General features: G+C 68.4%; 201 protein-coding genes, 2 tRNA genes, 7 pseudogenes and 1 riboswitch (2 of these 211 only partly in view). Of the genes and pseudogenes, 97 read left to right on the forward strand and 113 right to left on the reverse strand.

Annotated features, from left to right (window positions below; genetic code table 11):
• The 4 genes from I0D00_RS08990 to I0D00_RS09005 all read left to right on the forward strand — a co-directional run.
• Positions 1-1,009 carry the 3' portion of a 3-ketosteroid-9-alpha-monooxygenase, oxygenase component gene (locus I0D00_RS08990; protein WP_213639379.1) on the forward strand. The gene continues 35 nt to the left of window position 1, outside the view, so 1,009 of the gene's 1,044 nt are visible here — the last part of the coding sequence; its start codon lies beyond the left edge, outside the window; its stop codon occupies positions 1,007-1,009.
• Positions 1,010-1,133: 124 nt separating this feature from the next.
• Positions 1,134-2,264, forward strand: a complete 1,131-nt coding sequence (locus I0D00_RS08995) for a helix-turn-helix transcriptional regulator (protein WP_213639380.1) — start codon at positions 1,134-1,136, stop codon at positions 2,262-2,264.
• 89 nt (positions 2,265-2,353) lie between these two features.
• Complete coding sequence (gene nudE / locus I0D00_RS09000; protein WP_213639381.1) at positions 2,354-2,902, forward strand: ADP compounds hydrolase NudE; 549 nt, start codon at positions 2,354-2,356, stop codon at positions 2,900-2,902.
• Positions 2,903-3,068: 166 nt separating this feature from the next.
• Positions 3,069-3,239, forward strand: a complete 171-nt coding sequence (locus I0D00_RS09005) for a hypothetical protein (RefSeq protein WP_213639382.1) — start codon at positions 3,069-3,071, stop codon at positions 3,237-3,239.
• Positions 3,240-3,583: 344 nt separating this feature from the next.
• Here the strand turns inward: I0D00_RS09005 and dmpG are convergent, their stop codons facing one another.
• The 4 genes from dmpG to I0D00_RS09025 are packed head-to-tail and all read right to left on the reverse strand — an operon-like array spanning position 3,584 to position 7,183.
• The gene (gene dmpG / locus I0D00_RS09010; protein WP_213639383.1) at positions 3,584-4,618 is read right to left on the reverse strand and encodes a 4-hydroxy-2-oxovalerate aldolase; all 1,035 of its coding nucleotides are present in this window, start codon (positions 4,616-4,618) and stop codon (positions 3,584-3,586) included.
• A 14-nt stretch (positions 4,619-4,632) separates the two neighbouring features.
• A complete protein-coding gene (locus I0D00_RS09015; protein WP_213639384.1) occupies positions 4,633-5,541 on the reverse strand; it encodes an acetaldehyde dehydrogenase (acetylating) in 909 nt (302 codons plus the stop codon).
• Positions 5,542-5,543: 2 nt separating this feature from the next.
• A complete protein-coding gene (locus I0D00_RS09020; protein WP_213639385.1) occupies positions 5,544-6,353 on the reverse strand; it encodes a fumarylacetoacetate hydrolase family protein in 810 nt (269 codons plus the stop codon).
• The gene (locus I0D00_RS09025; RefSeq protein WP_213639386.1) at positions 6,350-7,183 is read right to left on the reverse strand and encodes an alpha/beta fold hydrolase; all 834 of its coding nucleotides are present in this window, start codon (positions 7,181-7,183) and stop codon (positions 6,350-6,352) included. Before I0D00_RS09025 ends, I0D00_RS09020 begins: the two co-directional genes overlap by 4 nt.
• 290 nt (positions 7,184-7,473) lie before the next feature.
• Here I0D00_RS09025 and I0D00_RS09030 point away from each other — a divergent pair.
• A pseudogene (locus I0D00_RS09030) lies at positions 7,474-8,246 on the forward strand (SDR family oxidoreductase).
• A gap of 15 nt (positions 8,247-8,261) precedes the next feature.
• Positions 8,262-8,756 carry an SRPBCC family protein gene (locus I0D00_RS09035; protein ID WP_213639387.1) on the forward strand — a complete coding sequence of 165 codons (495 nt, stop codon included), beginning with the start codon at positions 8,262-8,264 and terminating at the stop codon, positions 8,754-8,756.
• A gap of 102 nt (positions 8,757-8,858) precedes the next feature.
• Here I0D00_RS09035 and I0D00_RS09040 read toward each other — a convergent pair whose 3' ends face one another.
• From I0D00_RS09040 to I0D00_RS09070, 7 genes are read right to left on the reverse strand one after another with little or no spacing between them, the layout of a single operon-like run.
• Positions 8,859-9,296, reverse strand: coding sequence for a nuclear transport factor 2 family protein (locus tag I0D00_RS09040; protein ID WP_213639388.1), 438 nt, complete (start codon positions 9,294-9,296; stop codon positions 8,859-8,861).
• A complete protein-coding gene (locus I0D00_RS09045) occupies positions 9,293-9,682 on the reverse strand; it encodes a steroid Delta-isomerase (RefSeq protein WP_213639389.1) in 390 nt (129 codons plus the stop codon). The genes I0D00_RS09040 and I0D00_RS09045 overlap by 4 nt, the downstream gene beginning before the upstream one ends.
• Positions 9,683-9,695: 13 nt before the next feature.
• Positions 9,696-10,898, reverse strand: coding sequence for an acetyl-CoA C-acyltransferase (locus I0D00_RS09050; RefSeq protein WP_213639390.1), 1,203 nt, complete (start codon positions 10,896-10,898; stop codon positions 9,696-9,698).
• A 60-nt stretch (positions 10,899-10,958) separates the two neighbouring features.
• Complete coding sequence (locus I0D00_RS09055) at positions 10,959-11,417, reverse strand: MaoC family dehydratase (RefSeq protein WP_213639391.1); 459 nt, start codon at positions 11,415-11,417, stop codon at positions 10,959-10,961.
• A 2-nt stretch (positions 11,418-11,419) separates the two neighbouring features.
• Positions 11,420-12,202, reverse strand: a complete 783-nt coding sequence (locus tag I0D00_RS09060; protein ID WP_213639392.1) for an SDR family oxidoreductase — start codon at positions 12,200-12,202, stop codon at positions 11,420-11,422.
• A 22-nt stretch (positions 12,203-12,224) separates the two neighbouring features.
• Positions 12,225-13,418: an acyl-CoA dehydrogenase family protein gene (locus I0D00_RS09065; protein WP_213639393.1), complete on the reverse strand. Its 1,194-nt coding sequence runs from the start codon at positions 13,416-13,418 to the stop codon at positions 12,225-12,227.
• Positions 13,415-14,602, reverse strand: coding sequence for an acyl-CoA dehydrogenase family protein (locus I0D00_RS09070; RefSeq protein ID WP_213639394.1), 1,188 nt, complete (start codon positions 14,600-14,602; stop codon positions 13,415-13,417). The genes I0D00_RS09065 and I0D00_RS09070 overlap by 4 nt, the downstream gene beginning before the upstream one ends.
• 239 nt (positions 14,603-14,841) lie before the next feature.
• Here I0D00_RS09070 and I0D00_RS09075 point away from each other — a divergent pair, with 239 nt between their 5' ends.
• A complete protein-coding gene (locus I0D00_RS09075) occupies positions 14,842-15,033 on the forward strand; it encodes a hypothetical protein (RefSeq protein WP_213639395.1) in 192 nt (63 codons plus the stop codon).
• 92 nt (positions 15,034-15,125) lie between these two features.
• Positions 15,126-16,466, forward strand: coding sequence for a tetratricopeptide repeat protein (locus I0D00_RS09080; RefSeq protein WP_213639396.1), 1,341 nt, complete (start codon positions 15,126-15,128; stop codon positions 16,464-16,466).
• 174 nt (positions 16,467-16,640) lie between these two features.
• Here I0D00_RS09080 and I0D00_RS09085 read toward each other — a convergent pair whose 3' ends face one another.
• The 11 genes from I0D00_RS09085 to I0D00_RS09135 all read right to left on the reverse strand — a co-directional run bounded on the left by I0D00_RS09085 (position 16,641) and on the right by I0D00_RS09135 (position 29,282).
• A complete protein-coding gene (locus I0D00_RS09085) occupies positions 16,641-17,516 on the reverse strand; it encodes an SDR family oxidoreductase (protein WP_213639397.1) in 876 nt (291 codons plus the stop codon).
• Positions 17,517-17,680: 164 nt separating this feature from the next.
• Entirely contained in the window at positions 17,681-18,829 is a 1,149-nt protein-coding gene (locus I0D00_RS09090) for an acetyl-CoA C-acetyltransferase (RefSeq protein WP_213639398.1), read from the reverse strand.
• Between the two features lie 48 nt (positions 18,830-18,877).
• The gene (locus I0D00_RS09095; protein ID WP_213639399.1) at positions 18,878-19,939 is read right to left on the reverse strand and encodes an acyl-CoA dehydrogenase family protein; all 1,062 of its coding nucleotides are present in this window, start codon (positions 19,937-19,939) and stop codon (positions 18,878-18,880) included.
• Between the two features lie 11 nt (positions 19,940-19,950).
• Entirely contained in the window at positions 19,951-21,117 is a 1,167-nt protein-coding gene (locus I0D00_RS09100) for an acyl-CoA dehydrogenase family protein (RefSeq protein WP_213639400.1), read from the reverse strand.
• A 14-nt stretch (positions 21,118-21,131) separates the two neighbouring features.
• Complete coding sequence (locus I0D00_RS09105; protein WP_213639401.1) at positions 21,132-21,890, reverse strand: enoyl-CoA hydratase family protein; 759 nt, start codon at positions 21,888-21,890, stop codon at positions 21,132-21,134.
• 12 nt (positions 21,891-21,902) lie between these two features.
• Positions 21,903-22,970 (reverse strand): NAD(P)H-dependent flavin oxidoreductase, encoded by a 1,068-nt coding sequence (locus tag I0D00_RS09110; protein ID WP_213639402.1) that lies wholly within the window; start codon positions 22,968-22,970, stop codon positions 21,903-21,905.
• Positions 22,970-23,842 carry an enoyl-CoA hydratase gene (locus I0D00_RS09115; RefSeq protein WP_213639403.1) on the reverse strand — a complete coding sequence of 291 codons (873 nt, stop codon included), beginning with the start codon at positions 23,840-23,842 and terminating at the stop codon, positions 22,970-22,972. The genes I0D00_RS09110 and I0D00_RS09115 overlap by 1 nt, the downstream gene beginning before the upstream one ends.
• 37 nt (positions 23,843-23,879) lie before the next feature.
• Positions 23,880-24,683, reverse strand: coding sequence for a CoA-transferase subunit beta (locus I0D00_RS09120; protein ID WP_213639404.1), 804 nt, complete (start codon positions 24,681-24,683; stop codon positions 23,880-23,882).
• Positions 24,684-24,695: 12 nt separating this feature from the next.
• Complete coding sequence (locus I0D00_RS09125; RefSeq protein WP_213639405.1) at positions 24,696-25,577, reverse strand: CoA transferase subunit A; 882 nt, start codon at positions 25,575-25,577, stop codon at positions 24,696-24,698.
• An 11-nt stretch (positions 25,578-25,588) separates the two neighbouring features.
• The gene (locus I0D00_RS09130) at positions 25,589-26,482 is read right to left on the reverse strand and encodes a VOC family protein (protein ID WP_213639406.1); all 894 of its coding nucleotides are present in this window, start codon (positions 26,480-26,482) and stop codon (positions 25,589-25,591) included.
• Between the two features lie 403 nt (positions 26,483-26,885).
• A complete protein-coding gene (locus I0D00_RS09135; RefSeq protein ID WP_213639407.1) occupies positions 26,886-29,282 on the reverse strand; it encodes a putative bifunctional diguanylate cyclase/phosphodiesterase in 2,397 nt (798 codons plus the stop codon).
• Between the two features lie 344 nt (positions 29,283-29,626).
• Here I0D00_RS09135 and I0D00_RS09140 point away from each other — a divergent pair, with 344 nt between their 5' ends.
• Both I0D00_RS09140 and I0D00_RS09145 read left to right on the forward strand, forming a co-directional pair.
• Positions 29,627-30,505, forward strand: a complete 879-nt coding sequence (locus I0D00_RS09140; protein ID WP_213639408.1) for a DMT family transporter — start codon at positions 29,627-29,629, stop codon at positions 30,503-30,505.
• Positions 30,506-30,562: 57 nt separating this feature from the next.
• Positions 30,563-31,048 carry an LEA/WHy family protein gene (locus I0D00_RS09145; RefSeq protein WP_213639409.1) on the forward strand — a complete coding sequence of 162 codons (486 nt, stop codon included), beginning with the start codon at positions 30,563-30,565 and terminating at the stop codon, positions 31,046-31,048.
• Between the two features lie 649 nt (positions 31,049-31,697).
• Here I0D00_RS09145 and I0D00_RS09150 read toward each other — a convergent pair.
• Positions 31,698-32,525, reverse strand: a complete 828-nt coding sequence (locus I0D00_RS09150; protein ID WP_213639410.1) for an AraC family transcriptional regulator — start codon at positions 32,523-32,525, stop codon at positions 31,698-31,700.
• Between the two features lie 98 nt (positions 32,526-32,623).
• Here I0D00_RS09150 and I0D00_RS09155 point away from each other — a divergent pair, with 98 nt between their 5' ends.
• Both I0D00_RS09155 and I0D00_RS09160 read left to right on the forward strand, forming a co-directional pair.
• The gene (locus tag I0D00_RS09155; protein ID WP_213639411.1) at positions 32,624-33,160 is read left to right on the forward strand and encodes a carboxymuconolactone decarboxylase family protein; all 537 of its coding nucleotides are present in this window, start codon (positions 32,624-32,626) and stop codon (positions 33,158-33,160) included.
• Positions 33,161-33,210: 50 nt separating this feature from the next.
• Positions 33,211-33,759, forward strand: a complete 549-nt coding sequence (locus I0D00_RS09160; RefSeq protein ID WP_213639412.1) for a cytochrome P460 family protein — start codon at positions 33,211-33,213, stop codon at positions 33,757-33,759.
• Positions 33,760-33,807: 48 nt separating this feature from the next.
• Here the strand turns inward: I0D00_RS09160 and I0D00_RS09165 are convergent, their stop codons facing one another.
• Both I0D00_RS09165 and I0D00_RS09170 read right to left on the reverse strand, forming a co-directional pair.
• The gene (locus I0D00_RS09165; protein WP_246533198.1) at positions 33,808-35,295 is read right to left on the reverse strand and encodes a multiheme c-type cytochrome; all 1,488 of its coding nucleotides are present in this window, start codon (positions 35,293-35,295) and stop codon (positions 33,808-33,810) included.
• Between the two features lie 375 nt (positions 35,296-35,670).
• Positions 35,671-36,639, reverse strand: a complete 969-nt coding sequence (locus I0D00_RS09170; protein WP_213639413.1) for a mechanosensitive ion channel family protein — start codon at positions 36,637-36,639, stop codon at positions 35,671-35,673.
• 210 nt (positions 36,640-36,849) lie between these two features.
• Between I0D00_RS09170 and I0D00_RS09175 the strand changes: the two genes are divergently transcribed.
• The 5 genes from I0D00_RS09175 to I0D00_RS09195 all read left to right on the forward strand — a co-directional run bounded on the left by I0D00_RS09175 (position 36,850) and on the right by I0D00_RS09195 (position 40,231).
• Complete coding sequence (locus I0D00_RS09175) at positions 36,850-37,620, forward strand: phytanoyl-CoA dioxygenase family protein (protein WP_213639414.1); 771 nt, start codon at positions 36,850-36,852, stop codon at positions 37,618-37,620.
• Between the two features lie 146 nt (positions 37,621-37,766).
• Positions 37,767-38,144 carry a hypothetical protein gene (locus I0D00_RS09180; RefSeq protein ID WP_213639415.1) on the forward strand — a complete coding sequence of 126 codons (378 nt, stop codon included), beginning with the start codon at positions 37,767-37,769 and terminating at the stop codon, positions 38,142-38,144.
• A 76-nt stretch (positions 38,145-38,220) separates the two neighbouring features.
• Positions 38,221-38,565 (forward strand): zinc ribbon domain-containing protein YjdM, encoded by a 345-nt coding sequence (locus tag I0D00_RS09185; protein WP_213639416.1) that lies wholly within the window; start codon positions 38,221-38,223, stop codon positions 38,563-38,565.
• 101 nt (positions 38,566-38,666) lie between these two features.
• Positions 38,667-39,401 carry an endonuclease gene (locus I0D00_RS09190; protein WP_213639417.1) on the forward strand — a complete coding sequence of 245 codons (735 nt, stop codon included), beginning with the start codon at positions 38,667-38,669 and terminating at the stop codon, positions 39,399-39,401.
• 107 nt (positions 39,402-39,508) lie between these two features.
• Positions 39,509-40,231, forward strand: a complete 723-nt coding sequence (locus tag I0D00_RS09195) for a substrate-binding periplasmic protein (RefSeq protein WP_213639418.1) — start codon at positions 39,509-39,511, stop codon at positions 40,229-40,231.
• A 12-nt stretch (positions 40,232-40,243) separates the two neighbouring features.
• Here the strand turns inward: I0D00_RS09195 and I0D00_RS09200 are convergent, their stop codons facing one another.
• On the reverse strand, positions 40,244-40,783 hold the full coding sequence (locus tag I0D00_RS09200) for an AAA family ATPase (RefSeq protein WP_213639419.1): 540 nt from the start codon (positions 40,781-40,783) through the stop codon (positions 40,244-40,246).
• Positions 40,780-41,352: a nicotinamide riboside transporter PnuC gene (gene pnuC / locus I0D00_RS09205; protein WP_213639420.1), complete on the reverse strand. Its 573-nt coding sequence runs from the start codon at positions 41,350-41,352 to the stop codon at positions 40,780-40,782. Before pnuC ends, I0D00_RS09200 begins: the two co-directional genes overlap by 4 nt.
• Positions 41,353-41,552: 200 nt before the next feature.
• On the opposite strand from pnuC, the gene I0D00_RS09210 reads away from it, so the two are divergent.
• The gene (locus I0D00_RS09210; protein WP_213639421.1) at positions 41,553-42,428 is read left to right on the forward strand and encodes an alpha/beta fold hydrolase; all 876 of its coding nucleotides are present in this window, start codon (positions 41,553-41,555) and stop codon (positions 42,426-42,428) included.
• Here the strand turns inward: I0D00_RS09210 and I0D00_RS09215 are convergent.
• Positions 42,403-43,062, reverse strand: coding sequence for a c-type cytochrome (locus I0D00_RS09215; RefSeq protein WP_213639422.1), 660 nt, complete (start codon positions 43,060-43,062; stop codon positions 42,403-42,405). The genes I0D00_RS09210 and I0D00_RS09215 overlap by 26 nt on opposite strands.
• A 202-nt stretch (positions 43,063-43,264) precedes the next feature.
• Here I0D00_RS09215 and I0D00_RS09220 point away from each other — a divergent pair, with 202 nt between their 5' ends.
• The 3 genes from I0D00_RS09220 (at position 43,265) to I0D00_RS09230 (ending at position 45,681) form a co-directional block, all read left to right on the forward strand.
• The gene (locus I0D00_RS09220) at positions 43,265-44,080 is read left to right on the forward strand and encodes an NYN domain-containing protein (protein ID WP_213639423.1); all 816 of its coding nucleotides are present in this window, start codon (positions 43,265-43,267) and stop codon (positions 44,078-44,080) included.
• Positions 44,081-44,149: 69 nt separating this feature from the next.
• Positions 44,150-44,503 (forward strand): hypothetical protein, encoded by a 354-nt coding sequence (locus tag I0D00_RS09225; protein WP_213639424.1) that lies wholly within the window; start codon positions 44,150-44,152, stop codon positions 44,501-44,503.
• A 5-nt stretch (positions 44,504-44,508) separates the two neighbouring features.
• The gene (locus I0D00_RS09230) at positions 44,509-45,681 is read left to right on the forward strand and encodes a PcfJ domain-containing protein (RefSeq protein ID WP_213639425.1); all 1,173 of its coding nucleotides are present in this window, start codon (positions 44,509-44,511) and stop codon (positions 45,679-45,681) included.
• A 200-nt stretch (positions 45,682-45,881) separates the two neighbouring features.
• Here I0D00_RS09230 and I0D00_RS09235 read toward each other — a convergent pair whose 3' ends face one another.
• Positions 45,882-46,313, reverse strand: coding sequence for a hypothetical protein (locus I0D00_RS09235; protein WP_213639426.1), 432 nt, complete (start codon positions 46,311-46,313; stop codon positions 45,882-45,884).
• Between the two features lie 634 nt (positions 46,314-46,947).
• Here I0D00_RS09235 and I0D00_RS09240 point away from each other — a divergent pair.
• Entirely contained in the window at positions 46,948-47,202 is a 255-nt protein-coding gene (locus I0D00_RS09240; RefSeq protein ID WP_213639427.1) for a hypothetical protein, read from the forward strand.
• Between the two features lie 82 nt (positions 47,203-47,284).
• On the opposite strand, the gene I0D00_RS09245 is transcribed toward I0D00_RS09240, so the two are convergent.
• Together I0D00_RS09245 and aptA are read right to left on the reverse strand one after the other, a co-directional pair.
• Positions 47,285-48,781, reverse strand: a complete 1,497-nt coding sequence (locus I0D00_RS09245) for a CoA-acylating methylmalonate-semialdehyde dehydrogenase (RefSeq protein ID WP_213639428.1) — start codon at positions 48,779-48,781, stop codon at positions 47,285-47,287.
• Positions 48,782-48,854: 73 nt separating this feature from the next.
• The gene (aptA, locus tag I0D00_RS09250) at positions 48,855-50,201 is read right to left on the reverse strand and encodes an omega-aminotransferase AptA (protein ID WP_213639429.1); all 1,347 of its coding nucleotides are present in this window, start codon (positions 50,199-50,201) and stop codon (positions 48,855-48,857) included.
• 121 nt (positions 50,202-50,322) lie between these two features.
• Between aptA and I0D00_RS09255 the strand changes: the two genes are divergently transcribed.
• On the forward strand, positions 50,323-51,243 hold the full coding sequence (locus I0D00_RS09255) for a LysR family transcriptional regulator (RefSeq protein WP_213639430.1): 921 nt from the start codon (positions 50,323-50,325) through the stop codon (positions 51,241-51,243).
• A gap of 68 nt (positions 51,244-51,311) precedes the next feature.
• Here the strand turns inward: I0D00_RS09255 and I0D00_RS09260 are convergent, their stop codons facing one another.
• Positions 51,312-52,199 carry a PA4780 family RIO1-like protein kinase gene (locus I0D00_RS09260; protein WP_213639431.1) on the reverse strand — a complete coding sequence of 296 codons (888 nt, stop codon included), beginning with the start codon at positions 52,197-52,199 and terminating at the stop codon, positions 51,312-51,314.
• Positions 52,200-52,307: 108 nt separating this feature from the next.
• Positions 52,308-53,198, reverse strand: coding sequence for a LysR family transcriptional regulator (locus tag I0D00_RS09265; RefSeq protein ID WP_213639432.1), 891 nt, complete (start codon positions 53,196-53,198; stop codon positions 52,308-52,310).
• A gap of 102 nt (positions 53,199-53,300) precedes the next feature.
• On the opposite strand from I0D00_RS09265, the gene I0D00_RS09270 reads away from it, so the two are divergent.
• The 3 genes from I0D00_RS09270 to ada all read left to right on the forward strand — a co-directional run bounded on the left by I0D00_RS09270 (position 53,301) and on the right by ada (position 55,399).
• A complete protein-coding gene (locus I0D00_RS09270) occupies positions 53,301-53,942 on the forward strand; it encodes an NAD(P)-dependent oxidoreductase (protein ID WP_213639433.1) in 642 nt (213 codons plus the stop codon).
• Positions 53,943-53,995: 53 nt separating this feature from the next.
• Positions 53,996-54,277: a DUF2218 domain-containing protein gene (locus tag I0D00_RS09275; RefSeq protein ID WP_213639434.1), complete on the forward strand. Its 282-nt coding sequence runs from the start codon at positions 53,996-53,998 to the stop codon at positions 54,275-54,277.
• Between the two features lie 90 nt (positions 54,278-54,367).
• Entirely contained in the window at positions 54,368-55,399 is a 1,032-nt protein-coding gene (ada, locus tag I0D00_RS09280) for a bifunctional DNA-binding transcriptional regulator/O6-methylguanine-DNA methyltransferase Ada (protein ID WP_213639435.1), read from the forward strand.
• Between the two features lie 7 nt (positions 55,400-55,406).
• Here the strand turns inward: ada and I0D00_RS09285 are convergent, their stop codons facing one another.
• The 3 genes from I0D00_RS09285 to I0D00_RS09295 form a co-directional block, all read right to left on the reverse strand.
• The gene (locus I0D00_RS09285) at positions 55,407-56,180 is read right to left on the reverse strand and encodes a sulfite exporter TauE/SafE family protein (protein WP_213639436.1); all 774 of its coding nucleotides are present in this window, start codon (positions 56,178-56,180) and stop codon (positions 55,407-55,409) included.
• Positions 56,181-56,383: 203 nt separating this feature from the next.
• Complete coding sequence (locus I0D00_RS09290) at positions 56,384-57,955, reverse strand: BCCT family transporter (protein WP_338050401.1); 1,572 nt, start codon at positions 57,953-57,955, stop codon at positions 56,384-56,386.
• A 253-nt stretch (positions 57,956-58,208) separates the two neighbouring features.
• On the reverse strand, positions 58,209-59,201 hold the full coding sequence (locus I0D00_RS09295; RefSeq protein ID WP_213639437.1) for a YeiH family protein: 993 nt from the start codon (positions 59,199-59,201) through the stop codon (positions 58,209-58,211).
• 105 nt (positions 59,202-59,306) lie between these two features.
• On the opposite strand from I0D00_RS09295, the gene I0D00_RS09300 reads away from it, so the two are divergent.
• From I0D00_RS09300 to I0D00_RS09340, 9 genes are all read left to right on the forward strand, one after another.
• On the forward strand, positions 59,307-60,200 hold the full coding sequence (locus tag I0D00_RS09300; protein WP_213639438.1) for a LysR substrate-binding domain-containing protein: 894 nt from the start codon (positions 59,307-59,309) through the stop codon (positions 60,198-60,200).
• A 173-nt stretch (positions 60,201-60,373) separates the two neighbouring features.
• The gene (locus tag I0D00_RS09305; protein ID WP_213639439.1) at positions 60,374-60,964 is read left to right on the forward strand and encodes an amino acid synthesis family protein; all 591 of its coding nucleotides are present in this window, start codon (positions 60,374-60,376) and stop codon (positions 60,962-60,964) included.
• Between the two features lie 25 nt (positions 60,965-60,989).
• Complete coding sequence (locus I0D00_RS09310; RefSeq protein WP_213639440.1) at positions 60,990-61,823, forward strand: alpha/beta fold hydrolase; 834 nt, start codon at positions 60,990-60,992, stop codon at positions 61,821-61,823.
• Positions 61,820-63,301, forward strand: coding sequence for an aldehyde dehydrogenase (locus I0D00_RS09315; protein WP_213639441.1), 1,482 nt, complete (start codon positions 61,820-61,822; stop codon positions 63,299-63,301). The genes I0D00_RS09310 and I0D00_RS09315 overlap by 4 nt, the downstream gene beginning before the upstream one ends.
• A 32-nt stretch (positions 63,302-63,333) precedes the next feature.
• Positions 63,334-63,819: a flavin reductase family protein gene (locus tag I0D00_RS09320; protein WP_213639442.1), complete on the forward strand. Its 486-nt coding sequence runs from the start codon at positions 63,334-63,336 to the stop codon at positions 63,817-63,819.
• 79 nt (positions 63,820-63,898) lie between these two features.
• Positions 63,899-65,350: an NAD-dependent succinate-semialdehyde dehydrogenase gene (locus I0D00_RS09325; protein ID WP_213639443.1), complete on the forward strand. Its 1,452-nt coding sequence runs from the start codon at positions 63,899-63,901 to the stop codon at positions 65,348-65,350.
• A gap of 24 nt (positions 65,351-65,374) precedes the next feature.
• On the forward strand, positions 65,375-65,764 hold the full coding sequence (locus I0D00_RS09330; RefSeq protein ID WP_213639444.1) for a carboxymuconolactone decarboxylase family protein: 390 nt from the start codon (positions 65,375-65,377) through the stop codon (positions 65,762-65,764).
• Between the two features lie 94 nt (positions 65,765-65,858).
• Positions 65,859-66,611: a GntR family transcriptional regulator gene (locus tag I0D00_RS09335; protein ID WP_213639445.1), complete on the forward strand. Its 753-nt coding sequence runs from the start codon at positions 65,859-65,861 to the stop codon at positions 66,609-66,611.
• Between the two features lie 4 nt (positions 66,612-66,615).
• Complete coding sequence (locus I0D00_RS09340; RefSeq protein WP_213639446.1) at positions 66,616-67,179, forward strand: NUDIX hydrolase; 564 nt, start codon at positions 66,616-66,618, stop codon at positions 67,177-67,179.
• Between the two features lie 32 nt (positions 67,180-67,211).
• Here the strand turns inward: I0D00_RS09340 and I0D00_RS09345 are convergent, their stop codons facing one another.
• Entirely contained in the window at positions 67,212-67,505 is a 294-nt protein-coding gene (locus I0D00_RS09345; RefSeq protein WP_213639447.1) for a DUF1330 domain-containing protein, read from the reverse strand.
• A 93-nt stretch (positions 67,506-67,598) separates the two neighbouring features.
• On the opposite strand from I0D00_RS09345, the gene ribBA reads away from it, so the two are divergent.
• Both ribBA and I0D00_RS09355 read left to right on the forward strand, forming a co-directional pair.
• Positions 67,599-68,708, forward strand: a complete 1,110-nt coding sequence (ribBA, locus tag I0D00_RS09350) for a bifunctional 3,4-dihydroxy-2-butanone-4-phosphate synthase/GTP cyclohydrolase II (RefSeq protein WP_213639448.1) — start codon at positions 67,599-67,601, stop codon at positions 68,706-68,708.
• A 309-nt stretch (positions 68,709-69,017) separates the two neighbouring features.
• Positions 69,018-69,503 (forward strand): flavin reductase family protein, encoded by a 486-nt coding sequence (locus I0D00_RS09355; RefSeq protein ID WP_213639449.1) that lies wholly within the window; start codon positions 69,018-69,020, stop codon positions 69,501-69,503.
• Positions 69,504-69,602: 99 nt separating this feature from the next.
• Here the strand turns inward: I0D00_RS09355 and I0D00_RS21850 are convergent, their stop codons facing one another.
• Positions 69,603-70,370: a methyl-accepting chemotaxis protein gene (locus I0D00_RS21850; protein WP_420850805.1), complete on the reverse strand. Its 768-nt coding sequence runs from the start codon at positions 70,368-70,370 to the stop codon at positions 69,603-69,605.
• An 87-nt stretch (positions 70,371-70,457) separates the two neighbouring features.
• A pseudogene (locus I0D00_RS21855) lies at positions 70,458-71,549 on the reverse strand (HAMP domain-containing protein); the annotation flags it as partial.
• Positions 71,550-71,759: 210 nt separating this feature from the next.
• Between I0D00_RS21855 and I0D00_RS09365 the strand changes: the two are divergent.
• The 11 genes from I0D00_RS09365 to I0D00_RS09415 all read left to right on the forward strand — a co-directional run bounded on the left by I0D00_RS09365 (position 71,760) and on the right by I0D00_RS09415 (position 81,694).
• On the forward strand, positions 71,760-72,803 hold the full coding sequence (locus I0D00_RS09365; protein ID WP_213639451.1) for an LLM class flavin-dependent oxidoreductase: 1,044 nt from the start codon (positions 71,760-71,762) through the stop codon (positions 72,801-72,803).
• 215 nt (positions 72,804-73,018) lie between these two features.
• Positions 73,019-74,035, forward strand: coding sequence for an ABC transporter substrate-binding protein (locus tag I0D00_RS09370; RefSeq protein ID WP_213639452.1), 1,017 nt, complete (start codon positions 73,019-73,021; stop codon positions 74,033-74,035).
• A 235-nt stretch (positions 74,036-74,270) separates the two neighbouring features.
• Positions 74,271-74,576 carry a nucleotide pyrophosphohydrolase gene (locus tag I0D00_RS09375; protein WP_213639453.1) on the forward strand — a complete coding sequence of 102 codons (306 nt, stop codon included), beginning with the start codon at positions 74,271-74,273 and terminating at the stop codon, positions 74,574-74,576.
• Positions 74,573-75,322: a methyltransferase domain-containing protein gene (locus I0D00_RS09380; RefSeq protein WP_213639454.1), complete on the forward strand. Its 750-nt coding sequence runs from the start codon at positions 74,573-74,575 to the stop codon at positions 75,320-75,322. Before I0D00_RS09375 ends, I0D00_RS09380 begins: the two co-directional genes overlap by 4 nt.
• 10 nt (positions 75,323-75,332) lie before the next feature.
• Positions 75,333-75,932, forward strand: coding sequence for a DUF4136 domain-containing protein (locus I0D00_RS09385; RefSeq protein WP_213639455.1), 600 nt, complete (start codon positions 75,333-75,335; stop codon positions 75,930-75,932).
• A gap of 12 nt (positions 75,933-75,944) precedes the next feature.
• Positions 75,945-76,505, forward strand: a complete 561-nt coding sequence (locus tag I0D00_RS09390; RefSeq protein WP_213639456.1) for a DUF4136 domain-containing protein — start codon at positions 75,945-75,947, stop codon at positions 76,503-76,505.
• Positions 76,506-76,711: 206 nt separating this feature from the next.
• The gene (locus I0D00_RS09395) at positions 76,712-77,203 is read left to right on the forward strand and encodes a GNAT family N-acetyltransferase (protein ID WP_213639457.1); all 492 of its coding nucleotides are present in this window, start codon (positions 76,712-76,714) and stop codon (positions 77,201-77,203) included.
• A gap of 116 nt (positions 77,204-77,319) precedes the next feature.
• The gene (locus I0D00_RS09400; protein ID WP_213639458.1) at positions 77,320-77,769 is read left to right on the forward strand and encodes a DMT family transporter; all 450 of its coding nucleotides are present in this window, start codon (positions 77,320-77,322) and stop codon (positions 77,767-77,769) included.
• Between the two features lie 303 nt (positions 77,770-78,072).
• Positions 78,073-79,560 (forward strand): SulP family inorganic anion transporter, encoded by a 1,488-nt coding sequence (locus tag I0D00_RS09405; RefSeq protein ID WP_213639459.1) that lies wholly within the window; start codon positions 78,073-78,075, stop codon positions 79,558-79,560.
• An 11-nt stretch (positions 79,561-79,571) separates the two neighbouring features.
• Entirely contained in the window at positions 79,572-80,423 is an 852-nt protein-coding gene (locus I0D00_RS09410) for a universal stress protein (RefSeq protein ID WP_213639460.1), read from the forward strand.
• A gap of 149 nt (positions 80,424-80,572) precedes the next feature.
• Complete coding sequence (locus I0D00_RS09415) at positions 80,573-81,694, forward strand: GGDEF domain-containing protein (protein ID WP_213639461.1); 1,122 nt, start codon at positions 80,573-80,575, stop codon at positions 81,692-81,694.
• Positions 81,695-81,706: 12 nt separating this feature from the next.
• Here I0D00_RS09415 and I0D00_RS21860 read toward each other — a convergent pair whose 3' ends face one another.
• Together I0D00_RS21860 and I0D00_RS21865 are read right to left on the reverse strand one after the other, a co-directional pair.
• Complete coding sequence (locus tag I0D00_RS21860) at positions 81,707-82,444, reverse strand: methyl-accepting chemotaxis protein (RefSeq protein ID WP_420850806.1); 738 nt, start codon at positions 82,442-82,444, stop codon at positions 81,707-81,709.
• A gap of 126 nt (positions 82,445-82,570) precedes the next feature.
• Positions 82,571-83,638, reverse strand: a pseudogene (locus I0D00_RS21865) (HAMP domain-containing protein); the annotation flags it as partial.
• A gap of 335 nt (positions 83,639-83,973) precedes the next feature.
• On the opposite strand from I0D00_RS21865, the gene I0D00_RS09425 reads away from it, so the two are divergent.
• Complete coding sequence (locus I0D00_RS09425) at positions 83,974-84,711, forward strand: AzlC family ABC transporter permease (RefSeq protein ID WP_213639463.1); 738 nt, start codon at positions 83,974-83,976, stop codon at positions 84,709-84,711.
• Positions 84,708-85,034: an AzlD domain-containing protein gene (locus tag I0D00_RS09430; protein WP_338050402.1), complete on the forward strand. Its 327-nt coding sequence runs from the start codon at positions 84,708-84,710 to the stop codon at positions 85,032-85,034. The genes I0D00_RS09425 and I0D00_RS09430 overlap by 4 nt, the downstream gene beginning before the upstream one ends.
• Here I0D00_RS09430 and I0D00_RS09435 read toward each other — a convergent pair.
• Positions 85,025-86,047, reverse strand: a complete 1,023-nt coding sequence (locus I0D00_RS09435; protein WP_213639464.1) for a zinc-dependent alcohol dehydrogenase family protein — start codon at positions 86,045-86,047, stop codon at positions 85,025-85,027. The genes I0D00_RS09430 and I0D00_RS09435 overlap by 10 nt on opposite strands.
• Positions 86,048-86,144: 97 nt before the next feature.
• On the opposite strand from I0D00_RS09435, the gene I0D00_RS09440 reads away from it, so the two are divergent.
• Complete coding sequence (locus I0D00_RS09440) at positions 86,145-87,068, forward strand: LysR family transcriptional regulator (RefSeq protein ID WP_213639465.1); 924 nt, start codon at positions 86,145-86,147, stop codon at positions 87,066-87,068.
• Positions 87,069-87,104: 36 nt separating this feature from the next.
• On the opposite strand, the gene I0D00_RS09445 is transcribed toward I0D00_RS09440, so the two are convergent.
• Positions 87,105-88,148 carry a GlxA family transcriptional regulator gene (locus I0D00_RS09445; RefSeq protein WP_213639466.1) on the reverse strand — a complete coding sequence of 348 codons (1,044 nt, stop codon included), beginning with the start codon at positions 88,146-88,148 and terminating at the stop codon, positions 87,105-87,107.
• A gap of 120 nt (positions 88,149-88,268) precedes the next feature.
• Here I0D00_RS09445 and I0D00_RS09450 point away from each other — a divergent pair, with 120 nt between their 5' ends.
• Positions 88,269-88,850, forward strand: coding sequence for an OsmC family protein (locus I0D00_RS09450; protein ID WP_213639467.1), 582 nt, complete (start codon positions 88,269-88,271; stop codon positions 88,848-88,850).
• Positions 88,851-89,095: 245 nt separating this feature from the next.
• Here I0D00_RS09450 and pbpC read toward each other — a convergent pair whose 3' ends face one another.
• On the reverse strand, positions 89,096-91,423 hold the full coding sequence (gene pbpC, locus I0D00_RS09455) for a peptidoglycan glycosyltransferase PbpC (RefSeq protein WP_246533258.1): 2,328 nt from the start codon (positions 91,421-91,423) through the stop codon (positions 89,096-89,098).
• Positions 91,424-92,968: 1,545 nt separating this feature from the next.
• Between pbpC and I0D00_RS09460 the strand changes: the two genes are divergently transcribed.
• Positions 92,969-93,271, forward strand: a complete 303-nt coding sequence (locus tag I0D00_RS09460) for a hypothetical protein (protein ID WP_213639468.1) — start codon at positions 92,969-92,971, stop codon at positions 93,269-93,271.
• A 409-nt stretch (positions 93,272-93,680) separates the two neighbouring features.
• Complete coding sequence (locus tag I0D00_RS09465) at positions 93,681-93,974, forward strand: hypothetical protein (RefSeq protein ID WP_213639469.1); 294 nt, start codon at positions 93,681-93,683, stop codon at positions 93,972-93,974.
• A 41-nt stretch (positions 93,975-94,015) separates the two neighbouring features.
• Here I0D00_RS09465 and I0D00_RS09470 read toward each other — a convergent pair whose 3' ends face one another.
• Positions 94,016-98,923 (reverse strand): alpha-2-macroglobulin family protein, encoded by a 4,908-nt coding sequence (locus tag I0D00_RS09470; RefSeq protein WP_213639470.1) that lies wholly within the window; start codon positions 98,921-98,923, stop codon positions 94,016-94,018.
• A 152-nt stretch (positions 98,924-99,075) separates the two neighbouring features.
• Between I0D00_RS09470 and I0D00_RS09475 the strand changes: the two genes are divergently transcribed.
• Together I0D00_RS09475 and I0D00_RS09480 are read left to right on the forward strand one after the other, a co-directional pair.
• The gene (locus I0D00_RS09475) at positions 99,076-100,458 is read left to right on the forward strand and encodes an MATE family efflux transporter (protein WP_213639471.1); all 1,383 of its coding nucleotides are present in this window, start codon (positions 99,076-99,078) and stop codon (positions 100,456-100,458) included.
• A gap of 10 nt (positions 100,459-100,468) precedes the next feature.
• Positions 100,469-100,924, forward strand: a complete 456-nt coding sequence (locus I0D00_RS09480) for a DUF2214 family protein (RefSeq protein WP_213639472.1) — start codon at positions 100,469-100,471, stop codon at positions 100,922-100,924.
• A 60-nt stretch (positions 100,925-100,984) separates the two neighbouring features.
• On the opposite strand, the gene speA is transcribed toward I0D00_RS09480, so the two are convergent.
• From speA to I0D00_RS09500, 4 genes are all read right to left on the reverse strand, one after another.
• Complete coding sequence (speA, locus tag I0D00_RS09485) at positions 100,985-102,898, reverse strand: arginine decarboxylase (RefSeq protein WP_213639473.1); 1,914 nt, start codon at positions 102,896-102,898, stop codon at positions 100,985-100,987.
• 136 nt (positions 102,899-103,034) lie between these two features.
• Positions 103,035-103,406: a translation initiation factor Sui1 gene (locus I0D00_RS09490; protein WP_213639474.1), complete on the reverse strand. Its 372-nt coding sequence runs from the start codon at positions 103,404-103,406 to the stop codon at positions 103,035-103,037.
• Between the two features lie 243 nt (positions 103,407-103,649).
• The gene (locus I0D00_RS09495; RefSeq protein ID WP_213639475.1) at positions 103,650-104,180 is read right to left on the reverse strand and encodes an NUDIX hydrolase; all 531 of its coding nucleotides are present in this window, start codon (positions 104,178-104,180) and stop codon (positions 103,650-103,652) included.
• A 2-nt stretch (positions 104,181-104,182) separates the two neighbouring features.
• Positions 104,183-105,250: a DUF2333 family protein gene (locus I0D00_RS09500; protein ID WP_213639476.1), complete on the reverse strand. Its 1,068-nt coding sequence runs from the start codon at positions 105,248-105,250 to the stop codon at positions 104,183-104,185.
• A 264-nt stretch (positions 105,251-105,514) separates the two neighbouring features.
• Between I0D00_RS09500 and I0D00_RS09505 the strand changes: the two genes are divergently transcribed.
• From I0D00_RS09505 to I0D00_RS09565, 13 genes and pseudogenes are all read left to right on the forward strand, one after another.
• Positions 105,515-107,134 (forward strand): diguanylate cyclase, encoded by a 1,620-nt coding sequence (locus I0D00_RS09505; protein ID WP_213639477.1) that lies wholly within the window; start codon positions 105,515-105,517, stop codon positions 107,132-107,134.
• 1,582 nt (positions 107,135-108,716) lie between these two features.
• Positions 108,717-109,226: pseudogene (locus I0D00_RS21870) on the forward strand (methyl-accepting chemotaxis protein); the annotation flags it as partial.
• 104 nt (positions 109,227-109,330) lie between these two features.
• Positions 109,331-111,103 carry a protein-disulfide reductase DsbD gene (locus I0D00_RS09515; RefSeq protein WP_213639479.1) on the forward strand — a complete coding sequence of 591 codons (1,773 nt, stop codon included), beginning with the start codon at positions 109,331-109,333 and terminating at the stop codon, positions 111,101-111,103.
• 124 nt (positions 111,104-111,227) lie between these two features.
• A complete protein-coding gene (gene aroQ, locus I0D00_RS09520; RefSeq protein WP_213639480.1) occupies positions 111,228-111,671 on the forward strand; it encodes a type II 3-dehydroquinate dehydratase in 444 nt (147 codons plus the stop codon).
• Positions 111,672-111,694: 23 nt separating this feature from the next.
• The gene (accB, locus tag I0D00_RS09525; RefSeq protein WP_213639481.1) at positions 111,695-112,156 is read left to right on the forward strand and encodes an acetyl-CoA carboxylase biotin carboxyl carrier protein; all 462 of its coding nucleotides are present in this window, start codon (positions 111,695-111,697) and stop codon (positions 112,154-112,156) included.
• A 17-nt stretch (positions 112,157-112,173) separates the two neighbouring features.
• Entirely contained in the window at positions 112,174-113,523 is a 1,350-nt protein-coding gene (gene accC / locus I0D00_RS09530) for an acetyl-CoA carboxylase biotin carboxylase subunit (protein ID WP_213639482.1), read from the forward strand.
• Between the two features lie 166 nt (positions 113,524-113,689).
• Entirely contained in the window at positions 113,690-114,568 is an 879-nt protein-coding gene (prmA, locus tag I0D00_RS09535) for a 50S ribosomal protein L11 methyltransferase (protein ID WP_213639483.1), read from the forward strand.
• A gap of 82 nt (positions 114,569-114,650) precedes the next feature.
• Positions 114,651-115,955 carry a DUF3426 domain-containing protein gene (locus I0D00_RS09540; RefSeq protein WP_213639484.1) on the forward strand — a complete coding sequence of 435 codons (1,305 nt, stop codon included), beginning with the start codon at positions 114,651-114,653 and terminating at the stop codon, positions 115,953-115,955.
• A 180-nt stretch (positions 115,956-116,135) separates the two neighbouring features.
• A complete protein-coding gene (gene dusB / locus I0D00_RS09545; protein WP_213639485.1) occupies positions 116,136-117,134 on the forward strand; it encodes a tRNA dihydrouridine synthase DusB in 999 nt (332 codons plus the stop codon).
• Entirely contained in the window at positions 117,131-117,451 is a 321-nt protein-coding gene (gene fis / locus I0D00_RS09550) for a DNA-binding transcriptional regulator Fis (RefSeq protein ID WP_213639486.1), read from the forward strand. The genes dusB and fis overlap by 4 nt, the downstream gene beginning before the upstream one ends.
• 74 nt (positions 117,452-117,525) lie before the next feature.
• Positions 117,526-119,133: a bifunctional phosphoribosylaminoimidazolecarboxamide formyltransferase/IMP cyclohydrolase gene (purH, locus tag I0D00_RS09555; RefSeq protein WP_213639487.1), complete on the forward strand. Its 1,608-nt coding sequence runs from the start codon at positions 117,526-117,528 to the stop codon at positions 119,131-119,133.
• Between the two features lie 199 nt (positions 119,134-119,332).
• Entirely contained in the window at positions 119,333-120,622 is a 1,290-nt protein-coding gene (purD, locus tag I0D00_RS09560) for a phosphoribosylamine--glycine ligase (protein ID WP_213639488.1), read from the forward strand.
• Between the two features lie 103 nt (positions 120,623-120,725).
• Positions 120,726-123,497 (forward strand): response regulator, encoded by a 2,772-nt coding sequence (locus tag I0D00_RS09565; protein WP_213639489.1) that lies wholly within the window; start codon positions 120,726-120,728, stop codon positions 123,495-123,497.
• A gap of 21 nt (positions 123,498-123,518) precedes the next feature.
• On the opposite strand, the gene I0D00_RS09570 is transcribed toward I0D00_RS09565, so the two are convergent.
• Positions 123,519-124,595: a WD40/YVTN/BNR-like repeat-containing protein gene (locus tag I0D00_RS09570; RefSeq protein WP_213639490.1), complete on the reverse strand. Its 1,077-nt coding sequence runs from the start codon at positions 124,593-124,595 to the stop codon at positions 123,519-123,521.
• 16 nt (positions 124,596-124,611) lie between these two features.
• A complete protein-coding gene (locus tag I0D00_RS09575; protein ID WP_213639491.1) occupies positions 124,612-124,881 on the reverse strand; it encodes a MoaD/ThiS family protein in 270 nt (89 codons plus the stop codon).
• A 234-nt stretch (positions 124,882-125,115) separates the two neighbouring features.
• Here I0D00_RS09575 and I0D00_RS09580 point away from each other — a divergent pair, with 234 nt between their 5' ends.
• The 3 genes and pseudogenes from I0D00_RS09580 to I0D00_RS09590 form a co-directional block, all read left to right on the forward strand.
• Positions 125,116-125,712 carry a MarC family protein gene (locus tag I0D00_RS09580; protein ID WP_213639492.1) on the forward strand — a complete coding sequence of 199 codons (597 nt, stop codon included), beginning with the start codon at positions 125,116-125,118 and terminating at the stop codon, positions 125,710-125,712.
• Positions 125,713-125,961: 249 nt separating this feature from the next.
• A complete protein-coding gene (locus I0D00_RS09585) occupies positions 125,962-126,495 on the forward strand; it encodes a GNAT family N-acetyltransferase (protein ID WP_213639493.1) in 534 nt (177 codons plus the stop codon).
• 7 nt (positions 126,496-126,502) lie between these two features.
• Positions 126,503-127,027: pseudogene (locus I0D00_RS09590) on the forward strand (N-acetyltransferase family protein); the annotation flags it as partial.
• Between the two features lie 64 nt (positions 127,028-127,091).
• On the opposite strand, the gene I0D00_RS09595 reads toward I0D00_RS09590, so the two are convergent.
• The 4 genes from I0D00_RS09595 to I0D00_RS09610 all read right to left on the reverse strand — a co-directional run bounded on the left by I0D00_RS09595 (position 127,092) and on the right by I0D00_RS09610 (position 130,179).
• Positions 127,092-127,832 (reverse strand): substrate-binding periplasmic protein, encoded by a 741-nt coding sequence (locus I0D00_RS09595; RefSeq protein WP_213639494.1) that lies wholly within the window; start codon positions 127,830-127,832, stop codon positions 127,092-127,094.
• Positions 127,833-127,990: 158 nt separating this feature from the next.
• The gene (locus tag I0D00_RS09600) at positions 127,991-128,722 is read right to left on the reverse strand and encodes a transporter substrate-binding domain-containing protein (protein WP_213639495.1); all 732 of its coding nucleotides are present in this window, start codon (positions 128,720-128,722) and stop codon (positions 127,991-127,993) included.
• A gap of 216 nt (positions 128,723-128,938) precedes the next feature.
• Positions 128,939-129,205, reverse strand: coding sequence for a DksA/TraR family C4-type zinc finger protein (locus tag I0D00_RS09605; RefSeq protein WP_213639496.1), 267 nt, complete (start codon positions 129,203-129,205; stop codon positions 128,939-128,941).
• A 119-nt stretch (positions 129,206-129,324) separates the two neighbouring features.
• A complete protein-coding gene (locus tag I0D00_RS09610; RefSeq protein ID WP_213639497.1) occupies positions 129,325-130,179 on the reverse strand; it encodes a substrate-binding domain-containing protein in 855 nt (284 codons plus the stop codon).
• A 322-nt stretch (positions 130,180-130,501) separates the two neighbouring features.
• On the opposite strand from I0D00_RS09610, the gene I0D00_RS09615 reads away from it, so the two are divergent.
• From I0D00_RS09615 to I0D00_RS09625, 3 genes are all read left to right on the forward strand, one after another.
• Entirely contained in the window at positions 130,502-131,221 is a 720-nt protein-coding gene (locus I0D00_RS09615; protein WP_213639498.1) for a VC0807 family protein, read from the forward strand.
• Between the two features lie 39 nt (positions 131,222-131,260).
• Complete coding sequence (locus I0D00_RS09620) at positions 131,261-131,698, forward strand: YqaA family protein (protein WP_213639499.1); 438 nt, start codon at positions 131,261-131,263, stop codon at positions 131,696-131,698.
• Between the two features lie 102 nt (positions 131,699-131,800).
• Positions 131,801-133,060 (forward strand): Hsp70 family protein, encoded by a 1,260-nt coding sequence (locus I0D00_RS09625; protein ID WP_213639500.1) that lies wholly within the window; start codon positions 131,801-131,803, stop codon positions 133,058-133,060.
• Between the two features lie 96 nt (positions 133,061-133,156).
• Here the strand turns inward: I0D00_RS09625 and I0D00_RS09630 are convergent, their stop codons facing one another.
• Positions 133,157-135,463, reverse strand: a complete 2,307-nt coding sequence (locus tag I0D00_RS09630) for a YgiQ family radical SAM protein (RefSeq protein ID WP_213639501.1) — start codon at positions 135,461-135,463, stop codon at positions 133,157-133,159.
• A gap of 197 nt (positions 135,464-135,660) precedes the next feature.
• On the opposite strand from I0D00_RS09630, the gene I0D00_RS09635 reads away from it, so the two are divergent.
• From I0D00_RS09635 to I0D00_RS09645, 3 genes are all read left to right on the forward strand, one after another.
• A complete protein-coding gene (locus I0D00_RS09635; protein ID WP_338050403.1) occupies positions 135,661-137,562 on the forward strand; it encodes a diguanylate cyclase domain-containing protein in 1,902 nt (633 codons plus the stop codon).
• Between the two features lie 207 nt (positions 137,563-137,769).
• Positions 137,770-138,135 carry a VOC family protein gene (locus I0D00_RS09640; protein WP_213639503.1) on the forward strand — a complete coding sequence of 122 codons (366 nt, stop codon included), beginning with the start codon at positions 137,770-137,772 and terminating at the stop codon, positions 138,133-138,135.
• Between the two features lie 64 nt (positions 138,136-138,199).
• A complete protein-coding gene (locus tag I0D00_RS09645) occupies positions 138,200-138,901 on the forward strand; it encodes a helix-turn-helix transcriptional regulator (protein WP_213639504.1) in 702 nt (233 codons plus the stop codon).
• Positions 138,902-138,921: 20 nt separating this feature from the next.
• Here I0D00_RS09645 and dnaB read toward each other — a convergent pair whose 3' ends face one another.
• The 7 genes from dnaB to rnr form a co-directional block, all read right to left on the reverse strand.
• Positions 138,922-140,316, reverse strand: coding sequence for a replicative DNA helicase (gene dnaB, locus I0D00_RS09650; protein ID WP_213639505.1), 1,395 nt, complete (start codon positions 140,314-140,316; stop codon positions 138,922-138,924).
• A 117-nt stretch (positions 140,317-140,433) separates the two neighbouring features.
• The gene (gene rplI, locus I0D00_RS09655) at positions 140,434-140,880 is read right to left on the reverse strand and encodes a 50S ribosomal protein L9 (protein ID WP_213639506.1); all 447 of its coding nucleotides are present in this window, start codon (positions 140,878-140,880) and stop codon (positions 140,434-140,436) included.
• 21 nt (positions 140,881-140,901) lie between these two features.
• Positions 140,902-141,795 (reverse strand): hypothetical protein, encoded by an 894-nt coding sequence (locus tag I0D00_RS09660; RefSeq protein ID WP_213639507.1) that lies wholly within the window; start codon positions 141,793-141,795, stop codon positions 140,902-140,904.
• Positions 141,796-141,831: 36 nt separating this feature from the next.
• Complete coding sequence (rpsR, locus tag I0D00_RS09665; RefSeq protein ID WP_213639508.1) at positions 141,832-142,062, reverse strand: 30S ribosomal protein S18; 231 nt, start codon at positions 142,060-142,062, stop codon at positions 141,832-141,834.
• 28 nt (positions 142,063-142,090) lie between these two features.
• A complete protein-coding gene (gene rpsF, locus I0D00_RS09670) occupies positions 142,091-142,516 on the reverse strand; it encodes a 30S ribosomal protein S6 (RefSeq protein WP_213639509.1) in 426 nt (141 codons plus the stop codon).
• Between the two features lie 213 nt (positions 142,517-142,729).
• A complete protein-coding gene (gene rlmB, locus I0D00_RS09675; RefSeq protein WP_213639510.1) occupies positions 142,730-143,485 on the reverse strand; it encodes a 23S rRNA (guanosine(2251)-2'-O)-methyltransferase RlmB in 756 nt (251 codons plus the stop codon).
• Positions 143,482-146,022 carry a ribonuclease R gene (rnr, locus tag I0D00_RS09680; RefSeq protein ID WP_213639511.1) on the reverse strand — a complete coding sequence of 847 codons (2,541 nt, stop codon included), beginning with the start codon at positions 146,020-146,022 and terminating at the stop codon, positions 143,482-143,484. The genes rlmB and rnr overlap by 4 nt, the downstream gene beginning before the upstream one ends.
• Before the next feature lie 206 nt (positions 146,023-146,228).
• Between rnr and I0D00_RS09685 the strand changes: the two genes are divergently transcribed.
• Together I0D00_RS09685 and I0D00_RS09690 are read left to right on the forward strand one after the other, a co-directional pair.
• Positions 146,229-146,315 (forward strand) — tRNA-Leu (locus I0D00_RS09685).
• Positions 146,316-146,394: 79 nt separating this feature from the next.
• Positions 146,395-146,481, forward strand: a tRNA-Leu gene (locus I0D00_RS09690).
• Between the two features lie 88 nt (positions 146,482-146,569).
• On the opposite strand, the gene I0D00_RS21875 is transcribed toward I0D00_RS09690, so the two are convergent.
• The 14 genes and pseudogenes from I0D00_RS21875 to I0D00_RS09755 form a co-directional block, all read right to left on the reverse strand.
• Entirely contained in the window at positions 146,570-147,454 is an 885-nt protein-coding gene (locus tag I0D00_RS21875; RefSeq protein ID WP_420850807.1) for a methyl-accepting chemotaxis protein, read from the reverse strand.
• Positions 147,428-148,270 (reverse strand): annotated as a pseudogene (locus I0D00_RS21880) (HAMP domain-containing protein); the annotation flags it as partial. The gene I0D00_RS21875 and the pseudogene I0D00_RS21880, both read right to left, overlap by 27 nt.
• Before the next feature lie 373 nt (positions 148,271-148,643).
• Positions 148,644-149,939 carry an adenylosuccinate synthase gene (locus I0D00_RS09700; RefSeq protein WP_213639513.1) on the reverse strand — a complete coding sequence of 432 codons (1,296 nt, stop codon included), beginning with the start codon at positions 149,937-149,939 and terminating at the stop codon, positions 148,644-148,646.
• 54 nt (positions 149,940-149,993) lie between these two features.
• A complete protein-coding gene (locus tag I0D00_RS09705) occupies positions 149,994-151,181 on the reverse strand; it encodes an ATP phosphoribosyltransferase regulatory subunit (protein ID WP_213639514.1) in 1,188 nt (395 codons plus the stop codon).
• Between the two features lie 37 nt (positions 151,182-151,218).
• Positions 151,219-151,404, reverse strand: coding sequence for a DUF2065 domain-containing protein (locus tag I0D00_RS09710; protein WP_213639515.1), 186 nt, complete (start codon positions 151,402-151,404; stop codon positions 151,219-151,221).
• 106 nt (positions 151,405-151,510) lie between these two features.
• Complete coding sequence (gene hflC / locus I0D00_RS09715; protein ID WP_213639516.1) at positions 151,511-152,380, reverse strand: protease modulator HflC; 870 nt, start codon at positions 152,378-152,380, stop codon at positions 151,511-151,513.
• Complete coding sequence (hflK, locus tag I0D00_RS09720) at positions 152,380-153,537, reverse strand: FtsH protease activity modulator HflK (RefSeq protein WP_213639517.1); 1,158 nt, start codon at positions 153,535-153,537, stop codon at positions 152,380-152,382. The genes hflC and hflK overlap by 1 nt, the downstream gene beginning before the upstream one ends.
• Before the next feature lie 97 nt (positions 153,538-153,634).
• Positions 153,635-154,936 carry a ribosome rescue GTPase HflX gene (gene hflX, locus I0D00_RS09725; RefSeq protein WP_213639518.1) on the reverse strand — a complete coding sequence of 434 codons (1,302 nt, stop codon included), beginning with the start codon at positions 154,934-154,936 and terminating at the stop codon, positions 153,635-153,637.
• 13 nt (positions 154,937-154,949) lie between these two features.
• Positions 154,950-155,210 (reverse strand): RNA chaperone Hfq, encoded by a 261-nt coding sequence (hfq, locus tag I0D00_RS09730; protein WP_213639519.1) that lies wholly within the window; start codon positions 155,208-155,210, stop codon positions 154,950-154,952.
• A 99-nt stretch (positions 155,211-155,309) separates the two neighbouring features.
• Positions 155,310-156,275 carry a tRNA (adenosine(37)-N6)-dimethylallyltransferase MiaA gene (gene miaA, locus I0D00_RS09735; protein WP_213639520.1) on the reverse strand — a complete coding sequence of 322 codons (966 nt, stop codon included), beginning with the start codon at positions 156,273-156,275 and terminating at the stop codon, positions 155,310-155,312.
• Positions 156,276-156,306: 31 nt separating this feature from the next.
• Entirely contained in the window at positions 156,307-158,184 is a 1,878-nt protein-coding gene (mutL, locus tag I0D00_RS09740) for a DNA mismatch repair endonuclease MutL (RefSeq protein ID WP_213639521.1), read from the reverse strand.
• Positions 158,181-159,611: an N-acetylmuramoyl-L-alanine amidase gene (locus I0D00_RS09745; RefSeq protein ID WP_420850778.1), complete on the reverse strand. Its 1,431-nt coding sequence runs from the start codon at positions 159,609-159,611 to the stop codon at positions 158,181-158,183. The genes mutL and I0D00_RS09745 overlap by 4 nt, the downstream gene beginning before the upstream one ends.
• Before the next feature lie 7 nt (positions 159,612-159,618).
• Complete coding sequence (gene tsaE, locus I0D00_RS09750; protein WP_213639523.1) at positions 159,619-160,086, reverse strand: tRNA (adenosine(37)-N6)-threonylcarbamoyltransferase complex ATPase subunit type 1 TsaE; 468 nt, start codon at positions 160,084-160,086, stop codon at positions 159,619-159,621.
• A complete protein-coding gene (locus I0D00_RS09755; RefSeq protein ID WP_213639524.1) occupies positions 160,083-161,573 on the reverse strand; it encodes an NAD(P)H-hydrate dehydratase in 1,491 nt (496 codons plus the stop codon). The genes tsaE and I0D00_RS09755 overlap by 4 nt, the downstream gene beginning before the upstream one ends.
• A gap of 58 nt (positions 161,574-161,631) precedes the next feature.
• Between I0D00_RS09755 and queG the strand changes: the two genes are divergently transcribed.
• Positions 161,632-162,717 carry a tRNA epoxyqueuosine(34) reductase QueG gene (gene queG, locus I0D00_RS09760; RefSeq protein WP_213639525.1) on the forward strand — a complete coding sequence of 362 codons (1,086 nt, stop codon included), beginning with the start codon at positions 161,632-161,634 and terminating at the stop codon, positions 162,715-162,717.
• On the opposite strand, the gene orn is transcribed toward queG, so the two are convergent.
• Both orn and I0D00_RS09770 read right to left on the reverse strand, forming a co-directional pair.
• Positions 162,714-163,256 (reverse strand): oligoribonuclease, encoded by a 543-nt coding sequence (gene orn, locus I0D00_RS09765; protein WP_213639526.1) that lies wholly within the window; start codon positions 163,254-163,256, stop codon positions 162,714-162,716. The genes queG and orn overlap by 4 nt on opposite strands.
• A 57-nt stretch (positions 163,257-163,313) precedes the next feature.
• Complete coding sequence (locus I0D00_RS09770; RefSeq protein ID WP_338050404.1) at positions 163,314-164,099, reverse strand: class I SAM-dependent methyltransferase; 786 nt, start codon at positions 164,097-164,099, stop codon at positions 163,314-163,316.
• Between the two features lie 130 nt (positions 164,100-164,229).
• On the opposite strand from I0D00_RS09770, the gene rsgA reads away from it, so the two are divergent.
• On the forward strand, positions 164,230-165,261 hold the full coding sequence (gene rsgA / locus I0D00_RS09775) for a small ribosomal subunit biogenesis GTPase RsgA (RefSeq protein ID WP_213639528.1): 1,032 nt from the start codon (positions 164,230-164,232) through the stop codon (positions 165,259-165,261).
• A gap of 56 nt (positions 165,262-165,317) precedes the next feature.
• Here rsgA and motB read toward each other — a convergent pair whose 3' ends face one another.
• Positions 165,318-166,343, reverse strand: a complete 1,026-nt coding sequence (gene motB, locus I0D00_RS09780) for a flagellar motor protein MotB (protein ID WP_213639529.1) — start codon at positions 166,341-166,343, stop codon at positions 165,318-165,320.
• Between the two features lie 6 nt (positions 166,344-166,349).
• Complete coding sequence (gene motA, locus I0D00_RS09785) at positions 166,350-167,201, reverse strand: flagellar motor stator protein MotA (protein ID WP_213639530.1); 852 nt, start codon at positions 167,199-167,201, stop codon at positions 166,350-166,352.
• 117 nt (positions 167,202-167,318) lie between these two features.
• Here motA and I0D00_RS09790 point away from each other — a divergent pair, with 117 nt between their 5' ends.
• From I0D00_RS09790 to I0D00_RS09810, 5 genes are all read left to right on the forward strand, one after another.
• Positions 167,319-168,845 carry an HDOD domain-containing protein gene (locus tag I0D00_RS09790; protein WP_213639531.1) on the forward strand — a complete coding sequence of 509 codons (1,527 nt, stop codon included), beginning with the start codon at positions 167,319-167,321 and terminating at the stop codon, positions 168,843-168,845.
• Between the two features lie 45 nt (positions 168,846-168,890).
• Positions 168,891-169,706 (forward strand): rhodanese-like domain-containing protein, encoded by an 816-nt coding sequence (locus I0D00_RS09795; protein ID WP_213639532.1) that lies wholly within the window; start codon positions 168,891-168,893, stop codon positions 169,704-169,706.
• A 35-nt stretch (positions 169,707-169,741) separates the two neighbouring features.
• Positions 169,742-170,602, forward strand: a complete 861-nt coding sequence (gene asd, locus I0D00_RS09800; RefSeq protein ID WP_213639533.1) for an archaetidylserine decarboxylase — start codon at positions 169,742-169,744, stop codon at positions 170,600-170,602.
• A gap of 204 nt (positions 170,603-170,806) precedes the next feature.
• Positions 170,807-172,624: a molecular chaperone gene (locus I0D00_RS09805; protein WP_213639534.1), complete on the forward strand. Its 1,818-nt coding sequence runs from the start codon at positions 170,807-170,809 to the stop codon at positions 172,622-172,624.
• A 63-nt stretch (positions 172,625-172,687) separates the two neighbouring features.
• Complete coding sequence (locus tag I0D00_RS09810; RefSeq protein ID WP_213639535.1) at positions 172,688-174,757, forward strand: EAL domain-containing response regulator; 2,070 nt, start codon at positions 172,688-172,690, stop codon at positions 174,755-174,757.
• A 64-nt stretch (positions 174,758-174,821) separates the two neighbouring features.
• Here I0D00_RS09810 and serB read toward each other — a convergent pair whose 3' ends face one another.
• Positions 174,822-176,036, reverse strand: coding sequence for a phosphoserine phosphatase SerB (serB, locus tag I0D00_RS09815; RefSeq protein ID WP_213639536.1), 1,215 nt, complete (start codon positions 176,034-176,036; stop codon positions 174,822-174,824).
• Positions 176,037-176,207: 171 nt separating this feature from the next.
• Here serB and I0D00_RS09820 point away from each other — a divergent pair, with 171 nt between their 5' ends.
• The gene (locus tag I0D00_RS09820) at positions 176,208-177,686 is read left to right on the forward strand and encodes an AhpA/YtjB family protein (protein ID WP_213639537.1); all 1,479 of its coding nucleotides are present in this window, start codon (positions 176,208-176,210) and stop codon (positions 177,684-177,686) included.
• A 61-nt stretch (positions 177,687-177,747) separates the two neighbouring features.
• On the opposite strand, the gene I0D00_RS09825 is transcribed toward I0D00_RS09820, so the two are convergent.
• The 10 genes from I0D00_RS09825 to thiC form a co-directional block, all read right to left on the reverse strand.
• Positions 177,748-178,455: a PqiC family protein gene (locus tag I0D00_RS09825; protein ID WP_213639538.1), complete on the reverse strand. Its 708-nt coding sequence runs from the start codon at positions 178,453-178,455 to the stop codon at positions 177,748-177,750.
• A 148-nt stretch (positions 178,456-178,603) separates the two neighbouring features.
• Complete coding sequence (gene parC, locus I0D00_RS09830) at positions 178,604-180,862, reverse strand: DNA topoisomerase IV subunit A (protein ID WP_213639539.1); 2,259 nt, start codon at positions 180,860-180,862, stop codon at positions 178,604-178,606.
• A 7-nt stretch (positions 180,863-180,869) separates the two neighbouring features.
• A complete protein-coding gene (locus tag I0D00_RS09835; RefSeq protein ID WP_213639540.1) occupies positions 180,870-181,394 on the reverse strand; it encodes a retropepsin-like aspartic protease family protein in 525 nt (174 codons plus the stop codon).
• The gene (locus tag I0D00_RS09840) at positions 181,391-182,368 is read right to left on the reverse strand and encodes an esterase-like activity of phytase family protein (protein ID WP_213639541.1); all 978 of its coding nucleotides are present in this window, start codon (positions 182,366-182,368) and stop codon (positions 181,391-181,393) included. The genes I0D00_RS09835 and I0D00_RS09840 overlap by 4 nt, the downstream gene beginning before the upstream one ends.
• Positions 182,368-184,266 (reverse strand): DNA topoisomerase IV subunit B, encoded by a 1,899-nt coding sequence (gene parE / locus I0D00_RS09845; RefSeq protein ID WP_213639542.1) that lies wholly within the window; start codon positions 184,264-184,266, stop codon positions 182,368-182,370. Before parE ends, I0D00_RS09840 begins: the two co-directional genes overlap by 1 nt.
• A 16-nt stretch (positions 184,267-184,282) precedes the next feature.
• Positions 184,283-184,900, reverse strand: coding sequence for a YqiA/YcfP family alpha/beta fold hydrolase (locus I0D00_RS09850; RefSeq protein WP_213639543.1), 618 nt, complete (start codon positions 184,898-184,900; stop codon positions 184,283-184,285).
• Positions 184,901-184,977: 77 nt separating this feature from the next.
• Complete coding sequence (cpdA, locus tag I0D00_RS09855; RefSeq protein ID WP_213639544.1) at positions 184,978-185,793, reverse strand: 3',5'-cyclic-AMP phosphodiesterase; 816 nt, start codon at positions 185,791-185,793, stop codon at positions 184,978-184,980.
• Positions 185,794-186,067: 274 nt separating this feature from the next.
• Positions 186,068-186,520: a DUF1249 domain-containing protein gene (locus tag I0D00_RS09860; RefSeq protein WP_213639545.1), complete on the reverse strand. Its 453-nt coding sequence runs from the start codon at positions 186,518-186,520 to the stop codon at positions 186,068-186,070.
• Positions 186,511-187,110, reverse strand: coding sequence for an NUDIX domain-containing protein (locus I0D00_RS09865; protein ID WP_213639546.1), 600 nt, complete (start codon positions 187,108-187,110; stop codon positions 186,511-186,513). The genes I0D00_RS09860 and I0D00_RS09865 overlap by 10 nt, the downstream gene beginning before the upstream one ends.
• A 96-nt stretch (positions 187,111-187,206) precedes the next feature.
• On the reverse strand, positions 187,207-189,093 hold the full coding sequence (thiC, locus tag I0D00_RS09870; RefSeq protein WP_213639547.1) for a phosphomethylpyrimidine synthase ThiC: 1,887 nt from the start codon (positions 189,091-189,093) through the stop codon (positions 187,207-187,209).
• A gap of 99 nt (positions 189,094-189,192) precedes the next feature.
• Positions 189,193-189,300, reverse strand: a riboswitch (TPP riboswitch).
• A 218-nt stretch (positions 189,301-189,518) separates the two neighbouring features.
• Between thiC and I0D00_RS09875 the strand changes: the two genes are divergently transcribed.
• Positions 189,519-190,958, forward strand: a complete 1,440-nt coding sequence (locus tag I0D00_RS09875; RefSeq protein WP_213639548.1) for a TolC family outer membrane protein — start codon at positions 189,519-189,521, stop codon at positions 190,956-190,958.
• Positions 190,959-191,024: 66 nt separating this feature from the next.
• On the opposite strand, the gene waaA is transcribed toward I0D00_RS09875, so the two are convergent.
• A complete protein-coding gene (gene waaA, locus I0D00_RS09880) occupies positions 191,025-192,308 on the reverse strand; it encodes a lipid IV(A) 3-deoxy-D-manno-octulosonic acid transferase (RefSeq protein WP_213639549.1) in 1,284 nt (427 codons plus the stop codon).
• Positions 192,309-192,341: 33 nt separating this feature from the next.
• Entirely contained in the window at positions 192,342-193,226 is an 885-nt protein-coding gene (locus I0D00_RS09885; RefSeq protein ID WP_213639550.1) for a LysR family transcriptional regulator, read from the reverse strand.
• 94 nt (positions 193,227-193,320) lie between these two features.
• Here I0D00_RS09885 and I0D00_RS09890 point away from each other — a divergent pair, with 94 nt between their 5' ends.
• The 4 genes and pseudogenes from I0D00_RS09890 to I0D00_RS09905 form a co-directional block, all read left to right on the forward strand.
• Entirely contained in the window at positions 193,321-193,653 is a 333-nt protein-coding gene (locus tag I0D00_RS09890; RefSeq protein WP_213639551.1) for a DMT family transporter, read from the forward strand.
• Between the two features lie 64 nt (positions 193,654-193,717).
• Positions 193,718-194,890 (forward strand): NAD(P)/FAD-dependent oxidoreductase, encoded by a 1,173-nt coding sequence (locus tag I0D00_RS09895; RefSeq protein WP_213639552.1) that lies wholly within the window; start codon positions 193,718-193,720, stop codon positions 194,888-194,890.
• Positions 194,890-195,699 carry an aldo/keto reductase gene (locus I0D00_RS09900; RefSeq protein WP_213639553.1) on the forward strand — a complete coding sequence of 270 codons (810 nt, stop codon included), beginning with the start codon at positions 194,890-194,892 and terminating at the stop codon, positions 195,697-195,699. The genes I0D00_RS09895 and I0D00_RS09900 overlap by 1 nt, the downstream gene beginning before the upstream one ends.
• 34 nt (positions 195,700-195,733) lie before the next feature.
• A pseudogene (locus I0D00_RS09905) lies at positions 195,734-196,630 on the forward strand (metal ABC transporter ATPase); the annotation flags it as partial.
• 89 nt (positions 196,631-196,719) lie between these two features.
• Here the strand turns inward: I0D00_RS09905 and hldE are convergent.
• From hldE to msbA, 4 genes are all read right to left on the reverse strand, one after another.
• Positions 196,720-198,141 (reverse strand): bifunctional D-glycero-beta-D-manno-heptose-7-phosphate kinase/D-glycero-beta-D-manno-heptose 1-phosphate adenylyltransferase HldE, encoded by a 1,422-nt coding sequence (hldE, locus tag I0D00_RS09910; protein WP_213639554.1) that lies wholly within the window; start codon positions 198,139-198,141, stop codon positions 196,720-196,722.
• A gap of 88 nt (positions 198,142-198,229) precedes the next feature.
• Positions 198,230-199,624, reverse strand: coding sequence for a PIG-L deacetylase family protein (locus I0D00_RS09915; RefSeq protein ID WP_213639555.1), 1,395 nt, complete (start codon positions 199,622-199,624; stop codon positions 198,230-198,232).
• Between the two features lie 2 nt (positions 199,625-199,626).
• The gene (locus I0D00_RS09920; protein WP_213639556.1) at positions 199,627-200,523 is read right to left on the reverse strand and encodes a GNAT family N-acetyltransferase; all 897 of its coding nucleotides are present in this window, start codon (positions 200,521-200,523) and stop codon (positions 199,627-199,629) included.
• Entirely contained in the window at positions 200,523-202,340 is a 1,818-nt protein-coding gene (gene msbA, locus I0D00_RS09925; RefSeq protein WP_213639557.1) for a lipid A export permease/ATP-binding protein MsbA, read from the reverse strand. The genes I0D00_RS09920 and msbA overlap by 1 nt, the downstream gene beginning before the upstream one ends.
• A 147-nt stretch (positions 202,341-202,487) precedes the next feature.
• On the opposite strand from msbA, the gene I0D00_RS09930 reads away from it, so the two are divergent.
• Both I0D00_RS09930 and I0D00_RS21705 read left to right on the forward strand, forming a co-directional pair.
• Positions 202,488-203,672: an O-antigen ligase family protein gene (locus I0D00_RS09930; RefSeq protein WP_338050405.1), complete on the forward strand. Its 1,185-nt coding sequence runs from the start codon at positions 202,488-202,490 to the stop codon at positions 203,670-203,672.
• Positions 203,672-204,310, forward strand: a complete 639-nt coding sequence (locus I0D00_RS21705; RefSeq protein WP_338050406.1) for a lipopolysaccharide kinase InaA family protein — start codon at positions 203,672-203,674, stop codon at positions 204,308-204,310. Before I0D00_RS09930 ends, I0D00_RS21705 begins: the two co-directional genes overlap by 1 nt.
• Before the next feature lie 11 nt (positions 204,311-204,321).
• Here I0D00_RS21705 and I0D00_RS09935 read toward each other — a convergent pair whose 3' ends face one another.
• From I0D00_RS09935 to glnE, 15 genes are all read right to left on the reverse strand, one after another.
• Complete coding sequence (locus I0D00_RS09935) at positions 204,322-204,963, reverse strand: CatB-related O-acetyltransferase (RefSeq protein ID WP_213639558.1); 642 nt, start codon at positions 204,961-204,963, stop codon at positions 204,322-204,324.
• A 6-nt stretch (positions 204,964-204,969) separates the two neighbouring features.
• On the reverse strand, positions 204,970-205,854 hold the full coding sequence (locus I0D00_RS09940; RefSeq protein WP_213639559.1) for a glycosyltransferase: 885 nt from the start codon (positions 205,852-205,854) through the stop codon (positions 204,970-204,972).
• On the reverse strand, positions 205,851-207,002 hold the full coding sequence (locus I0D00_RS09945; RefSeq protein WP_213639560.1) for a glycosyltransferase: 1,152 nt from the start codon (positions 207,000-207,002) through the stop codon (positions 205,851-205,853). The genes I0D00_RS09940 and I0D00_RS09945 overlap by 4 nt, the downstream gene beginning before the upstream one ends.
• Positions 206,999-207,880, reverse strand: coding sequence for a DUF6625 family protein (locus tag I0D00_RS09950; protein WP_213639561.1), 882 nt, complete (start codon positions 207,878-207,880; stop codon positions 206,999-207,001). Before I0D00_RS09950 ends, I0D00_RS09945 begins: the two co-directional genes overlap by 4 nt.
• Before the next feature lie 42 nt (positions 207,881-207,922).
• A complete protein-coding gene (locus I0D00_RS09955) occupies positions 207,923-209,038 on the reverse strand; it encodes a glycosyltransferase (protein WP_213639562.1) in 1,116 nt (371 codons plus the stop codon).
• Positions 209,025-210,779: a carbamoyltransferase family protein gene (locus tag I0D00_RS09960; RefSeq protein WP_213639563.1), complete on the reverse strand. Its 1,755-nt coding sequence runs from the start codon at positions 210,777-210,779 to the stop codon at positions 209,025-209,027. Before I0D00_RS09960 ends, I0D00_RS09955 begins: the two co-directional genes overlap by 14 nt.
• 11 nt (positions 210,780-210,790) lie before the next feature.
• Positions 210,791-212,260, reverse strand: coding sequence for a lipopolysaccharide kinase InaA family protein (locus I0D00_RS09965; RefSeq protein WP_213639564.1), 1,470 nt, complete (start codon positions 212,258-212,260; stop codon positions 210,791-210,793).
• Positions 212,257-213,003 carry a lipopolysaccharide kinase InaA family protein gene (locus I0D00_RS09970; protein WP_213639565.1) on the reverse strand — a complete coding sequence of 249 codons (747 nt, stop codon included), beginning with the start codon at positions 213,001-213,003 and terminating at the stop codon, positions 212,257-212,259. Before I0D00_RS09970 ends, I0D00_RS09965 begins: the two co-directional genes overlap by 4 nt.
• Positions 213,000-213,734 carry a lipopolysaccharide kinase InaA family protein gene (locus tag I0D00_RS09975; protein ID WP_213639566.1) on the reverse strand — a complete coding sequence of 245 codons (735 nt, stop codon included), beginning with the start codon at positions 213,732-213,734 and terminating at the stop codon, positions 213,000-213,002. Before I0D00_RS09975 ends, I0D00_RS09970 begins: the two co-directional genes overlap by 4 nt.
• Complete coding sequence (gene rfaP, locus I0D00_RS09980; protein WP_213639567.1) at positions 213,734-214,540, reverse strand: lipopolysaccharide core heptose(I) kinase RfaP; 807 nt, start codon at positions 214,538-214,540, stop codon at positions 213,734-213,736. The genes I0D00_RS09975 and rfaP overlap by 1 nt, the downstream gene beginning before the upstream one ends.
• Entirely contained in the window at positions 214,537-215,658 is a 1,122-nt protein-coding gene (locus tag I0D00_RS09985; protein ID WP_213639568.1) for a glycosyltransferase family 4 protein, read from the reverse strand. The genes rfaP and I0D00_RS09985 overlap by 4 nt, the downstream gene beginning before the upstream one ends.
• Complete coding sequence (gene waaC / locus I0D00_RS09990) at positions 215,658-216,659, reverse strand: lipopolysaccharide heptosyltransferase I (protein ID WP_213639569.1); 1,002 nt, start codon at positions 216,657-216,659, stop codon at positions 215,658-215,660. Before waaC ends, I0D00_RS09985 begins: the two co-directional genes overlap by 1 nt.
• Entirely contained in the window at positions 216,659-217,693 is a 1,035-nt protein-coding gene (gene waaF / locus I0D00_RS09995) for a lipopolysaccharide heptosyltransferase II (RefSeq protein ID WP_213639570.1), read from the reverse strand. Before waaF ends, waaC begins: the two co-directional genes overlap by 1 nt.
• 108 nt (positions 217,694-217,801) lie before the next feature.
• Positions 217,802-218,725 (reverse strand): branched-chain amino acid transaminase, encoded by a 924-nt coding sequence (locus tag I0D00_RS10000; RefSeq protein WP_213639571.1) that lies wholly within the window; start codon positions 218,723-218,725, stop codon positions 217,802-217,804.
• 72 nt (positions 218,726-218,797) lie between these two features.
• The gene (gene glnE / locus I0D00_RS10005) at positions 218,798-221,743 is read right to left on the reverse strand and encodes a bifunctional [glutamate--ammonia ligase]-adenylyl-L-tyrosine phosphorylase/[glutamate--ammonia-ligase] adenylyltransferase (protein ID WP_213639572.1); all 2,946 of its coding nucleotides are present in this window, start codon (positions 221,741-221,743) and stop codon (positions 218,798-218,800) included.
• 270 nt (positions 221,744-222,013) lie between these two features.
• Between glnE and aceE the strand changes: the two genes are divergently transcribed.
• Together aceE and aceF are read left to right on the forward strand one after the other, a co-directional pair.
• Entirely contained in the window at positions 222,014-224,659 is a 2,646-nt protein-coding gene (gene aceE, locus I0D00_RS10010; RefSeq protein WP_213639573.1) for a pyruvate dehydrogenase (acetyl-transferring), homodimeric type, read from the forward strand.
• Positions 224,660-224,670: 11 nt separating this feature from the next.
• A protein-coding gene (gene aceF / locus I0D00_RS10015; protein WP_213639574.1) for a dihydrolipoyllysine-residue acetyltransferase crosses the window boundary here: on the forward strand, positions 224,671-225,423 show its 5' portion. 891 nt of this gene lie beyond the right edge of the window; the window shows 753 of its 1,644 coding nt (coding positions 1-753); the start codon lies at positions 224,671-224,673; the stop codon falls past the right edge of the window.

Here is a 225,423-nt window from a genome sequence, read left to right on the forward strand (position 1 = left end):
CGAAGACCGTTACGCCCGTGGCTGGCACTGCCTCGGCCTGGCATCCCACTACCGCGACGGCAGGGCCCACCGCCTGGACGTGTTCGGCACCCGCCTGGTGGCCTTCCAGGGCGAGGACGGCGAATTGCATGTGCTCGACGGCTACTGCCCACACATGGGCGCCGACCTCAGCCAGGGCTGCGTCGAGGGCAACTCGCTGCGCTGCCCCTTCCACGCCTGGCGCTGGGGCGCCGATGGCGTGTGCGACGATATTCCCTACGCCAAGCGCATCCCGCCACGGGCCAAGATCAAGAGCTGGCCGCTGATGGAGGAGAACCAGCTGCTGTTCGTCTGGAACGACCCGGAAGGCAACCCGCCGATCGCCGAGCAGCGCATCCCGCGCATCGCCGCCTGCTTCGACGACGAGTGGGCCGACTGGGAAGTGGCCGAGCTGCAGATCGCGACCAACTGCCGCGAGCTGATCGACAACGTCGCCGACATGGCGCACTTCGGCACCGTGCACGGCGCCCCGGTCGAGGCATTCAGCAACGTCTTCGAGGGCCATAGGGCGACCCAGATCATGCGGGCGCGCAGCGAACGGCTGTCCGGCGACAGCGAGCTGAGCACGGTGGCCACCTACTTCGGCCCGGCCTACCAGATCACCGAGATGACCGGCGAAATGGACGGGCAGCCGATCCACTCGATCCTGCTCAACTGCCATGTGCCGATCGACCTCAACAGCTTCACCCTGCGCTACGGCGTGCTGGTGAAGAAGATCCCCGGACTCAGCGACGCACAGAACAGCGCCATGGCCAAGGCCTACGTGCAGCAGGCGCAGGCCGCCTTCTACGAGGACGTGGCGATCTGGCACAGCAAGACCCGGGTCGACAACCCGCTGCTGTGCGACGGCGACGGTCCGGTCTACCAGCTGCGCAAGTGGTATGCGCAGTTCTACAGCGACGTCGCCGCGCTGCCGGCCGAACTCGGCGAGCGCAAGGTGTTCGCCGTACGCAGCCCGGAGCCGGCCTGAAAACGCGGGATGGCGGCAGCCCCTGGTGCCATCCCGCCGCCCTCTAGCCTGGGCGTTGCACTCGGCAGAAGGCGCCGTTTATGCTCGGGGGCCGACACTGCATAAAAATAACAACGGTACCCCTATGGCACGCACTCTCAGCCTCGAGACGTTCAGCGAGTTGCTCGGCAATCTCTATCAGGGACCGCTGGAGACTATTCCCTGGGCCAGCTTCCTCAACCAGCTCAACCTGCACCTGGACAGCAAGTACGTCACCTTCATCCTGCGGCCGCCGAGCCAGCACGACAGCGGCCTGATGGTCAACACCACCGGCACCTCGGCCGAGGCCACCGCCTCCTACAACCAGCACTTCTTCACCCTCGACCCCTTCGTCGACCTGCCCAACCGCCAGGTCGTCACCCTCGCCGAATTCGTCTCCACCGACGACTGGCTGAATTCCGAGTTCTACAAGAACTTTCTCGAACCCGTGGACGTGTTCCACATCCTCGGCGCCGACATCAACACCAGCGACGGTGCGCAGTGCCGCATCCGCATCAGCCGCGGGCGCGCCAGCCCGGCCTTCGACGACACCGACAAGGCGCTGCTGGCGCAATTCATCCCGCACCTGGAGCGCTCGATCAAGATCCATATGCAGCTCAACCGCATCGAGACCGAACGCAACCTGTATGCCGGCGCGGTCGACCAGATGGCGGTGGGCACCATCATCCTCGACGAGGCCGGCAAGGTGCTGCAGACCAACCAGGTCGCCGATCTGCTGCTGCAGGACAAGGACGGCCTCAAGCTGGTCAACGACGGCCTGCAGGTCGGCACCACGCGCGACACCCAGGAGTTCCGCCGCCTGGTCAAGCAGTCGCTGCTGTCGCAGAAGAGCGGCACCCCCTCGGTGGTCGAGGCGTTGCGCGTGCAGCGGCCGTCCGGGCGCGCCGACCTGGGCATCATCGTCCGCTCGGTGCCGCTGTCGGCCTGGAGCGAGGGCAAGCAGTGCCCGGCGGTGGTGATCTTCATCAGCGACCCGGAACAGCAGTCCAGCGCCCCCCAGGAGATCGTCCGGGCGCTGTTCGACCTCACCCCGGCCGAGACCCAACTGGCCATGCTGCTGGCCAACGGTCTGACCCTCGACGAGGCCTCGGAAGAGCTGGGCATCAGCCGCAACACCGCGCGCGCACACCTGCGCTCGACCTTCTCGAAGACCGGGGTGACCCGCCAGACCATGCTGGTGCGTCTGATCCTGCGCAGCGTGGCGACCCTCGGTTAAGCGCTAGTCCGCATGGACGATGGCGGGGTGGGCGCTGACGCGCAGAGTGTCATCACCGAGACACCCTCCCCACGCACAGGGGCCACACCATGCGCAGCTGTCCGACCATCCTGAAAACCGAACTGCTGGCCGAAAGCGGCTACTTCCAGATCGAGGCCCTGCACCTGCAATTCAGCAACGGCCAGCAACGGGTCTACGAGCGCCTGCGCGGCACCGGTTACCGCTCGGTAATGCTGGTGGCGCTGCCCGACCCGGAGCATGTACTGCTGGTGCGCGAGTATGCGGTGGGCGTGGAACGCCAGGTGCTCGGCCTGCCCAAGGGCGGCGCCGAACCGCACGAGAGCTACCTGCAGGCGGCGCAACGCGAGCTGATCGAGGAGGTCGGCCTGCGCGCCGAGCGCCTCACCGAGCTGGGCGAACTGACCCTGGCGCCCGGCCACCTGTGCCATAGCTGCCAGGTGATCCTCGCCGAACAGTTGAGCCCCTGCTACCTGCCGGGCGACGAACCCGAGCCGCTGGAGCTGATTCGCCTGCCGCTGAGCCAGATCGGCGAGCTGGTGGCGCACGGCGAACTGCACGAGGCCCGCGCCATCGCCGCCTTGTTCATGGCCCTCAGCGCCCTCGCCCGGCGCGCCTGAAGCAGCGCCGAAACGCCGTCTATCGTCCGCCTCCGCGGCCTAGTCCATTCGGACGAAGCCCGCCGCATGGTCGCCGCCTAAGGTGAGCGCATAACAACAAGCTCCAACGCCTGCCGCAGTGGCAAAACCGTCTGACTGCGGCGGCTTGAGGAAGCCGAGGTGCGCCATGAAGAACCCTGCGATAGTGCTGCTGCTTGTCATCTGCGTCGCCAGCCTGGCCGCCCTGAGCCTGCTGCTGCCCCCTCCCGCCTATCGAGTGGCGAGCCAACCCACCTGCCAGGCCTATGTCGGCGGCTGTTACATGCCTCCGCCCTCGATCCACCGCCTGCTGCCCTGAGCCGCCGCGCCTGGTCACGCCCGCCTCGAAGGCCGGGCGAACGGCTCGGCGCGTCCTGCACCGACATGCCCGGTGGGCACCCAAAAAAGGCTATGCCCCCGGTTACCTGTTGCCTGCAGCAATTCCTTGTAGGAGCGGGCCATGCCCGCGATCCGCACGCGGCCAGACCATTTCGCGGCCATGGGCCGCTCCTGCGGATAGCGCGGTTTGCTCTCCTCGCCCCCATCAGGGCAAGAGGCAATCTGGGCAGCTGAGCAAGCGCGCAACACCTATCTGGGACAGAGTCAAAAAAAACGGCGGGGCTCGCATGGCGGGCCCCGCCGTGGTTAAGCCGGTTTCGGCGCTCAGGTCGGCAGCACGCCGCGGGCCCGCGACAGGGTCAGGGCCAGGTCTTCGATCATGTCTTCCTGACCGCCCACCGTGCCGCGCCGGCCCAGTTCCACCAGCAGCTCCCGGGCGGAGATGCCGTACTTCTGCTCGGCGCGCTTGGCGAACAGCAGGAAGGAGCTGTAGACCCCGGCGTAGCCCAGGGTCAGGGCGTCGCGATCCAGGCGGATGGGCTGGTCCATCATCGGCACCACCAGGTCCTCGGCCACGTCCATGATGGCGTAGAGGTCGACGCCGCTGCTCACGCCCATGCGCTCGAGCACCGCGACGAATACCTCCAGCGGAGTGTTACCGGCGCCGGCGCCGAGCCCCGCCACCGAGCCGTCGATGCGCGCGGCGCCCGCCTCGATGGCAGCCAGGGAGTTGGCGATGGCCATGCCCAGGTTGTGGTGGCCGTGGAAGCCGACCTCGGTGCGCGGGTTCAGCTCGGCGCGCAGCAAGCCGATCTTTTCCGACACCTCGGTGGGCAGCATATAGCCGGCCGAGTCGGTGCAGTAGATGCAGTTGGCGCCGTAGCTCTCCATCAGCCGCGCCTGCTCCAGCAGTTTTTCCGGGCTGAGCATATGCGCCATCATCAGGAAGCCGACGGTGTCCAGGCCCATCTTGGCCGCCATGCCGATGTGCTGCTGCGACACGTCGGCCTCGGTGCAGTGGGTCGCCACGCGAATGGTCGACACGCCGTAGTCATGGGCCATCTTCAGGTGCTCTACTGTGCCGATGCCCGGCAGCAGCAAGGCGGAAATCTTCGCCTGCTGCATCCGCGGCACCACCGCGGCGAAATACTCCTCGTCGCTGTGCGCCGGCATACCGTAGTTCAGCGAGGCGCCACCTAGGCCGTCGCCGTGGGTGACCTCGATCAACGGGATGCCGGCGGCATCCAGGCCGCTGGCCACCGCGACCATCTGCTCCAGGGAAATCTGATGCTGCTTGGCGTGCATGCCGTCGCGCAGGCTCATGTCGTGGAGGGTGACGCGTTTACCGTGCAAGTTCATGGGGTTCTCTCCACTTAGCGAATGGGCAACTGAAGCGCGCCCTTGTGCGCCTCTTCGGCAAACATCTCGGCGGTGCGCAGGCCGGCGGCGGTCATGATGTCGAGGTTGCCGGCGGATTTGGGCAGGTAGTCGCCAAGCCCTTCCACCTCGATGAAGATCGACACCTTGTTGCCGTCGAAAACCGGCCCGTTGATCAGCTTGTAGCCCGGCACGTAGCGCTGCACCTCCTTGACCATGTGCAGCACCGAGGCGCGGATCTCCGCCTGGTCCGGCTCGCCCTCGGTCAGGCAGTGGATGGTGTCGCGCATCATCAGCGGCGGCTCGGCCGGGTTGATCACTATGATCGCCTTGCCGCGCTTGGCGCCGCCGATCTGTTCCACAGCGCCGGCGGTGGTGCGGGTGAATTCGTCGATGTTCTGCCGGGTGCCCGGGCCCACCGAACCGGAGGACACGGTGGCGACTATCTCGCCGTAGCTGACCGGCTGCACCCTTGAGACCGCGGCGACCATGGGGATGGTGGCCTGGCCGCCGCAGGTGACCATGTTGACGTTCAACGCCAGGCTGGCGGCGTGCTGTTTGAGGTTCACCGGCGGCACGCAGTAGGGGCCGATGGCCGCCGGGGTGAGGTCGATCATGATCACCCCCAGCGCGTTGAGCTTGCGGCTGTTCTCGGCGTGCACATAGGCCGAGGTGGCGTCGAAGGCGATGCGGATGTCGTCGTCCAGCACGTGCGGCAGCAGGCCGTCGACGCCCTCTGCGGTGGTCTTCAGGCCGAATTCGCGAGCGCGCTTGAGGCCCTCGGATTCGGGGTCGACGCCGACCATCCACACCGGTTCGATCCAGTCCGAGCGGCGCATCTTCATCAACAGGTCGGTGCCGATATTGCCCGGGCCGATGATTACCGCTTTGAGTTTCTTGCTCATGCTCATTCCTCGAAGGACACCCGGGCACTGCCCAGGCCGTCGATGGTCAGGGAGAAGTGGTCGCCGGCCGTGACCGGCTCCAGCGGCACCAGCGAACCGGAGAGGATGATCTCGCCGGCCTTGAACGGAATGCCGAAGGCGCCCAGGGTATTGGCCAGCCAGGCCACCGCGGTCAGCGGGTTGCCCTGCACGGCGGAGCCGAGGCCCTCGCTGATCCGCTGGCCGTTCTTGAACACCTGCATGCGCAGCTTGGGCAGGTCCAGATCACGCGGATCGAGGCGCTGCTCGCCGAGCACGAACACCCCGCAGGAGGCGTTGTCGGCGACCGTGTCCTGGATGCGGATGCGCCAGTCCTGGATGCGCGAATCGACTATCTCGAAACAGGGCATCACGCTCTCGGTGGCCTCCAGCACGTCCTGCTCGGTGATGCCGGGGCCGACCAGGTCGTGCTTGAGCAGGAAGGCGATCTCGCCCTCGGCGCGTGGCTGGATCAGGCGGTTGGCGGAAAGCGAAATGCTCGCGCCCTCGGCGAAGTGCATCTGCCGGGTGAGAAAGCCGAAGTCCGGCTGGTGCACGTCGAGCATCTGCTGCACCGCCGCGGAGGTGACACCGATCTTCTTGCCGACTATGGCGTCGCCGGCCGCCACCCGCCGTTCCACCACCTGCAGGGAGATGTGGTAGGCGTCCTCGATGCCGATCTGCAGCCAACGCGCGCTCAGCGGCGGCACGCAACGGCCGTTGCTCAGGGCCTGGTACAACTCGGTGGCGTACTGCTGGCGCAGCGCCTGTTGCAGGGCGAGGTCGTTGCTCATGGCCGGCCCTCCGCGAGAAAGTCCAGGCACTGGCGATTGAACAGCTCGCGGTGCTCGACCATCACCCAGTGCCCGCATTCGCTGAGCAGGGTGAAGCGGATATTGCGGCAGGCCTGCAGCAGGGTCTGGGCGCCGGAGGCCGGGCAGAACTTGTCGTTGATGCCCCAGAAGCCGAGGATCGGACACTGCAGTTCGCCCAGGCGCGGCGTCAGGTTGGGCACCTGCATGCTGCTCAGCACGCACGGCGGCTGCTGCGGCACCACGGCGACCCGCTCGGCCACGGTTTCCTCGTCGATCAGCGCCGGATCGAACAACTGCAAGGTCAGCAGGCGACGCATGCCGGCGGCGTCCTTGAGCTCGCCATTGGCAAAGGCCGCGGCCATCTGCTGGATGCCTTCCATCTGCAGGTAGTACTGCTCCTTGTCCATCAGCCCGCCCGGCGCCATCAGCACCAGCTTGGCGACCCGTTGCGGCTGGTCCAACGCCAGCTTGAGGGCGATGGCGCCGCCCAGGGAGTTGCCCACCAGCACGCAGCGCTGGATATCCAGGGCATCCAGCAAACCGACTAGGGCGGCGACGAAGAAGTCCAGGCTGTAAATGGTCTCGGGTTTGTCCGAGACGCCGTAGCCCGGCAGGTCCGGCACTATCACCCGGTGGCCGGCGGCGGCGAACGCAGGGTGGTTCTGCTTGAAGTTGCTGTAGCCGCTGGCGCCGGGGCCGCTGCCGTGGATAAACACCACAGGCTCGCCCTGCCCGGCTCCCAGATCCAGATAGTGCAGCCTGAGTCCATCGTGCAACGTGACGAAATGCCCTTGCGGTCTAGCGCCCATGGGGTCCCCCTCGGAGTTCGCGGTTTGCCGGATTATTCCCAGGCCCCGGGCGGCGCAACATCGTCCGAGAGGACTACAAGGCGGACCGCGTCGAGCGCGTCGTCCTTGTGGGTGGATCTCGCGTTGCACATCCACCGGCTCTTGGTGGCCAGCCACCCCGTGGAAAACGCTTCGCGGTTTTCCACCCGACGAAACCACCACGCTCTGTAGCCCTAGTCCCTTCGGACGTAGGCACCGCGCTGCATTCGCCCTAGCCTCGGGCTAAATCGAAACAGGCGAGCGAGGCCGAGATGCACGACCCCATGGATTTTCGCGGCAAGGTGGTACTGGTGACCGGTGGCGGCAAGGGCGTCGGCCGCGGCATCAGCCGGCGCTTTCTCGAGTGCGGCGCCGAGGTGCTGATCTGCGGGCGCGAGGCGCCGGCCAGCCTGCCCGAACACGACGGCCGCCAGGCGCTGTTTTTGCCCTGCGACCTGCGCGACTGGGAGCAGGCGGTGGCCCTGATCGATGCGGTGACCGAGCGCCACGGCCGCCTCGACGTGCTGGTCAACAACGCCGGCGGCGCGCCCAACGCCGAGGCCGCCACCGCCTCGCCGCGCTTCTCCGAATCGATCATCCGCCTCAACCTGCTGGCGCCGCTGAACCTCTGCCAGCTGGCCAACCGGGTCATGCAGCAGCAGCCCGAGGGCGGCGCCATCATCAACATCTGCAGCGTCAGCGCCACCCGCCCCTCCCCGGCACCGCCGCCTACGGCGCGGCCAAGGCCGGGCTGCTCAACCTGACCCGCTCGCTGGCGGTGGAGTGGGCGCCGAGGGTGCGGGTCAACGCGGTGACCGCCGGGCTGATCCGCACCGAACAGGCCGAACTGCACTATGGCGATGCGACCGGCCTGGCGCGGGTGGCGGCGACCATTCCGCTGCAGCGCCTGGCCGAGCCGGAGGATATCGGCGATGCCTGCCTGTACCTGGCCTCTCCCCTCGCGCGCTACGTCAGCGGCGCCGATATCGGCGTGCACGGCGGCGGCGAACGCCCGGCCTTTCTCGACGCCGCCCAGGCCCATTAAGTGGGACACCCGCATATGACCTCAAGTGCCAGCCATAGCCTGCTGATCGATCTGCCCTGCGCCCAGGTCTGGAGCAAGCTGCGCGACCTGAGCCTGGCCCCGCACTATGTGCCGGACCTGACCGGCTGCCAGTTGCATCCCGGCCCGCAGCAGGGCCTGGGCGCCAGTCGCCGGGTGTTCCAGAAGAACGGCCACTGGCTGGATGAGACCGTGGAGCAATGGCGCGAGGGCGAGGGTTTCCTGATCCGCCTGCACCGTGGCGCCAAGGGCGCGCCGCCGCCCTTTCGCGAGGCCTGGTTCCGCTACGCCATAGCCGCGGACGGCGAGCGCACGCGCTTCACCGCCAGCCTGATCTACCGTCCGGCCGGCGGGCCGCTCGGCCGGCTGCTGGATCGTCTGTTCTTGAGGCGCGCGCTGAACAAGGTGGTGGCGCAGATAGCCGTCAACCTTAAGGCCTTCTACGAGACCGGCGAGACGCGCAACCCGGCGTTCCTGCTGCCACGGCCGTAGACCCGTAGGATGGGTGGAGCCTGCGATACCCATGGCGGTTTTCCGGCCATGATGGGTATCGCTGCGCTCAACCCATCCTACCCGCTCGCCCCGCCAACGGCGCTAGGCCGGGCGGCTGTATTCGGAGTGCGCGCGAAAGCGCGTCTCGACTATCTTCCAGCCAGCCTCGGTCAAGCGATAGCGGTCCTGGTAGAAGCCACCGAGCTGGCGGGTGGCGCCACTGCTGGCGTCGATATTGAAATACCACAACGCCCAACGCCCCTCGGCCTCGCTCGCCGAAAGCAGTTCGATCTCCGGGTTGGCGCCGTGGTGCAGGTCGATCACCGCGTCCCGGCAGGCCAGCTCGCGGTACAGGGCGACGAAGGCCTCGCGCTCCTTGAACAGGCCCAGGGGGCCGTAGTCGATCAGCACCTCGCCCGCGGCGAAGCAGTCGCGGATGCACTCGACATCCTTGAGGTCGCAGGCGTTGAGGTAGCGGTGCTTGAGCCGGCGGATCGCCTCCAGCGCCTCCAGCCGGGCAATGCGTTGTTCCAGGCTCATGGCTCACTCCGCAGCTGCAGGTTGAGCGCACTCCAGTAGGCCCTCATCGAGCGGATCTTGCCGGCGGCATCGAACTCCATCACGTCGATCACCTCGATCGAGCAGGGCTGGCCGCCCCAATCCAGGTCCACGCGAAAGGCCATGGCGCCGCAGCCGTTGAGGGTGGCGCGCACCGGCCCGCAGAGCGTCGCGCGGGCCTCACTCAGGCCCAGGCCCTCGCGGTAGAAGGCGTCGATGGCATCGAGGCCGACTATGGGCGCCTTGCCCACCGGGTCCTCGACCACCGCGTCGCTCGCGTAGAGCGCGACTATGCCGTCGATATCGCCGGCGTCGACCAGTTCGACGTAGCGCGCCATGCATTGCTGTATCTGTTCCGGCTTGATCATCTGCTGCCCCTCCCTATGCCACTTCGAACAGCGCCGCGGCGCCCATGCCGCCGCCGACGCACATGCTCACCACCACAAAGCGCACGCCGCGGCGCCGGCCCTCGAGCAGGGCGTGGCCGACCATGCGCGCGCCGGACATGCCGAAGGGATGGCCGATGGCGATGGCGCCGCCGTTGACGTTGAGGCGCTCGTCGGGAATGCCCAGCTTGTCGCGGCAATAGAGCACCTGGCAGGCGAAGGCCTCGTTGAGTTCCCACAGGCCGATGTCCTCGACCCTGAGGCCGTGGCGCTTGAGCAGCTTGGGGATCGCATAGACCGGGCCGATGCCCATCTCGTCGGCATTGCAGCCGGCCACCGCCAGGCCGCGGTACAGGCCCAGGGGCGCCAGGCCCTTCTGCTCGGCCAGCTTGGCGCTCATCAGCACCACGGCGCTGGCGCCGTCGGACAGCTGCGAGGCGTTGCCGGCGGTGATGAACCGCCCCGGGCCGGTCCACTGGCCGCCCTGCCACACCGGTTCCAGCGCCGCCAGGCTGTCGCGGCTGGTGGACGGCCGGTTGCACTCGTCGCGCTCCAGGGTGACGCTCTGGTAACGGGTCTCGCCGCTGGCCTTGTCGAAGATCGCCTGACGCGCGGTCAGCGGCGCCAGTTCGGCGTCGAACAGTCCGGCGTTCTGCGCCCGGGCGGTACGCAGCTGGCTCTGGTAGCTGTAGTCGTCCTGCGCCTCGCGGCTGATGCCGTAGCGCGCCGCGACTATCTCGGCGGTCTCGATCATCGGGATATAGGCGCAGGGATCGCGCTCGAGCACCGCGCTCGACTGGTTGCGGTAACTGTTCTTGTGCTTGTTCTGCACCAGGGAGATGGACTCCAGGCCGCCGGCCACGGCGATGTCCAGCTCGTCGCAGATGATGCCCTTGGCCGCCGTGGCGATGCTCATCAGCCCCGAGGCGCACTGGCGTTCGACGGCCATGCCGGCCACGCTCGGCGGCAGGCCGCCGGCGATAGCGCAGAGGCGGCCGAGGTTGTAGGACTGGGTGCCCTGCTGCGCCGCGGCGCCGATCAGCACGTCGTCCACCTCGCCCGGTTCGAGGCCGGCACGACGCACCGCCTCGCGCACCACGTGGCCGCCCAACAGCGGCGCCTCGGTGTCGTTGAAGACGCCGCGAAAGGCCTTGCCGATCGGCGTGCGCGCGGTGGAAACGATGACGGCTTCTTTCATTGCGGTAATCCTCGAAGGTAATTCAATAGCTCGACTGAAAGCGTCACGGGCACGCAGCCTTCAGCCGGGGTAATAGCGGCTGATGCAGTCCACTACGCAGCCGGGGCGCTCCTCGCCCTCGATCTCGACAGTCACGCGGATGGTGGCCTGCACCCCGCCCTTGACCTCTTCCACCGCCAGCAGCTGGGCGCTGCCGCGCACCCTGCTGCCTGCCTTGACCACATTGGGGAAACGCACCCGCTCGCAGCCGTAGTTGACCCCCATGCTGATGCCGCGCACCTCGAGGATCTGCGGCAGGAACAGGTTGACCAGGCTCAGGCTCAGGTAGCCGTGGGCGATGCAGGCGCCGAAGGGGCCGCTGGCCGCGCGCACGGGGTCGACATGAATCCACTGGTGGTCGCCGGTGGCCTCGGCGAACTGGTCGATGCGTTGCTGCTCCAGCGTCAGCCAGTCGCTATGGCCCAGTTGTTCGCCGACGCGGCCGACCAACTCGAAGGGGCTCTGGAAGATCATCGTCATGCTCAGGCCCTCTGGCTGGAGACCGACAGCACTTCGCCGGTCATGTAGGAGCTGTAGTCGCTGGCCAGGAACATCATCACGTTGGCCACCTCCCAGACTTCCGCGGCGCGGCCGAAGGCCTCGTTGGCCGCCAGCTGCTCCAGCACGGCCTGGGGCGCGGATTTGCGCAGGAAATCGTGCAGGGCGATGCTCGGGCTCACCGCGTTGATGCGGATGCCATGTTCGGCGGCTTCCACCGCGGCGCAGCGGGTCAGCGCCATGACCCCGGCCTTGGCCGCGGCGTAGTGGCTCTGCTGCTTCTGCGCGCGCCAGCCGAGCACCGAGGCGTTGTTGACGATGACCCCGGCCCGGCGCGCCATCATCTTCGGCAACATGGCGCGGGTCATGCGCATGGTGCCGGTGAGGGTCACGTCGAGCACCCGGCTCCACTCCTCGTCGCTCATCTCCACCAGCAGCCGCGAGCCACCCAGGCCGGCGTTGTTGATCAGCACGTCGACGCCGCCCAGGTCGCGCTCGGCCGCCTCGATCAGCGCCTGCACCTGGGCCTCGTCGGCGACGTTGCAGACCTGGCTGAATACCTGCTGCAGCCCGCTCTGCTCGCGGATCTTCGCCACCGCCTCGGCCAGGCGGCCCTCGTGGATATCGCTGATCAGCAGCGCCCGGCAACCTTCCTCGGCGGCGCGCAGGGCCGCGGAGAAACCGATGCCGGCGCCGGCGGCGGCGGTGATCAGCACCGACTTGCCGCGCAGCAGGCCGTGACCCGGTACGTAATGGGGGATGGACATGGGCAAACTCCTCGAAGCGGGATCAGCCGCGCACGCGCGGTTCGCGGGGCATGCCCAGCGCGCGTTCGGCGATGATGTTGCGTTGGATTTCGTTGCTGCCGCCGTAGATGGTGTCCGAGCGACTGAACAGGAACATCGACTGCAGGCGGCCCAGTTGGTAGGGCCCACCCTCCAGCAGCTCAGCCTCGGCGCCGAGCACGTCCATGGCCAGCTTGCCCAGCTCCAGGTGCCAGGTAGACCAGCCCAGCTTGTAGATCATCGCCTCGCGCTGCAGCCGCCCGTCCTGCGGGCCCGAGAGCATGCGCAGGGAGTTGGCGCGCAGAATGCGCAGGCCGCTCCAGGCCCTGGCGATGCGCTGGCGCAGCAGCGGATCGGCGGCGGCGCCATTGGCCCGGGCTATGGCGATGATCTCTTCCAGCTCGTTGTGGAACAGCATCTGCTGGCCCAGGGTCGAGACTCCGCGCTCGAAGCCGAGCAGCGCCATGGCGATCTTCCAGCCCTCGCCCGGCGCGCCGAGGATATTGGCCGCGTCGGTCTCGGCGTCGTCGAAGAACACCTCGTTGAACTCGCTGGTGCCGGTCAGCTGCTCGATCGGCCGCACCGTGACGCCCGCCTGGGCCATGGGCACCAGCAGGAAGGACAGGCCCTGGTGGCCGACGCTGCCCGCTTCGGTGCGGGCGATGACGAAACACCAGTCGGACTCGTGGGCCAGGGAGGTCCAGACCTTCTGCCCGTTGATCCGCCATTTGCCGCCGGCCTCGTCCAGCGTCGCGCGGGTCTTGACGTTGGCCAGGTCCGAGCCGGCGCCCGGCTCGGAATAGCCCTGGCACCAGAACTCGCTGCCGCTGACTATGCCGGGCAGCAGGCGGCGCTTCTGCTCGTCCGTGCCGAAGGCGGCGATGGTCGGCCCGGCCAGGCCCTCGCCGATATGGCCCATGCGCCCGGGGCCGCCGGCGCGGGCGTATTCCTCGTGGAAGATCACCTGCTGGTTGATCGACAGGCCGCGACCGCCGTGCTCCGGCGCCCAGCCGACGCAGGTCCAACGGCCGCCTGCCAGCTTGCGCTCCCAGGCCTTGCGCTGCTCGGGAAAGCTGTGCTCGTCGCCCGGGCCGCCGCGAAAGCGCAGCTCCTCGAACTCGCCGCCCAGATTGGCCGCCAGCCAGGCGGCGACCTCGGCGCGAAATACCTCGTCCGCGGCGGTGAATCCTAGCTTCATGGCTGTTCTCCGGCTTGTGGGGCGTCCAGCAGCGCGGCGGCGATGCGCTCGCGGTGCCAGGACGGCGCGCCGAGAAAGGCCTCGCCGGCCCGGGCGCGCTTGAAATAGAGGTGCGGGTCGTACTCCCAGGTGAAGCCGACGCCGCCGTGCAACTGGATGGACTCGGCCGCGCAGTGGAAGAAGGCCTCGCCGCACTCGGCCTTGGCCAACGCCGCGGCCAGCGGCAGCTCGGCGGCCACCGCCGCGTCGCCCTCCGGGTCCAGCGCCTCCTGAGCCACGCAGGCGGCGTAGTAGGCCGCCGAGCGTGCGCACTCGACCTGCAGCATCATGTCCGCGGCGCGGTGCTTGAGCGCCTGGAAGCTGGCGATCGGCCGGCCGAACTGCTGGCGTTCCTGCATATAGGCGACGCTCAGGTCGAGCACCTGCTGGGCGCCGCCGGTCTGCTCGGCGGCCAGGCCGATACAGGCCAGTTGCAGGGTGCGTTCGAGCCGCGGCCAGGCCATGCCGAACTCGCCCAGCAGGCAGTCGGCGTCGAGATACAGGTTGTGCAGTTCGATGCGTGCCTGGCGGCGGGTCTGGTCCATGGCCGGCAGCGCCTGGCGCTGGATGCCGGCGCTGTCACTGGCGACCGCGAACAGGCTGATGCCCGCCGCGCCGGTCGAACCTGGGGTGCGCGCGGCGATGATCAGCAGATCGGCACTGTGGCCATCGAGCACGTAATTCAGCGTGCCGTTGAGCACGAAGCCCTGGCCTTCGGCGACCGCCGTGGCCTGCACGGTGTCGGCATCCCAGCGGTTGGCGCCGGCGAACGCCAGGGTGGCGGTGTGGCTGCCCACGGCGATGCGCGGCAGCCAGGTGTTCTTCTGCTGCTCGCTGCCGGCCAGCAGCAACGCCGGGGTGGCCAGACAGGCGGTGGCGAAGAACGGCGAACAGAGCAGGCGGCGACCCATCTGTTCCAACAGGATCGCCAGCTCGACATAACCCAGGCCCAGGCCGCCGTACTGCTCGGGGATATGCAGGGCCGGCCAATACATCTCTGCGCACAGGCGCTGCCACAGCTCGGCGTCATAACCGTGCTCACTGACCATCGCCGTGCGTACCGCGGCGGAGTCTGACACCTGCGCGAGAAAACCCTCGGCGGACGTGCGAATCATTTCCTGCTCGTCGCTGAATGCAAATTCCATAGGCGCGCCTTCTGCTCGTCTGACGGAGGCGCACACGACTAGGCCCCCTTCGCCGAGGAGTCTGGCGGCTCACCGGCGCGGCGGAATCGTTACCGCCGCCTAGTCCGAATGGCCGATGCCCGGACCGCTCGGGCGCTCCTGGCTCACCCCCTACGGCGCCCGACGCCGTTCTAAGGCCGATGGCGATGGGCGTATAGTCGCCAGCTATACACAGTGAGCCGATGGGGAGCGCTAACGGGATGGACGAGCAGGAGCAGTCGGGGCCGATCACCGACGAGGAGGTATTGGCCTATATGCAGCGCCAGCTGAGGTCCGGGCGGGTCAAGCCGGCGGTGCTGGTGGAGCTGACGCAGAAGGCCTATGCGCAGGTCTCCCGCGAGCGGATCCTCCACTGCTTCGACCAGCTGGACTCCTCGTTGCTCAAGCGATAGAAGCGGCGAGACGTGCGGCACGGCACCGGTGTGGCGTGCCGCACTCGCGCTCGGCTTCCCGGCTATATTTCCAGATGCACCGGGAGGTCGACATGAGCAGCTTCGATAAGCGTGGCAACCCCGTTTCCTATGGTTCGCAGCAGGCCGTAGAGGCGCTGGACCGGGTCTGCGACCTGCTGCATGCCTATCAGGCCGACCCACTGGCTGAGGTCGACCGACTCATCGCCGAGCATCCCGACTTTGCCCTGGCCCATGCCTTTCGCGCCGGGGCCCTGGCGACCGCCACCGACAAGGCCTTCGAGGATGAACTGGGCAAGAGTCTGCGGGCCGCCGAAGCGCTGCTGGCGCAGGCCAACGAGCGTGAACGGATGCACATCGGCGCACTGCGGGCATGGTTCGAGGGCGACTGGGAACGGGCGGTCGAGCGCTGGGGCCGAGTGTCGATCGCCTACCCGCGCGACCTGCTGGCGCTGCAATTGGCCCATCTGGGCGACTTCTATCTGGGCTACTCGCAGATGCTGCGCGATCGCGTGGCGCGGGTGCTACCGCATTGGCATCAAGACATCCCGGGCTTCGGCTTCGTCAAGGGCATGTATGCCTTCGGCCTGGAAGAGGCCGGCGATTATCGGCACGCCGAAGAACAAGGGCGCGCAGCCGTGGCCTTGAACAGGCAGGATGGCTGGGCGGTGCATGCCGTCACCCATGTCATGGAAATGCAGGGACGCAGCGCAGAGGGCGCGCAATACCTGGCCGGTAACGCCGACGGCTGGGCGCCCAACAGCATGTTCGCCTTTCATCTCTGGTGGCACAAAGCCCTGTTCCACCTGGAAGCCAATGACGCGGCCAGCGCGCTGCAGATATACGACCAGCACATCTCTGCCGCAGGGTTCACCCAAGCGCTCGAGCTGCTCGATGGCTCCTCCCTGCTCTGGCGCCTGGCGCTCCTGGGCCATGAGGTCGGCGCGCGCTGGAATGCGCTGGCGGAAAAGTGGCGGGCACGCAGCGACGACGCTTACTACGCCTTCAACGATGTGAACGCGATGCTGGCCTTCGCCGGCATTGGCGACCAGCAGGCCCAGGAGCGCCAGCTCGCGGCGGTCAGGCGTGCGGCGGCCGGCCAGGGCAGCAACGCGATGATGAGCCGGGAGATCGGCGTGCCGGCCTGCGAAGGGCTGGTCGCCTTCGCCCGAGGCCACTACCGGCAGGCCATCGACTGGTTATCGCCACTGCGTGGCAAGGCCAATCGCTTCGGCGGCAGTCACGCCCAGCGCGACCTGTTTTCCTGGACCCTCACGGAAGCCGCCATTCGCCTCGGTGATCGGCCACTCGCCGAGGCCTTCGTCGCCGAACGCCTGTCGTGGAAGCCGCACAGCCCACTCAACCGGGCCTGGGCGCAACGCGTCGGGCGGCTGCAGGCGCCGCAGTCGCCCTAGCAGGCCGTTGAAAAACGTAGGCGAGGCAGCCGAGGCTAGGCAAAAACAGGCGAAGAAGCGGAGTTTACGAGCTGTAAATGAGCATTCTGAGCCTGTTTTTAACGACGCATCGGCAACGCAGGTAGTTTTTCAACAGCCTGCTGGCGCCCCGCAGCCCCGGCGCACCAGGCAGGCTCAGCTGCCATAGACCTTCTGCGCCGGCACGGCCTCGGCGATCAGTTGCGCCACCGCCTCACCGACTTCGGCCGGCAGCCAGCGCCCGCCCTTGTCGCGCTCCGGGCCCTTGCGCCAGCCGTCGGCGATCGACAGCCTGCCGCCTTCCACCTCGAACAGCCGGCCGCTGACGTGCTGGGACTGCTCCGAGCCGAGCCAGACCAGCAGCGGCGCGACGTTCTCCGGGGCGAAGTAGTCGAAGCCCTCCTGCGGTTTCTGCATCACCTCGGCGAACACCTGTTCGGTCATGCCGGTGCGCGCGGCCGGGGCCAGGGCGTTGGCGGTGATGCCGTAGCGCGCCAGTTCGGCGGCCTGGACCAGGGTCAGGGCGGCGATGCCGCCCTTGGCCGCGGCGTAGTTGGACTGGCCGATGGAGCCCTGCAGCCCGGCGCCGGAACTGGTGTTGATGATCCGCGCGCGGACCTGGGCACCGCCCTTGGCCTGCTCGCGCCAGTACTTGACCGCATGGCTGGCGATGCAGAAATGGCCCTTGAGGTGCACGGCCATCACCGCGTCCCAGTCCGCCTCGCTGAGGCTGGCGAACATGCGGTCGCGGCAGATGCCGGCGTTGTTCAGCACTACGTGCAGGTCGCCGAAGTGCTCGATGGCGGCGCGCACTATCTCGCCCGCCGCCTCGTAATTGGTGATGTCCTGGCTGTTGGCCAGGGCCGCGCCGCCCTGGCCCTGGATCTCGGCGACCACGGCGGCGGCGGCCTCGCGGTTGATGTCGTTGACCAGCACCTTGGCGCCTTCGGCGGCGAAGGCCAGGGCATAGGCCTTGCCCAGGCCGCCCCCGGCGCCGGTGATGATGACTACGCGGTCTTTGCAAATAGGCATTGTCGTTCTCCGGATAGTGAAAATTCCCGCCAGCCCGCAACCCGACTTCTGTCCGGACTAAGAATCAGGATCGCGGGCATGGCCCGCTCCTACAGGACGCAGCGACGCCATGCCCTCGTAGGAGCGGCCCATGGCCGCGATGCTTGCTGCCAAGGCAGCAAGGCTCAGAGTCTCTCGATAATCGTCACGTTGGCCTGGCCGCCGCCTTCGCACATGGTCTGCAGGCCGTAGCGGCCGCCGCTGCGTTCCAGCTCGTGGAGCAGGCTGCACATCAAGCGGGTGCCGGTGGCGCCGAGCGGATGGCCGAGGGCGATGGCGCCGCCGTTGACGTTGGTCTGCGCGTGGGGGTAGCCGGTTTCCTGGAGCCAGGCCATGGCCACCGAGGCGAAGGCCTCGTTGATCTCCACCCGGTCGATGTCGTCCAGGCGCATGCCGGCGCGCTTGAGCGCGTAGGCGGTGGCCGGAATCGGCGCGGTGAGCATCCAGATCGGGTCTTCGGCGCGCACGCTGATATGGTGAATGCGCGCGCGCGGGGTCAGGTCGTAGCGCCTGAGCGCCGCCTCCGAGACGATCAGCAGGGCGCTGGCGGCGTCGCAGGTCTGGCTCGACACCGCGGCGGTGACCCGCTCGCAGCCGAACAGGAAGTCCAGCTCGGCCATCTTCGCCAGGGTGGTCTGGCGCGGCGTCTCGTCCTGCGCGACGCCGGCCAGCGGCACGATTTCGCGGACGAAGCGGCCTTCGTCTATGGCGCGCAGGGCCCGCTGATGGGACTCCAGGGCATAGGCTTCCAGCGCTTCGCGCGACAACCCCCACTTCTCGGCGATCATCTGCGCCGCCTTGAACTGGGTCGGCGGCTGCTTGCCGTAACGCCGCACCCAGCCCTCGGAGCCGGAGAAGGGATCGCTGAAACCCAGCGGCTCGGCGGCGGTCATGGCCGAGGAGATGGGGATCTGGGTCATGCACTGCACGCCGCCGGCGATCACCACGTCCTGGGTGCCGCTCATCACCGCCTGCGCGGCGAAGTGCACGGCCTGCTGCGAGGAGCCGCACTGGCGGTCGATGGTGGTGCCGGGCACCGCCTGCGACAGGCCGGCGGCCAGCCAGCTGGTGCGGGCGATGTCGCCGGCCTGGGGGCCAATGGTGTCGACGCAGCCGAAGATCACGTCGTCGTACTCGTGGTCGGGAATGCCGTTGCGCGCGACCAACGCGCGCAGCACGTGGGCGCCCAGGTCGGCGGCATGGATCTGGCTCAGACCGCCCTTGCGCCGCCCGGTGGGGCTGCGCAGGGCGTCGACTATATAGGCTTCAGCCATAACAAAACCTCGAACAGGCTAAGACCGGCGGCCGATGCCGCCGGCGAATCAATTGATGAAGGTCTGACCGGCGCCGGCGGGCAAGGCGCCGCCGAACAACGCCTCGCGCGCCCGCGCCTTGTGCCAGCCGCGGTCGCCCCAGACCTTGTCCAGGGCCCAGGCGCGTTTCATGAACAGCTGCAGGTCGACCTCCCAGGTGTAGCCCATGGCGCCATGCACCTGGATGGCGTTCTTGGCCGCCAGCAAGGCGGCCTCGGCGCAGGCCAGCTTGGCGTGGGAAACCTGCACCGCCGCCCCCGGCTGATCCTCGCTGACCGCATAGGCGGCGCGGTACAGCGGGCCCTTGGCGAATTCGATGTGCACCGCGACATTGGCCATCAGGTGCTTGACCGCCTGGAAGGAGCCGACCGGCTTGCCGAACTGCTTGCGCTCGAAGCTGTAGTCCACCGCCAGGTCGACCATGCGCTTGGCCAGGCCGAGCAGTTGCGCCGCCGTACCCAGGGCGCCGCGATTGCCGGTGGCGGCCCAGAGCGCGCGGCCCTGTTCGCCACTGGCCACGCAGCTGGCGGCACTCGGCGTCCAGTCGACGCGAAACAGCTGGCGGCTGGGGTCCACCGACTGGTTGCGGGTCAGTTGCACCGCCGCCCGCGGCAGCGCGTGCACCTCGTCGCCATGGGGCAGCAGCAGCAGGTCGGCGACATGCGCATCGCTCACCAGCGGGTTGCCCGGCTGGCCCACCGCCAGGCGCGCGCGGCCCTCGGCGACGCGGCTCAGCCAGTCGCTCTGCAGCTCCAGTTGCTCGTCGCCCAGACCACTGAGCAGCGGCACGCCGAGCAGCACTGTGTCCACCAGCGGCTCGGCCAACCCGGCATAGCCGCACTCCTGGGCCAGCAGAACGAAGTCCAGCTCGTTCAGGCTCAGGCCGCCATGGGCTTCCGGCACGGTCAGGGCGGTCAGGCCCAGCTCGGCGAGCTGCGTCCACAGCTCGTCGCTGCGTCCGCTGTCGGTCTGCCACAGCTCGCGGATGCGCTCGGGGGTGACCTCGTTGGTCAGGAAGCTCCTGACGTTGGCCTGGAACAGCAGTTGATCCTGGCTAAAGCTAAAGTCCATGACGCCCCCTGTTATGCGCGCGGCATGCCGAGCATGCGTTCGGCGATGATGTTGCGCTGGATTTCGTTGGTGCCGGCGTAGATGGGCCCGGCCTGGGCGAACAGGAAGCCGTCCAGCCAGTGGCCGACTTCACCGGCGTCCGGGGCCTCGGGCAGCAGCTCGCCGCGCAGGCCGAGGATGCTCAAGGCGGTCTCGTGCATGCGCTGGTCCAGCTCCGACCAGAAGATCTTGTTGGTCGAGGACTCGGCGCCGATCTTGCCGCCCTTGCCCAGCTGCGAGGCGGTCATATAGGTGGCCAGGGTGTAGGCCTCGGCATCCAGGTAGGCGCGCATCACCGCCTCGCCTATGGCCGGGTCCTGGTCGGCCTGCTCGCGGTTGTCCAGGTACAACTGCACCAGGCGCCGCGCGGTTTCCTGGAAGCGCGCCGGCGAGCGCAGCATCAGCCCGCGCTCGAAGCCGGCGGTGGACATGGCCACCTGCCAACCCTGGCCGACGCCGCCGAGCACGTTCGCCGCCGGCACCTCGACGTCGTCGAAGAACACCTCGGCGAAGCCCGGCAGGCCGTTGAGCTGCTCGATCGGCCGCACCGTGATGCCCGGGCTGTCGAGCGGCACCAGGATGAAGGTCAGGCCGTGATGGCGGCTGGACTGCGGGTCGGTGCGGAAGATGCCGAACAGCCAATCGGCCCAGACCGCGCGGGTCGACCAGGTCTTCTGGCCGTTGATGACGTAGGTGTCGCCCACCCGCTCGGCGCGGCAGCGGATAGCCGCCATGTCGGAGCCGGCGCCCGGCTCGGACCAGCCCTGGGCCCAGATCTCCTCGCCGGTGGCCATCTTCGGCAGAAAGCGCGCCTGCTGCTCCGGGGTGCCGTACTCCATCAGGGTCGGGCCGAGCAGGAAGATGCCGTTCTGGTTGACCCGCGCCGGGGCACCGGCGCGGTAATACTCCTCCTCGAAGATCAGCCACTCGATCAGGTCGCAGCCGCGCCCGCCCAGTTCGCTCGGCCAGGTCACCATGCCCCAGCGCCCCTGGTTGAGGGTGGCCTCCCAGACGCGGTGCGCGGCGAAACCCGCCTCGGTGTCGAAGGATGGCAGCGGTGCGCTGGGCACGTTGGCCGCCAGCCAGGCGCGCACCTCGGCGCGGAAGGCCTGCTGGCGCTCGGTGTAGTGAAGGTCCATAGAAGTCTGTCCTGTCAGCCGTTGAACTGGGCGCCGCGCTTCTCGACGAAGGAGTCGCGGGCCTCCTGGGAATCCAGCGAGCGGTAGGCCTCGAGGGTGAAGCCCTGCTCCCAGCGGTATTTGTCTTCGAGATTGCCGTCCTCGATGCCGGTCAGCGCTTCCTTGGCCAGGGCGATCATCGCCGGGCTCTTGGCCGCGATCTTGCGCGCGATCTCCAGCGCCGCCTCGCGCAGCTCGGCGCGCGGCACCACGCGCTCCACGGCGCCGAGGCGGTAGGCCTCGGCGGCGTCGATCGGCTCGCCGGTGAAGTACATGTGGCGCACCTTCTGCACCGGGAACAGGCGCTGCAGGTGGGCGCCGCCGCCCATGGCGCCGCGGTCCACCTCGGGCACGCCGAAGCTGGCGCAGTCGCTGGCCACCAGGATGTCGGCGGCGCCGCACAGGCCGATGCCGCCGCCGAGGACGAAGCCGTGCACGGCGATGATCACCGGCTTGGGATTGCGGTGCACCGCCTTGAAGCTGTCGTAGTTGCCCTTGTTCACCGCCACTATCAGGTTGCCGTCGGCGGCCAGTTCCTTGATGTCGACCCCGGCGCAGAAGCCGCGGCCCTCGGCGCGGATGAGGATGACCCGCACCGCCGGCTCGTCGCCGAGACGCCTGAGCTCGGCGGCGATGGCCGCCCAGCCCTGGCAGTCGAAGGCATTGACCGGCGGGTGGTCGAACACCAGCTCGGCGATGCCGTTGTCGATGCTGACGCTAAATGGTGCGGACATGAGCTTCTCCCCTCAGGAAATATGGCGGCACAGCTCGACCAGGCGCGCTTCGGCCTCCTGGACTATCTGGCCAATCAATTCTGCGCAGCCCGGCAGGCTGTCGATGCTCGCGGCGACCTGACCGGCCGGCAGCACGCCCTGCGCGGGCAGGCCCTCGACCATGGCCTTCTGGATCACCATGGGCGCGTTGGCCGCCATCAGCGTCTGCGCCGCGCTCAGCTCGCCGGCGCCGCCCATCTTCAGCGCGCTGGCGAGCAGCTGAGCGAGGCTGGCGCCGCTGTGCTTGCGATAGGCCAGGGCGCAGCGCAGGGCCAGCAGCAGGCGCCTGAGCCCGCCGCTGCGCTCCAGTTGGTCGAGCAGTTCGTTGCGAATCATCCGTTGCGGCATGCCGTCGATGGCGCGGCTGACGATGATCGCCGCCGGATCGCGCACCGCCAGGTAGCGCGCCAGGGTCGCCGGCGGCACCGGGCTGTCGGCGCTCATCAGAAAACGCGTGCCCATGGCGATGCCAGAGGCGCCCAGGGCCAGGGCGGCGACCAGGCCGCGACCGTCCTTGAAGCCGCCGGCGGCCACCACAGGCACCTGCACCGCGTCCACCACCTGGGCCAGCAGCAGGGCAGTCGGCACCGAGCCGGTATGGCCGCCGCCCTCGCCGCCCTGAATGGTCACCGCGTCAGCGCCCATCTCCACCGCCTTGACCGCGTGCTTGAGCGCGCCGACCGTGGGGATGCAGACCACCCCGGCATCCTTCAGGCGGCCGATCATGGCCTTGCCCGGCGAACGGCTGTAGCTGACCGCCTTGACCCTGTGCTTGAGCACCAGCTCGACTATGTCGCCGGCGTTGGCCTGGTACATGTGGAAGTTGACGCCGAAGGGCGCGTCGCTGAGCGCCTGGGTCTCGCGGATCGCCGCCTCCATGCGCTGCGGCTCTATGGTGGCGCCGGCGAGAAAGCCGAAGCCGCCGGCATTGCCGGTGGCGGCCACCAGCCTGGGGTCGGCGACCCAGCCCATGGCGGTCTGGATGATCGGGTAACGGCAGCCGAGCAGTTCGGTCAGGCGGGTGTTCAGGGCCACGGTCATCAGGCCTCCGCCGGCTTGCGCTGGGAACTGGCCATGGCTTTGGCGTCGTAGCCGCCCAGGCGGTCACCGGAGACCAGTTCGTTGTGGGCGTGGGCGAAGTGGTGCAGGCCGAACACCATGTCCATGGTGGCGCGCTTGCCCATCAGGTCCTCGGCGTTGTTCAGCGCCTGCTTGGTCAGCTGCAGGCCCAGGCGCGGCATCTGCGCGATGCGTCGGGCCATGTCCAGGGTCACGTCCTCCAGCACGTCGCGCGGCACCACCTTGTTGAGCATGCCCATCTGCCGGGCGCGGGCGGCCGGCATGCGTTCGCCGAGAAAGAGGAATTCCTTGGCGATGCGCGGGTTGAGTTCGTGGGCGTGGGCGAAGTATTCCACCCCGGGGATGCCCATGCGCACCACAGGGTCGGCGAAGTAGGCGTCGTCCGAGGCGACTATCAGGTCGCAGACCCAGGCCAGCATCAGGCCGCCGGCGATGCAGGCGCCCTGGACCATGGCGATGGTCGGCTTGGGCATCTCGCGCCAGCGCCGGCACATGCCCAGGTAGACCTCCTGCTCGCGGGCATAGAGGAACTCGCCGCCGGGCTTATTGACGTGGTCGTACCACAGGCTGGCGCGCTCGAAGCTCTGGTCGACGTCGCGCCCCGGAGTGCCTATGTCGTGGCCGGCGGAGAAGTGCTTGCCGGCGCCGCGCAGCACTATGACCTTGACCGCATCGTCGGCGCAGGCGCGCTGGAAGGCGGCGTCCAGCGCGTAGGTCATCTGCGAGTTCTGCGCGTTGTGGTACTCGGGGCGGTGCATGGTGACCAGGGCTACCGCGCCCTGCACCTCGTAGAGCACCACGTCGCTGGGGTCTGGCTGGTTCTGTTCGCTCATCTTCGGCTTCTCCGGCAGGCGGGACTGCGTGTGGCGGTCAGCGCGGGCTGCGCGCGCCCGGCGGGTTGTCTTTCAGCTGCTTGGCGCGCAGGTTGTGCGGGTCCAGCTGCTGGATCAGCGCCAACTGCTCGGCGCTCGGCGCGGCGGTGGTGGGGATGGTCTCCGGCACCTGCAGGGCGAAGCCGGTGTTGTCCTGCACCTCGGCCACAGTCACGCCCGGGTGCAGCGAGCGGATGCGCGGCTGGCGGTCGGGGCCCTGGAAGTCCAGCACGCACAGGTCGGTGACTATCAGGCGGATGTCGATCTCCTCCAGCGACCAGCCACGGGCCAGGCGCGCCGGGTTGTAGCCGACCGAGGCGACCATATCCACCTCGCCCTCGACGAACACCCGGCGGTTGTGGCTGGGCACGAAGAAGGAGTTGGCGTGGCTGATGGAGTTGCCGGGAAAGCCGCGCACCCCGAGCATCTGCACCTTGGGCTTGGCGTAGTCACCGATGCAGCTGATGTTGGCCTGGCCGAAGCGGTCGATCTGGGTCGGGCCGACCAGGGCATGGCGCTTGCCGCCCCAGACGTTGTCGAAGATCCGCGAGAAGCCCATCCAGCTGTCGCGCTTGGGCTGGTAGCCGCCCCGTGCGCCGAGGGGCACCGGCTCGGCGACCATAAAGGCCTCGGAGTCGGTCATCAGCAGCTCAGGGTTGCTGCTGAGCATGCTCAGCGAGGCGGCCAGGCGCGGGATCACGCCGATGCCGGTGGCCAGCACCTCGCCGTCGCCGCGCCAGCATTCGCTGGCGGCGCAGATCAGCAGTTCGGCGAGGCTGTAGGGGGTGTTGTCAGTGGTCATGGCAAGCCTCGCTTAGAAAACCGGCAGGGGGAGCTGGCGAATCGCGGCCAGGCCGCCGACCCGCTCCAGGTACTGCGCATGGCTGCAGTCGACGTACTGCTCGACATAGGCCGGCCAGCCGCCAGGCTCGCTGGCCGAGGCGTTGTAGGCCTTGAAGTGGCCGACATCGAAGCCGTACAGCGGCGCACAGGAGCTGGGGTGGGCGCCGCCCGGCAGATGCACCACGGCGCTGGTCTGGTTGCGTTCCCAGAGCACCTGGCGCACGGCCTCGGGATGGGCGTGGAACCAGGCGCTGTCGACCAGTTCGTCGCAGCTGACGTAGCTGCGCTCGGCGGCGCGCACGAACAGGTCGTCCATATAGTGGTCCGGGCCCTGGATCTGGCAGACGCCGCGGGCATCGGCGCGGTCGACGTGGACCAGCGCCGCGTCCAGCTTGAGCGCCGGCATGGCGACCCAGTCCTTGCCGTCGGCATAGGGCGAGGCGATCAGCTTGATCTGCGGGTTGTGGCTCAGCACGTCGGTGCCCAGGCCCACCGCGGTGGGGATGAAGGGCACGCCCATGGCGGCGGCGCGCAGGCCGAGCAGGAGCATGCCCTCGTCGATCTCCATCACCTCGAGGGCGCCGTCCTGACGGGCCTTGCGGAAGTACGGCTCGAGCGGGATGAAGTCCAGGGAGACGAAGGCGAACACCAGCTTCCTGACCTTGCCGGCGGCGCACAGCATGCCGACGTCGGCGCCGCCGTAGGCGACCACCGTCAGGTCCTTGAGCTCGGAACGCAGGATCTCGCGCACCAGGGCCATGGGCTTGCGCCGCGGGCCCCAGCCGCCGATGCCGATGCACATGCCGTCACGCAGCTGGGCGACGACCTCGGCTGCCGTGGTGCATTTGTTCATGCGCGCCTCCATCACTGCCGCCCCACGCTGAAGTCATGGCCCCAGTGGCTGACCACTGTGCTCTCGAACGGCGTGTGGCGTTGCCAGTCCATGACCTTGCCGCCGTAGCCGTACTCCAGGTCGAAACCGCCCGGGGTCTGCATGTAGAAGGAGGTCATCTCGTCGTTGGTGTGGCGGCCGAGGGTGGCCGACAGCTTGCCGCCTTCGGCGTGCAGGCGGTCGAGGGCGCGGCCGACGTCGTCGAGGTTGTCCACCTCGACCATCAGGTGCACGCAGCCGGAGGGAATCGGGCACTCGAACAGCGCCAGGGAATGGTGGCGGCCGTTGTTGCAGTGCAGGAAATGGATGCGCTTCTGCGGCTCGGCCGGGTCGTCGGTGAAACGCACCTTCATCAGGTCGGACAGGCCCAGGCCCATGACCCGCTGGTAGAAGTCCAGGCAGCGCTCGAAGTTCGGCGCCGGCAGCACCGCATGGCCCATGCCCAGCTCGCCGCTGACGAAGCCGTGCACGCCGACCGGCGAGACGAAGCGGGCGAAGTCCTGCAGCGGACCCCAGAACAGTTCGTGGCGGTTGCCGTCCGGGTCGCAGAAGCGGGCCAGGGCCTGCACCTTGCGCTGCGCGGCCTCGGCGGCGCTGCCGCGGCTCACCTGCACATCGGCCTGCTGCAGCTCGGCGATGGCCTGCTCGAAGGCCGCCGCGCCGGCCAGTTCCCAGCCGCAGGCGCCGTAGCCGTCGCGCTCGGCCCGCTCGACCAGCAGGCGGTAGGGCCGCTCGTCCATCTTCAGGTACAGCAGGCCAGCGTCCTCCTCGGCCACCATCATGCCCAGCACGACGGTCGCGTAACGACGCCACTTGTCCAGGTCGGTCGCGAGTACGCTGACATACCCCAGGCCACGGATATCCATGCTTGCCTCCTCATATTCCACCAACCGCCACGGCCAATGCCGAAGCGGGCTATGGACGGGGATTTAATCGGCTCGCAGGAGGGGCAACATCGTCCGTTGAGACTATCGAGAGAATCCCGCACAGGAAGCTCGAGGAGCGGGTCAACCACCTCCGGCCGCGGGCGTCGATCCCTGGCCCCGGGGTTCCGGGCAGCATCCAGTGCCTGGAGGGCATTGCTGCCGTTCTCATGGGGCCGCGCCTAAGCCTTCGTCTCGAACAGCTGCAGGCCGACTCCGGGCGCGACACGCGGCCATGGCGCGAGCGGGCAAGGCGTGGACAGGCTGGGGGGACGCAGGGGCGGCAGAGGCCGCTCATACGCTGGTGCGGCCGCGCGGGCATGACTGAGCTTGATCGACGAGCAGCTCAGCTCTCGACCATCGACCTTTCGCGAACAAACGCCATGAATGGCCCGGCAGGCAGCGGCCGGGAAAACAGGTCGCCCTGATGGACATGGCAGCCATGCTTGACCAGGAAGCTGCGCTGCGCTTCCGTCTCCACCCCCTCCGCGACGACCCCGAGCCCCAGGCTCTGGCCCAGGCTGACGATGGCGCAGGCGATGGAGGCGTCGTTCGGATCGACCAGCACGTCCCTGACGAAGGACTGGTCGATCTTGAGCTCCTCCAGCGGCAGGCTCTTCAGGTAGGACAGCGACGAGTAGCCCGTACCGAAGTCGTCCAGGGCGAGGCCGAGGCCATGGCCTTTCAGCTCGACCATCTTGGCGACGGTGTTCTCCAGGTCCTCTATCAGCAGGCCTTCCGTCAGTTCCAGCTTCAGTCGCCGCGGGTCGGCGCCTGTACCGCGAAGCACCGAGAGCACCTCTGCGACGAAGTCCGGGTGGTGGAACTGGCGCGCGCTGACATTCACCGCCATGCTCAACCCGGCGGTCTCCGGATGCCCTGCCCAAGCCACCAGCTGTGCGCAAGCGGCCTCCAGCACCCAGCGGCCCAGGGGCAGAATCAGCCCGGACTCCTCCGCCACGGAGATGAAGTCCGCCGGCAACACGCTGCCGCGTTCGGGGTGATGCCAGCGCACCAGCGCCTCCGCCCCCAGGATGCGGCCCTCGGTATTCACCTGCGGCTGGAAATGCAGCAGGAACTCTCGTCGCTGCAAGCCCTGGCGCAAGTCCGCCTCCAGCCTGGCCCGCGCGGTGGCGACCGCCTGCATTTCCGGATCGAAGAAGCGCATGGTGTTACGGCCCGCGGCCTTGGCGCGATACATCGCCAGGTCGGCGCGCTTCATGACATCGTCCGCGCTGCTCAGCTGCCCCTGGAACAGGGCGATGCCGACACTGGGGGTGCTGTGGTGTTCGTAGCCATCCAGCCGGTAGGAAATGTTCAGCGCGCCGAGAATCTTGTCGCCGATGGCCTGGGCCTGGACCACCGCCTCGGCCGGGGTCTCATCCAGGTCCTCGAGCAAGACCACGAACTCGTCGCCCCCCAGGCGCGCCACGGTATCGCTTTCGCGGACGCAGTCGCTGAGACGCAGGGCCACCTGCTGCAGCAACATGTCGCCCCTGTCGTGTCCCAGCGTGTCGTTCAGCACCTTGAAGTTATCCAGGTCGATGAGGATGATCGCACTGGTACGCAGGCTGCGCGCATTGCCGGCCAGCGCACACTGCAGGCGGTCCAGCATGAGGCGCCGGTTGGCCAGCCCGGTCAGCTGATCGTAGAAGGCCAGGCGATTGACCTCCTGCTCGGTGGTCTTGCGCTGGGTGATATCGGTGTTGATCGACAGAACGGACTGCGGCCGCCCCGCCTCGTCCCGCACCAGCGTCGCGCGGCTTTCGAGGGTCATGCTGCTGCCATCGCGGCGCCTGAGGGTGACCTCACCCGCCCAGTCGCCCGTTGCGAGCAGCGCCTGGATGGCCGCATCGCGCGTGCCCTCGCCCTGGTAGATCAGCCCCCGGGCCGACTCGCCGGGCGCGGTCTCCGCGGTCAGGCCGAAGAGGCGTTCGGCACTCTTGTTCCAGTAGAGAATCCGATCATCCATGCCGTGGACGACGATCGCATCCTGGGCCTTGTCCAGCAGCGAGGCCTGCTGGCGGAATCGTCGTTCGCTTTCGCGCAGCTCCTCCAGGTAGCCCTCCCGTTCCTCGGCATGCGCCTCCATTTCGCGCCTGATCTTGCGCCCGTACACAACCGCCGCGCTGACCATGACCAGGACGAACGCCATGATCGCGTACTCGACCCGCCGCAGGGTCTCGACCGACTCCAGTTCCTCCTGGAGAAGCTTGCCTTGAATCTGCCCGACACGCTCACGCACCGTCGTCAATGACGCGAGCAGCTCGGCATACTTCCGGTCCATGGTCGCCATGCGCTTACCGGCGTTGTCGGCCTCGCCGGCCTTGAAGTAGGAAAAGATCAGCGAGGCCTCGTCGACCATCTGCGCCATGGCCGCGTCCACTGCCTCCACCTCATCTTGCAAGGCGAGGGTGAACAGCCGTACCTCGGCGCTGCGCCCGCCTTGATCCGCCACCCGCGCCCGCAGCTGCTCCTTCGCCATGGCCAGGTGCTCGTTGAAAACCTGCAGCGCCTGGCTCATCTTGCGCGACTCGCTATCGACCTGCAGCGTATCGAACACGTTGTTGCCCGGCGCGTTGACTTCGGAGGCGAAGCTGCCCAGCGCCGAGTAGCTCGACAGCTGCTGAACCCACGACTGGTTTGCCTGGATGGAGCGGTGGTAGGTGTCGACGATCCGATGATTCAGGAGCACGCCGAGCACCACAACCAGCACGTCGAAGCCGGCGAGAAAGAAATACATGAGATGCCATTTCTTCGAACGCGAGCGGTGCTGATGACCGAGGGCATGGGATTCGCCACTTCCGCTGTGAGAGCACGTCATCGAGAAGCCTCCACCTGCGTACCTTCCAACTCCGCCACCCGCAGTGATCGCGTGACGCGACGGCCCTGGCCATGCCCCCAGGCCGGCCACCCGCCGACTCGGGGGCCGGCAGCCCCGTAGCGGCACGGCAGGCGCATCTAGACAAGATAGCCAAGAATCCCGTTGGCAGCCGCGCATCGGCGCCCACGGGCCGCGACACCGGCAAGCCGCAGCGCGGCGCAACTGTGCTTAGATGGGGCACCTCCGACTGCCGCGGAACGCCCATGACCGCCCGAACCCTGCTGCTGACCGCCCTGGCCATGCTCGCCTTCGCCGGCAACTCGTTGCTGTGCCGCCTGGCCCTGCGCGAGACCGAGATCGATGCCGCCAGCTTCACCAGCCTGCGCCTCGCCTCCGGCGCCATGGCCCTGTGGCTGTTGTTGCGCCTGCGCTCGACCCGCCCGGACGGTGCCGGGAGCTGGCTGGCCGCGGCGGCGCTGTTCGCCTATGCCCTGGCGTTCTCCTTGGCCTATCTCAGCCTCGACGCCGGAGCCGGGGCCCTGCTGCTGTTCGGCGCCGTGCAGCTCAGCATGATCGCCTGGGGCCTGTACCGCGGCGAGCGCCTGGCGCACGGGGCCTGGGCCGGCCTGCTGCTGGCGATCGGCGGCGTACTGGCGCTGCTGCTGCCCGGGGCCAGCGCGCCGCCGCTGGGCGGCGCCCTGCTGATGCTGCTGGCGGGTCTGGCCTGGGGTGTCTACTCCCTGCTCGGCAGGGGCATCGCCGACCCGCTGGCCGCCACGGCGGGCAACTTTCTGCGTGCCACGCCCATGGCGCTGCTGGTCAGCGCGCTGCTGCTGGGGCGGGCCAGCTGGGACCCGCCGGGCCTGATCTATGCCCTGCTGTCCGGCGCCATCACCTCGGGCGTCGGCTACGCCATCTGGTATACCGCGCTGCGCGGCCTGCAGTCCTTTCAGGCGGCCAGCGTGCAGCTCAGCGTCCCGATCCTGGCGGCACTGGCCGGCAGCCTGCTGCTCGACGAGGCCTTGAGCCTGCGCCTGGTGTTGAGCGCCGCGGCCGTGCTCGGCGGCATCGCCCTGGTGCTGAGTGCCAGGCAGCTGGCCGGCGTCCCCCGGCCGGGGCAGGCGCGGCGCAGCGGACCTTGAGCCCGAGGCCGTGTCCTCTTCTATCCTCTATCGACGCCCCTCGAGGAAAACCGCACCATGCCCTGCCGATCACCCGCCCTGCTGCTCGCCCTCCTGCCACTACTGCTGGCCGGCAGTCTGGGGGGCTGCGGCAGCCTGGCGCTGCGCGACCCGCTGCACATCGACCTGGTCGGCCTCGAGCCGCTCCCCGGCCAGGGCCTGGAAATGCGCTTCGCCCTCAAGCTGCGGGTGCAGAACCCCAACGACAGGGCACTGGACTACCACGGCGTGGCCCTGGCCCTGGAGCTCAACGGCCAGCCGCTGGCCAGCGGGGTGAGCGATCAACGGGGTCAGGTGCCGCGCTTCGGCGAGGCCTTGCTCAGCGTGCCGGTGAGCATTTCCGCCTTCTCCGCCATGCGCCAGGCCTGGGGAGCGGCCGGCTACCGGTCGGGGCAAGGGCTGCCCTATGAGCTGAGTGGCAAGCTGGCGGGCGGGCTGTTCGGCACCACCCGCTTCACCGACCGGGGCGTGCTGAACTGGCCGGAGCCGGCCGCGCCTCAGTGAGACCCGCGGCCCTGGCGCCGGGTGGCGGACAGACAGGGTGCACCGGTCACCACGCCATTGGCGGAGCCGGCCACGCCGCGCCTGAGGCTCAGCCAGATGCGCCGGAGCGCGGCCAGCCGGGACTGGCCCCAGGCGGCCAGGGGGCGCGAGGGGGGCTGGCCAAGCAGCGCACGTTGGGGCCCTGTGCCGTCGGCCGTAGCCGCGTGCGGCCGCAGGAGGCCGGCCAGGTAGTGGCCGGCGATGAGCGGCGCGTCGCTATCGGACCAATGTTCGCCAGCGCCGCCCGCATAACGACTGGGCATCGATCGTGACGCACGCGGATGACTGCCCGGCAACCCCGCACTGCTCTTGCTGCCCATTTCTCGTCCTGCCCTTTGCTGAGGTCCGGCCCATCGCCGGAGCGGCGATCGTTCTCTCTGGTCAGGCGTCCCAGCCGATGCAACTTCTTCTCCGCCAACGGCGGGTGCGCTCATCACGCCACACCCCTGCCGTTCTTTCGGTTTAGCTGGGTAGCGCGTAGCCGTCAAGAAGCCGGCAAGATTCACGAGACCAGCAACTGATATTGCAAGCGATTGATATTTAAATATTTTAACGAAACCATAAACTATAGCCCGACCCGCTTATAGCCAATGATTCACCCACCCTCGCCTCAGGAGGCGGCCAGTTCCTTGCGCCAGTCCCGCGGCGACTGGCCGACAGACCGGCTGAACGCCCGCGACAGCGCCTCCGGGCTGGCGTAGCCGACGGCCGGCGCCACCAGGCCCAGGGGCTTGCCCTGCCTGAGCAGGCCCTTGGCCAGGCTCAGGCGCCACTCGGTGAGGTAGTCCAGCGGGGTCATGCCCACCGCCTCGCGGAAGTTCACCGCGAAGCGGGCCCGCGACATGCCCGCGCGCTGGGCCAGGCTCGCCAGGGTCCAGGTCGTCTGCGGCTGTTCGTGCATGGCGTTGATCGCCTTGGCCAGGCGCGGCTCGGCCAGGCCGGCGAGCACGCCGACCCGCAGCAGGTTGGCGTCCATGGCGTGGCGCATCAGCAGGATCAGCACGTACTCGACCAGGCGATCGATGGCCGCCTGCCGCCCGCAATGGTCGGCGAAGGCCTCGTCGAACAGCAGGTCGAGTACCGGCCCCAGGCAGGGAATCGCCTGCAGCGGCACCAGCAGCTCACCGGGCAGGGTGCGCAGCAGCGGGTTGCCGAGCCCGCCGCCGAAATCGAAGGTGGCGCAGAGCAGTTCGGCTCCGTCCGGCCCCTCGCCCTCCAGGCGGTGCGCGCAGGAACGGGGGAACAGCAACAGCGAGGGTTGTTCGACCAGGTAGCTGCGGATATGCGGCCCGGAGACGCGCAGGCGGCCGCTGCGCAGCAGGTGCAGGCGGCCGAGGCGGTCATGCTCGAACTGTTCGGAAAGCCCGCACAACGGCCCGCTGTGAAACACCTGGGCACTGAGGGCGAAGTGGGCCAGCAGGGGCGAGAGACGGTCCATTCGATACGATCTACATGATTTTCGATACTAACCATCATCACTAATCTCGCAATCCGGGTCAAAGTGGACTCAGCCATTTGGCCTCCAGGAGATTCCCCATGCCACGCATCGCCCCCCTCGACCTCAGCCACGCCGACAGCCAGACCGCCGCCGCCCTCGCCGCGGCGAAAGGCAAGCTGGGCATGCTGCCCAACCTGTTCACCACCCTGGCCCAGGCGCCCGCGGCGCTGCACGGCTACCTGAACCTCGCGGACACCCTCGGCCGGGGCCGCCTGAACGCACGCCAGCGGGAGGTCGTCGCCCTCGCCGTGGCCCAGGCCAACGGCTGCGGCTATTGCCTGAGCGCCCACAGCCTGCTGGGCAAGGGCGCCGGCCTGAACGGCGCGGAACTGCTCGCCGCCCGCGCCGGTCGCAGCGCCGAGGGCGAGCAGCCCATCGCCGAACTGGCCCTGCGCCTGCTGGAACGGCGCGGTCGCCTCAGCGACGCGGAGCTGCTCGCCGCCCGCGAGGCCGGGCTGGACGACGGCCTGATCCTCGAGGTGGTGGCCCAGGTCGCGCTGAACGTGCTGACCAACTTCACTAACAACCTGGCACACACCGACATCGACTTCCCGCCGGTGAGTGTCGCCCTGTAACGCCGCGGCGCCCTCGGCGCCGCCATCCCCCGCAGCACAGGAGTAATGCCATGAAACCGCTCGCATCCTTCGCCCTCGTCCTGGCCAGCCTGCCGCTCCAGGCGGCCGACCTGGCCGAGCACACCTTCAGCACTTACGTAAACGCCAAGGGCGAGATTCGGCTGCCCGCCGATGCCCGCAAGAGCTGGAGCCATCTCGGCTCCTGGGTGGTTGCCGACCCAAAGTCGCCTGGCTACGGCTTTCACGACGTCTACACCCAGGCGGAAACCGTCGAGGCCTACCGCAAGACCGGGGAGTTCCCCGACGGCGCGGTGCTGATCAAGGAGATTCGCGCGGTCGAACAAGGGCCGCAGACCACCGGCCAGGCCCAGTGGGCCGGAGACGCCAACGTCTGGTTCGTCATGGTCAAGGACCGCCAGGGTCGCTTCGAGGGCAACCCGCACTGGGCCGAGGGCTGGGGCTGGGCCCTGTACGAGGCGAAGAACCCCGCCGTCAACGTGTCCAAGGGCTTTGCCGAGACCTGCCGCGGCTGCCATGTGCCGGCGCAGCAGAGCGACTGGGTGTTCAGCCAGGGCTATCCGACCCTCGCCAGGCCCTAGCCTCGTCTCGGCGGAGGCCGGGCTGCGGCTGCGGCTGGGCAGCCCGGTCTAGGGCAGGCGCGCCAGTTCGACGCTCAGCGCCACGCGCCCGCTGACCTGGGCCATGCGGGTGACCTCCACCTGCAGCTCGTTGGGGCCGAGCAGGAAGTCGGCGAGCTTCTGCGAGAACGGCCAGTAGTTCAGGTCCGCATGCAGGGTCAGCGGCCCGACGGCATCGGCCGGCACCCGGAAGGAGAACTCCCGGACGATGTAGCCCTTGGGCAGGATGCGGTTGTCGGAGAGTATCTGCGTGGCCTTCCATACCTCGATGTCCAGGACGTTGCCGTCCCGGTCGCCCAGGTGCACCTTGAAGTTGCGGGTACCCTCCTCGGTCTCGCCGTCCTTGACCGCCCCCAGGCGGTAGACCTGCCGCCCGCTGGCATCCGTCACGCGCAGGTCGATCCAGATCTCTCGGCCCTCGGGAAAGCCGGTCGGCAGCTTGTGCCCGGCGCCGACATTGCTCACCTTGACCGCCACCTCGACGTACTCCCCGGGCCGCACGCGGTCCGGAAGGTCCTGGAACTCGATGCGGGCCGCCCGCGCCAGCATGTCGCGGGCGCGCTGTGCCGCCTCGTCCTGGCCCAGATAGCTGAGCAGCGTGGCGTTGGCGCCACTGAACCAGTGCGAGGCGACATGCTCGCGCTCCGGGCCCATGATCGCCGCGCGACCGGCGAAGCCCGGCATGTGGCAGTCCTGGCAAGTCTCGCCGTTGAGGCTGTAGGGGCTCTCCAGCCATTCGTCATAGGTGCGCTCCACCGCCACGCTGCTAAACGGATGGGTGACGTTGTGGCAGGTGGCGCAGAAGTCCGAACGGGTGTGCAGCGCCGAGTAGACGGTGTCGTGGTAGGGCGACACGGCATCCTTGCGCGGGCCGAACTTGGTCGAGCGGCCATGGGCCCGTGGCGTCATGACATAGGCGCCATTGTCCAGCCCGGTGCGGGCGCTGATATTGTGGCAGCTCTCGCAGTCGACGCCCGGCAGGGGGTGCTCCCGCGCACTGTCCTCGACCGAGGAGCGGTTGAGCTCGGCGGTGATCTGCCCGGTGGTGAGGCCGATCGGCGAATGACAGCCGGTGCAAAAGGTGTCCACCCGCCCCTCGGTGGCCTCGCTGGCCAGCTTCAGCAAGGCGCGGTAGACCGGCTCGTCCCAGGCTTGAGACATCATCGAGCTCCGCCACTGCCGGTAGATCTCGGTGTGGCAGGCACCGCAGACCTCGGCGCTCTCGAAATCCCGCGGCTGCAGCACGACATTGCCCCGGGTGTTGGCCCGATGCGGGAAGAAGGGCAAGGCATCGCGCGCCTGCATCAGCCGGCTGCGGGCCGGCTCCAGCCACTTGTCGTTGCCCCCGTGCGTGGCGCCTGGCAGCTCGTCGCCGAGCACCAGGTCGACCGCGACCAGGGCGGCGAGCAGGGTCGCCGCCAGCAGCGCGAGCGTCCCGCAGTGGATGCCGATTAGGGTCGCTCGAACCCGGCGCCCTCCGCCCATGATGCCGGCCATCTCACAGCCTCCCTCATACTGTGCGACGCCAGCGGGGCAAGGTCGCAGCATGCCCTGCAGCCGGGCACGCGCAGGCGCGCCACGGGGTCCCGGGAGCAGGCTTGAACAGGCGCATTGGAATCCGCAGGCGAGCCGGGCGGACCGCGCACCTCTGCCCTAGCGGTGCACCGCCCCGGCGCCCGGTTTCCGGCGCGTGGAGCGCTCCTCTCTGCGGAGCGTACCTAAGGTATTAGTCGCGCCGGGCGCACAAGTCAAAACCCCGACGCGAACCGTGCCTATGACCAATTTACCCAACTAATAGATTGATATATCGACGCTTTTCGCACCAATACTGAAATCCGGGGGACCCCGCCCGCCGACGGCTCGTCGCCCGAACTAAGCCGGACCGGGCTCCTCGTCACGCGGCGAGGCGCCGGCAACGTGCAGCCGCTGCCCCTCGCCCAGATCCACGCGCAGGCTGCCGGAGCGCAGGTGCAGGTCGCGCTGGGGAAAGGGGATCTCCACCCCCGCCTGGCGCAACTGGTCGTCGATGGCCCACATGAAGCGGGCATGGGTTGCGCCGGGGGAGATCATCAGGTCGTGCTCCACCCACACCACCAGCTCGAAGTCCAGGCTGCTGTCGCCGAACCGGGTCAGCCACACGTCCGGCTGGCGCCCCGGCACACTGGTGATGCAGCCCGGCACGGCCGCCACCGCCTCGAGCACCGCCGCCTTGACCCGGTGCTTGTCGCTGCCGTAGGCCACGCCGAAGGGCACGTGGATGCGCCGGTACTTCTCGTCGTAGCTCCAGTTGGTCACCCGGCCGTTCACGAACTCGGAGTTGGGCACGATGATGTCGACCAGGTCGTTGGTGGTGATGCGCGTGTAGCGCATGCCGATCTCGGTGACCCGCCCCATCACCCCGGACTGCAGGTCGACGAAGTCGCCGACCTTGAGGGTCTTCTCCAGCAGCAGGATCAGCCCGGAGATGAAGTTGCTGAAGATGTTCTGCAGCCCCAGGCCGATGCCGACGCCGATGGCGCCGCCGACCAGGGCGATGTTGGTCAGGTCCAGGCCCAGATAGCGCAGGCCGACCAGGGTGCCGATGATCCACACCGCGTAGCGGATGATGCGGGTCAGCGCATAGATCCCGGAGGAACTCATCGCCCGACCCTTGCCGCGCGCCGCGACGTTGTGCAGGCCGCGCTCGAGCAGGGAGGACAGCCACCAGGCGAAGAACAGGATCAGGCCCAGACCGATCAGCCGCGCCAGGTGCAGGTCGGTCTCGCCGATCTGCAACCAGGGCGTGGTCGCCCAGCGCCACAGGGTCTCGAGGAGGTTGTCGGTGAATTCGTCCAGTTGCATGCTCGCTGCCTGCGCTGCGGGAAGGGGCGCGGCCAGGCCGGCCGCTGTTGTGAGGATAGCCGCCCGGCAGCATCCGCCTGGCCGCCCTTGGCTATGCTCAACAGTGCAGCGCCCTCAAGCGCGGCGTGCTGACCGAGGCGGCGATCGCCCGGGACCTGAGTCGGCGCCGCTGAGGCCGGCGGCGCACGGCGCAACGCGAGGTTCACCCGCATGTCGGACACTCCCGTAGCCCCTGCCTTGACCGCGGCGCGCCTGCACGCCCTGCACGGGCGCGGCTTCGTCCTGCTGCCCGGGGTGCTGGACGCGCGGCAGGTCGCCGCGCTGCGTGCGGCCATCGACCGCCTGCAACCGCAGCACTGGGACTACAGCGGGCTGCTCGACCACTACAAGTGCGTGTTCAACCGCGACCCGCTGTGGCTGCCCTACCTCGACCCGCCCGGGGTGATCGAACTGGCCGAGGCCGCCCTCGGCGCCGACTGCCACCTGATCGGTCAGACCGCCTGGCGCTGCCATCCCGGCTTCGTCGGCGCCGCCCTGCACCTGGACTACCTGGCGATGCCACTGCCGCCGACGCTGCTGGCCGATCCGGCCTTCGAGCTGCCGATGCAGATCTGCACGGCGCAGTTCTACCTCGACGATATCGACGCCGACCTCTGCCCGACCCTGGTGGTGCCCGGCAGTCACCGCGCCGGGCGCCCGCCGCGGCCGGGGGAGACGCACTGGCAGGGACGGCCGGCGCAGCCGGTGCTGTGCCGCGCCGGCGACGCGCTGATGCTGCGCAGCGAGCTGTGGCACGCCGGCAGTCGCAACCGCACGGCCGACCGCTGCCGCTACCTGCTGCAGGTGCACTACGGTCGGCGCATGGTCGCGCAGAAGTTCTCGCCCTACCTGGCCTGGCGTTTCAACCCCGAGGTGCTGGCCGCCTGCACGCCGCGGCAGCGGCGCCTGCTGGGCGAGCACGCGGAAGCGGAGTACGACTGAGACGCCCGCCACCGCAGCCTGTCCGGCCGGCCGCGCGACGAGCGGGCGGCGGCTTTACACAAGCTTTACCTCCCCCGGGCGGGATATTCGGCGGCGGCGGTGGTCGAAATTTAACCGGCTCCTGCCGATCGCAGAAGGAGATCGTCATGCTTGGTCGCACTCCCCTACTCGCCGCCCTGCTGGCCGGCCTGATGTTCAGCGCTGACGCCACGGCCCGGGGCTCCGGGCGCGACGCCGCGCTGGCCGGCGCCGTGGTCGGCGCGGTGATCGGCGGCGTGATAGTCGCCAACAGCCGCTACGAGCGCGCGCCGGTGTACATCGAAATCGGCCCGCCGGTGCCCCGCTACCGCTACCACTACTACGAGGAGCCCTATCCGGGCTACTACTCGCCGCCGAGCTACTACCGGAGCTATCCGCGGGTGGTGGTACCGCACTACGGCTACCGGCCGCACCAGCACAAGCATCACCATCGCCAGCACTATCGCCGCCATCACCGCCACGGTCACTACGGCGCACGCTGGTAGCCCGGGCCATCCCGCAGGGGCGGCAAAACCCTATACAATCTACGGTTTTCCACCCTTGCGTCCCCGAGGAGTCTCAGTGAGCACCCTGCCACCCTGCCCCCAATGCCAGTCCGCCTACACCTACGAAGATGGCCACTCGCTGGTCTGTCCGGAGTGCGCCCACGAATGGTCGGCCAGCGCCGTGGCCGCGGATGCCGGCGACGACGCCCGGGTGATCAAGGATGCGGTGGGCAATAGCCTGCAGGACGGCGACAGCGTCACCGTGATCAAGGACCTCAAGGTCAAGGGCTCGTCGCTGGTGGTCAAGGTCGGCACCAAGGTCAAGAGCATCCGCCTGGTCGACGGCGACCATGACATCGACTGCAAGATCGACGGCATCGGTGCGATGAAACTCAAGTCCGAGTTCGTCAGGAAGGTCTGACCGGCGACACCGCCAAGGGCGAGGCGAAAACTGCGTCCTAGACGCTCCCGCCCGCCTCCGGCAGCGGTTATCATGCGCGGCTTTTTCGCCCAGAGCCGTCCATGTCCCGCCTGCTTTTGCTGTGCCTCCTGCTTGTCCTGCCCTTCGCCCTTCCCGCCCACGCCGAAGCCCCGCAATCCTTCGCCGCCGCCAAGAAGATCGCCTGGAAGCTCTACGCCCCGCGGCCGACCACCTTCTACTGCGGCTGCGCCTACCAGGGCAACCGGGTCGACCTGGCCAGCTGCGGCTATGTGCCGCGCAAGCAGCCGCGGCGCGCAGGGCGCCTGGAATGGGAGCATGTGGTGCCGGCCTGGGTGATCGGCCACCAGCGCCAGTGCTGGCAGCGCGGCGGGCGCAAGAACTGCAGCCGCAACGACCCGGTCTTCCGCGCCGCCGAGGCCGACCTGCACAACCTGGTGCCGAGCATCGGCGAGGTGAACGGCGACCGCTCCAACTACGCCCTGGGCATGCTCGGCGCCGCGCCGGAGCAGTACGGCGCCTGCCCCATGCGCGTCGACTTCAAGGCCCGCACCGCCATGCCGCCGGAGCCGGCGCGCGGTGCCTCGGCGCGCATCTACCTGTACATGGCCGAGCAGTACCAGCTGCGCCTGTCGCGCCAGGACCGGCGTACCTACGAGGCCTGGCACCGGCAGTACCCGGTCAGCGCGTGGGAGCGCTGGCGCAACCAGCAGGTCGGCTGCGTCATGGGCCATGGCAACCCCTACGTCGGCCCCATCGAGCGGCAGCGCTGCACGCCGCTGCGGCGTGCCGGCGACACCCCCCGAAACAGCGGTTGAGTGCGGCGCGCGCCCCTGGCGGCTACCGTTCAGCGTCCGACGACTGGAATTGCCCGCGACCGGCCGCGGCTGCCATGCTTGATCACCCGCCCGGCTGGAACCCATCGATGCGCTACCTGCTGTGCTGCCTGCTCCTCGCCCTCGGCACCGCGTCGCAGGCGGAGCCGTGGCGGGTGGTCGGCGACAAGCAGTTCGCCCCCTACAGCTATATCGCCGACGATGACGCGCCCCAGGGGCTGGACGTCGAGCTGGTCGAGGCCGTGCTACGGGCCGCGGGGGTGGACTACCAGCTGCGCCTGTACCCCTGGCTGCGGGTCAAGTCCCTGCTCGAGCGCGGCGAGGCCACCATGGCCTTCCAGTTCGCCGGCACCCCGGAGCGCCACGCCCAGTACCGGCTGGTCGGCCCCCTGCGCATCGGCACCACGGTGTTCATGGCCAGCGACAGGCTCGCGCTGGAGGATTGGCGGCAGCTGAGCGACCTGGCGCCCTACCGGATCGGCCAGGTCGAGGGTTATGCCTACGAGGCCGCCTTCGACCGCGCCGAACTGCGCCGCGACGCCATCGCGCAGACGCCCCGGCAGCTGGTGGCCATGCTGCTGGCCGGGCGCTTCGACCTGATCGTCGGCGACCGCACCCAGTTGCTGTACTTCGCCCGCGAACAGGGTGCCGAGCAGCGGGTGCGGGTGCTGCCGCAACCGCTGACGCAGATGCCGCGCTACGTTGCCTTCGGCAAGAACGACGACGGCCGTGCCGAGCTGTTCGCCGCCGCCCTGGAACAGCTGCGCGCCAGCGGCGTGCTGGAGGCCATCCACCGGCACTGGCAGCAGTAGCGGCCGGCGGCCCTAGGCGCCTGCCAGCATGCTGTCCAGCCAGCCCCCCACCTGCGCCAGGGCCTGGCGCTCGCGGGCCGGCCAGTCGCCGTGCAGCTCGACGAAGGCCTGGCCGTGGCCCTGCAACCAGTCGCGACAGGCCCGGTGGAAGCGCAGGCGCTCGTCCAGCTGCGGCTGGCAGCGCTGGCCGTCGTCGACCCAGGGCATGCCGCGCGGGTCGAGCAGCAGGTGCAGGTCGTAGCGCCGCGCCAGCAGCGCCTGCTCGATCCAGGCCGGACAGTCACCGAACAGCGTCCGGCTCCACAGCAGGTTGCTCAGCAGGTGGGTGTCGAGGATCAGCAGCGGCGGCGCGCTGGCGCGGGCGCGGTCTTCCCAGGCCAGCTGGCCGCGGGCGATCGCCGGGATATCCCCATAGCAGGTGTCGCGACCCTGCTGCTCGATGAAGTGGCGCACGTACTCGCCGACCACCAGGCCGCCGAAGCGCGCCTGCAGGGCCTGGGCCAGGCGGCTCTTGCCGCTCGACTCCGGGCCGGTCAGCACCAGCACCCTCATGCCCGGGCCAGGGCCAGGGCCGGGGCACGGCGCCAGCTCTGCCAGCCGTACAGCGCCAGCAGGCAAAACAGCCCATAGAGAACGGCGGTGGGGTACAACTCCTTGTGCACGAACAGGCCGACGAACACCACGTCCAGGGCCAGCCACAGCGGCCAGCACTCCAGGCGCTTCTGCGCCATCCACACCTGGGCCACCAGGCTGAAGCCGGTCAAGGCGGCATCCAGCCAGGGCGCCGCGGCATCGGTGTAGGTGGCCATCACATAGCCCAGGCCGAGGCTACCGGCGGCGCCGATGGCCAGGCTCAGGGCCAACCCGCCGGCGCTCAGGCGACTGACCTCGCGGCCCTGATGCTGCTCGCCGCCGCGCCGCCACTGCCACCAGCCGTAGAGCTGCAAGCCGGCGTACACCCCCTGCAAAAGCATGTCCGAATACAGCTTCACCTCGAAGAAGATCCAGCTGTACATCAACACCATGACCAGGCCGACCGGCCAGCACCAGATGTTCTGTCGAACCGTCAGCCAGACGGCAATCACGCCGAGCGTGGCGGCGCAGAGTTCAAAGGGCGACATGGCGAACCTCAGCAGAGCGCGCCGGGCCTGGCGCGGAAAAGGGCCGGGGATTGTACCCAATCCACGAACCCGTCCGCTGACCGGCGGCCGGATTGCCGTGCCCGGACATTTGCCCCTGCATTCTGGCACGATCCCCCTTTGCCTCTGTCTCTGCCAATCCCTACTGTGATTCGCACGTTCCGCAGGCCATGATAAAAACCATGAAACCCAGCTCCGCGGCCGCGCGTTTGCCGGCCAATGCGCAGTGGCTGCACTGCAGCAGCCAGGGCGTGCCCGCCCACTTCTACCACGCCAACGGCTTCCCGCTGCGGGTCTACGAGCCCCTGCTCGGTCGCCTGAGCGGCAGCCTGGCGCTCAGCGGCCTGGCCTGCCGCGCGACCTGGCCGGACATCGGCCCGCCGCCGCGGCGGCGCGACTGGCAGCTGTATGCCGATGACCTGATCGCCTTCATCGAACAGGAGTACCGGGAGCCGATCGTCGGCATCGGCCATTCCCTGGGCGCCACCTGCACCATCCTCGCCGCCGCCAAGCGCCCGGAGCTGTTCAAGGCCCTGGTGCTGATCGAGCCGGCCATGGTTTCCCCCACGCTGGCGCGGCTGGTGCGCTGGCTGCCCAAGGCCCTGATGAACCGCACCGACCCGGCCCGCAGCACCCTGCGCAAGGCCGACCGCTGGCCCAGCCGCGAGGCCTTCCTGCAGCAGTGCCGGAACGCCCGCGGCTACCAGCGCTTCGGTCCGGAAACCCTGCAGGCGCTGGCCCAGCACGCCGTGGTGGAAGACGCCGACGGCCAGCTGCAACTGGCCTTCCCCAAGCACTGGGAGGCGCACAACTACACCCAGCCGCCGAACGTGATGGCGCAGCTGCAGCGCCTGCCGATGCCCTGCGTGGCGATCCGCGGCAAGCCCTCGGTGTTCTTCACCGAACAGCTGTGGCAGGAGTGGCAACGGCGCTGCCCGCAGACCCGGTTCCTGGAGGACCTGGAGCACGGCCACCTGCTGCCGCTGGAAAACCCCGCCGGCTGTCAGCTGCTGATCGAACAGGGCCTGCGCGCTATCGGCGCCCTGCCCCAGCGCTGAGTTCGGCCTGCGCCTGCAACTGCTGCAGGTAGGCGGCCAACGCGGCGATGCGCTGGTCGCTGAAGCCCTCGGCGATGGTCATCATCACCGAGCCGGCGCGGCTCGGGTCCTTGTCGCGGAAACGGGTCAGGGCACGGCGCAGGTACTCGGCCGGCTGGCCGGCCAGGCGCGGGGTATTGTCGCGGCCCTCGGCGTTCACCCCGTGGCAACCGGTGCAGAGCGTCTTGAAGGTCGCCTCGCCGGCCTGGCGCAGCGCCGGGTCGACTGCCTCCTCGTGCCCCTGCAACTGCTGCTGGCCGAAATAGATGGCCACGTTGACCCTGTCCTCCAGGCTCAGGTTCGGCGCCAGCTTGGACATCACATAGTCGCTGCGCTCGCCGCTGGCGAACTTCTCGAAGGCATTGAACAGGTACACCGGGTTCTGCTGCGCCAGGTTGGGGATGTGCGGGCGCCGGCTGTTGCCGTTCTCGCCGTGGCAATTGCCGCAGAAACGGATGCGCTCGTGGCCGGCCTCGTAGGCCTGCTGGCGCAGCAGCGGGTCGGCATTGAGCTGGGTGAAACGCTGCATCGCCTCGTTGCCGGCCTGGGCCAGGCCGGCGAGGCAAGAAAACAGTACAAGGGCGAGCGCTCGCATGGCGGAAGTCCTTTTCTCGTTGATACCGGGCTGAAATGTCAGCGCGGGACTATAGGGTCCCGCGCCAGGGCAAACCCCGGCACAGATCAAGCAAAGTGCAGATTCCCAACGCCTGCGTGCCCGACCAGCCGCCGCGCCCTGCCTATGGCGCCGTGGCGGCATCCGCAGTATGTTCGGGACACGCACCGATCAAGGACCGACCATGGCCAGCAAGCCCAGCACCCCGCAGCAACAGAAGCTCCTCGCCGTGCTGATCGACGCCGACAACGCCTCGGCCGCCATGGTCGAGGGTCTGTTCGAGGAGATCGCCAAGTTCGGCGTCGCCAGCGTCAAGCGCATCTACGGCGACTGGACCCAGCCGAATCTCGGCAAGTGGAAGCAGGTGCTGCTCGACCACAGCATCCAGCCGATCCAGCAGTTCGCCTACACCCGCGGCAAGAACGCCACCGACAGCGCGCTGATCATCGATGCCATGGACCTGCTCTACACCCGGCGTTTCGACGGCTTCTGCCTGGTCTCCAGCGACAGCGACTTCACCCGCCTGGCCGCCCGCCTGCGCGAGGAGGGCCTGACCGTCTACGGCTTCGGCGAGGAAAAAACCCCCGCGCCCTTCGTCTCGGCCTGCGACAAGTTCATCTACACCGAGATCCTCCGCGCCGACGCGGCCCAGGCCGCGGACGAACCGGCCGGCAATGGCGACAAAGGCAAAACTACCGCCGGCAGCGTACCCGCCGAACCGGCCAAATCCGCCGCCAAGAAGAAACCGCAGAAGGTGCCGGTGGACTTCATCGCCAAGATCATCGACGACGTCAACGACGAGGACGGCTGGGTCGAGCTGGGCATGCTCGGGCAGAGCATCGGCAAGCTGCGCCCGGCCTTCGACGCCCGGCTGTATGGCTTCAAGAAGCTCAGCGACCTGATCAAGGGCCAGGCCAAGCGCTTCGAGCTGCAGGTGCGCGGGAGCAGTGCGACGGGGGGTGAGGCGTTGTATGTGCGGAATCGGAAGGCGGGGAGGTGAATGTATCAGGCCAGATATATATCTGCTTCTTCACAACCGAGCCAACAAACACCAACCCATGAGACCGAAATGCTAATTGACCTCGCAAATAATTTCTTGACTCTTCTATTCACTTGGCAAGGCGTAGCCATCACACTAACACTTATACTCAGAAGACCATTAAGCCAAGTAATAAATCGATTCATATCCGGCGGCTCAGGAAAGGCTAGAATAGGCCCAATAGAAATTGAGCTAGGAAAGCTAGCAGAAGACGGACAGAATGCCATAAACAGACTAAACGATATCAATCTTGTCATGGCCAAATCTAGAGCTCAAGAGCTAGAAATAACATTAAACACCTTCGGACATGCGCTTTCAAAATCTCAAAAAGAACAAATGCTGAGCCACATCACCCATCTAAAAGACCTAGCCAGCCAAAAGTAAAAGCAATGATTATCGACCTCGATCTAATTGAGACACACAGCAACGAATCGGTAATTATTGACCTAACCAGATTCCAAGCAGAAAAATTAAAAATTCACCTAATTGACGATGCCATCTCTATATACTTCTGGAGTGGCGCCTCTTGGCAAGCCTACCTCGAAGACCCTGGCTTCCCGATTATAAACAACTACTATAAAGCCACCCCATCCCACCCCTTCTCAATATTCCAAAAACTGTCCACCAACACACAATATATTGGAATATCCAATTTCTACCACCTACAAACGCTCATCCTACACTGCATCACAACCAACAAATTCGCACACCAATTATTCATTGATGCACCATGCCTTCTATGGCTTATGCTTGAACACTACGGAGCCGATGAATCTATAACCCGCCTAGAAGCAAAGCGAGTAAAGATAATCGAAGAAATCCTCGGAGCCGGCAACAAGAAACAAGTCAAGATAATAAGAAAAATAAGACCATCATCAGGATACAGAGATGAAATACACACAATCAAACAAGCACTCTCTGACAAAAGAATTCTAGACGAGTTTACTCACTGGCGCTCCATTCCAGCACAAGCACTCGAAATCGCAAAGAGACACCCAATACTTCTAGGCACGAAGATATTAAAAACATTAGAAACAGAACATAATGAACACATACTGAAGCACTCAAAATCAATATCAAACTCAGTTCACACTTTCATAGAATGCATCAGAATCGGCAAGTCCATTGGCTTCAAAAGCCCGGAATCAATACTTGGAAGAGTCGCAAGCGTAGATAGACTGTCAAAAATACACGACCGTTGGACACAGATCCTAAACAGGCAAAGTAAATATCTCGACGAGGACGAAGCCCTGCCTCCCTGCCCGCTAAATGAAACCAGCACCATAGTTCAAATAGCCACAATCAACGAATTGATTAGAGAAGGAAAAACTATGGAACACTGCGTTGGCTCATACACTCAAAGAGCACTCAGCAGAACATGCTTTATTTTTAAAGTCACCCATCCAGAACGGGCAACCCTTGAGATAACCGAACGGAATAGCAAGTTCAGAATATCTCAAATAAAAGGTTACATGAACGCCGAAGTAAGCGACAACACCATCCACCACATTAAAGAGTGGTTAGATAAAGAAAATGCATATTACTCATCAGAACCACGATAACCCAATAAAGTGGCCAACCCCGTAGGGTGGGTTGAGCGCAGCTAGCAACCTGGATATCCGTAGGGTAGACAACGCGAAGCTTGTCCGCCTTCGATCTCACGAAACTTGCATCGATCCGCCACAATGCTTTTCGCCCTTACGGCGAGTTACTTTCTCTTTGCTCGCGCGAAAGAGAAAGTAACCAAAGAGAAAACGCGCCCCTAGGCCAGCGCTCCCCACATTTGCACCACGCCCAGCAGATGCACCAGCCCATAGACCAGGCAGATCGCCGAGCTGACCACGATAAAGCGAACGCTGTGCCCTGTGCCGGCCAAGGCGAACGGTCCCAACAGACCACGCAGCAGATAGACCAAGGTAATCGCGCACAATGCAGGGCGCAGCAGAGGCAAGGGCTCGATCACCCCTGCACCGGACAGCGCGTACGCCGCCCATGTGGCGAGTATCAGGGCAATTCCCGCCGTGACCACCGCAGGAAACCAGCGCCCGGCCTGGGCCGCCTGCACAAAGCGCTCGCCAGCGCCAAACAAGCGATACCAAGCAGGGCCGACCATGATCACCCCTAGATGCATCAGCGCCGCCAGCAGGCTGAGCCCGGCGCCGATCACCAGCGCGATGTTGTATTCGTTTGTCATTCCACCGCTCCTTGATGCGACTCCACCTTCGGTGAATCCAATGATTCACGCGCGGCAGCATAGCAAGTAGTCCATATACTGATCGCTGATCGTGCCCATGCTCTGCGTGGGCACGCAGCCACAGACGCTCCGCGTCTGCGGGACACAGAGCGCCCCCATAGGGGTTCCCACGCGGAGCGCGGGAACCATCAAGGCCATCAAGCAAACCGCCCCCACAGCCTGAACCGGCAGACCTGTCGGTTGCAGATGGGCGCGCGGCGACACGACAAAATCAAACTTGCCCATCCCCACGCACCGGGCTAGAGTCTCGCTCGTCACGGTCAATCCCGTGGCCGGGCGTGAGAACCCGAGTATTGTCTGAGGCGCGACAGCGCCATAGCCGTAAACAGCAGGCGCTTTTTTTGTGCCCGCTGTTTTCGCGCAGTTATGGCGGGCCGTGCAAGGCAGGCTTCGGCCTGGCCGGTTCCCTCGGACGCCGGTTTCTCACCCTTGTACGGTCCGCCACCCATACTGGTGAGAAGGTAGGGCGGCGGCTCCTTAAACAGTTCGAGGAGCATAAGGAAAATGCACTATCCCCCTTTTACGCACGCGATACCCCACGCCGTTTCGCTCACCTCTACCCTGGAGGTGCGCCATGCCTGAACCGCACTCCCCCTCGCCCAACCCGGGCACCTTACGCAGCCCCATGCCCGCTGCACTCTGTGATTTAGCGTCGCTGCGCATGGGCGCGGTACAGGCCTTGATCAAGGTGTTGATCGACGAGTCTGAAGTCCACAGCTCGCCCCGTGTTCCGCGCCACACCCTGTCTGCTGCCAATGCGCTGTTGACGGAGGCCGACAAGCTGTACCGCGAGGCCTTCGCCCGGCTGGACGCTGGGGAGCGGAGCTAAGCAAGCGGCCGCCCCAGCGGGGCTCACAAAACTAAAAGGCCAGTCTCACGACTGGCCTTTTTCGTTACCGCCCTAGCAAGGCTCAGCCGTTGCTGGGGAAGGCGAACTGCGCCGCCTCGTGGCTGGCGCGCTGCGGCCAGCGCTGGGTGACGGCCTTCTTGCGGGTGTAGAAGCGCACGCCGTCCGGGCCGTAGGCGTGCAGGTCGCCGAACAGCGAGCGCTTCCAGCCACCGAAGCTGTGGTAGCTGACCGGCACCGGCAGCGGCACGTTGACGCCGACCATGCCCACTTCGATCTCGTCGACGAACAGCCGCGCGGCCTCGCCGTCGCGGGTGAAGATGCAGGTGCCGTTGCCGTACTCGTGCTCGTTGATCAGGGCCATGGCGGCTTCCAGGCTGTCGACACGGACGATGCACAGCACCGGGCCAAAGATCTCGTCGCTGTAGATGCTCATCTCGGGGGTGACCCGGTCGAACAGGGTGCCGCCGACGAAGTAGCCGTTCTCATGGCCGGCCACCTGCAAGCCGCGGCCATCGACCACCAGCTCGGCACCGGCGGCCACGCCGGCGTCGATGTAGCCGGTGACCCGTTCCTGGGCCGCACGGGTGACCAGCGGGCCCATGTCCAGGCCGCAGTTGGTACCGGCGCCGATCTTCAGCTCCTGGATCTGCGGGGTGATCTTCTGCACCAGGGCATCGGCGATCTGCTCGCCGACGCACACGGCCACCGAGATGGCCATGCAGCGCTCGCCGCAGGAGCCGTAGGCCGCGCCCATCAGCGCGCTGACCGCGTTGTTCAGATCGGCATCGGGCATCAGCACCGCGTGGTTCTTCGCGCCGCCGAGGGCCTGCACGCGCTTGCCGCGCTTGGTGCCTTCGCTGTAGATGTACTCGGCGATCGGGGTCGAGCCGACGAAGCTCAGGGCCTTGACCTCTGGCGCCTCGATCAGCGCATCGACCGCTTCCTTGTCGCCGTGCACCACGTTCAGCACACCCTTGGGCAGGCCGGCCTCGTGCAGCAGTTCGGCGATGTACAGGGTGGAGCTGGGGTCGCGCTCGGACGGCTTCAGGATGAAGCAGTTGCCGCAGACGATGGCCAGCGGGTACATCCACAGCGGCACCATGGCCGGGAAGTTGAACGGGGTAATCCCTGCCACGACCCCAATGGGCTGCAGGTCGCTCCAGGCGTCGATGTCCGGGCCGACGTTGCGGCTGTATTCGCCCTTGAGGATCTGCGGCGCGCCACAGGCGAACTCGACGTTCTCGATGCCGCGCTTGAGCTCGCCGGCGGCGTCCTCGAGGGTCTTGCCGTGCTCTTCGCTGATCAGCCTGGCGATCTCGGCTTCGTGCTGCTCGAGCAGCTGCTTGAAGCGGAACATCACCTGGGCGCGCTTGGCCGCCGGGGTCTTGCGCCAGGCCGGGAAAGCGGCCTTGGCGGCGTCGATGGCTTGCTGCACGGTGGCGCGGTCGGCCAGGGCGACCTGCTTGGTCGCCGCGCCGGTGGCCGGGTTGAAGACGTCTGCACTGCGGCCTTGGCCCTGGATGCGCTCGCCGTTGATCAGGTGGGCAATGGTGGTCATGGGAAGTCTCCGTCAATCGAATTCGTAGGGTGGATGGGCGGGCCGCGCAGGCGCGCGCCCGCCACCGCAGGGCTTAATTCAGCTGGTTGAGGGTCTCGCCGACCGCGTCGAACATGCGCTCGAGGTCGTCGATCCGGGCGTTGAAGGTCGGCCCGAACTGCAGGGTGTCGCCGCCGAAACGCACGTAGAAGCCGGCCTGCCACAGGGCCATGCCGGCCTCGAACGGGCGGATCACCGGGTCGCCGTCGCGCGGGGCGATCTGCAGGGCGCCGGCCAGGCCGCAGTTGCGGATGTCGAGGATGTGCTTGGCGCCCTTGAGGCCATGCAGGGCCTTCTCGAACTGCGGCGCCAGTTCGGCGGCCTGCTGCACCAGGTTCTCGCGCCCCAGCAGCTCCAGCGAGGCCAGGCCGGCGGCGCAGGCCACCGGGTGCGCCGAATAGGTGTAGCCGTGGGTGAACTCGATCATGTGCTCGGGCGAGGCCTGCTGCATGAAGGTGTCGTAAATTTCTTTCGAGGCGATCACCGCGCCCAGGGGCACGGCGCCGTTGGTGATCTGCTTGGCGGTGTTCATGATGTCCGGGGTGACGCCGAAGTACTCGGCGCCGCTCCATTTACCCATCCGCCCAAATGCCGTGATCACCTCGTCGAAGATCAGCAGGATGCCGTGCTGGTCGCAGATCTCGCGCAGGCGCTGCAGGTAGCCCACCGGCGGCACCAGCACCCCGGCCGAGCCGGACATCGGCTCGACGATCACCGCGGCGATGTTCGAGGCGTCGTGCAGCTCGATCAGCTTGAGCAGTTCGTTGGCCAGCTCGACACCGCCGGTCTCGGCCATGCCCGGGGTGTAGGCCAGGTGCGGCTGCAGGGTGTGCGGCAGGTGGTCGACGTCCATGAACTGGCCGTACATCTTGCGGTTGCCGCCGATGCCGCCGAGGCTGGTGCCGGCGATGTTGACCCCGTGGTAGCCACGGGCGCGGCCGATGAACTTGGTCTTGGCCGGCTGGCCCTTGAGGCGCCAGTAGGCCTTGGCCATCTTCACCGAGGTATCGGCGCACTCGGAGCCGGAGCTGGTGAAGAACACATGGTTCAGGTCGCCGGGCATCAGGTCGGCGATCTGCTCGGCCAGCTTGAACGACAGCGGGTGGCCGTACTGGAAGCCCGGCGAATAGTCGAGGGTGCCGAGCTGCCTGGCCACCGCCTCCTGGATTTCCTTGCGCGAGTGGCCGGCGCCGCAGGTCCACAGGCCGGACAGGCCGTCATAGATCCTGCGGCCCTTGTCGTCGACCAGCCAGCTGCCTTCGGCCGCGACTATCAGGCGCGGGTCGCGCTGGAACTGGCGGTTGGCGGAAAAGGGCATCCAGTGGGCGTCCAGCTTGAGCTGGTTGACCAGTGGCAGGGCGGCGGTCTGCGGCATGTTCATGGCGGCCTCGCGAAGAAGGGCGTGGTTCTGGTTTGGATAGCGGTTGCCAGTAAAGGTGCCACGGGCATAAATTTAGAAAAACACCACTCTTCTTATCCTTGGTTAACTGGCCACTAAACAAATGAGCACACGCCGCCCCGCCCCCCTGGCCCAGGTCAGCGACTTCGAAATCCGTCTGCTCAAGCTGTTTCGCAGCGTGGTGGAATGTGGCGGCTTCTCCGCCGCTGAGTCCGTGCTGGGCATCGGCCGCTCGGCCATCAGCCAGCAGATGAGCGACCTGGAGCAGCGCCTGGGCCTGCGCCTGTGCCAGCGCGGCCGCGCCGGCTTCGCCCTGACCGAGGAGGGCCGCGAGGTGTACCAGTCGACCCAGCAGCTGCTGGCCGCGCTGGAGAGCTTTCGCACCGAGGTCAACGGCCTGCACCAGAACCTGCGCGGCGAGCTGAACATCGGCCTGACCGACAACCTGGTGACGGTGCCGCACATGCGCATCACCCACGCCCTGGCGCGGCTCAAGGAGCGCGGCCCGGAGGTGCGCATCCACATCCGCATGACCCCGCCCAGCGAGGTCGAACAGGGGGTGCTCGACGGCCGCCTGCACATCGGCGTGGTGCCCCAGGCCGGCGCCCTGTCCGGGCTGGACTACCAGAGCCTGTACGACGAGCGCTCGCTGCTGTACTGCGCGGTGGGCCATCCGCTGTTCTACGTCGACGACCAGCAGCTGGCCGAGGACCGGCTGGATGCCCAGGACGCCATCGCCCCGACCTTTCGCCTGCCGCCGGAGATCCAGCGGCACTACCAGCGGCTCAACTGCACCGCCAGCGCCTCGGACCGCGAGGGCATGGCCTTCCTGATCCTCACCGGGCGCTATATCGGCTACCTGCCGGACCACTACGCCGCGGCCTGGGTGCAGCAGGGGCGCCTGCGCGCGCTGAAGGCCGCCTCGCGCTACTACGACCTCAGCCTGGCCTCGGTGACGCGCAAGGGGCGCCGACCGCACCTGGTGCTGGAGAGTTTTCTCGAGGCCCTGGCGGCCACCGGTTGACCGGCAGCCAGGGGGGAGGGCCCAGGACGGGAAAGCGGCACCCGGCGAGCGCCGGGTGCGGACGGGGGTTACTGCATCCAGGGCGGCGGCGGTTCTTCGCCGCGCGGCGCGTCCTCGGCGTTGAGCAGGGCCTGGCGCCGTGCCTCCTCGGCCAGGGCGGCCTTGATCTCGCGCATCACCGCATCGACATCGGCGGTGTCCTCGGGGTCGGCGAATTCGCCGGTCAGCGGACTGTCCGGGGTCAGCTTGCCTTCCTCGAACAGCGCCCACATCTCCTTGGCGTACTTGGTGTATTTCAGTTCGGGGGCGAACTGGCCGAAGTAGGCGGCCATGTTGCCGACGTCGCGCTCGAGCATCTTGAAGGCGTGGTTGTTGCCCGCCGCATCCACCGCCTGCGGCAGGTCGATGATCACCGGCCCCTCGGGGCCGAGCAGCACGTTGAACTCGGACAGGTCGCCGTGTACCAGGCCGGCGCAGAGCATCTTCACCACTTCCTGGATCATGAAGGCGTGGAACTCGCGGGCGTCCTCCGGGTGCAGGTCGACGTCGTTGAGCCGCGGCGCCACGCCGCCCTCGCCGTCGTCGACCAGTTCCATCAGCAGCACGCCCTCGAGGAAGTCATAGGGCTTGGGCACCCGCACCCCGGCGTTGGCCAGGCGGAACAGCGCCGCCACCTCGGCATTCTGCCAGGCGTCCTCCTGGCCCTTGCGCCCGTACTTCGAGCCCCGGGCCATGGCGCGGGCGTCGCGGCTGTTGCGCACCTTGCGGCCTTCCTGGTACTCCACGGACTGACGGAAGCCGCGCTTGTTGGCCTCCTTGTAGACCTTGGCGCAGCGCAGCTCATCGCCGCAGCGCACCACGAACACCGCGGCCTCCTTGCCGCTCATCAGCGGGCGTATGACCTCGTCGACCAGACCATCCTCGACCAGGGGTTCAATACGTTTTGGTGTCTTCATCGGCTTCGATCGCGGGTCCTGTGTTGCCCTATTCGCGTGTGCCGCCCGTTATACGGCAATCGGCGCCCATAACCCACCCTGGGGCGACCATTACCCGGCCGCGCATCCTCAATCGCGCAACAGATGCTGGCGCAGTGCCTCGAGGGCATAGCGCACCTTGGCTGGCTGGGCATCGCGGCGCGGGGTGACCAGGTAGATCCCCAGAGGCGGCAAACGCCAGCCCGGCAGCACATCGCGCAGCCTACCTGCCGCCAGCTCCTCGCGTACCTCGTGCGCCGGCTGCAACGACACGCCCATCCCGGCCAGGGTGAACTGACGTACGGCCAGGATGTTGTTGCAGCCGACCCGGCTTTCGATGCGCAGCTTCTCCTGCTCGCCCGCCGGCCCCTGCAGGCTGAGGGTGTTGAAGCGGGCATCGGTGTTCAAGGTCAGCCAGTCGAGGCCGATCAGCTCGGCGGGTCGACCGATCGGCGCCCGCCGCGCCAGGTAGCTCGGCGCCGCGCACAGCAGCATGCGCGAGTCGCCGATATGCCGCGCCACCAGGCTGGAGTCCGGCTGACTGCCGGCGCGGATCGCCAGGTCGATGCGCTGTTCGACCAGGTCGATCGGCTCGTCGTGAAAGAACAGCTGCAGGCTCAGCCCGCCGTGCGCCTGCAACAACGGCGCCAGGGCCGCGCAGATCGGGGCGCCGGCGAAGCCCACCGGGGCGGCGATGCGCAGCTCGCCGACCGGCGCATCGCGCAGTTCGGCCAGGCGCTGCTCGGCCTCTTGGGCCAAGGCCAGCACCCGGGCGCAACTCTGGTAGAAGGCGGCGCCGGCCTCGGTCAGAGTCAGCTTGCGGGTGGTGCGATGCAGCAAGCTGACCTGGGTGCCGTCCTCCAGCCTGCGGATCTGCTGGCTGACCGCAGAGGGGGTCATGCCGAGCACCTCGGCGGCGGCCACCATGGAGCCGCGCTCGACCACCATGGCGAAGATCGCCATACGTTTGAGCTGTTCCATTAGTTAGCCCTGCTTAATAGTCAAAGCGTTTTTAGCCTATTTTTTCGACCTTTATCCAGCTGCGATTATCTCCCCCGACGAAAACCACCCGAGGAGACACCCATGAACATCGCCCTGATCGGCGCCAGCGGTTTCGTCGGCGCCGCCGTTCTGCAGGAGGCCCTGAACCGGGGCCACCTGGTCACCGGCCTGGTCCGCCAGCCGCAGAAGCTGCCCGCGCACTCGGCGCTGAATGCCGTGGCTGCCGATGCCTATGACACCGAGGCGCTGGCCGCGGCCCTGCGCGGCCATGATGCAGTGGTTCACGCCTTCAACCCCGGCTGGGGCCAGGCGAACATTCGCGAGCGATTCGTCCAGGGCACCCGGGCGATCTATGCGGCGACCCGGCAAGCCGATATCCAGCGCCTGCTGGTGGTCGGCGGCGCCGGCAGCCTGTATGTCGCACCGGGCCTGCAGCTGATCGACACCCCGGACTTCCCCGCCGAATACAAGGAAGGCGCCGAGGGCGCGCGCCAGGCCCTCGAGCTGATCCGGACGGAAACTGCGCTGGACTGGAGCTTCATCTCGCCGCCAGCGCTGCTGCAACCGGGCGCGCGTAGCGGCCAGTTCCGTATCGGCGGCGACCAGCTGCTGATGAACGGCGAGGCGCCGGCGAGCATCAGCGTGACCGACCTGGCCGTGGCCATCATCGACGAACTGGAACAGCCGCAGCACATCCGCCAACGCTTTACCGTCGGCTACTGAGCCCCCGACAGGCGCGGCCTCGCGCGCCTGCCCCGCCCACATCTGGAGACCCCATGACCCTGACCGCCACCACCCATGTCGCCACTGCCACGCCGGCCCGCTATATCGGCCGCCTGTGCAAGCATTTCGCCCACAAGATCCCGGTCAGCTTCGACCAACAGCAGGGGCGTATCGAGTTCGCCTTCGGCTTGGCGCTGCTCGCCGCCGAAGACGATGGCCTGCGCCTGAGCGTGCATGCCGAGGAACAGGAGCAGCTGGCCAAGCTCCAGCACGTGGTGGCCAGCCACTTCGAACGCTTCGCCTGGCAGGAAGCGCTGACGCTCGACTGGCAGTGAGCGAGTCGCCGGCGATTTGAAAGCGCGATTCGGATTGGCGCGGCCGGCCCGAGGGCCGACAATCGGGCCATCACCCCAAGGAGCCGCGCCATGCTCGATCCCGACCTCTGCTGGCAAGCCGTCTGCGCCCGCGATGCCGCCCGCGACGGCCAGTTCGTCTTCGCCGTGCGCTCCACCGGCATCTACTGCCGGCCGAGCTGCCCGGCGCGGCGGCCGCTGCGCGCCAACGTCAGCTTCCACGCCGACCCGGCCAGCGCCGAGGCCGCCGGCTTCCGCCCGTGCCGGCGTTGCTCGCCCCAGGGCGCCAGCCCGGCCGAGCAGCTGGACGCGCTGGTCGCCGCCGCCTGCCGCCTGCTGAGCGAGCTGCAGCCCACCCCGACCCTGGCGCAACTGGCCGCGCGCATCGGCCTGTCGCCCTCGCACCTGGTGCGCGCCTTCAAGGCCCGCACCGGCCTGACCCCCAGGGGCTGGCTCAAGGCGCGGCGTCGCGCCGAGCTGGACGCCCGCCTGCCGAAAGCCGACTCGGTGCTGGAGGCGGCCCTGGCCGCCGGCTATTCCGGCACCCGCGCCCTCTACGAGGAAGCCGAGGCCCTGAGCCCGGCTCAGCGCCGCCGGCGCGGCGAAGGCGAGCGGCTGCGCTACGCCATCGCCCCCTGCCCCCTCGGCCAGCTGCTGCTGGCCAGCAGCGCCAAGGGCGTGTGCGCCCTGCTGTTCGGCGACGGCGCCGCGCAGCTGGAGGAGGAGTTGCAGCAACGCTTCAGCGCCGCCGACTTGCAGCGCGATGATCCCGGCCTCGGCGACTGGCTGCGTCAGGTGGTCGCGCAGATCGAGGAGCCCGGGCGCGCCGCCCGGCTGCCCCTGGACCTGCGCGGCACCGCCTACCAGCAGCAGGTGTGGCAGGCCCTGCGGCAGATCCCGGCGGGCCAGACCCGGCGCTATGGCGAACTGGCCGCCGCGCTCGGCAGCCACCCGCGCGCCGTGGCCCGGGCCTGTGCCAGCAACCCCCTGGGCCTGCTGGTGCCCTGCCACCGGGTGGTGGCGGCCGACGGCAGCCTGGGGGGCTATCGCTGGGGCGTCGCACGCAAGGCGGCGCTGCTGCGCCGCGAACGCCAGGAAAGCTGAGGCGCGCTCAGCCCTGATACAGGGCCAGCAGCTCCGGCACCGCCTCGGCGATTAGGCTGCCCCCGGCCAGCAGCAGCAGGACGAACACCAGCCAGCGCACCGCGCGCAGCGACAGCTTCGGCGGATAGCGGCGCACCAGCCAGCTGAGCAGCATGACCAGCGGCAGGGCCTCGGCGCTGAGCCACAGGGTGTCCAGCGACAGCTGCCCCTGGACCGCGACCAGACCCAGGCGCATGGCCGCGTTGCAGGCGAACACGGTGATCAGGGTATTGCGGATCAGCTCGTAGCCCAGGGGCTGGCGATACAGGTGATAGACGATCGGCGGCCCACCGCTGGAGAACAGGCCGTTGAGCACGCCGCAGAGGCCGCCGGCCACCCAGAGGGCCGGCGCTCCGGACAACCGCTCGCGCGGCCGGTTCTGCACCACCAGCATCAGGCTGGCAAGGATGATCACCCCGCCGAGCAGCAGGCGCAGCCAGGCGATCTGCCGACCGTCCAGGGCTCCGAGCCCCCAGATCCCGAGGCACACCCCGAGCAGGCTGCTGAGCAACAGCGGCGTGAGAATCGTGCGGTCCAGCGTCGGCTTGGGGCCGGCCACGGTGACCAGGGCGTTGCCCAGGGTGAGGATGCTGATCACCACCGCCACCTCGCCGAGGGGCAGCAGCTGCAGGAGGGCGACCAGGCCGATGAGGATCAGGCCGAAGGCGAAACCGGTCAGGCACTGGGCGAAGGTGGCCAGGGCCACGCAGAACAGAAACAGCAGGTGTACGTCCAGGCTCATTCCGGTGTCCTTGTCGGGCCCGCGAGCCATGCTGGCCCTCACTGCGGCCATATCGCCGCCACCGCGCCACAACCCTGATGAGGGGGTCACTGTAGCGCCCCGCCAGCGAAATGGCGAAGCCCATGCCGCCGCCGACCGTGGATCGACGACGCCATGGGCTCCGCTCAGCCGCTAGCGGCGGCTGGGTCGAGGCCGTCCGCGGCTCAGGCGCCCTGGACGGTGCGGGCGCAGAGCGCCTCGCCCTCTTCCTGGTGCAGCGCGCGCACCAGGCTGTAGCAGATCACCAGCAGCACCACGGAGAACGGCAGCGCCGCGGCGATGGTGGCCGCCTGCAGGCCCTTCAGGCCGCCGGCCAGCAGCAGCACGCCGGCCAACGCGCCGAGGCCCAGGCCCCAGATGATGCGGAAGCGCTGCGGCGGGTTCTGGTTGCCCATCGACAGGATGGTGCAGATCACCAGGGTGGCCGAGTCGGCCGAGGTGACGAACCAGCTGACGATCATCAGGGTGGCCAGGCCGGCCATGGCCATGGTCGCCCAGGACACGTTCAGGCCCTCGATGGTCTTGTACAGCACCATGGTCACGTCGGAGTTGGCCACCGCGTTGAGGTCGATGGCGCCGGCCAGCTGCAGCGACACGCCGGTACCGCCCATGATCACGATCCACAGGAAGGCGCCCAGGGTCGCGGCGAGCATGCCGCCCAGAACCACCTGGCGCACGGTGCGGCCACGGGAGATACGGGCGATGAACATGCCGACGAACGGGCCCCAGGACAGCCACCAGCCCCAGTAGAAGATGGTCCACCAGCCCTGCCACTGACGCTCGGGGTTGGAGTCGGTCCACATGCCCATGGGGATGAAGGTGGCCAGGTAGTCGCCCAGGCTGGTGGCGTACAGGCCCAGCAGGAACACGGTCGGCCCGGCCAGCAGCAGGAACAGGAACAGGATGCTGCTCAGACGGATGTTCCACTCGCTGAGCCAGAGGATGCCCTTGCGTACCCCGGACACCGCCGAGAGCGTGGCGACCACCGCGGTAGCCGAAATGAGGATCAGCTGATTGGTGGTGGAGATCTCGATGCCGAACATGTAGTTCAGGCCGGCGTTCATCTGCGACACGCCCAGGCCCAGGGTGGTGGCGGTGCCGAACAGGGTGCTGAAGATCGCCAGCAGGTCGACGGCATGGCCGATCGGGCCGTAGATGCGCTCGCCGATCAGCGGATACAGCGCCGAACGCACGGTCAGCGGCAGGCCGCGGCGGTAGGTGAAGTAGGCCAGGATCAGGCCGACGATGATGTAGATGCTCCAGCCGTGCAGGCCCCAGTGGAACATGGTCACGCGCAGGGCGATCTGCGCCGCCTCCGGGGTATTCGCCGCCACCCCGGCCATGTCCATGAAGGGATTGCCCTGCATGTGCATCAACGGCTCGGCGATGCTCCAGAACAGCAGGCCGGTGCCGACCGCCGCACTGAACAGCATGGCGAACCAGGAGAAGTTGCTGAACTCGGGACGCTCGTCGTCACGACCCAGGCGCAGGTTGCCGAAACGGCTGAGACCGACCCAGAAGGTGAAGAACAGCACGACGCTGACCACCGCCACGTAGTACCAGCCCAGGGAGCTCTCGATCCACTGCTTGACGCCGGTATAGAGGCTGTTGGCCAGCTCGCCATAGGTCACGGTGAACAACACGAAGACCAGTACCATCGCCAGGGAGGCGACGGCCATCGTCGGATTTACGCCTGCGAACAGACGCTGGGTGCCTTGCATAGGATGTTCGCTCACGAGCGCGCCTCCTCCTTATTTTTGTATGGGACACACAAAGGTGCTTGTCGCGACCGCGGGGGGCACTCGCCCCGCGCCCTCCGTCACCAGAGAACTGCAGGCAGCAGCAATCGCTACCGATCATGGTATACCACACACCATAATACGGTAAACCCATTCTGCACCCTGCGCTAAACGCTCTGACGCAACCGCCCGTGGCCCCGTTACGCCACCTCCTCTTGCCCCCAGAACTATCCGACGGAGCGTCGTCTAGCTAGCGCGCTCCGATCAGCCATTGGTTGAGAAAGAAGCCGCCGACGATCAGCAGCAGGAACAGGATCAGCGCCAGCACCATGGGCCCGGCCCCCGCCTGACGGATCGTGCTCCAGCGCGTCTGCACGCCGAGGGCGGCCATGGCGATGGCCAGGGTGAACTGGCTGACCAGCTGGATGACCGGCATGGCGGCCGGCGGCAGCACCTGCAGGCTGTTGATGCCGGCGGCGGCGATGAAGCCCAGGACGAACCAGGGGATCACCAGGCTAGCCGCGCCCTCGCCGTCACCGCCGCCGCGGCGGGCGAGAAAGGTACTGAGCAGCAGGATGAAGGGGGCGAGCATCATCACCCGGATCAGCTTGACCACCACCGCCGCCTGCAATGCCTCGCCGCCCACTGCCTCGCCGGCGGCGACCGCCTGCGCCACCTCGTGCACGGTACTGCCTATGTAGATGCCGAAGGCCTGCTCGCTCATGCCGGAGAACTGGTAGATCAGCGGGTAGCTGAACATCGCCAGGGTGCCGAACAGCACGACGGTGGCGATCGCCACCGTGACATGCTGCTGGCGCGACTTCAGCACCGACTCGGTGGCCATCACCGCCGCCGCGCCGCACACCGCGCTGCCCACCGACGTGAGGATGGCCACGTCGCGGTGCAACCGGAACAGCCGCGTACCGAGCAGCGTGCCGACGACGAACACCGTGCAGATCACCACGCCGTCGAGCAGCAGGGAACGCCAGCCGACGGCGGCCAGCTGCTGAAAGCTCAGGCCGAAGCCGAACAGGATGATGCCCAGGCGCAGCAGGCGCTGCTGGCAGAAGCGGGTGAAGGCGACTTCCCGCGGCGAGGCGACGGCGCGGCGGCAATGGCCGACCAGCATGCCCATGACGATCGCCAACGGCAGGGCGCTCAGGCCGAACCGCGCCACTTCCGGGATGGCGGCGACCAGCAGAGCACAGAGGGCGATCAGTGGCAGAACGATGCGCAAGGACATGGCGACGGACCCGGATGATGGCGATGCCGACAGCTTCGAGCCCTGGAAAAATTAAGTATATTGGATATATTTTATCTTTCTCTTAAGCAGAAACGAACATTTATCATGAACGTCAACATCCGCCAGCTGAAGATCTTCGAGGCCACCGCACGCCTGGGGCGCCTGACCCTGGCCGCCGCCGACCAGTCGATCAGCCAGTCCGCCGCCAGCCAGGCGCTCAAGGAGCTGCAGGGGGCGCTGGGCTATCCGCTGTTCAACCGGGTCGGCCGGGAGCTGGTGATCACCCAGGCGGGGCGCCAGGTGCTGCCGCAGATCAGCCAGATCCTGCAGCTGGTCGACGGCCTCAGGTCGCCGGACCCGGCCGCGCTCAGCGGCACCCTGCGGGTCACCGCCAGCGTCACCATCGCCTGCTATCTGCTGCCGCGCCTGCTGGCCGAGTTCGGCCGCCGCCACCCCGCCGTGGAGCCGGCCCTGGCCATCGCCAACACCAGCGAGGTGCTGGCCCAGCTGGAAAGGGGCCAGGCCCACGTGGGCCTGATCGAGGGGCCGGCCCTGCATCAGCGACTGCAGGTCCGCCCCTGGCGCGAGGATCACCTGGAGGTCTTCTGCCACCCCGAGCATCCGCTGGCCCGCCGCGGACGGCTGGACATCGCCCAGATCGCCGAGCAGCGCTGGGTCCTGCGCGAGCCCGGCTCGGGTACCCGGGCGATCTTCGATGCCGCGGTGCAGCAGCTCGGCGCACAACTCAAGCTGGCCCTGGAACTGAACCGCCAGGAGGCGATCAAGCAGTCGGTCAAGGCCGGCCTCGGAATCGGCTGCCTCTCGCAACTGGCCATCGCCGAGGAGGTCGCGGCGGGCGAGCTGGTCATCCTGCAGACGCCGATGAACCTCAGGCGCCGCCTGTCGCTGGTGACCCAGCCCCGGGAGCTGAGCAGCACCCTCGGCCAGGCCTTCAGCGACTTCCTCGGCGCCGCGGAGCCCACCCCGCCGGGCGCCTAGCCCATGCCCGCCGAGGCTGCGCCGGCGCGACTCCGGCGGCCCCGGCCCGAGCGCCTCCCGGCCCATCGCCGGGGGCCCCTGCCGTGCCGGGATTTGCATGTCTCGTATTATGGTATACCATGAGACCAAATCAGCCTGACCAACCCCGTCCCTCAGCAGCCCAGGAGACCCTCATGAGCTTCGAAATCCGCAAGATCGTCAGCTACGTGGAAGAAACCCTTATCGAAGGTGGCAAGGCCACCGACAAGCCGGTCACCATGGTCGGCCTGGCGGTCGTGATGAAGAACCCCTGGGCCGGCCGCGACTTCGTCGACGACCTGCGCTCGGAAATCAAGGCCAACAGCTCCGAGCTGGGCGCGCTGATGGTCAAGCGCCTGGTCGACGCCATCGGTGGCGCCGAGAAGATCGAGGCCTACGGCAAGGCCGCCGTGGTCGGCGCCGACGGCGAGATCGAGCACGCCTCCGCGGTGATCCACAACCTGCGCTTCGGCAATCACTACCGCCAGGCGGTGAACGCCAAGAGCTACCTGAGCTTCACCAACAAGCGCGGCGGCCCGGGCACCTCGATCCAGATCCCGATGATGCACAAGGACGACGAAGGCGCGCGCTCGCACTACATCACCCTGGAGATGCAGATCGAGGACGCCCCGCGCGCCGACGAGATCGTCGTGGTCCTCGGCGCCTCCGACGGCGGCCGCCTGCACCCGCGCATCGGCAACCGCTACAGCGACCTGGAAGAGCTGGCCGCCGAGCAGGCGCAGTAATTGCCGGTCAGTGCAGGAGCGCCCCATGACACTACTCACCGCTGAACGCACCCCCGCCGGCACCAGCTACCTGGCGACCGGCCAGGGCCGGCCTGTGGTCCTGATCCACGGCGTCGGCCTGAACAAAGAGATGTGGGGCGGACAGATCGTCGGCCTGGCGCCGAGCTACCGGGTCATCGCCTACGACATGCTCGGCCATGGCGCCAGCCCGCGGCCGGCCGCCGGCACGAGCCTGGCCGGCTATGCCGAGCAGCTGCTCGAGCTGCTCGACCACCTGGAACTGGCCCAGGCGACCATCATCGGCTTCTCCATGGGCGGCCTGATCGCCCGCGCCTTCGCCCTGCACCACCCGCAGCGCACCGGCGGCCTGGTGGTGCTCAACAGCGTGTTCAACCGCAACCCGGAGCAGAGCGCCGGGGTGATCGAGCGCGCCCGCCAGGTCGCCGAGCATGGCCCCAACGCCAACGCCGAGGCGGCCCTGACGCGCTGGTTCAGCCGCGAATACCAGGCCGCCAACCCGGCGCAGATCGCCGCGCTGCGCCAGACCCTGGCCAGCAACGATCCGCAGGGCTACCTGACCACCTACGAGCTGTTCGCCACCCAGGACATGTACCGGGCCGACGCCCTGCACGGCATCGGCGTGCCGGCCCTGATCGCCACCGGCGAGCTGGACCCCGGCTCGACCCCGCAGATGGCCCGGGAGCTGGCCGCACGCATTCCCGGGGCACAAGTCGCCGTGCTCGCCGAGCAGCGGCATATGATGCCGGTGGAGTCGCCGCGCCTGGTCAACCAGCTGCTGCTCGACTTCCTCCATCGCGCCCAGACCACAGAGAACCCAGCACAGGGGATCGTTGCATGACACTCACGCGCTTTCAGATGTGCATCGACGGCCAATGGGTCGATGCCCTTTCCGGCAACACCTTCCACAGCCTCGACCCGGCCCATGCCGAGCCCTGGGCCGAGCTGCCCGACGCCGCCGAAGCCGACGTCGAGCGCGCCGTGCAGGCCGCCCAGGCGGCCTTCGACAGCCCGGCCTGGCGCGGCCTGACGGCCACCGCCCGCGGCAAGCTGCTGCGTCGCCTGGGCGACCTGATCGCCGAGAACAAGGAGCGCCTGGCCCAGCTGGAGAGCCGCGACAACGGCAAGCTGATCCGCGAGACCCGCGGCCAGGTCGGCTACCTGCCGGAGTTCTTCCACTACACCGCCGGCCTGGCCGACAAGCTGGAAGGCGGCACGCTGCCGCTGGATAAGACCGACATGTTCGGCTACACCGTGCACGAGCCGCTCGGCGTGGTGGCGGCGATCATCCCCTGGAACAGCCCGCTGTACCTGACCGCGATCAAGCTGGCGCCGGCCCTGGCCGCCGGCAATACCATGGTCATCAAGCCGTCCGAGCACGCCTCGGCGACCCTCCTGGAGCTGGCGCGCCTGGCCCTGGAGGCCGGCATTCCGCCGGGCGTGGTCAACGTCATCACCGGCTACGGCGCCAGCACCGGCGCGGCCCTGACCCGCCACCCGCTGGTACGCAAGATCGCCTTCACCGGCGGCGCCGCCACCGCCCGCCACGTGGTGCGCAGCAGTGCGGAGAACTTCGCCAAGCTGTCCCTGGAGCTGGGCGGCAAGTCGCCGAACATCATCTTCGCCGACGCCGACCTGGACAGCGCCATCAACGGCGCGGTCGCCGGCATCTACGCCGCCTCCGGGCAGAGCTGCGTATCCGGCTCACGCCTGCTGGTGCAGGACGAGATCTACGACGAATTCGTCGAGCGCCTGGTCGAGCGCGCCCGGCGCATCCGCATCGGCAACCCGCAGGACGACAGCAGCGAGATGGGCCCCATGGCCACCGCGCAGCAGCTGGCAGTGGTCGAAGGCCTGGTCGCCGACGCCCTGGCCGAGGGCGCGACATTGCGCCTGGGCGGCAAGCGCGCGCAGATCGAGGGCAACGGCTGGTACTACGAGCCGACCCTGTTCGAGTGCGACAGCAACTCGATGAAGATCATGCAGGAAGAAGTGTTCGGCCCGGTCGCCTCGGTGATCCGCTTCAAGGACGAGGCCGAGGCCCTGGCCATCGCCAACGACTCGCAGTTCGGCCTGGCCGCCGGCATCTGGACCCGCGACCTGGGCCGCGCCCACCGCCTGGCCCGCGACGTGCGCTCGGGCATCATCTGGGTCAACACCTACCGCGCGGTCTCGGCCATGGCGCCGATCGGCGGCTTCAAGAACAGCGGCTACGGTCGCGAGAGCGGCATCGACTCGGTGCTCGCCTACACCGAGCAGAAGACGGTGTGGATCAACCTCTCGCAGGCGCCGATGGCCGACCCCTTCGTGATGCGTTGAGCGCGCAGCAACCGTATTCAGAGAGAGCGAAAATGATCGAACCCGGCATTTACAAAGAGGTGATGGGCTCCTTCCCCTCCGGCGTCACCGTGGTCACCTGCCTCGACGAGGCCGGCGGCATCGTCGGCATCACCGCCAGCGCCTTCAGCGCCCTGTCCATCGACCCGGCGCTGGTGCTGTTCTGCCCCAACTACGCCTCGGACTCCTACCCGCTGCTCTGCGCCAGCAAGCGCTTCGCCATCCACCTGCTGTCCGCCGAGCAGAAGGCCGAAGCCTACGCCTTCGCCGGCAAGGGCAAGGACAAGGCCAAGGGCATCGCCTGGCGGCTCAGCGCGCTGGGCAACCCGCTGCTGAGCAACGCCACGGCGATCATCGAATGCGAGCTGTGGCGCGAGTACGACGGCGGCGACCACGCCATCATCGTCGGCGCGGTGCAGAACCTGATCCTGCCCGAGACCGAGGTCACCCCCATGGTCTACCACCGCGGCAAGCTCGGCGCCCTGCCCGCCATCGCCTGAGCCTGATCGCCAGACCATTTTTTTGGGGTCGCCTGCCGTTCACCCTGGTGGCGACCCCTTTTTTATTTTCGGAGCCGACATGACCCCAGCAGCCGCACAGCTGTTCCGCCAGCAGGCCTATATCGATGGCCACTGGTGCGACGCCCAGGACGCCACCACCCAGGACATCTTCAACCCGGCCAACGGCGCCCCGATCGGCCGGGTGCCGAACATGGGCACCGCGGAAACCCGCCGCGCCATCGCCGCCGCCGAAGCCGCCTGGCCGGCCTGGCGCGCGCGCACGGCCAAGGAGCGCAGCGCCATCCTCAAGCGCTGGCACGGGCTGATGCTGGAGCACGCCGACGCCCTGGCGGAAATTCTCACCCTGGAGCAGGGCAAGCCGCTGGCCGAGGCCAAGGGCGAGATCCTCTACGCCGCCAGCTTCATCGAGTGGTTCGCCGAGGAAGCCAAGCGCATCTACGGCGACACCATTCCCAGCCACAAGGGCGATGCGCGCATCGTGGTGAGCAAGGAGCCGATCGGCGTGGTCGCCGCCATCACGCCGTGGAACTTCCCCGCCGCGATGATCACCCGCAAGGCCGGCCCGGCCCTGGCCGCCGGCTGCCCGTGCATCGTCAAGCCGGCGCCGGAGACGCCCTTCTCCGCCCTGGCCATGGCCGCCCTGGCCGAGCAGGCCGGCATCCCGGCGGGCATCTTCAGCGTGGTCACCGGCGACGCCGTGGCGATCGGCGGCGAACTGACCGCCAGCGCCGCGGTGCGCAAGCTGTCCTTCACCGGCTCCACCGCCATCGGCAAGCTGCTCATGGCACAGTGCGCCGAGACCCTGAAGAAGGTCTCCCTGGAACTGGGCGGCAACGCGCCGTTCATCGTCTTCGACGACGCCGACCTGGAGCGCGCGGTGGAGGGCGCGCTGATCGCCAAGTTCCGCAACGCCGGGCAGACCTGCGTGTGCGTCAACCGCTTCCTGGTGCAGGACGGCATCTACGAGGCCTTCGTCAGCCGCCTGGCCGAGCGGGTGGCCGAGTTCCGGGTCGGCGACGGCTTCAGCGCCGGGGTCACCCAGGGCCCGCTGATCAACCAGCGCGCCGTGGCCAAGGTCGAAGACCATGTGCAGGACGCCCTGGGCAAGGGTGCGCGGCTGCTCTGCGGCGGCGAGCGCCACGCCCTGGGCCACGGCTTCTTCCAGCCGACGGTGCTGGCCGATGTTTCCCTGCAGATGAAGGTCGCCCGCGAGGAGACCTTCGGCCCCCTGGCCGCGGTGTTCCGCTTCGCCAGCGAGGCCGAGGCCGTGCAGCTGGCCAACGACACCGAGTACGGCCTGGCCGCTTATTGCTACACCCGCGACCTGGGCCGCGCCTGGCGCATGAGCGAGGCGCTGGAATATGGCATGGTCGGCATCAACGAGGGGCTGATCTCCACCGAGGTCGCGCCGTTCGGCGGGGTCAAGTCCTCGGGCCTGGGCCGCGAAGGCTCCAAGTACGGCATCGAGGACTACCTGGAAATCAAATACACCCTGATGGGCGGGCTCTGAGTCCGGCAAGCCGAGGAGAAGCGCATGAGCAACGACAAGTACGAGAAGGGCCTGGCGATCCGCACCCAGGTGCTGGGCGAGGCCTATGTCAGCAAGTCGATCGAGAATGCCGACGACTTCAACCGTCCGCTGCAGGAACTGGTCACCGAGTACTGCTGGGGCCACGTCTGGGGCCGCGAGGGTTTGTCCCTGGCCGAACGCAGCATGATAAACTTGGCGATGATTTCGGCACTAAATCGCCCGCACGAACTGAAGCTGCATATCCGCGGCGCCCTGCGCAACGGTTTGAGCCGCGAGCAGATTCGCGAGATCCTGCTGCAGGTCGGCATTTACTGCGGCGTGCCAGCCGCCGTGGACAGTTTCCGCATCGCCCGCGAAGCCTTCGCCGAGGCAGATGCCGAAAGCCAATCGTAAGTACTGGCTTGAAGGAAGCATCCCGAGCACCCTCGATCCAGCGATCTGGGTGCTTTTTTGCTTTTTACGGACAGCCCCAACCAGAGCGGAACCCATGAAACGCCTGCCTCTCGACGATAGCTTCAAGGTCAATCGCAACCCCGTTACCCTGCGCGAAATCGTGCTGGATAAACTGCGCAGCGCCATCATGAACTTCCAGCTGCTGCCCGGCGACCGCCTGGTCGAGCGCGACCTCTGCGACCGCCTCGGGGTCAGCCGCACCTCGGTGCGCGAAGCCCTGCGCCACCTCGAGTCCGAGGGCCTGGTGGAGTTCGCCGACGCCCGCGGCCCGCGGGTGGCCATCATCACCCTGGAGGACGCCCGCGACATCTACGAGCTGCGTTGCGTGCTCGAGGGGCTGATCGTCCAGCTGTTCACCCTCAACGCCAAGGCCAAGGACATCCGCGCCCTGGAACGCGCCCTGGAGGAAAACCGCCGGGTGCTCGAGGAAGGCGAACTGCAGCAGGTGCTCGACTCGGTGCAAGGTTTCTACGACGTGCTGCTGGAAGGCTCGGGCAACCATATCGCCGCCACCCAGCTGCGCCAGCTGCAGGCACGCATCAGCTACCTGCGCGCCACCTCGGTGTCGCAGACCAACCGCCGCGGCAGCAGCAACCAGGAGATGGAGCGCATCGTCGCGGCGATCAAGAGCGGCGACCCGCTGGCCGCCCACCAGGCCTCGGTGGACCACGTGCGCGCCGCCGCCAAGGTGGCCCTGGACTACCTCAGGTCCAAGCAGGACGAGAGCGCCACGCCCCGCGAGATCGCCACGCCGATCGCGCTGAAAGACCCGCGCATAGGGCGCTGAGGCCATGCCCGCCCCGCGCTTCTGCCCCCAGTGTGGCACCGACCGCCTGAGCCGCCGGGTGCCCCCCGGCGACAGCCATGAACGGCTGATGTGCGCGGGCTGCGCCTATATCCACTACGAGAACCCGAAGATCATCGCCGGCTGCATCATCGAGCAGGACGGCAAGTACCTGCTGTGCCAGCGCGCCATCGCCCCGCGCCCCGGCACCTGGACCCTGCCGGCCGGCTTCATGGAGAGCGGCGAGACCACCGAGCAGGCGGCCCTGCGCGAGGTGTGGGAGGAGACCGGGGTGCGCGCCGAGATCGTCTCGCCCTACTCGATCTTCAGCGTGCCGAAGATCAGCGAGGTGTACATCATCTTCCGCGCCGTGGCGGTCGAGGTGACCGGCAGCTTCGGCCCGGAAACCCTCGACTACCGCTTCTTCGCCCCCGAGGAGATCCCCTGGGAGAGCATCTACTACCCGGCCATCCGGCAGATCCTCGAGCGCTACATCGAGGAGCGCCAGGCGGGGGTCTACGGCATCTACATCGGCAACGACGACAGCGGCAGGGTGCACTTTATCCGCTGAGGCCGCCGGTCTTCCGCGGCCGGCCGGCGCGCTCAGGGCGCGCAGCCCTCGACTATGATCACCTCGACGACCGCCGCGCCCTGGCGGTGGCCACAGGCCTCCTGGTACTCCGGCGAGTTGTAGCAGGCCAGGGCCTGCTCGTAGGAAGCGAACTCGATGACCACGTTGCGCGGCGGCGTCGCCCGCCCCTCCAGGGCCTGGGCGCGACCGCCGCGGGCGAGGAAGGTGGCGCCGTACTTGGCGAACGCCGCCGGCGCCCGTCGGGTGTATTCGCCGTACTGCTCGGGGTCCGTCACCTCGACATGGGCGATCCAGTAAGCCTTCATCCTGCCTCCGCTATTCGTCAGTTATGCGTATTATGGTATACCATAAAACCTGATATACATCTTCCCCCGATCGCAACCCCCGAGAGCACCGGCATGGCATTCAACAGCATCGAAGAAATCATCGAAGACTACCGCCAGGGCAAGATGGTCCTGCTGGTCGACGACGAAGACCGCGAGAACGAGGGCGACCTGCTGCTGGCCGCGGAGCGCTGCACGCCGGAAGCGATCAACTTCATGGCCCGCGAGGCCCGCGGCCTGATCTGCCTGACCCTGACCGACGAGCACTGCCAGCGCCTCGGCCTGGAGCAGATGGTGCCGAGCAACGGCAGCGCCTTCTCCACCGCCTTCACCATCTCCATCGAGGCCGCCACGGGGGTGACCACCGGCATCTCCGCCGCCGACCGCGCCCGCACCGTGCTGGCCGCCGTGGCCCCGGACGCCAGGGCCGAAGACCTGGTGCAGCCCGGGCACATCTTCCCCCTGCGCGCCCGCGACGGCGGCGTGCTCAACCGCGCCGGGCACACCGAGGCCGGCTGCGACCTGGCGCGCCTGGCCGGCTTCAGCCCGGCGTCGGTGATAGTCGAGGTGATGAACGAGGACGGCAGCATGGCCCGTCGCCCCGACCTGGAACAGTTCGCCGCCCGGCACGGCGTCAAGATCGGCACCATCGCCGACCTGATCCACTACCGGCTGAGCACCGAACACACGGTGACCCGCATCGGCGAGCGCGAACTGCCGACCGTGCATGGCGACTTCCGCCTGATCACCTACGAGGACCGCATCGAAGGCGGCGTGCACCTGGCCATGGTGATGGGCGAGATCGACCGTGACGAGCCGACCCTGGTGCGCGTGCACGTGATCGACCCGCTGCGCGACCTGGTCGGCGCCGAGTACACCGGCCCGCAGAACTGGACGCTCTGGGCCGCGCTGCAGAAGGTCGCCGCGGAAGGCCGCGGCGTGGTGGTGGTGCTGGCCAACAACGAATCGTCCCAGGCCCTGCTGGAGCGCGTGCCGCAACTGACCCAGCCGCGCCAGCAGTTCAACCGCTCGCAGTCGCGCATCTATTCCGAGGTCGGCACCGGCGCGCAGATCCTCCAGGACATCGGCGTCGGCAAGCTGCGCCACCTCGGCGCGCCGCTGAAGTACGCCGGCCTGACCGGCTACGACCTGGAAGTGGTGGAGACCCTCAGCTTCGCCGAATAAGTGCGGCCGGCGCCGCCCAGCCATGCCATCCGTCGAAACGGCGCGGCCGGCAGGCTGTGCCACGGCCCTCGCCATGCGCACACTTCGCCCCTGGCGCCCGAGGTTGAACGAGGCGCGCAGCAGCACCGCCTCGCCGGACTCGCGCGCCAACGCGCGTCGGTCGTCGGCCGGCGCCACGGCCACCGAAAAAGCACTTGCATAGACAATATTACGGTATACCATCAGACATAGATTCGCCGTCAGCCGCCGGCGACACCAGTCCCGCTCCCGGCGCTGTCGGGGGCAGCATGCCCTGTCGAGGTATCCCAGATGATCGATGCAAGCACCTACAAACACGTCATGGGCTCCTTCCCCTCCGGCGTCACCGTGATCACCACCCTGGACGATAACGGCGGCATCGTCGGCATGACCGCCAGCGCCTTCAGCTCGCTGTCGATGGACCCGGCGCTGGTGCTGTTCTGCCCCAACTACAGCTCCGACTCCTACCCGGCGCTGATCAAGCGCCAGCGCTTCGCCATCCACCTGCTGTCGGCCGAGCAGCAGGGCGAGGCCTATGCCTTCGCCCGCAAGGGCAGCGACAAGGCCCAGGGCATCGAGTGGACCCTCAGCGAGCTGGGCAACCCCATCCTGAGCAAGGCCACGGCGATCATCGAGTGCGAGCTGTGGCGCGAATACGAGGGCGGCGACCACGCCATCCTGGTCGGCGCGGTACAGAACCTGATCGTGCCGGAGCAGGAGGTGATCCCGATGGTCTACTGCCGCGGCAAGATGGGCGCCCTGCAAGCCTTCGCCTGACGCCCCGCGCCGCACTCCGGTCGCCGCCACGGCGACCCTAGCCACCTCCCCTGCAATCGCCCCGGTCCCGGCACGAATGCCGGATCGGGGCGTGCCCGCTCAGGTGCGGAAGCGCTGGACCAGGCCGTTGAGCTCGTCGGACAGGCCGGTAAGCCGCTGCGCGTCGTCCCGGGTGGAGCCGGCCAGCCTGGCCACCAGCTGCGCGTCACCGTGAATCTGGCTGATGTGCCGGTTGATGTCCTCGGCCACCTGATGTTGCTCCTCGGCGGCGGTGGCTATCTGGGTGTTCATGTCGCGAATCACGTCCACCGACGCGCGGATCTGCTCGAAGCTGGCGCTCGCCGCGTTGATCGAACCGACGCTCTGCTGCGACACGTCCAGGCTGCCGCGCATCTGCACGCCCATCTGCTGGGTGCGCTGGGCCAGCTTGCCGAGCAGGTCGTCGATCTCGCCGGTGGTGTCGGCGGTGCGCTTGGCCAGGGCGCGCACCTCGTCGGCGACCACGGCGAAGCCGCGCCCCTGCTCGCCGGCCCGCGCCGCCTCGATGGCCGCGTTCAAGGCCAGCAGGTTGGTCTGCTCGGCGATCGAGCGAATGGTGCCGAGGATCGACTGGATGTCGCCGCTGTCCTGCTCCAGCTGCTGCATGGCGTCGGCGGATTGCTCGATCTCCAGGCTGAGCCGGTTGACGTTGCTGACCGCCGCGTCGATCTGCCGCTGGCCGTCATGGGCCTGGCGCTGGCCGTTGTCGGCCGACTCGGCGGCCTGGCTGCAGGAGCGCGCCACCTCGTTGGCGGTCATGACCATCTCATGGAAGGCGGTGGAGACCATGTCCACCGCCTCGCGCTGGCGCCCGGCGGCCTCGGCCATTTCCGCGGCCACCGCGCTGGAACTGCCGGAGGCGCGGTGGATCTGCACCGCCGCCTCGCCGATGCGCCGGATCAGCTGGCGGATGGCGCCGAGGAACTGATTGAACCAACCGGCCAGTTGCGCGGTTTCGTCGCGCCCGCGCACCGTCAGGCTGCCGGTCAGGTCGCCCTCGCCCTGGGCGATGCTCTCCAGGCCGCCGGTCACCGCGCGGATCGGCCGCACGATCAGCCCGGCGAACCAGGCGCCGACGCCGGCGAACAACAGCGCCAGCAGCAGCGCGATGCCGGCGATCATCCAGGTCAGGCGGCTGGCGGCGCTCATCACCTCGCTCTCGCGCACCAGGCCGACGAAGCGCCAGCCCAGCTGTTCGGACGGCCAGACGTGGGCCATGTAGCGCTCGCCGTCCAGCTCCACCTCCACCAGGCCCCTGGCGGCGCTGCCGAGCCGGGCGTAGGCCTCGCCCAGCGCCTCCAGCGGCTTGAAGTTGTGCCCCGGCTCGCTCGGGTCCACCAGCACGGTGCCGTTGTGTTCCATGAGCATCAGATAGCCGCTGTCGCCGAGCTTGATCTGCTTGACGATGTCGGTCAGCTGCTGCAGCGACACGTCGATGTTCACCACCCCGCCCGGGCTGCCCAGGCGATTGGCGAAGCTGCGCACGGTGCTGACCAGCACCACGTCGTCAGCCGCCCAGTAATAGGCCTCGGTGCGCTGGGTCTGTCCCGGCTGGGCCAGCGCTCGCCGGTACCAGGGGCGCGTGCGCGGATCGTAGTTGCTCAGGTTCGGGTCGCCGGGCCAGAACACGTAGCCACCCTCGCGGGTACCCAGCGACAGGTAGGCATAGGCCGGATGGCTGGCGGCCAGGCCGGCGAACAGCTCGAACAGGCGCCGGTCCTGCGCGCCCATCGGCGTGGCGGCCGCGTCTGGCGCGACATAGCTTTTCAGCGCGCCGTCGATGGCCTGCAGCTGCGGATGGCTGGCGAGAAACTCGACGTTCTGGCTGATGCCCTGGAAGAACAGCTGCATGGCATTGTCGACCTGACGTATCTCCCGGCCACTGCTGTCGAGGAAGCCTGCACGCGCCTCGCTGCGCAGGTTGAGCACGATCAGCACGGCGACCAGGACGATCGGTACGCAGGCGATGACCGCGAAGGCCAGGGTGAGTTTTTGCTTGATGTTCATCCTCTATCCTTGTTCTGAGGGGGACCGATGGGCAGAAAGATTTTGCGGATATCCCGTATTATGGTATACCAATAATACGCGAGATGCGCCGCCCTGCGCGTGGCCGCCGGCCATCGCCGCAGACCCACATCGATGCAGCGCCCAGCGCGCTAAACCCCCACGGCCAAGCCAGTGTCGAGGCCGACTACACCCAGGTTCGAGGTAAGCGTCATGAAGTTTTCTTTGTTCGTGCACATGGAGCGCTACGACGAGCAGATCAGCCATCGTCAACTGTTCGAGAATCTCACCGAACTGACCCTGATGGCCGAGGCCGGCGGTTTCAGCACCGTCTGGATCGGCGAACACCACGCGATGGAATACACCATCTCGCCGAGCCCCATGCCGCTGCTGTCCTACCTGGCGGCCAAGACCAGCACCATCCGCCTCGGCGCCGGCACCATCATCGCGCCGTTCTGGCACCCCATCCGCGTCGCCGGCGAATGCGCCCTGCTCGACGTGATCAGCAACGGCCGCATGGAAGTGGGCCTGGCCCGCGGCGCCTACCAGTACGAATTCGACCGCATGGCCGGCGGCATGCCGGCCTCCTCCGGCGGCCAGCACCTGCGCGAGATGGTCCCGGTGGTCAAGGCCCTGTGGCAGGGCGACTACGCCCACGACGGCGAGATCTGGAAGTTCCCCACCGCCACCTCCTCGCCCAAGCCGCTCCAGCAGCCCGGCCCGCCGGTATGGATCGCCGCGCGCGACCCCGACTCGCACAACTTCGCGGTGAAGCACGGCTGCAACGTGATGGTCACCCCGCTGATGAAGGGCGACGAGGAAGTGGTCGACCTGATGAACAAGTTCGAAACCGCCCTGGCCAACAACCCGGAGGTGCCGCGCCCGCAACTGATGGTGCTGCGCCACACCCACGTGCACAGCCCAGAAGACAGCGAAGGCTGGAGGGTTGGCGCCCAGGCCATCTCGCGCTTCTACCGCACCTTCGACGCCTGGTTCGGCAACAAGCAGACCCCGGTCAACGGCCTGCTGGCGCCGAGTCCGGAGGAGAAGTTCAAGGAGCGCCCGGAGTTCGAGCTGGAGAACATCCACAAGAACACCATGATCGGCACGCCCGAGCAGATCATCGCGCGCATCCGCCATTACCAGGAGCTGGGCGTCGACGAGTTCAGCTTCTGGGCCGACAACGGCCTGTCCCACGAGGAAAAGAAGCAGTCCCTGGCGCTGTTCATCCAGCACGTGGTGCCGGCCTTCCGCTGAGCCCCAGCTGAGCAGCACAGAAAAGCCGGATCAGCGATGATCCGGCTTTTTTCGTTCAGCCGCGGGGATGTGCATCCGCGACAGGATGCTAATAACCAGATCGCATAAATGTGCGGCCGATCTAGGCACGGCACTCGGCATACTGGTATACCGAATCCCACAACTACAACACGCGCCATCCGTGGATGGCCGCGCAACACGAGTAGGGAGTGGTTATGGGGTTGGCAAGGCCGGTGGTCGTCCTGTTGGGCGCCTTGTGGATGGCAGTTCAAGTCGCGCAGGCCCAGGAGAGCCTGACGTTCGTCAGCTGGGGCGGTTCGACCCAGGCCGCCCAGCAGAAGGCCTGGGCGGAGCCCTTCAGCCGCGCCACCGGCATCGCCGTGAAACAGGCCGGGCCCACCGACTACGCCGCCTTCAAGGCCATGGTCGAGAGCGGCGAAGTGATCTGGGACGTGGTCGACGTCGAGCCCGACTTCGCCCTGCGCGCCGGTCGCGAAGGCCTGCTCGAGCCCATGGATTTCAAGCTGATCGCCCAGCCGCAGATCGACCCGCGCTTCGTCACCCTGTACGCCGTGGGCTCCTTCTACTTCTCCTTCGTCCTCGGCTACAACAGCGAGCGCCTGGCGGCGGCGCCGCAAGGCTGGGCCGCGCTGTTCGACACGGCCAACTTCCCCGGCAAGCGCGCGCTGTACAAGTGGCCGAGCCCCGGGGTGCTGGAGATGGCACTGCTGGCCGACGGCGTCGCCGCCGAGCACCTCTACCCGCTGGACCTGGATCGCGCCTTCGCCAAGCTCGAGCGCATCAAGGCCGATATCCGCTGGTGGGACAGCGGCGAGGAATCCCAGCGCCTGCTGACCTCCGGCGAGGCCAGCCTGGGCATGTTCTGGAACGGCCGGGTCAACGCCCTGCAGCAGAGCAGCACGACGATCGGCATCGGCTGGCGGCAGAACCTGGTCAGCGGCGACTTCCTGGTGATCCCCCGCGGCGCCAAGAACGCCGCGGCCGCCAAGCGCTTTCTCGGCTTCGCCAGCAGCCCCCAGGCCCAGGCCGACTTCGCCATGCTCAGCGGCTATGCGCCGGTCAACCTGGAGAGTACGAGCAAGGTGCCGGCGGTGCTCGCCGACAGCCTGCCCAGCGCCCACGGCGACAGCCAGGTGACCCTGGACTTCAAGTACTGGAGCAAGCACGGCGAGGCCATCGCCGAACGCTGGTACGCCTGGCAGCGCCAGTAAGGCCACGCAGGCGGCTGCGGCGCAAAAAAAAAAAGCGGCCCCCAAGCTCGGGGCCGCCCTCAATCATGGAGTTGCTTACATCCGCTGGCCGCGATGACGGGCGGCCGCAGTCATTGGATTGCCGTTGCCGGCGCGCGGTCACACCCGGTCCTCCGCGGCCCTGGGCAGGGTGCTGGCAGCGCTCAGGAGGCCATGAAACAATGCCCGTCCAGCCGACCGTCACCGCCGGAGCCCCATGGACCTCGCCGAACTCACCGCCCGCCTGCACGCCATCCGCGACCGCAACGACTGGCGGCAATTCCACAGCCCGAAGAACCTGGCCATGGCCGCCAGCGTGGAGATGGCCGAGCTGGTGGAGATCTTCCAGTGGCTGAGCGAGGCGCAGTCACGCCAGTTGCCCCCCGCGCAACTGGCGCACGCCGGCCAGGAGGTCGGCGACATCGTCCTCTACCTGCTGCTGTTGTGCAGCGAGCTGGGCATCGACCTGGAGCAGGCGGTGCGCGCCAAGCTGGCCGACAGCGAACGGCGCTTCGGCCGATGAAGGACCGGCACTTCGACGAACTGGCCACCCGTTTCGCCGAGAAGATCTACGGCGGCGCCAAGGGCGCGATCCGCCTGGCGGTGCTCCAGGCCGACCTGGCCGAGGCCCTGCCGGACCGCCCGCTGCGGGTGCTGGACATCGGCGCCGGCCTCGGCCACATGGCGCTGTGGCTGGCCGGCCGCGGCCACCTGGTGACCCTGGCCGAGCCGGCCGCGCCCATGCTCGAAGGGGCCCGCGCGCGCTTCGCCGGCGCCGGCCAGCCGGCCACCTTCATCCAGGCGCCCTGGCAGGAGCTGCTCGGCCAGCTCAACCAGCCCTATGACCTGGTGGTCTGCCACGCGGTGCTGGAATGGCTGGCCGAGCCCCAGGCCATACTGCCGGTGCTGCACCAGCTCACCGCGCCGGGAGGCTGGCTGTCGCTGGCCTTCTACAACAAGGACGCGCTGATCTACCGCAACCTGCTCAAGGGCCACTTCCGCAAGCTGCGCAAGGCCGAGTTCGCCGGCGAGAAGCGCAGCCTGACGCCGCAGCGCCCGCTCGACCCGCGCGAGCTGGCGACGCAACTCGACGCACTCTGGCGGGTCGAAAGCCAGAGTGGCGTGCGGGTCTTCCACGACTACATGGCACCGGAATTCCAGGCCAAGGCCGAGCCGATCGACCTGCTGGAGATGGAGCTGGCCTACCGCCGCCACCCGAGTTTCGCCGGTGTGGGCCGCTACCTGCACTGGATCTGCCGCCCGCGCTGAGAGAGGGACGATGAAGGCCTACGCCATGCTGCTGCCGTGCCTGCTGCTGGCCGCCTGCCAGGCTGCCAACCCCTACCGCGCGCAGTCCCTGCCCCTGCCGCCGGCCCCGGCGCAGGCCGTCCAGCAACTGGACCTCGGCGCCTATCCGGCACCGCCGCGGGACTATGCCCGCTACCGCAACTGGAGCTGGCACGCAGGCCGGCAACCGGCCGCCAGCGCCTGGGCCAGCGCCGAGCTGCTGCAGGAGGCGCTGAGCCAGGCCCTCGACCAGCGCGGCCTGCGTCCGGCCCGCCACGACACGGCCGCCGACCTCGAGGTCGGCCTCGAGTTGCGCCAGGAGCGGCGCATCCGCCAGGTCATCGACCACTATGGCGGCTATCACGGCCACGGCTACTACGCCGACTACCCCGGTTATTGGGACCGCATGCCCGTGGAGCGCGCCTACCAGATCGAGGTGCTGGTGCTCAGCATCACCCTGTTCGATGCCCGCGACGGCCAGGCGGTGTGGCAAGGCCACGCCGAGCTGCCCAGCGCCGGCAGCCAGGCCGAACGCGCCGACGCCCTGCGTGCCGCCTGCCAACGCGCCCTGCAGGGCTATCCACCGGCCTGAGGAGGCTCGCCCATGCGCCCGTACCTGCTGTTGATACCCGCCCTGCTGTTGCTGGCCGCCTGCCAGACCAGTCGCCTGGACCGCGACTTCGACCCGCAGCGCGACTTCGCCGCCTACCGCAGCTGGAGCTGGCAGGAGCCGGCCGTGCGCTATCGGCCCGAGGACCCCAGGCTCGCCAGCGATCTCACCGAACAGCGCCTGCGCACGGCGATCGCCGAGCAGCTCGAGCAACGCGGCCTGCGCGCCGCGGCTGCCGGCGCGAACGGCGACCTGCGGGTCCAGGCCTGGCTGATCGTCGACCAGCGCCAGCAGCAGGTCAGCACCCACTACGGCGGCGCCTGGCACGGCCACTGGGGCGGCTTCTGGGGCGGCCCGGGCTATGTCGAGACGCGCACCGTCGACTACCGGGTCGGCACCCTGCAGATCGACCTGTTCGACGGCCGCGACGGCCAGCTGGTATGGCGCGGCAGTGCGGCGCAAAGCCTGCGCGACGACTCGCCCAGCCCCGCCGAGCGCGCCGCGGCGCTGCACCGAACGGTGGCCGAGGTGCTCGGCCAGTACCCGCCCCACTGAGGCCCGCGCCGGCCAGCGCCGGCCAGCGCGAAAAGCGGGCGCGGCGCTGCCATGAAGAGGCGCCGGGTTCTGGACGAAAAGTCGTCGAGCGAAGGTCGGGCGAGGCAACAACCGGCGAGGAGCGGCGTTCACGAGCGCTGAATGAGCATTCCGAAGCGGCTTATAACGAAGCATCATCGACCTACAGAACCACAGGAACCCCAGCGATGCCGCCATCCCCTGCCCTCGACCACCGCCCGGCCGACGCCGCCGACCTGGCCGAGGTGGTCGCCTTCCCCCAAAGCGCCGAGGAGTTGTTCTTCGCCTACCCCAAGGCCGCCTGGCCGCTGACCGTCGCGCAACTGGCCGCGGCCATGGCCGAACGCCGCGACAGCACCGTGGCCCTGCTGGACGGCCGGGTCGCGGGCTTCGCCAACTTCTATCAGTGGCAACACGGCGACTTCTGCGCCCTGGGCAACCTGATGATCGCCCCCTGGGCTCGCGGCCAGGGCGTCGCGCACTACCTGATCGCCGAGATGGAGCGCCAGGCCCGCCAGGACTTCAATGCCGCCTACCTGCGCGCGTCCTGTCACAACGACAACGCCGCCGGCCTGCTGCTCTACGCCCGGCTCGGCTACCGCGCCGGCGACATCCTCGAACGCCGCGACTATCAGGGCCGCCGGGTGGCCCTGGTGCAGATGGAAAAGCCCCTGTCCTGAGCACGTGCCGGGCGTTGCGCACGGCAGCGCCGTGGGCAAGACTAGACGCCCCGTTCAAACCCTCGACCCGCGCCACGCCACGCGGCCCGGCGCCTCTTCGTGACAAGGACCCGTCCATGCCCAATTCCAACGCATGGCTGCTCGCCCTGCCCTTTCTCGCCGGCGCCTGCCTGCCCCTGCAGGCCGGCATCAACGGCCAGCTGGCCAAGCAGCTGTCCAGCGTGCTCGCCGCCGCCCTGCTGTCGTTCATCGTCGGCAGCCTGGCGCTGTTGCTTGTGGTGGCGACGCAGCGGCAACTGCTCGGCCTCGACGCCCTCAAGGGCCTCGACTGGTGGCACTGGAGCGGTGGCCTGCTCGGGGCCTGCTTCATCGCCACCGCGGCCTTCGCCGGGCCACGGGTCGGCGCGCTGCTGTTCATGGTGCTGGTGATCGCCGGCCAGCTGAGCATGGCCCTGACCCTCGACCACTTCGGCTGGGCCGGGTTTCGCGAGGCGCCGGTCAGCCTCGGCAAGTTCGCCGGCCTGCTGCTGATCGTCGCCGGTATCTGGCTTATCCGCCGCGGCTGAGCGAGCCCTGACGCGCCTTTGCAGGTGCCTGCTAGCGCCCGCTATGGTAAGCTGCGCGCCCTTTTTGCTCGTATGGACAGAGACCGGTCGTCATGCCGCTGGCCCAACCCTCTCGCTGGCAGCCTAAGCCGCCATAGCGTTTCGCCCCCCTCCCTGCCGGTTTCGACTGCACCTCACTGCAGCGGTCAGGCCCGTGCGTGCCTGAGCCAATGCCGGCGCAGCAACCTCAGTAGCCTGTTTATAGTCGCCCCATCCGCTTCGCCTCTACATGCCACAGCGGATCCCAGCCTTGTGGAAGTGCTTATGTTGCAAAGCCTGAAAAATACCTGGTTCTTCAATATCCGCGGCGATGTGCTCGCCGGCCTGGTGGTCGCCCTGGCGCTGATCCCGGAGGCCATCGCCTTCTCGATCATCGCCGGGGTCGACCCCAAGGTCGGCCTCTACGCTTCCTTCTGCATCGCCGTGGTGATCGCCTTCGTCGGTGGCCGCCCGGGGATGATCAGCGCCGCCACCGGGGCCATGGCCCTACTGATGGTGACCCTGGTCAAGGAACACGGCCTGCAGTACCTGCTGGCCGCCACTCTGCTCACCGGGGTGCTGCAGATCGGCGCCGGCTACCTCAAGCTCGGCTCGCTGATGCGCTTCGTCTCGCGCTCGGTGGTCACCGGCTTCGTCAATGCCCTGGCGATCCTGATCTTCATGGCCCAGTTGCCCGAGCTGACCAACGTCACCTGGCATGTCTACGCCATGACCGCCACGGGCCTGGGCATCATCTACCTGTTCCCCTATGTGCCCAGGGTCGGCAAGGTCATCCCCTCGCCGCTGGTGTGCATCCTGTCGATGACCGCCGTGGCCATGCTCCTGGGCCTGGACATCCGCACCGTCGGCGACATGGGCGAGCTGCCCGACACATTGCCGATCTTCCTCTGGCCGAACGTGCCGCTGAGCCTCGAGACCCTGGCGATCATCTTCCCCTACGCCGCCGCCCTGGCCGTGGTCGGCCTGCTCGAGTCGATGATGACCGCCACCATCCTCGACGACCTGACCGACACCGGCAGCGACAAGAACCGCGAGTGCAAGGGCCAGGGCGTGGCCAACATCGCCTCCGGCCTGCTCGGCGGCATGGCCGGCTGCGCGATGATCGGCCAGTCGGTGATCAACGTGAAGTCCGGCGGCCGCGGGCGCCTGTCGACCCTGGTGGCCGGCGCGGTGCTGCTGCTGATGGTGGTGTTCCTCAGCGACTGGGTCAGCCAGATCCCCATGGCCGCCCTGGTGGCGGTGATGATCATGGTGTCGATCGGCACCTTCAGCTGGGACTCGATCCGCAACCTCAGAACCTTCCCGCTGTCGACCAACCTGGTGATGCTGGCCACGGTGGCGGTCACCGTCTACACCCACAACCTGGCCTACGGCGTGTTCGTCGGCGTGCTGCTGGCCGCGCTGTTCTTCGCCAACAAGATCGGCCACTTCCTCTATATCGACTCGGAGCTCGACGCCGACGGCCGCCGCCGCAGTTACAAGGTGGTCGGCCAGGTGTTCTTCGCCTCCGCCAGCAAGTTCGTCGGCGCCTTTGACTTCAAGGAAGCCCTTGATAAGGTCAGCATCGACCTGTCGCGCGCGCACTTCTGGGACATCACCGCCGTCGAATCCCTGGACAAGGTGGTGCTCAAGCTGCGCCGCGAAGGCACGCAAGTCGAAGTTCTGGGCCTCAACGAGGCCAGCGCCACCATCGTCGACCGCTTCGGCGTGCACGATAAGCCGGATGCCGTCGACAACCTGATGGGCCACTAAGGAGCAACCGCATGAGCCACGTAATGGCATGTATCGACGCCTCCCCGGCCGCCCCGGCGGTGTGCGACTACGCCGCCTGGGCCAGCCAGCGCCTGCAGGCGCCGCTGAGCGTCCTGCACGTGCTGGACCAGGTGCAGTACCCGCAACAGAGCGACCTGTCCGGCACCATCGGCCTGGGCAGCCGCGAACACCTGCTCGAAGAGCTGGCCGAGCTGGACCAGAAGCGCAGCAAGCTGGCCCTGGAGCAGGGCCACCTGATGCTCGAGGCGGCCCGCCAGCGCCTCGCCGCCGCCGGGGTGGCCGACGTCCAGCTGCGCCAGCGCCACGGCGAGCTGGTCGACAGCCTGGCCGAACTGCAACAGGACATCCGCCTGCTGGTGATCGGCCGCCAGGGCGAGGCCAGCGCCAGCCTCGGCCAGCAGGTCGGCAGCCATCTGGAGAACGCCATCCGTACCCTGGCCCGGCCGATCCTGGTCAGCTGCGGCGAATTCAAGGCGCCGCAGAGCTATATGTTCGCCTACGACGGCAGCGCCACCGCGCGCAAGGGCATCGAACAGCTCGCCGCCAGCCCGCTGCTCAAGGGCCTGCCCTGCCACCTGGTACTGGTCGGCGCCGACACCGGCGACGCCTGGGAGCAGCTCAAGGCCGCCGAGCGCAGCCTGCAGGACTCGGCCAGCGAGGTGCGGCTGGCGATCCGCGCCGGCGAGGTCGAGGCGACGCTGCACGCCTACCAGGCCGAGCACGGCATCGACCTGCTGGTGATGGGCGCCTACGGCCACTCGCGCATCCGCCAGTTCCTGGTCGGCAGCACCACCAGCCACCTGCTGCGCAGCAGCGCGGGAGCGTTGCTGATCCTGCGCTGAGCAACGCTAGGGCCAGGCCGAACCACCCGGCTGCGGCCGCCCCGGAGCGGCCAGACCGGCGCGCCCGGAACGCCTCCGCGGCGATTCGGGCGCGCCGCCGGCAGCAGAAGCGCTATGCTCTAACTCGGCTGCTTTTGCGATCCCTTGCCATGACCCACAGCGATCTCCCCCACGACCCCGCGGCCTTCGCCCTCTGGCGCGAAGCCCAGGACACGCGCATCCGCACGCGCCTGGGCGGTGTCTACTACCTGCTCGCCTGGCTGTTGACCTGGTTGTTCAGCAATGCCCCGGCCGAGCAGCTCGGCGCGGGACTGGTCGGCAGCGCCCTGTTCGCCCTGCTGTTGCTGCTGCGCCTGCTCCATCGCCTGCCCGCCAAGGACACCCCGCAGGCGCTGGCGGTATGGATCGACCGGCACTGGACGCTGATCCTGGCGACCACCCTGGCCTGGGGCCTGATCCATGCCTGGACGCTGAACCATCCGCAGTTCGCCAACTCCTGGCTGATCGCCACCCTCGGCACCATCGCCTTCAGCACCGCCCTGGCCTTCAGCTTCTCGATGCGCCGGGGCCGCGCCATCCTCGCCCTGCTGCTGCTCTATCTGCCGGGGCTGGCGATGCTCGCCCGGCACTGGGAGATCCAGTTCGCCACGCTGATCACCCTGGCCTTCTACCTGAGCTACCTGCTGCTGGCCCTCAACCGCAGCCACCAGGAGTACCACAACACCCTGGGCCTGGAGCTCAAGCTGCTGGAACAGCAGCAGAGCCTGGAACAGCTCAGCCGCACCGACAGCCTGACCCAGCTGGGCAACCGCTACCAGTTCAACAGCCTGTTCCCGGTGATGGTGGCCAACGCCCACCGGCAGAACGAGCCGCTGTCCCTGGTGCTGCTGGACATCGACTTCTTCAAGCGGATCAACGACGAGCATGGCCATGCCTGCGGCGACGCCTGCCTCAGCGCCTTCGCCGAGCGCATGCGCCAGGTGTTCCGCCGCGAGAGCGACGCGCTGTTGCGCCTGGGCGGCGAGGAGTTCGGCGTGCTGATGCCCAACACGCCGCTGGAACAGGCCAAGCACCTGGCGGAAAGCTTCCGCCAGGAACTGTCGCGCCAGGGCTTCAGCGTACAGGGCAACAGCCTGCCGCTGACCGCCAGCCTCGGCGTCGGCTGCTTCGCCCCGGAGCGCGACGGCAGCGCCGAGGCCTTCTTCAAGCGGGTCGATGCGGCGCTCTATCTGGCCAAGGACGCCGGGCGCAATCGCCTGGCGCTGGCCTGAGCCGCCCCGGGGTCAGAGGCGGAAGCTACCCATCTGCTTGGCCAGGTCCTCGGCCAGGGCGCGCAGGCTCTGGCAATCCTCGCGGCATCCCAGCACTTCGCCGGCCGTGGCGTGGGCCAGGTCGGCGATGCCCTGGACGTTGCGGTTGATCTCCTCGGTGACCGACGACTGCTCCTCGGTGGCCGCCGCCACCTGGGTGTTCATGTCGCTGATCCGCTCCACCTGCTCGGTGATGGCGCCGAGGGACTGGCCGGTGCGCTGGCTGGCCTGCACCCCGGTGCCGGTGGCGGCCTGGCCGGCGTGCATGGAGCTGACCGCGGTTTCCGCGCCCTGCTTGAGGCGCTGGATCATCTCCTGGATCTCGTCGGTGGAGCTCTGAGTGCGGCTGGCCAGGGTACGCACCTCGTCGGCCACCACGGCGAAGCCGCGGCCCATCTCGCCGGCCCGCGCCGCCTCGATGGCCGCGTTGAGGGCCAGCAGGTTGGTCTGCTCGGAGATGCCGCGGATCACCGCCAGCACCTGGTCGATCGACGCCACCTGATTGGCCAGCTCGCCGACCGCCTCGGCCGCGCCGCCGATGTCGGTGGACATCCGCTCGATGTGGGCGATCGACTGGCCGACCACCTGGCGCGCCTGCTGCGCCTCGTCGCGGGCCTCATGGGAGGCCTGGGCGGCGCTGCTGGCATTGCGCGCGATCTCCTGCACGGTGAGGCCCATCTCGTGCACCGCGGTGGCCACCATGTCGGTCATCTCCTGCTGGCGGCCGGCACGCCCGGCGGTGTTCTCCACCACCTGGGCGACCTGGCCGACGGCGCCGCGCAGGCGCTCGCTGGTGGCCAGCACGTCGCCGATCAGGCTGCGCTGGCTGGCGATGAAACGGTTGAAGCCGCGGGCCAGGTCGCCCAGCTCGTCGCCCCGCGACTCGTCCAGGCGGCGGGTCAGGTCGCCGCCGCCGCCGCCGATCTCCACCAGGGCGGCGGTGACCTGGCGAATCGGCCGCACCAGGCCGCGGGCCAGCAGCACCACCAGGCCGAGGAACAACAGGGCCACGGCGACGCCGATCAGGCTGCTGGTGAACATGGCCTGACGCGCCTCGGCGTAGATCTCCGCCTCGGGGATCTCGCTGACCAGCAGCCAGTCCAGCGCCTGCAGCGGCTGGGCGATGGCCAGGAAGGTCGCGCCGTCACGCTCGAAACGCAGCGCCTCGCGGCTCTTGCCGAGCAGGCCGGCGGCCGCCTCGGCGCCGACCAGCTGGCTCAGCTCGCGGCTGTCGTTGAAGGCCGACTCGGGGTGCACCTTGACCCGGCCATCGGCGCTGACCAGGTAGACCCGCCCGTCCTCGCCGAAGCGGAAGTCGCGGATCATCTCCGACATGGCGCCGAGGCTGAAGCCGAGGCCCGCCACGCCCAGGGTCTTGCCGCCGACGGCCACCCGCTGGTTGATGAACAGGGTCGGCTGGCGGCTGCTCTGGTCGATGTCGATATCCAGCGAGCGCGCCTTGCCGCTGTCGACGAAGCCATAGAACCAGGCGTTGTCCGCCGGGCCGCGCTGCAGGCTGCGCTTGAGCCCTTCGCCGGTGAAGTAGTTGCCGCTGTCCAGGCTGACGATAAAGGTGGTCAGGGCCTTCTGCTGCCCCTGCACGCCGGCCAGGTAACGGGCGAATGCCTCGCGCCGGGCGGCGTCCTCGCCACTGCTGAGCCAGTCCGCCACCAGGCTGTTCTCGGCGATGCCGCGCGCCGCGGTGAGGGGCTCGGCGAGCACCCGCTCCAGATCGTTGCGGATCGCCAGGACGCTCGCCGGCAGGGCCTCCTCGACCAGGTAGCGCTCGGCCAGACGATTGACCAGCGCCGAATAGATGAGTACCACGATCAGGATGCTGGCGAGCAGGGCGGCGCCCATGCTGAGGATCAACTGCCACTGAATACTGCGTTGCCAGAGGCGCATGGAAGGACTCCCGTTGTTATTGTCGGATCGCGGACGGATATTTTGGATACGGCATTGTGCACAAAACACCGACTTATGACAGTCATGCTCCCTTATCGACCGCCGGAGCGCGGAGTTGAGCGGCAGGCGAAACGACGCGACGTGCGGTCGAGCAGACCGGCCGGCGGCGCCTCGCGTCGAGGGTGTCCGGGTGCAGGGCAGCGGCGCGAATGGAGCTGCGGCACCAGACTGCGCCCTAAGCTTGTGCCCCGCCCCGCCGCCATGGCGTCTCTGCAACTGCCGCGCGCGGGCACCTGTGCCGGCATGCACACCGCCAGGAACAGTCAGGAGACGCCATGGCCCTTTCCGCACACCCGGCGTTCCGCGCCGGCGCCCAGGCGGTCGCCCCCCTTCTTCCCGGGTTGGTTCCGTTCGGCATGATCGCCGGCATCGCCGCCCTCGAAGCCGGCTTGTCGCCCGGCGCCGCGCTGGCCATGTCGTTCGTGATCTTCGCCGGCTCGGCGCAGCTGGTGGCCGCCCAGCTGATGGGCCTGGGCACCCTGCCGCTGATCGTCATCCTCACCGCGCTGGTCATCAACCTGCGCTTCACCATGTACAGCGCCTCGATCGCCCCGCACTTCCAGGGCCTGAGCGGGCGCTGGCGCTGGACCATGGCCTATTTCCTCACCGACCAGGCCTATGCGCTGAGCATCACCCGCTACACCCTCGATCCCCAGGCCCCGGGCAAACACCTCTACTACCTGGGCGCGGCGCTGCCGCTGTGGCTGGTCTGGGTGGCGTCCTGCGCCGCCGGGGTCTTCCTCGGTGCCGGGGTGCCGGCGAGCTGGTCCCTGGACTTCACCATTCCGCTGTCCTTCCTGGTGCTGCTGATCCCCTCGATCATCGACCGCGCGACCCTGGCGGCCGCCGTAACCGGCGGCGGGGTGGCGGTCGCGGCCGCCGGCCTGCCCTACAACCTGGGCCTGTTCCTGGCCGCCGCCAGCGGCATCGGCGCCGGCCTGCTCGTGGAGCAGCTGCAGCCGCCGCCACCCAGCCCCGTCGACACGGGCGCGCACCGGAGGGAAGAGCGGTGACCGACAGCACCACCGCCTGGCTGATCATCTTCGCCATCGGCCTCGGCACCTTCGCCCTGCGCCTGTCGTTCATCGAGCTGCTGGGCCGCGCCAGCCCGCCGCCCTACCTGCAACGCGCCCTGCGCTTCGTGCCGGCCGCGGTGATGGCGGCCCTGGTGCTGCCGGCCCTGGTCAACCTCGACGGCGCGCCCGACCTGTCCCTGGGCAACGAGCGCCTGCTGGCCGGCGCCCTGGCCGCCTTCGTCGCCTGGCGCACGCGCCAGGTGCTGTTGACCCTGGCGGTCGGCATGGCGGCGCTCTGGTTGCTCCAGGCCTATACCTGAACTGTCGCCTGGACAGGCTCGGCGAGCGCAATATCCACCACCACCTTGCCGAGCGCCGCGCCGCTTTCCAGGCGCCGATGGGCCGCCGGCAGGTCGGCCAGGGCGAAGGTCGCGCAATCCAGCAGCGGCGCGAGCAGCCCCTCATCGGCCAGACGCGCCAGCTCCCGGAGGATCTCGCCATGCCGGGCGCGCTCCAGGTCATGCAGCATGGGGATCAGCATGAACAGGATATGGATGCTCAGGCCCTTGGCGAACGCGGCGCCGAGGTCGTAGCTCTGTCGCGCCACCAGGGTCACCACCTGCCCTTGCGGGCGCGCCGCCTGAATGGCGAGGTTCAGGTTGTCGCCGCCGACCGCATCGAACACCAGGTCGAATCCCAGTCCATCGGTCAGCCGCTCGACATAGCCGTCCAGGCCCTCGGCGCGATACAGCACCACCTCATCGGCCCCCAGCGAACGGGCCAGGGCCGCCTTCTCCGGTGTCGACACCACCGCCGTGACATGGGCACCGCGCGCCTTGGCGATCTGTACGGCGAGATGGCCGACACCGCCGGTGGCCCCGTACACCAGCACCCGCTGCCCCGCCCGCACCCGCGCCCGATCCACCAGCCCCTCGTAGGCGGTGATCCCCGCCAGGGGCAAGGCCGCCGCCTGGCGCAGGCTCAGACTGTGGGGCCGGCGCGCGAGCAGGCGCACATCGGCGGCGATGAATTCGGCATAGCTGCCGGGCATGCCGCGCACGCCACCGGCGCAGCCGAACACCTGATCGCCGAGGGCGAACGCGCCGACGCCAGGGCCCAGCGCCACCACCTCGCCGGCCACATCGGCGCCGAGCACGGCCGGCAGCCCGGGCGCGAGTGCCGAGCCATTGCGGCGGATCTTGCAGTCGGCCGGGTTCACGCTGGTGGCGTGCTGGCGCACCAGCACCTCGCCGGGGCCCGGCTGCGGCTGGGGCCAATCCTGATAGCTGAACTGCTCGGGCTCGCCCGGCCGATGGAGTACCTGCGCTTTCATGGGAATGCCTCCTGGGGTGGTTTGCCCCAGTGTATTAGCCGGACAATCAATGGATAATCAGCCAGAATCAGGCAGCTCTGTTCGATATTATTTGAAAATGAACGAAGACGATCTGCGCCTGTTCCTGCGTATCGCAGCCCTCGGCACGCTCAGCGCCGCCGCCCGCGAGGCGCACCTGTCGCCGGCGGTGGTCAGCCATCGCCTGGCGCAGCTGGAGAAGCAGCTGGGGGTGCGACTGTTTCATCGCACCACCCGGGCCCTCAGCCTCAGCGAAGACGGCCGGCTGTTCGCGGGCTACGCGCAAACCCTGGTGGAGACCATGGACGAGGCCCGCGCCGCAATGGCCGCACCGAGCCAGCAGCCGAACGGCACCCTGCGCGTCAGCTGTTCCGCCTCCTTCGGCCGCCAGCACCTGAGCCCGGCCCTGGCAGCCTTTCTCGAGCGCTACCCGACGCTGAAGGTCGACCTGCAACTGTCCGACCAGATCGTCGACCTGGTGCAGGACGGCTTCGACCTCGGCATCCGCATCGCCCCCGGCGTCGACCCGGGCCTGGTCGCCCGCAAGCTGGCCGACAGCTCGCGGATACTCTGCGCCGCGCCGAGCTACCTCGCCCGCCATGGCACGCCAGAGCGCCCCCGTGACCTGGCCCGGCACCGCTGCCTGGTCCTGCACGAGCAGAACACCTGGACCCTGTGCCACGCCAACGGCGAGAAGTCCGCGGTGCACGTCAGCGGCCCCCTGCGCAGCAACCACGGCGAAAGCCTGCGCGACGCCGCCCTCAGCGGCCAGGGCATCAGCATCCAGTCGCTGTGGAGCATCCATCGGGAACTGGCCGACGGCTCCCTGGTGCCGGTGCTCGCCGATTACCCCCTCGACGCCCAGTCGAGCATCTGGGCGGTCTACCCCAGCGGCCGCCTGCTGGCCGCCAAGGTGCGCTGCTTTATCGACTTTCTGCTGGAGCGCTGGGCCGACCCGCCATGGCAGCCTCACGGTCGAACGCCATCGCGCCCGCGGCGATGACTCGCCCAGGCGGCAGGTCGGCCTGAGTGCCAGTGCTCAGGTTCCGGGACCGTTGCCCGAAGCCTTCAACACCGGATGAAACAGGCGACGGTACTGGCTGGGGGTGAGGCCCGTGCAGCGCTTGAACAGCCGGCGAAAGAACGAAGGGTCCTCGTAGCTGACGGCGGCGCTGATCTCGTCCACCGCCAGCGAGCCGGTCTCCAGCAGGCGCTTCGCCTCCTCGATGCGCAGGTTCTGCAGGTACGCGATCAGCGAAGTGCCGGTCGCCGCCTTGAAGCGGCGCTTCAGGGTGCGCTCGGGCACCCGGGCCTGCTCGACCACCCGATGAATCACCGCAGTTTCCCGGAAGTGCCCAGTCAGCCACTCCTCGCAGGCGCGCACCACGGTATCGCCGTGCAGCGTGCGGCGAACCAGGGGCGCGTAGGGCAGCTGGCCTTCACCGTGCCACTTGAGCAGGTACACCTTGGCCACCCGCAGCGCCTCGCCCGGGCTGCCATGGCGGGCGATGATATGGAGCGCCAGATCGTGCCAGGACGTGGTGCCGCCCGCGGTGACGATGCGCCCCGAGCTGTTGGCGAACACCAGGTTCGGCTCCGGGCGAAAGGACACCTTGGGATAGCGTTTGCTGAACAGCTCCCGATAGCCCCAGTGGGAGGTGGCTTCGCAGCCATCGAGCAGGCCGGTCTCGGCCAGCATGACCGCGCCGGAACAGGCGGAGTAGAGCGTGGCGCCCGCGGCATACTGGTGGCGGATCCAGGCCATCAGCTCGGGGTAGCGCCCGTGCAGGTCCTCATCGGGGTCCAGCCAGAGCTCGGGCAGGATCAGGATGTCCGCCTTGGGCGCGTCCGCGACCGCACAGGCCGGCACCACGGGGATGCCGTTGCCGCAGCTGAAAGGCGCCTTGCCGGGCGAGACGATGCGCACCTGGAACAGCGGGCGCCCCGGCTCCCCGCTCACCAGGTTCTGCCACACCTGGCCCGCGGCCAGCAGCACATCCACCATGCCGTACAGGGACGAGCCTGCGGTTTCGGGAACCGCGACGATCAGCGCACCCACAGGCTCCCGTTCTGAGCGGTGCAAGGCGGCCTCCTCGATCGGTGGCACGAACGCCTCTGTTTTGGCCAGAAACCATCTTACTGCCCGGTGTTTGCACGCCTATCGTAGACGCGTCCCTATCAACATGCAGCGCCGGAGGACAGCATGACAACCCGACAAGAGCAAACACGCAACGGCCTGAACGTGCAGCAGATGGTGCAGACCGTCGAGGCCATCAAGAACGATCCCAGCTTGGCACGATTCGAGTTCCGCGCGCGCAACCAGTGGATCAACGGCGGCGAGAATCGCTCGACGATCAAGGACTTCTATGGCGCCGGCGCAGAGGACAGCTCGCGCACCATGTCGTTCGAGTTCATCAACGGTGAACCGCCGGTGCTGCTCGGCGGCAACGAGGGCGCCAACCCCGTCGAATTCCTGCTGCATGCCCTGGCCGGCTGCGTGACCACCACCACCGTGCTGCACGCCGCCGCCCGCGGCATCCAGATCCACAGGCTGTCCACCGAACTGGCAGGCACCATCGACGTGCAGGGCCTGCTGGACCTGGATGCCTCCGTGCCGGTGGGCTACGAGCAGATCCGCATCAAGATGGACATCGAGGCCGACTGCAGCGATGCGGAACTGGACGACCTGCTCGCGTTCGCCCAGGCGCACTCGCCGGTCTGCAACACCGTTTGCCGCCCGGTGCCGGTGACGGTGGAGCGGGTCAGGCACGCGAACGCGGCTTAGTCCGCAAGCTGGCAAAACGCTGCATCAGGTGCGCCGCCCGACGTTGCGCTATCGCGTTGCGGCGCCTTGAGAACGGACAAGGGTGAAAGGTGCTGGGGACAGGGCTATTGAGCTGCCAGAACAGGTACGAAAATAGAACTGCATCCGCCCTTCACCCATCCCGCGCTGCAGTGACTTCCTGATCCCGGACACCGACTCGGTCCATCGGCAATCACCGAGATGCCGGCGCAAGCTTTCCCACAGCGCTAGTCATCCACGCGGAACTCCAGGCTCGCGCTCTGTCCACTTTCGTCCAATACGCTGAGCTGGTAGCGGCCGGAACCGGCGAAGGCCTGGTCGAGGGTGGCCTCGGCGCCGGTCTCCCCCACGGGCTGGCCGTCGACGAACCACCAGCGCCGGCCGCTGCCGCCCAGGGTCGACAGGCTCAAGCGCAGCGGCTCGGCGCTACCGGCGGGACGGCGCAGGCGGTCGCCGTCGCTCACCCCGACGATGGACAGTGGCGCAACCTGGCTGGCCTGGCGGGGCGGACAGGCCGGATCGCTGGCCGGCAGGCGCGCGCTGCGCCGTTCACGGCGCGGCAGCCAGGGTTCCAGCGGCGCCGGCCACAGGGCCAGGGTTCGGGCCTCTGCGCCCGGGCAGCCGGCATCCACCCGACGTCCCGCGGCATCGACCCAGACCTGCTCCAGCAGCCCCAGGCCCAGGGGCTGGTCCGGCGCCTGCAGGGTCGGCGGCGTGGTGCCGGCCAGGGTCCAGGCGAAACGCTGGCGGCGACAGTTCGGATCGTCCCTGGCCAGGGGCTGGCCCAGGGGCCAGCAGATCGCCGCCACGCCGACCTCGGCCGGCTGCGGGTCGGCCGGCGGCGCGATGCCGCGCTGGCGGTCGCGGTTGGCCAGCAGGTCATGCACCTGCAGCAGCAGCGGTGCGGCCGAGGCCAGGCCGAACTGGCCGGGCACCGGGGTGCCGTCCGGGCGGCCGATCCACACGCCGATGACATGGCGCGGCGCCACGCCGATCGCCCAGGCATCGCGAAAGCCGTAGCTGGTACCGGTCTTCCAGGCCAGGCTCGGGCGTTGCAGCAGCTGCGCCCGCGGGTCGCGGTCCGGCCGCGCCTGGCCTGCGAGTATGCGCCGCACTATCCAGGCCGCACCGGGCGACAACAGGCGCCGCTCCCGCAGGGCATCCTCGGGCCGATAGCGCGGGCGCGCGGCCTTGCCGCCGCGGGCGAAGGCGCTGTAGCCGCCGACCAGGTCCTCCAGACGGCTGCCGGCGCCGCCGAGGATCAGCGCCAGGTTCGGCTCGGCCAGGGGCGGCAGGGCCAGGGGTACGCCGGCATGCCGCAGTTCGCCGGCGAAGCGCTTGGGCCCGTAGGCTTCCAGCAACTGCACCGCCGGCAGGTTGAGGGAGCTGGCCAGGGCCTGGCTGGCCGCCACCGCGCCGCTGAAGCCGGCGGAAAAATTGCCGGGGCGGTAGTCGCCATAGCGCCGCGGCACGTCCTGCAGCAGCGACTCGGAATGGATCAAGCCGGCGTCCAGGGCCATGCCGTAGAGAAAGGGCTTCAGGGTCGAGCCCGGCGAGCGCAGGGCCGTGACCATGTCGACATGGCCGAAGCGCGTGGCATCGCCGATAGCCACCGAGCCCAGGTAGGCGCGCACCGCCATGCTCGGCTGCTCGACCACCAGGATCGCCGCCGAGGTGCGCTCCGGCAGGCGCGCGCGCCAGCCCAGCAGCAGGTCCTCCAGGCGACGCTGCAACGCGGCATCGATGCTGCTGCGGATCAGCGGCGGGCTGCCCGGCCCGTTCAGCCGCCGTGCCAGCAGCGGGGCCAGACTGGGCTGGCGGCGCGGCGCCAACAGCACCGCCTCCTCCAGGGCATCCTTGACCGCCGACGGCGGCCACACGCCGAAGCCGGCCAGACGCCGCAGCACCTTGTCCCGCGCCGCCTGGGCCCGCTCGGGGTGCCGGTCCGGGCGCAGGCGGCTGGGCGCCTGGGGCAGTACCGCCAGCAGGGCCGCCTCGGCGCGGGTCAGGCTGGCCGGCGACTTGCCCAGGTAGCTCCAGCTGGCCGCCGCCACGCCCTGCAGGGTGCCGCCGAACGGGGCGCGGTTGAGGTAGAGCGTGAGAATCTCGTCCTTGGACAGGTGCCACTCCAACTGCGCGGTGCGCCACAGCTGCTTGAGCTTGCCGGCCAGGGAGCGGGAGTGAGGATCGAGCAGGCGCGCCACCTGCATCGACAGGGTGCTGCCGCCGGACACCAGCCGCCCACCGGCCAGGTTCTGCCAGCTGGCCCGCGCCAGGGCCAGGGGATTGACCCCGGGATGGCGGTAGAACCAGCGGTCCTCGTAGGTCAGCAACGCCTGCAGGTAATAGGGCGAGACCTCGCCCGGGCCGACCGGGTAACGCCACACGCCCTCGGCATCGGCGAAGCGCCACAGCGGCGTACCGTCCTCGGCCAGCACCACCCGGGCCTGATCGTCCCCGGGCAGCGGCAGCGGGAACAGGCGGTCGGCCGCCCACAGCAGGGCCGGCAACAACAGGGACAGAGCCGCGAGCAACAGGAGTCGACGACGCGCCAGGCCGGGACGCTTTTCCTGCCACCACTTCGGCCACTTACGCAAAGACCTAACCCCCTGAAATAGAAGTGCTTATCCAAGCCGTGAGGGCAATTCGCCGCTCACCAGAAAGCCATAATAGTGACGCCACAAAACAAGCAAGAACCGCAAAACTACCGATCGTCGGAATTCTGTCACGAAGCGTTTGTTCCCGCGATGCGTGGCTTTACAGAGTAAGGGCGCCTGCCTAAACCAATATCAGACTGACATCAGGGCAAGTAGGCCGCTCACCTGGCTCAGTTGGCATGCAACCCTAGGCATCACTCTCATAGCACGACAACAGAGGCTACCGCGAAGGCGGCAGTCTCGGGGACGACTTCGCCTCACGGAAGACTGATCAGGGAGATCGGTGGCGGCTTCGTCAGGTTCGAGTGGAGCAGTTGCCTCTCAACTTTCGACAGGACATTGATCATGGAAAACAGATTTCCGGTTGCCCCGCAGCGCCCGCTGGCAGGATCGACGCTATGCAGGCTCGCCTACAGGGCCGCGGCGGCGGTGCCCGCTGCCGTGCTATCGCTCACGCTGCTCGGCGCCAGCGACAAGGTGCAGGCCGACCACGATGTCGCACATACCGTAGCCAATCTCAAAGGCGGGGTTGGCGCCCTCGAACAGCGCGTATGGGATTGCGAGAACGGCCGTGGTGGATGCGCCCGCGCCAAGGGCGATAAAGGAGACACGGGCGATGCAGGGCCTATGGGCCCACAGGGTGCGGCCGGCGACAGCGGGCCTCAAGGCCCACAGGGCGCGATAGGCGATACCGGGCCCATGGGTCCACAGGGTGAGACTGGCCCCATGGGACCGCAGGGCCCACAGGGCGAGGTCGGCGACACCGGGCCTCAAGGCCCACAGGGGCCGACAGGCGAAACCGGCCCCATGGGACCGCAGGGCCCACAGGGCGAGGTCGGCGAAATCGGGCCTCAAGGCCCACAGGGTCCGACAGGCGAAACCGGCCCCATGGGACCGCAAGGCCCACAGGGCGTAGCCGGCGACACCGGGCCTCAAGGCCCTCAGGGTCCGACAGGCGACACCGGCCCCATGGGACCGCAAGGCTCGCAGGGCGTGGTCGGCAACACCGGGCCTCAAGGCCCACAGGGTCCGACAGGCGACACCGGCCCCATGGGACCGCAAGGCCCACAGGGCGTGGTCGGCGACACCGGGCCTCAAGGCCCACAGGGTCCCAAAGGCGACACCGGCAATACCGGCGCTCAGGGCCCAAGTGGACTGGCCGGTTGGGAACTCAAGCTCAACGAAACCGTGTGCAGCGGGTCTTCAAGCATTACCTGCACGGCAACCTGCAGCGATGGCAAGAAGATTCTCGGCGGAGGTGTGAGCAATACCGCTCAGAACTGGCATGTAGTGCAAAGCTATCCATTACTCGCGCAACAGCTACAACCAGCCAGTTGGACGGCCACGGTAACCCGAACAGGGTCTCCGAATGCGTCAACCACGATCAGCGTTTACGCCATCTGCGCTAACACCAACTAGCCGAACAACCTGGAGGTACAGGTCATGAATAAGCTTTCACTCCATATCGGGACGTTTGCGGTGCTAGTGGTGGCCGGCCACGCCCATGCCAACCATTGCGCGGAGAACCTCGCCGGCGTACAGAGTGCCGCCAACCAGGCTATCGCTGTCCAGGCCAACGTGCTGAGCGCGGTCGAATCCCTGGTCCCCGCGGCCCTGGAGGCCTGCAGCAAGGAAGAACTGGCGATGGCCAGCGCGGAGTCCGGCTCTCCGATGCTGGCACCTGACTATGTGTCGGTCGGCCAGTCCATGCTGATCAACGCGGCGGCCCTGCTCGGCGGCCAATAGCTCCTGCCAGGTGCCTTCCGGCTGGCGTCTCGCCGGCCGGAAGCCTGCTCACTCCCCGTCAACTCAACTGGCGTACTCGCCGCGATCGCCTCCCTTCCATAGCCGCCATCTTCTCGTCCCCCACAGAGCCGGTGCTGAGACCGGGGCCAACCGCCCAACTCAACCGATGGCCCCTGGCGCGCCAGAGGTCTCGCCCAGCGAGACGCTCCCCCAGGCTTGCGTGCGGGTTGAGTCGGCTTGCCCTGTGCTTGTTTGCGTGCCCATGGGCCGCCTGCGAGGACTGTACCGCCCCCGAGAGCCAAGCCGATACGCCTGCGCCCTCGCCCGAGGGATGGCACACTACCGTCCCTTGCCGCCGGCGCCTGCCGGCGATCACCCACTGCGCCCCATGGCGGAAAGGATTTGTTGAATGCAGGTGGAAAGTTTCTTCGAGTGGCTGGGCCGGGCGCTTGGCGAGCTGATCCGTTTTATCGTCGAGGCCTTGAGCGGCGTCTTCGGCGTACTCGGCGACGCCGTCAGCGGCTTTATCAACGGCCTGTCCCAGGCGCTGGGCATCACCCCGTCGCTGCTCGGCATCGTGGTGCTGGTGATCGGCCTGCTGCTGCTCTACGCCGCCGTGCGCGCCTTTCTGCGCCGCGCCATCCTCATGGGGGTCATCTGGCTGCTGCTGGGCCTGTGGCTGCTCGGCGGCCTGATCGGTTGACCTAGCATCCGGGCCCGCCCGTTCGGCGGGCCGAATCATCCTCAACGCGCCCTGACCACCAGGCGCCCCGGCGTCTCGCCGAGGGCCTGCCAGTTCGGCCGGTACATGGACTCCACCTGCGGCGGCGGCACCCGATAGCTCCCCGGGGTGACGGCGCGGGCCAGGTACAGCAGGTGCGTGCCTTCGTAGGGGCTGACATCCAGCGCCGCGACGTAGCGATCGTCGCGGAACTCCTGGTGCTTGATCCGGGCTTTGGCCATCGACCGCTGCCAATCCTGCACCGCGCTGCCGGCATCGGCCAGGCTCGCGGCGCTCTGTGCCAGGTTCTGGTTCTCCAGTTCCAGGCCGGCCGGCAGCAGGTCCACCACCAGGGCGTCGGGCACTCGCTGCTTGGCTTCCACCAGCAGATGCACCAGCACCAGGTCGCCGCTGCGCAACCCGTCCAGCGCCAGCGGCTGGCCGTCCATGCCCAGGTACTCGCGGAAGATGTGCATGTTCTCGCCGCCGGCGGCCGGCGCCTCGACCGGGTAACCGGACAGGGTCAGCTGCTGGTACAGCGGCTCGGCGCCGGCCTGGCTCAGGCTCAGCGGCGCGGCCAGCTCGGCAGCGTCCAGCTTGATGCCCGGCCGGGCATTGCTCAGGGCGAACTCGAAGGCGCCGCTCTCGAGTGTGGCCTGCCAGGGCGACTCGGGCTTGCCGAGCAGGCTGCGTCCGGCCAGGTACAGGGCGTTGCGCTCCTGGGTCGACAGCCAGCGCTGGCCGGCCACTTCGTCGGCCAGGGCGAACAGGCGCTGCTCGCGGCTGCCGGCGGCCAGGTCGTGCTCTTCGAGCAGGGCGAGGATCAGTGCCTGGTCGCGCAGCGCGCTGCCATAGTCGCCCAGCCAGCGGCGATTGTCGCGGCTGAGGGCCAGGCCGGCGGCCAGGGCCTGCTCGGCCCGCGGTCCATCGCCCATCTTCTGCAACGCCACGGCCAGGTGCACCAGGGGCAGCCCGGACCGGGCGTCGCTGCGGCGCTCGAACAGGCTGCGCAACGCACCCAGCGGCGCCTGCTGGCTGCGCGCCAGTACGTAGCCGGCATAGGCCTGCACGGCGAAGCGACTGTGGCCCGCATCGTCGCTGTAGCCGACCTCGATCAGGTTGCGCTCCTGCAGATAGCGCAGCAGCCGCTCGCTGGCCTTGTTCAGCGCCGCGGGCGGCACGCCGAAGCCCTGCTCGCGGGCGCGCAGGAGGAAATCGGTGACGTAGGCGCCGAGCCAGTACTCCTCGTCGCCGTCGGCGCCCCACAGGCCGAAGCTGCCGTTGTGCCGCTGCATGCCCAGCAGGCGCTCGATGCCCAGCTCGATGGCGCGGCGGCGCTGCGCCTCCGGCTCGGCCTCCAGGCCCAGGCGCGCGAGGCTCGCCGCGTCGGCATAGAGCGACGGATACAGGCCGCTGGCGGTCTGCTCCAGGCAGCCGTAGGGGTAGGCCTTGAGCGCGCGGATCTGCTCGCCGAGGTTCAGCGGCGGCCGGCTGGACACCGCCAGCAGCGCCTCGCGCCCGGCCGGCTCGAAGGCCTCCAGGGCGCCGGACGGCAGGCTCCAGGGCTGGTCCTTGAGTACGCTGCGGAAATGCCGCAGCTGCGCCGGGTAGGCCGGGCGGATGCCCAGGGTCCACTCGCGGCGCAGTGGCGCCAGCGCCTCGTCCGGCAGCTGCAAGCCCTGCACCTCGACGCTGACCCGCCCCTGGCCGTAGCCGCCGAGGGCGCGCACCGGAATGTGCAGGATGCTGCGCTCGCCTTCTTCCAGGCTGATGCTGCGCTCGGCATCGGCCGCCTCGGCGAGGCTCAGCTGCCCTTCGGCCACTATCCGCACCTGCAGTTGCTGGGCCTGCCCGGAGAGGTTGTTGAGGTCCAGGGCCAGGCGGGTCTGGTCGCCGCCGGCGAGGAAGCGCGGCATCGACAGCTCGGCGATCAGCGGCGCGGCCACCACCGTCTCGGCCTCGGCCATGCCGTAGCGCTCGTCGCTCCAGGCCTGGGCCATCAGCCGCAGTTCGCCGTTGAAGTCGGGGATATCCAGGCTGACCTCGCCCTCGCCCCGCTCATCCAGCAGCAGCGGCCGGCTCTGCAGCGCGACGATCAGCACACCGGTGTCCGGGCGCTTGCCGCCGGCCGCCAGGGCCGCGTCGCCGCCGAAGGCCAGCCTGGCCAGCCGGCCCTGGCCGGCCTCGATCAGCTGGCCATAGACATCCAGCTGGTCGGCGCCATAGGCCTTGCGGCCGAACAGCGCGGCGAAGGGGTCGGGCGTCGGGTAGTCGGTGATATTGAGGATGCCGGCATCCACCGCGGCCACCAGCACCTGCACCCGTTCGGGCAGGCTGCCGTCGGCGTTGCGCGCCTGCACCCTGATCGTCAGCGGCTGGTTCGGGCGCATCTTGTCCGCCGCGGTCAGGCTCAGCGCCAGCTGGCGCGGCGCCCGGTCCAGCGGCAGGTGCAGCAGCCCCACCGCGCGCTTGGGCGTGGCATTGCTCTGGCGCTCGCCGGGGCGAATCACCAGGGCGCTGACATACAGGTCGTGGCGCGCCCAGTCCCGGGCGATGGGGATGTCGAACGCCTGGCCCTCGGCCGGCACCTCGATGGCCTGCCACCACAGCGGCCCGTCGCTGGACTCGACCAGCAGGTAGCCGCGGCCGGCCGCCGGCGGGGTCACCGTGACCTGGGCGGTGTCGCCTGCGGCGTAGGCCGGCTTGTCCAGCGCCAGCTTGACCTGGTCCGGGCGCACCGCGCCGCCGTCGGCGTTGTCCTGCCAGCGGTAGCCGGCCCAGAAGCGCAGGCTGCTGAGCAGGCCGGTGTCGGCGTCGACCACCTCGACCCGGTACGGCCCCCACTCCACCGGGAAGCTGACCTTCGCCGTGGCCCCGGCCGCGACGTCGAGGCGCTCCTCGCTGAGGGTCAGGTATTTCTCGTTGTAGCGATGGCTCCAGCCGTCGCGCTCGGAGAAGTTCCAGTAGTAGTCGCGGCGCTCGCGCACCAGCCGCACCGTCAGGCCCTCGGCGGCCAGCTTGTTGCCGGCGGCGTCGGCCACCAGCACCTCGAACTCGGCCAGGCCGTCGCCGTCCACCTGCTCGCCGTCGAACAGCCCGCGCAGGCCCGGCAGGCGTTCGGCCGGCCACACCGGCTGCACCAGGCGGCGGGTAATGGGGCGGCCGCCGGACTCCTGCAGGCTGGCCTGGAGGATCAGCTGCAGCGGCGACCTGGCCTCGCGCCAGCGGCTGTCGATGGCCAGGCTGGCCTGGCCCCGCTCGTCCAGCGTGCTCTCGTCCAGTTCGATGTCCTGGCTAAGCTCCGCCTCGGTCAGCGAGCCGAACTGGTAGCCCGGCAGGCTGGCCACCGCCTCGCGCAGCGGGCGCACGTAGAGCTGCCCGCCGAGGCGATTGCCGGCGGCCGGCGCGCCGTACAGGTAGCGGCCGCTGACCGCGAAACGCGCCGGCTCGGCCGGCGCCAGCGGCGTGTCGCGGCCCTGCAGTTCCAGGGCCAGGCGCTCGGGCAGGAAGTCCTCCACCGCGAACTCGTACAGCTGCGGCTTGCCGTCGCCCAGGTCGAACTGCAACTGCCAGCGGCCGGTCGGCGCCTCCTCGGCCAGCGCCAGCCGGTATTGGTAGAGCCCGGCGTCATCGGCCTGCCAGACGAACTTGCGGCTGACCTGGGCGTCCGGCCGGCGCACCTCGACGCTGACCGGCTGCGCCGCCACCGCGCGGCCGTCGGCATCGCGCAGCAGGGCGTTGAGCAGCACGGTCTCGCCGGGGCGGTAGAGGTCGCGCGGGCCGAACACGAAGAATTGCAGGGGGTGGGCCTTGGGCCCGGCGATGGCGAATTCGGCCAGGTCCAGCGCCGGGCCGCCGAGGCGCAGCAGGCTGGTCTGCCCCTCCTGATGGGCCAGCAACAGCTCGGCCTCGGCCGGCAGCGGCAGCTCGGCGTGGCCGGCGTCGTCGGTCGTTCCTTCGGCCAGCAGCCGGCCCTGGCCATCGAGCAGCCGCAGCTCGATCCCGGACAGCGCCTGGCCGCCGGCCAGGGCCTGGGTGAACACGTCCAGGCGGTCGCGGTAGCGGTGGGCGGACAGGCCGATGTCGCTCAGGCTGAACAGCGTGGCCGGCTGCGAATAGCCATAGCGGCCGGCCTCGCGCATCACCGCCAGGTACACCCCCGGCTGCTGCAAGGGCGCCAGGCCGGCGATCGGCAGCAGCAGGGTCTCGCGGGTGTTGCGCGCCGGCTTGAGGTCGAAGCGGCCGCCGTACACCAGCTCGGCCATCGGCAGCAGCTGCTGCGCCTCCCAGCTGTCGAGGTTGCTGCTGCGCCCCCACTGCGCGAGGAAGCGCGGCAGCGCCTGGTCCTTGATGCGGAAGAATTCGACGTTGACCTGCTCGACGTTCAGGGCGATCACCGGCAGGCCCTCGGCCAGCCGGGTCGGCAGCAGCGAGCCGCGGCTGGCGAAGCCGACGCTGGCCTGCAGGTCGCGGGTCTGCAGGCGGCTGCTGTATTCCTCGGCCAGTTGCGCGCCATTGACCGCGCGCAGGCCGGCGTCGACGGTCAGCACCAGCTTGCGCCGCGGCTCCAGGTGGCGCAGGCGCAGTTCCATGAGGTTGTCGGCCAGCTCCCAGGCGCCGTCGACCTTGCCCGCCTTGCTGTCGACCAGGTGCAGGCGTTCGGCGAAGTTCTGCTCCGGCTCCAGGGGCACGGAGACACTCACCGACAGGACACTGGCGCCGTCCAGCTGCACCTCGGAGACATCCATCACCTTCAGCTCGCGGCCGGCATAGCGCGCGGCCAGGGCGTCGCGGTCGACGCTCGGCGTCGCCTGCGACCGACTGGCCGGCGCCTCCGGCACCGTGGCGCTGACCTGGGCCGGTTCGGTGGCGGAGTCGCAGGCGCCGAGCAGGCCGAGGAGAAGGGCCAGAAACAATCCTTTGTGCGCCATTGCGGGCTCCAATCTTGCGGGTGCAGAGGCCCGACACTATAGCCCCGCCGTCTGCGCGCGGCGAACGGCCAGGCGGCAAGATGCCCGGCCGCGCACGGGTTACCGACGTGGCCGCCGGCTTGCGTATACTGCAGCGCTGCCCGGGAGCCCCCATGTCCTTGCTAGCCGATGCCTGGCGCCATCGCCCGACCCACCAGCGGGTCTGGGCCCTGGCGGCGCCGATGATCCTCTCCAACCTGTCGGTGCCCCTGGTGGCGCTGGTCGACAGCGCCGTGGTCGGCCATCTGCCCCACGCCCACCAGCTGGCGGCGGTGGCGGTCGGCGCCAGCCTCTATACCCTGCTGGTCTGGACCGTGGGCTTTTTGCGCATGGGCAGCACCGGCTTCGCCGCCCAGGCGGCCGGCCGCGAGGACGGCGGCGCCCTGCGCCAGGTGCTGTGCCAGGGCCTGCTGCTGGGCGGCGGCCTGGCGCTGCTGCTGATACTCCTGGCGCTGCCGTTCGGCAGCCTGGCCCTGTCCCTGATGCAGCCCTCCGCGCAGCTCGACGAACTGGCCCGCAGCTACCTGCACATCCGCCTGTTCGGCCTGCCGGCGGCGCTGGCCAGCTACGCCCTGATCGGCTGGCTGCTCGGCACCCAGAATGCACGCGGCCCGCTGGCCATTCTGCTGACCACCAACCTGCTCAACGTGGCCCTCGACCTGCTCTTCGTGCTCGGCCTGGGCTGGGGCGTGGCCGGCGCCGCCTGGGCCTCGGTGCTGGCCGAGTGGAGCGGCGCGTTGCTCGGCCTGTACCTGGCCCGCCGCGCCCTGGGCGCCTATGCCGGGCGCATCGACTGGCCCGCGCTGCGCCGCTGGGCCAGCTGGCGCCCGCTGCTGGCGGTCAATCGCGACATCTTCATCCGCAGCCTGGCGCTGCAGTCGGTGTTCTTCCTGGTCACGGTGCAGGGCACCCGCCTGGGCGACGCCACGGTGGCGGCCAACGCCCTGCTGCTCAACGGCCTGCTGCTCACCGCCCATGCCCTGGACGGCCTGGCCCATGCGGTCGAGGCGCTGTGCGGCCACGCCCTCGGCGCCCGCGATCGCCAGGCCCTGCGCCGCAGCCTGATCGTCGCCGCCGGCTGGTCGCTGCTGGCCAGCCTCGGCTTCGCCCTGTTCTTCGCCCTCGGCGGGCGCTGGTTCATCGCCCTGCAGACCGACATCGCCGCGGTCCGCGCCACCGCGTTCGCCTACCTGCCCTACCTGGCCCTGCTGCCGCTGCTCGCGGTGTCGAGCTACCTGCTCGACGGCCTGTTCATCGGTGCCACCCGCGCCCGGGAGATGCGCGACGCCATGCTCCTGGCGCTGCTGCCCAGCCTGGCCCTGGGCTGGCTGCTGCGGCCGCTGGGCAATCACGGCTTGTGGTTGGCCTTTCTGGCCTTCATGCTGCTGCGAAGCCTCAGCCTGGGTGGCTATGCTTACCGGCTGACCCGCCGCGACGCCTGGTTCGGCGCCCCCGCGCCGGCCCGCTCGCGCCCAACCGACTGCCCCGCCGAGTAAGGAAACTCCTATGGCCGAAGCCATTACCGCGTATCTGCACTACCTGTCGATCTTCGTTCTGTTCGCCCTGCTCACCCTGGAGCACCAGCTGTTCAAGCTGCCCCTTGACCTGCCCAGGGCGCGCAGCCTGGTGCGCCTCGACGCCGCCTACGGCATGAGCGCCGTGCTGGTGCTGCTCACCGGCGGCGCCCGCGCCCTGTGGTTCGCCAAGGGTCTGGACTACTACCTGCGCAACGGCCTGTTCCACGCCAAGCTCACGCTGTTCATCCTGGTCGGCCTGCTGTCGATCGTGCCGACCCTCTTCTTCCTCGGCTGGCGCAAGAGCCTGAAGGCCGGCCAGCTGCCCCAGGTCGACGCGGCCCGGGCCAGGCGGGTGACCCTGATCATCCGCCTGGAGCTGCTCCTGCTGTTGCTGATCCCGCTGCTGGCGGCGCTGATGGCCCGTGGTTTCGGCGCCTTCGGCTGAGGCGCGGCGGAAACGAAGAAGCCCGGCAGGTGCCGGGCTTCTTCGTGCTGCCGAGGCGGTTCAGGACGCCAGGTAGGACGAGCGGGTCAGGCCCAGGCGCAGGGCGTCGAGGAACTGGGTGCGCTCGCGGGCGCTGATCTTGGCGCTGGCCACCTTGTCGCGGTAGTGGGTCATCAGCTCCTCGGGCGACAGGTGCACGTAGCGCAGCATGTCCTCGATGGTGTCGTGGGTCTCGATGCCGGCGCTGTACACGCTGCCGTCCTGGTTCTGGTAGATGTTCACCGAGTCGGTGTCGCCGAACAGGTTGTGCATGTCGCCGAGGATCTCCTGGTAGGCGCCGACCAGGAAGATGCCCAGCAGGTAGTCCTCGCCCTCGCGCACCTCGTGCACCGGCAGGCTGGTCTCGATGCTCTGCTCGTCGACGTACTGCTTGATCTTGCCGTCCGAATCGCAGGTCAGGTCCTGCAGCACGGCGCGGCGCAGCGGCTCCTCCTCCAGGCGGTTGAGCGGCAGGATCGGCAGCACCTGGTCGATGGCCCAGGTGTCCGGCAGGCTCTGGAACACCGAGAAGTTGCAGATGTACTTGTCGGCCAGCTTGTCGTTGAGCTCGTCGAGCACCTGGCGATGCGAGCGCTGGCGCGCCTTCAGCGAGTTGTACAGGCGCCGGCACAGGGCGAAGTAGCACTGCTCGGCCAGGGCCTTCTCGCGCAGGCCGACCTTGCCCTCGGCGTACTGCGCGGCCACGTCGCTCATGTAGTGGGTGGCGCGCCAGTAGGTCTCGGTGACCATCTCGATGTCGGTGGGGCCGAGCAGCTCGACCAGGTACTGCACGGTCTCCGGCAGGCTGGCGACGTCCTCGATCAGCGGCACCTCGTCGTTGTGCTTCTCCACGTCGGTGACCTGCACCACCAGCATGGCGTGGTGCGCGGTCAGCGAGCGACCGCTCTCGGAGAAGATGTGCGGGTGCGGCAGTTCCTGGGCGTCGCAGAACTCCTTGAGCATGCCCACCACCACGCCGGCGTAGTCGTCCATGTCGTAGTTGATCGAGCTGGCGTTGCGCGAGTGGGTGCCGTCGTAGTCCACGCCGAGGCCACCGCCGACGTCGACGTGGTCGACCGGCAGGCCCAGGCCGCGCAGCTCGCCGTAGTAGCGGATCGCCTCGCGGAAGCCGTGCTGGTAGTCGGCCAGGTTGGCGATCTGCGAGCCCATGTGGAAATGCAGCAGGCGGATGCCCTGGTCCAGCCCCGCCGCGCGGAAGCGCTCGACCACCGACAGCAGCTGCGCGGCCGACAGGCCGAACTTGGACTTCTCGCCGCCGGTGTCGGCCCACTTGCTCGAGGCCAGGGAAGACAGGCGCACGCGCAGGCCGATCTGCGGCGCGACCCTGAGCTCGGCCGCCTCCTCGATCACCAGCTGCACCTCGGATTCCTTCTCGATGACGATGAACACGTTGTGGCCGAGCTTCTGCCCCATCAGCGCCAGCTTGATGAACTCGCGGTCCTTGTAGCCGTTGCAGACGATGGTGCCGCCCTTGGGCGCCAGCGCCAGCACCGCCAGCAGCTCCGGCTTGGAGCCGGCCTCCAGGCCGATGGAGACGTTCTGCGTGGCGATGATGTTCTCCACCACCGCCTCCTGCTGGTTGACCTTGATCGGGTACAGCGCGGTGTACGGGCTCTGGTAGCCCAGGCGCGCGATGTTGGCATCGAAGGCGCCGGTCAGGCCGCGCACCCGGTCCTGCAGGATGTCCGGGAAGCGCACCAGCAGCGGCAGGCTCAGACCGCTCTCGCGCAGCTCCGCGACCTGGGCGAACAGGTCGATCGGCGTGCTGCCCGGGCCATTGGGACGCACTTCGACGCGGCCGCTGTCGTTGATCGCGAAATACCCCGCGCCCCAGTGGCGAATGCCATAGACGCTGCGGCTGTCCGCGACCGTCCACTGGCTACCGTCATCTTTGCGTGTGCGTCGTGCAGACATCGAGTTCTCCCTTGCTAGAGATAAGCGCCGGGGATCAGCCCGGGCGACAGCAGATTAGAGTGAGGAAATGACCATTGCCCGGCAGTCGACCCGCGACCTGCCGAGCAAGTTTAGAAGACTCGGGAGAAGCGTCCGGCTAGCCGCCGGACTTCTTCGCCTTGAAGCCGCGTTTGAGCAGTTCGTCGAGGAGCAGCTGGACGTGGTCGCCCTGGATCTCGATCACCCCGTCTTTCAGCGCGCCGCCACAGCCACAGCGCTTCTTCAGCGCGCTGGCCAGTTCCCTGAGCGGTTCTTCGGCCAGCGGCACGCCGCTGACGGTGGTCACCGTCTTGCCGCCGCGCCCCTTGGTTTCTCGGCGCACGCGGGCGATGCCGTCGCCGGCGGGAATCTGGGTCTTGTGGCAGATGCAGGCGTCCACCGGCTGGCCGCAGTCCGGGCAGTGCCGGCCGCTGTCGGTGGAGTACACCAGGCCGCCGAGGGCGGACAATGACGAAGCTTTCTTGACCACCGGCTTGTCCTCGTAGGGGTCAGGATAGCGACTGGCTGATGATTATCAGCCGCGAAGCCCCACTCTGGCAGGGGCAGCGCAGCCGAGCTGGACGGCTCGGGCTTAGAGGGCGCGCAGTGTAAAGGCAAACTCCGCCGCTGCTAAGTACAAAATTGCGCCAGTGTCCGACAGATTGGCGACATGCGTCGCCCGCGTCCAACATAGCGCACGGCCGTGCGCCGCTATGTTGCACGGGCCGCGCCCTCAGGCCGCCAGGTAGCGGCGCAGCGCCTCCAGCGAATCCGGGCAGTAGGGCTTGCCGGCGGCCTCGGCCAGGGCCTGCTGCGGCGCGATGAAGTGCGCCTCCAGCACCTCCTCCGGCTGCAGCAGCAACGGCGCATCGGAGACCGCCGAGAACACCGCGCACCACAGGCGATTGTCCGCCTGGTCGAAGAAGAAGCGCTCGTGCTCGCGCAGCTCGACGCCGGCGATGCCCAGCTCCTCCGCCAGCTCGCGCGCCGCCGATTCGGCGTAGCTCTCCCCGGCCAGCACCATGCCGCCGGCGGCCACATCCCAGTAGCCGGGATACAGCGCCTTGCTCAGGGTGCGCCGGTGCACGCACAGCTGGCCGGCGGAATTGAACAGCAGGATGAAGGTGCCGCGGCCGATCAGGCCGCGCTCGCGCAAGGCGCGGCGCGGCAGGCTGCCGAGCAGCCGGTCGTGCTCGTCGACCCAGGCGATCAGCTCGGCATCGGAGGCGGCGCGGTGCGCCGCCTCGCGGGCGGACGGGCCCACCGCTAGCCCTGGCTCAGCAGGGTGCGCAGGTCGATGATCGCCGCGTTGGCCCGGGAGATGTAGTTGGCCATCACCAGCGAGTGGTTGGCCAACAGGCCGTAGCCGCTGCCGTTGAGGATCATCGGGCTCCACAGGGTCTCCTGGGCGGCCTCCAGCTCGCGGATGATCTGTCGCAGGCTGATGGTGGCGTTCTTCTTCGCCAGCACGTCGGCGAAGTCCACCTCGATGGCGCGCAGCAGGTGCGACAGCGCCCAGGCCTGGCCGCGGGCCTCGTAGAACACGTTGTCGATCTGCATCCAGGGCGTCTCGTAGATGCCCTCGGCGATGCCGCCGGTGCCTTCCTCGGCCAGCGCCGGGTCCGGCAGGTCGGTGTTCAGGCGCACCTGGCCGACGCTGGCGGACAGCCGCTGCGACAGCGAGCCGAGACGGGTGGCGGTATCGCCCAGCCAGTTGTTCAGGTTGTCGGCACGGGTGAAGAACTGCGCGCCGGGCTGGGTCGGGTCGGCCAGGCGGGCCAGGTAGCGGTCCAGCAGCCTGATGCCTTCGCGGTACTCCGACTCGGAGGCCGGCAGCGCCCAGCTCTTGTTGTCGAAGTTGAAGCGCGGCTCGGCCTTGGCCAGGTCGACGTCCTCGGTGGACTGCGACTGCGAACGGGCGAAGTCCTTGCGCAGCGCCCGCGACAGGTCGCGCACCTGCACCAGCACGCCGTACTCCCAGCTCGGCATGTTGTCCAGCCACAACCCCGGCGGGGCCAGGTCGTTGGCCAGGTAACCGCCGGGCTTGTCCAGCAGGGTGCTGGCGACCGTCTTCAGGGTCTCCACCGTGGTGTAGCCGTTGACCAGCTGGCGCTGGGCCTTCTGCGCCGCGGCCTGGGCCTGCTGCTGCACCGGGAACAGCTCGGGCTCCTGACTCCAGTACCAGCCGACCACCAGGGCCAGCAGCAGGAAGAGACCCAGCAGGCTGCCCAGCACCCGGCCCATCCAGCCCCCCCCGTTCTGTGAGCGGGCGCGCTCGCCCGAGTCTTCGAGGCTGTCGCGCACACCAGCGGCGCCCTTCTTCCAGTCCAGCATGGCAAAGTCCTTCATCTACGGCATTCGAGTGTCCGGCCAGGCGCCCTGGGAAACCTGGCCGACGGCCTTGCACTATAAGGGAAGCATAGGCCGCTGCGCAGTGCCGACCGGCAAACTTAGTGGCGAACCGGCGTTCGCCGCGCGCCATGGCCGGCGGGATGGAAAGCCGGGCAAACGTGATCGACGGCACTGGCGTACCAATCCGTCGGTGATGGCATGCAGCCACTAGCCATTCGGGTTCCCCCCAGCAGAAGAGTCAGGGACATGACCGAGCACAGCGACCCCAGCCGCGATCGACTCAAGCAGCACTTCGCCCAGCACGTGATCAACCAGGCCCGCCAGGTGCTCGAGGTCTGGCAACGCCTGCAACGCCAGGAGTGGAGCGAGGCGCGCATGCAGGAGCTGGGCGAGGCGGCGCTGCTGCTGCAGCGCTACGCCGAGCGCTTCGAGCAGGCCGAGCACCGCCTGCTGGCCGAGGCTGTCGAGCGCTGCCTGCAAGGTGTGGCGGACAACCGCGGGCGCCTCACCAGCGAGCTGATCGGCGAGCTCAACCTGCTGATGCAACGACTGTCGCGCACCGGCCTGCGCCACGGCGACCGTTTCGAACAGACCCTGCTGCCGCCGCTGCGCAAGCCGGTCTACCTGGCCCTGCAGCACCTCGAGCGGGCCGAGCGCCTGGCCCAGCAACTGGCGTTCTTCGGCATGACGGCGCTGCCGCTGGACAGCGCCAACGCCTTTCGCGCGGCGATGCTCGAGCGCCACCCGGCGGCGATCCTCATGGACGTGGACTTCTCCGGCCCGGGTGCCGGCCTGCACCTGGCCGAGGCCGTGCAACAGGGCCTGGAGCAGAAGATTCCGCTGCTGTTCTGCGGCCCCGCGGACACCGACACCCCGACCCGCCTGGCGGCGGTGCGCGCCGGCGGCCAGGAGTTCTTCACCGACAACCTGGACGCCTCCAGCCTGCTCGAGCGCATCGAGGTGCTCACCCATGTCGCCCAGTACGACCCCTACCGGGTGCTGATCGTCGACGACTCGCGGGCCCAGGCCACCCATACCGAGCGCGTGCTCAATGCTGCCGGCATCCTCACCCGCACCCTGACCGAGCCGGTCCAGGCCATGGCCGAGCTGGCCGAGTTCCAGCCCGACCTGATCATCCTCGACATGTACATGCCGAGCTGCACCGGCAGCGAGCTGGCCAAGGTGATCCGCCACAACGAGCGCTACGTCGGCGTGCCGATCATCTACCTGTCCGCCGAGGACGATCTGGACAAGCAACTCGACGCCATGAGCGAGGGCGGCGACGACTTCCTCACCAAGCCGATCAAGCCGCGCCACCTGATCGCCACCGTACGCAACCGCGCCGCCCGTGCACGCCGCCTCAAGGCGCGCATGGTGCGCGACAGCCTCACCGGCCTGTACAACCACACCCACTGCCTGCAGCTGCTCGAGGACGCGCGCTGCCGCGCCGCCCGTGACGGCCAGGCGCTGAGCTTCGCCATGCTCGACATCGACTACTTCAAGAAGGTCAACGACTGCTACGGCCACCCCATGGGCGACCGGGTGATCAAGAGCCTGGCGCTGTTCCTCAAGCAGCGCCTGCGCAAGAGCGACCATATCGGCCGCTATGGCGGCGAGGAGTTCGCCGTGGTCATGCCCGGCACCGATGCCCGCGCCGCGCATCTGGTGCTCGACGACATTCGCCGGCGCTTCGCCGAGGTCCACTATCCGGCGCAACCCCAGGACCTGTCCTGCACCTTCAGCGGCGGTATCGCCGAGCTGCGTGGCGACAGCGACTGCACACGCCTCTCGCAGCAGGCCGACGAGGCGCTGTACCTGGCCAAGCACGGCGGGCGCAACCGGATCGAGCTGTACGCCGCCGACTGAGCCGACTGCTGCGGTGTGACGCGGCGCACGCTGTCATAACGTCGTCATGAAAACGCAATAACTTCAGGCCCATACGGGTTGCGCCCGGCGCCGCCCGCCGCCCCTCCGCCCCTCCGCCCATCGGTCGAGTCCCATGCGCCTGAAGTCACTCACCAACCTCAACACCCTGCTGCTGGTTACCGTGTGCATCGCCCTGGGCGCCACCCTGTGGTGGTCGCAACGCGCCCTGGAGCGCCCCTACCTGCTGATGGAGCGCTATCTGAGCCTGTCCCAGCAGTTCCAGCAGGAGGTCGCCCGCAACGTCCTCGACTACCTCGACAGCGGCGACGCCCTGCGCCACAGCAGCGCCCTGCAGGCCCTCGACGATCTCGCCCCGGCTATCGCCGCGCTGCCGCCGCAGCTGGCCGAGGACCTGCGCCCCAGCCTCGCCGAACTGCGCAGCTTCAGTGCCGGCGAACTGCTCGCCGCCGGCAAGCTGGCGGGGGATCCCCAGGGCCTGCTGCTGCAGGCCGAACGGGAAATGGCCGGCGCCCTGGAGCAGCTCGCCCAGTATGCCGACAGCGCCGACGGCTCCGCCGCCTATCGCCGGCCGCTGTTCGATGCTGCCCAGCACCTCGCGCGCCTGGCCCATGCACGCAACAAGCTGGTCAGCAGCGGCCGCAGCGAACTGGCCGCCGACGTCGAGCGCGAACTGGACGCCCTGCGCCGCCAGGCGGAAACCCTCGCCGCCCTGCCGCTGCTCGGCGTGGCCGACGACAGCGCCTCGGCCAGCGACGGCTTCGCCGCCCTGCTCGGCCTGGACAGCGACAGCGACAGCAGCGCGGCGCAAGACCGCGGCATCGCCCTCAAGCGCGACTTCGCCAGCCTGATCAGCCGCTACCCCGCCGAGTTGCAGCGCACCCAGGCGCTGATCGCGCAACGCGGCGAGCTGCTGACGACCACCCGCAAGCGGGTGGAAAGCGTGCACCAGGCCCTCGCCGCCCTGGAGCCGCTGGTGCGCGCCGAGCATGGGCGCATCCAGGGCGAGGTGCGCCTGATCCTGGGCCTGATGATCGGCCTGATCCTGCTGATCGCCCTGATCATCGACCGCATCCAGCGGCGCCTGACCCGCCTGCTCGAGCAGCTGGTGCCGACCCTGTCGGCCTGGGCCCAGGGCGACTTCGGCGCGGCGGTGCAGCTGGATACGCGCATCCGCGAACCGGCCGCCATCGCCGAGTCGCTCAATCGCCTGCGCACCTACCTGGTCGAGCTGGTCGGCACCATCCGCCTGCACGCCGAACAGGTCGCCGGCTCCAGCCGCACCCTGGCCGAGCTCAGCGGCGGCCTGCATGCCGGCGCCGAGCGCCAGGCCGGCGATACCGCGCAGATCCGCGACGCCCTCGGCGAACTGGAGGCGACCATCCAGCAGGTCGCCGGCGACGCCAGCCAGGCCGCCGATGCCAGCCGCGACGCCGACCGCGCCCTGAGCCAGGGCCAGCAGGTCATCGGCCAGAGCCTGACCGGACTGCACGGACTGGTCGACGAGGTGCAGGGCAACGCCCAGGCCATCGAACGCCTGGCCGAGGAGACCGCGACCATCGGCAACGTGCTCACGGTGATCCGCGGGGTCGCCGAGCAGACCAACCTGCTGGCGCTCAACGCCGCCATCGAGGCGGCCCGCGCCGGCGAGGCCGGCCGCGGTTTCGCCGTGGTCGCCGACGAGGTGCGCTCGCTGTCGCAGCGCACCGGCAGCGCCACCGCCGAGATCCAGGAGCTGATCGGCCGCCTGCAGCAGGCCGCGCGCCAGTCGGTGGACGCCATGCGCGCCCAGGTCGAGCACGCCGAGACCACCGCCAGCCAGGCCGAGGCCGCCGACGGCGCCCTGGACGAGATCGTCAAGGCGATCCGCACCATCGCCAGCATGGCCGAGCGCATAGCCGACGCCACCGCCCAGCAGAGCGGTGCGGTCAGCGAGATCCGCGGCCACAGCGAGCGCATCCACCAGCTCGGCGGCGACAACCTGCAGCGCATCGACACCGGACGCCAGCAGGGCGAAGAGCTGCTGCAGCTCGGCGACCAGCTGCACACCGCGGTGCAGGCGTTCCGTCTGTAGGCGCGCACCACCCGGGCCGCCGACACGACCGCTTACAGCCTGCACCCTGCCCCCCGGGCGCGGCCTTGGTTATCATGCAGGCACCACCCAGTGACGAGATTTCCATGCACCGCCTGCTCTGCCTGCTCCTGCTGCTGTTCACCCTGCCCGCCGGCGCCGGCCTGCTCGACAGCCGTCCCGCCGCGGCGCCGCTGGGCGCGGCGCTGAACAACAGCGCGGACTTCCTGCCGGTGCGCGAGGCCTTCAAGCTCAGCCTGGTCGACAGCTCGGCCGACTCGCTCAGGCTGCGTTTCGTCGCCGCCGACGGCTACTACCTCTACAAGCACCGCTTCAAGTTCGCCAGCGAGCCGGCCGAGGTCGGCCTGGGGGCGGCGCGGCTGCCGGCCGGCCAGCCGAAGACCGACGAGTACTTCGGCGACGTCGAGGTGTACTACGGCGTGCTCGACGTCGAGTTGCCGCGCAGCGCCGCAGACGGCCGGCCGTTCGATCTGCAGGTCACCTACCAGGGCTGCGCCGACAAGGGCCTGTGCTACCCGCCGGAAACCGAGGTGCTGGCCATCGACGGTGGCCTGGCGGGCGCCTCCGGTGCGCCCGGCGCGACCACCGGCTGGCAGTGGGCGGATCTGGCGCTGTTCTTCCTCGCCGGCCTGGGCCTGACTTTCACCCCCTGCGTGCTGCCGATGCTGCCGATCCTCTCCGGCGTCGTCCTGCGCGGGCGGCCGAGCAACCGCCGCGGCCTGGTGCTGTCGCTGGCCTATGTGCTGCCCATGGCGGCCTGCTATGCGGCCCTGGGTGCGCTGATGGGGATCTTCGGCGCCAGCCTGAACCTGCAGGCCATGCTGCAGTCGCCCTGGGTGCTGGTGCCCTTCGCGGCCTTCTTCGCCCTGTTCGCCGTGGCCATGTTCGGCCTGTTCGAGTTGCGCCTGCCGGCCTTCATCCGCGAGCGCCTCGACCGCCGGGCGGCGCAGACCCGCGGCGGCACCGTCGCCGGCGCGGCCACCCTCGGCGTGCTCTCCAGCCTGATCGTCTCGCCCTGCGTCACCGCCCCGCTGACCGCCCTGCTGCTCTATATCAGCAGCACCGGCGACGCCCTGGGCGGTGCCCTGCAGCTGTTCGCCCTGGGCCTGGGCATGGGCACCCCGCTGCTGCTGATCGGCGCCGGCGGCGGCGCCCTGCTGCCCAAGAGCGGCGCCTGGATGACCGGCGTGCGCAACCTGTTCGGCGTCATGCTCCTGGCCGTCTCGGTCTGGCTGCTCGAGCGGGTCCTGCCCGGCCCCCTGGCGCTGGCCCTGTGGGGCCTGCTGGCCGGCGGCGCAGCGCTGTTCCTCGGCGCCCTGGAGTTCGGCCCGAAGACCCACCGGCAGAAGCGCGGCCAGCTGGCCGGCCTGCTCCTGCTGGTCTACGCCCTGGCCAGCTGGACCGGCGCGCTGCAGGGCCAGGACGACCCGCTGCGCCCCCTCGGCCGCCCCGCCCCCCTGGTCGGCGCCCTAGCCAAGCAAGTCGACGCCGGCCGCTGGCAGACCGTCAGCAGCCCTGCCGAGCTGGACAGCGCCCTGGCCTCCGCCCAGACCGACGGAAAGCCGCTGCTGCTCGACTGGTACGCCGACTGGTGCATCAGCTGCAAGGTGATCGAGCGCGAGGTCTTGACCGCACCGGAGGTGGGCAGCCAGCTGGGCGAGTTCCGCCTGGTACGCTTCGACATGACCGACAGCACCCCGGCCCAGCGCGCCCTGCTCGACCGCTACCAGCTGTTCGGCCCGCCGGCGATCCTGCTGTTCGACCCCAGGGGTCGGGAATGGTCGGACCTGCGCGTGGTCGGCGAGGTGGATGCCGCCGCCTTTGCCGCACGCCTGCAGCGCGCACGGGAACGCCTGTAGCGCCACCAGTCATATAATTGCCGCAAACTACTGACATCGTGTCGACTACTGTCGGCAACTGGACAGCCGCGCGCGATCTCCGGCATAGTCGCGCGCAGCGCAGAAAATCTACGGGAGCACGATCATGGCCACCTTGCTGGTATTGCACGGGCCCAACCTCAATCTGCTGGGCAGCCGCGAGCCGGGCGTCTACGGCGCCACCACCCTGGAACAGATCAACCTCGACCTGCAGCGCCGCGCCCGCGAGGCCGGCCACCACCTGCAGTACCTGCAGAGCAATGCCGAGTACGAGCTGATCGACCGCATTCATGCCGCAAAGGGCGAAGGTGTCGACTTTATCCTGATCAATCCCGCCGCTTTTACCCATACCAGCGTCGCATTACGTGACGCGTTGCTGGCGGTGAGCATCCCATTCATCGAAGTGCACCTGTCCAACGTGCACAAACGCGAACCTTTCCGCCATCACTCCTACTTTTCCGACGTCGCGGTGGGAGTGATCTGCGGCCTTGGCGCCAGCGGCTACCGCCTGGCCCTGGAGGCCGCGCTCGAACAACTTGAACGGCCCTGACCTCACCTGGGAGTGGAGCAACTATGGATATTCGTAAAGTCAAGAAACTGATCGAACTGCTGGAAGAGTCCGGCATCGACGAACTGGAGATTCGCGAAGGCGAAGAGTCCGTGCGCATCAGCCGCCACAGCAAGCAGCCGGCCTATATGCAGCAGCCGGTCTATGCCCAGGCCGCCGCCCCGGCACCGGCCGCCGCCCCGGCTGCGCCTGCCGCCGCTGAAGCCGCCGCCCCGGCCGCGCCCAAGCTGAACGGCACCGTGGTCCGCTCGCCGATGGTCGGCACCTTCTACCGCGCCTCCTCGCCGACCTCGGGCAACTTCGTCGAAGTGGGTACGAGCGTGAAGAAAGGCGACATCCTCTGCATCGTCGAGGCGATGAAGATGATGAACCACATCGAGGCCGAGACCAGCGGCGTGATCGAATCCATCCTGGGCGAGAACGGCCAGCCGGTGGAATACGATCAGCCCCTGTTCACCATCGTTTGAACCGGGGAGAGCCTGCGATGTTGGAAAAAGTCCTGATCGCCAACCGCGGCGAGATTGCCCTGCGCGTGCTGCGCGCCTGCAAGGAACTGGGCATCAAGACCGTGGCGGTGCACTCCACCGCCGACCGCGAACTGATGCACCTGGCCCTGGCCGACGAATCGGTCTGCATCGGCCCGGCGCCCGGCGCCCAGTCCTACCTGAACATCCCGGCGATCATCAGCGCCGCGGAAGTGACCGGCGCCACCGCCATCCACCCCGGCTACGGCTTCCTCGCGGAAAACGCCGACTTCGCCGAGCAGGTGGAGAACTCCGGCTTCGCCTTCATCGGCCCCAAGGCCGAGACCATCCGCCTGATGGGCGACAAGGTATCGGCCAAGGACGCCATGAAGCGCGCCGGCGTGCCGACCGTGCCGGGCTCCGACGGCCCGCTGCCGGAAGACGAGGAGACCGCCCTGGCGATCGCCCGTGAAGTCGGCTATCCGGTGATCATCAAGGCCGCCGGCGGCGGCGGCGGTCGCGGCATGCGCGTGGTGCACAAGGAAGAGGACCTGATCAAGTCAGCCAAGCTGACCCGCAGCGAAGCCGGCGCGGTGTTCGGCAACCCGATGGTCTACCTGGAGAAGTTCCTCGGCAACCCGCGCCACGTGGAAGTCCAGGTGCTGTCCGACGGCCAGGGCAATGCCATCCACCTGGGCGACCGCGACTGCTCGCTGCAGCGCCGTCACCAGAAGGTCCTGGAAGAAGCCCCGGCACCCTTCATCGACGAGCGGGCCCGCGCCGAGGTCCTCGACCGCTGCGTCAACGCCTGCATCGAGATCGGCTACCGTGGCGCCGGCACCTTCGAGTTCCTCTACGAGGACGGCCACTTCTACTTCATCGAGATGAACACCCGCGTCCAGGTCGAGCACCCGGTCACCGAGATGGTCACCGGCGTCGACATCGTCAAGGAGATGCTCAGCATCGCCGCGGGCAACAAGCTGTCGATCAAGCAGGACGACGTGGTGATCCGCGGCCATGCCCTGGAGTGCCGGATCAACGCCGAAGACCCGGACAACTTCATGCCCTGCCCGGGCAAGGTCAAGCACTTCCATGCCCCGGGCGGCTTCGGCGTGCGGGTCGACTCGCACCTGTACAGCGGCTACACCGTGCCGCCGAACTACGACTCGCTGATCGGCAAGCTGATCACCTACGGCGCCAGCCGTGACGAGGCGCTGGCGCGCATGCGCAACGCCCTGGAGGAGATCGTGGTCGACGGCATCAAGACCAACGTGCCGCTGCACCGCGAGCTGGTCATCGACAAGGGCTTCTGCCACGGCGGAGTGAACATCCACTACCTGGAAAAGAAACTGGGTATGGACAAGCACTGACGCCGCCGCGTCGAGACACAAGGGCTGCCCACGGGCGGCCCTTGTCATTTCTGCGCGCCACCGGCCGGTCGCCGCGGTGGAAGCCGGCCCGGCCGTCGAGTAAGCTTGCCCGCCTGTCACACCCGGTCCGCAAGGACAGCGCCGTATCACGCAAGAGGTTTCCCCCATGCCCTGGCTGCAAGTCCGTCTCGCCATCACCCCGGAACAGGCGCAGACCTACGAGGATGCCCTGCTCGAAGTCGGCGCCGTGTCGGTCACCTTCATGGACGCCGAGGACCAGCCGATCTTCGAGCCGGACCTGGGCACCACCCCGCTGTGGTCGCACACCCACCTGCTGGCGCTGTTCGAGGCCGACACCGCCGCCGACGCGGTGTTCGCCCACCTGCGCCTGCTGACCGGCGCCGAACTGCCGGAGCACCAGGCCGAGGTCATCGCCGACCAGGACTGGGAGCGCAGCTGGATGGACGGCTTCCAGCCGATGCGCTTCGGCCGCCGCCTGTGGATAGTGCCGAGCTGGCATGCCGCCCCCGAGCCGGACGCGGTCAACCTGCTGCTCGACCCCGGCCTGGCCTTCGGCACCGGCACCCACCCGACCACCGCGCTGTGCCTGGAATGGCTGGACGCCCAGGACCTCGCCGGCTGCAACCTGATCGATTTCGGCTGCGGCTCGGGCATCCTGGCCATCGCCGCCCTGCTCCTCGGCGCGCGCCAGGCCGTCGGCACCGACATCGACCCGCAGGCCCTGGAAGCGTCGCGCGACAACGCCGGACGCAACGGCATCGACCCGACACGCTTTCCCCTCTACCTGCCGGCCGACATGCCACAGCAGCAGGCCGAGGTGGTGGTGGCCAACATCCTCGCCGGCCCCCTGGTCGCCCTCGCCCCGCAGATCACCGGCCTGGTCAAGCCGGGCGGGCGCCTGGCGCTGTCCGGCATCCTCGCCGAGCAGGCCGAGGAGGTCCGCGCCGCCTACAAGGACGCCTTCGACCTCGACCCGACCGCGAGCAAGGACGGCTGGGTGCGTATCAGCGGCGTGCGCCGCTGATGGGCCGGCCTGCAGCTTTGCCGGGCAGTTGCGTTAGACTGATTGCCCCGCCTCACCCGATCGCAGGCCGCCGGATCGCCGCATGACCGAGAGTTTCGTCACCCAGTGCCCCCATTGCCGCACCAGTTTCCGGGTCAACCAGGCACAACTGGGTGCCGCCCATGGTGCGGTCCGCTGCGGGGCCTGCCTGCACGTGTTCAATGCCGCCCAGCAGCTGCGCGACCAGGGTCATGTGCTGCCCGTCGCGGCGCCGGCCAAGACACCGTCCGCCGCCCCGGCGCAGCCGACGCAAACATCCGCGCCAGCGAGCGCACCGCCCCCCTCGACCGGCGCCACGGGCAAGGGCCCCGGCGACGATACCCTGTGGATTCATGACGACCTCGATCTCGACGGCCTCGACCTCGACGAGGAACTGGCCAAGCTGGAGGAGCAGGAGCGTCAACTGTCCCAGCAGTTCAGCGCCCTCGAGCAGTCGCCCGGCTACGCCGAGACCTTCCGCCCGCCGAACGCCGGCGAACCCGCCGCGGACGACGAGCAGTGGGCCGAGGCGCTGCTGCGCGACGAACCGGCCAAGGCGCCCCTGAGCCTGACGCCGAAGGAGGCCGAGGCAACGCCGCCGCAGCCGCGCACTGCGCCACCGGAACCTGCGGCCCGGCCCGCCGCCGAAGCGGCGCCACAGCGCCAGTCGCACCGCGAGGCGGACGCCGTCGACTCGCGCGAGGCCCTGCCGCTCGAGGACGAGCTGCGCCTGAGCACGGCGCGCGACGAGCCCGACCCGGAACTGGACACGCCCTTCGCCGCGACCGCCGAAAAGGGCGGTCGCAGCGAACCCGGGCTGCGCGACGAGCACCTGTTCGAACTGGACGACGAGCCCCTGCAGCTGGACTGGCAGCCGCCGCGCAAGCCCTGGGCGCGCTGGCTCGGCTGGGGCCTGCTCAACCTGGTCGCCGCCGCCGTCCTGGCCGGCCAGTACCTGAACTACCACTTCGAGGAACTGGCGCGCCAGGACCAGTACCGCCCCTGGTTCGAACAGCTGTGCCCGAGCCTCGGCTGCGTGCTGCCGTCGAAGGTCGACATCGCGCAGATCAAGAGCAGCAACCTGGTGGTGCGCAGCCACCCGGAGTTCAGCGGCGCCCTGGTGGTCGACGCGATTCTCTACAATCGCGCCCCCTTCACCCAACCCTTCCCGCTGCTGGAAATGCGCTTCGCCGACATCAACGGCCAGCTGCTCGCCAGCCGCCGCTTCAAGCCCAGCGAATACCTCGCCGGCGAGCTCGCCGGCCAGGCCGAGATGCCACCGCAGACCCCGATCCACGTGTCCCTGGACATCCTCGACCCGGGCACCCAGGCGGTGAACTACAGCCTCAGCTTCCACTCCCCGGAGTGAGCCCCAGGCGACGCCGCGCGCGGGCGTCGCCGCCAACCTAACCCCTGGCGATAAGGCCGCAGCTGTTCAGAATTTGTTCAAAACAGCCTTTATCCGGTCACCCAGAGCGGGTATTATTCCCAGCCTTTTTCGCACTCTCCTATTGGTCTCAACAGCACGTCTCTTGAGCAGGGAAGCCCCATGTCGGCGTTATGCATCGGCCCCTACAGATTGCCCAATCCGCTGATTCTCGCGCCCATGGCCGGAGTCACCGACCGTCCCTTTCGCCAGCTGTGCCGGCGCCTGGGTGCAGGCCTGGTCGTCTCGGAAATGGTCACCAGCGACGTACGCCTGTGGAGCAGCCGCAAATCCAGCCTGCGCCTGCCCCACGCCGGCGACCCGGAGCCGCGCTCGGTGCAGATCGCCGGCGGCGACCCGCAGATGCTCGCCGAGGCGGCCCGGCGCAACGTCGAGCTGGGCGCGCAGATCATCGACATCAACATGGGCTGCCCGGCCAAGAAGGTCTGCAACAAGGCCGCCGGCTCCGCCCTGCTGAAGGATGAGGCGCTGGTCCGCGAGATCCTCCACGCGGTGGTCGCCGCGGTGGACGTGCCGGTGACCCTGAAGATCCGCACCGGCTGGGACCGGCAGAACAGGAACGGCATCGAGGTGGCGAAGATCGCCGAACAGGCCGGGATCAAGGCGCTGGCCGTGCACGGCCGCACCCGCGCCGACCTCTACACCGGCAACGCCGAGTACGACACCATCGCCGCGATCAAGCAGGCGGTGTCGATACCGGTGTTCGCCAACGGCGACATCGATTCGCCGGAAAAGGCCAAGGCGGTGCTCGCCGCCACCGGCGCCGACGCCCTGCTGATCGGCCGCGCGGCCCAGGGCCGGCCGTGGATTTTCCGCGAGATAGAGCATTACCTGCGCACCGGCGAGAAGCTGGCGGCGCCGGGCCTGCTGGAACAGGAACGCATTCTGCTCGAGCACCTGGCCGCGCTGCATGCCTTCTATGGCGAGGTGATGGGCGTACGCATCGCCCGCAAGCATGTCGGCTGGTATCTCGCAACCCTGCCGGGCGCCAGGGAGTTTCGCGCCCAATTCAACCGTCTGGACAGTACGGACGCGCAGTGCGCCGAGATCCGCCAGTTCTTCGGCGACCGGCAAAACGATGGAGAAGGGGTGGCCGCATGACGTTGATGACCGAGAATCTAGTGAGTGGAATTGCACCCGTGAGTGACAACAGCAGTTTGAAACAACACCTCACCACGCCGAGTGAAGAGGGCCAGACCCTGCGCGGCAGTGTCGAGAAAGCGCTGCACAACTATTTCGCCCACCTGGAGGGCGCGGATGTCACCGACGTCTACAACCTGGTGCTCACCGAGGTGGAGGCGCCGCTGCTGGAGACCGTGATGAACTACGTCAAGGGCAACCAGACCAAGGCCTCCGAGCTGCTCGGCCTGAACCGCGGCACCCTGCGCAAGAAACTCAAGCAGTACGACCTGCTCTGACCCCCACTCCCCCGAAGCGGGCGGCCACAAGCGCCGCCCGCTTCGCTGATATCCCTGCTCTGATGGACTCTGAAATGACCGACCAGACCACCCGCCTCCCCGTCCGCCGCGCCCTGATCAGCGTCTCCGACAAGACCGGCATCCTCGACTTCGCCCGCGAGCTGTCCGCCCTCGGCGTGGAGATCCTCTCCACCGGCGGCACCTACAAGCTGCTCAAGGACAACGGCGTGGCCGCCGTGGAAGTGGCCGACTACACCGGCTTCCCGGAGATGATGGACGGCCGGGTGAAGACCCTGCACCCGAAGATCCACGGCGGCATCCTCGGCCGCCGCGCCCTGGACGGCGAGGTCATGGCGCAGCACGGCATCCAGCCGATCGACCTGGTGGCGGTCAACCTCTACCCCTTCGAGGCCACCGTGGCCAAGCCGGACTGCGACCTGGCCGACGCCATCGAGAACATCGACATCGGCGGCCCGACCATGGTCCGCAGCGCGGCGAAGAACCACAAGGACGTCGCCATCGTGGTCAACACCGGCGACTACGCCGCCGTCCTCGAGGCACTCAAGGCCGGCGGCCTGAGCTATGCCCAGCGCTTCGACCTGGCGCTCAAGGCCTTCGAGCACACCGCCGCCTACGACGGCATGATCGCCAACTACCTGGGCACCATCGACCAGGCCGCCGAACAGCTGTCCACCGAGGCCCGCGGCGCCTTCCCGCGCACCTTCAACAGCCAGTTCATCAAGGCCCAGGAGATGCGCTACGGCGAGAACCCGCACCAGAGCGCGGCCTTCTACGTCGAGGCGAAGAAGGGCGAGGCCAGCGTCTCCACCGCCGTGCAGCTGCAGGGCAAGGAACTGTCGTTCAACAACGTCGCCGACACCGACGCCGCCCTCGAGTGCGTGAAGAGCTTCGTCAAGCCGGCCTGCGTGATCGTCAAGCACGCCAACCCCTGCGGCGTGGCCGTGGTTCCCGAGGACGAGGGCGGCATCCGCAAGGCCTACGACCTGGCCTACGCCACCGACACGGAGTCCGCGTTCGGCGGCATCATCGCCTTCAACCGCGAGCTGGATGCCGCTACCGCCCAGGCCATCGTCGAGCGCCAGTTCGTCGAGGTGATCATCGCCCCGAGCATCTCCCAGGCCGCCCGCGAGGTGGTCGCGGCCAAGGCCAACGTGCGCCTGCTCGAGTGCGGCCAGTGGCCGGCCGAACGCACCCCGGGCTGGGACTTCAAGCGGGTCAACGGCGGCCTGCTGGTACAGAGCCGCGACATCGGCATGATCAAGGCCGAAGACCTGAAGATCGTCACCCGGCGCGCCCCCAGCGAGCAGGAGATCCACGACCTGATCTTCGCCTGGAAGGTGGCCAAGTTCGTCAAGTCCAACGCCATCGTCTACGCCAAGAACCGCCAGACCGTGGGCGTCGGCGCCGGCCAGATGAGCCGGGTCAACTCCGCGCGCATCGCCGCGATCAAGGCCGAGCACGCCGGCCTGCAGGTGCCCGGCGCGGTGATGGCCTCCGACGCCTTCTTCCCCTTCCGCGACGGCATCGACAACGCGGCCAAGGCCGGCATCACCGCGGTGATCCAGCCCGGCGGGTCGATGCGCGACGCCGAGGTGATCGCCGCCGCCGACGAGGCGGGTATCGCCATGGTGTTCACCGGCATGCGTCACTTTAGGCACTAAAGTCGGCCGCACTCGGACAGGCATCTGCGGCGTTGCCTGGCACTCCCTCAATGCTCATTGCCATTAGGCAACTCCGCTTGAGGAAGCGCCAGGCGCCTTGCATTTACCCGCCCGATCGCGACCTCCCTATTTGTAGGGTGGATAACGCTTTGCTTATCCACCAATCGGGCCGCAGGCCCGCCTCCTTGAGGAGAGAGACATGAACGTATTGATCATCGGCAGCGGCGGCCGCGAACACGCCCTGGCCTGGAAGGTCGCCCAGGACCCGCGCGTCGCCAAGGTGTTCGTCGCCCCGGGCAACGCCGGCACCGCCCTCGAGGCCAAGTGCGAGAACGTCGCCATCGACGTGCTGGCCCTGGAGCAGCTGGCCGACTTCGCCGAAAAGAACGTGCAGCTGACCATAGTCGGCCCCGAGGCGCCGCTGGTTAAAGGCGTGGTCGACCTGTTCCGCGCCCGCGGCCTGGACATCTTCGGCCCCAGCGCCGGCGCCGCCCAGCTGGAGGGTTCCAAGGCCTTCACCAAGGACTTCCTCGCCCGCCACGCCATCCCCACCGCGGCCTACCAGAACTTCACCGAGGTCGAACCGGCCCTGACCTACCTGCAAAAGGTCGGCGCGCCGATCGTGATCAAGGCCGACGGCCTGGCCGCAGGCAAGGGCGTGATCATCGCCATGACCCTGGAAGAGGCCGAAGCCGCGGTACGCGACATGCTGTCCGGCAACGCCTTCGGCGACGCCGGTGCCCGCGTGGTGATCGAGGAGTTCCTCGACGGCGAGGAGGCCAGCTTCATCGTCATGGTCGACGGCGAGCACGTGCTGCCGATGGCCACCAGCCAGGATCACAAGCGCGTCGGCGACGGCGACAGCGGCCCCAACACCGGCGGCATGGGCGCCTACTCGCCGGCGCCGGTGGTCACCGCCGCGGTGCACCAGCGGGTGATGGCCGAGGTGATACTGCCGACCGTGCGCGGCATGGCCGCCGAGGGCAACGTCTACACCGGCTTCCTCTATGCCGGGCTGATGATCGACAAGAGCGGCGCGCCCAAGGTCATCGAGTTCAACTGCCGCTTCGGCGACCCGGAGACCCAGCCGATCATGGTGCGCCTGGAGTCGAGCCTGGTGCTGCTGATCGAGGCGGCCCTGGCCAAGGCCCTGGACAAGGTCGAGGCGACCTGGGATCCACGCCCCACGGTCGGCGTGGTGCTGGCTGCCGGCGGCTATCCGGGCGACTACGCCAAGGGCGCGGTGATCGAAGGCCTGGACGAGGCCGCCAAGCTCGACGGCAAGGTGTTCCACGCCGGCACCGCGCTCAAGGATGGCCAGATCGTCACCGCCGGCGGCCGCGTGCTGTGCGCCACCGCCATCGGCCCGAGCGTGGCCGAGGCCCAGCAGCAGGCCTACCGCCTGGCCGATAAAATCCGCTGGAACGGCATGTTCCACCGTAACGACATCGGCTACCGGGCCATCGCCCGCGAGCGTGGCGAAGACTGAGGGGCGACCGCGAGCGAGGGCGGCCCCGCGGTCGCCCCCGACTTGTTTCTCGCCTGCGCCGCTTGGCTATAATCCGTCCACTCATTACCGAAGGGAATTCACCGTGCGCCGGCTGAGGATTGCCACAGGATTGCTGATCGCCTGGCTGCTGACGGCGCTGGGTACGGTGCCGGCTCAGGCCGCGGCGGGCTGGTCGGCGCTGAGCGACGACGGCGCGACCCTGCAGCTGGACGACATCCGCGCCCCGCTGTACAGCTCGCGCTTCGCCCCGATCGAACTCGGCGAGCTCTACACGCCGGGCGGCGATGCCGCGCTGTGGCTGCATTACCGCCTGCCGGTCACGCAACAGGCGCAGATGCTGCGCATATTCGCACCTTACCTGTCCTATCTCGACCTCTACGTACTGCAGGGCGAGCGCCTGCTCGACCACACCCGCACCGGCAGCAGCCTGCCCTTCTCCAGCCGCCCGCTGGCCAGTCGCGACTTCCTCCTGCCCCTGCCGCAAGCAGACGCCCCCCTGGATATCTACCTGCGCCTGGCCTCCGAGCACGCCCTGCGCCCGACCCTCAGCCTGCAAAGCGCCAGCGCCATGGCCGCCGACGACAGCCGGCCGCTCCTGCTCGGCCTGCTGCTCGGCGGCATGGGCATGCTGGTGCTCTACAACCTCGTGCGCTTCGCCTATGCCCGCGCCGCCAGCGGCCTGTGGCTGGCGGCGACCCAGGCCGGCGTGCTGCTGACGGCGATCAGCGCGCTGGGCATCAGCACCCCCTGGCTGGGGGAGTGGCAGCCGTTGCAGCCGCGGATCGTCAACCTGTCGATGCTGGCGGCGATGTTCTGCGCCCTGGCCTTCACCGCCAGCTTCTTCCGCAAGGTCTGCGACTGTACGACCCTGACCCGTCTGCTGCTCGGCGAAATCGTCCTGATCGGCCTGGTCGGCGTGACCCTGCTGATCGCCAGCAACCTGCAGTTCAACCAGCTGGTCTACCTGCTGGCGGCGGTCTGCGGCCTGAGCATCCTGCTGGTGGCGCTGTATCACTGGCACCAGGGCTACCGGCCGGCGCGCATGTTCAGCGTGGCGCTACTGCTGTATTGCACGGCCTTTCTCGGCGCCCTGCCGATCCTGTTCGGCTACTGGGCGGTGCAGACCGACTGGATGGTCTACGGCCTGCTGGGCACGTGCGTGGTCAGCGGCTTCGTCCTCAGCATGGCCCTGAGCGAGCGGCAACGGCGCATCGTCCAGGACCAGTTCAGCACCAGCCGCGCCCTGGCCGCCAGCTCCGCCGAGCTGAAGGCCAAGGCCGAGTTCCTGGCCAAGATCAGCCACGAGATCCGCACCCCGATGAACGGCGTGCTGGGCATGACCGAGCTGCTGCTCGGCACGCCGCTGTCGGCCAAGCAGCGCGACTATGTGCAGACCATCCACAGCTCGGGCAACGAGCTGTTGACCCTGATCAACGAGATTCTCGACATCTCCAAGCTGGAGAGCGGGCAGATCGAACTGGACGACGTGCAGTTCGACCTCAACGCGCTGATCGAGGACTGCCTGGACATCTTCCGCGCCAAGGCCGAGCAGCAGCGCGTCGAACTGATCAGCTTCATGCAGCCGCAGGTGCCGCGGGTGATCAGCGGCGACCCCACGCGCCTGCGCCAGACCCTGCTGAGCCTGCTGGACAATGCCTTCAAGCAGACCGTGGAGGGCGAGGTGCTGCTGGTGGTGGCGCTGGACAACGGTGGCGCCAAGCCGCGCCTGCGCATTGCCGTACAGGACAGCGGCCAACCGCTGCAGGCCAGCGAACGCGAGGCCCTTTTGCACGCTGAGCTGCACAGCAGGGACTTCCTCTCCGCGACCAAGCTCGGCGGCCGCCTGGGCCTGCTCATCGCCCGCCAGCTGGTGCATCTGATGGATGGCGAGTTCGGCATCCAGAGCGGCGGTAACCAGGGCTCGACCCTGTGGCTGACCCTGCCGCTGGAGGCCGAGCGCCTCGAGCACCCCACCGCCGACCTGGACGGCCCGCTGCAGGGCGCCCGCCTGCTGGTGGTCGACGACAACGACACCTGCCGCAAGGTGCTGATCCAGCAATGCAGCGCCTGGGGCCTGAGCGTCAGCGCCGTGCCCTCCGGCAAGGAGGCGCTGGCGCTGCTGCGCACCAAGGCGCACCTGCGCGAATACTTCGACGTGGTCCTGCTGGACCAGAACATGCCCGGCATGACCGGCATGCAGCTGGCGGCGAAGATCAAGGAAGACCCGAGCCTCAACCACGACATCCTGATCATCATGCTCACCGGGATCAGCAACGCGCCGAGCAAGATCGTCGCGCGCAACGCCGGGATCAAGCGCATCCTGGCCAAGCCGGTGGCCGGCTACACCCTCAAGGCCACCCTGGCCGACGAACTGGCCCAGCGCGGCAGCGGGGCGCCGCTGCACGCGCCGGCCGCAGTGCCCGCGCCGTTGAGCGTACCGAGCGACTTCCGCATCCTGGTCGCCGAGGACAACAGCATCTCGACCAAGGTGATCCGCGGCATGCTCGGCAAGCTCAACCTGCAACCGGATACGGCGTGCAACGGCGAGGAAGCCCTCAACGCGATGAAGGCCCACCACTACGACCTGGTGCTGATGGACTGCGAGATGCCGGTGCTCGACGGTTTCTCCGCCACCGAGCAGTTGCGCGCCTGGGAGGCGGCCGAGCGGCGCGCCCACACGCCGGTGGTGGCCCTCACCGCGCATATCCTCAGCGAACACAAGGAGCGCGCGCGCCAGGCCGGCATGGACGGGCACATGTCCAAGCCGGTGGAACTGTCGCAGCTGCGCGACCTGATCGAGTACTGGATCACCGAACGCGAAGTTCGCCGCCAGGACGCCGCGCTGCCCTACTGAGCATCCGCGCACCGCGCCGTATCAGGCGAAGCGCAGCGCATAGATCGGCGGCAGGTGGCCGGCCAGCGACTGCCAACTGTCGCCCTGATCCGGCGAGAACCACAGATGGCCGGTGGTCGAGCCCATGGCCAGGCATTGCCCGGCCTCGTCGATGGCCAGCGCGTGGCGGTAGATCAGGTCGAAGCACTGCGCCTGGGGCAAGCCGACGGCCAGTTGCTGGAAGCTGCCGCCGCCGTCGCGGGTGCGGGTCACCACCAGGCGCTGGCCCACCGGCACCCGACACTCGTCCTTGACCGCCGGCACGAACCAGGCGGTGTCCGCCTCATGCGGGTGCACGGCCACGGCGAAGCCGAAGGTCGAGGGCTCGACGCCCACTATCTCCTGCCAATGCCGGGCACCGTCGCGGGACAGGAAAATACCGTTGTGATGCTGCACCCAGAGGGTATCGGGCCGCGCCGCGCAGGCCTGCATGCGGTGCGGATCCTGGATTTCCGGCAGTTCTGCCTGCTCCGGCGGCATATAGGCCGCACGCATGCCCCGGGTGCGACAGCTCCAGCTGGCGCCGTCGTCCTCGCTGCACCAGACCCCGCCGCAGGACACCGCGACCTGCAACCGCGCGCCGTCGCGCGGGTCGACGCAGATCGAGTGGATGCCCGGCTGGTCATAGCCGCCGCCGAACCACCGGGCACGCTCCGGGCGCTGCCACAACGACTCGACCAGCTGCCAGGAATCGCCGCGGTCGTCGGAGCGGAACAGCGCCCCGGGGATGGTGCCGGCCCACAAGCGCCGCGGCCGGTCGAGGCCGCCGTGCTCCAGCGACCAGATCATCGCCACCGAGGGCCCCTGGCCGTCGGCGCTGGCGGCGAAGGCCGGCACGGCTATCTCCGTCCAGTTCTTGCCGGCATCCGCCGAGCGCCACAGCTTGGGCCCGAAATGCCCCAGGTGCAGGGCGGCGTACCAGTAGCCGTCGCGGCGATCGGCCAGCACCATGCTCACCGGCTCGCCGAGAAAATCCGTGCGGGCCAGGCGCCAGCCGGCGCCCTCCCGGGCGAAGACCAGCAGGCCCTTGCGCGTGGCCACCTGTAGCATATCCGCCATCACCACCTCCTCAGCCTCAGCCACCGGACAGCGCCTGCACCACGTAGACCTCGCCGGTCTCCCCGACCCGGTCGCTCAGCCCCTGGCGGTCGGCGACCTGCTCGCCGTCGACGAAGATCGCCACATGCTGGCGCAGCCGTCCCTGGTCGTCCAACAGGTAGCTGCGCAGGCGCGGGTTGACCGCAAAGACCTCGGCCAGCACGGCGCCGACCGTGGCGCCGGGCACCTCGAGCGGCGCCACATCGAGGTGACGCTGCAGGTTGAAGGTGAAACTGATACGCGGCATGTCGCCTTCCCGGCCCGGCCAGGCTCTCGCGGGTTGACGCCACAGGTATAGCCGAAAGCACGCCCGGGATCGGCCCCGGGCGCCGAACGGTTGGCCGGCGGCGGCGCGCAAAGTCGCCCGCGGCACTGGCGATCGCTCCGCCAATCCGGGATCATTCTGGCCCCGGCCACCTGCCCTCTGCGCCCCGGCCGGCTGCTACATTCAGCCCACCTGTCCCGAGAGACGAGATCGCCGATGGCCTCCGAGCTGTTCAGTCTGTACCTGAAGTTGCTGGTGCTCTACAGCCCCTTCTTCGTGTTGTCCTGCTTCATCGGCCTGAGCCGCGGCTACACGAGCAAGGAGCGCAAGCGCCTGGCCTGGAAGGTGGCCGGCGGCGTGGTGGTCGCCAGCGTGCTGCTGTACCTGTTCGGCAAGCACATCTTCAGCCTGTTCGGCATCACCATCGACGCCTTCCGCATCGGCGCCGGCAGCGTGCTGTTCATCTCGGCCCTGGGCATGGCCCAGGGCAAGTCGGCGGTGCAGAGCGACAATGTCCAGCAGGACGTCACCATAGTGCCGCTGACCATTCCGCTCACCGTCGGCCCCGGGACCATCGGTGCGCTGCTGCTGATGGGCGCCAGCCAGCCGCACTGGGACGACAAGCTGCTGGCGGTGGTCGCCATCGCCCTGGCCAGCCTCACGGTGGGCGTGGTGCTGTACCTGTCCAACCAGTTCGAGCGCCTGCTCGGCGACCAGGGCCTGCAGATCGTCAGCCGCCTGATGGGCCTGTTCGTCTGCGCCCTGGCGGCGCAGATCATCTTCACCGGGGTGAAGAACTACCTGACGCTCTGATTCGGTGCGCGGCAGCGGGCGGCGACCGGCCATCGCACCATCGAGGTGCAGCCCCTGTGCCGCCCCTTCCAGACTTACCTCAAGAGCCGCCCTCGGTGCCGTTTGGCACGGAAGCTGCGAGAGGACCGGCACCCTCACCGCCACAGCCGCGCCCGGAGTCACAGATGCACCGCCCCCTCGATCCGCACGCCCTGCCTGCCGCCGGCACCCGCCGGGTGGCCGTGCCACGACCTCGCGCCTGAGGCCGCCATGCCCCATTCGATTCGCGACGCCAGGGTCGCCGACCTGCCCGCCATCCTGGCCATCTACAACGATGCCGTGCGCCACTCCACGGCGATCTGGAACGACGCGCCGGTCGACCTGGCCAACCGGCGCGCCTGGTTCGACGCCCGCACCCTGCAAGGTTACCCGATCCTGGTGGCCGAGGACGGCCAGGGCGCCGTGCTCGGTTATGCCACCTTCGGCGACTGGCGGCCGTTCGCCGGCTTCCGCCACAGCGTCGAGCATTCGCTCTACGTGCGCACCGACCAGCGCGGCCAGGGCCTGGGCCCGGCCCTGCTGGCGGCGCTGATCGAGCGCGCCCGGGCCTGCGGCAAGCACGTGATGGTCGCGGCCATCGAGAGCGGCAACGACGCCTCGATCCGCCTGCACCGGCGCCTGGGCTTCGTCATCAGCGGGCAGATGCCCCAGGTCGGCTGCAAGTTCGGCCGCTGGCTCGACCTGACCTTTATGCAGCTGATCCTCGACCCCGGCATGGAGCCACCGACCAATGGAAAGCCCTGAACGGCGCATGAGCAGCCTGCAGCTGCACCGCGTCAGCGCCGCACGCTTCGCCCGCTACCGCCCGGGGCTGGGCGCCCTGCTGCGCGACGCCGTGGCCCAGGGCGCGTCGGTGGGGTTTCTCGCGAACCTGGATGAGCTGCAGGTCGAACGTTATCTCGACGAGGTGCTCGCCGCTGTCGGCCAGGGCCATCTGCTGTTGTGGGTGGCGGTGGAGAACGAGCAACTGCTGGCCTGCGTGCAACTGAACCTGTGTCAGAAGGCCAACGGCCGCAATCGCGCCGAGGTGCAGAAGCTGCTGGTCCTGCACCCTCAGCAGCGCCGCGGCCTCGGCCAGCGACTGATGGCCGCCGTGGAGCAGGCGGCCCGGCGACACGGGCGTGGACTGCTGTTTCTCGATACCCAGGCCGGCTCGACGGCGGAAACCTTCTATCAGGCCCTCGGCTACAGCCGCGCGGGCGAAGTCCCGGACTACGCCTGCAGCCCGGACGGCGAGCTGCACCCGACCGCCCTCTACTTCAAGCGGCTGCCCGGGCCGGGGGGGCGTCAGACTGGGCCGGAGACAGCCGGGCGCCGGCCAGACGGTACCGGCGCCAGCGCTAAGGCGTGGTCTCCAGCAGGCGCGGCGGGACATTCGGCTCGGCGAACCAGCGCCCATAGGTGGCGGCAAAGCCGCCATCGCGCTTCAGTTCGTCGAGGGCCGCCTGCCAGCGACGGACCACGGCGGGGTCCGTCTTCGGCGAGAGCGCCAGATAGGATTCGTGACGGAGGAAGACGAACTGCGCCTCGACCTGGTCCGCCGTCATGCCCACCATGGCGAGCAGGCCCGGCAGGGCGATGTCGCTGGCTGCCAGCACATCGGCACGGCCCTGGCGGAACATCTGCATCATGATCTCGGCGGACGCCACCGTATAGATATTGTCGAAGCCCCGGGACCGCAGGTACTCGTAGCTGTACCACTGCCGGGGCAGCACCAGCCGAGCCGCCCGGGCGTCCGCCAGGTCGCCGAAGCGCAGGCCTGAGCCCTTGCGGACGTAGAAGCGCGTGAGGGTCTGGGTCAGAGGCCCCACCCACTGGAAGGCCGACTCGCGGCTCGGTATGCGCGCCGTGGTGAACACCCCGGCATTCGCCTCGCGTCGAGCCTTGGTATAGCCCCGGGTCCAGGGCCCCAACTCGATCCGCACCGGGTCGCCGGTGCGCGCCGACAGGGTCTGGATGATCTCCATGGAAAAACCGCCGAGCCGGCCATCCCGGCTGAAGTTCAGCGGCGGATTCTCCTCGGTGTAGAGCGTCAGCTCCAGCGCATGGCCGGGCACGCCGCCGAGCAGCGTCAGCGCCATCGCCCACAGCGCGCACCTCAACCCCACCCACGCCCCTCGCATTCCCGACAAGATCTGCACTCCTCTGTGCGCGGCACTCGCTGCCGCCGGACGCTGCCGGTCACGGCAGAGCGCCCTCGTGCGGACCTTGGCAAGCCGGCCCGAGCCTTGCCCGCCCCTCATGGCGCCGCCAACGCCGTGATGGCCCGGTTGAGCCGGCCCATCACCTCGATCGGCACGTCCCTGCTGCACAGGATATGGCGCTGGAGCCCCGGCGGCATGTCGGGGAAACCGTACTCGGCGAGTCCGCCCAAGCCCGCCTCCCGGCTCCGCTGATAATGCCAGTCGGCCTGGTCGGCCAGCATATAGGCCATGCGATTGGCGGCCACCATCTGCATCAGACCGGACGGCGCCACGGTGACGCGCACGACCCGGTTGGCGCTGCGCGCGATCAACGCATCCAGCTCAGGGCCATAGGACACCCCGTCCACCACGCCGAGGCTGATGTCCGGATCGGCCAGCAGCGAGGCGAAGCTTCCATGCTCCTGGATCGCCGGAAGCGCCGCAGCGCTGGCCAGCAGCGTGTGCGGCGGGTCGGCATGGAAGGGCAGGCTGAACTGGGCGAGCCGCTCCCGTTCCGGCAGACGGTACCAGCCTATCGAACAGAAGCCCCGGGTTCCGCGCTGGAAATCCCGCCAGATGCGCTTGGACGGGCGCTCGACGAACAGCGCCGGCACCTCGGCCCGGGCGAAGAGGCGCCGGGCACGCAACAGCAGGAAACCCTGGGCACGACCATTTTCCCGATAGTGATAGGGCGCCTTGTCGCGCCAGGCCACCGTGATCGGCTCGGCGGCAACCGCCCCCCAGGCGACGAGCCAGCAGAGCGCGACGCCAGCTAGGCGCAGGCCCATGCCGCTCGCCCTCGGAAACTACGGAACATCATCACTCCCATCCATGCGGCGCAGGGCGCCCACCGTACCAGTCGCCGCCCGCCGCACCTCACGGCCGCGTCCGCCAGCGTCAGGGCGCCAGTCTGCTCGACTTCGGGAACATGCGAAAGGACGCGCGGCCAGCGCCGGCTACCCGGAGGGCGCTGGCCCCGGGACGGCGGCAAGCGCTGCGGCGGCTCAACGCAACTGGCTGTCCTTGCTGCCGCGGCGGTTATAGCCCCCGCTGGCCTGCCGCTGCTGGTCATGCTCGGACTGGCAGGCCACGCACAGGCGCACGCCGGGAATGGCCCGCCGCCGCGCCTCGGGAATGCTCGCGTCGCACTCCTCGCAATGGCTCAGGCTTTCGCCCCTGGGCAGCTGGCTACGGGCGCGGGCGATGGCGTCCTCGATGCTGCTGTCGATCTGTTCCTGCACCGCCCCGTCACTTGCCCAGCCACCGGCCATAGCCACCTCTCCAGTCTCGAACCCATAGCCGCTAGATATGCACGTCCCGCCGCGGTTTTACAAGGGCAGGTCATCGGCTGGAGCGGAGCAGCCCCACGGCGACAGGCCGCGCACGCGGGCTAACGGCGCTCGAGCGGCGCCAGCAGGGCCCTGATCGACGGACTGTCGAGGTTGTCCCGCGTCACCAGTACGGCCTCCAGCTCGACCTCGCGCCGCCGCGGCTCCAGCCGCTTTTCGCGCAAGGCCTGGTGGGCCAGCAGCACGCCCTGATAGCCCATGCGGTAGGGCTGCTGGACCATCAGCGCGGCAATCTGACCGCTGCCCAGGGCCTCCAGCAACAACGGATCGGCGTCGAATCCCAGGTGCAGCACGCGCCCGGCGCTCTGCAGGCGCAGCAAGGCGGCATAGACCTGGCGGGTCGAGGAACCATTGGGAGTGAACAGTGCATCGAGCCTCGGCAGCTCCTGCACCAGGGCCTCGAGGGTCGCCTGCGGCGGATCACCGAGGTGACGGTCGAAGACGATGGCCAGGCCTGCCGCCCGCACCGCCTGGACGAAGCCCCGCTGGCGGGCGCTGGTCGAGGGAATCTCCGGGGTCATGCGGATCATCCCCACCCGGCCCTTGCCGCCCAGACGCTGCACCACGTAGCGGCCGGCCGCCTGGCCGGCACGGTAGTTGTCGGTGGCGATCAGCGCCTGCGCATCGCCGCCGCCGACATCGCGGTCGATATAGAAGGTCAGCACCCCCTGGCCCTTGAGCTCGCTGACCCGGGCATTGATCTGCGGACCGGCCGGGGCGATGACCAAGGCCCTGCAGCCCTGTTCCAGCACCTTGTCGATCAGCCGCAGCTGCGTCGCCACGCTGCCCTCGCGCCGTGGCCCGCGCAGATAGAGCTCTACGCCAAGGTCCAGCGCCGCCTGGCGGGCACCGGCCTCCACTTGCCGCCAAAAAACATGGGCGCTGGCGGTCACCACACCGATGCACTCCTTTGCCGAAATCGGCCCCACCCAGACTGTGCACAGCGCACAGAGCCAGGCGAACCGACGTACAGCCGGAAAGGACTGCATGATCGGACTCCCGCGGTCACGATGACCACTACATCGCAGGTGATATCACTTTAGTATCAAAGCATCCGTGCCGCCAGCGGCGGTGGCGCGAGGCGAACACCGCGCATGCGCCCGGCCCCACCACCCCGGCGCTCTGCACAACCTTGTCACAGTCCGGCCGACAATCGGACTGGCGGCCACGCCCCAGGCAGGCGATCATCGGCACTCTTCCCCGGCTTTCGAACGAGACATGACCGATATCACCGTCGCCACGCACAAGCCCCGCCCCCTGATCGACCTGCTGATCAGCATTCTGATCCCCTCGCTGATCCTGATGAAATTCAGCGGCGAGGCCCGCCTCGGCGCCGACGGCGCGCTGGTGCTGGCCCTGGCGTTCCCCCTCGGCTGGGGCTGTTTCGAGCTGCTCAAGTACCGCAAGTTCAACTTCATCGCCCTGCTCGGCCTGATCAGCGTACTGCTCACCGGCGGCATCGGCCTGCTCAAGCTGGACAACCAGTGGCTGGCGATCAAGGAAGCCGCGGTACCCGGACTGATCGGCATCGCCGTGCTGGTCTCCACCTACACGCGCTACCCGCTGATCCGCACCATGCTGCTCAACCGCTCGGTGCTGGACGTCGACAAGATCCACGACCGCCTTGAGCAGGGCGGCCACACCGCGGCCTTCGAGGCCCGCCTGCTGCGCGCCACCTACTGGCTGAGCGGGACCTTCTTCTTCTCCTCGGCGATGAACTACGCCCTGGCCAAGTGGATAGTGGTCAGCCCGGCCGGCAGCGAGGCGTTCAACGCCGAGTTGGGCCGCATGAACCTGCTCAGCTACCCGATGATCGCCATCCCCTCGATGATCATGCTGATGGCCATCTTCTACTACCTGTGGCGCACCATCCACGGCCTCACCGGCCTCAAGCTGGAAGAGATCATGGCCCACGCCGCGCCGGAATCGCAGTCCTGATCCGCCCCGGACGGCGCACCCGGCCCTGACCCGCTCGGCATGCTGACGCTCTCGGCCTATCTCGGCCTGTTTCTCTCCGCGCTGGGCGCCGCGACCCTGCTGCCGCTGCAGTCCGAGGCGGTACTGGTCGGCCTGCTGCTCGGCGAGGCCTACCCGGTCGGGGCCCTGCTGGCGGTGGCCAGCGCCGGCAACGTGCTCGGCGCGCTGCTCAACTGGCTGCTGGGCCGCTACCTCGAACACTTGCGCCACCGGCGCTGGTTCCCCCTGAGCCAGCGCCAGCTGGAGCGCGCCCAGGGCTGGTACGGGCACTACGGCCACTGGTCGCTGCTGCTCAGCTGGATGCCCGTGATCGGCGACCCCCTGACCCTGGCCGCCGGCATCATGCGCGAGCCGCTCTGGCGCTTCCTGCTGCTCGTCGGCCTGGCCAAGACCGGGCGCTACGCCGTGCTGGCGGCACTGACCCTGGGCTGGGGCTGAACGACGGCAGCCGTCCCCCGTCGTCAGAGGCGATGATCGGGGCAGCATTCTGCGGCGGCCTCACATAGAATGCGCGGCCGTTTTTCTGGAACAGCGCGCAGCATGTCTTTCTCCACCCCCGCCCGCGCCTGCGGCATCGACTTCGGCACCTCCAACTCCACCGTCGGCTGGCAGCGCCCCGGCGCCGACCGCCTGATCGCCCTGGAGGACGGCAAGATCACCCTGCCCTCTGTGCTCTTCTTCAATTTCGAGGAGCGCCGCCCGGTCTACGGCCGCCTGGCCCTGCACGAATACCTGGAAGGCTACGAAGGCCGGCTGATGCGCTCGCTGAAGAGCCTGCTGGGTTCCAAGCTGCTCAAGAGCGAGACCACGGTGCTGGGCAGCGCCCTGCCGTTCAAGGACCTGCTCGGCCTGTTCATCGGCCAGCTCAAGCAGCGCGCCGAGGCGGTGGCCCAGCGGCCGTTCGAGGAAGTGGTGCTGGGCCGCCCGGTGTTCTTCGTCGACGATGACCCGGTCGCCGACCTGGAGGCGCAGAACACCCTGGTGGCGGTGGCGCACAAGCTCGGGTTCAAGGAGGTGTCGTTCCAGTACGAGCCCATCGCCGCGGCCTTCGACTACGAGGCCGGCATCGAGCGCGAGGAACTGGTGCTGATCGTCGACATCGGCGGCGGCACCTCGGACTTCTCCCTGGTGCGCCTGGCGCCCGAGCGCCGCGCCATCGCCGAGCGCCAGGACGACATCCTCGCCACCGGCGGCGTGCATGTCGGCGGCACCGACTTCGACAAGCAGCTCTCGCTGGCCGGGGTGATGCCGCTGTTCGGCTACGGCAGCCGGATGAAGAGCGACGCGCCGATGCCCACCAGCCACCACCTCAACCTGGCCACCTGGCATACCATCAACGCCGTCTATTCGGCGCAGTCGCAGCGCCAGCTGCAGAGCATGCGCTACGACATCCTCGACCCGACCGGCATCGACCGCCTGTTCAGCCTGATCGAGCAGCGCGCCGGACACTGGCTGGCGATGCAGGTGGAGGACAGCAAGATCGCCCTCACCGAATGCGCCAGCAGGTCCATCGACCTGCGGCGCGTCGAGCCGGGCCTGGTCGCCGAGCTGAGCCGCGAACTGTTCGAGGGCGCCATCGCGCCGCTGCTGCAGCGCGTGCGCGCCAGTGTCGGGCAGTTGCTGGACAGCGCCGGCGTCGAGCGGGTCGATACGGTGTTCTTCACCGGCGGCTCCAGCGGCATCCCGGCGCTGCGCCGGGCCGTGGCGGCGCTGCTGCCCACTGCCCGCCATGTGGAGGGCAACAACTTCGGCAGCATCGGCAGCGGCCTGGCCATCGAGGCGCACAAGCGCTACGGCTGAATCAGGCCACAACGGGGCCGAGCCGCAACAAAAACGCCAGCTTCACGCTGGCGTTCTTTGTTTTAGCGGTTGGGTCGACGCCCCCTTGCGAGACTGTCAGCGCGGCGCCACCGGGCGCTTGGCCGGCTTCTTGCCACCCTTCTTGTCCGCGCCCTTGCCGCTGCGCTCGGCCTTGGCCCGCGCCTCGGCCGCGGCCTTGGCCTGCTCGCGCTTGTCCCAGGGCTTGCTGCCGTCGCTGCCGCGCGGCGGCAGGCCGCTGTGCTGGGTGAGGATCTTGCCGACCGTCTTGCCCTGGGCGCCGACCTTCTTGCTGCCGGCCGGGGTGGAGTTCTTCCGTCGCGCGCTCTGGTAGCTGTCGCTGGCCGGCTGGTGCAAGGGGATCAGCTGGTGCTTGCCCGGGCCGATCAGGTCGCCGCGCCCCATGCGCTCCAGGGCCTCGCGCAGCAGCGGCCAACCACGGGGGTCGTGGTAGCGCAGGAAGGCCTTGTGCAGGCGGCGCTGCTGCTCGCTCTTGACGATGCTCACGCCGTCGCTCTTGTAGGTGACCTTGCGCAGCGGGTTCTTGCCCGAGTGGTACATGGCGGTGGCGGTGGCCATCGGCGAGGGGTAGAAGGCCTGCACCTGGTCGGCGCGGAAATCGTTGCGCTTGAGCCACAGGGCGAGGTTCATCATGTCCTCGTCGGTCGTCCCAGGATGGGCGGCGATGAAGTAGGGGATCAGGTACTGCTCCTTGCCCGCCTCCTTGGAGTACTTCTCGAACATGCGCTTGAACTTGTCGTAGCTGCCGATGCCCGGCTTCATCATCTTGTCCAGCGGGCCGCGCTCGGTGTGCTCCGGGGCGATCTTCAGGTAGCCGCCGACATGGTGGGTGACCAGCTCCTTGACGTATTCCGGCGACTCCACGGCCAGGTCGTAGCGCAATCCCGAGGCGATCAGGATCTTCTTCACCCCGGGCAGGGCGCGGGCCTTGCGGTACAGCTCGATCAGGGACGAATGGTCGGTGTTGAGGTTCTCGCAGATGCCGGGAAACACGCAGGACGGTTTGCGGCAGTGCTTCTCGATCTCCGGGTCCTTGCAGGCGATGCGGTACATGTTGGCGGTCGGCCCGCCCAGGTCGGAAACCACCCCGGTGAAGCCCGGCACCTTGTCGCGCATCTCCTCGATCTCGTGGAGGATCGACTCGTGGGAGCGGTTCTGGATGATCCGCCCCTCGTGCTCGGTGATCGAGCAGAAGGTGCAGCCGCCGAAGCAGCCGCGCATGATGTTGACCGAGAAGCGGATCATCTCGTAGGCCGGGATCTTCTCCTTGCCATAGGCCGGGTGCGGCACCCGCGCATAGGGCATGCCGAACACGTAGTCCATCTCCTCGGTGGTCATGGGGATGGGTGGCGGGTTGAACCACACGTCCACCTCGCCGTGCTTCTGCACCAGGGCGCGGGCGTTGCCCGGGTTGGTCTCCAGGTGCAGCACGCGGTTGGCGTGGGCGTAGAGCACCGCGTCGCCGCGCACCTTCTCGAAGGACGGCAGGCGGATCACCGTCCTGTCGCGCTCCAGGCGCGGGTGCGGCAGCAACTGCACCACCTTGGCCGCATTGGGGTCCTCGACCGGCCCTTTCTCCTGCTCGATGGCGCAGGCGGCGGTGTCCTGGGTGTTGACGTAGGGGTTGATGATCTTGTCGATCTTGCCCGGGCGGTCGATGCGCGTGGAGTCGATCTCCAGCCAGCCCTCGGGCGTGTCGCGGCGGATGAAGGCGGTGCCGCGGATGTCGTTGATCGTCTCGAGCGACTCGCCCGCGGCAATGCGCTGGGCGATCTCCACCACCGCGCGCTCGGCGTTGCCGTACAGCAGGATGTCGGCGCAGGCGTCGATCAGGATCGAGTGGCGCACCTTGTCCTGCCAGTAGTCGTAGTGGGCGATCCGCCGCAGCGAGGCCTCGATGCCGCCGAGGACGATCGGCACGTGCTTGTAGGCTTCCTTGCAGCGCTGGCTGTACACCAGGCTGGCGCGATCGGGACGCTTGCCGGCCAGGCCGCCGGGGGTGTAGGCGTCGTCCGAGCGGATCTTCTTGTCGGCGGTGTAGCGGTTGATCATCGAGTCCATGTTGCCGGCGGCGACGCCGAAGAACAGGTTGGGCTCGCCGAGCTTCATGAAATCGTCTTTCGACTGCCAGTCCGGCTGGGCGATGATGCCCACGCGAAAGCCCTGGGCCTCGAGCAGGCGGCCGATGATGGCCATGCCGAACGAGGGATGATCGACGTAGGCATCCCCGGTGACGATGATGATGTCGCAGCTGTCCCAGCCGAGCTGATCCATCTCTTCCCGGCTCATCGGCAGGAAAGGCGCCGGGCCGAAGCACTCGGCCCAGTATTTTGGATAGTCGAACAACGGCTTGGCTGCTTGCATGGTCTTGACCGAGGGGGCGGATTGGATCGGGCGCGGAATATAGCACAAATTTTGACCAAACCCGACGACCGCACTGGGTTTTGCCGGGGAATTCGCCCCCGCCGCGGCGACAGCCACGGGTGATTGCGCCGATGGCTTATGGCTATACTCCGGCCAGAAGACACCGGCGCAGCCTGAGCCGGGATAGGGGGTTTGCAGTGCGGCAGTTGATCTCCTCGCTGGTCCTGTGGCTGGGCCTGGCCGCGGGTGCCTGGGCGGCCCCCGCGCTGCTGAGCGCAGACGACAGCGGCCGCTCGCTCAATCGGCACATCGAACTGCTGGAAGATGTCGGCGCCCAGCTGGGCATCGACGACATGGCCGACCCCGCCATCCAGGCGCGCTTTCGCCCCGCCGCGGGACGCGCCAGCGTCGGCCAGAGTCGCCATCCCTGGTGGATCAAGCTGGAGCTGGCGCGCAGCGCCGATGCGCCGGGTGACTGGTGGCTGGAAGTCGGCGCGGTGACCCTGCTGGACCTGCAGCTCTTTCTTCCCGACGGCCGCGGCGGCTGGCAGCAGCGCCAGTCCGGCGAGCGGGCGAGCTTCGCCGCGGGACGCGACCATCCCTACCGGCGCGCGGTGGTCCGCCTGCCACCGCTGGACACGCAGCCGCTGACGCTCTACCTGCGCACCTACGACCCCGCCGGCAACTCCTTCCCCCTGCGCGCCTGGCAGATCGCGGAACTCGACCGCGTCGCCGCCCGGGAAAACCTCGGCCTGGGCCTGGTCTACGGGGTGATCGCCGCCCTGCTGTTGTACAACCTGTTCATCCTCTTCAGCCTGCGCGACAGCGCCTACTTCTGGTACGTGCTGACCACCGCCTGCGCACTGCTGTTCATCCTCAGCATGACCGGTCACGGCTTCCAGTACCTGTGGCCTGGCCAGGAGGTACCGTTCTGGCTGGACCGCATCACCCTGCCCTCGCTCTGGGGCCTGTGTGCCAGCCGTTTCACCCAGACCCTGCTGCAGACCCGGCGCCACGTGCCCTGGGCCCACCAGCTGCTGAACATGGCCTGCCTGGCCTATGTCGCCGCCATCGCCCTGAACGCCCTCGACCTGCGCGGCCCGGCCGCCTGGATCATCGCCCTGCTGTCGCTGACCAGCATCCCCGCGGCGCTGGGCAGCGCCCTGATCCGCTGGCGCCAGGGCTTCTTCCCCGCCCTGCTGTACCTCGGCGGCTACGGCCTGGTGCTCGGCAGCATCGGCATCCTGTTGCTGCGCGCCACCGGACTGCTGCAACCCTCGGCGCTCAATGCCTACGTTTTTCCCCTGGCGGTCGCCGCCGAGTCGATCCTGTTCTCCTTCGCCCTGGCCTACCGCATCCAGCTGCTGAAGCAGGAGAAAACCGCGGCCCTGCGCCAGGCGGACCGGGAAAAGACCGCGCGCCTGGCCCTGGCCCAGGCCAATGCCGACGAGCTGCAGAGCGCCGTGGCGCGACGCACCGCCGAGCTGGCGGCGGCCAACGCACGCCTGCGGCTACGGGAGCAGGAGCTGCAGCATGCCGCTTTTCACGACGCCCTGACCGAACTGCCCAACCGCCGCTATCTGGTCGAGCGCAGCGGCTCCGCCCTGGCCCACGCCGAACGCCACGGCGAGGTCGTGGCCCTGCTGCTGATCGACCTCGATCACTTCAAACCGATCAACGACAGATTCGGCCACGACGCCGGCGACCTGGTGCTGCAGGAAGTGGCCAAGCGCCTGCGCCTGCATCTGCGCAGCGGCGATACGGTGGCACGCCTGGGCGGCGACGAGTTCGCCGTGCTGCTGTGCGGCGCCGATGCCGAAGCCCACGCCCGGGAAGTCGCCGAGCGCCTGCTGAGCGAACTGGCGCAGCCGGTGTGCTATGGCGCCGAACGCCTCACGGTGACCATCAGCATCGGCGGCGCGCTCTATCCCCAGCACGCCAGCACCTTCGCCGGCCTGTACAAGGCCGCCGACGAGGCGCTGTACCGGGTCAAGGCCCGTGGCCGCTCGGGCTGGCGGCTCTGCGGAGAAGACGGCGAGCTGAGCCGCAGCGCCCGCCTGCAGCTGGACGTGCTGAACGTACCGAGCGGCCTGAGCTAAGCGCCCAGGCTCGTCCGCCTTATCCGCCCCCCAAGGAGCATGCCCCTGCCACAGGCCCGGCGCAGGTCGCCATTGGCAGCAGTCGGCGGGGCTGCAGGCTACTGACAGCAGGCTGTCAGTAGCCCTGGCCTAGAGTGGCCTCGACAGGTTGAAGAGCGCCCCCTGGCGTCGACCTGCTGACACCACTGCCTTTCAAGGAGAGAGAAGATGAATGCACTTAACTGGTTCGAACTGTTCGTCGGCGACTTCGAGCGCGCCCACAATTTCTATGAGCGGGTCCTGGCCAGGTCGCTGGAGGTGATCGAGGGCATGGGCGGTCGCATGGCCCTGTTCCCCCATGCCCCGGAAACTGGTGTGGGCGGCTGCCTGAGCGACTCGGCCGAACAGCAGAGCGGCGTAGGCGGCACGCGTGTCTACCTGAACGTGGAAGGGCAATTGGATGCCGTGGTGAACCGGGTGCCGGCCGCGGGCGGGGTGATTATCCAAGGCAAGATGTCCATCGCCCCCCATGGCTTTATCGCCGTGATAAAAGACAGCGAAGGCAATGAGGTGGGCCTGCACAGCATGTCCTAAAGCCACCTCGCACCTGCTGGTCGTCCTCCCAGAGGCCGGCCAGCCCGTTAATCAGGGAAGGGTCATGAGGCGCGCCGACCGTCTGTTTCAGATCGTGCAGTTCCTGCGCAGCCGCCGGCTGACCACCGCCCAGTGGCTGGCCGAGCGCCTGCAGGTATCGGTGCGCACCATCTATCGGGACATCCAGGACCTGTCGCTTTCCGGCGTGCCGCTGGAGGGCGAGGCCGGGGTCGGCTATGTGCTGCGCCAACCCATGGACCTGCCGCCACTGATGTTCGAGCGCGAGGAGATCGAGGCCCTGCTGATCGGTGCGCAGATGGTCAAGGCCTGGGCCGACCCACAACTGCGCCGGGCCGCCGAATCGGCCCTGGCGAAGATCCACGGCGTACTGCCCAACGCCCTGCGCGACGAATTCAACCGCAACCAGCTATTCGCCCCCGAGGTGAATCATTACCCGGTGCACTGGCTCGCACAGGTGCGTCAGGCGATACGTCAGCGGCGCAAACTGCAGCTCGGCTACCGCGACGAAAACGGTCAGGCCAGCCTGCGCCGCATCTGGCCCCTGGGTCTGTTCTTCTGGGGCCAGACCTGGACCCTGTGCAGCTGGTGCGAATTGCGCAATGACTTTCGCAACTTCCGCATCGACCGAGTGGAGCATCTCAACGACACCGAGGAAAGCTTCGAGACCGCAGAGGGCCAGCGCCTGGCGGACTACCTGGCACCCTATCTGGGCAACGCGGCATTGGCCCCACGCTACAAATCCTGAGCGCTGCGGACCGGCGCCGCCTATTCGTCGTCGAACTGGTAGCTGCCCGGCGCCAGGTTCTCGAAGCGCGAGTATTTGCCGAGGAAGGCCAGGCGCGCGGTCCCCAGCGGGCCGTTCCGCTGCTTGCCGATGATGATCTCGGCCACGCCCTTGTACTCGGTCTCCGGGTGATAGACCTCGTCGCGGTAGACGAACATGATGATGTCGGCGTCCTGCTCGATCGCCCCGGATTCGCGCAGGTCGGAGTTGATCGGGCGCTTGTTGGGGCGCTGTTCCAGGCCGCGGTTGAGCTGCGACAGGGCGATCACCGGGCAGTTGAACTCCTTGGCCAGGGCCTTGAGCGAGCGGGAGATCTCGGAGATCTCGTTGACCCGGCTGTCGCCGCTGGAGCCGGGAATCTGCATCAGCTGCAGGTAGTCGACCATGATCAGGCCGATCTCGCCGTGCTCGCGGGCCAGGCGCCGGGTGCGCGCGCGCATCTCCGAGGGCGAGATACCCGCCGTGTCGTCGATGAACAGCTTGCGGTCGTTGAGCAGGTTGACCGCCGAGGTCAGGCGCGGCCAGTCGTCGTCGTCCAGCCGGCCGGCGCGGACCTTGGTCTGGTCGATGCGCCCCAGGGAGGCGAGCATACGGATGACGATGGATTCCGAGGGCATCTCCAGGGAGTACACCAGCACCGCCTTGTCGCTGCGCATCAGAGCGTTTTCCACCAGGTTCATGGCGAAGGTGGTCTTGCCCATGGACGGACGTCCGGCGACGATGATCATGTCGGCCGGCTGCAGGCCGCTGGTCAGGTTGTCCAGGTCGGTGAAGCCGGTGGACAGGCCGGTGATGGCGTCGCCGGCATTGAACAGGGTGTCGATGCGGTCGATGGCCTTGACCAGGATGTCGTTGATCCCCACCGGCCCGCCGGTCTTCGGCCGCGCCTCGGCGATCTGGAAGATCAGTCGCTCGGCCTCGTCGAGAATCTCCGCGCCGGTACGTCCTTCCGGGGCGTAGGCGCTGTCGGCGATCTCGCTGCTGATGCCGATCAGCTGGCGCAGGGTGGCGCGCTCGCGGATGATTTGCGCATAGGCCTTGATGTTGGCCACCGAGGGGGTGTTCTTGGCCAGCTCGCCGAGGTAGGCCAGGCCGCCGACCTGGGCCAGCTGGCCCTCCTTGTCCAGCTGCTCGGACAGGGTGACCACGTCGAACGGCTGGTTGCGCTCGGCCAGCTTGTAGATGGCGCGGAAGATCAGCCGGTGGTCGTGGCGGTAGAAGTCGCCGTCGGAGACCTGATCGAGCACCCGTTCCCAGGCATTGTTGTCGAGCATCAGGCCGCCGAGCACGGCCTGCTCGGCCTCGATCGAGTGCGGCGGCACCTTCAGGGCGGAGGTCTGCAGGTCGTACTGCTCGGGAATGCTGATGTCGTTCATAGGGCTCTGGGCAGAAATTCTGGGGAGGAAAAACAAAGGGCACGGCATCGCTTACGCAATGTCGTGCCCGATGTTAGCGAGCCTGCACCTGAGCGCAAGCCCGCTTGGTCGCACGCCTTAGGCGGCGACTACGACAACCTTGACGGTTGCTTCGACGTCGGTGTGCAGGTGCACGGCCACGTCGTATTCGCCAACCTGGCGAATGGTGCCGTTCGGCAGACGCACTTCGGCCTTGGCCACTTCCACGCCGGAGGCGGTCAGGGCGTCGGCGATGTCGTGGGTGCCGATAGAACCGAACAGCTTGCCCTCATCGCCCGCGGTAGCGGTGATGGTGACTTCCAGCTCGGCCAGCTGAGCGGCGCGAGTTTCGGCGGAGGCCTTCTTCTCGGCAGCCAGCTTTTCCAGCTCGGCGCGACGCGCTTCGAACGCAGCGACGTTCGCGGCGGTAGCGGCGGTGGCCTTGCCTTGCGGCAGCAGGAAGTTACGGCCGTAACCGGCCTTAACGTTCACTTTGTCGCCCAGGTTGCCCAGATTGGCGATTTTTTCCAGCAGGATGACTTCCATTTGGGTCTTACCTCTTAACTTTTAACCTTCACCGTCCGTGGGCCCCGCGCCGTGCTTGCGCGCGAAGCGACCACGAAAATCAAACAGACTGTCGACGATGGCCAAGACCACCAGTAACGGATAGGTCAGCTGCATGAACAACAGCAGCGTGATGTACAGCCCGACCAGCCAGAACTTCGCCAGTCGCCCCTGCGCCACCAGCCCGTGCAACAGGCCGATACCGGCAAACGCCAGCGGCACGCTGCACAGCGGCGTCAGCATCGCCAGCTGCGGCCCCAGATTGGGACCGAGCAGCAAGCCGACCAGCAGCAACATCGCCGGCGCCGGCGGCAGTCGCAGGGCGCGAAACTCGCGCCCGAAACCACCGGGGTTGTACAACAGCGCCTGCCAGTAACGCCCAAGCATCAGGCTCAGCAGGCTGACGATCTGCAGCAGGGCCGCCAGCAATCCGGTCAGCACCGGTGCGATCAGGCTCTCCAGGCGCGCTCGCTCATCCACCGTCATCTGTTGGTGGACCCCATCGAGCATCTGCGGCAGGAGCTTCTGCAGCTCCCCCGCCATTGCCTCGATGGGTTCGCGGAACACCGCACCCAAGACCAGCCCATACACCAGGCCCAATGCCACGCTGCACAGCAGCACACGATTCCAGGACTGGCCGGCGCGCAACAACAACGCCAGCCCCAGCGCACCGAGCAACACCAGCAAGGTGCGCGGCTCACCGAAATACCACCAGCCAATCGCCGGCAGCAGGGCCCAGGCGAGGATGCCCAGGGCATCGCTCGAACCGCGCCGCAGAAGCACCAGGCTTCCGGCGGCGGCACTCAACCAGAACAGCAGCGGCAATGCCGCAGAACCCACCACCACCAGGGTGGCCTGCATGCGGCCGCGCATGATGAATTCAGCCAAGGCACGCATGCGATCTATCCCTTACTACTTGTCGAACATCCGGTCTCAGCGGCCGTGGCTGTCGGTGTAGGGCAGCAGGGCCAGGAAGCGGGCGCGCTTGATAGCGGTGGCCAGCTGACGCTGATAACGAGCCTTGGTACCGGTGATACGGCTAGGAACGATCTTGCCGGTTTCCGAGATGTAGGCCTTCAGGGTGTTGAGATCTTTGAAATCGATCTCTTTCACGTTCTCTGCGGTGAAACGGCAGAATTTACGACGACGGAAGAAACGTGCCATGTGATTGGCTCCTCAATAGATCCGTGAATTACTCGTCAGCGTTGTCGCTGTCGTTGCTGTCGCTGTCATCGCTGCTGTCGCTGGACTCGGCGCTTTCAGGACGGTCGCGACGCTCGCGGCGCTCACTGCGGTTTTCTTCGGCCTTGAGCATCTCGGACTGGCCGGTAACGGCTTCGTCGCGACGGATGACCAGGTTACGGATCACGGCATCGTTGTAACGGAAGTTGTCTTCCAGCTCGGCCAGGGCCTTGCCGGTGCACTCGACGTTGAGCATCACGTAGTGTGCCTTGTGGACGTTGTTGATGGCGTAAGCCAGCTGACGACGGCCCCAGTCTTCCAGGCGGTGGATCTTGCCGCCGTCTTCTTCGATCAGCTTGGTGTAACGCTCGACCATGCCGCCGACTTGCTCGCTCTGGTCCGGGTGAACCAGAAAGATGATTTCGTAATGACGCATAAATGCTCCTTACGGGTTGTAGCCTGCCACGTGGCGCGGTCAGGCAAGGAGTGAATGACTCTGTGGGTCTTGCCGAAGGGAAGGCACGAAGGCGCCTGCCGTGACGACAAGGGGCGCCATTCTAGAGAAGCCCCCTGCCGCACGCAAGGCGAACTGGTGATTATTTGAGCAGCACCGACTGCAGCGCCCCGCACACGCGGGGGCGCCCGGGCGTCAGGCCTGCGGCGCCTTGCCCCGGCGCTGGCGCAGGGCCTCGAACAGGCAGACGCCGGTGGCCACCGAGACGTTCAGACTGCTGACGCTGCCGGCCATGGGCAGGCGCACCAGGTAGTCGCAGTGCTCGCGGGTCAGGCGACGCATGCCCTTGCCCTCGGCCCCCATGATCAGCACTGTGGGTCCGGTCAGGTCCTGCTGGTACAGCTCCTGCTCGGCCTCGCCGGCGGTGCCGACCACCCACAGGCCGCGCTGCTGGAGTTTCTCCAGGCTGCGCGCCAGGTTGGTCACCGCCACCAGGGGCACCACCTCGGCGGCGCCGCAGGCGACCTTGCGCACCGTGGCATTGAGCGTCGCCGACTTGTCCTTCGGCACTATCACCGCCAGCGCACCGGCGGCGTCGGCGGTACGCAGGCAGGCGCCGAGGTTGTGCGGGTCGGTCACGCCATCGAGCACCAGCAGCAGCGGCGGCCCTTCGGCGCGATCGAGCAGCTCCTCGAGCATCGCCTCGCCCCACACCTGGCTCGGACTGACATCCGCCACCACGCCCTGGTGCACGCCCTCGACCCAGGCATCCATCTCGCGGCGCTCGCACTGGCCGACACTGACCCGTGCCTGCGCCGCCAGCTCGATCAGCACCTGCACCCGCGGATCGCTGCGCCCCTCGGCCAGCCAGACCTGCTTGACCCGCTTGGGGTGGTGGCGCAGCAGCGCCTCCACGGCGTGCACGCCGTAGATCTTCTCCAACTGGCTCATGACTTCGCCTTACGCTTGCGCGGCCCGCCGCCATTGCCGCCGGACTCCGCCTTCGGCGGTCCCTTGCGGTGCTTGCTGGGCTTGGTGCCCTTGCCCGCTTCGGCCTGGCCGCCGCGCCCCTTGGCGGACTTGCTCTTGGACTCGCTCAGCAGGGCCTTCTTCAGCTCGCGACTCTTCTCGACGTCGGTGTTGCCCGCGGCCGCCCGCTCGCCGCGACGCCCGCCCCTGGCGGGAGCGGACTCGAACCCGCCGCGCCGGCGCCCTGCCGGCTCCGGGCTGGCGCTCGGGGCCAGCTCGAAGTCGATCTTGCGCTCGTCCAGGTCGACCCGCATGACCTTCACCGCGACCGTATCGCCGAGGCGGAAGCTGCGGCCGCTGCGCTCGCCGGCCAGGCGATGATGCACCGGATCGAAGTGGTAGTAGTCGCCCGGCAGCGCAGTGACATGCACCAGGCCTTCGACGTAGATGTCGGTGAGCTCGACGAACAGGCCGAAGCCGGTCACCGCGGTGATCACCCCGGGGAAGGTCTCGCCGACCCGATCCTTCATGAACTCGCACTTGAGCCAGTTCACCACGTCGCGGGTCGCCTCGTCGGCGCGCCGCTCGGACATCGAGCACTGCTCGCCGAGCTGCTCCAGGGTCGGCTCGTCATACGGATAGATGCGCGCCTTGGGCATGCTCACCGCGCCGGCGCGCTTGACGTGCGAGGTATCCTGCTTGGAACGGATCACGCTGCGGATCGCCCGATGGATCAGCAGGTCCGGGTAGCGGCGAATCGGCGAGGTGAAGTGGGCATAGGCGTCGTAGTTCAAGCCGAAGTGGCCCTGATTGTCGGCGCTGTACACCGCCTGGCTCAGCGAGCGCAGCATCACGGTCTGGATCAGGTGGTAGTCCGGACGCTCGCGGATGCTCTCCAGCAGCGCCTGGTAGTCCTTGGGCGACGGCCCCTCCTTGGCCTTGCCGCGGTGCAGCGACAGGCCGAGTTCGGTGAGGAAGGCCTTGAGCTTCTCCAGGCGCTCGGGCGGCGGACCGTCATGCACCCGGTACAGCGCCGGAATCTCGTGCTTCTGCATGAACGCCGCGGTGGCGACGTTGGCCGCCAGCATGCATTCCTCGATCAGCTTGTGCGCGTCGTTGCGCTGGGTCGGACGGATCTCGGCGATCTTGCGCCCGGAGCCGAAGATGATGCGGGTTTCCTGGGTCTCGAAATCGATGGCACCGCGCTCATGGCGGGCGGCCAACAGCACCTGGTACAGCGAGTAGAGCTGCTTGAGGTGCGGCAGCACCTCCTTGTACTCGCCACGCAGGGCCTTGCCCTCGCTGCTCTTGGGCTGCTCGAGCATGGCGCTGACCTTGTTGTAGGTCAGCCGCGCATGGGAGTGGATCACCGCCTCGTAGAAGCAGTAGTCGGTCATCTTGCCGGTCTTGGAGATGCTGATCTCGCAGACCATCGCCAGGCGATCGACCTGGGGATTGAGCGAGCACAGGCCGTTGGACAGCTCCTCCGGCAGCATCGGGATCACCCGCTCGGGGAAGTACACCGAGTTGCCGCGCACCTGGGCCTCGGCATCCAGCGCCGAATCCACCTTCACATAGTGGGAGACGTCGGCGATGGCCACGTAGAGCTTCCAGCCGCCGGAGAACAGGCGCCAGTTGCTGCCGCTCTTCTCGCAGTACACCGCATCGTCGAAGTCGCGGGCGTCCTCGCCATCGATGGTGACGAACGGCAGGTGGCGCAGGTCGATGCGCTTTTCCTTGTCCTTCTCCTCGACCTCGGGCTTGAGCTTGCGCGCTTCCTTGAGCACCGCCTCCGGCCAGACATGGGGAATGTCGTAGCTGCGCAGCGCCACATCGATCTCCATGCCCGGGGCCATGTAGTTGCCGACCACCTCGAGCACGTCGCCCTGGGGCTGGAAGCGCGGGGTCGGCCAGTGGGTGATCTTCACCTCGACGAACTGGCCCTGCTTGGCCCCGGCGTTACGCCCCGGGGTGACCAGCACCTCCTGCTGGATCTTCGGGTTGTCGGCCACCACGAAGCCGATGCCGCTCTCCTCGTAGTAGCGACCGACTATGGTCTCGTGGGCGCGGGAGATCACCTCGACGATCGCGCCCTCGCGGCGACCGCGCCGATCGAGGCCGGAGACGCGCGCCAGGGCACGGTCGCCGTCGAACACCAGGCGCATCTGCGCGGGACTCAAGAACAGGTCGTCGCTGCCGTCGTCGGGCACCAGGAAGCCGAAGCCGTCGCGGTGGCCGCTGACCCGGCCGAGGATCAGGTCCAGCTTGTCCACCGGCGCGTAGGTGCCGCGGCGGGTGTAGATCAGCTGGCCATCGCGCTCCATGGCGCGCAGGCGGCGGCGCAGGGCTTCGATCTGCTCGTCGGTGTCGAGACCGAACTCGTCGAGCAGTTGCTCGCGGTTGGCCGGTTCGCCACGCTCGGCGAGGTGCTGCAGAATCAGCTCGCGGCTGGGAATGGGGTTTTCGTATTTTTCCGCCTCGCGAGCGGCCTCGGGATCGAGGGATTGCCAATCGGCCATTAGAGGGAGTTCACCTTTTCTATATAACGTCGGTTTGCCATATGTCTATTGAAGCGCGAAACCAGGGTTCGGGTCAGCCCGGCATGCAGAATAAAATTTCTTGCCGCCTAGGGGTTTACAAGCCCCATGGGCGACCGTATAGTTCGCGCCCACAGCGTCGAGCAGACGTTGTAACACGAAGCAGATGAGCATTCATCGGTTTCAGTGCCCAGGTGGCGGAATTGGTAGACGCGCTGGTTTCAGGTATCAGTGATCGCAAGATCGTGGAAGTTCGAGTCTTCTCCTGGGCACCATTTCAAACCGAACCTCAGGTTCGGCGAGTAACAAACGGACGCAGTGATCCGTGCCGGCAACGACGAACATTGTAGCAGTGCCCAGGTGGCGGAATTGGTAGACGCGCTGGTTTCAGGTATCAGTGATCGCAAGATCGTGGAAGTTCGAGTCTTCTCCTGGGCACCAAATTCTAAAAAACCGAGTCGATGACTCGGTTTTTTATGCCTGACGTTTACCCCACGATAAGGCACCACCACAGTGGTGCCGCCGCGCCCTAGACGCGGAACTGCCCCAGGCTGGCCTTGAGCTGCGTCGCCAGACCATCCAGCACCCTGCCGCTCTGCGCGGTGGCCGCCACCGCCTCGGCCGCCCGCTGCGCCTCGGCATGAATCACCTCGACCCGACCGCGCACCGCATCGGCGCCCGCGGCCTGATGGGCCGCCGCCTGCGTCGCCGCATTGATGGCGCCATGCACTTCCTCCACCGCCGCCTGCACCGCCTGCTGCACCCGGGCGCTCTCGCGCAGGGCCAGCAGCCCCTGATCGGCCTGCTGGCCGGCCTGGCCGATCACCCCGACCGCCTCGCGCGCACCCTCCTGCAGGGCCGTGATATGGGCCTGGATATCGCCGGTCGACTGCTGGGTCTTGCTCGCCAGGGCGCGCACCTCGTCGGCCACCACGGCGAAACCGCGACCGCTCTCTCCGGCACGAGCCGCCTCGATCGCCGCGTTCAGCGCCAGCAGATTGGTCTGCTCGGCGATGCCATGGATCACCGTCAACACTACCTCGATCTGCTCGCTCTGCCGCGCCAGGCGCTCGATCACCGCCGCACCGTCCCCCACCCGCCCCACCAGCTCCTCGATGGCGCCGCCGACGCGCGCGGCGATCGCCGCGTTGTCATCGGCCGCCTGGCGAATCGCCGCCACCCGCTGCAGGGCCTCCTGCATGGCCTGACTCTCCGCCTGAGCCTCGCCGGCCATCTGCGCCAACGCCTGCAGGCTGCCGGCCACCTCATCCCGCTGCCGCCCGGCCGCCGCCTCCGTCGCGGCACTGCGCGCACTCAGACTGGCGATCTCCTGCCCGGTGCGCACCGCCACCTCGCCCGCCTCGCGGACGATCGGCTGCAGCTTGGCGACGAAGCGATTGACCGCCGCCGCCATGTCGCCGATCTCGTCGCGACTGTTCAGCTCGACCCGCCGAGTCAGGTCGCCCTCGCCGGCCGCCCAATCCTCCAGCGCAACGATCAGCGTGTGCAGCCGGCGAAGCACCCGACGACCGAGCACCAGCGCCAGAACCAGGAGAATCCCCAGACCGATCAGCACCAGGCCCAGGCCGATACTCCAGCGCAACTCGGCGGCGGCAGCCTCGATGGCCTGGCGGCTGTTCCGGGCCATGTTCTCCGCCGCCTGCTGCGCACTGCCCAGGCGCGCCGCCAGGGCCGAGCCGCTGTCGGCCGCGGCGCGACTCAGGCCGTCGGACACCAGCTGACCGCTGCTGCCGATCAGCGCGACGAAACGCCGATCCAGGGCCGCCAGCTCCTGCTCCACCTCGGCGGTGGAGACGCCCAGCAGCACCCGGCCGATCTCCGCCCCCATGGGGCTGATCGCGGCCTCGCTGACATGCACCCCCGCATCGCCTGCCGCGGCATTGAGCAGCTTGTCCAGGGCGCCGCGCCCCTCGCCACGCTCGATCAGCGCCTTGACCCGCGGGTCCTGACGGTTGACGTGCCGGGTCAGGCGCGCCCCTTCGGCATCCAGGTACACGGCGAACAACACCCCCGGATTGCGATGGGCCATGCGCACCAGCTCGGTCAGTGCCGGCACGTCGTCGTCCCAGATCGCCTTGGGCGCGACGGCGGCGAGCAACTGCGCCTGATCGTCGGCCGACTGGCGCAGGTTGCGCCCCAGGACCTCGCGCAACTGCGCCTGCTCGGCGCTCAGGCGCTGCTTCAGGCCGTCGGTCAGGCTGCCCTGCATGCGCGCGGAGAGCCCCTCCAGACCGCCCTGCACCTCGCGGCCGGCCGCCTCGAGGTCGCTCGAGAGGCGCCGGGTATCCGCGCCAAGCCGCTGCCCCAGGTCATCCACCAGCGCCGTGACCGTCGTCCGCGTAAGCGCCACCGCAACCAGCACCTGCACCAGCAAGGCCGCCCCCAGGGCCAGAAACACCGGACGCAGCAGGCGACTGCGCAACAACAGAATGATGGCGGACACGGGCAGGACTCCTCTAAAACCGTACAGGCTATAACGGCGGCTCTCGGAAAATGTTTAGCCCAGGCGGGTCGCGCGCCCACCGAGCGCAGAAACGACAAAGGGCCGCACGAGGCGACCCTTTGCAACGGCACGCAGGCGATTAGGCGAACGGATGACGCAGCACGATGGTCTCGTTGCGGTCCGGGCCGGTGGAGATGATGTCGATCGGCGCACCGACCAGCTCCTCGACGCGCTTGATGTAGGCACGGGCATTGGCCGGCAGCTCGTCCAGGCTCTTGGCGCCCAGGGTGGACTCGCTCCAGCCCGGCATCTCCTCGTACACCGGCTGCAGACCCAGGTAGCTGTCGGCATCGGTGGGCGCGTCGACCAGCACCTGCCCCTCGGCATCCTTGTAGCCGGTACAGATGCGGATGGTCTCCAGACCGTCGAGCACGTCCAGCTTGGTCAGGCACAGGCCGGAGATGCTGTTGATCTCGATGGCGCGACGCAGGATCACCGCATCGAACCAGCCGCAACGGCGGGCGCGGCCGGTGGTGGCACCGAACTCGTGACCGCGCTTGGCGAGGAAGGCGCCGACGTCGTCGAACAGCTCGGTGGGGAACGGCCCCGAGCCGACGCGCGTGGTGTAGGCCTTGGTGATACCGAGGATGTAGTCCAGGTACAGCGGGCCGAAACCGGAGCCGGTGGCGATGCCGCCGGCGGTGGTGTTGGAGCTGGTCACGTAGGGGTAGGTGCCGTGGTCGATGTCCAGCAGCGAGCCCTGGGCGCCCTCGAACATGATGTCCTTGTCCGCGCGACGCAGCTCGTGCAGCACTGCGGTGACGTCGGCCATCATCGGCTTGAGCAGCTCGGCGTACTCCATGCACTCGTCCAGGGTCTTCTGGAAGTCGATGGCCGGCTCCTTGTAGAAGTTCTGCAGGACGAAGTTGTGGTAGTCCAGCAGCTCGCCGAGCTTGGCGGCGAAGCGCTCGCGATGGAACAGGTCGCCGATGCGCAGGCCGCGGCGCGCCACCTTGTCTTCGTAGGCCGGGCCGATGCCACGGCCGGTGGTGCCGATCTTGGCGTCGCCACGGGCCTTCTCGCGGGCCTGGTCGAGGGCCACGTGGTAGGAGAGGATCAGCGGGCAGGCCGGGCTGATGCGCAGACGCTGACGCACCGGTACGCCCTTGTCTTCCAGCTTGGTGATTTCGCGCAGCAGCGCATCGGGGGCGACCACCACGCCGTTGCCGATCAGGCACTCGACGCCTTCGCGCAGGATGCCCGAAGGAATGAGGTGCAACACGGTCTTCTCGCCATCGATCACCAGGGTATGGCCGGCATTGTGGCCGCCCTGATAACGCACCACGGCGGCGGCCTGCTCGGTCAGCAGGTCGACGATCTTGCCCTTGCCTTCATCGCCCCACTGGGTGCCCAGGACTACGACATTCTTACCCATAACACTTGTCCTCTTCGCGCAAGCTTGATGCCGGCCGCAGCCGGCGGAAAGGATTCAGGGCGCCAGCGGCGCCACCTGCCAACGGCCATCGCGCAGCAGCAGCTGGCGATCGCAGCCGGCCTCATGCGCATCGGTCAATTCCTGCCCGGGTAGCGCCTGCACCACCCGCGCACCCTCGCCGCGCAGGCGCTGTACCGCCTGCCACAGGAACACATCATGGTTGTCCGGCGCCCAGATGCCGGCCGGCTGTTCGCCGAGCTGCATCCGCCCCAGGCTGACCAGGGTCTTCAGGTCGGTGGAGAAGCCCGTCGCCGGACGCGCCCGCCCGAAGTCGGCGCCGATGTCGTCATAGCGCCCGCCCTGGGCGATCGACTGACCGACCCCCGGCACGAACGCGGCGAACACCACGCCGGTGTGATAGTGATAGCCGCGCAACTCGCCCAGGTCGAAGTACAGCGGCAGCTCGGGGAAGCGCAGGCTCAATGCATCGGCGATGGCCAGCAGCTCGTCCAGCGCGGCGTGCACCTCGTCCGGCGCCTCGACCAGACAGGCCTGAGCCAGGTCCAGCACCTCGCGACCGCCACAGAGCTCGGCCAGGGCACGCAGCATCTTGCCCAGCGACGCCGGCAGCGATTCGGTGAGGGCGGCGATTTCATCCATGGCCTTGCGCTGCAGCGCATCGAACAGCTGCTGCTCGACCTCGCCGGACAGGCCGGCGGCACGCGCCAGGCCGCGGTAGATGCCGACATGCCCGAGGTCCATGTGCACATCCGGCACCGCCGCCAGGTCGAGCATGTCGACCAGCAGGCTGATGACCTCGACATCGCTGGCCGGGCTGGCGTCGCCATACAGCTCGGCGCCCAACTGGATCGGGCTGCGCGAGGTGGTCAGCGCCCGTGGCTGGGCATGCAGCACGCTGCCGGCATAGCACAGGCGGCTCGGCCCCTCGCGGCGCAGGGTGTGGGCGTCGATGCGCGCCACCTGCGGGGTGATGTCCGCGCGAAAGCCCATCTGTCGTCCCGACAGCGGGTCGACGACCTTGAAGGTACGCAGATCCAGGTCCTGGCCGGCGCCGGTGAGCAGCGACTCCAGGTATTCGATATGCGGCGTCACCACGAATTCATAGCCCCAGCGCTGGAACAGGTCCAGCACCTGGCGCCGCGCCACTTCGATGCGCGCCGCTTCCGGCGGCAGCACTTCCTCGATGCCATCTGGCAGAAGCCAGCGGTCTACCGTTGCCATTTCGCCTTTCCCCTCTCGATCCGGGCGGCACAAGCCATCAGTGAAGCAGATAAAGGAGAGCCGTTCCCAGCAGCATGCTGGCCAGCCCCATAAGACGCAGTCGTCGATCCGACAGCCGTATCAGCTGCGCGACCGCTCCGCGCCATTGGCGCGGATAGAGGAAGGGCAGGATGCCTTCCAGCACCAGCAACAGACAAATCGCGACGCCCAGTTCCTGCCACATGATTCCCACAGACGCAAAAAAGCCGGGATTTTCCCGGCTGCCGCATCATACCACGTTTTCCGCGATGGTCACCCCGACGACCGCCTGGCGGCCGTCGGGGCTTGCCTCAGGGCTTGGACTTCTCCAGGTAACGGAAGAAATCGCTCTTCGGGTCCAGCACCAGCACATCGCGCTTGTCCGCGAAGCTTTCGCGGTAGGCCCGCAGACTGCGGTAGAAGGAGTAGAACTCCTGATCCTGACCGTAGGCCTGGGCATAGATGGCGGCCGCCTGGGCATCCCCCTCACCGCGCAGCTCTTCGGCCTGGCGGTAGGCTTCGGCCAGCAGCACCCGGCGCTGACGATCGGCGTCGGCGCGAATGCCCTCGGCCAGCTCCTTGCCCTTGGCGCGGTGTTCGCGAGCCTCGCGCTCGCGCTCCGAACTCATGCGGTCGAACACGCTGCGGTTGACCTCCTTCGGCAGGTCGATGGCCTTGACCCGCACGTCCACCACCTCGATGCCCAGCTCGCTCTGCGCGGCGCGGTTCAGCGAGGCGGTCACGTCGGCCATCAGCGCGTCGCGCTCGCCCGACACCGACTCGTGCAGCGTGCGCTTACCGAACTGGTCGCGCAGCGAAGCCTCCAGACGCCGCGCCAGGCGCTCGTCGGCGATCTGCTTGATGCCCGAGGTGGCGGTGTAGTAGGCCTCGGCGTCGAGCACCCGCCACTTGGCGAAGGCATCGACCATCAGCGCCTTCTTCTCCAGGGTCAGGAAGCGCGAGCTGCTCGAGTCGAGCGTCAGCAGGCGACCGTCGAACTTGCGCACCTGGTTGACGTACGGAATCTTCACATGCAGACCCGGCTGCACGTCCGGCTCGACGATGCGGCCGAACTGCAACAGCACCGCCCGCTCGGTCTGCGCGACGATATAGAAGCTGTTCCAGGCGACGATCGCCAATACCACGCCGACGATCAGGGCGATCAGTGATTTATTGCTCATCAACGGCTCTCCCTAGTACGCAGCTCAGGCTGGCGCTGACCACTACTGCTCATGCGCGCCCCCAGATCACCGGCAGCGGCGCCGGAGATGGCGCTCGGCGCAGAACTGCTGCGACCGTCGATCATCTTGTCCAGCGGCAGGTAAAGCAGGTTGTTCTGCCCCTTCTCGCCGGTGACCAGGACCTTGCTGGTATTGCCCATCAGTTCCTGCATGGTGTCCAGATACAGACGCTCGCGCGTGACCTCCGGAGCCTTGCGGTACTCGGCCACCAGCTTGCTGAAGCGATCGGCCTCACCCTGGGCGCGGGAGACGACTTCGTCGCGATAACCGCTGGCATCCTCGATCATGCGCTGGGCCTGACCACGCGCCTCGGGCACCACGCCATTGGCGTAGGTCTCGGCCAGGTTCTTCTCGCGCTGCTCATCCTCGCGAGCCCGGATCACGTCGTCGAAGGCTTCCTGCACCTCGCGCGGCGCCGCGGCGCTCTGCACGTTGACCTGGGTCACCAGGATGCCGGTACGGTAGGTGTCGAGGAAGCGCTGCAGGCGATCCTTGACCTCGCTGGCCAACAGCTCACGCCCCTCGGTCAGCACCTGGTCCATCTCGGTGGAGCCGACCACGTGGCGCACGGCGCTGTCGGTCGCGTGCTGCAGACTGATCTCCGGCTGGTCGACGTTGAGCACGAAGTCCTGCAGATTGCCGATCTTGTACTGCACGGTCAGCGGCACTTCGATGATGTTCTCGTCCTCGGTGAGCATCTGCCCCTGCTTGCTGTAGGCACGCTCACGGGTGACGTTCTCCTGGAATCTGCGATCGATCGGCGGGAAATAGATGTTCAGACCCGGCCCGACCGTCTCGTAGTACTTGCCGAAGCGCAGCACCACCGCCTGCTCCTGCTCGTCGACCACGTAGATCGCGCTGTACAGCCAGACCACCGCCAGCAGGCCGAGGCCGACGAACAGCAGGCCGAAGCCGCCGCTCTTACCGGCGCCGTCACTGCCACCACGTTTCTTACCGCTGCCGAACAAGCCATTGAGGCTCTCCTGCAACTTGCGGAAGGCTTCGTCGAGATCTGGCGGCCCCTTGCGGTCGCCGCCACGGCGCCCACCCCAAGGGTCCTGATTGTTCGAGTTGCCACCCGGCTCATTCCAAGCCATAGCGCTCTCCATACTGATAAAGCCAAGGCGCGCCCGCGGCGCGCCCGCCAATGCTACCGAATGCCCGCCACCCGCGGCAAAACCACTGCCGCAGGCTTTATTGCAAAGTGTGTTGCTCGAGAAACTCCAGCGGCTGCAAACCCTCGCGACTGACCAGCCGATTCAACTCGACACGGGGCAGGCGCACCGCCAGCAGACTGCTGCCATCCTCGGCATGCTCCTCGCTCTGCACCGCGCCCAGCGCGAAGAGCTGCGCACGCAGGCGCCCCAGTCGCTGAGGCAGGCACAGGGTACCGACGAACAGGTCATCGCCCAGCAGCTCGGCGATCGCCTGCTCGAGCAACGGCAGGCCGCGCCCGTCGCGCGCGGACAGCCACACCCGCTGCGGCCGACCATCGGCGTCGCGCTGGATCTGCGGCTCCACGCCCTCGAGCAGGTCCAGCTTGTTATACACCTCCAGCATAGGCAGTTCCTGGGCGCCGATCTCGCCCAGCACGGCCAGCACCTGCTCGATCTGCGCCATGCGCTCGGGCTCATGGGCATCGATGACATGCAACAGCAGGTCGGAGTTGCTCGACTCCTCCAGGGTTGCCCGAAAGGCCTCGACCAGCTTGTGCGGCAGATGGCGGATGAAACCCACGGTGTCGGCCAGCACGATCGGCCCCAGGTCGTCCAGTTCCAGACGGCGCAGGGTCGGATCGAGAGTGGCGAACAGCTGGTCGGCGGCGTAGACCTCGGAGGAGGTCAGCGCATTGAACAGGGTCGACTTACCGGCGTTGGTATAGCCGACCAGGGAAACCGACGGAATGTCCGCCCGCCGACGCCCACGACGCGCCTGCTCGCGCTGGCTGCGCACCTTCTCCAGCTTCTGCTTGATCTGGCGGATGCGTACCCGCAGCAGGCGCCGGTCGGTCTCCAGCTGGGTTTCCCCCGGACCACGCAGACCGATACCGCCCTTCTGCCGCTCCAGGTGGGTCCAGCCGCGCACCAGCCGCGTACTCATGTGGTCCAGCTGCGCCAGTTCGACCTGCAGCTTGCCCTCGTGAGTGCGCGCGCGCTGGGCGAAGATATCGAGGATCAGCCCGGTACGGTCGAGCACGCGACACTCGAAGACGCGCTCGAGGTTGCGCTCCTGGCTGGGCGTGAGGACGTGATTGAAGATCACCAGATCGGCTTCGGCAGCCTTGACCAGGTCGCGCAACTCCTCGACCTTGCCGCTGCCGATCAGGTACTTGGCGGTCAGCCGACCGCTCGGCACGCTGAGGAAGGCCACCGCATCGGCGCCGGCCGAGAGGGCCAGCTCCTGAAACTCTTGCGGGTCTTCGCGCGCCTCGGAGTCTTGGCCTTCCAGATGAACCAGTATGGCCCGTTCACCACCTTCATGGCGCTCGAAGAACAATGCAGCCCCCTAATCAGGCGTTACCGGGCTCGGCCTCAGCCTGCTCGGATTCGGACGCACTCGGCAGACGCACCGGGCGGCTCGGCACCACGGTGGAAATGGCGTGCTTGTAGACCATCTGGCTCACGGTGTTCTTCAGCAGAATCACGAACTGGTCGAAGGACTCGATCTGCCCCTGCAGCTTGATGCCGTTGACCAGGTAGATGGAAACCGGGACGCGCTCCTTCCGCAGGGTATTGAGGTAAGGGTCTTGTAGCGAATGCCCTTTTGACATGTGCCGCACTCCTTTAAGGTCAAAAACAATAATTTTAATAAACCAACAAACGGCTTTAAGCCGTCTTACCCCCAAGGATAGACGGCTCACGGCAAGGTCTTAGGCCAATATGGAGACCGTCGCCAGGTATTTCAAGGCTCGCGGCAGATTGTCGCGGTCCAGGCTGTCGAGCCAGTGCACATCAGGCCAGCTGCGCAGCCAGGTGAACTGTCGCTTGGCCAGCTGGCGCGTGGCGACGATGCCACGCTCGCGCATCTGCGCCTCGTCCAGGCTGCCGTCCAGATAATCCCACACCTGGCGATAACCGACTGAGCGTATAGACGGCAGCCCCGCGTGCAAGTCACCTCTGCGACGCAGGCCTTCGACCTCACCGATGAAGCCCTGTTCCAACATCCATTGAAATCGTTGCGCGATGCGCGCGTGCAGCACCTGCCGCTGCGCCGGGGCGATGGCCAGGCTGGCGACAGTATAGGGGAATCGCTTCGCCGCCGGACCGGGATTTTCCGCGACCTGGCGCTCACGGTGCGCCGTCATCGTCAGGCCGCTGAGGCGGTAGACCTCCAGCGCCCGGACCAGCCGCTGCGGGTCGTTGGGATGGATGCGTGCCGCCGACTGCGGATCCACGGCCTGCAGCTCGCGGTGCAGCGCGGCCCAGCCCTCGGCCCGGCCGCGCGCCTCCAGCTCGGCGCGCAGCTGCGGGTCGGCGCCCGGCATATCGGCCAGCCCCTCCAGCAACGCCTTGTAATACATCATGGTGCCGCCGACCAGCAGGGGGATGCGACCGCGCGCGGTGATCTGCGCCATCGCCGCCAGGGCGTCGGTGCGGAACTCGGCCGCCGAGTAGCTCTCGGCCGGGTCGCGGATGTCGATCAGGCGGTGGGGAAACTCGGCCAGCACGGCCGTGTCCGGCTTGGCGGTGCCGATGTCCATGCCGCGGTAGATCAGCGCCGAGTCGACGCTGATCAGCTCGCACGGCAACACCCGCGCCAGCTCCAGGGCCAGATCGGTCTTGCCGGCGGCCGTCGGCCCCATCAGGAATATCGCCGGCGGCAGGCGCTCGGACATGCTCAGACCTTCTTCAGTGTGCGGCGGCCCATCAGCGGCCACGCAGGAACAGCTTGTCCAGGTCATCCATGCCCAGCTGCGTCCAGGTCGGCCGCCCGTGGTTGCACTGGCCGCTGCGCTCGGTGTGCTCCATGTCGCGCAGCAGCGCATTCATCTCCGGCAGGCTCAGGCGACGATTGGCGCGCACCGCGCCATGGCAGGCCATGGTGCCGAGCAGTTCGTTGAGATGAGCCTGGATACGATCGCTGCTGCCGTACTCGAGCAGGTCGGCCAGCACGTCGCGGACCAGCTGGGTGGCCTCGGCCTGCTTGAGCAGCGCCGGGATCTGCCGGATCGCCAGGCTTTCCGGGCCAAGGCGCTGCAATTCGAAGCCCAGGCGCTGGAACCAGGCGGCGTGCTCCTCGGCGCAGTCCGCCTCGCGCTGGCTGACGGCCAGCGACTCGGGCACCAGCAACGGCTGGCTGCGCAGTCCCTCGCTGGCCATGGCCACCTTGAGCCGCTCGTAGGTGATGCGCTCGTGGGCCGCATGCATGTCGACCAGCACCAGGCCCTGGACGTTCTCGGCGAGGATGTACACACCCTTGAGCTGGGCGATGGCGTAGCCGAGCGGCGGCACCTCGCCCTGCGCCTCGGGCAGGGCCGCCGGAGTCGCGCCCGGCGCCAGCGGCGCGAAGTACTCGCGGTAGGCGCCGCGGGCCTCGGCCGCCGGCAACGCGGGCTGGGGTCGTGGTGCCTGATAGCCGGCGCCGGGCGACTGCCAGACGGACTCGCCCGTCGGTCGTTCCAGCAGGCTGGCGGCCAGGCCGATCTCGCCCTGGGGGCCGAACTCACCGGCCGCCTGGCCGCTCGGGCGCACCATCGCACCGACCGCCGCCGGGGCCGCCAGCTGATCCTCGGGGCGGACCTCGCCCAGGGCCCGGTGCAGGGTGCCGTAGAGGAAGTCGTGGACCATGCGGCTGTCGCGGAAACGCACCTCGTGCTTGGTCGGGTGCACGTTGACGTCGACCACCGCCGGGTCGATCTCCAGGAACAGCACGAAGGTCGGATGGCGGCCATTGAACAGCACGTCGCGATAGGCCTGGCGCACCGCATGGGCCACCAGCTTGTCGCGGATCATCCGCCCGTTGACGTAGAAGTACTGCAGGTCGGCCTGGCTGCGCGAGAAGGTCGGCAGGCCGACCCAGCCCCACAGGTGCAGGCCGTTGCGCTCGATCTCGATCGGCAGGGCCTGCTCGAGGAAGGCCGGGCCGCAGACCGCGGCAACCCGCCGTGCCCGACCGGCCTCGTCGCCCGCCTCGTGCAGCGCCTGCACCACCTTGCCGTTGTGGCGCAGGTGGAAGGCCACATCGAAACGCGCCAGGGCCAGACGCTTGATCACCTCCTGCAGGTGGTCGAACTCGGTCTTCTCGGCGCGCAGGAACTTGCGCCGCGCCGGGGTGTTGAAGAACAGGTCGCGCACCTCCACCGAGGTGCCCACCGGATGCGCCGCCGGCTGCACCCGCGGCTGCATGTCGCGGCCTTCGGTCTCCACCTGCCAGGCCTGCTCGGCGTCGGCGGTGCGCGAGGTCAGGGTCAGGCGGGCGACCGAGCTGATCGAGGCCAGGGCCTCGCCGCGAAACCCCAGGCTCATGACCTGCTCGAGGTCCTCCAGCTCGCGGATCTTGCTGGTGGCATGACGCGCCAGGGCCAGCGGCAGGTCGTCCGGGGGAATGCCGCCGCCATCGTCGCGCACCCGCAACAGCTTGATGCCGCCCTGCTCGACATCCACCTCGATGCGCCTGGCGCCGGAGTCCAGGCTGTTCTCCAGCAACTCCTTGATCACCGAGGCCGGCCGCTCCACCACCTCGCCGGCGGCGATCTGGTTGGCCAGCCGCGGGCTGAGCAGCTGGATACGCGCCGCGCCACTCATGGCTGGGCCGCCAGGGCGGTGACGGGAATCTGCAGGGTCTGACCGACCTTGATGACGTCCGAGCGCAGGGCATTGGTGCTGCGCAGGCTCGCCAGGCTGACCTGATAGCGCAGGGCGATCAACGCCAGGCTCTCGCCGGCGCTGACCACATGCTCGCGCGGGCCCTGGGCGATCTTGCCGTTGTCGCGCAGCCAGGCCAGGTAGGTGCCGGGCGGCGGATTCTGCTGGAAGAACTGCCGCACGCCGCTGAGGATCGAGCGCGACAGCGCCTGCTGATGGCTGGCGCTGGCCAGCTTGCGGGCCTCGTTGGGGTTGGAGATGAAGCCGGTCTCCACCAGGATCGACGGGATATCCGGCGACTTCAGCACCATGAAGCCGGCCTGTTCGACCCGCCGCTTGTGCAGCGGGGTGATCTGCCCCATGTTGCTCAACACCTTCTGCCCGACGTTCAGGCTGGAGGACAGCGAGGCGGTCATCGACAGGTCCAGCAGCACCCCGGCGAGCATGCGGTCCTTGTCGTCGAGGCTGACATTGCCGGCACCGCCGATCAGGTCCGACTGGTTTTCCGCGTCCGCCAGCCAGCGCGCGGTCTCCGACGTTGCGCCGCGATCCGACAGGGCATAGACCGAGGCACCGAAGGCGGCGGCGCGCGGCGCGGCATCGGCGTGAATCGAGACGAACAGGTCGGCGCCCTTCTTGCGGGCGATCTCGGTGCGTTTGCGTAGCGGGATGAAATAGTCGCCGGTGCGCACCAGTTCGCCGCGAAAGCCCTTCTCGGCGTTGATCTGCCGCTGCAGCTCCTTGGCGATGGCCAGGGTCACGTGCTTTTCGAACTGGCCCTTGACCGGCGACAGGGCGCCCGGGTCTTCGCCGCCGTGGCCGGCGTCGATGGCGATGACGATATCGCGCTTGCCGCCGGGCACCGGGGTCAGCTTGGGCGGCACCTGGGTCGGCGTGACCGGTACCGGCGGCGCGCTGGCGGCCGCCGTGGACGGCAGGGCAGGCGCGGCATCCGCCTCCTGGTCGAACAGGTCGACGACCAGGCGATGGCCATACTGCTGGTTCGGCGCCAGGGTGAAGCTCTTCGGCGTGACCGGCGTCGCCAGGTCGATCACCACGCGCAGCTCTTCGGCGCTGCGCTGGGCCGAACGCACGCCGGTGATCGGCGTATTGCTCAGGGCCAACTGATCGAACTGGGTGGCGAGCTTGGCGCCACTGATATCGATGACGATGCGATTCGGCGCGCTGAGGGTGAACACGCCGTGCTGCACCGGCCCGGACAGATCGAACACCAGCCGGGTGTTATCCGGCGCCCGCCACAGCCGCACGCTGCGCACATCCGAAGCGGCCAGCACCTCGGCGGCGAACGCCGCCAACACCACCCCAACCGCGATGAAACGCGCACCTACGCGCATAGCCAACCCCATTTTTCGTTCATGCTCCGATGGCCAGGGCGGCGCACCAGGTTTCGCCGCGCACGCTGTGCGCCTGCAGGCGCAGCGAACGGCCGGCCGCTTGCGGGGTAATGGTAATGTCCAGGTCGGCCTTTGGCAAAATGCCGGCGCCGCGCTGCGGCCACTCCACCAGGCACAGGGCGTCGCCGGCGAAGTAATCGCGAATGCCGAGAAACTCCAGTTCCTCGGGGTCGACCAGGCGATACAGGTCGAAGTGGTAGGCCCGTGCGCCGTCGAGTTCATAGGGCTCGACCAGGGTGAAGGTCGGGCTCTTCACCGCGCCGACATGGCCCAGGCCGCGGATGATGCCGCGCGCCAGGGTGGTCTTGCCGGCGCCCAGGTCGCCGTGCAGGTAGATCACCCCCTGCCCCTTGCTGGCCTGGGCGATGGCCGCCCCCAGGGCATACATGGCCGCTTCGTCGGCGGCGTAGCGTTCTATTTCGGTCAAGCGCACTGCTCCTGCATCAACTGACGAATGGCGGCGCACAAATCGCTCGCCGCCAACCCACACCCCTTGCCGGCCAGCACTTCGCCGGCCCGCCCATGCAACCATACCGCCAGGCCGGCGGCGTCCAGCGGCGCCAGCCCCTGGCCCAGCAGGGCCCCGATCAGCCCGGCCAGCACGTCGCCCAGGCCGGCGCAGGCCATCGCCGGGTGGCCGCGATCGCACAGCAGCAGGCTGCCGCCCGGATCGGCGACCAGGGTACCGGCGCCCTTCAGCACGCACACCGCCTGGTAGCGTCGCGCCAGCTCCAGGGCGGCGGCCGGGCGGTCGGCCTGCACCTCGGCCGCGCCGACGCCGAGCAGGCGCGCCGCCTCGCCGGGGTGCGGGGTGATCACGCAACCGAGCGGCAGCCTGACCGCCCCCGCGGCCAGCAGATTGAGGGCGTCGGCGTCCCACACCTGGGGCACCCGCATGATCGCCGCCACCGACAGCAGGCTGCGACCCCAGGCGCCCTGCCCCAGCCCCGGCCCCACCACCCAGACACTGGCCGCCGCGCCGAGCGCCAGCAGCTGGTTGGCCGAGGCCACCGCCGTGCTCATCACCTCGGGCAGGCGCGCCTGCGCCGCCGCCAGGTGCTCGCCACGGCTGGCCAGGGACACCAGGCCGGCGCCGCCGCGCAGGGCGCTCTGCGCCGCCAGCAGGGCCGCACCGGCGAAGCCGCGCTCGCCGCCGACCACCAGCACATGGCCGAGCTGGCCCTTGTGCACCGTGCGCGGCCGCGCCGGCAGACGCGGCAGGCTGCCCGGCGCCAGGCGGCGGGCGACAGAGTCCTGGCTGGCGACCAGCTGCGGCTCGGCCTGCAGGTCGTCGAACCGCAGTTCGCCGACCCAGTCCGCCGCCACTCCGGTGAACAGGCCGATCTTCAGGCCGACCAGGGTCACCGTCAGCTGCGCACGCACCACCACCCCGAGCACCTGGCCGCGGTCGGCGCACAGCCCGCTGGGAATATCCACCGCCAGCACCGGCATGCCACTGGCATTGAGCTGGCGAATCGCCTGGGCATAGGGTTCGCGCACCATCCCGTTCAGGCCGGTGCCGAGCAGCGCATCGAGCACCACCCCCTCCAGCGGCGCGCACTCGCTCCAGGCCTGCACCGGCACCCCGGCGTCATGCGCCTCGTCGCGCGCCCGCGCCGCGTCGCCCTGCAGCCGGGCCGGGTCGCCGACCGCCAGCACCCGCACGCGCCAGCCGGCGCGCAAGGCCAGAGCCGCCACCAGGTAGCCGTCGCCGGCGTTATTGCCACGCCCGGCCAGCACGGTGATCGCCCCCGCATCCGGCCAGCGCTGGCGCAGGGCGCGCCAGATGGCATGGGCGGCGCGGCTCATCAGCTCGAAGCCGGGAGTACCGGCGGCGATCAGCCGGGCATCGAGCTGGCGCACCTGGGCGGCGCTATAGAGGGCGAGGGGAAGATTGTCTGGCGATTGCGGCATGCGTCGACTCCGATGTCTGGCAGAATTATACCCACCTCCACTCCGGTTTCTCCTCCGCATGTCCCTGTCCAGCGCCGATCTCGCCACCCTCGCCCAGTCGATCAAGGACTGGGGCCGCGAGCTGGGCTTCCAGCAGGTCGGCATCGCCGGGCTGGATCTGGGCGAGCACGAGCTACACCTGCAACGCTGGCTGGCCGCCGGCTACCAAGGCGAGATGGACTACATGGCCGCCCACGGCAGCAAACGCTCGCACCCCGAGCAGCTGGTGCCCGGCACTCTGCGGGTGGTGTCGCTGCGCATGGACTACCTGCCCGGCGACACCCGCATGGCCGAGCGCCTGGGCCAGCCGGAGAAGGCCTATGTGTCGCGCTACGCCCTGGGCCGCGACTACCACAAGCTGATCCGCAAGCGCCTGCAGCAGCTGGCCGAGCGCATCCAGCAGGTGATCGGCCCGTTCGGCTACCGCGCCTTCGTCGACAGCGCACCGGTGCTGGAGAAGGCCATCGCCGAGCAGGCCGGGCTCGGCTGGATCGGCAAGAACACCCTGGTGCTCAACCGCAAGGCCGGCAGCTACTTCTTCCTCGGCGAGCTGTTCGTCGACATTCCCCTGCCCGTCGATGCGCCCCACGCCAGCGAGCACTGCGGGCGCTGCAGCGCCTGCCTGGAGATCTGCCCGACCCAGGCCTTCGTCAGCCCCTACCAGCTGGATGCGCGGCGCTGCATTTCCTACCTGACCATCGAGCTGAAGGGGCCGATCCCCGAGGAGTTGCGTGCGCCGATCGGCAACCGGGTGTTCGGCTGCGACGACTGCCAGATGGTCTGCCCCTGGAACCGCTTCGCCCGCCCCAGCGAGCAGGGCGACTTCCAGCCGCGCCACGGTCTGGACAATGCCGAGCTGGCCGAGCTGTTCCGCTGGAGCGAGGAGGAATTCCTCAGCCGCACCGAGGGTTCGCCGCTGCGCCGCGCCGGCTACGAGCGCTGGCTGCGCAACCTGGCGGTCGGCCTGGGCAACGCCCCCTCGAGCATTCCGGTGCTCGAGGCGCTGCAGGCGCGCCGGGACCATCCATCGCCACTGGTGCGCGAGCATGTGGAATGGGCGCTGGCCCGGCATGCCGCGCGTGGCGCCCCGGTGAACGGTGCCTAGACCTTGAGGAAGTGCTCGCGGTAGTACTTGAGCTCGGCGATCGACTCGCGGATGTCATCCAGCGCCTGATGCGAGCCCTTCTTCTGGAAGCCCTCCTTGAGCTGCGGCGCCCAGCGGTCGGCGAGGATCTTCAGGGTGGTGACGTCCAGGTAACGGTAGTGGAAGTAGGCTTCCAGGTCCGGCATGTAGCGGTAGAGGAAGCGCCGGTCCTGGGCGATGCTGTTGCCGCAGATCGGCGAGGTGCCCTTGGGCACCCACTGCTCGAGGAAAGCCAGGGTCTGCGCCTCGGCCTCGGCCGGGCCGACCCTGCTCGCGCGCACGCGCTGGGTCAGGCCGCTCTCGCCGTGGGTGCGGGTGTTCCACTCGTCCATCCCGGCCAGCGCCGCATCGCTCTGGTGCACCGCGATCACCGGCCCCTCGGCCAGCACGTTGAGCTCGCTGTCGGTGACGATGGTGGCCATCTCGATGATGACGTCTTTGTCCGGGTCCAGACCGGTCATCTCCAGGTCGATCCAGATCAGGTTCTGTGGGTTCTGCATGCTGCGCTCCTCGGCTTGGATCGCCAGTTTAGCGAATAAATCGCCGGGCCACGCGCCTCACTCGCCGCCCATGCGCCACAGCAGCAGACGCGAGCGGCGCCAGTCGTGCAGCTCGACGATGCGCTCGGCAGGCACCCCGGGCACCTCGAAGCTGTTGCTGACCAGCCAGCTCCCCGCGGCCATCTGCATCCGGGCCTTGCCCCACAACGCCGCCATGGGCGCCGGAGAGAGAAAGCAGTAGACCACCTCGAAGGCACTCAGGTCGGTGCGCCACAGGCTCTGGTAGCGCACCCGGCAGTTGCCCTGCGCCAGGCAGCGCAACCAGGCGATGGCGAAGGTCAGCGGCGCGGTCTCGACGCCGACGAACTGCGCCGCGGGAAAGCGCCGCGCCAGGTACAGCAGGGTGCCCGCCGGGCCGCAGCCGAGGTCGACGAAGCGGAAGTCGGCCTCGCGCCGGGCGAGCAGCTCGACCAGGCCCGCGCGGCAGCGCGCACCGCTCAGGTACAACGGCACCCGCTCGCCCGCGCTGTTCCAGTTGAGCGACAGCAGCAGCACGAAACCGGCGAGAAACACCCAGGACGGCAGCGCCGCGCCACTGGCGGCCAGCAGCGCCGGGACGAACAGCAGGTTCAGCCACCACCACCAGCGCGCCAGGCCCAGCCACTGGCCGAGACTGGCGGCCAGCAGGCCCTGGACCAGTCCGGCGCCCAACCAGCTGAGCCGCCAGCCCCCCCACTGCGCCGCCAGATGGATCGCCACGCCGACCACCAGGGTCGCCCCCAGCTGCGCCACCAGCGCCACCAGCGCCGGCCGGCGCCTCAGCCATGCGGTACTCTCGCTCACGCCCCTGCCTCTCGCCATTGCTCGCCGCGCAGTGTACCCGCCGCCCGGATCGGCCGCAGCAGGCGAGCGGCGCGCCGCCGCGTGCTAAACTCGCCGCCGATTTCACCGCGACTCAACCCCAGAGACCTCCATGGCCAAACGCCAACTCAACCGCCGACAAAGCTGGCGCATCGACAAGATCCAGGGCGAGCGAGCCGCCCGCGCCGCCAAGCGCGAGTCCCAGGCCGTGCAGATACTCGAGGGCGGCGACCTCGGCCCGGAGCAGATCGGCCTGGTCATCGCCCACTTCGGCGTGCAGGTCGAGGTCGAGGCCCAGGAGGGCGAGCTGGCCGGCCAGGTGTGCCGCTGCCACCTGCGCGCCAACCTGCCGACCCTGGTCACCGGCGACCGCGTGGTGTGGCGTGCGGGCAACCAGGGTATCGGCGTGATCGTCGCCCAGCTGCCGCGCAGCAGCGAGCTGTGCCGTCCGGACAGCCGCGGCCAGCTCAAGCCGGTGGCCGCCAACGTCGACCTGATCGTCATCGTCTTCGCGCCGCTGCCCGAGCCCCACGCCAACCTGATCGACCGCTATCTGGTGGCCGCCGAGCATGCCGGCATCCGCCCGCTGCTGCTGCTGAACAAGGCCGACCTGATCGACGCGCAGAACGGTCCGGCGCTCGCATCCCTGCTCGCGGTCTATCGCCAGCTCGGCTACCCGCTGCTGGAGGTGTCGGCCCATCAGGGCGACGGCATGGAAAAGCTCAGGCAGCAGCTGGACGGCCACGTCAGCGTGTTCGTCGGCCAGTCCGGGGTGGGCAAGTCGTCGCTGGTCAACAGCCTGCTGCCCGGCATCGATACCCGGGTCGGTGCGCTGTCGGAGCTGACCGGCAAGGGCACCCACACCACCACCACGGCGCGGCTGTTCCACTTCCCCGGCGGCGGCGAGCTGGTCGACTCCCCGGGCATCCGCGAATTCGGCCTGGTGCACGTCAGCCGCGACGACGTGGAGGCCGGCTTCATCGAGTTCCACGAGCTGCTCGGGCATTGCCGCTTCCGCGACTGCAAGCACGACCGCGAGCCCGGCTGCGCCCTGCTCAGGGCCCTGGAAGAGGGGCGCATCCACCCGCAGCGCATGGCCAGCTACCGACACATCCTCGCCAGCCTGCCCGAAGCGGACTACTGAAACGCCAAGGCCGCGTACAGACGCGGCCTTGCGGATCCTGACGGTGGCGCCTCGGCTTATTCGCCGGGCTGGTCGAACTGCAGCACGCCGTCCTCGAAGATGTTGAGGCGCTGGCGCAACTCCTGCGCCGGCAGCGCGGCCTCGTCCGGCGATCCGGCCTCGGTCGAGGACTCCGCGCCCTCGACGGAGGACGGCGCGGCCGGCTCGCCGCCCTGCTGCTCACCCTCGATGGCGCGCTGGGCCTTCTTGGTCAGCACGGTGATGTCGATGCGCCGATTGATCGGGTTGAGCGGCTCGGCCCGGTCGAACAGGGCCGAGGAGGCATAGCCGACCACCCGCGCCACCCGCTCCTCGTCGTAGCCGCCGGCCACCAGCACCCGCCGCGCGGCGTTGGCGCGATCGGCCGACAGCTCCCAGTTGCCGAAATCGCCCCGCCCGGCGAAAGGCTTGGCATCGGTATGGCCGCTGATGCTGACCTTGTTCGGCACCGCGCCGATGGTGTCGACCAGGGCCAGGAGGATGTCCTCGAAGTAAGGTTGCAGGCGCGCGCTGCCGAGGTCGAACATCGGCCGGTTGGCCGCATCGACGATCTGGATGCGCAGGCCGTCCTGGGTGATCTCGAACAGGATCTGGTCCTTGAAGCGCTGCAGCTGGGGGTCCTCCTCGACCTTGTTCTGCAGCTCCTGCAGCAGGAGCTCGAGACGCTCGCGCTCCACCTCCTCGGCGAGGGCCTCGGCCTGCTGCGGATCGATCGCGCCCTGCTCCGCCTCGTTGTCGCTGCGCTCGTTATCGATCGGCTCCTGCACCTCCGGATTGAGGGTGCGCTCCGGCGAGGGCGTGGGCGAGCCGCCGAGGTCGATCACATAGGGGCTGGCGCTCTCGGAAAAACCAATGGGGTCCTTGAAGTAGCCGGAGATCAGCTTCTTCTGCTCCGGCGAGGCCGAGGACATCAGCCACATGACCAGGAAGAACGCCATCATCGCCGTGGCGAAGTCGGCGAAGGCGATCTTCCAGGCGCCGCCATGGTGGCCGGCGGCGGTCTTCTTGACCCGTTTGACGATGATCGGCTGGTTGTTCTCCATGATTCGTCAGCTTCCGCGCATGGCCTGTTCCAGCTCGGTGAAGCTCGGCCGATGGGCCGGGTACAGGGTCTTGCGGGCGAACTCCACCGCCAGCGACGGCGGCATGCCGGACGCGGAGGCGACCAGGGCCGCCTTGATCGATTCGAACACGTTCAGCTCTTCCTTGGCGTCGTGCTCCAGGGCCGTGGACAGGGGCCCGAAGAAGCCGTAGGAGGCGAGGATGCCGAGGAAGGTGCCGACTAGGGCGGTGGCCACCTTCTCGCCGATCTGCGCGTTGGAGGCCTCGGCGAGAATCGACATGGTGATCACGATGCCCAGCACCGCCGCGACGATCCCCATGGCCGGCAGGCCGTCGGCGACCTTCGCCACGGCATGGGAGGGGTGCTCCAGATCTTCCTTCAGGCTGGCCAGTTCCATGTCGAACAGGCCCTCCAGCTCGTGGGGGGCCATGTTGCCGGAGGACATGATGCGCAGGTAGTCGCAGATGTAGGCGGTCATCCGCTCGTCCTTGAGGATCGCCGGATACTTGCTGAAGATCGGGCTGGCGCCCGGGTCCTCGAGGTCGGCCTCGATGGCCATCATGCCCTCGCGGCGGCTCTTGTTGAGGATCTCGTAGAGCAGCTTCAGCACCTCCAGATAGAAGGTATGGGTGAAGCGCGAGCTGAACATGCTCAGCGACTTCTTGAACACATGCATGAAGGTGCTGCCGGGGTTGGCCTGGAGGAAACCGCCCAGGGCCGCGCCGCCGATGATCATCACCTCGAACGGGTGCACCAGCGCCATGAACTGGCCGCCCGACAGGATGAAGCCGCCGAGCACGCTGCCGAACACCACGAAAATGCCAATGATTTTTGCCATAAGGAATAAAGCTGCAGGGGCCAGGGTCAGGGTTATTCGAAACAACCCTTCTATTTATCGGAAGATTTGCGCGAGACTATAGCCTGTTAAGGTCAAAAGCCAGCCTAGCGCTCTCCCATGCCGACGCCCCTTCCCCGCAGTATCGACGCCTGGCTCAAGCAGCTGGACAGGCAGCCGCTCCCGGTGCCGCTCGACAGCCACCAGCGGGCCTGCCGCGCCCTGGCCGACAGCCGCCGCTCGCTGCGCGAGATCGCCGACCTCATGCAGGGCTGCCCGGCGCTGGCCCTGTGCGTGCTGCGCGAGGCCAACCGCAAGAGCGGCGGACTCAGCGAGCCGGCCGAGAGCCTGGAAGCCGCGATCACTCGCCTCGGCCTGCGCCGCACCGAGGAGCTGCTGCAGCGCCAGCCCACCCTGCCTGCCGGCGAGGTCCCGCTGGCGCTGCGACAGATCCAACTGATCAGCCTGCATGCCAGCCAGCAGGCCAACGGCCTGTTCGCCGGGCGCCTGGCACGGCTCTGGCAGGAGATCCATTGGGGCAGCCTGCTGTTTCTCGCCCCGCTGTGGTCGCTGCTGAACGCCCGGCCCGAGCTGTTCGAGGCCTGGGAGCAGCGCGTGCTGATCGGCGGCGAGCCGGCGCAACGCGTCGAGCAGGAACTGCTCGGCGTGCCCCTGCTGCAGCTGTGCCTGGCCCTGGTCGAAAGCTGGCGCCTGCCGGACTGGATAGTCCAAGGGTACCGCCTGCTGACCCAGGATCGCCGCCTGCTGGTCAAGGCGCTGCATATCGCCCGCGACAACGAACACCCCCTGCACCAGCAACAGCTGCTGGATGCCGAGCCCCAGCTGCGCCGCTGGCTGACCCTGCCCGGCAACTGCATCGTGCTGGCCAACGGCCTGGCGCTGTCGGCCCACTACGCCTGGAACAGCCCCCATAGCCTGCGCTGGCAGCGCCTGACCGGCCTCTACCTGCAGCTGCCGCTGGCCGAGGTGCAACAGCAGATCCACCAGCACGCCGCCCAGAGCGCACGCCAGCACGCCAGCAGCGGCCTCTGGCACCCGGCCGAGGCGCTGTTGTGGCCACCCCAGGCCCGCCACCTGCAGGCGCCGGCGCCAGCGGCGGCGCTACCGCCCCCGGCCCACACCGGGGAAGTCGACGAGTGGCGCCACCTGTGTACCCAGCTGCTCGCCCGGCCCAGCGCCTTCAACAACCTCGAACAGCTCGGCGCCTGTGCGCGCCAGGCCCTGCAGGCCTGCGGCATGCAGCGGGTGCTACTGCTGCTGGCCGACCGCAGCCACAGCCGCCTGCGCGCCCTGCAGCACGCCGGCCTCGAGCCCGCGGCCAGCGACCTGATCCTCGAAGCCCAGCACAGCCAGGTGTTGCGCCGCCTGCTCGAGGCCCCCGGCCAACTGCGCCTGAACCCAGGCAATATCGCCCAGTATTCCGCGCTGCTGCCGGGCGCGCTCAAGGCGCTGATGCCCAGCGAACACCTGCTGCTGCGCTCGCTGGCCTGCAACGGCCGAGTCGCCTTGCTGCTGGTCGCCGATCGCAGCGGCGGCGCCTTCAGCGAAACCAGGCTGCAGGCCTTCGGCAAGACCGCGCAATGCATCGAGCGCGCCTTGGCCAGCTTCGCCAAACGCGCGCCCTAGGCTTTCCGCTACAATCGCCCCCTGCCATTGACTAAGAGGCTCAGCATGCCCGCCTTCGCCGAGTTGCCGCTGGTTATCGAGCCGGCCGATCTGGCCAGCCGCCTGACCGCCCCCGAACTGATCCTGGTCGACCTGACCAGTCCGGCGCGCTATGCCGCCGGGCACATCCCCGGCGCCCGCTTCGTCGAGCCGCAGCGCACCCAGCTGGGCCGGCCGCCGGCCCCCGGCCTGCTGCCCGAGCGCACGCAACTGGAGCGGCTGTTCGCCGAACTGGGCCACAACCCGGACGCGGTGTACGTGGTCTACGACGACGAAGGCGGCGGCTGGGCCGGCCGCTTCATCTGGCTGCTGGATGTGATCGGCCATGGCCGCTACCACTACCTCGACGGCGGCCTGCAGGCCTGGCTGGCCGAGGCACGCCCGTTGAGTGGCGAGCAGCCGGCGCCGGCCAGCGGCACGCCGGCGCTGAGCCTGAGCGATGCCCCCAGCGCCAGCCGCGAGTACCTGCAGAGCCGCCTGGGCGCGGCCGACCTGGCCATCTGGGATGCCCGCTCCCCGGCCGAGTACCGTGGCGACAAGGCCCTGGCGGCCAAGGCCGGGCACATTCCGGGGGCGGTGAACCTGGAGTGGACCGCCTGCATGGACCCGGCCCGCGCCCTGCGCCTGCGCCGCGACCTTCCGGCGCAGCTCGCCGCTCTCGGCATCACTGCGGACAAGGAAGTGATCACCCACTGCCAGACCCATCACCGCTCCGGCCTCACCTACCTGGTGGCCAAGGCCCTGGGCTACCCGCGCGTCAAGGCCTATGCCGGCTCCTGGGGCGAGTGGGGCAACCACCCGGACACCCCGGTCGAACGTTGAATCGCCGCGCCTCGGCCGGCCCTTAAGGAAAACCGATGAAACAGCGTCTCTTTATCCTCAGCCAGTACCTGCTGCCCCATCACCTGCTCTCGCGCCTGATCGGCTGCGCCGCCGAGTGCCGCCTGCCCTGGTTCAAGAACCGCCTGATCGGCTGGTTCATCAAGCGCTACCAGGTCGACATGAGCGAGGCGCGCGAGCCGGCCGAGAGCTTCGAGCACTTCAACGCCTTCTTCACCCGCGCCCTGAAGGACGGCGTACGCCCGCTGGACGACGGCCCGGGCGCGGTGCTCTGCCCGGCCGACGGCGCGGTCAGCCAGCTGGGACGCATCGAGCACGGACGGATGTTCCAGGCCAAGGGCCACAGCTTCAGCGCGGTGGAGCTGCTCGGCGGCGACGCCGAGCGGGCCAGCCCGTTCATGGGGGGCGAGTTCGCCACCATCTACCTGTCGCCGAAGGACTACCACCGCGTGCACATGCCCCTGGCCGGCACGCTGCGGGAGATGGTCTACGTGCCGGGACGGCTGTTCTCGGTCAACCAGACCACCGCGCAGAACGTGCCCGAACTGTTCGCCCGCAACGAGCGCGTGGTCTGCCTGTTCGACACCGAACGCGGCCCCATGGCCGTGGTGCTGGTCGGCGCCATGATAGTCGCCTCGATCGAGACGGTCTGGGCCGGACTGGTCACCCCGCCCCAGCGCACCCTCAAGCGCTTTCGCTACGACGAGGCGGCCCGCGCGCCGATCACCCTGGCCAAGGGCGCCGAGCTCGGCCGCTTCAAGCTGGGCTCCACCGCCATCGTGCTGTTCGGCCCGGACCAGGTGCAGTGGGCCGAACAACTCGGCGCCGACAGCCAGGTGCAGATGGGCCAGCGCCTCGGCGTCAGCCGAGACGCCTGACCCGCACCAGGCCGGGGCGGCCTCGCCTGCCCCGGTCTCAGTCGCGCCCCTCAGGCCGAGCGCCACGCGCGGCCGGCACCCCGTCACAGCCTGCGGCAGTGGCCGCGGCCCGTGGCTGCGCCCCACTACGGATGCTGCTAGAGTCTGCAGCATCATCAATAGCACGACTGGCCTAGACCTCAGGCGCTGGAGCCTCCCTTTCAGATGGATAAACAGAGTCCTCACCTGCGACTCCGCGTCCCCACACCGAACAAGCAGAGCCTGTCCTTCTGCGACGCCCAGCCACGCGAGCTGAAGCGCTGGATCGCCGACCTGCCCAAGGCCAACATCGGCGAGACGGCGCGCCAGCTCTATCAGGCCCTGGTCGAGCTGAACCAGCTGCAGACCGCCACGAGCACCCGCCTGCAGCTGCTGGAGCTGCTGCGCCCCGAGGTCTATTTCGTCTGCAAGCACCTGGAGCGGCACTTCCTCAATCAGGCCATCGTCCTCGACGAGCGCCCGCGCAAGGTCGCCAACCTCTGCCAGGCCCTGCAGAACCATCTGGCGGTCGGCTACAAGCTGGTCGTCGCCCAACTCGCCCCCCTGAGCAGCCGCGAACTAGCCCCCCACCTGGCCCTTGCCCTGCAGCGTGCGACCCACAGCCTGTGCGCCGCGCTGATTCGCACCAGCCAGCTGTATTGCCCGGTGCCCGAGGGCCTGTGGCTGGAGCTCCATCAGTTCTACCAGATTGCCCGGGAACGCAGCCTGCAGCAGCTGGTGATTCGCGACCCCCTGGCCCGCCACACCCGGGGGCTGAGCATCGAACAGGGCTACCTGGTGGCCCTGCTGCTGGGCTGTGCCCGTTGCAACCAGATGCGCCAGAACAGCATCGCCCGGCTCGCGGAAGCGCTCGAACCCTGGAGCGCGCTGGTGCGCCTGCAACCGGGCGACGCCCCCTCCAGCCTGTTTGCCGCGGCCCCGCAACAGGACGGCCCGCCGCGCTATGCCTCGCTGTTCCAGTCCCAGGAGCTGCACCAAACGCTCGGCCTCGACCCGAGCCCCCTGGTCGACGCGCTCAAGGAATACCTGCTGCTGCGCCCCGAGGAACTCGCCGGGGCCCGCCTGACGGTCCCCGAGGGCTTCAGCCGGGACATGCTCCAGCACCTCGCTGCCGCCTGGGGCGACATCTCCGAACGCACCTTTCAACGCACCCAGGGACAGGGCAGCCTGACCCTGTGCATCGGCATGAGCGCCCTGCACTTCTTCCTCGCCGGCGGCCAACCCTTCGACCAGCTGCTGCGGTTGCCGAGCAGCGGCAGGTCGGCCGTATTCAAGCCGGGCAGCGGCGCGCCCGACGTCTGGACCAAGGCCTTCGACGCCCAGCAGAGCGGCAACTGGGAGCAGAACCTGCCCTTCGAGGAAATCGAGTACAGCAAGCCCGGCGCCCAGGCGGGACGGGGCGGCCCAGCCTCCAGCGCCGAGGCGAGCGCGAACTACCCGACCTTCGCCCTGCCCATCGTCAACCACAGCCCGGGCGGCTACTGCCTGTCCTGGCCGAAGGAGGTCCCCAGCCAGCTGCAGGCCGGCGAGCTGCTCGGCATCCAGGACGCCCCGGAGCAGAGCTGGAGCATCGCGGTGGTGCGCTGGATCCGCCAAGTGCGGGGCGGCGGCACGCAGATGGGCATCGAGCTGATCGCCCCCCATGCGCAAGCCTGCGGCCTGCAACTGGTACGCAAGGCCGAGCCGCACAGCCACTACCTGCGCGCCCTGCTGCTGCCGGAGATTGCCGCGATCTCGCGACCGGCGACCCTGGTCACCCCGCGCCTGCCCTTCCAGGAGGGCAACAAGGTGCTGATCAACCTCGGCGGTACGGAACGCCGCGCGGTGCTCGGCCGCCGGCAGACCAGCAGCGGCAGCTTCAGCCAGTTCGAATACCACGGTCTCGACCAACCGGGGGACACTCGGGGGAAACCCGTCACAGCCTCGCAAAGCCGCGCCGCAGACGGGGGGGAAGACTTTGACTCGCTCTGGAAGTCGCTGTAGATTGCCGAAGCACTACCTTTTGTCGCCTTTTCGCGCCCGTTCGGCGCAGACCTGACTCCCGCCATGGCCATCGAAAAAAAGACTATTCGGCTGCTGATCCTGGAAGACTCGCAGAACGAGGCCGAACGCCTCGTCAGCCTGTTCCGCAACGCCGGCCGCGCCACCCGGGTGCACCGCCTGAGCTCCAGCGAAGACCTCGCCGAAGCCCTGCAACAGAGCTGGGACCTGCTGATCACCGCCCCCAGCAGCGAACACCTCGCCCCCGCCGAGGCCATCAACGCGATCCGCCGCCAGGCCAAGGACATCCCGGTCATCCAGTTGCTGGAAGGCAACGACTCCGACGCCATCACCGAGGCCCTGACCCTCGGCGCCCAGGACGCCCTGCCGCAGGGCGAGGACGAGCGCCTGGTGCTGGTGGCCCAGCGCGAGCTGGGCAACCTGGAGGAACGTCGCGCCCGGCGGGCCGCCGAGGTGGCCCTGCGCGAAGCGGAGAAGCGCTGCCAGCTGCTGCTCGAGAGCTCGGTCGACGCCATCACCTACGTGCACGACGGCATGCACATCTATGCCAACCGCGCCTATCTCGAGCTGTTCGCCTACCAGGACGCCGACGAGCTGGAAGGCATGCCGATGATCGACCTGATCGCCGCCGCCGACCAGAGCGCGTTCAAGGACTTCCTGAAGAACTACCAGGGCGCGGAAGGCAACGCCGAACTGGCCTGCGCCGGGGTCAAGGCCAATGGCGACAGTTTCCAGGCGCGGATGAACTTCTCCCCCGCCACCTATGACGGCGAGCCCTGCATTCAGGTGGTGATCCGCGGCGAAGTCGGCAATGCCGAACTGGAAGAGAAGCTGCGCGAAATCAGCAGCCAGGACCTGGTCACCGGCCTGTACAACCGCAACTACTTCCTCGAACTGCTGGACGGCGCCGCCGAACGGGCGGTGAATGCCGGCCAGCCGGCCAGCCTGGCCTATATCCGCGTCGACCACTACGCCAGCCTGCTGGCCGACGTCGGCCTGGCCGGCATCGACCTGCTGCTGACCGACCTGGCCAATCTGCTGCGCGCGCACTTTGCCGGCACGGCGCAACTGGCGCGCTTCGGCGACGACATCTTCACCGTGCTGCAACCGGGGCAGTCCCCGGAGCAGGCCCGCGACCACCTGGAGGCCCTGCTGAAGAAGGTCGAGGGTCATCTGTTCGACATCAGCGGCCGCACCGCGCAGACCACCCTGTCGATCGGCGTCGCCGGTCTCAGCGAGAAGACCGCCAAGGCCCAGGACGTGGTCAACCGCGCCCAGCGCTGCGCCGACGAGCTGGCCGAGGGCAACGCCCTCAAGCTGTACGACCCGGCCGACGAACTGGCCGCCGCCGCCAACCGCGGCAGCATAGTCGCCATGGTCCAGCAGGCCCTGGAGCACAACGGCTTCCGCCTGCTGTTCCAGCCGATCATCAGCCTGCGCGGCGACAACCACGAGCACTACGAGGTGCTGCTGCGCCTGCTCAACCCGCAAGGCCAGGAGGTTCCGCCGACCGACTTCCTCAACGCCGCCAAGGACGCCGGCCTCGGCGAGAAGATCGACCGCTGGGTGGTGCTCAACTCGATCAAGCTGCTCGCCGACCATCGCAGCAAGGGCCACGACACCCGCCTGTTCGTGCACCTGTCGAGCGCCAGCCTGCAGGACCAGACCCTGCTGCCCTGGCTCAGCGTGGCCCTGAAGGCCGCGCGCTTGCCGTCGGACGCCCTGGTCTTCCAGTTCAGCGAGCCGGACGCCATCGCCTACCTGAAGCAGGCCAAGGCCCTGTGCCAGGGCCTGCGGGAGCTGCACTGCAAGGTCGCCCTGAGCCAGTTCGGCTGCGCCCTCAACCCCTTCAACACGCTCAAGCACCTGCCCCTGGACTTCGTCAAGATCGACGGCTCCTTCTCCCAGGACCTGAGCAATCCCGACAATCAGGAAGCCCTGAAGACCCTGCTGGCCAGCCTCCACGCCCAGGCCAAGCTGACCATAGTGCCCTTCGTCGAGAGCGCCAGCGTGCTGGCCACGCTGTGGCAGGCCGGGGTCAACTACATCCAGGGTTACTACCTGCAGGCGCCGAGCCAGTCGATGAACTACGACTTCTCCGCCGACGACGAATAGTCCGGCGCCCGGACACGAAGAAGCCGCCCGCGGGCGGCTTCTTCGTTTTCGTACCCGGGATGGATCAGGCCAGGCCGTCGCGGTCGCGAAAACCCAGCAGGTAGAGGACGCCATCCAGCCCCAGGGTGGAGATGGCCTGCTTGGCCGACTGCTTGACCAGCGGCTTGGCACGAAACGCCACGCCCAGACCGGCGATCGCCAGCATCGGCAGGTCGTTGGCGCCGTCGCCCACGGCGATGGTCTGCTCCAGGCGCAGGCCTTCGCGCTCGGCCAGCTCGCGCAGCAGGTCGGCCTTGCGCTGGGCATCGACGATCGGCTCGACGGCCACGCCGGTGGCCCGGCCATCGACGATCTCCAGTTCGTTGGCGAACACATAGTCGATGCCCAGCCTGGCCTGCAGCTGCCGGGCGAAGTAGCTGAAGCCACCGGAGAGGATCGCCGTCTTGTAGCCCAGCCGGCGCAGCTCGGCGAACAACGTCTCGGCGCCCTCGGTCAGGCGCAGCGAGGCGCCGATATCGGCCAGCACGGTTTCCGGCAGGCCCTTGAGCAGGGCCAGGCGCTCCCTGAAGCTGGCGGCGAAGTCCAGCTCGCCGCGCATGGCCCGCTCGGTGATGGCCGCGACCTGCTCGCCGACCCCGGCCGCCTTGGCCAGTTCGTCGATCACTTCGGCCTCGATCAGCGTCGAGTCCATGTCGAACACCGCCAGACGGCGGTTGCGACGGAACAGCGAGTCGCGCTGAAAGGCGATGTCGACGTTCAACTCCTGCGCCACGCTGAGGAACTCGGCGCGCAACGCCGCGGGATCGGCAGGCTCGCCGCGCACCGAGAACTCGATGCAACCCTTGCCCTGCTCGGCCGGGGTGTCCAGCGGCATGCGCCCGGACAGGCGGTCGATATGGTCGATATTCAGGCCGTACTGGGCGGTGATGGCGCTGACCCGCTGCAACTGCTCGGCGGTGACCTTGCGGGTCAGCAGGGTGACGATGTGCCGTGCCTTGCCCTGGCCGCTCACCCATTGCCGGTAGTCCGCCTCGGAGACCGGGGTGAAGCGCACCTGCTGGTCCAGCTCGTAGGCGGTGAACAGCACGTCCTTGAGCACCGAGGAGGCGCGCTCGCTGTCCGGTATCTCGACCAGGATGCCGAACGACAGGGTGTCGTGGATCACCGCCTGGCCGATATCGAGGATGTTCACCCCGCCCCGGGCCAATACGCCGGTGATGGCGGCGGTGAGGCCGGGGCGATCCTCGCCGGTGATGTTGATCAGGACGATTTCGCGCACGGCGCACCCCCATAAGGTCGAAGATAAGCGGTCCGCCGCTGGGCGAGCAGGCCGGAGAAAAGGCGCACATTCTACCCATTTTCGCCGCCGTACGGGCACGCGCGGCGCTTTGCCCGCTGCGGGCCGCTCGCTATACTGCGCGCCATCTCCAGTCGACAAGAGCCGAGCCCTGTGAACCGGCCCGTCCCCGTTAAACCCGACAACCTCTTCCTCCTGCTGTTCCAGGCCCTGCGCCAGCGCCGCGTGCCCCTGGCCCTGCGCATCGCCAGCCACAGCCTGCTGCTGGTGGCGCTGGCCCTGGTGATTTACGCCTGGGTGATCGGCATGCAGTTCAAGCAGGCCATGCAGCAGCAGGCCGAGGCCCTGGGCACCAGCCTGATCACCCAGACGGCCGCCTCGGCCACCGAGCTGCTGGTGTCCAACGACATCCTCAGCCTCAACGTGCTGCTGAACAACCTGGTGAAGAACCCGCTGGTGGCCCATGCGGCCATCTACAGCGTGGACAACCGCATCCTCGCCGAGGCCGGCGCGCGCCCGAGCAAGAGCATGCTCGGCGAAACCGAGGGCCTGTACTCGACGCCCATCACCTTCCAGGAGGTGATCGCCGGCCAGTTGCGCATCAGCCTGGACATGCGCCAGTTCCAGCAGCCGATGACCATCAGCCTGCAGAGCATGGGCATCCTCAGCCTGATCCTGCTGGCCCTGGCCCTGAGCCTGAGCCTGCGCCTGGGCCGGCATATCTCCACGCCGCTGCTGCAGCTGCGGGTCTGGCTGCGTGACCCGGACGACCCGGCCCCCGGAGCCGGGCGCCTGGACGAGATCGGCGACCTGGCGCGCCAGCTGCAGGCCCGCCTGGTGCCGGAGAAGCCAGAGCCTGAGCCCGCAGCCGACTACGACGAGATGGAGGCCGAAGACGACTTCGCCGAGCTGGCCGAGCCGCACGACGACGAGCCGGGCTTCGCGGTGCCGAACCTCAACGACGAGGCGCTCGACGCGTTCGACGAGCGCAACGACGCGGAAGGCGATCCCTTCGCCGAGTTGCGCGACGACGCTCCGCCGGCGCCTGCCGCGGCGCCGAGCGCGGCCCAAGCGAGTGCGGTACTGGCCATCCAGCTGGGCGCCCAGGAACAGCTGCGGCGCCTGCCGCGGGCCCGCCTGCTCGACCTGCTGCAGCGCTACCGCGACTGCCTGAGTCAGGCCGCGGCGCTCTATCAGGGCGAGCTGCACACCCTCGGCGACGGCAGCAGCCTGATGCTGTTCCACAGCCGGGACAACGATGACTACCTGAGCCACGCGCTGTGCTGCGGCGAGCTGATGCGCGCCCTCGGCCATGCCCTGCAGATCGAGGTCGCCGACAGCGGCATCACCCTGCAGCTACAGCTGGGGCTGACCCAGGGCGACGCCCTGCTCGACCTCAGCCAGGGCGATCTGCTGCTCAGCGAAACCGCCCAGAATGCCCTGGCCCTGTCCCAGCACAGCCGCAACCTGCTGCTGCTGGAGCGCCGCATCGCCGCCGACCCGCAGGTGCAACAGTGCAGTCGCATCCGCGCCATCGCCAGCCCGGACGGGGCCTGCTGCGTGGAGCGCCTGCTGGAGCCCTACCCTTCGCTGCTGGAGCGCCAGCTGGCGCGCATGCACGAGAGCCGCTGAACCACGCAGAAAAAAGCCCCGCTGCGAGCGGGGCTTTTTTCTATCTCCGGCCTGGGCGGGCTCAGAAACGGAACACCTCGCCCTCGATCCGGATCGGCTCGGCCACCGGAATCTTCGGCGGCGCCGGCTTGCGCGCCGGTGCGGCGGGCGCCTTCTTGCGCGGCTCCTTGGCGATGGCCGGGGCCAGATTGCCATACTCCTGCACCGCCAGCGCCACCTGCTCGACCAACTGACGCATGACCAGGCTCTGCGCCCTGACCTGGTCGGCGATGCTGCCCTGGTGGGTCTCCTCGAGTCGCACCAGGCGGCCGTCGAGCAGCTTGCCCTCGCCGCTCAGCAGGCGCCAGTGGGCCTCGAGCACGGCCGGGCGCTGCGGCCCGGAATCCAGCCGGCTGATGCTCAAAAGCACCTGCACCTGGGGGCTGAAGCCCGGTGCCGCCGGCGCCGTGGCCAGGCGCTGGCTGTTCAGTCGAGCGGCCAGCTGGCGCAACAGCTGGCGGTCGATATCCGCCGCCAGACTGCCGGCCCAGCGCGCATCGCTGGCCGCCGTCAGGCTGCCGTCGGCCTGGCGCTGCAGCAGGGCCTCGCGCTGCAGGTAATCGGCGATCGACACCGGCCCCAGCAGCACCGCCACGCCCTCCTGGTCGGCCGGCAGTGCGGCATTGCCGCCATCGAGCTGATACAGGGGCACCGGCTGGTAGGCCGTGCATCCGGCCAGGCCAAGCAGGCCAGTCAGCAGCAGGGTCAGGGGGAGACGCGCTCGGGTCATTACTCTCATCCGGCCGGCACGTTCTGCCGGCAGTCAAACCTGGGTTAGCGAAGGCGCGCAGCCACGCTGACGCCTTCCACGGCGCCCTATCATCCGCCAAAGCGCCGCGCGACTCCAGTACGCAGCGCATCGGCGGTCGGTCCGCGACTCACCCCTGCGCCTCGACCAGCAACCCGTCGACCCGCTGAAAGCCGCGCGGCAGCTTGTTTCCGCGCCGGCCGCGCTCGCCCTTGTAGTGCTCCAGATCGTCGGCCTTGAGCGACAGGGTGCGCTTGCCCGCCTGCAACACCAGGGTCGCCCCCGCCGGCAGCACCGCCAGGTCGCTGAGGTATTCCTCGCGGCTGGCAACCCGTTCGCCGGGAATGCCGATGATCTTGTTGCCCTTGCCCTTACCCAGCTGCGGCAGATCGGCGACCTTGAACAACAAGAGGCGGCCCTCGGTGGTCACCGCCGCCAGCCAGTCCTCCTCGCGGCTGACCAGAGGCTTGGGCGACACCACCCTGGCACCGGCCGGCAGACTGAGCAGGGCCTTGCCGGCCTTGTTCTTGGCCTGCAGGTCCTCGCCCTTGACCACGAAGCCATAGCCCGCGTCGGAGGCGATCACATAGAGCGCGCTGTCGTCCGGCAGCAGCACGCATTCGAAGCTGGCCCCCGGCGGCGGCGTCAGGCGCCCGGTCAGCGGCTCGCCCTGGCCCCGCGCCGATGGCAGCGAGTGCGCCGCCAGCGAATAGCTGCGCCCGGTCGAATCGATGAATACCGCGTACTGGTTGGAGCGCCCCGGCGCGGCGGCCTTGAAGCCGTCGCCGGCCTTGTAGGACAGGCCGGTGGCGTCGACGTCGTGGCCCTTGGCGCAGCGCACCCAGCCCTTCTCGGACATGACCACGGTGACCGGTTCGGTCGGCATCAGCTCGGTTTCCGACAGGGCGCGGGCCTCGGCGCGGGCGACGATCGGCGAGCGACGCGCATCGCCGTACTTCTCGGCGTCGTCGAGGATCTCCTGGCGCACCAGCTTCTTCAGCTTCGCCTCGCTGCCGAGCAGGGCCAGCAGCTTGGCACGCTCCTTGGCCAGCTCATCCTGCTCGCCGCGGATCTTCATCTCCTCCAGGCGCGCCAGCTGGCGCAGGCGGGTGTCGAGGATGTAGTCGGCCTGCACGTCGGTGAGGCCGAAGCGGGCCATCAGCACCGGCTTGGGTTGGTCCTCGGTGCGGATGATATGGATCACCTCGTCGAGGTTGAGGAAGGCCACCAGCAGGCCCTCCAACAGGTGCAGGCGCTTCTCCACCTTGTCCAGGCGGAACTGCAGGCGCCGGCGCACCGTGTTCACCCGGTACTCCAGCCACTCGCGCAGCATCTGCCGCAGGTTCTTCACCTGGGGCTTGCCGTCCAGGCCGATGACGTTGGTGTTGACCCGGTAGCTGGACTCCAGGTCCGTGGTGGCGAACAGGTGGGTCATCAGCTCGTCGGCATCGACCCGGTTGGAACGCGGGATGATGACGATGCGGCAGGGGTGCTCGTGGTCCGACTCGTCGCGCAGGTCGGCGACCATCGGCAGCTTCTTGGCCTGCATCTGCCCGGCGATCTGCTCCAGCACCTTGGAGCCGGACACCTGGTGCGGCAAGGCGGTGACCACGATGTCACCGTCCTCGATGCGGTACACCGCACGCATGCGCACCGAGCCGCGGCCGGTCTCGTAGATCTTCAGCAGGTCGGCGCGCGGGGTGATGACCTCCGCCTCGGTGGGGAAGTCCGGCCCCTGCACGTGCTCGCACAGCTGCTCGACCGTGGCGTCCGGCTGGTCCAGCAGGCGCACGCAGGCGGCGGCGACCTCGCGCAGGTTGTGCGGCGGCACGTCGGTGGCCATGCCCACGGCGATGCCGGTGGTGCCGTTGAGCAGCAGGTTGGGCAGGCGCGCCGGCAGGGTCGCCGGCTCGTCGAGGGTGCCGTCGAAGTTCGGCACCCAGTCCACCGTGCCCTGGCCCAATTCGCTCAGCAGCACCTCGGAGTAGCGCGACAGGCGCGCCTCGGTGTAGCGCATGGCGGCGAAGGACTTGGGATCGTCCGGCGCGCCCCAGTTGCCCTGGCCGTCGACCAGGGTGTAGCGGTAGCTGAACGGCTGCGCCATCAGCACCATGGCCTCGTAGCAGGCCGAGTCGCCGTGGGGGTGGAACTTGCCGAGCACGTCGCCGACGGTGCGCGCCGACTTCTTGTGCTTGGCGTCGGCATCCAGGCCCAGCTCGCTCATGGCGTAGACGATGCGCCGCTGCACCGGCTTCAGGCCGTCGCCGATATGCGGCAGGGCGCGGTCCATGATCACGTACATCGAATAGTTGAGGTAGGCCTGCTCGGTGAAGTCGGCAAGCGAGCGGCGCTCAACGCCATCCAGGCTCAGATCGAGGGATTCGCTCATGAAGGTCTCATCGCAAGGTTGATTGGCGCAGCATCAGGGTGCCGTCGCGCTGGGTGAATTCGAGTTGTTTGAGGGCGCTCATGCCCAGCAGCACTTCGTCGCCGTCCATGCCGGGGGCGATCAGCGCCTCGACATCGTGCAGGACGATGTCGCCGAGGCGCAGGCTGGCCAGCCGGGTGCGGTGGGCGGTGGCGCGGCCATTGGCGGTGCTGATCAGGATCGCCGTGCCGGCACTCAGCCCCAGGCGCCGGGCCACCTCGACGGGCACCGCCACCTGGGTGGCGCCGGTGTCGAGGAGGAAGATCACCGGCTCGTCGTTGATCCGCCCGGCGGCGCGGTAATGTCCCTGCCGACTGCTGGCCAGGCGCACCTCGACATAGTCGCTGCCATGCACCGACTGCGGGTCGCGGTTGGGGTTGCGCCGGGACTCCTCCCACTCGCCGAAGAAGCGCGTGGCCAGCAGCAGGGCGGCGCCCCAGGCCAGCACCAGCATCACCCGCCCCGCCCGACGGCCCGGCGCCTGGGTGCTCACCGGCGATTGCCCCAGCCGCCCTGCGGCGCGGCGAAGCGCCAGACGATCGGCCGCTGCTCGCCGTCGGCCCGGACCTGACCTTCGTTGTCCAGACCGACCCAGGCCCCCTCGGCATCGACCCACAGGGCCTCGGCCTGACCGTAGTCCGGCGGGTAGCGACGGGACTCGGCCAGCGCCTCGGCGGCGAAGGACCAGCAGCGCTCGACCGCGCCGTCGCTCAGCTGGCGCCGGCAGATGCGGTGGGCCTGGCGCTCCAGGGTGAAGAGCTTCTCCTGGTGGAAGGCCAGGCCGGAAAAGTCCCGGGGCCGCGCCGCATCGCCCAGCTGCGCGGGGCCTGGTTCGCGGCCGCCCTCGCTGACCAGGACACAGCCGCCGCTGCAGTGCCAGGTCGAGCGCTGTCGGTGCAGCACCAGCAGGCCGCGGCGCTGACGCTCGGCGGCCAGCCACAGGCGCTCGCCGGCCGGATCGACGGCGATACCCTCCAGCAGTGCATTGAACTTCAGCAGCATGCCGCTGGCGCGGGCCTGGCGCACCACCGCCTCGGGCAGCGCCAGCCATTGTGCCTCGCCCATGGGCGAGAGCCGCAGCACCGCCGCGTGCGCCTCGCTGACCAGGTAGCGATTGCCCTGGGCGTCGCAGGACAGCCCCTCGAAATCCAGACCGCCGCCGCGCACCTGGCCGGCGACCCAAGTGCGCATGCGCAGCCCCCAGGGCAAGGGCGTGGACGGTGCATGGGGCGCGGCGAAACGCTCGGCCTCGGCCTGCCAGACCGCCGCCTCGGTATCCAGGCGATACAGGCGGTCGTCCTCGCGGTCCGACACCGCCCACAACGTCTCGTTGCAGAGGGCCAGGCCCGAGAGGTTGCCGCCGGCCATGCCCGCCACCGGATGCTCGCCGAGCAGGCGCAGCTCTTCCAATGGAGTCTCGGCCAACGCCGTGCTCGCCAGCAGCAACAGGGCGCAGAGGCTGCGCATCAGAGCAGCACCTCGGCCAGGTTGCCCTTGGACTCCAGCCAGGACTTGCGGTCGCCGGCGCGCTTCTTCGCCAGCAGCATGTCCATGATCTCCTGGGTGCCCTCGAAGTCGTCCAGGGTCAGTTGCACCAGGCGCCGCGTGTTCGGGTCCATGGTGGTCTCGCGCAGCTGCGGCGGGTTCATCTCGCCGAGGCCCTTGAAGCGGGTGACCTGGGGCTTGCCGCGGCGCTTCTCGGCCACCAGGCGGTCGAGGATGCCGTCGCGCTCGGCCTCGTCCAGGGCATAGAACACCTCCTTGCCCAGGTCGATGCGGTACAGCGGCGGCATCGCCACGTAGACGTGGCCGGCATCCACCAGGGCGCGGAAGTGGCGGACGAACAGCGCGCACAGCAGGGTGGCGATGTGCAGGCCGTCGGAGTCGGCGTCGGCGAGGATGCAGATCTTGCCGTAGCGCAGCTGGGAGAGGTCGCTTGCGCCCGGGTCGATGCCGATGGCCACGGCGATGTCGTGCACCTCCTGGCTGGCCAGCACCTCGCCGCCGTCCACCTCCCAGGTGTTGAGGATCTTGCCGCGCAGCGGCATGATCGCCTGGAATTCCTTGTCCCGCGCCTGCTTGGCGCTGCCGCCGGCCGAGTCGCCCTCGACCAGGAACAGCTCGGCGCGCATGGGGTCCTGGCCCGCGCAGTCGGCCAGCTTGCCGGGCAGCGCCGGCCCCTGGGTGATCTTCTTGCGCTCGACCTTCTTGCCGGCCTTGAGGCGGCGATTGGCGTTGCTGATCGCCAGTTCGGCGAGCAGCTGGCCGAACTCCGGGTGGGCGTTGAGCCACAGGCTGAAGGCATCCTTGACCACACCGGAGACAAAGGCCGCCGCCTCGCGGGAGGACAGGCGCTCCTTGGTCTGCCCGGAAAACTGCGCGTCCTGCATCTTCATCGACAGGACGAAGGCGATGCGCTCCCAGATGTCCTCCGGCGCCAGCTTGACCCCGCGCGGCAGCAGGTTGCGGAACTCGCAGAACTCGCGCATGGCGTCCAGCAGGCCCTGGCGCAGGCCGTTGACGTGGGTGCCGCCCTGGGCGGTGGGGATCAGGTTGACGTAGCTCTCCTGCACGCTCTCGCCGCCCTCCGGCAGCCACAGCAGGGCCCAGTCCACCGCCTCCTTATTGCCGGCGAGGCTGCCGCAGAAGGGTTCGGCGGGCAGGCGCTCGAACTCGCTGACCGCATCCACCAGGTAGGAGCGCAGGCCGTCCTCGTACAGCCACTCGACGCGCTCGCCAGCTGCCTTGTCCTCGAAACTCACCGCCAGCCCCGGGCACAGCACGGCCTTGGCCTTGAGCACGTGCTTGAGGCGGCTGACGGAGAACTTGAAGGAGTCGAAGTACTTGGCGTCCGGCCAGAAGTGCACGCTGGTGCCGGTGTTGCGCTTGCCGACGCTGCCGACCACCTCCAGGTCGCTGGCCTTGAAGCCGTCGGCGAAGGCCATGCGGTACTCGCTGCCGTCGCGCTTGACCCGCACCTCGACCCGGGTCGACAGGGCGTTGACCACCGAGATGCCGACCCCGTGCAGGCCGCCAGAGAACTGGTAGTTCTTGTTGGAGAACTTGCCGCCGGCGTGCAGCTTGGTGAGGATCAGCTCGACCCCGGGCACGCCCTCCTCGGGATGGATGTCCACCGGCATGCCGCGGCCGTCGTCGAGCACCTCCAGGGAGTTGTCCTCGTGCAGGATCACCTGGATCGACTTGGCGTGGCCGGCCAGGGCCTCGTCGACGCTGTTGTCGATGACCTCCTGGGCCAGGTGGTTGGGGCGGCTGGTGTCGGTGTACATGCCCGGGCGCTTGCGCACCGGGTCCAGGCCGGAAAGGACTTCGATGGCGTCTGCGTTATAGGCGTTCTGCTGGGCCATGGGGTCTCGGGTCGTCTTAAAGGGCGGAAAAGTCGATATCGCGCCAGAACCTGGCGGGAATACCGGCGAAAGCGAAGAGCATCGGCAGGCGCGCGGCGAAGCCCTGGAAGCCATGGTCGCCGCCGGCCTGGATGCGCAGGGCGCAGGCCCGGTAATAGGCCTGGGCCTGGCGATAGTCGAGGGTTTCGTCGGCGGTCTGCAGCCATACCTGATAACGCGCGGGGTCCTGCGGTGGCGGCACCTCCAGCGCGGCCAGGGCGGTCACGTGTTCGGCGGTCAGCTCCCAGGTCTCGTCGCTGTAGTAGTTCTTCTGCGGCCCCAGGTAGCCGTCGAACAGCAGGTGCGGACGCACCGCCGGATTGACCAGCAGCGCGCGCAAGCCATGCCGTTCGGCCAGGTGGGTCGCATAGTAGCCGCCCAGGGAGCTGCCGACCAGCACGGGCCGACCGAGCTCGCCGATCAGCCCTTCGAGCTGGCCGATGGCCTGGCGTGGATGATGGTGCAGGGCCGGCACCCGCAACCGCTCGGCCAGGCCCATGCGCGCCATGGCGCGCCGCAACTGGCTGGCCTTCAGCGAGGCCGGCGAGCTGTTGAGGCCATGGAGATAGAGGATACTGGGGCTGGCTGCGGGCATGGCTGACGGGGCTTACGACGGGGAACGGGAAGCCGAACGGTAGCAGCTTTCGCGCCGCCCCCTCCAGCCCGGGGCTATCAATAGCCCTTGACGCTGTAGTCCACCTCGAAGCGAATGCCGGTGACCCGCGACACCCCGGTCTCCAGGCGGCCGTCGGCATGCAGGCGCAACCAGCGGTAGCCCGGCGCGCTGCTGTCGACCTGGAAGTCTTCGCTGCCCGGGGCGAACTGCACGCAGGTCGAGGGCGAGGCCAACAGGCGCACGCCCTCGCGCAGCTGATCGAACTCCTGGTGCACATGCCCCCAGAGCACGGCCTTGGCCTGCGGGTGGCGCGCCAGCACGGCGAACAGCGCCTCGGGGTTGCGCACGCCGATCGGTTCCATCCAGGCGCAGCCGATGGGCACCGGGTGGTGGTGCAGGCAGATCAGGTGGTGGCGCTCGGGCGCCTCGGCCAGGGCCCGCTCGAGCAGCGCCAGCTGCTCCGCGTCGAGATAGCCGGGCACCGCGCCGGGAATGGAGGAGTCGAGCAGGACGATGCGCCAGCTGCCCAGGTCGATCACCGGCTCCAGCTGCGCGCCGTCCCCGCAGGCGCGGCGCATCGCCGGGACGTCGTCGTGATTGCCGGGCAGCCAGCGGGCCGGTGCGCCGATCGTCGCGGTGAGCTGGCGGAAGCGGGCGTAGGACGCCTCGCTGCCGTCCTGGGAGAGGTCGCCGCTGGCCAGCACCAGGTCGATCTGCGGCTGCTCCCGCAGCAACTGCTCGACCACCCGCTGCAGGCTGTCCTGGGTATCCATGCCCAGCAGCTTGCCGTTCGCCTCGGCGAACAGGTGGCTGTCGGACAACTGCACCAGCAGTACCGAGGAATCAACAGCGGAAGTGGGCACGCTCGGCAAGGCCGTCTCCTTGAGCAGGGTAGTGGGATTATGCTGGCTGGGGCCGGCGATGGTAAACCCGCGAAGCGGGCCTGGGTCACAGAAAAACCGCCTCGCCGAGCGTCAAAAACGACGCAGAACGCCGGGAACGGCCTAGGCGCTGTACGAAAAGTCGCCGAGCGCAGGTCAGGCAAGGCAAAACAGGCGAAGAAGCGGAGTTTACGTGCTGTAAATGAGCATTCTGAGCCTGTTTTTAACGCAGCATCACCGAGCGCAGGCACTTTTCGTACGGAGCCTAGAACACCGGCGCCGGCTCATGGCCACAGGCCAGGCAGTGGCTCAGCCATTCGCCGAGGAACAGATTGAGCTGGCTCTTCTCGTCCGGCTGGTGCATGGCGGCATTGGGGTAGGGATAGATACTGCGCAAGCGCCGGGCGCTCTCGGCGCTGACCACCTCGGCCATGCGCGCGTCGTGGTAGACCCGCACCTCCAGCTGCGGCACCGGCAGCCAGGGCAGGCTGTGCTCCTGACGCACCAGCAGGGTACTGGTATAGGGGCAGGTCTCCAGCACCTCGAGGGCGAGAATGCCGAGCTGGTGCTCGCCCTGGCTCAGGGCGACCCGCCGGGCCTTCGCCTGGCTGCGCATCTCCGGCAGCAGGCGCATCAGCCGCGCGTAGTTGGCCTCGCAGACCGCCTGCAACTCCACCAGGTCGACCCGGTAGCGCTCGCGCAACAGGTTCACGACCACAACCCCCTGACCTCGGCGCGGTTGAGCGCCAGCCACTGCAGGGCGATGATGCTCGCCGCGTTGTCGATACGCCCGTCCTTCACCGCATCCAGGGCATCCTCCAGCGGCCAGACATGCACACGGATGTCCTCGCCCTCCTCGGCCAGGCCATGCACGCCACCGACACCCTCGCTGTCGCAGCGGCCGATGAACAGGTGCACCCGTTCGTCCGAGCCGCCCGGCGACGGGTAGTACTGGCTGATCGGCCACAGCGAGCCCAGCGTCACCCCGGCCTCCTCGACGGCCTCGCGCCGGGCCACTTCTTCCGGCGCCTCGTCCTTGTCGATCAACCCGGCGACCAGTTCCAGCAGCCAGGGGCTGGCGCTCTTGTCCAGGGCGCCGACGCGGAACTGCTCGATCAGCACCACGCTGTCGCGCTGCGGGTCGTAGGGCAGCACGCACACCGCATCATGGCGCACGAACAGTTCGCGACTGAGCTGCGGGCCCATGCCGCCGGCGAACTGGCGATGGCGCAGCTGCAGGCGATCGAGCTGGTAGAAGCCGCGAAAGCAGGCCTCGCGCTCGAGTATTTCAACATCGTCTCGCTGCATAGCGACCCCCTATTAGCAGGAACGGGCCCGAAGGCCCGCCCTGTCTCCCATTTTCCGCCGGCCCAGACCGCAGCCGGCGGAAGCGTCGATCCTCCATCACACCTTGTGATAGAGCTGCGCGCCCTGCGCCTTGAACTCCTCGGCCTTGGCCTGCATGCCCTGCTCGACCTCTGCATCCAGGTCCAGGGCGGCGATGCGTTGCTCTTCAGCATAGACCCGCACTTCCTGGGTGATCTTCATCGAGCAGAACTTCGGCCCGCACATGGAGCAGAAGTGCGCCACCTTGGCCGAGTCCTTCGGCAGCGTCTCGTCGTGGTAGCTGCGCGCCGTGTCCGGGTCCAGGCCCAGGTTGAACTGGTCCTCCCAGCGGAACTCGAAGCGCGCCTTGCTCAGGGCGTTATCGCGAATTTGCGCCCCCGGGTGGCCCTTGGCAAGGTCGGCGGCATGGGCGGCGATCTTGTAGGTGATGATGCCCGTCTTGACGTCGTCCTTGTTCGGCAGCCCCAGGTGCTCCTTGGGGGTAACGTAGCAGAGCATGGCGCAGCCGAACCAACCGATCATCGCCGCGCCGATGCCCGAGGTGATGTGGTCGTAGCCCGGGGCGATGTCGGTGGTCAGCGGGCCGAGGGTGTAGAACGGCGCCTCGTCGCAGCATTCCAGCTGCTTGTCCATGTTCTCCTTGATCAGCTGCATCGGCACGTGGCCGGGGCCCTCGATCATCACCTGGACGTCGTGCTTCCAGGCGATCTTGGTCAGCTCGCCGAGGGTCTCCAGCTCGCCGAACTGCGCCTCGTCGTTGGCGTCGGCGATGGAGCCCGGACGCAGGCCGTCGCCCAGCGAGAAGCTGACGTCGTAGGCCTTCATGATCTGGCAGATTTCCTCGAAGTGGGTGTAGAGGAAGTTCTCCTTGTGGTGCGCCAGGCACCACTTGGCCATGATCGAGCCGCCACGCGAGACGATGCCGGTGACCCGCTTGGCGGTCATGGGCACATAGCGCAGCAACACCCCGGCGTGGATGGTGAAGTAGTCCACGCCCTGCTCGGCCTGCTCGATCAGGGTGTCGCGGAACAGCTCCCAGGTCAGGTCCTCGGCCACCCCGCCGACCTTCTCCAGGGCCTGGTAGATCGGCACCGTGCCGATCGGCACCGGGCTGTTGCGGATGATCCACTCGCGGGTCTCGTGGATGTGCTTGCCGGTGGACAGGTCCATCACGGTATCGGAGCCCCAGCGGATGCCCCAGGTCAGCTTGGCCACTTCTTCCTCGATGGAGGAGCCCAGGGCCGAGTTGCCAATGTTGCCGTTGATCTTCACCAGGAAGTTGCGGCCGATGATCATCGGCTCCAGCTCCACGTGGTTGATGTTCGCCGGAATAATCGCCCTACCGCAGGCGATCTCCTCGCGGACGAACTCTGGGGTGATTTCCTTGGGGATGTTGGCGCCGAAGCTGTGGCCGGCGTGCTGCTGCTCGAGCAGGCCGGCGGCGCGGGCCTCCTGCAGCTTGAGGTTCTCGCGGATGGCGACGTATTCCATCTCCGGGGTGATGATGCCCTGGCGCGCGTAGTGCATCTGGCTGACGTTCTGGCCGGGCTTGGCGCGGCGCGGGTTGCGCACGTGGGCGAAGCGCATGGCGGTCAGTTCGGGGTTGCTCAGGCGCTCCTGGCCGAAGCTGGAGCTCAGGCCGGCGAGCAGCTCGGTGTCGCCGCGGTCCTCGATCCAGGCGCTGCGCACGTCGGCCAGGCCCTGGCGCACGTCGATGGTCACGCTCGGGTCGGTGTAGGGGCCGGAGGTGTCGTAGACCAGCACCGGCGCGTTGACCTCGCCGCCGAAGTCGGTCGGGGTGACGTCCAGGCTGATCTCGCGCATCGGCACGCGGATGTCCGGACGCGAACCCTGCACGTAGATCTTCCGCGAACGGGGGAAGGGCTGGATCGACTGCTGGTCGACCTGGGCGCTTTCGCTCAGGTTCTTTTGTTGTGCACTCATCGGCTGGTTCTCTCCTGGGCTGATTGTCGGAGCGAACCTGGAACGGACTAGGGGTGCGGGGCGCACCGGGGCCGGTGCCGAGAGGACTCGCCGAGGGATGGGCGAGGACATCTTGTTCCCTACGCAGGCCTTTAACCTGATCAGGTTCAACGGGATCCGGCAACTGCCAATCTCAGCCCCGCGCATGGGGCACCCCGACAAGAACCTGGCCAGTCTAATCAAGGCGCGACGATAAAACCAACCCGCAAGTCAAAAAACACGACCCATGCGTCGGGTCGTGACGGCGCCGTCACCTGCCGCAGGATTGTTGCGTCCAGGCAACATAGCTTGTTGCAAACTACACTCCAGGCGCCCCCGGCACGCCTTGACCCTCCAGACAGGCCCCCTTAGCCTTGCCGATTACCGCCAAATCTAGGATCCCCCGAATGCTGCGCAGACTCTCTCTGGCTCTTGCCGTGGCCTCCGCCGCCAACGGATTGGCCTGGGCCGAACAGGCCCCGCTGTCCCCCAAGACCGACCTGGTCACCGTCTACCAGGAGGCCGCCAGCAACAACGCCGACCTGGCGGCCGCACGCGCCGACTACCAGGCGCGCCGCGAGGTGGTACCGCAGGCCCGCGCCGGGCTGCTGCCGAACCTCTCGGCCGGCGCCAACCTGAGCGACACCCGCACCGCCGTCGACTCCCCGTCCATCACCAGCTCACGCAGCGGCACGGTGTACCAGGCCAACCTCAGCCAGCCGCTGTTCCGCGCCGACCGCTGGTTCCAGCTGCAGGCGGCCGAGGCGATCAGCGAACAGGCCGCCCTGGAACTGTCCGCCACCGAGCAGGCGCTGATCCTGCAGAGCGCCGAGACCTACTTCGCCGTGCTGCGCGCCCAGGACACCCTGGCCTCGACCAAGGCCGAGGAAGCCGCCTTCAAGCGCCAGCTGGATCAGGCCAACGAGCGCTTCGACGTCGGCCTGTCGGACAAGACCGACGTGCTCGAGGCCCAGGCCGGCTTCGACACCGCGCGGGCCAACCGGATCATCGCCGAACGCCAGGTGGAAGACGCCTTCCAGGCCCTGATCACCCTGACCAACCGCGAGCACGGTGCCCTCGAGGGCATCGAGCACGGCCTGCCGATCCTCGCGCCGACGCCCAACGACGCCAAGGCCTGGGTCGATACCGCCAGCGCGCAGAACCTCAATCTGCAGGCCAGCAACTACGCGGTCAGCGCCGCCGAGGAAACCCTGCGCCAGCGCAAGTCCGGCCATGCGCCGACCCTGGACGCGGTGGCCAGCTACCAGAAGGGCGACAACGACAGCCTCGGTTTCAGCAACAGCAGCGCCAGCGCCGCCACCTTCAGCGGCGACGTCGAGCAGCGCTCGATCGGCCTGCAGCTGAACATCCCGCTGTACAGCGGCGGCCTGACCAGCTCCCAGGTGCGCGAGGCCTACCAGCGCCTGACCCAGAGCGAGCAGCTGCGCGAGAGCCGGCGCCGCCAGGTGGTGCAGGACACCCGCAACCTGCACCGCGCGGTGAACACCGACGTGGAGACCGTGCAGGCGCGCAAGCAGTCGATCATCTCCAACCAGAGCGCCCTGGAGGCCACCGAGATCGGCTACCAGGTCGGCACCCGCAACATCGTCGACGTGCTCGACGCCCAGCGCCAGCTGTACAACTCGGTGCGCACCTACAACGATGCGCGCTACGACTACATCCTCAACAACCTGCGCCTCAAGCAGGCCGCCGGCACCCTCAGCCCGGCCGACCTGGAGGCCCTGGGCGACTTCCTCAAGCCCGACTACGACCCGGATCGCGACTTCCTCCCGCCGGACCTGGCCAAGGCCGCCGAAGCGCAGCTGCGCGGCGCCCAGGACTACTGAGCCGCCGCCATGAAAAAGCCCGACGCGAGTCGGGCTTTTTCATGGGCCGCGCAGCGACAAGCGAGCCTAGGCGAGCAGGCGCCCCACCCCGGCGAGCAGGCGCTGCAGCGCCCCCTGGTTGGCCCGCATCACCGCCACCCCGGCCTGGCTCATCCGCTGCGCCCGCTGCGGCTCGCGCCACAGCCCGGCCACCTCTGCGGCCAGCTGCTCGCCATCGGCGACCTCGCCGAGCGCCCCGGCCTCGCGCAGCTGCGCGGCTATCTCGAGGAAATTGAACAGGTGCGGCCCGCTGAGTACCGGCTTGCCCAGGGCCGCCGGCTCCAGCAGGTTATGCCCGCCGTTGGCCACCAGGCTGCCGCCGACGAAGGCGCAGTCGGCCAGGGCATAGAGGAACAGCAGCTCGCCCATGGTGTCGCCGAGCAGCACCTGGTCGGCGGCGTCCGGGGCCTCGCCGCTGGAGCGACGACGGGTGGCGAACCCCTGCCGGCGGCACAGTTCGAATACCGCGGCGAAGTGCTCGGGATGGCGCGGCACCAGGAGCAGCAGCGCGTCGGGCTGGTCCGCCAGCAGCCGGCGGTGGGCGGCGAGGACGATCTCGTCCTCGCCGGCGTGGGTGCTGGCGGCGATCCACAGCGGCCGCCGCTGCGCGCCCCACTGCGCCCGCAGCGCGGCGGCACGCTGCGCCAGCGCCGGGTCGAGGTGCAGGTCGTACTTGATCGAGCCGGTCACCTCGACGCATTCGGGCCGCGCCCCCAGGTCGCGGAAGCGCTCGGCCTCGGCGGCGGTCTGCACGGCGATCAGGCTCAACTCGGCGAGCATCGGCGCGGTCAAGCGGGCGAAGCGGGCATAGCCACGGGCCGAGCGTGCGGACAGGCGCGCATTGGCCAGGACCACGGGAATGCCGCGGCGCGCGCACTGATGGATATGGTTGGGCCACAGCTCGGTTTCCATGATCAGCGCCAGGCGCGGCTGCACCCGCTCGAGGAAGCGCGCGGCGGCCCAGGGCAGGTCATAGGGCAGGTAGCAATGCTGCACCCGTCCGGCGTACTCCGGCGTACCGAACAACGCGCGGATGCGCTCCGAGCCGGTCGGGGTCATGCAGGTCACGGTGATCGGCAGCTGCGGGTAACGCTCCAGCAGCTCGCGGATCAACGGCGCGGCGGCGATGCTCTCGCCGAGCGAAACGGCATGCAGCCAGATGCCGCCGGGCTTCAGCGGCGGCAGCCCGAGGGCGAAGCGCTCGCCGAGACGCCGGGCATAGGCCGGGGCGCGCCAGGCACGGTAGGCCAGGCGCAGGACGATAAGGGGCAAGGCCAGGTGCAGCAGCAGGGAATACAGGGGTCGATTCATGGGCGCGCAGCTTAGCAGAGCGACCGCCGCCGATCAGCCGATGGCGCGCAGGTGTTCGGCGAATCGCTCGCCCAGCCAGCGTGCCGCGGGCCCCAGGGCCTCGTCGCGGCGGCAGACCAGCTCCACCACCAGCGGCGGCGGCGTCCAGTCGCTGCGCAGCTCCACCAGCTGCCCCTGGTAGGTGGGGTACTGCACCACATGACGCGGCAGCCAGGCCCAGCCCAGGTTGCGCGCCAGCAACTCGGCCATGGCGTAGAAGCTGTCGGCCCGCCACACCTGGGGGCTGATCTGCTCGCCCCCGGGGTAGGTGCTGTCCTGCGGCGCCATCAGCAGCTGCCGGTGCCGCGCCAGCTCGCGCCGATCGGCATGCGCCTGGCCGGCCAGGGAATGCCCGGCACCACACACCGTGACCATCTCGATGGTGCCCAGGCGCTGGCGCTCCAGGGCCTCGGGCATGCCTTCGTGATGAAACAGCAGGCCGAGATCGGCGCGGCGCTCCAGCAGCTTGCGCGCGACATCGCCCTGGGCACCGCTGGCGACCTGCACCTCCAGCCGGGGAAAGCGCTGCGCCAGCGCCTCCAGGCTGTCGAGTACCGGCTGGTAGGGCATGGCTTCGTCCTGGGCCAGGCGCAACCGCGCCTCCTCGCCGTGCACCAGGCCCAGGGCGCGGCCCTCCAGACGCTGGCACTGGCGCAGCACCTCGCGCGCCTCGGTCAACAGGGCCTCGCCGGCGACGGTCAGGCGCGGCTGGCGGCCGCTGCTGCGCTCGAACAGCAGCACGCCGAGGTCGGTTTCCAGCAAGGCGATCGCGCTGCTGACCGCCGACTGCACGCGCCCCAGGCGCCGCGCCGCCGCGGAAAACGACTGGCACTCGGCCACGCTGACGAACAGGCGTATCTGTTCCAGACTCCACTGCATCGCCGCAACCTATCTTCAACTACGATAGGTAATGACTTTATCCCATCGCACGAGCGCTTAGAATCCCTCCCATACCCACAGGAGGGACCTTTCCATGACCGGCTATCTCTACCTCGGCATCGCCATCGCCGCCGAAGTCGTCGCCACCGCCTCGATGAAGGCCCTGGACGGTTTCAACCGCCCCCTGCCGCTGCTGCTGGTGGTGTGCGGTTATGCGCTGTCCTTCTGGATGCTCAGCCTGGTGGTCAAGACCATCCCGGTGGGCGTCGCCTACGCGGTCTGGGCCGGCCTGGGCATCGTCCTGGTGAGCGTCGCCGCGACCTTCCTCTACCAGCAGCGCCTGGACCTGCCGGCGCTGCTGGGCATGGCCCTGATCGTCGCCGGCGTGGTGGTGATCCAGCTGTTCTCGCAAAGCGTCGGCCACTGATCGCGGCAGCCGGGGCGGCACCGCGGGTTATACTGCGCGCCTGGTTTTCCATCGAGGCGCGCCCATGCCCCAAGCTCTGAGTACGGACATTCTGATCGTCGGCGGCGGCATCGCCGGCCTCTGGCTGAACGCGCGCCTGCGTCGCCAGGGTTTCGCCACCCTGCTGGTGGAAAACGCCAGCCTCGGCGGCGGGCAGAGCGTCAAGTCCCAGGGGATCATCCACGGCGGCGCCAAGTACGCCCTGCACGGCGCCCTGACCGGCGCCTCGGAGGCCATCGCCGACATGCCGCGGCGCTGGCGCGAGGCGCTGGCCGGCAGCGGCGAGCTGGACCTGTCCGGCGTGCGCCTGCTGTCCGAGGCCCACTACCTGTGGTCCCCCGGCAGCCTGGCCGGCAACCTGACCAGCTTCTTCGCCAGCAAGGCGGTGCGCGGCCGGGTCGACCAGGTCAAGGGCGAGCAGCTGCCGCCGGCGCTGCAGCATCCCAGGTTCAAGGGCAAGGTCTATCGCCTGGCCGAGCTGGTGCTCGACGTGCCCAGCCTGATCGCCCGCCTGGCCGAACTGGCCGGCGACGGCCTGCTGGCCGCCGAGCGCATCGAGCCGCTGCGCGAGCAGGGCGAGCTGGCCGGCCTGCGCGTCGACGGCCGGGATATTCGCGCCCAGCGCATCGTGCTCAGCGCCGGCCGCGGCAACGCCGAGCTGCTCGCCGCCCTGGGCCTCGAACAGCCCGCCCAGCAGCTGCGCCCGCTGCACATGGTGCTGGTCAAGGGGCCGAGCCTCAAACCGCTGTATGCCCACTGCCTGGGCGGCGGGCCGAAGCCGCGGGTCACCGTCACCAGCCACCCGGCGGCCGATGGCCAATGGGTCTGGTACCTGGGCGGCGACCTGGCCGAGGCCGACGGCGTGGCCCGCGACGAGGCCGCGCAGATCCGGGCGGCGCAGCAGGAACTCGGCAACCTGCTGCCCTGGCTCGACCTCGGCAGCGCGCAGTGGGCCACCCTGCGGGTCGAACGCGCCGAGCCCGCGCAATCCGGCCTGGTGCGCCCGGACAACGCCTTCCTCGCCGAACAGCAGCGCCTGCTGGTCGGCTGGCCGACTAAACTGGCCTTGGCACCGGACTTCGCCGACCGCGTGCTGGCGACCCTGGCGCGGGACGGCATCCGCCCCGCCGAGCATCCGCCGCTGCCGGCGCTGCCGCGCCCGGCCATCGCCCACCCCGCCTGGGAGGACCTGTTCTGATGCACACCCTGCACAACCTCCATCGCCCACTGGGCGCGACCGAACTGCTGGTCTCGCCGCTGGGCCTGGGCACCGTCAAGCTGGGCCGCGACCAGGGCGTCAAGTACCCCAGCGGCTTCCGCATCCCGGACGACGCCGAGGCCCGCCGGCTGCTGGCCCAGGCCCATGAGCTGGGCATCAACCTGATCGACACGGCCCCGGCCTACGGCACCAGCGAGGCGCGCCTCGGCCCGCTGCTGCGCGGCCAGCGCGAGCAGTGGGTGATCGTCAGCAAGAGCGGCGAGGAGTTCGAAGACGGCCAGTCGCGCTTCGACTTCTCCCCCGCCCACACCCGCCGCTCGGTGGAGCGCAGCCTCAAGCGCCTGGAGACCGACTTCATCGACCTGCTGCTGGTCCACTCGGACGGCAACGATGTCGCCATCCTGCGCGACAGCGGCGTCTACGAGGTCCTCGCCGAACTCAAGCGCGAGGGCAAGATCCGCGCCTTCGGCCTGTCCGGCAAGACCGTCGAGGGCGGCCTGCTGGCCCTGCAGCAGGGCGACTGCGCCATGGTCACCTACAACCTCGACGAGCAGGGCGAACTGCCGGTGCTGGACTACGCCGAACAGCACGGCAAGGGCATCCTGGTGAAGAAGGCCCTGGCCAGCGGCCACGCCTGCCTGCAGCCGGGCGAGGACCCGGTGCGCGCCAGCTTCGAGCTGATCTTCGGCCACCCGGCGGTGAGCAGCGCGATCATCGGCACCATCAATCCGGACCACCTGGCCCATAATGTGGCGACGGCCGCGGCGGTGATCCAGGACATCGCCTGAGCCGCTACGACGACCAATCGCGAGAGGAGCCGAGATGGCGCGTACCCTGATCCGCAAGAACCCCGGCGCATTCAAGACCCTGCCGCTGTTCGTCGAGGCCGGCGCGGAACGGCTCAGCTACCAGGGCATCGGCCAGGCACTGAACTTCGCCCAGGTCCTGGAACGACGCCGGGCGATCGAGGTCGGCGACAGCCAGCGCTTCGCCGTGGAACTGGCCAACCTGGGGGTCTCGGTGCGCCTGACCCTCGGCTGGCACGGCCGCGAGTACTGGCTGCTGGTGCGCCAGCGGCGCCTGGACCGCGGCGACGTGGTGCTCAAGCTGATCTCCGGCTATGTCCCCGCCCATGAGCTGAACCTGCCGCTGCACACGGCGATCCAGGAGGTGGCCGAGGAGTGCCTGGTGGAGACCCCGGAAGGCTGGCTGTACGGCCGCTTCGGCGACACCTGGCTGCCGGCGCCCTATCAGGGCGCGCTGCACTACCGCGAGGCCGTGCACTTTCGCCTCAGCCCGCTGTCCGGGGCGGCGCGCCCCGTGCAATGCGGCAACCTGACCCTGCTGGAGCGGCCGCGGGCCTATGTGCACCTGCCGACGGCCTCGCTGCAACTGGTCTACGACCTGCGCCTGGAACTGCCGAAAGAGGCCAGGCAACCCAGCCTGTTCCACGTCGACGAGCACCTGGAAGACGGCCAGCTGGTCGCCCGCCTCGACCGCACGCGCCCGGACCTGTACCTGATTCCCCTGAAGAACGGCAAGCCGACCGCCGAGTTGCTGACCCTGAAGAACGGCCTGCTGACCGCCAGCAGCACCCGCGGCCTGTGGCTGGCGGAGAGTTTCGCGCCCCAGGACGGCTGGCTGGTGCGCGAGGAGCGCATCCGCTGGAAGGACTGGCTGGAATTGCAGGGGCTCAAGGCCGCGCCGACCGGCGGCGGCAAGTCGTCGCCCCGGCGCCGCCGCCCGAGCTGGACGCCGCCCGGCGCGGCTGAGCAGGCGCGCCGCCCCGGCGCCCAGCGGCCGGGCGACTACTTGCTGCGGATCTTCTCGACTATGGCCGTGGTCGAGCTGTTCTCCACCAGGCCGAGCACCCGCACCTCGCCGCCATAGGCGGTGACGATCTCCGCGCCGACCACCTGGTCGATGCCGTAGTCGCCGCCCTTGACCAGCACGTCAGGCTGCACCTGCTCGAGCAGGCGCTCCGGGGTGTCCTCGGCGAAGCTCACCACCCAGTCCACCGCGCCGAGGCCGGCGAGCACGGCCATGCGCCGGTCCACCGAGTTGATCGGCCGGCCGGGGCCCTTGAGGCGACTGACCGAGGCGTCGTCGTTGACCGCCAGCACCAGGCGGTCGCCCTGGGCCCGGGCCTGCTCCAGATAGGTCACGTGGCCGGCGTGGAGGATGTCGAAGCAGCCGTTGGTGAAGACGATCTTCTCGCCATGGGCGCGGGCGTCCTCGATGGCCAGCAGCAGCTGGTCCAGGCTCAGCACGCCGCGCTCGGAGCCCTGCTCGCGCTGCACCGCACGGCGCAGCTCGGGAGCGCTGATCGCCGCGGTACCGAGCTTGCCGACCACGATGCCGGCGGCCAGGTTGGCCAGAGCCACCGCCTGCGGCAGCTCCTCGCCGGCGGCCAGGCTGGCGGCCAGGGTGGAGATCACCGTGTCGCCGGCACCGGTGACATCGAACACCTCGCGGGCCCGGGCCGGCAGGTGCAGCGGCGCGTGGTCCGGGCGCAGCAGGGTCATGCCGTGCTCGCCGCGGGTCACCAGCAGCGCGCCGAGGTCCAGCTCACGCATCAGCGCCGCGCCCTTGGCGACCAGCTCGGCCTCGTCGGCGCAGCGACCGACTATGGTCTCGAACTCGCTGAGGTTGGGGGTGATCAGGCTGGCGCCGCGGTAGATGGAGAAATCCTTGCCCTTGGGATCGGCCAGCACCGGGATGCCGCGGGCACGGGCGGCCTGCACCAGCACCTGGTGGTTCTGCAGCGCGCCCTTGCCGTAGTCCGACAGCACCAGCACCTTGACGCCCTCGAGCAGCGCCTCGACCTCGCGGGCGATGGCGCCGGCGTCGGTGCTGAAGGCCTCCTCGAAGTCCAGGCGCAACAGCTGCTGGTGGCGGCTCAGGACCCGCAACTTGACGATGGTCGGCTGGTGCTCGATGCGCTGGAAACGGGTCTTCACGCCCACCGCCTGCAGGCTGTTGCTCAGGCTGTCGGCGGCCTCGTCGGCGCCGGTCACGCCGACCAGCACGGCCGGCGCGCCGAGGGCGGCGATGTTCAGGGCGACGTTGGCCGCGCCGCCGGGGCGGTCCTCGATCTGCTCGACCTTGACCACCGGCACCGGCGCCTCCGGGGAGATCCGCGAGGTGCCGCCATGCCAGTAGCGGTCGAGCATGACATCGCCCACCACCAGGACGGGGGCTTGGTCGAAACGGGGCATGGACAACTTCATGGGGACTCCGGGGCGGCAAAATCGCCGCAGATCATAGCATGTCGATGTAGGCCAGCCGCGGCGCGCTGGCGTCGGGTGTGCGGCCCCGCTACAGGGGACGCACCCAGAACAGTTCGTGGCGGCGCACCGCCTTGCGGAAGAACTCGTCCTCGCCACTGGCCGGCCAGCGGCGCCCGGCGAGCAGGCGCTGGATCAGCCGGCGGGCGCGCTTCTTCGCCGGCAAGCGGCCCTGCAGGTCGTGCTGCATGGCCAGGGCCATGGTCTTGTCCAGCTGCGCCTCGGCGCTCAGGCCCGGGCTCCACAGGCCGTCGGCCGGCAGGGGCTCGATGGCCGGCGGCAGGGCGATGCCCTGGCCGGCCGGGCCCATGGGCCAGCGGTCGTTGTCGTGCAGGTGGTTGGCGTAGAGCAGCAGGGTCTGCGGCTTCCAGGCACTGGCCGCGATCGCCTCGTGCAGGGCGCGGGTCGCCGCGACATGGTCGCTGTGCGGGTCCAGCTGCGGGTGCGGGGTGACCAGCACCTCGGGGCGGAAATGCTCGAGCAGCGCCGCCAGGTCCGCCACCAGGTTGTCCCAGCTGGCGACGCCATCGGCGTCGCCGGGCAGCGGCAGCGGATTGTGCCGGCGCGCGCTGCGGATATCGTCGTCGCCGGACTCGCGGGAGCCGAAGCCCTGCTGCGGCCGCTCGGCCATCGCCGGCAATTGCAGGCAGTAGTAGCCGAGCTGCACGCAGCGCGCCTGGGGGACACCGCCCCACAGCGGCACCGCCAGGCTGTCCCAGCTGCGCAGGCGGCCCTTGAGACGCGCCGCCGCGGCGCGATCCAGGCCCAGGGGTTGGTAGACCTCGGCCTCGATCTCGCCCTGGGTCAGGGTGACGATGCTCGCCTCGGCTGCAGCGCTGTACAGGCCGAAGGCAGCCAGTTCGGCGTCGTCGGCGTGGGGGGCGATGACCATCAGCCGCCGGCGGGCATAGTCTGGGTTGCTCAGCGCGTACAGCGTGGCGCCGGCACCGAGACGACAGAAGCGTCCGCGGATTGGCAGGCCGGACTCGGCCAGCGCCGCGCCCTGGCCGGACAGGTTGAGGTAGCGCCGCCCGCGCACGCCGCGCTCGAAGTCCTGACGATCGCCGCCGACCAGCACCCGGGGATCGAGCCAGCGCCCCAGCCAGTCGGCGCGGATGTCCAGCTGCAGGATCAGCGTGTCGGCGCCGGCGAAATCGCCGTCCACCCTCAACACGCCATCGACCACCTGCGCGGGCAACTGCCGGGTATCCGGCGGAAACGCGTAGCGGTAGTCATCACCGGGGGAATAGAACAGGTGATCGGCGAACCAGGCCTCGTGGGCGACCCAGCCCAGCACCAGTAACAGCGGCACCAGCCACCAGGCCAGCAGCACGCCGAGCAGGGCCAGGACCAGCAAGCCGACCAGCAGGGCGGTGCGCTTGTGCCGACGGTGACGCTCGAGCAGCTGCTGCTTGCGACCGGCCATGCTCACACCTGATAGACCGGCACGCGATTGCACCAGCGGTCCTTGTATTCGCGGTCGGCGCGGCCGAAGGAGTAGCGCAGCGGCTTGCCCAGGGCCCGGGCCTCGGCCCAGGCGGCCTGGGTGTTGACGAAGCTGAGCACGCTGCCGGGACTGAACTCGCGGTTCTGCGGGTCGACGCCGCCGTTGATGTACTCCAGGCTGACCCACTGCGGCGCCTCGACCCGGTAGAGCACCTGGATGGCCACCGGCTCGTCGTTGAGGTAGATCAGCGAGCCGGTCATGAACTCGCGCAGCAGGGCGAAGACCTCGGCCAGGTGGGCCTTGCCGGTGGCCTCGAAGCCCCAGCGGCGCTGGAACAGCTCGGCATAGATCGCCGCCTGTTCGCCGGCGCTCAGCTCCAGCATGGGCCGGATCACCCCGCCCGCCTCCTCCAGCAGGCGCTGCTCGCGGCGCTGGTTGTAGCGGAATTTCTTGCTGTACTGCTCGGGCTCGCGGGCCAGGGCCAGGCCCTCGGCCTGCTCGCGCAGGGAGCTGATGTGTTCGGCGTGCAGATCGGAGAGGTAGCGCGCCTTGTGCCGCAGCGCCAGCCGCGCCTGCGGCGCCATCGGCAGGATGATCTCGGCATTGCCCAGGTCGAACAGGCCGCGCTTGCCCTGGCGCTTGAGCACGTCCTTGGACAGTGCCAGGTGGCGTCCCCAGGTCGGTAGCGCCGCCCTCAGCTCGCCCTGCGCCTGCCACCCCAGGTAGCGCACCGGGATGCCCGCCAGGCCGGCCAGGCGCTCGACCACCTGCGGATGGGTGGCCACGCTGCCGCCGAAGCGCTGCCAGAGTTCGGCATAGGTGACGGCATCGATCGGGGTCCAGCCCTGCTCGCGCCACAGGCGCAGATGACTCAGCATCAAACGTCCTGCTCCAGCAGCGGCTCGGCGTCGGCCTCGAACTGCCTGGCATGCAGGCGGGCGTAGTAGCCGTTCTGCGCCAGCAGCTCGGCGTGCGCGCCGCGCTCGACGATGCGCCCCTGGTCCATCACCAGGATCAGGTCGGCCTTCTCGATGGTGCTCAGGCGGTGGGCGATGACCAGGGTGGTGCGGCCCTTCATCACCTCGTCCAGGGCCGCCTGGATATGCCGCTCGGACTCGGTATCCAGCGCCGAGGTGGCCTCGTCGAGGATCAGCAGCGGGGCGTCCTTGAGCAGGGCCCGGGCGATGGCCAGGCGCTGACGCTGACCGCCGGACAGCAGCACGCCATTCTCGCCGACCAGGGTGTCGTAGCCTTGCGGCATCTGCTCGATGAATTCGGCGGCATAGGCGGCCTCGGCCGCCTTGCGCACCTCGGCCGGGGGCGCTTCGGCCAGGTCGCCATAGGCGATGTTGTTGCTCACCGTATCGTTGAACAGGGTGACGTGCTGGGTGACCAGGGCGATGTGCCGGCGCAGGTTGCGCAACCGGTAGTCCTCGACATCCAGGCCGTCCAGGAGGATCTGCCCCTGGTCGTGGTGGTAGAAACGCGGGATCAGGCTGGCCAGGGTCGACTTGCCGCTGCCGGAGCGGCCGACCAGGGCGACCATCTGCCCCGGCTCGACGCTGAAGGAGATGTCGCTCAATACGGCTTTATCGGCCCCCGGGTAGACGAAGCTCAGGTCGCGCACCTCGAGACGGCCGCTGACCCGCTCGCGCTCCTGGGTGCCGTGATCCACCTCAGGCGCCTGGTCCAGCTGCTCGAAGATGCTCTCGGCACCGGCCACGCCGCGCTGGATGGTGGAGCTCACCTCCGACAGCTGGCGGATCGGCTTGGGCAGCAGCCCCGCCAGGGTGATATAGGCGACCAGGTCGCCGGCCGAGGCGTCGCCGCGCATGAACAGCACCAGGAACATCAACACCGCCATGGCGCTGTAGATCACCAGCTGCAGCATGGGCGTGTACACCGCGCCGGTCTTGGTCATGCGCAGCTGCTTCTGCGTGTTGCTCTGACTGGAGCTGAAGAAGCGCTCCTGCTCGTAGGTCTCGCCACCGAAGCTGCGCACCACTCGATAGCCCTGGATGGTTTCCGAGGCGACGTGGGTGACATCGCCCATGGCCACCTGGATCTTCTTGCTCTGCTTGCGGAACTTGCGGCTGGCGCTGCTGACCATCACGCCGATCACCGGCAGGATGGCGACCATGACCAGGGTCAGCTTCCAGTTCATCCACAACAGGGTGGCGAACAGGAAGATCACCGTCATGCCTTCGCGCACCACCACCTTGATGGCGTCGGTGGCCGCCCCGGTGACCATGGTCACGTTATAGGTGATGCGCGAGATCAGGTGCCCCGAGTTGTGGTTGTCGAAATAGCGGTTGGGCAGCACCAGCAGGTTGTTGAACAGGGCAACCCGCAGGTCGTGCACCAGGCCCAGGGAGACCTTGGCCAGGAAGTAGTTGCCCAGATAGGAGCCAATGCCTTGCCACAGGGCGATCAGCACGATCAGCAGCGGCACGGCCTCGACCAGCTGCAGATCCTGGAGGTAGGGCACCTCCGGAAACAGGCGGGCATCCGGGTTGGCCAGGCCGTCGACGAAATACTTGAGGATGTAGCCGAGCATCGGCTGGGTAGAGGAGAAAATCAGGAAGCCCAGGATACTCAGCATGAAAAGCCCCAAATAGGGACGGACATACGAGAGCAAGCGCAGATAGATCTTCAGACTCGATGCGGAGTCCTGGCTTGCAGCTTTTTCGCTCATCGGGTGGGGCCTTGGATCGTATAAAAGCGGGATACTATCACAGCGCCGAAGCCTGGGATTGAGGGGACAAGTGTCTCAATCCGCAAGAAATTCACCGCCTGTTCCAGTAGAATCGCCGCCTCCTAGCCAGCTCGAAAGCAGAGGCAGATGCACTCAACCACCGCCAACCTGCGCCAGCGCAGCTTCACGTTCATCTGCAACTGGCTGCTGCCACTGGGGCTACTTTGTCTGCTGATCGGCCTGCCCCTGCTGCCCGACCGCAGTATCTATCACAAGCTGTTTTACGCACTGATCGCGGCGCCTGCCCTGGTGGCCTTGCTGCTCCGCCCGCAGGAACTCAGGCTGTTGCTGCGGGAACCCATCGTCCTTGCGTTTCTCGCCTATGCCGCCTGGGCGCTGCTGAGCATCAGTTGGTCCGATACCGACGCCTCCATCGGCAGCCTGTTCAAGCGCCCGGTGTATATCTTCATGCTGATGGCCGGCTGCTGCCTGCTGGCCCACCAGAATCGACGGCGCTTTGCCCACAGCATGCTTATCGCCGCCCTGGCGGTGCTCCCAATCGTCTTCTACGCCCTCGCCGAGGTCGCCACAACGTGGAAGCCCGGCCACAGACTGATCGGCACGGGCGCACTGGACAACCCGCTGCTGAGCTCACACCTGTTCGGCTTCTTCTGCATTCTCTGGCTCGGCCTTGGCATGACGCTGCCGCGCCGGTTGGGCTGGCTCGCTGCACTCCCTGCGCTGGCATTGGCGGCCACGCTGCTGGCCACCGGCTCCCGCACCCCCCTCCTGGCCGCCTCGCTGGCCGGCGCCTGGCTGGCCCTGGCCTGCTGGAACAAGCGCTCGCTAGTACTGATCCTGATCGGCCTCTCCGGCCTGAGCGCCCTGTTGCTGCTTTATCCCGAGGCGCTGCTAGCCCGCGGAACCTCCTATCGACTCGAACTCTGGCAAGACACGCTGAGCAGGATCAGCCAGAGGCCCTGGCTGGGATTTGGCTTCGATGCCCACCTGGCCATTCAGCTCCCGGGATTCCCAGTACCCTTCAGCGAACCACACAGCTTCGCCATCGGCGTGCTCTATTACACCGGCATAGTCGGCCTGTGCCTCTGGCTCGCCATGCACCTGGTGGCGCTGCGCCAGTGCTGGGTGAACCGGGCCAACTACCTGTTCGTGATCGCCGGCGCCTTGCTGGTCTATGGCCTCGGTGGCGGCCTGGCCGAAGGCGGTGGCATCCTCGCGCGGCCCAAGGAGCACTGGTTTCTGACCTGGATCCCCCTGGCACTGATTGCTGCACTCAGTCTTTCTCAACGGACATCCGGGGCGCGGACCTGATGCAGCGACTGTCGCAGCAAGAACTCGAAGGACTCTCCGACAACGCCGAAGTACTGGAGAGTGACGGGCTGGGCGCCAAGGTACTGAAGCTGCACGACGGCAGCTTTCTCAAGCTCTTTCGCAAACGCTCACGCTGGTCCAGCGAAACGCTTCGCCCCTATGCCAGGCGCTTCGCCGAGAACGCCAGGGACCTGCAGCGCCTCGGGTTTATCAGCCCGCAGATCATTCAGGTCTATGCCCTTCCCGGACCGGTCAACGCGACCGCCGTGCACTACTGGCCGCTGCCAGGCAAGACCCTGCGCCAGGCGCTCAGTCAGGGCTCGGCCGAGCAACGCGAAAGACTGGTGGAGCGCTTCGGGGAGCTGCTGGCGAAGCTGCATGAAGCGGGCGTGTACTTCCGCTCGGTGCACCTGGGCAATGTACTGCTGCTGCCCGATGACCAGCTCGGCCTGATCGACCTGGCGGACATGCGCATCGGTCGCTTCGCGCTCAGCCTGGGGAAGCGTCGGCGCAACCTGAAGCACATGCGCCGCTACGCCGAGGACAGCCGCTGGCTTTTCGAGGAATACCGCCATGCATTGCGCAGCGGGTATGGCCGGCTCGCGGGCAGAACGGCGCAACAGCTCTTCCCCGGCTGACGGCTAGCGCTCTAGCGCCTGGCCGCTGCCGCACCCGACTCGCGTTGCCGGGCATACTCGAGAAACTCGCTGAGCCGATCGCTGCATAGCAACCTGGCAACGCTGCGCACTTCCGCCTCCGGCCATTCCCACCAGGCGCTTTCCAGCAAGGCGGCGCGCGACTCCTCGGGGAAGCGCCAGCGCACGTGCCGGGCCGGATTGCCGGCGACCACCGAGTAAGGCGCCACATCCCGGCTGACCACAGCCCCCGCCGCCACCACGGCGCCGTGTCCCACCGTGACCCCCGACAGGATGATCGCGTGGGTACACAGCCAGACGTCGCTGCCGATCACGACATCTCCGCGACTCACCGCGTAACCGGGGACGTCCGCCACCTCGGGGATCATCGCCGGAAACGGATAGGTGCTGACCCAGTCGGCCCGATGATGACCGCCGAGGAAGATCTCCACCTGCTCGGCTATGGAGCAGTAGCTGCCAATCCTCAGGGTCGCGCCCTCCTGCCAGTCATGCACGATGGGCAGGCCGTAGCTGCCCACCCCCATCTGGTACTGCGGATAGCGGCGCAAGAACTTGGCCTGCCCCTGGTGCAGCTTGGGCAAGGCGCGGATCCGCTTCTTGGCACGCTTCTCCCGGTAACGAGCCCAGAAACCCACGGCGAATCAGCTCTTTTCCAGGGGCGAGAAGTACAGGCGCATCAGGCCCCGCCAGGTCTTCTTCGACCAGCTCTTGAAGGGAATCTGCGCCAGCAGCTCACGGGCCAGGGCCCGATCGCGGTTCGAGCACTTGAGGAACATCGAGCTGAGAAAGCGCGTGCGCACGAACTCGTACTGTGGGTGATCGCTGAACAGCGCGTAGGTGCGCAGGATGCTGTCGATCATGAAACGGTGGTTCTTGTAGGAGTTGCTGGCATGCTTGCGATAGCGCGCCAGGACCTCGCCCAGGCAGTCGATGTAGTAACCGGCATGGGTGATCTTCAGTTCGATCAGCAGGTCCTCCAGGCGGATCTGCGGGTCGAAGCCGCCGACCTTCTCCAGGGCCTCCTTGCGAAACATCAGGGTCGGCGCAGGAGGATAGGGCTTGCGCTCCATGAACACGTCGTCGAAATCCAGGCGGCGAAACGGCACATCACGGCGCTGGCGCTTCTCCGGGAAGAGCTCGCCGTCGGCGTCGATCAGTTCGATATTGCCCGCACAGATCCCGACCTCCGGCTTGCCCTCCATATAGGCGACCTGCTTGGCCAGACGCTCCTCGAGCATGATGTCGTCCGAGCCGAAGGGCACGACCAGGCTGCCCTTGGCACGCTCGATCGCCGCATTGAGCGTGTGGGTCAGTCCCTGATTCTGCTGCACCTGGAAATCGAAGCCATGTTCACCCTGGAGGCGGCGGATGCGCTCGACGCTGTCGTCCTTGGAGCCATCGTCGATGACCAGCAGCTCGACATTCGGGTAGGTCTGACGCAGCACGCTCTGGATGCACGCCTCGATATACGGAGCATGGTTGTATGACGCGATGATCACCGTGACCAACGGCTGATGTTCACTCATGATGCTTGGCTCACCTGATTCAGCGACTCGTCGATGAGACGCAAGTACTGCTGTCGGAAGGATTCGATATCGTGATGGGACTGCAGGTAACGGTACGCCTGCTCCCCCTTGGCCCGCAGCTGCTCGTCACTGAGCGCCAGGTAGCTGTCCAGCGCGGCAGTCAGGCCGTCGACATCCGCGGGCGGTACGGCCAGGCCTCCGGCCCCCTCGATCAGGGGCAGCATGGCCGGCACGTTCGAGGCGATGACCGGAAGGTGCCCGCTCATGCCCTCGAGCAGCGCCAGGCCCAGCCCCTCGGCCAGCGACGGCATGGTCCAGAGGTCGAAGGCGCGCACGTACTGCAAGGCGTTCTCACGAAAGCCCAGCAGATGCACGCGGCCTTCGAGCCCGAGCTTGCCGGCCTCGGCCCTGAGCCTCGCCTCCTCGCGGCCCTTGCCGATGATGGCGAGCTGCACCCCGGGGTACTTGTCCTTGAGGCGGGCGAAGGCGCGCAGCAGATAGACGTGTCCCTTGACGGGCACCAGGCGACCCAGGGCGCCGATCAGCCTGGCCTCGGGGTCGAGCCCCAGCTGCCGCCGTGCCTCATCGCGCTGCAGCTGCAGCGCCTCGGCCTGCTCGATATCGATGGCATTGGTGATCGCCACCGTATTCTCGGCGGTGAAGCCGCAGGCGCAATCCAGCAAGTATTGCTTCACCGCCGGGGAGACCCCGACGAAGCGCCAGGCGGAATCAATCAACCCTCGCGCCTGGCGCCGCCGGTAGAAGCGATCGTACTCACCGAAGCCATGGGAAATGCCGATGCACAGCGGCACCTTCAGCCAGCGGTTCAGCTGCAACAGCATGTTGACCGGCTTGAAGCGGTTGCAGATCACCACATCGAAGCGCTCTTCTCGGCAGAAGCGATAGAGCTGCCACATGGCCCGCAGCCGCAGCCCCTTGAGCTGTTTGTCGGCAAAATTGAAGTACACCGAACGATCGGCTCGACTCACCGGTTCCCCAGGCGCCGGCTCGCCCCGCAGAAAAGCGGCGACCACCTCATAACGCGCGTAGGGTAATGCCTTGACGATCTGCTCGGCCAGGTCGGCGAAGTCGTGGGCCTTGACGTTGTAGTCCGGCTGCAGCTGCAGCACCTTGATCCGCCTGCTCATGACTCACCCTGCTGGAATCCCTGGGCGCTGATCTGCCATACCGGCTCGCGCGCCAGGCGCTCGACCGCTTCGGCAGACGGCAGCTCGAGCGCCGGCCAGGCGTCGCGCTTCCACACCACGAAGTGGAAGTAGGGAAACTCCCGCCCCGAGTCCAGATCGTTGCTCAGGCGGCCTTCATGCCAGAACCAGCGGGTGGGAAACACGAAGCCGCCATCGGTCCATGGAATGCACCCGCTTGGGGTACTGAACGCTTCGCGGAACTCACTGCGGCGGCGCCAGGGATTGAACAGCCCGACCAGCTTGAACAACGGACGGGGGAAGTTCTTGCGCCAGAGAAATATCCGGCTGAAGGCCCCCTCGTCCAGGGCATGATGCTGCTGATCGCAGAAGCGCGCCTGCCAGTGCGGCATGCGCATGAAGGCCTCACGCATCCGCTGCGTATTGCGCATCAGGCACAGATGGCCGGAGACCCGTCGCTCATGGGTGGAGAACAGGTCGCGACGCGCCAGGCGTTCGGCCGTGAAGTAGTCACGCAGCCTGCCGAACACCAGGTCGATGTCGCCGAACGCCCAGAAGTCGTAGCCGGCCAGGCGGTCCGCATGGATAAAGCCCAGGGCCGGCTTGATGTCGCACAGCTTGTAGGCATTCTCCGGCGCGAACGGAATGTTCAGGCGCTGGGCGACCAGGGCGCAATAATCGGCATAGGAGATGCTCTCGACGCGCACGTTCTCCGGCAGATCGGCCGGCACCCCGCAGTCGCTGAACAGCAACCAGTCGACATCCGGATTGCGCCGGCAGCTCTCCAGAAAGAACGGCATCCAGAAGGGCCAGCGGCCGAAATACGGGATCACGAAACAAATACTCGGCTGAGCCGTCATGGCGCATTCCCCCTGCACTGAGTTCGGCTGGTCATCTGCTGCTCACCTGACGGCCATGGCATCGAGCTGCCAGAAGGCTTCACGCACGGCCCGATCGGAGAAGCGCGTCTCGACCCGCTGCTGCATGAGCCTGGCGCACAGCTCGCGCTGCTGGTCGTCGAGCCCGGCCATGTGGCGCAGGGCGGCGGCCAGGGCAGCCGTATCGGCCAGGGGAAACAGCACGCCGACGCCTTCTACCACTTCCCGCCCGCCGCCGCAGTCGCTGCCGATCACCGGCACGCCCGCCGCCATCGCCTCCAGCAGCACCATGCCGAAGGGCTCATGGTCGGAGGTCAGGGCGAAGACGTCGAAGGCGCGAAAGAAGCGGCGGCCTCCCGGCACCTGGCCGAGGAACAGCACCGAGCCGGCGACATTCAGCTCCCGCGCCAGCTCCTTGAGGGACGCTTCCAGGCGTCCGCTGCCCATGATCGCCAGCAGGCTGCCGGCCGGCAGTTGCGGCAGGGCCTGGGCGAAGCCGCGGATCAGGGTGGCCTGATCCTTGTCCGGGTGCAGGCGGCCGACGTTGCCGACCACCCAGGCGTCACGCGGCAGCCCCAGGGCCTGGCGCGCGGCGTCGCGCTCGAGCAGTTCGGCCTGCACCGCGCCGATGTCGATGCGGTTGTAGAGGGTCTCGATGCGCGCGGCCGGCCAGCTTGGCAGGCTTTCGCGCATCTCGTCGCGCACCGCATTGGACACCCCGAGCAGCGCCAGGCGCCGCTTGAAGAGGCCGGCGAACAGCCTGCGCGACAGCCGCCGGTAGTCGCCGAAGGCGTGGTGCACGCCGATCACCGGCAGGCCGGTGCCGAGCAGGGCGACATAGACCGGCTTGAAGCGGTGGGCGATGCACAGCTTGAAGTCGCCGCTGGCGGCGATCCGCCGGATGTCGCGGATCGCCTTGAGCTTGAGGCCGCGCACCTCGCGGCTCGAGTAGTTCAGGAAGATCACCTCGTCGGAGGCCGAGCCGGCCTCGACCTCGGCACTCGGCGCCCCGGTCAGGTACACCGTGGTGACCTTGTACGGGGTGTCGGCGAACAGCGCGGCATACTGCCGGGCACAGTCGAGGAAGGGCCCGTCGTAGCCGTGGCAGAACTGCAGGATGCGCGGCTCAGGCCTGCTCATACCAGTCCTTGCCGTCCTTGACCACGAGGATGTCCTCCATGATCAGGTACTGCAGGTCGGAGCCGTAGAACATGTTCAAGGCATCGGTCGGCGAGCAGATCATCGGCTCGCCGCGGCGGTTCAGCGAGGTGTTCAGCGACACGCCGTTGCCGGTGAGCTTCTCCAGCTCCAGCATCATGTCGTAGTAGCGCGGGTTGTACTCGCGCTTGAGCACCTGGGCGCGGGAGGTGCCGTCCTCGTGCACCACTTCGCTGACGCGGGTCTTCCACTCATCAACGACCTCGAAGGTGAAGGTCATGAATGGGCTCGGGTGGTCGACCTTGAGCATCTGCGGGCCGACTGTGTCGAGCATCGACGGGCAGAAGGGGCGCCAGCGCTCGCGGAACTTGATCTGCTCGTTGATGCGGTCGGCCACCCCGGGAATGCTCGGGCAGCCGATGATCGAACGGCCGCCGAGGGCGCGCGGGCCGAACTCCATGCGCCCCTGGAACCAGGCCACCGGGTTGCCGTCGACCATGATCCTGGCGATGCGCTGCGGCATGTCGGCGATCTGCTTGAACACCGGCTTGCTCGGGTGGCGGGCGCAGGCGGCGATGACGTCCTCGTTGGAGTAGGACGGGCCGAGGTAGACGTGCTCCATCTTCTCCACCGGCACGCCGCGCTGGTGCGACACGTAGGCGGCGGCGCCCACCGCGGTGCCGGCGTCGCCGGAGGCCGGCTGGACGAACAGTTCCTTGACCTCGGGGCGGGCGATGATCTTCTGGTTGAGCTTGACGTTCAGCGCACAGCCGCCGGCGAAGGCGATCTTGCCGGTCTGCTTGATGATGTCGCCGAGGTAGTGGTCCATCATCTGCAGCGCCAGTTTCTCGAACAGCGCCTGCATGCTGGCCGCATAGTGGATATAGGGGTCGTCGGCGATATCGCCTTCGCGCTTGGGCCCCAGCCACTCGATCAGCTTCTTGGAGAAGTAGAAACCCTTGCCCTTCTCCTTGTAGCGGCGCAGGCCGATGACGTTGGCGTACTCGGTGTTGATCACCAGCTGGCCGTTCTCGAAGGTCGCCAGACGCGAGAAATCGTACTTGCCGGCGTCGCCGTAGGGCGCCATGCCCATGACCTTGAACTCGCCGTCGAGCATCTCGAAGCCGAGGAACTCGGTGATCGCGCCGTACAGGCCGCCGAGCGAGTCCGGGTCGTAGAACTCCTTGATCTTGTGGATCTTGCCGTGCTCGCCGTAGCCGAAGAAGGTGGTGGCGTACTCGCCCTTGCCGTCGATGCCGAGGATCGCGGTCTTCTCGCTGAAACCCGAGCAATGGTAGGCGCTGGAGGCGTGGGCCAGGTGGTGCTCGACCGGCTCGAGCTTGACCTTCTTGGCGTCGAAGCCCAGCTGCTCCAGGCACCAGAGGATCTTGTTGCGGTAGCGCTTGTAGCGCCGGTTGCCCATCAGGATGGCATCCAGGGCGCGGTCCGGGGCGTACCAGTAGCGCTTGGCGTAGTGCCAGCGGGCCTCGCCGAACAGGCTGATGGGGGCGAAGGGAATGGCCACCACGTCGACATCGGCGGGCGTGATGCCGGCCTGCTCCAGGCAGAACTTGGCCGACTCGTAGGGCATGCGGTTCTTCGCGTGCTTGTCGCGCACGAAGCGCTCTTCTTCGGCGGCCGCGATCAGCTTGCCGTCGATATACAGGGCGGCGGAAGGGTCATGGCTGAGGGCGCCGGAAAGGCCGAGAACGGTCAATGCCACTGGTTTTGCCTCTATTCAGGGCAGGTGCCGGGCACCTGCGGTAAACGTTTGTCGAGCAGTTGGTGGAGCGCCGAGTCGGTCGGCCAGTTGCGCAGGAAGCGCGCGCGGTCGCGGGCATAGGCCTTGGCGAAGCTGCGCTGGCCGCGGTGCTGGCGCATGGCATCGAGGTCGATCAGCGACCAGCTTTGCTGCGGCTCGTCCCAGAACAGGTTGTGGCCCTTGAAGTCGCCATGGCTGATGCGCTCGCGCAGCAAGGCGGCGAACAAGCGATCCAGCGCCAGCAACTCGGCTTCCGGGGGTGAAATCTGGCCTTCTTCGGCCGAGCAGGGCCGAAAACGCGCGATTATATCCTGGCCGCCGCAGTATTCGGTAATCAGGTAGGCGCGCCCGCGCAGCCAGCACCAGCGCCGCTCCAGCACCGCCAGCGGCCGCGGGGTGGCGATGCCCAGCAGCTCCAGGCGCTGGCCCTCGACCCAGCTGTGCCAGGCCCGGCTGGGCCGCCAGAAGCGCTTGAGCCAGTGCAGAGGGCCCTTGACGTTGTAGCGCTTGACCACCAGCGGCCGGCCGGCCAACTCGACCCGCGCCACGGTGGCCGCGCCGCCGGTCTTGTAGACGTGGCCCAGCTCGGTGCGCCGGTCGAGGTCGCTCAGCAGCGGCTGCAACGCGTCCTGCTGGTCACGCCGCACCACGCGCAGGCCGAAGGCGCCGACCTCGGCGCTGAACAGGCTGCAATCGCGGGCGACCTTGCGCAGGTAATCACGCAGGCGCCAGCGCCGCACCCTGGCGACCTGCTCGAGCAGGGCCTCCAGCGGCAAGGCATGCTCGCCGTTGACCAACAGGTAGTGCACCAGCAATTCTTCGATAAAGGGCTCCAGCTCCACCGGGAGCTGGGCGAACAGCACGCCGAGGTTCTCCAGCACCCGCTCCCGCGACAGGGGCTGCCCCGGCGTCTGCGCCTGCACCCCGCCGCCGTCGATCAGCCACAGCCGGCCGCCCTGGCGCAGCAGGTTGTCCAGGTGCAGGTCGGCCTGCCACAGGCCCTTGGCATGCAGCCGGGCGACCGCGGCCAGGGCCTCGCCCAGCACCGCCTGCTGCGCGGCGCTGAGCAGGGGCTCACGCTCGACCTCGCGCCAGGCGCCCCCCAGGCTCTCGGCGCCGTCCAGGTAGTCGAACAGCAGCCAGCCGCCCTCGCCTTCGCGCAGGCCGTCGGCCAGCAACGCCGGCGTGGTCAGCCCCTGCCCGGCGAGCAGCCGCGCACCATCCAGCTCGCGACGGAAATGCCGCGCCGCCTTGGCACCGACCAGCAGCTTGGCCAGCACCTTGCGCCCACGCCACTGGGCCAGGCCGACGTAGCGCTGCCCCGGCAGCACGCGCAGCAGCTTGAGCAGGATCAGCGGCGCCGGGCCGGCGGCATCCGCCAGTTCGATGTGCAGCGGCAGCTCCAGGCTACGCCCGGCCCGGCCGAGTTCGATCAGGGTCATCGGCCCGCCTCCTTGTGCCGCCGGCGCGCGCCCAGGCGCCGCCACCAGCGCTCGAGGTCGGCGGCCGAGGCCAGGTAGGCGGCCAGCAGCACGCGCACCTCGGCCTCGCGCCAGACCCCGGCACGGCGCAGCAGCGGCTCCAGGTCCTTGACCCGGTCGCGCTCGCCCAGCAGCAACGGCCGGGTCTTCTCCAGGTCGATCAGCCGGGCCGCGAAGCCGCCGGGGACCTCGCGCAGGAAGATATGCTTGGGGTAGAAGCAGCCGTGCATCTGCCCGGCCCGGTGCAGGCGCCGGGCCAACTCGCCGCAGGCCCGCAGGATGGCCATGCGCTGCGCCTCGGCCAGGCGGGGCCAGCCTTGCAGCCAGTGGTCCAGGTCCTGCCAACCGTCCAGAGCGCGGGTCAGCAACACGGCGCGCTGCTCGCCCGGCAGCCGCCGCGCGGCGAAGAAGCTGGCCTGCAGGGCGGGAATCTGCAGCCGCCGATAGCGCTGGATGTTGCGAAACTCGCGGGCGAAGGTCGGCTCGCCCAGGGGATGCAGCAGGCTGCGGCTCAGGTGGTTGCTCTGGCGCTTGAGGTAGAAGGCGGCGCCGTCCAGTTCCAGGCGATAGACGCTGCTCCAACCACCGCGCTCGGTGTTGGGCTCGTCCACCGCCTCCAGCTGCAGGGCCCACAGGGCGTCGAAGTCGGCCAGGCCGTGGCGCTCGAGTCGTGCCCGGTCCTCGGCGGCGATGAAGTCCGTCATTCCCGGCCCTCGAAGAAACCCACGATGCGGCGGATGCAGCGCTTGTCCCCGGGACCTAGATGGCGACGCCCGCGGTACTGCAGGTAGAAGCGCAGGCGCTGGCTGCGCGTCAGCTGGTACTTGGCCACCTTGTCCAGGCAGGCCAGGTCCTTGACGATGCGGTAACGCAGCAGCGGTCCCCACCAGAAGGCCCCGGTCGGGCAGTCGATGAAGAACAGCTCGGCCTGGTCGTTGACCAGCAGGTTGCGCCACTTCAGGTCGTTGTGGGTGAAGTGGTGGTCATGCAGGCGCCGCGTGGCGGTGGCCAGCTGGCGGCTGATCCGCTCGACCCAGTGGCGGTCGTGCAGCCAGGGGTGGTCGTTGTCGGCCAGATGACTCAGGTCCAGGGTGTCGGGCAGCTCGCGGGTGACCAGGGCGCCGCGGACGAAGGCGCCGAGCTTGCGCTCCAGGCCGTAGGCGACGATCGGCGCGGTGGGAATGCCCCACTTGGCGAAGTGCTTGAGGTTCTGCCACTCGGCCTTGACCCGCGGCCGGCCGATATAACGGCGCAGGCCCTTGCCGGCGCCCCAGTAGCGTTTGACGTAGTAGCGCACCCCGTCGCGCTCGATGCGGATCACCTCGGACAGCGGGTCCTTGGTGATCCGCTCGCCCTCGAGGGCGAACACCGCCTCCAGGCTGCCGAACTCGGCGACCCGCCCGGCGAACCCGGGCAACAGCGTCCAGCCGGCCATCAGAGGGCATCCCCGTAGCGCTGCTTGCGGGCGTATAGCTTGTCGGCGCGGCGCGCCAGCCAGGCGAGCAGGCGCTGTTCCTCGCGCAGGATCTGGCGCAGCGGCAGGCCGAAGTAGCCCCTGAGGAAGCGCAGCTCGTCGCGCCGGGTCAGGCCGATGTCCAGGGCGGAGAAGTACAGCCCGGCCAGGTCCTTGTTGCGCCAGCGCCGCGGCACCGCGTCACGGGTCTGGGCGCGGTGCAGGTCGATCAGCGACAGGCGGAAATCACCCGCGGTCACCGCCCGGTCGGTGTGCAGCAGGAAGTGGCAGATGTAGCAGTCGCGGTGGTTGACCCCGGCGCGGTGCATGGTGCCGGTCATCTTCGCCACCTCGGCGAGCAGTGCGCGCTTGAGCGCCGGGGCCGGCGGGTTGCGCGTCCAGTCCAGGCTGAAGTCTTCCAGGCTGACGGTCGGCGCCAGCTCCTCGGTGACGATAAAGGAGTGCTGGGTTGCCGGATTGCCGCCGCGCTCACCGTAGGCCACCGCGGTCATGGTCGGCACGCCGGCCTGGTGCAGGCGCTCGAGCGCCCGCCACTCCTGGCCGGCGCCGAGCACCGGCAGCTTGGCGCTGAGCAGGTTCTTGAGGATCTCGCCCCAGCCGATGCCACGGTGGATCTTGACGAAATAGCCACGCCCCTCGATCTCGGTGCGCAGGGTGCGCCGGCCTTCCAGCTCGCGGTAGACCTGGCCCTGCAGGGCCTCCACCTCGGCGAAGGGGTCCTTGCCGGCCCACAGGGACCTGAACGGCTCATTGAGCAGCAACTTCATGGACGCTCCGCCAGAATCACGTCGGCCGCGCGCTGCGGCATGGAGTAGAGGTCGGCGCTGTCGGCAAAGGCCAGGCCATTGCGCCGCCAGCGGGCGCGCTGCGCGTCATCGCCGAGCATCTCGACCAGCAGGCGATTGAGCCGCTGCTGCTCGAAGGGGCTGGGCAGCACCCGGCCGGCGTCGGCCTCGGCGATGTAGTGGGCGTAGCCGCAGACATCGCTGACCAGCACCGGCAGGCCGGCGACCAGGGCCTCCAGCAGCACGGTGCCGGTGTTCTCGTTGTAGGCCGGGTGGATCAGCAGGTCGGCGCCGAGCAGGAAGCGCGGGATGTCGTTGCGCCCCTTGAGGATCTGCACCTGCTCGGAGATGCCCAGGGCCTTGACCTGCAACAGGAAGGGCTTGGGATCGTCCTGGCCGATGACGATCAGGCGGGTACGCCGGCGCAGCTCACGGGGCAGCGCGGCGACGGCCTTGAGGCTGCGGTCCAGGCCCTTGGTCTTGAACCCCGAACCGATCTGCACCAGCAGCAGCTGGTCGTCGGCCAGCTGGAACTCGGTGCGGAACTCGGCGCGGATCGCGGCGGCGTTGGCCGGTGCCCGGCGGTCCTGGGCGATGCCCGGCGGCAGCAGGTGGAAGCGCGCGGCCGGGGTGGCATAGTGCTTGACGAACAGCGGCTGCTGCACCTCGGAGATCATCAGGATTTCGGTCTTCGACTCCGGGGCGAATACCGCCCGCTCGTAGTCGGCGAAATGCCTGTAGCGGCCCCAGCGGCGGTACAGCGGATTGCGCAGGGTCTGCGCCTTGTCCTCGTAGCAGCCGTCGGCGGCGTAGTAGACGTCCAGCCCCGGCATCTTGTTGAAGCCGACCACCCGCTCGACCGGGCGCCTGGCCAGGTCGGCCGCGACCCAGGCGGTCAGTTTCTCGTTGCGCCTGTGGTTGAACAGCGCCTTGACCGGCACCACCACCACCTCGAAGCCGGCGGGCACCTCGCCCTCCCAGATCGGCGTGTAGACGCGGATGGCATGGCCGCGCCGCTGGCACTCCAGGGCGATGCGCAGGAAGTCGCGCTGCAGGCCGCCGTACGGAAAATACTTGTAGAGGATGAAGGCCAGCCGCATCAGACGATCTCCTCGGCCAGCAGCAGCGCCTGCAACTCGGTGGCCACCCGCTCGGGGTGCAGCGTGTCGAGGCAGGGCTTGTGCCGATCGCCCAGGCCGGCGTTGGGGCCGCTGGCGCACAGGTGGATCTGCGCCCGGCCATAGGCGCCGACCCGCCCCGGCAGGGTCGGGCCGTACAGGGAGATACTCGGCACGTCCAGGGCCGCGGCCAGGTGGCCGAGACCGGTGTCCACCGCCACGCAGGCCTGGGCGCCGGCGATCACCTTGGCCACCCCGGCCAGGTTCAGCTTCGGCAGCACCGCGGCATTGTCCAGGCCGGCGGCGATACGCCCGGCCCGCGCCCGCTCCTGCTCGTTGCCCCAGGGCAGGCGGATCGCCCAGCCCTGCTCGCTCATCTGCTCGGCCAGCTCGCGCCAGTAGGCCTCCGGCCAATGCTTGCTCGGCCAGGTGGTGCCGTGCAGGAACAACAGGTAGGGCTGCGCCGCCGGCGCGGCCAGCTGGGCCCGGTTCAGGCCGTAGTCGCCGAGGCCGCTCGGCAGCGGATAATCCAGGGCCTGGGCGAACAGCTGGCGTACCCGCTCCAGCGCGTGCTGCTCGCGCGGCACGCGGTAGCGGCGGTCGTAGAAGCGGCTGGCGATGGGCTCGCGCGCAGAAAAGCGGTCCAGGCCGGCCACCGGCGCCTTGACGTAGCGGGTCAGCCAGGCGCTCTTGAGCAGGCCCTGGGCGTCTATCACCAGGTCGTAGCGGGTCTCGCCCAGGCGCGCCTTGCAGCGCCGCCATTCACCGGATTGCAGGGTCTGCCAGGGGTTCTTGCGCCAGCGGCGGATCGCCACCGGGATGACCTTGGCCACCGCCGGATGCCAGGCGGGAATCTCGGCGAAGCCCTCCTCCACCACCCAGTCGAACTGGATGCCGGGGATCACCCGTGCCGCGTCGGTCAGCGCCGGCAGGCTGTGTACCACGTCGCCCAGGGAGGACGTCTTGATCAGCAGCACCCGCATCAATCGACCTCGACCGGATCGCCGACCAGGCGCTCGAGGGCCTCGAGCACCGGCTGCGGGGCCAGCTCGCGCAGGCAGTTGTAGTGGCCGTAGCGGCAGGTGCGCTCGAAACAGGGACTGCACTCCAGGTCCAGGCGGACGATCTCCACCTGCTCGGCAAGCGGCGGGGTGAACTGCGGCGAGGTCGAACCATAGACCGCCACCAGCGGGCGGTTCAGCGCCGCGGCCACGTGCATCAGCCCCGAGTCGTTGGACACCACCGCGGCGGCGCAGGACAAGAGATCGATGGCCTCGGCCAGGCTGGTATCGCCGGCCAGGTTGACCGCCTCCTCGCGCAGCCCGGGGATCAGGCGGGCGCGGATGTCCTCGCCGACCGGGTGATCGTTCTTCGAGCCGAACAGCCAGACCTGCCAGCCGGCGCGGATCTTCGCCTCGGCGACCCGCGCATAGTGCTCGCTGGGCCAGCGCTTGGCCTCGCCGAACTCGGCGCCGGGACAGAGCGCCAGCACCGGCCGGTCCAGGCTCAGGCCGAAGCGGGCCAGGGCCGCGGCGCGGCTGGCCGCCTCGATGCGCAAGGCCGGACGGGGATAGGGCCGGGGCAGTTCGGCGTCCGGCTCGTAGGCCAGGGCCATGAAACGCTCGATCATCAGCGGGTAGCGCTGCTCGTCCAGACGACGCAGGTCGTTGAGCAGGCCGTAGCGCATCTCGCCCTTCCAGCCGGTGCGCTTAGGCGTGCCGGCGAAGAAGGGCACCAGGGCGGACTTGAGGGAGTTGGGCAGCAGAATCGCCTGATCGTACTGGCCGGCCAGGGACTTGCCGATGCGCCGGCGGGTCGCCAGCTGCAGCACGCCATGGCCGAGCGGGAAGCTCAGGGCGCGGCGCACCTCGGGCATGCGCTCGAGGATCGGCCGGCTCCACTCGGGCGCCAGCACGTCGATCTGGCAGCCGGGATGGCGCTGTTGCAGACACTGGAACAGCGTCTGCGCCATCACCATGTCACCGACCCAACTGGGCCCAACGATCAGTATTCTCATGCCTATTCCAGAAACGACCAGGGAGGCTTGCGCCTCCCGGTTATACCTTGCCCCAGCGCTCGGCTCGAGCCGCCTGCAGCATCGGCGGGCGGCGCCCGCCCCGCGACCTTACTTGACCAGGGTGCGCCACTCGGCGTGGGCGCTGGTCTTGCCGGTCACCAGATCGAAGTAGGCGGCCTGCAGCTTCTCGGTCACCGGGCCGCGGCGGCCGGCGCCGATCTGCCGGCCGTCCACTTCGCGGATCGGCGTGACTTCGGCGGCGGTGCCGGTGAAGAAGGCCTCGTCGGCGATGTACACCTCGTCGCGGGTGATGCGCTTCTCGACCACCTCGATGCCCCGCTCCGCGGCCAGGGTGAGGATGGTGCTACGGGTGATGCCGTTGAGGCAGGAGGTGACTTCCGGGGTGTACACCACGCCGTCCTTGACCAGGAAGATGTTCTCCCCCGAGCCTTCGGCCACGTAGCCTTCCGGGTCCAGCAGCATGGCCTCGTCGGCGCCGCCGGAGACGGCCTCCTGCAGGGCCAGCATGGAGTTGATGTAGTTGCCGTTGGCCTTGGCCCGGGTCATCGAGATGTTGACGTGATGGCGGGTGAAGGAACTGGTGCGCACCTTGATGCCGACCTGCAGGGCCTCGTCGCCCATGTAGGCGCCCCAGCTCCAGGCCGCCACTATCACCTGGACCTTCAGGCCGCTGGCGCGCAGGCCCATGGCTTCCGATCCGTAGAACACCATCGGGCGGATGTAGGCGCTTTCCAGGTTGTTCTCGCGCACCGCGGCGCGGGTCGCCTCGTTGATCTCGTCTTTGCCGAAGGGGATCTTCATGCCCATGATGTGGGCCGAGTCGAACAGGCGGTCGGTGTGCGCCTGCAGGCGGAAGATCGCCGTGCCGTCGGGGGTGTTGTAGGCGCGTACGCCCTCGAACACGCCCATGCCGTAGTGCAGGGTGTGGGTCAGCACGTGGGTGGTGGCGTCGCGCCACGGCACCAGCTTGCCGTCATACCAAATCACGCCATCACGATCGGCCATCGACATAGTTGCCTGCTCCTCAAATTCGATTCGTACGCTGCGAACGGCAGGCGACACGCCTGCCGTTCGATACTCAATTCAGCTCAAGCCCAGGGCCTGCCAGATGCGCAGCACGCTGCGCCGTTCGGCATGGAACTGATCGCCACTGACCACCCCGGGCTGCTTCTGCAGCGCCTGGCGGTGGGCCGCCGAACGATAGGCCTTGTAGACCTCCTGCAGCAGCAAGGCATCTTCGCCGGGCAGCAAGCCGACCCGCTCCAACCCTTCCAGAATGCGGATGTTGTCGGTGAACTCGAGCAACTCCGGGTACTGCCGCGACCAGGCCAGGGCCGCGTATTGCACCATAAATTCAATATCGACGATACCTCCGGCATCCTGCTTGAGGTCGAAGGGCGCCGCGGCCTCGAAGGCATTGGCCGCAGTGCCGGCCGCCGTGGCCTTGCTGCCGAGGTTGTCGCGCATCTTCGCGCGCATCTCGCTGACCTCCGCGCGCAGCTTGTCGAGATCGCGCTCGCGCCCCAGCACCCCGGCGCGCACGGCCTCGAAGGCCTTGGCCACACGCGGACAACCGACCAGCACGCGGGCGCGCACCAGCGCCTGATGCTCCCAGGTCCAGGCCTCGTTCTGCTGATAGCGCGCGAAGGCACCGAGGGAGCTGACTAGCAGGCCCGCCGCGCCGGAGGGGCGCAGACGCATGTCCACCTCGTAGAGCTGGCCGGAGTTGGTCTGGGTGGTCAGCAGGTGGATGATGCGCTGCCCCAGGCGGGTGAAGAACTGCGCGCCGTCGATGGGCTTGGCGCCATCGGTCTCGGCCTGGGGATCGCCGTCGTGGATGAACACCAGGTCCAGGTCCGAGCCGTGCCCCAGTTCGATGCCGCCGACCTTGCCATAGCCGACGATGATGAAGTCGGGGTCGCAGGCGCTGCCGTCGGCGCGGCGCGGCGTGCCGTGCCTGGCCACGGTATGACGCCAGGCCAGGGCCAGCACCTGCTCGAGAATGGCCTCGGCCAGCCAGGTCAGGTAGTCGCTGACCTTCATCAGCGGCAGGGTGCCGGCGATCTCCGAGGCCGCCACGCGCAGGCCATGGGCCAGCTTGAAGTGGCGCAGCGCCTCCATCTGCTGCTCCAGGTCCTCCTCGGGAATGCGCAGCAGCCGCTCGCGCAGCTCGGCGGCCAGCTCCGGCGCCTGCGGCGGCTTGAACAGCCGCCCTTCGTTGAGCAGCTCGTCGAGCAGCAGCGGAAAGCGGGCGATCTGCTCGGCGATCCAGGGACTGGCGGCGCACAGGGTCAGCAGGCGCTGCAGGGCGCCGGGGTTCTCGGTCAGCAGCACCAGGTAGGCCGAACGCCGCGCCACCGCCTCGACCAGCGGCAGCACCCTTTCCAGCACCAGGTCCGGGTCATCATGCTCCACGGCCTGAGCCAGCAATCGCGGAATGAAGGCATCCAGGCGTTCGCGACCGAGACGCTGCATGGCCCGCACCTGGTTGCCGTTGCGCAGGCCGGCCAGGCGCTGGCGCGCCGCCTGGGCATCGGCGAAGCCGGCATCGCCGAGCTGGCGACAGGCGGCCGCCTCGTCCTGCTCGTCCTCCCACAGCGGCAGCCACTCGCCGCCGATCACCTCGTCGGCCTCACCCTCCTGGTCCTCGTCGGGGTCGGCGATCACCTGGCGGAAGTGCCAGTCGACCCGTCCGCGCCAGTGCATCAGGCGCTCATGGAAGGCGTCCCAGCTGGCGAAGCCGAGGATAAAGGCCACCCGCGCCCGGCCCTGCGCGTCATCCGGCAGCATCTGCGTCTGCCGGTCGTCGATCGCCTGCAGGGCGTGCTCGGTGTAGCGCAGGAACTCGTAGCCCTCGCGCAGTTCCTCGACCACCGCCTCCGGCAGGTAGCCCTGCCCCGCCAGCGTGGCCAGCACCTTCAACAGCGGCCGCTGCTGCAGGCTGAGGTCGCGCCCGCCATGGATCAGCTGGAAGGCCTGGGCGATGAACTCCACCTCGCGGATGCCGCCGGCACCGAGCTTGATGTTGTCGGCCATGCCCTTGCGCCGCACCTCCTGCTGGATCAGCAGTTTCATGCTGCGCAGCGCCTCGATGGCGGAGAAGTCCAGGTAGCGCCGATAGACGAAGGGCCGCAGCATCTCCAGCAGCTGCTCGCCGGCCTGCGGATCGCCGCCGACCACCCGCGCCTTGATCATGGCGTAGCGTTCCCAGTCGCGGCCCTGGTCCTGGTAGTACTGCTCCAGCGCATTGAAGCTGAACACCAGGGCGCCGGAGGAGCCGTAGGGGCGCAGGCGCATGTCGGTGCGGAAGACGAAGCCCTCGACGGTGATCGCATCCAGCGCCTTGATCAGCCGCTGACCGAGGCGGATGAAGAACTCCTGATTGTCCAGCGGTCGCTTCACCCCCTCGGTCTCGCCTCCCTCCGGATAACCGAAGATCAGGTCGATGTCCGAGGACAGGTTCAGCTCGAAGGCCCCCAGCTTGCCCATGCCGAGGATCACCATGTGCTGGGGCTGGCCGCTGCGCCGGCCGATGGGCGTGCCGAACTGCGCGCAGTGGCGGGGATAGAGCCAGTGATAGGCCAGGTCGATGCAGGCATCGGCCAGCGCCGAGAGGTCGCGGCAGGTTTCCGTCAGGTCGGCCTGGCGGCCGATGTCGCGCCAGATGATGCGCAGCTGCTGGCGATTGCGGAAGCGGCGCAGGCGGCGCCCCAGCTCGTCCTCGTCGGCGCATTCGGCCAGCTGCAGCGCCAGCTGCGCGCGCAGTTCGTCGGCGCCGAGGCTGCGCTCCAGCTCGCCCGACTCGGCCAGCTCCAGCAGCACGAGCGGATCGCGCAGGGCCTGCTGCAGCACGAAGTCGCTGGCCGCGGCGACTCGCCGCCAGGCGTCGCGGCGCGCCGGCGGCCAGGCCGCGAAGCGGGCGACGGCGGCGCCGTCGAGATCGCCCAGGAGCGTCCGCAAGGACTGCTCCGCGCGGCTGGCAAGGGGGTCTAGGGCGACGGGTAAAGAGACCAGCACCGGCAAGCTCATGGTCTATCCTTTTCGGCGGACTGCGGGCAGCGCACGGAACGCCCGCAAACCAGGCGCATCGGTGCAGGGCAGGTGGCCAGCCGCAAAATTAATTGTAGTTTTGCTACTAAAAATTGTATCCAAAGGGCTGAAATTACCGCCCGCATGTAGTAAAACTACACGAGGCCGGTCCTACCCCCGGTAAATCCAAGAACTCACGTAGCCCGCTCACGAAGCCGGGCACGAACCCTGGCTTCCGATTCTGGAAGCCTTTCCGCCCTGGAGCAAGCCATGCAAGACCTCGATCCGATCGAAACCCAGGAATGGCTGGACGCCCTTGAGTCCGTCCTCGACCGTGAGGGTGAAGACCGTGCGCACTACCTGATGACCCGCATGGGCGAGCTGGCCACCCGCAGTGGTTCCCAGTTGCCCTACGCCATCACCACGCCCTATCGCAACACCATCCCGGTGACCCACGAAGCCCGCATGCCCGGCGACCTGTTCATGGAACGCCGCATCCGCTCGCTGGTGCGCTGGAACGCCCTGGCCATGGTGATGCGCACCAACCTGCAGGACCCGGACCTGGGCGGCCACATCTCCAGCTTCGCCTCCTCGGCGACGCTGTACGACATCGGCTTCAACTACTTCTTCCAGGCCCCGACCGAGGAACACGGCGGCGACCTGATCTTCTACCAGGGCCACGCCTCGCCCGGCATCTACGCCCGCGCCTTCATGGAAGGCCGCATCAGCGAAGACCAGCTCAACAACTTCCGCCAGGAAGTGGACGGCCAGGGCCTGTCGTCCTATCCGCACCCCTGGCTGATGCCGGACTTCTGGCAGTTCCCCACCGTGTCCATGGGCCTGGGCCCGATCCAGGCGATCTACCAGGCACGCTTCATGAAGTACCTGGAGCACCGCGGCTTCATCCCGGCGGGCAAGCAGAAGGTCTGGTGCTTCCTCGGCGACGGCGAGTGCGACGAGCCGGAATCCCTCGGCGCCATTTCCCTGGCCGGTCGCGAGAAGCTGGACAACCTGATCTTCGTCATCAACTGCAACCTGCAGCGCCTGGACGGCCCGGTGCGCGGCAACGGCAAGATCATCCAGGAACTCGAGGGCGTGTTCCGCGGCGCTCAGTGGAACGTCAACAAGGTGGTCTGGGGCCGTTTCTGGGACCCGCTGCTGGCCAAGGACACCGACGGCATCCTGCAGCGCCGGATGGACGAGGTGGTCGACGGCGACTACCAGAACTACAAGGCCAAAGACGGCGCCTTCGTCCGCGAGCACTTCTTCAACAGCCCGGAACTCAAGGAGATGGTCAAGGACCTCTCCGACGAGGAAATCTGGAAGCTCAACCGTGGCGGCCACGACCCCTACAAGGTCTATGCGGCCTATCACGACGCGGTCAACCACCAGGGTCAGCCGACCGTGGTCCTGGCCAAGACCATCAAGGGTTACGGCACCGGTGCCGGCGAGGCGAAGAACATCGCCCACAACACCAAGAAGGTCGACGTCGACAGCCTGAAGAAATTCCGCGACCGCTTCGACATCCCGGTGAAGGACGACGAACTGGAGAACCTGCCGTTCTTCAAGCCTGAGCCCGACAGCGCCGAAGGCAAGTACCTGCGCAAGAAGCGCGAGGCCCTGGGTGGTTTCGTGCCGCAGCGCCGCGCCAACAGCTTCGCCGTGCCGACCCCGCCGCTGGACACCCTCAAGGCCATCCTCGACGGCTCCGGCGACCGCGAAATCTCCACCACCATGGCCTTCGTGCGCATCCTCGCGCAGCTGGTCAAGGACAAGGAGCTGGGCCAGCGCATCGTGCCGATCATCCCGGACGAGGCGCGCACCTTCGGCATGGAGGGCATGTTCCGCCAGCTCGGCATCTACTCCTCGGTGGGCCAGCTGTACGAGCCGGTCGACAAGGACCAGGTGATGTTCTACCGCGAGGACAAGAAGGGCCAAATCCTCGAGGAAGGCATCAACGAAGCCGGCGCCATGAGCTCGTTCATCGCCGCGGGCACCAGCTACAGCTGCCACAACCAGCCGATGCTGCCGTTCTACATCTTCTACTCGATGTTCGGCTTCCAGCGCATCGGTGACCTGGCCTGGGCCGCCGGCGACAGCCGCACCCGCGGCTTCCTGATCGGCGGCACCGCCGGGCGCACCACGCTGAACGGCGAAGGCCTGCAGCACGAGGACGGCCACAGCCACCTGATGGCCGCGACCATCCCCAACTGCCGCACCTACGATCCGACCTACGGCTACGAGCTGGCGGTGATCATTCGCGAAGGCACCCGGCGGATGATGGAGGAGCAGGAAAACGTCTTCTACTACATCACCGTGATGAACGAGGCCTACCAGCAGCCGGCCATGCCCGAAGGCGTCGAGGACGGCATCATCAAGGGCATGTACCTGCTCGAAGAGGACAAGAAGGAGGCCGCCCACCACGTGCAGCTGCTGGGCAGCGGCACCATCCTGCGCGAAGTGCGCGCCGCGGCGAAGATCCTCCGCGACGAGTACAACATCGGCGCCGATGTGTGGAGCGTCACCAGCTTCAACGAGCTGCGTCGCGAAGGCCTGGCCGTGGAGCGCCACAACCGCCTGCACCCGGAGCAGAAGCCGCAGCTGACCTATGTCGAGCAGTGCCTGAAGGGCCGCCAGGGCCCGGTCATCGCCAGCACCGACTACATGAAGCTGTTCGCCGACCAGATCCGCCAGTGGGTCCCGTGCAAGGAATACAAGGTACTGGGCACCGACGGCTTCGGCCGCAGCGACAGCCGCCAGAAGCTGCGTCACTTCTTCGAAGTGGACCGCAACTGGGTGGTCCTGGCCGCCCTGGAAGCCCTCGCCGACCGTGGCGATATCGAACCCAAGGTAGTGGCCGAGGCCATCGCCAAGTTCGGCATCGACCCGGAAAAACGCAACCCGCTGGACTGCTAAGGAGACGCACCGTGAGCGAACTAATCCGCGTACCCGATATCGGCAGTGGCGAAGGCGAAGTCATCGAGCTGATGGTCAAGGTCGGCGACCGTATCGAGGCCGACCAGAGCCTGCTGACCCTGGAGTCGGACAAGGCCAGCATGGAGATCCCGGCGCCCAAGGCCGGGGTCATCAAGAGCCTCAAGGTCAAGCTGGGCGACCGCCTGAAAGAAGGCGACGAACTGCTCGAGCTGGAAGTCGAAGGCGGCGCAGCCGCCGCCCCGGCAGCGCCTGCTGCACAGCCGGCCGCCGCCGAGGAAGCCAAAGCCGCGCCCGCTGCCAAAGCGGCGCCGGTCGCTGCAACCGCCAGCAGCGTGCAGGACGTGCTTGTCCCGGATATCGGCACGGACGGCAAGGTCAAGGTCATCGAAGTCCTGGTCAAGGCCGGTGACACCGTCGAGGCCGACCAGTCGCTGATCACCCTGGAGTCCGACAAGGCCAGCATGGAGATCCCCTCGCCGGCCGCCGGCGTGGTGGAAAGCGTGGTGGTCCAGTTGGACGCCGAGGTCGGCACCGGCGACCTGATCCTCAAGCTCAAGGTCGCCGGCGCCGCTGCGCCTGCCGCCGCTCCGGCTCCGGCCGCTGCCCCGGCGGTGCACAGCACGCCACCCGGCGCCTCGCCGGAGGTGGCCGCCGAGGTCAGCGCCATCGCCAAGCTGGCGGCGGCCGCCGCCAATGCCGGCGCCGTGCCCAAGCGTGACGGTGCCAGGGTGCATGCCGGCCCG

It is taken from the genome of Pseudomonas lalucatii (genome assembly GCF_018398425.1).
GTDB lineage: Bacteria > Pseudomonadota > Gammaproteobacteria > Pseudomonadales > Pseudomonadaceae > Aquipseudomonas > Aquipseudomonas lalucatii.

Bases quoted from the DNA above. Each gene is read 5' to 3' on its own strand.
- I0D00_RS09940 (WP_213639559.1), bottom strand. From the start codon at position 205,854: ATGAGTGAACATCAGCCGTTGGTCACGGTGATCATCGCGTCATACAAC.
- thiC (WP_213639547.1), bottom strand. From the start codon at position 189,093: ATGAGTGCACAACAAAAGAACCTGAGCGAAAGCGCCCAGGTCGACCAG.
- rsgA (WP_213639528.1), top strand. From the start codon at position 164,230: ATGGCCAAACGCCAACTCAACCGCCGACAAAGCTGGCGCATCGACAAG.
- I0D00_RS09410 (WP_213639460.1), top strand. From the start codon at position 79,572: ATGAGCCACGTAATGGCATGTATCGACGCCTCCCCGGCCGCCCCGGCG.
- I0D00_RS09245 (WP_213639428.1), bottom strand. From the start codon at position 48,781: ATGACCACCATTGCCCACCTGATCAACGGCGAGCGCATCCAGGGCCAA.
- aptA (WP_213639429.1), bottom strand. From the start codon at position 50,201: ATGAACATGCCGCAGACCGCCGCCCTGCCACTGGTCAACCAGCTCAAG.
- I0D00_RS09600 (WP_213639495.1), bottom strand. From the start codon at position 128,722: ATGGGCCTGCGCCTAGCTGGCGTCGCGCTCTGCTGGCTCGTCGCCTGG.
- I0D00_RS09155 (WP_213639411.1), top strand. From the start codon at position 32,624: ATGCCACGCATCGCCCCCCTCGACCTCAGCCACGCCGACAGCCAGACC.
- I0D00_RS09225 (WP_213639424.1), top strand. From the start codon at position 44,150: ATGCTAATTGACCTCGCAAATAATTTCTTGACTCTTCTATTCACTTGG.
- hldE (WP_213639554.1), bottom strand. From the start codon at position 198,141: ATGAAGTTGTCCATGCCCCGTTTCGACCAAGCCCCCGTCCTGGTGGTG.
- I0D00_RS09075 (WP_213639395.1), top strand. From the start codon at position 14,842: ATGGACGAGCAGGAGCAGTCGGGGCCGATCACCGACGAGGAGGTATTG.
- I0D00_RS21850 (WP_420850805.1), bottom strand. From the start codon at position 70,370: ATGGCCGAGGCCGCCGGGCGCCAGCGCGAGGCGGTGGACATGGTCTCC.
- I0D00_RS09965 (WP_213639564.1), bottom strand. From the start codon at position 212,260: ATGACCCTGATCGAACTCGGCCGGGCCGGGCGTAGCCTGGAGCTGCCG.
- I0D00_RS09370 (WP_213639452.1), top strand. From the start codon at position 73,019: ATGGGGTTGGCAAGGCCGGTGGTCGTCCTGTTGGGCGCCTTGTGGATG.
- I0D00_RS09945 (WP_213639560.1), bottom strand. From the start codon at position 207,002: ATGAGCAGGCGGATCAAGGTGCTGCAGCTGCAGCCGGACTACAACGTC.
- I0D00_RS09295 (WP_213639437.1), bottom strand. From the start codon at position 59,201: ATGTCCTTGCGCATCGTTCTGCCACTGATCGCCCTCTGTGCTCTGCTG.
- I0D00_RS09300 (WP_213639438.1), top strand. From the start codon at position 59,307: ATGAACGTCAACATCCGCCAGCTGAAGATCTTCGAGGCCACCGCACGC.
- I0D00_RS09235 (WP_213639426.1), bottom strand. From the start codon at position 46,313: ATGACAAACGAATACAACATCGCGCTGGTGATCGGCGCCGGGCTCAGC.
- dmpG (WP_213639383.1), bottom strand. From the start codon at position 4,618: ATGAACTTGCACGGTAAACGCGTCACCCTCCACGACATGAGCCTGCGC.
- waaA (WP_213639549.1), bottom strand. From the start codon at position 192,308: ATGAATCGACCCCTGTATTCCCTGCTGCTGCACCTGGCCTTGCCCCTT.
- I0D00_RS09440 (WP_213639465.1), top strand. From the start codon at position 86,145: ATGAACGAAGACGATCTGCGCCTGTTCCTGCGTATCGCAGCCCTCGGC.
- hflC (WP_213639516.1), bottom strand. From the start codon at position 152,380: ATGAGCAATAAATCACTGATCGCCCTGATCGTCGGCGTGGTATTGGCG.
- I0D00_RS09040 (WP_213639388.1), bottom strand. From the start codon at position 9,296: ATGAGCCTGGAACAACGCATTGCCCGGCTGGAGGCGCTGGAGGCGATC.
- I0D00_RS09645 (WP_213639504.1), top strand. From the start codon at position 138,200: ATGAGGCGCGCCGACCGTCTGTTTCAGATCGTGCAGTTCCTGCGCAGC.
- ribBA (WP_213639448.1), top strand. From the start codon at position 67,599: ATGGCATTCAACAGCATCGAAGAAATCATCGAAGACTACCGCCAGGGC.
- I0D00_RS21705 (WP_338050406.1), top strand. From the start codon at position 203,672: ATGCAGCGACTGTCGCAGCAAGAACTCGAAGGACTCTCCGACAACGCC.
- I0D00_RS09100 (WP_213639400.1), bottom strand. From the start codon at position 21,117: ATGGACCTTCACTACACCGAGCGCCAGCAGGCCTTCCGCGCCGAGGTG.
- I0D00_RS09450 (WP_213639467.1), top strand. From the start codon at position 88,269: ATGACAACCCGACAAGAGCAAACACGCAACGGCCTGAACGTGCAGCAG.
- I0D00_RS09465 (WP_213639469.1), top strand. From the start codon at position 93,681: ATGCAGGTGGAAAGTTTCTTCGAGTGGCTGGGCCGGGCGCTTGGCGAG.
- I0D00_RS09500 (WP_213639476.1), bottom strand. From the start codon at position 105,250: ATGCTGGACTGGAAGAAGGGCGCCGCTGGTGTGCGCGACAGCCTCGAA.
- I0D00_RS09080 (WP_213639396.1), top strand. From the start codon at position 15,126: ATGAGCAGCTTCGATAAGCGTGGCAACCCCGTTTCCTATGGTTCGCAG.
- I0D00_RS09515 (WP_213639479.1), top strand. From the start codon at position 109,331: ATGCACCGCCTGCTCTGCCTGCTCCTGCTGCTGTTCACCCTGCCCGCC.
- I0D00_RS09930 (WP_338050405.1), top strand. From the start codon at position 202,488: ATGCACTCAACCACCGCCAACCTGCGCCAGCGCAGCTTCACGTTCATC.
- prmA (WP_213639483.1), top strand. From the start codon at position 113,690: ATGCCCTGGCTGCAAGTCCGTCTCGCCATCACCCCGGAACAGGCGCAG.
- I0D00_RS09255 (WP_213639430.1), top strand. From the start codon at position 50,323: ATGAGCACACGCCGCCCCGCCCCCCTGGCCCAGGTCAGCGACTTCGAA.
- I0D00_RS09475 (WP_213639471.1), top strand. From the start codon at position 99,076: ATGTCCTTGCTAGCCGATGCCTGGCGCCATCGCCCGACCCACCAGCGG.
- I0D00_RS09375 (WP_213639453.1), top strand. From the start codon at position 74,271: ATGGACCTCGCCGAACTCACCGCCCGCCTGCACGCCATCCGCGACCGC.
- dusB (WP_213639485.1), top strand. From the start codon at position 116,136: ATGTCGGCGTTATGCATCGGCCCCTACAGATTGCCCAATCCGCTGATT.
- I0D00_RS09190 (WP_213639417.1), top strand. From the start codon at position 38,667: ATGTCCCGCCTGCTTTTGCTGTGCCTCCTGCTTGTCCTGCCCTTCGCC.
- I0D00_RS09335 (WP_213639445.1), top strand. From the start codon at position 65,859: ATGAAACGCCTGCCTCTCGACGATAGCTTCAAGGTCAATCGCAACCCC.
- I0D00_RS09170 (WP_213639413.1), bottom strand. From the start codon at position 36,639: ATGCAACTGGACGAATTCACCGACAACCTCCTCGAGACCCTGTGGCGC.
- I0D00_RS09305 (WP_213639439.1), top strand. From the start codon at position 60,374: ATGAGCTTCGAAATCCGCAAGATCGTCAGCTACGTGGAAGAAACCCTT.
- hfq (WP_213639519.1), bottom strand. From the start codon at position 155,210: ATGTCAAAAGGGCATTCGCTACAAGACCCTTACCTCAATACCCTGCGG.
- nudE (WP_213639381.1), top strand. From the start codon at position 2,354: ATGCGCAGCTGTCCGACCATCCTGAAAACCGAACTGCTGGCCGAAAGC.
- I0D00_RS09405 (WP_213639459.1), top strand. From the start codon at position 78,073: ATGTTGCAAAGCCTGAAAAATACCTGGTTCTTCAATATCCGCGGCGAT.
- I0D00_RS09710 (WP_213639515.1), bottom strand. From the start codon at position 151,404: ATGTGGCAGGAACTGGGCGTCGCGATTTGTCTGTTGCTGGTGCTGGAA.
- I0D00_RS09325 (WP_213639443.1), top strand. From the start codon at position 63,899: ATGACCCCAGCAGCCGCACAGCTGTTCCGCCAGCAGGCCTATATCGAT.
- I0D00_RS09105 (WP_213639401.1), bottom strand. From the start codon at position 21,890: ATGTCCGCACCATTTAGCGTCAGCATCGACAACGGCATCGCCGAGCTG.
- rlmB (WP_213639510.1), bottom strand. From the start codon at position 143,485: ATGAGCCAGTTGGAGAAGATCTACGGCGTGCACGCCGTGGAGGCGCTG.
- waaC (WP_213639569.1), bottom strand. From the start codon at position 216,659: ATGCGGGTGCTGCTGATCAAGACGTCCTCCCTGGGCGACGTGGTACAC.
- I0D00_RS09395 (WP_213639457.1), top strand. From the start codon at position 76,712: ATGCCGCCATCCCCTGCCCTCGACCACCGCCCGGCCGACGCCGCCGAC.
- I0D00_RS09745 (WP_420850778.1), bottom strand. From the start codon at position 159,611: ATGGGGTTGGCTATGCGCGTAGGTGCGCGTTTCATCGCGGTTGGGGTG.
- I0D00_RS09160 (WP_213639412.1), top strand. From the start codon at position 33,211: ATGAAACCGCTCGCATCCTTCGCCCTCGTCCTGGCCAGCCTGCCGCTC.
- I0D00_RS09220 (WP_213639423.1), top strand. From the start codon at position 43,265: ATGGCCAGCAAGCCCAGCACCCCGCAGCAACAGAAGCTCCTCGCCGTG.
- waaF (WP_213639570.1), bottom strand. From the start codon at position 217,693: ATGAGAATACTGATCGTTGGGCCCAGTTGGGTCGGTGACATGGTGATG.
- I0D00_RS09180 (WP_213639415.1), top strand. From the start codon at position 37,767: ATGCTTGGTCGCACTCCCCTACTCGCCGCCCTGCTGGCCGGCCTGATG.
- accB (WP_213639481.1), top strand. From the start codon at position 111,695: ATGGATATTCGTAAAGTCAAGAAACTGATCGAACTGCTGGAAGAGTCC.
- I0D00_RS09585 (WP_213639493.1), top strand. From the start codon at position 125,962: ATGCCCCATTCGATTCGCGACGCCAGGGTCGCCGACCTGCCCGCCATC.
- I0D00_RS09875 (WP_213639548.1), top strand. From the start codon at position 189,519: ATGCTGCGCAGACTCTCTCTGGCTCTTGCCGTGGCCTCCGCCGCCAAC.
- I0D00_RS09310 (WP_213639440.1), top strand. From the start codon at position 60,990: ATGACACTACTCACCGCTGAACGCACCCCCGCCGGCACCAGCTACCTG.
- I0D00_RS21875 (WP_420850807.1), bottom strand. From the start codon at position 147,454: ATGGCGGCGGCGGTCAATCGCTTCGTCGCCAAGCTGCAGCCGATCGTC.
- I0D00_RS09920 (WP_213639556.1), bottom strand. From the start codon at position 200,523: ATGCTGAGTCATCTGCGCCTGTGGCGCGAGCAGGGCTGGACCCCGATC.
- I0D00_RS09285 (WP_213639436.1), bottom strand. From the start codon at position 56,180: ATGAGCCTGGACGTACACCTGCTGTTTCTGTTCTGCGTGGCCCTGGCC.
- I0D00_RS09315 (WP_213639441.1), top strand. From the start codon at position 61,820: ATGACACTCACGCGCTTTCAGATGTGCATCGACGGCCAATGGGTCGAT.
- I0D00_RS09605 (WP_213639496.1), bottom strand. From the start codon at position 129,205: ATGGCCGGTGGCTGGGCAAGTGACGGGGCGGTGCAGGAACAGATCGAC.
- I0D00_RS09330 (WP_213639444.1), top strand. From the start codon at position 65,375: ATGAGCAACGACAAGTACGAGAAGGGCCTGGCGATCCGCACCCAGGTG.
- I0D00_RS09035 (WP_213639387.1), top strand. From the start codon at position 8,262: ATGACCTCAAGTGCCAGCCATAGCCTGCTGATCGATCTGCCCTGCGCC.
- ada (WP_213639435.1), top strand. From the start codon at position 54,368: ATGCTCGATCCCGACCTCTGCTGGCAAGCCGTCTGCGCCCGCGATGCC.
- I0D00_RS09890 (WP_213639551.1), top strand. From the start codon at position 193,321: ATGACCGGCTATCTCTACCTCGGCATCGCCATCGCCGCCGAAGTCGTC.
- I0D00_RS09900 (WP_213639553.1), top strand. From the start codon at position 194,890: ATGCACACCCTGCACAACCTCCATCGCCCACTGGGCGCGACCGAACTG.
- aroQ (WP_213639480.1), top strand. From the start codon at position 111,228: ATGGCCACCTTGCTGGTATTGCACGGGCCCAACCTCAATCTGCTGGGC.
- I0D00_RS09230 (WP_213639425.1), top strand. From the start codon at position 44,509: ATGATTATCGACCTCGATCTAATTGAGACACACAGCAACGAATCGGTA.
- I0D00_RS09595 (WP_213639494.1), bottom strand. From the start codon at position 127,832: ATGGCGCTGACGCTGCTCGGCGGCGTGCCCGGCCATGCGCTGGAGCTG.
- I0D00_RS09415 (WP_213639461.1), top strand. From the start codon at position 80,573: ATGACCCACAGCGATCTCCCCCACGACCCCGCGGCCTTCGCCCTCTGG.
- I0D00_RS09390 (WP_213639456.1), top strand. From the start codon at position 75,945: ATGCGCCCGTACCTGCTGTTGATACCCGCCCTGCTGTTGCTGGCCGCC.
- I0D00_RS09345 (WP_213639447.1), bottom strand. From the start codon at position 67,505: ATGAAGGCTTACTGGATCGCCCATGTCGAGGTGACGGACCCCGAGCAG.
- I0D00_RS08995 (WP_213639380.1), top strand. From the start codon at position 1,134: ATGGCACGCACTCTCAGCCTCGAGACGTTCAGCGAGTTGCTCGGCAAT.
- I0D00_RS09320 (WP_213639442.1), top strand. From the start codon at position 63,334: ATGATCGAACCCGGCATTTACAAAGAGGTGATGGGCTCCTTCCCCTCC.
- I0D00_RS09790 (WP_213639531.1), top strand. From the start codon at position 167,319: ATGCCGACGCCCCTTCCCCGCAGTATCGACGCCTGGCTCAAGCAGCTG.
- parE (WP_213639542.1), bottom strand. From the start codon at position 184,266: ATGGCCCAGCAGAACGCCTATAACGCAGACGCCATCGAAGTCCTTTCC.
- I0D00_RS09970 (WP_213639565.1), bottom strand. From the start codon at position 213,003: ATGACGGACTTCATCGCCGCCGAGGACCGGGCACGACTCGAGCGCCAC.
- I0D00_RS09480 (WP_213639472.1), top strand. From the start codon at position 100,469: ATGGCCGAAGCCATTACCGCGTATCTGCACTACCTGTCGATCTTCGTT.
- msbA (WP_213639557.1), bottom strand. From the start codon at position 202,340: ATGAGCGAAAAAGCTGCAAGCCAGGACTCCGCATCGAGTCTGAAGATC.
- I0D00_RS09615 (WP_213639498.1), top strand. From the start codon at position 130,502: ATGACCGATATCACCGTCGCCACGCACAAGCCCCGCCCCCTGATCGAC.
- I0D00_RS09865 (WP_213639546.1), bottom strand. From the start codon at position 187,110: ATGCAGCGAGACGATGTTGAAATACTCGAGCGCGAGGCCTGCTTTCGC.
- I0D00_RS09095 (WP_213639399.1), bottom strand. From the start codon at position 19,939: ATGGACTTTAGCTTTAGCCAGGATCAACTGCTGTTCCAGGCCAACGTC.
- I0D00_RS09135 (WP_213639407.1), bottom strand. From the start codon at position 29,282: ATGTATTTCTTTCTCGCCGGCTTCGACGTGCTGGTTGTGGTGCTCGGC.
- I0D00_RS09355 (WP_213639449.1), top strand. From the start codon at position 69,018: ATGATCGATGCAAGCACCTACAAACACGTCATGGGCTCCTTCCCCTCC.
- I0D00_RS09110 (WP_213639402.1), bottom strand. From the start codon at position 22,970: ATGACCGTGGCCCTGAACACCCGCCTGACCGAACTGCTCGGCTGCCGT.
- I0D00_RS09120 (WP_213639404.1), bottom strand. From the start codon at position 24,683: ATGACCACTGACAACACCCCCTACAGCCTCGCCGAACTGCTGATCTGC.
- I0D00_RS09955 (WP_213639562.1), bottom strand. From the start codon at position 209,038: ATGAGCAGGCCTGAGCCGCGCATCCTGCAGTTCTGCCACGGCTACGAC.
- fis (WP_213639486.1), top strand. From the start codon at position 117,131: ATGACGTTGATGACCGAGAATCTAGTGAGTGGAATTGCACCCGTGAGT.
- I0D00_RS09005 (WP_213639382.1), top strand. From the start codon at position 3,069: ATGAAGAACCCTGCGATAGTGCTGCTGCTTGTCATCTGCGTCGCCAGC.
- motB (WP_213639529.1), bottom strand. From the start codon at position 166,343: ATGGAGAACAACCAGCCGATCATCGTCAAACGGGTCAAGAAGACCGCC.
- I0D00_RS09435 (WP_213639464.1), bottom strand. From the start codon at position 86,047: ATGAAAGCGCAGGTACTCCATCGGCCGGGCGAGCCCGAGCAGTTCAGC.
- I0D00_RS09145 (WP_213639409.1), top strand. From the start codon at position 30,563: ATGCCCTGCCGATCACCCGCCCTGCTGCTCGCCCTCCTGCCACTACTG.
- I0D00_RS09215 (WP_213639422.1), bottom strand. From the start codon at position 43,062: ATGCGAGCGCTCGCCCTTGTACTGTTTTCTTGCCTCGCCGGCCTGGCC.
- I0D00_RS09070 (WP_213639394.1), bottom strand. From the start codon at position 14,602: ATGGAATTTGCATTCAGCGACGAGCAGGAAATGATTCGCACGTCCGCC.
- I0D00_RS09200 (WP_213639419.1), bottom strand. From the start codon at position 40,783: ATGAGGGTGCTGGTGCTGACCGGCCCGGAGTCGAGCGGCAAGAGCCGC.
- rfaP (WP_213639567.1), bottom strand. From the start codon at position 214,540: ATGAAGTTGCTGCTCAATGAGCCGTTCAGGTCCCTGTGGGCCGGCAAG.
- I0D00_RS09050 (WP_213639390.1), bottom strand. From the start codon at position 10,898: ATGAAAGAAGCCGTCATCGTTTCCACCGCGCGCACGCCGATCGGCAAG.
- I0D00_RS09620 (WP_213639499.1), top strand. From the start codon at position 131,261: ATGCTGACGCTCTCGGCCTATCTCGGCCTGTTTCTCTCCGCGCTGGGC.
- I0D00_RS09365 (WP_213639451.1), top strand. From the start codon at position 71,760: ATGAAGTTTTCTTTGTTCGTGCACATGGAGCGCTACGACGAGCAGATC.
- purD (WP_213639488.1), top strand. From the start codon at position 119,333: ATGAACGTATTGATCATCGGCAGCGGCGGCCGCGAACACGCCCTGGCC.
- I0D00_RS09630 (WP_213639501.1), bottom strand. From the start codon at position 135,463: ATGCAAGCAGCCAAGCCGTTGTTCGACTATCCAAAATACTGGGCCGAG.
- I0D00_RS09270 (WP_213639433.1), top strand. From the start codon at position 53,301: ATGAACATCGCCCTGATCGGCGCCAGCGGTTTCGTCGGCGCCGCCGTT.
- I0D00_RS10000 (WP_213639571.1), bottom strand. From the start codon at position 218,725: ATGTCGATGGCCGATCGTGATGGCGTGATTTGGTATGACGGCAAGCTG.
- miaA (WP_213639520.1), bottom strand. From the start codon at position 156,275: ATGTCCGAGCGCCTGCCGCCGGCGATATTCCTGATGGGGCCGACGGCC.
- I0D00_RS09090 (WP_213639398.1), bottom strand. From the start codon at position 18,829: ATGGCTGAAGCCTATATAGTCGACGCCCTGCGCAGCCCCACCGGGCGG.
- I0D00_RS09575 (WP_213639491.1), bottom strand. From the start codon at position 124,881: ATGCCGCGTATCAGTTTCACCTTCAACCTGCAGCGTCACCTCGATGTG.
- I0D00_RS09060 (WP_213639392.1), bottom strand. From the start codon at position 12,202: ATGTCCATCCCCCATTACGTACCGGGTCACGGCCTGCTGCGCGGCAAG.
- I0D00_RS09380 (WP_213639454.1), top strand. From the start codon at position 74,573: ATGAAGGACCGGCACTTCGACGAACTGGCCACCCGTTTCGCCGAGAAG.
- I0D00_RS09125 (WP_213639405.1), bottom strand. From the start codon at position 25,577: ATGAACAAATGCACCACGGCAGCCGAGGTCGTCGCCCAGCTGCGTGAC.
- asd (WP_213639533.1), top strand. From the start codon at position 169,742: ATGAAACAGCGTCTCTTTATCCTCAGCCAGTACCTGCTGCCCCATCAC.
- I0D00_RS09810 (WP_213639535.1), top strand. From the start codon at position 172,688: ATGGCCATCGAAAAAAAGACTATTCGGCTGCTGATCCTGGAAGACTCG.
- I0D00_RS09275 (WP_213639434.1), top strand. From the start codon at position 53,996: ATGACCCTGACCGCCACCACCCATGTCGCCACTGCCACGCCGGCCCGC.
- I0D00_RS09400 (WP_213639458.1), top strand. From the start codon at position 77,320: ATGCCCAATTCCAACGCATGGCTGCTCGCCCTGCCCTTTCTCGCCGGC.
- I0D00_RS09130 (WP_213639406.1), bottom strand. From the start codon at position 26,482: ATGGATATCCGTGGCCTGGGGTATGTCAGCGTACTCGCGACCGACCTG.
- rpsF (WP_213639509.1), bottom strand. From the start codon at position 142,516: ATGCGTCATTACGAAATCATCTTTCTGGTTCACCCGGACCAGAGCGAG.
- I0D00_RS09025 (WP_213639386.1), bottom strand. From the start codon at position 7,183: ATGGGCGCTAGACCGCAAGGGCATTTCGTCACGTTGCACGATGGACTC.
- dnaB (WP_213639505.1), bottom strand. From the start codon at position 140,316: ATGAACGACATCAGCATTCCCGAGCAGTACGACCTGCAGACCTCCGCC.
- I0D00_RS09975 (WP_213639566.1), bottom strand. From the start codon at position 213,734: ATGGCCGGCTGGACGCTGTTGCCCGGGTTCGCCGGGCGGGTCGCCGAG.
- I0D00_RS09950 (WP_213639561.1), bottom strand. From the start codon at position 207,880: ATGACGGCTCAGCCGAGTATTTGTTTCGTGATCCCGTATTTCGGCCGC.
- I0D00_RS09915 (WP_213639555.1), bottom strand. From the start codon at position 199,624: ATGGCCGGTCGCAAGCAGCAGCTGCTCGAGCGTCACCGTCGGCACAAG.
- I0D00_RS09660 (WP_213639507.1), bottom strand. From the start codon at position 141,795: ATGCGTGCCTTGGCTGAATTCATCATGCGCGGCCGCATGCAGGCCACC.
- I0D00_RS09850 (WP_213639543.1), bottom strand. From the start codon at position 184,900: ATGCCCGCAGCCAGCCCCAGTATCCTCTATCTCCATGGCCTCAACAGC.
- I0D00_RS09460 (WP_213639468.1), top strand. From the start codon at position 92,969: ATGAATAAGCTTTCACTCCATATCGGGACGTTTGCGGTGCTAGTGGTG.
- I0D00_RS09505 (WP_213639477.1), top strand. From the start codon at position 105,515: ATGACCGAGCACAGCGACCCCAGCCGCGATCGACTCAAGCAGCACTTC.
- I0D00_RS09895 (WP_213639552.1), top strand. From the start codon at position 193,718: ATGCCCCAAGCTCTGAGTACGGACATTCTGATCGTCGGCGGCGGCATC.
- hflK (WP_213639517.1), bottom strand. From the start codon at position 153,537: ATGGCTTGGAATGAGCCGGGTGGCAACTCGAACAATCAGGACCCTTGG.
- queG (WP_213639525.1), top strand. From the start codon at position 161,632: ATGTCCCTGTCCAGCGCCGATCTCGCCACCCTCGCCCAGTCGATCAAG.
- glnE (WP_213639572.1), bottom strand. From the start codon at position 221,743: ATGAGCTTGCCGGTGCTGGTCTCTTTACCCGTCGCCCTAGACCCCCTT.
- I0D00_RS09425 (WP_213639463.1), top strand. From the start codon at position 83,974: ATGGCCCTTTCCGCACACCCGGCGTTCCGCGCCGGCGCCCAGGCGGTC.
- I0D00_RS09260 (WP_213639431.1), bottom strand. From the start codon at position 52,199: ATGAAGACACCAAAACGTATTGAACCCCTGGTCGAGGATGGTCTGGTC.
- I0D00_RS09140 (WP_213639408.1), top strand. From the start codon at position 29,627: ATGACCGCCCGAACCCTGCTGCTGACCGCCCTGGCCATGCTCGCCTTC.
- I0D00_RS09065 (WP_213639393.1), bottom strand. From the start codon at position 13,418: ATGAAGCTAGGATTCACCGCCGCGGACGAGGTATTTCGCGCCGAGGTC.
- accC (WP_213639482.1), top strand. From the start codon at position 112,174: ATGTTGGAAAAAGTCCTGATCGCCAACCGCGGCGAGATTGCCCTGCGC.
- orn (WP_213639526.1), bottom strand. From the start codon at position 163,256: ATGCAGAACCCACAGAACCTGATCTGGATCGACCTGGAGATGACCGGT.
- I0D00_RS09885 (WP_213639550.1), bottom strand. From the start codon at position 193,226: ATGCAGTGGAGTCTGGAACAGATACGCCTGTTCGTCAGCGTGGCCGAG.
- I0D00_RS09625 (WP_213639500.1), top strand. From the start codon at position 131,801: ATGTCTTTCTCCACCCCCGCCCGCGCCTGCGGCATCGACTTCGGCACC.
- I0D00_RS09020 (WP_213639385.1), bottom strand. From the start codon at position 6,353: ATGAGCAACGACCTCGCCCTGCAACAGGCGCTGCGCCAGCAGTACGCC.
- I0D00_RS09175 (WP_213639414.1), top strand. From the start codon at position 36,850: ATGTCGGACACTCCCGTAGCCCCTGCCTTGACCGCGGCGCGCCTGCAC.
- I0D00_RS09195 (WP_213639418.1), top strand. From the start codon at position 39,509: ATGCGCTACCTGCTGTGCTGCCTGCTCCTCGCCCTCGGCACCGCGTCG.
- I0D00_RS09210 (WP_213639421.1), top strand. From the start codon at position 41,553: ATGAAACCCAGCTCCGCGGCCGCGCGTTTGCCGGCCAATGCGCAGTGG.
- I0D00_RS09755 (WP_213639524.1), bottom strand. From the start codon at position 161,573: ATGCCGCAATCGCCAGACAATCTTCCCCTCGCCCTCTATAGCGCCGCC.
- I0D00_RS09240 (WP_213639427.1), top strand. From the start codon at position 46,948: ATGCCTGAACCGCACTCCCCCTCGCCCAACCCGGGCACCTTACGCAGC.
- I0D00_RS09085 (WP_213639397.1), bottom strand. From the start codon at position 17,516: ATGCCTATTTGCAAAGACCGCGTAGTCATCATCACCGGCGCCGGGGGC.
- I0D00_RS09705 (WP_213639514.1), bottom strand. From the start codon at position 151,181: ATGGCAACGGTAGACCGCTGGCTTCTGCCAGATGGCATCGAGGAAGTG.
- I0D00_RS09825 (WP_213639538.1), bottom strand. From the start codon at position 178,455: ATGACCCGAGCGCGTCTCCCCCTGACCCTGCTGCTGACTGGCCTGCTT.
- I0D00_RS09115 (WP_213639403.1), bottom strand. From the start codon at position 23,842: ATGAGCGAACAGAACCAGCCAGACCCCAGCGACGTGGTGCTCTACGAG.
- I0D00_RS09540 (WP_213639484.1), top strand. From the start codon at position 114,651: ATGACCGAGAGTTTCGTCACCCAGTGCCCCCATTGCCGCACCAGTTTC.
- I0D00_RS09015 (WP_213639384.1), bottom strand. From the start codon at position 5,541: ATGAGCAAGAAACTCAAAGCGGTAATCATCGGCCCGGGCAATATCGGC.
- speA (WP_213639473.1), bottom strand. From the start codon at position 102,898: ATGTCTGCACGACGCACACGCAAAGATGACGGTAGCCAGTGGACGGTC.
- rplI (WP_213639506.1), bottom strand. From the start codon at position 140,880: ATGGAAGTCATCCTGCTGGAAAAAATCGCCAATCTGGGCAACCTGGGC.
- parC (WP_213639539.1), bottom strand. From the start codon at position 180,862: ATGAGCGAATCCCTCGATCTGAGCCTGGATGGCGTTGAGCGCCGCTCG.
- I0D00_RS09840 (WP_213639541.1), bottom strand. From the start codon at position 182,368: ATGCGCAGCCTCTGCGCCCTGTTGCTGCTGGCGAGCACGGCGTTGGCC.
- I0D00_RS09045 (WP_213639389.1), bottom strand. From the start codon at position 9,682: ATGATCAAGCCGGAACAGATACAGCAATGCATGGCGCGCTACGTCGAA.
- I0D00_RS09340 (WP_213639446.1), top strand. From the start codon at position 66,616: ATGCCCGCCCCGCGCTTCTGCCCCCAGTGTGGCACCGACCGCCTGAGC.
- purH (WP_213639487.1), top strand. From the start codon at position 117,526: ATGACCGACCAGACCACCCGCCTCCCCGTCCGCCGCGCCCTGATCAGC.
- I0D00_RS09580 (WP_213639492.1), top strand. From the start codon at position 125,116: ATGGCCTCCGAGCTGTTCAGTCTGTACCTGAAGTTGCTGGTGCTCTAC.
- I0D00_RS21860 (WP_420850806.1), bottom strand. From the start codon at position 82,444: ATGACCGACATGGTGGCCACCGCGGTGCACGAGATGGGCCTCACCGTG.
- I0D00_RS09385 (WP_213639455.1), top strand. From the start codon at position 75,333: ATGAAGGCCTACGCCATGCTGCTGCCGTGCCTGCTGCTGGCCGCCTGC.
- I0D00_RS09985 (WP_213639568.1), bottom strand. From the start codon at position 215,658: ATGCGGCTGGCCTTCATCCTCTACAAGTATTTTCCGTACGGCGGCCTG.
- I0D00_RS09640 (WP_213639503.1), top strand. From the start codon at position 137,770: ATGAATGCACTTAACTGGTTCGAACTGTTCGTCGGCGACTTCGAGCGC.
- I0D00_RS09700 (WP_213639513.1), bottom strand. From the start codon at position 149,939: ATGGGTAAGAATGTCGTAGTCCTGGGCACCCAGTGGGGCGATGAAGGC.
- rnr (WP_213639511.1), bottom strand. From the start codon at position 146,022: ATGGCCGATTGGCAATCCCTCGATCCCGAGGCCGCTCGCGAGGCGGAA.
- I0D00_RS09150 (WP_213639410.1), bottom strand. From the start codon at position 32,525: ATGGACCGTCTCTCGCCCCTGCTGGCCCACTTCGCCCTCAGTGCCCAG.
- I0D00_RS09795 (WP_213639532.1), top strand. From the start codon at position 168,891: ATGCCCGCCTTCGCCGAGTTGCCGCTGGTTATCGAGCCGGCCGATCTG.
- pnuC (WP_213639420.1), bottom strand. From the start codon at position 41,352: ATGTCGCCCTTTGAACTCTGCGCCGCCACGCTCGGCGTGATTGCCGTC.
- I0D00_RS09265 (WP_213639432.1), bottom strand. From the start codon at position 53,198: ATGGAACAGCTCAAACGTATGGCGATCTTCGCCATGGTGGTCGAGCGC.
- motA (WP_213639530.1), bottom strand. From the start codon at position 167,201: ATGGCAAAAATCATTGGCATTTTCGTGGTGTTCGGCAGCGTGCTCGGC.
- I0D00_RS09165 (WP_246533198.1), bottom strand. From the start codon at position 35,295: ATGGCCGGCATCATGGGCGGAGGGCGCCGGGTTCGAGCGACCCTAATC.
- rpsR (WP_213639508.1), bottom strand. From the start codon at position 142,062: ATGGCACGTTTCTTCCGTCGTCGTAAATTCTGCCGTTTCACCGCAGAG.
- I0D00_RS09055 (WP_213639391.1), bottom strand. From the start codon at position 11,417: ATGACGATGATCTTCCAGAGCCCCTTCGAGTTGGTCGGCCGCGTCGGC.
- I0D00_RS09805 (WP_213639534.1), top strand. From the start codon at position 170,807: ATGGATAAACAGAGTCCTCACCTGCGACTCCGCGTCCCCACACCGAAC.
- mutL (WP_213639521.1), bottom strand. From the start codon at position 158,184: ATGAGTGGCGCGGCGCGTATCCAGCTGCTCAGCCCGCGGCTGGCCAAC.
- I0D00_RS09470 (WP_213639470.1), bottom strand. From the start codon at position 98,923: ATGGCGCACAAAGGATTGTTTCTGGCCCTTCTCCTCGGCCTGCTCGGC.
- I0D00_RS09570 (WP_213639490.1), bottom strand. From the start codon at position 124,595: ATGGCGGATATGCTACAGGTGGCCACGCGCAAGGGCCTGCTGGTCTTC.
- aceE (WP_213639573.1), top strand. From the start codon at position 222,014: ATGCAAGACCTCGATCCGATCGAAACCCAGGAATGGCTGGACGCCCTT.